At 65.1% G+C, this 170503-nt stretch carries 164 protein-coding genes and 1 pseudogene (1 of these 165 cut by a window edge); 57 read left to right on the top strand and 108 right to left on the bottom strand.

Features of this window, described 5'->3' with window-relative positions:
- Both I6F09_RS10300 and I6F09_RS10295 read right to left on the bottom strand, forming a co-directional pair.
- Positions 1-406, bottom strand: a pseudogene (locus tag I6F09_RS10300) (hypothetical protein); the annotation flags it as partial.
- A gap of 37 nt (positions 407-443) precedes the next feature.
- Positions 444-1736, bottom strand: coding sequence for an adenylosuccinate synthase (locus I6F09_RS10295; protein WP_225187988.1), 1293 nt, complete (start codon positions 1734-1736; stop codon positions 444-446).
- Positions 1737-2159: 423 nt separating this feature from the next.
- Between I6F09_RS10295 and I6F09_RS10290 the strand changes: the two genes are divergently transcribed.
- Positions 2160-3092 carry a DMT family transporter gene (locus I6F09_RS10290; protein WP_035998893.1) on the top strand — a complete coding sequence of 311 codons (933 nt, stop codon included), beginning with the start codon at positions 2160-2162 and terminating at the stop codon, positions 3090-3092.
- Positions 3093-3286: 194 nt separating this feature from the next.
- On the opposite strand, the gene I6F09_RS10285 is transcribed toward I6F09_RS10290, so the two are convergent.
- A complete protein-coding gene (locus I6F09_RS10285) occupies positions 3287-3688 on the bottom strand; it encodes a DUF1330 domain-containing protein (RefSeq protein WP_225187987.1) in 402 nt (133 codons plus the stop codon).
- Positions 3689-3780: 92 nt separating this feature from the next.
- Here I6F09_RS10285 and I6F09_RS10280 point away from each other — a divergent pair, with 92 nt between their 5' ends.
- Positions 3781-4716, top strand: a complete 936-nt coding sequence (locus I6F09_RS10280; protein WP_036022066.1) for a DMT family transporter — start codon at positions 3781-3783, stop codon at positions 4714-4716.
- Positions 4717-4813: 97 nt separating this feature from the next.
- A complete protein-coding gene (locus I6F09_RS10275) occupies positions 4814-5791 on the top strand; it encodes a tripartite tricarboxylate transporter substrate binding protein (protein ID WP_035998887.1) in 978 nt (325 codons plus the stop codon).
- 120 nt (positions 5792-5911) lie between these two features.
- On the opposite strand, the gene I6F09_RS10270 is transcribed toward I6F09_RS10275, so the two are convergent.
- Positions 5912-7597, bottom strand: coding sequence for a methyl-accepting chemotaxis protein (locus I6F09_RS10270; protein WP_225187986.1), 1686 nt, complete (start codon positions 7595-7597; stop codon positions 5912-5914).
- A 253-nt stretch (positions 7598-7850) separates the two neighbouring features.
- Between I6F09_RS10270 and I6F09_RS10265 the strand changes: the two genes are divergently transcribed.
- The 5 genes from I6F09_RS10265 (at position 7851) to I6F09_RS10245 (ending at position 13810) form a co-directional block, all read left to right on the top strand.
- Entirely contained in the window at positions 7851-8894 is a 1044-nt protein-coding gene (locus I6F09_RS10265) for a C-terminal binding protein (RefSeq protein WP_057028021.1), read from the top strand.
- 86 nt (positions 8895-8980) lie between these two features.
- Complete coding sequence (locus I6F09_RS10260) at positions 8981-10321, top strand: extracellular solute-binding protein (protein ID WP_057028022.1); 1341 nt, start codon at positions 8981-8983, stop codon at positions 10319-10321.
- A gap of 143 nt (positions 10322-10464) precedes the next feature.
- Positions 10465-11421, top strand: a complete 957-nt coding sequence (locus I6F09_RS10255; protein ID WP_035998865.1) for a sugar ABC transporter permease — start codon at positions 10465-10467, stop codon at positions 11419-11421.
- Positions 11422-11470: 49 nt separating this feature from the next.
- Positions 11471-12313 carry a carbohydrate ABC transporter permease gene (locus tag I6F09_RS10250; RefSeq protein ID WP_225112986.1) on the top strand — a complete coding sequence of 281 codons (843 nt, stop codon included), beginning with the start codon at positions 11471-11473 and terminating at the stop codon, positions 12311-12313.
- Positions 12314-12454: 141 nt separating this feature from the next.
- Positions 12455-13810 (top strand): esterase-like activity of phytase family protein, encoded by a 1356-nt coding sequence (locus I6F09_RS10245; RefSeq protein WP_225187985.1) that lies wholly within the window; start codon positions 12455-12457, stop codon positions 13808-13810.
- Between the two features lie 60 nt (positions 13811-13870).
- On the opposite strand, the gene I6F09_RS10240 is transcribed toward I6F09_RS10245, so the two are convergent.
- The 6 genes from I6F09_RS10240 to I6F09_RS10215 form a co-directional block, all read right to left on the bottom strand.
- On the bottom strand, positions 13871-14698 hold the full coding sequence (locus I6F09_RS10240; protein ID WP_225187984.1) for an energy transducer TonB: 828 nt from the start codon (positions 14696-14698) through the stop codon (positions 13871-13873).
- A complete protein-coding gene (gene exbD, locus I6F09_RS10235; protein ID WP_225141223.1) occupies positions 14698-15138 on the bottom strand; it encodes a TonB system transport protein ExbD in 441 nt (146 codons plus the stop codon). Before exbD ends, I6F09_RS10240 begins: the two co-directional genes overlap by 1 nt.
- A gap of 2 nt (positions 15139-15140) precedes the next feature.
- Positions 15141-15917 (bottom strand): tonB-system energizer ExbB, encoded by a 777-nt coding sequence (gene exbB, locus I6F09_RS10230; protein WP_128264129.1) that lies wholly within the window; start codon positions 15915-15917, stop codon positions 15141-15143.
- Positions 15918-15940: 23 nt separating this feature from the next.
- The gene (hutX, locus tag I6F09_RS10225; RefSeq protein WP_225187983.1) at positions 15941-16456 is read right to left on the bottom strand and encodes a heme utilization cystosolic carrier protein HutX; all 516 of its coding nucleotides are present in this window, start codon (positions 16454-16456) and stop codon (positions 15941-15943) included.
- Between the two features lie 24 nt (positions 16457-16480).
- Positions 16481-16816 (bottom strand): antibiotic biosynthesis monooxygenase, encoded by a 336-nt coding sequence (locus tag I6F09_RS10220; protein WP_035998838.1) that lies wholly within the window; start codon positions 16814-16816, stop codon positions 16481-16483.
- 126 nt (positions 16817-16942) lie between these two features.
- A complete protein-coding gene (locus I6F09_RS10215) occupies positions 16943-19336 on the bottom strand; it encodes a TonB-dependent hemoglobin/transferrin/lactoferrin family receptor (RefSeq protein WP_225187982.1) in 2394 nt (797 codons plus the stop codon).
- Between the two features lie 262 nt (positions 19337-19598).
- On the opposite strand from I6F09_RS10215, the gene I6F09_RS10210 reads away from it, so the two are divergent.
- The 4 genes from I6F09_RS10210 to I6F09_RS10195 are packed head-to-tail and all read left to right on the top strand — an operon-like array spanning position 19599 to position 22652.
- Complete coding sequence (locus I6F09_RS10210; protein WP_036022033.1) at positions 19599-19805, top strand: hemin uptake protein HemP; 207 nt, start codon at positions 19599-19601, stop codon at positions 19803-19805.
- A gap of 5 nt (positions 19806-19810) precedes the next feature.
- Positions 19811-20761: a hemin ABC transporter substrate-binding protein gene (locus I6F09_RS10205; protein ID WP_225187981.1), complete on the top strand. Its 951-nt coding sequence runs from the start codon at positions 19811-19813 to the stop codon at positions 20759-20761.
- On the top strand, positions 20758-21843 hold the full coding sequence (locus I6F09_RS10200) for an iron ABC transporter permease (protein WP_036041109.1): 1086 nt from the start codon (positions 20758-20760) through the stop codon (positions 21841-21843). The genes I6F09_RS10205 and I6F09_RS10200 overlap by 4 nt, the downstream gene beginning before the upstream one ends.
- A complete protein-coding gene (locus I6F09_RS10195) occupies positions 21840-22652 on the top strand; it encodes a heme ABC transporter ATP-binding protein (protein ID WP_225126265.1) in 813 nt (270 codons plus the stop codon). Before I6F09_RS10200 ends, I6F09_RS10195 begins: the two co-directional genes overlap by 4 nt.
- A 172-nt stretch (positions 22653-22824) precedes the next feature.
- On the opposite strand, the gene I6F09_RS10190 is transcribed toward I6F09_RS10195, so the two are convergent.
- Together I6F09_RS10190 and I6F09_RS10185 are read right to left on the bottom strand one after the other, a co-directional pair.
- The gene (locus I6F09_RS10190; protein ID WP_225187980.1) at positions 22825-24504 is read right to left on the bottom strand and encodes a mucoidy inhibitor MuiA family protein; all 1680 of its coding nucleotides are present in this window, start codon (positions 24502-24504) and stop codon (positions 22825-22827) included.
- Between the two features lie 179 nt (positions 24505-24683).
- The gene (locus I6F09_RS10185) at positions 24684-25292 is read right to left on the bottom strand and encodes a response regulator (protein ID WP_225187979.1); all 609 of its coding nucleotides are present in this window, start codon (positions 25290-25292) and stop codon (positions 24684-24686) included.
- Between the two features lie 199 nt (positions 25293-25491).
- Between I6F09_RS10185 and I6F09_RS10180 the strand changes: the two genes are divergently transcribed.
- A complete protein-coding gene (locus I6F09_RS10180; protein ID WP_225187978.1) occupies positions 25492-26520 on the top strand; it encodes an AraC family transcriptional regulator in 1029 nt (342 codons plus the stop codon).
- A 2-nt stretch (positions 26521-26522) separates the two neighbouring features.
- On the opposite strand, the gene I6F09_RS10175 is transcribed toward I6F09_RS10180, so the two are convergent.
- Positions 26523-27734, bottom strand: a complete 1212-nt coding sequence (locus tag I6F09_RS10175; RefSeq protein ID WP_225137479.1) for an NnrS family protein — start codon at positions 27732-27734, stop codon at positions 26523-26525.
- Between the two features lie 129 nt (positions 27735-27863).
- Between I6F09_RS10175 and I6F09_RS10170 the strand changes: the two genes are divergently transcribed.
- Positions 27864-28574: a Crp/Fnr family transcriptional regulator gene (locus I6F09_RS10170; RefSeq protein WP_036021991.1), complete on the top strand. Its 711-nt coding sequence runs from the start codon at positions 27864-27866 to the stop codon at positions 28572-28574.
- A 105-nt stretch (positions 28575-28679) separates the two neighbouring features.
- Here the strand turns inward: I6F09_RS10170 and I6F09_RS10165 are convergent, their stop codons facing one another.
- Both I6F09_RS10165 and hemN read right to left on the bottom strand, forming a co-directional pair.
- On the bottom strand, positions 28680-28877 hold the full coding sequence (locus I6F09_RS10165) for a DUF1858 domain-containing protein (protein WP_035998817.1): 198 nt from the start codon (positions 28875-28877) through the stop codon (positions 28680-28682).
- A gap of 179 nt (positions 28878-29056) precedes the next feature.
- Entirely contained in the window at positions 29057-30409 is a 1353-nt protein-coding gene (gene hemN / locus I6F09_RS10160; RefSeq protein ID WP_225187977.1) for an oxygen-independent coproporphyrinogen III oxidase, read from the bottom strand.
- Positions 30410-30574: 165 nt separating this feature from the next.
- Here hemN and I6F09_RS10155 point away from each other — a divergent pair, with 165 nt between their 5' ends.
- From I6F09_RS10155 to I6F09_RS10135, 5 genes are all read left to right on the top strand, one after another.
- The gene (locus I6F09_RS10155; RefSeq protein WP_035998787.1) at positions 30575-30775 is read left to right on the top strand and encodes a hypothetical protein; all 201 of its coding nucleotides are present in this window, start codon (positions 30575-30577) and stop codon (positions 30773-30775) included.
- Positions 30776-31077: 302 nt separating this feature from the next.
- Complete coding sequence (gene nirK / locus I6F09_RS10150; RefSeq protein WP_225187976.1) at positions 31078-32175, top strand: copper-containing nitrite reductase; 1098 nt, start codon at positions 31078-31080, stop codon at positions 32173-32175.
- Positions 32176-32233: 58 nt separating this feature from the next.
- Positions 32234-33112: an SUMF1/EgtB/PvdO family nonheme iron enzyme gene (locus I6F09_RS10145; protein ID WP_225139243.1), complete on the top strand. Its 879-nt coding sequence runs from the start codon at positions 32234-32236 to the stop codon at positions 33110-33112.
- A gap of 164 nt (positions 33113-33276) precedes the next feature.
- On the top strand, positions 33277-34302 hold the full coding sequence (locus I6F09_RS10140; protein ID WP_035998784.1) for a Fe(3+) ABC transporter substrate-binding protein: 1026 nt from the start codon (positions 33277-33279) through the stop codon (positions 34300-34302).
- A gap of 67 nt (positions 34303-34369) precedes the next feature.
- The gene (locus tag I6F09_RS10135; protein ID WP_035998781.1) at positions 34370-36004 is read left to right on the top strand and encodes an iron ABC transporter permease; all 1635 of its coding nucleotides are present in this window, start codon (positions 34370-34372) and stop codon (positions 36002-36004) included.
- An 81-nt stretch (positions 36005-36085) separates the two neighbouring features.
- Here the strand turns inward: I6F09_RS10135 and I6F09_RS10130 are convergent, their stop codons facing one another.
- Genes I6F09_RS10130 through I6F09_RS10120 form a run of 3 tightly spaced genes read right to left on the bottom strand, consistent with a single transcriptional unit; the run spans position 36086 to position 38118 of the window.
- Positions 36086-36721: a GNAT family N-acetyltransferase gene (locus tag I6F09_RS10130; RefSeq protein ID WP_057028038.1), complete on the bottom strand. Its 636-nt coding sequence runs from the start codon at positions 36719-36721 to the stop codon at positions 36086-36088.
- A gap of 21 nt (positions 36722-36742) precedes the next feature.
- Complete coding sequence (locus tag I6F09_RS10125; protein ID WP_035998776.1) at positions 36743-37393, bottom strand: CoA transferase subunit B; 651 nt, start codon at positions 37391-37393, stop codon at positions 36743-36745.
- Between the two features lie 17 nt (positions 37394-37410).
- Positions 37411-38118: a CoA transferase subunit A gene (locus I6F09_RS10120; protein ID WP_035998773.1), complete on the bottom strand. Its 708-nt coding sequence runs from the start codon at positions 38116-38118 to the stop codon at positions 37411-37413.
- Between the two features lie 288 nt (positions 38119-38406).
- On the opposite strand from I6F09_RS10120, the gene I6F09_RS10115 reads away from it, so the two are divergent.
- The 4 genes from I6F09_RS10115 (at position 38407) to I6F09_RS10100 (ending at position 43678) form a co-directional block, all read left to right on the top strand.
- Positions 38407-40290, top strand: coding sequence for an AsmA family protein (locus tag I6F09_RS10115; RefSeq protein WP_036021980.1), 1884 nt, complete (start codon positions 38407-38409; stop codon positions 40288-40290).
- Positions 40291-40478: 188 nt separating this feature from the next.
- Positions 40479-41864, top strand: coding sequence for an ABC transporter substrate-binding protein (locus I6F09_RS10110; protein ID WP_035998767.1), 1386 nt, complete (start codon positions 40479-40481; stop codon positions 41862-41864).
- A gap of 93 nt (positions 41865-41957) precedes the next feature.
- Positions 41958-42830, top strand: coding sequence for a sugar ABC transporter permease (locus tag I6F09_RS10105; protein ID WP_035998764.1), 873 nt, complete (start codon positions 41958-41960; stop codon positions 42828-42830).
- Positions 42827-43678, top strand: a complete 852-nt coding sequence (locus I6F09_RS10100; protein WP_035998760.1) for a carbohydrate ABC transporter permease — start codon at positions 42827-42829, stop codon at positions 43676-43678. Before I6F09_RS10105 ends, I6F09_RS10100 begins: the two co-directional genes overlap by 4 nt.
- Before the next feature lie 116 nt (positions 43679-43794).
- Here the strand turns inward: I6F09_RS10100 and I6F09_RS10095 are convergent, their stop codons facing one another.
- The 5 genes from I6F09_RS10095 to I6F09_RS10075 all read right to left on the bottom strand — a co-directional run bounded on the left by I6F09_RS10095 (position 43795) and on the right by I6F09_RS10075 (position 51160).
- Positions 43795-44607, bottom strand: coding sequence for an ABC transporter permease subunit (locus I6F09_RS10095; protein WP_036041161.1), 813 nt, complete (start codon positions 44605-44607; stop codon positions 43795-43797).
- A gap of 4 nt (positions 44608-44611) precedes the next feature.
- A complete protein-coding gene (locus I6F09_RS10090) occupies positions 44612-45526 on the bottom strand; it encodes an ABC transporter permease (protein WP_225187975.1) in 915 nt (304 codons plus the stop codon).
- On the bottom strand, positions 45523-46695 hold the full coding sequence (locus I6F09_RS10085) for an ABC transporter ATP-binding protein (RefSeq protein WP_225126275.1): 1173 nt from the start codon (positions 46693-46695) through the stop codon (positions 45523-45525). Before I6F09_RS10085 ends, I6F09_RS10090 begins: the two co-directional genes overlap by 4 nt.
- A 169-nt stretch (positions 46696-46864) precedes the next feature.
- A complete protein-coding gene (locus I6F09_RS10080) occupies positions 46865-48337 on the bottom strand; it encodes a glycerol-3-phosphate dehydrogenase (protein ID WP_225126276.1) in 1473 nt (490 codons plus the stop codon).
- Positions 48338-48475: 138 nt separating this feature from the next.
- On the bottom strand, positions 48476-51160 hold the full coding sequence (locus I6F09_RS10075; RefSeq protein ID WP_225126277.1) for an EAL domain-containing protein: 2685 nt from the start codon (positions 51158-51160) through the stop codon (positions 48476-48478).
- A 202-nt stretch (positions 51161-51362) separates the two neighbouring features.
- On the opposite strand from I6F09_RS10075, the gene I6F09_RS10070 reads away from it, so the two are divergent.
- Positions 51363-52487, top strand: coding sequence for an NAD(P)/FAD-dependent oxidoreductase (locus I6F09_RS10070; protein ID WP_225187974.1), 1125 nt, complete (start codon positions 51363-51365; stop codon positions 52485-52487).
- 146 nt (positions 52488-52633) lie between these two features.
- On the opposite strand, the gene I6F09_RS10065 is transcribed toward I6F09_RS10070, so the two are convergent.
- Positions 52634-52816 carry a DUF465 domain-containing protein gene (locus I6F09_RS10065; protein ID WP_008546178.1) on the bottom strand — a complete coding sequence of 61 codons (183 nt, stop codon included), beginning with the start codon at positions 52814-52816 and terminating at the stop codon, positions 52634-52636.
- 330 nt (positions 52817-53146) lie between these two features.
- On the opposite strand from I6F09_RS10065, the gene I6F09_RS10060 reads away from it, so the two are divergent.
- The 3 genes from I6F09_RS10060 (at position 53147) to I6F09_RS10050 (ending at position 53974) form a co-directional block, all read left to right on the top strand.
- A complete protein-coding gene (locus I6F09_RS10060) occupies positions 53147-53353 on the top strand; it encodes a DUF465 domain-containing protein (RefSeq protein WP_008546179.1) in 207 nt (68 codons plus the stop codon).
- A 128-nt stretch (positions 53354-53481) separates the two neighbouring features.
- Entirely contained in the window at positions 53482-53700 is a 219-nt protein-coding gene (locus tag I6F09_RS10055) for a hypothetical protein (protein ID WP_225187973.1), read from the top strand.
- A gap of 22 nt (positions 53701-53722) precedes the next feature.
- The gene (locus I6F09_RS10050; RefSeq protein ID WP_036021965.1) at positions 53723-53974 is read left to right on the top strand and encodes a hypothetical protein; all 252 of its coding nucleotides are present in this window, start codon (positions 53723-53725) and stop codon (positions 53972-53974) included.
- Position 53975: 1 nt separating this feature from the next.
- On the opposite strand, the gene I6F09_RS10045 is transcribed toward I6F09_RS10050, so the two are convergent.
- Positions 53976-54632, bottom strand: coding sequence for a GGDEF domain-containing protein (locus tag I6F09_RS10045; RefSeq protein ID WP_225187993.1), 657 nt, complete (start codon positions 54630-54632; stop codon positions 53976-53978).
- Between I6F09_RS10045 and I6F09_RS37685 the strand changes: the two genes are divergently transcribed.
- The 3 genes from I6F09_RS37685 (at position 54589) to I6F09_RS10030 (ending at position 56417) form a co-directional block, all read left to right on the top strand.
- Positions 54589-54732, top strand: coding sequence for a hypothetical protein (locus I6F09_RS37685; protein WP_225187994.1), 144 nt, complete (start codon positions 54589-54591; stop codon positions 54730-54732). The genes I6F09_RS10045 and I6F09_RS37685 overlap by 44 nt on opposite strands.
- A 93-nt stretch (positions 54733-54825) precedes the next feature.
- Positions 54826-55314, top strand: a complete 489-nt coding sequence (gene purE / locus I6F09_RS10035; RefSeq protein WP_035998720.1) for a 5-(carboxyamino)imidazole ribonucleotide mutase — start codon at positions 54826-54828, stop codon at positions 55312-55314.
- A complete protein-coding gene (locus tag I6F09_RS10030; protein ID WP_225183502.1) occupies positions 55311-56417 on the top strand; it encodes a 5-(carboxyamino)imidazole ribonucleotide synthase in 1107 nt (368 codons plus the stop codon). The genes purE and I6F09_RS10030 overlap by 4 nt, the downstream gene beginning before the upstream one ends.
- A gap of 42 nt (positions 56418-56459) precedes the next feature.
- Here I6F09_RS10030 and aqpZ read toward each other — a convergent pair whose 3' ends face one another.
- Complete coding sequence (gene aqpZ / locus I6F09_RS10025) at positions 56460-57182, bottom strand: aquaporin Z (RefSeq protein ID WP_225183501.1); 723 nt, start codon at positions 57180-57182, stop codon at positions 56460-56462.
- Positions 57183-57441: 259 nt separating this feature from the next.
- Between aqpZ and rpsU the strand changes: the two genes are divergently transcribed.
- Both rpsU and I6F09_RS10015 read left to right on the top strand, forming a co-directional pair.
- Positions 57442-57738 (top strand): 30S ribosomal protein S21, encoded by a 297-nt coding sequence (gene rpsU / locus I6F09_RS10020; RefSeq protein WP_008546194.1) that lies wholly within the window; start codon positions 57442-57444, stop codon positions 57736-57738.
- Between the two features lie 101 nt (positions 57739-57839).
- On the top strand, positions 57840-58490 hold the full coding sequence (locus I6F09_RS10015; protein WP_074447704.1) for a tetratricopeptide repeat protein: 651 nt from the start codon (positions 57840-57842) through the stop codon (positions 58488-58490).
- A gap of 26 nt (positions 58491-58516) precedes the next feature.
- Here I6F09_RS10015 and I6F09_RS10010 read toward each other — a convergent pair whose 3' ends face one another.
- The 12 genes from I6F09_RS10010 to I6F09_RS09955 form a co-directional block, all read right to left on the bottom strand.
- Positions 58517-59422 carry a hypothetical protein gene (locus tag I6F09_RS10010; RefSeq protein ID WP_036021950.1) on the bottom strand — a complete coding sequence of 302 codons (906 nt, stop codon included), beginning with the start codon at positions 59420-59422 and terminating at the stop codon, positions 58517-58519.
- A gap of 93 nt (positions 59423-59515) precedes the next feature.
- Complete coding sequence (locus I6F09_RS10005; protein ID WP_035998690.1) at positions 59516-59800, bottom strand: cupin domain-containing protein; 285 nt, start codon at positions 59798-59800, stop codon at positions 59516-59518.
- 12 nt (positions 59801-59812) lie between these two features.
- On the bottom strand, positions 59813-60910 hold the full coding sequence (locus I6F09_RS10000; protein ID WP_035998688.1) for an ionic transporter y4hA: 1098 nt from the start codon (positions 60908-60910) through the stop codon (positions 59813-59815).
- Between the two features lie 48 nt (positions 60911-60958).
- A complete protein-coding gene (locus tag I6F09_RS09995; RefSeq protein ID WP_225187972.1) occupies positions 60959-62386 on the bottom strand; it encodes a sodium:proton antiporter in 1428 nt (475 codons plus the stop codon).
- A 4-nt stretch (positions 62387-62390) separates the two neighbouring features.
- The gene (locus tag I6F09_RS09990) at positions 62391-63188 is read right to left on the bottom strand and encodes an alpha/beta hydrolase (RefSeq protein ID WP_225187992.1); all 798 of its coding nucleotides are present in this window, start codon (positions 63186-63188) and stop codon (positions 62391-62393) included.
- A gap of 211 nt (positions 63189-63399) precedes the next feature.
- Complete coding sequence (locus I6F09_RS09985; RefSeq protein WP_035998685.1) at positions 63400-64797, bottom strand: NAD(P)(+) transhydrogenase (Re/Si-specific) subunit beta; 1398 nt, start codon at positions 64795-64797, stop codon at positions 63400-63402.
- Between the two features lie 39 nt (positions 64798-64836).
- On the bottom strand, positions 64837-65154 hold the full coding sequence (locus tag I6F09_RS09980; protein WP_035998681.1) for a proton-translocating transhydrogenase family protein: 318 nt from the start codon (positions 65152-65154) through the stop codon (positions 64837-64839).
- Positions 65155-65166: 12 nt separating this feature from the next.
- On the bottom strand, positions 65167-66294 hold the full coding sequence (locus tag I6F09_RS09975) for a Re/Si-specific NAD(P)(+) transhydrogenase subunit alpha (protein ID WP_225126284.1): 1128 nt from the start codon (positions 66292-66294) through the stop codon (positions 65167-65169).
- 140 nt (positions 66295-66434) lie between these two features.
- Complete coding sequence (locus tag I6F09_RS09970; RefSeq protein ID WP_225187971.1) at positions 66435-66587, bottom strand: aa3-type cytochrome c oxidase subunit IV; 153 nt, start codon at positions 66585-66587, stop codon at positions 66435-66437.
- A gap of 97 nt (positions 66588-66684) precedes the next feature.
- Positions 66685-67080, bottom strand: a complete 396-nt coding sequence (locus I6F09_RS09965; protein WP_225187970.1) for a type II toxin-antitoxin system death-on-curing family toxin — start codon at positions 67078-67080, stop codon at positions 66685-66687.
- Between the two features lie 12 nt (positions 67081-67092).
- A complete protein-coding gene (locus I6F09_RS09960; RefSeq protein WP_225112936.1) occupies positions 67093-67317 on the bottom strand; it encodes an AbrB family transcriptional regulator in 225 nt (74 codons plus the stop codon).
- Positions 67318-67398: 81 nt separating this feature from the next.
- A complete protein-coding gene (locus I6F09_RS09955) occupies positions 67399-69336 on the bottom strand; it encodes a M3 family oligoendopeptidase (protein ID WP_225187969.1) in 1938 nt (645 codons plus the stop codon).
- Positions 69337-69463: 127 nt separating this feature from the next.
- Between I6F09_RS09955 and I6F09_RS09950 the strand changes: the two genes are divergently transcribed.
- The 3 genes from I6F09_RS09950 (at position 69464) to I6F09_RS09940 (ending at position 75369) form a co-directional block, all read left to right on the top strand.
- Positions 69464-70960: a sigma-54 dependent transcriptional regulator gene (locus I6F09_RS09950; protein ID WP_225187968.1), complete on the top strand. Its 1497-nt coding sequence runs from the start codon at positions 69464-69466 to the stop codon at positions 70958-70960.
- A gap of 348 nt (positions 70961-71308) precedes the next feature.
- Positions 71309-73477, top strand: a complete 2169-nt coding sequence (locus I6F09_RS09945; RefSeq protein ID WP_225187967.1) for a L,D-transpeptidase family protein — start codon at positions 71309-71311, stop codon at positions 73475-73477.
- A 284-nt stretch (positions 73478-73761) separates the two neighbouring features.
- Positions 73762-75369: a DUF882 domain-containing protein gene (locus I6F09_RS09940; RefSeq protein ID WP_225187966.1), complete on the top strand. Its 1608-nt coding sequence runs from the start codon at positions 73762-73764 to the stop codon at positions 75367-75369.
- A gap of 49 nt (positions 75370-75418) precedes the next feature.
- On the opposite strand, the gene I6F09_RS09935 is transcribed toward I6F09_RS09940, so the two are convergent.
- The 3 genes from I6F09_RS09935 to I6F09_RS09925 all read right to left on the bottom strand — a co-directional run bounded on the left by I6F09_RS09935 (position 75419) and on the right by I6F09_RS09925 (position 78045).
- Complete coding sequence (locus I6F09_RS09935; RefSeq protein ID WP_225187965.1) at positions 75419-77185, bottom strand: adenylate/guanylate cyclase domain-containing protein; 1767 nt, start codon at positions 77183-77185, stop codon at positions 75419-75421.
- An 86-nt stretch (positions 77186-77271) separates the two neighbouring features.
- Entirely contained in the window at positions 77272-77544 is a 273-nt protein-coding gene (locus I6F09_RS09930; RefSeq protein WP_018641571.1) for a DUF2312 domain-containing protein, read from the bottom strand.
- Between the two features lie 195 nt (positions 77545-77739).
- Positions 77740-78045, bottom strand: a complete 306-nt coding sequence (locus I6F09_RS09925) for a DUF1244 domain-containing protein (RefSeq protein ID WP_035998652.1) — start codon at positions 78043-78045, stop codon at positions 77740-77742.
- 153 nt (positions 78046-78198) lie between these two features.
- Here I6F09_RS09925 and I6F09_RS09920 point away from each other — a divergent pair, with 153 nt between their 5' ends.
- From I6F09_RS09920 to I6F09_RS09910, 3 genes are all read left to right on the top strand, one after another.
- Positions 78199-78780, top strand: a complete 582-nt coding sequence (locus tag I6F09_RS09920; protein WP_225187964.1) for a DUF1036 domain-containing protein — start codon at positions 78199-78201, stop codon at positions 78778-78780.
- Complete coding sequence (gene pyk, locus I6F09_RS09915) at positions 78777-80213, top strand: pyruvate kinase (RefSeq protein WP_036021924.1); 1437 nt, start codon at positions 78777-78779, stop codon at positions 80211-80213. The genes I6F09_RS09920 and pyk overlap by 4 nt, the downstream gene beginning before the upstream one ends.
- A 232-nt stretch (positions 80214-80445) precedes the next feature.
- Positions 80446-81357 carry a DMT family transporter gene (locus tag I6F09_RS09910; RefSeq protein WP_225187963.1) on the top strand — a complete coding sequence of 304 codons (912 nt, stop codon included), beginning with the start codon at positions 80446-80448 and terminating at the stop codon, positions 81355-81357.
- Positions 81358-81391: 34 nt separating this feature from the next.
- Here the strand turns inward: I6F09_RS09910 and I6F09_RS09905 are convergent, their stop codons facing one another.
- The gene (locus I6F09_RS09905) at positions 81392-82072 is read right to left on the bottom strand and encodes a TetR/AcrR family transcriptional regulator (protein WP_057028549.1); all 681 of its coding nucleotides are present in this window, start codon (positions 82070-82072) and stop codon (positions 81392-81394) included.
- A gap of 441 nt (positions 82073-82513) precedes the next feature.
- Here I6F09_RS09905 and I6F09_RS09900 point away from each other — a divergent pair, with 441 nt between their 5' ends.
- On the top strand, positions 82514-84112 hold the full coding sequence (locus tag I6F09_RS09900) for a glycosyltransferase 87 family protein (protein WP_225187962.1): 1599 nt from the start codon (positions 82514-82516) through the stop codon (positions 84110-84112).
- Positions 84113-84186: 74 nt separating this feature from the next.
- Complete coding sequence (locus tag I6F09_RS09895; protein ID WP_225187961.1) at positions 84187-85419, top strand: glycosyltransferase family 87 protein; 1233 nt, start codon at positions 84187-84189, stop codon at positions 85417-85419.
- 54 nt (positions 85420-85473) lie between these two features.
- On the opposite strand, the gene I6F09_RS09890 is transcribed toward I6F09_RS09895, so the two are convergent.
- On the bottom strand, positions 85474-86703 hold the full coding sequence (locus I6F09_RS09890; protein WP_225187960.1) for a glycosyltransferase family 87 protein: 1230 nt from the start codon (positions 86701-86703) through the stop codon (positions 85474-85476).
- Positions 86704-86870: 167 nt separating this feature from the next.
- Positions 86871-87035, bottom strand: coding sequence for a Flp family type IVb pilin (locus I6F09_RS09885; protein ID WP_035998610.1), 165 nt, complete (start codon positions 87033-87035; stop codon positions 86871-86873).
- Between the two features lie 297 nt (positions 87036-87332).
- Here I6F09_RS09885 and I6F09_RS09880 point away from each other — a divergent pair, with 297 nt between their 5' ends.
- The 3 genes from I6F09_RS09880 (at position 87333) to I6F09_RS09870 (ending at position 91490) form a co-directional block, all read left to right on the top strand.
- Positions 87333-88823, top strand: coding sequence for a hypothetical protein (locus I6F09_RS09880; RefSeq protein WP_225187959.1), 1491 nt, complete (start codon positions 87333-87335; stop codon positions 88821-88823).
- A gap of 110 nt (positions 88824-88933) precedes the next feature.
- Positions 88934-90430, top strand: coding sequence for a hypothetical protein (locus I6F09_RS09875; protein WP_225187991.1), 1497 nt, complete (start codon positions 88934-88936; stop codon positions 90428-90430).
- 64 nt (positions 90431-90494) lie between these two features.
- Positions 90495-91490: a glycosyltransferase family 2 protein gene (locus I6F09_RS09870; RefSeq protein ID WP_225156807.1), complete on the top strand. Its 996-nt coding sequence runs from the start codon at positions 90495-90497 to the stop codon at positions 91488-91490.
- A 64-nt stretch (positions 91491-91554) separates the two neighbouring features.
- Here the strand turns inward: I6F09_RS09870 and I6F09_RS09865 are convergent, their stop codons facing one another.
- From I6F09_RS09865 to tolQ, 14 genes are all read right to left on the bottom strand, one after another.
- Positions 91555-92994: a hypothetical protein gene (locus tag I6F09_RS09865; RefSeq protein ID WP_225187958.1), complete on the bottom strand. Its 1440-nt coding sequence runs from the start codon at positions 92992-92994 to the stop codon at positions 91555-91557.
- Between the two features lie 121 nt (positions 92995-93115).
- Positions 93116-94348, bottom strand: coding sequence for an APC family permease (locus tag I6F09_RS09860; protein ID WP_225187957.1), 1233 nt, complete (start codon positions 94346-94348; stop codon positions 93116-93118).
- A 9-nt stretch (positions 94349-94357) separates the two neighbouring features.
- Positions 94358-95197: a universal stress protein gene (locus I6F09_RS09855; protein ID WP_225187956.1), complete on the bottom strand. Its 840-nt coding sequence runs from the start codon at positions 95195-95197 to the stop codon at positions 94358-94360.
- Between the two features lie 253 nt (positions 95198-95450).
- Entirely contained in the window at positions 95451-97373 is a 1923-nt protein-coding gene (gene ftsH, locus I6F09_RS09850) for an ATP-dependent zinc metalloprotease FtsH (RefSeq protein ID WP_035998585.1), read from the bottom strand.
- 276 nt (positions 97374-97649) lie between these two features.
- Positions 97650-98705: a tRNA lysidine(34) synthetase TilS gene (gene tilS / locus I6F09_RS09845; protein ID WP_035998583.1), complete on the bottom strand. Its 1056-nt coding sequence runs from the start codon at positions 98703-98705 to the stop codon at positions 97650-97652.
- Between the two features lie 66 nt (positions 98706-98771).
- Entirely contained in the window at positions 98772-99854 is a 1083-nt protein-coding gene (gene ybgF, locus I6F09_RS09840; RefSeq protein WP_225187955.1) for a tol-pal system protein YbgF, read from the bottom strand.
- Between the two features lie 206 nt (positions 99855-100060).
- On the bottom strand, positions 100061-100549 hold the full coding sequence (pal, locus tag I6F09_RS09835) for a peptidoglycan-associated lipoprotein Pal (RefSeq protein WP_035998574.1): 489 nt from the start codon (positions 100547-100549) through the stop codon (positions 100061-100063).
- A gap of 244 nt (positions 100550-100793) precedes the next feature.
- A complete protein-coding gene (locus I6F09_RS09830; RefSeq protein ID WP_035998571.1) occupies positions 100794-101555 on the bottom strand; it encodes a hypothetical protein in 762 nt (253 codons plus the stop codon).
- Positions 101556-101714: 159 nt separating this feature from the next.
- Positions 101715-104036: an EAL domain-containing protein gene (locus tag I6F09_RS09825; RefSeq protein WP_225141160.1), complete on the bottom strand. Its 2322-nt coding sequence runs from the start codon at positions 104034-104036 to the stop codon at positions 101715-101717.
- A gap of 36 nt (positions 104037-104072) precedes the next feature.
- Positions 104073-104216: a hypothetical protein gene (locus I6F09_RS09820; RefSeq protein WP_225187954.1), complete on the bottom strand. Its 144-nt coding sequence runs from the start codon at positions 104214-104216 to the stop codon at positions 104073-104075.
- Between the two features lie 78 nt (positions 104217-104294).
- Entirely contained in the window at positions 104295-105641 is a 1347-nt protein-coding gene (tolB, locus tag I6F09_RS09815) for a Tol-Pal system beta propeller repeat protein TolB (protein WP_225187953.1), read from the bottom strand.
- A 30-nt stretch (positions 105642-105671) separates the two neighbouring features.
- The gene (locus tag I6F09_RS09810) at positions 105672-106631 is read right to left on the bottom strand and encodes a protein TolA (protein ID WP_225187952.1); all 960 of its coding nucleotides are present in this window, start codon (positions 106629-106631) and stop codon (positions 105672-105674) included.
- Between the two features lie 4 nt (positions 106632-106635).
- Positions 106636-107088, bottom strand: coding sequence for a protein TolR (gene tolR, locus I6F09_RS09805; protein ID WP_036021864.1), 453 nt, complete (start codon positions 107086-107088; stop codon positions 106636-106638).
- A gap of 43 nt (positions 107089-107131) precedes the next feature.
- On the bottom strand, positions 107132-107848 hold the full coding sequence (tolQ, locus tag I6F09_RS09800) for a protein TolQ (RefSeq protein ID WP_225126318.1): 717 nt from the start codon (positions 107846-107848) through the stop codon (positions 107132-107134).
- 420 nt (positions 107849-108268) lie between these two features.
- Here tolQ and I6F09_RS09795 point away from each other — a divergent pair, with 420 nt between their 5' ends.
- A complete protein-coding gene (locus I6F09_RS09795; RefSeq protein ID WP_035998550.1) occupies positions 108269-108787 on the top strand; it encodes a DUF2231 domain-containing protein in 519 nt (172 codons plus the stop codon).
- A gap of 7 nt (positions 108788-108794) precedes the next feature.
- On the opposite strand, the gene I6F09_RS09790 is transcribed toward I6F09_RS09795, so the two are convergent.
- Positions 108795-109565 (bottom strand): DapH/DapD/GlmU-related protein, encoded by a 771-nt coding sequence (locus I6F09_RS09790; RefSeq protein WP_036021861.1) that lies wholly within the window; start codon positions 109563-109565, stop codon positions 108795-108797.
- Positions 109566-109820: 255 nt separating this feature from the next.
- Here I6F09_RS09790 and I6F09_RS09785 point away from each other — a divergent pair, with 255 nt between their 5' ends.
- Positions 109821-110984 (top strand): fatty acid desaturase, encoded by a 1164-nt coding sequence (locus I6F09_RS09785; protein ID WP_074447699.1) that lies wholly within the window; start codon positions 109821-109823, stop codon positions 110982-110984.
- Positions 110985-111017: 33 nt separating this feature from the next.
- On the opposite strand, the gene I6F09_RS37530 is transcribed toward I6F09_RS09785, so the two are convergent.
- The 6 genes from I6F09_RS37530 to I6F09_RS09760 all read right to left on the bottom strand — a co-directional run bounded on the left by I6F09_RS37530 (position 111018) and on the right by I6F09_RS09760 (position 113957).
- Positions 111018-111152 (bottom strand): hypothetical protein, encoded by a 135-nt coding sequence (locus tag I6F09_RS37530; protein WP_271542926.1) that lies wholly within the window; start codon positions 111150-111152, stop codon positions 111018-111020.
- A complete protein-coding gene (locus I6F09_RS09780) occupies positions 111149-111406 on the bottom strand; it encodes a hypothetical protein (protein ID WP_035998541.1) in 258 nt (85 codons plus the stop codon). The genes I6F09_RS37530 and I6F09_RS09780 overlap by 4 nt, the downstream gene beginning before the upstream one ends.
- A 254-nt stretch (positions 111407-111660) precedes the next feature.
- On the bottom strand, positions 111661-112152 hold the full coding sequence (locus I6F09_RS09775; RefSeq protein ID WP_035998538.1) for a DUF2852 domain-containing protein: 492 nt from the start codon (positions 112150-112152) through the stop codon (positions 111661-111663).
- A 121-nt stretch (positions 112153-112273) separates the two neighbouring features.
- A complete protein-coding gene (locus tag I6F09_RS09770) occupies positions 112274-113014 on the bottom strand; it encodes a TetR/AcrR family transcriptional regulator (protein WP_057028075.1) in 741 nt (246 codons plus the stop codon).
- Between the two features lie 124 nt (positions 113015-113138).
- A complete protein-coding gene (locus tag I6F09_RS09765) occupies positions 113139-113504 on the bottom strand; it encodes a YciI family protein (protein WP_036021849.1) in 366 nt (121 codons plus the stop codon).
- A 48-nt stretch (positions 113505-113552) separates the two neighbouring features.
- Positions 113553-113957 (bottom strand): YciI family protein, encoded by a 405-nt coding sequence (locus I6F09_RS09760; protein ID WP_225136376.1) that lies wholly within the window; start codon positions 113955-113957, stop codon positions 113553-113555.
- A gap of 264 nt (positions 113958-114221) precedes the next feature.
- Here I6F09_RS09760 and I6F09_RS09755 point away from each other — a divergent pair, with 264 nt between their 5' ends.
- The 3 genes from I6F09_RS09755 (at position 114222) to I6F09_RS09745 (ending at position 116309) form a co-directional block, all read left to right on the top strand.
- Positions 114222-115010, top strand: a complete 789-nt coding sequence (locus I6F09_RS09755) for an SDR family oxidoreductase (RefSeq protein WP_225187951.1) — start codon at positions 114222-114224, stop codon at positions 115008-115010.
- A 114-nt stretch (positions 115011-115124) separates the two neighbouring features.
- On the top strand, positions 115125-115562 hold the full coding sequence (locus tag I6F09_RS09750) for a hypothetical protein (RefSeq protein ID WP_035998510.1): 438 nt from the start codon (positions 115125-115127) through the stop codon (positions 115560-115562).
- A 396-nt stretch (positions 115563-115958) separates the two neighbouring features.
- Complete coding sequence (locus tag I6F09_RS09745; protein ID WP_036041329.1) at positions 115959-116309, top strand: hypothetical protein; 351 nt, start codon at positions 115959-115961, stop codon at positions 116307-116309.
- A 196-nt stretch (positions 116310-116505) separates the two neighbouring features.
- On the opposite strand, the gene I6F09_RS09740 is transcribed toward I6F09_RS09745, so the two are convergent.
- The 4 genes from I6F09_RS09740 to I6F09_RS09725 form a co-directional block, all read right to left on the bottom strand.
- Positions 116506-116919, bottom strand: a complete 414-nt coding sequence (locus I6F09_RS09740) for a VOC family protein (protein ID WP_036041331.1) — start codon at positions 116917-116919, stop codon at positions 116506-116508.
- 30 nt (positions 116920-116949) lie between these two features.
- The gene (kdpF, locus tag I6F09_RS09735; protein WP_035998503.1) at positions 116950-117489 is read right to left on the bottom strand and encodes a K(+)-transporting ATPase subunit F; all 540 of its coding nucleotides are present in this window, start codon (positions 117487-117489) and stop codon (positions 116950-116952) included.
- A 185-nt stretch (positions 117490-117674) separates the two neighbouring features.
- Positions 117675-118961: an RNA polymerase sigma factor gene (locus I6F09_RS09730; RefSeq protein WP_035998501.1), complete on the bottom strand. Its 1287-nt coding sequence runs from the start codon at positions 118959-118961 to the stop codon at positions 117675-117677.
- Positions 118958-119326, bottom strand: coding sequence for a YciI family protein (locus I6F09_RS09725; RefSeq protein ID WP_035998498.1), 369 nt, complete (start codon positions 119324-119326; stop codon positions 118958-118960). Before I6F09_RS09725 ends, I6F09_RS09730 begins: the two co-directional genes overlap by 4 nt.
- Positions 119327-119466: 140 nt before the next feature.
- Between I6F09_RS09725 and I6F09_RS09720 the strand changes: the two genes are divergently transcribed.
- Positions 119467-120432 (top strand): glyoxylate/hydroxypyruvate reductase A, encoded by a 966-nt coding sequence (locus I6F09_RS09720; RefSeq protein ID WP_225187950.1) that lies wholly within the window; start codon positions 119467-119469, stop codon positions 120430-120432.
- 15 nt (positions 120433-120447) lie between these two features.
- Here the strand turns inward: I6F09_RS09720 and I6F09_RS09715 are convergent, their stop codons facing one another.
- Complete coding sequence (locus I6F09_RS09715) at positions 120448-121128, bottom strand: TetR/AcrR family transcriptional regulator (protein ID WP_225187949.1); 681 nt, start codon at positions 121126-121128, stop codon at positions 120448-120450.
- A gap of 106 nt (positions 121129-121234) precedes the next feature.
- On the opposite strand from I6F09_RS09715, the gene I6F09_RS09710 reads away from it, so the two are divergent.
- The gene (locus I6F09_RS09710) at positions 121235-121879 is read left to right on the top strand and encodes a glutathione binding-like protein (RefSeq protein ID WP_225187948.1); all 645 of its coding nucleotides are present in this window, start codon (positions 121235-121237) and stop codon (positions 121877-121879) included.
- Positions 121880-121915: 36 nt separating this feature from the next.
- Here I6F09_RS09710 and I6F09_RS09705 read toward each other — a convergent pair whose 3' ends face one another.
- From I6F09_RS09705 to I6F09_RS09650, 12 genes are all read right to left on the bottom strand, one after another.
- Positions 121916-122683, bottom strand: a complete 768-nt coding sequence (locus tag I6F09_RS09705) for a transporter substrate-binding domain-containing protein (protein WP_057028082.1) — start codon at positions 122681-122683, stop codon at positions 121916-121918.
- 17 nt (positions 122684-122700) lie between these two features.
- Entirely contained in the window at positions 122701-123039 is a 339-nt protein-coding gene (locus tag I6F09_RS09700; RefSeq protein WP_225187947.1) for a cytochrome c, read from the bottom strand.
- Positions 123040-123129: 90 nt separating this feature from the next.
- Complete coding sequence (locus I6F09_RS09695) at positions 123130-124848, bottom strand: PQQ-binding-like beta-propeller repeat protein (protein WP_035998486.1); 1719 nt, start codon at positions 124846-124848, stop codon at positions 123130-123132.
- Between the two features lie 324 nt (positions 124849-125172).
- A complete protein-coding gene (locus I6F09_RS09690) occupies positions 125173-126477 on the bottom strand; it encodes a TRAP transporter large permease subunit (protein ID WP_109142493.1) in 1305 nt (434 codons plus the stop codon).
- A gap of 31 nt (positions 126478-126508) precedes the next feature.
- On the bottom strand, positions 126509-127102 hold the full coding sequence (locus I6F09_RS09685; protein WP_225126335.1) for a TRAP transporter small permease: 594 nt from the start codon (positions 127100-127102) through the stop codon (positions 126509-126511).
- A gap of 9 nt (positions 127103-127111) precedes the next feature.
- Complete coding sequence (locus I6F09_RS09680) at positions 127112-128110, bottom strand: TRAP transporter substrate-binding protein (protein WP_036021827.1); 999 nt, start codon at positions 128108-128110, stop codon at positions 127112-127114.
- Between the two features lie 33 nt (positions 128111-128143).
- Positions 128144-129802: a hydantoinase B/oxoprolinase family protein gene (locus I6F09_RS09675; RefSeq protein ID WP_225187946.1), complete on the bottom strand. Its 1659-nt coding sequence runs from the start codon at positions 129800-129802 to the stop codon at positions 128144-128146.
- Positions 129803-129804: 2 nt separating this feature from the next.
- Positions 129805-131889: a hydantoinase/oxoprolinase family protein gene (locus I6F09_RS09670; RefSeq protein ID WP_225187945.1), complete on the bottom strand. Its 2085-nt coding sequence runs from the start codon at positions 131887-131889 to the stop codon at positions 129805-129807.
- A gap of 140 nt (positions 131890-132029) precedes the next feature.
- Positions 132030-132851 (bottom strand): NAD-dependent protein deacetylase, encoded by an 822-nt coding sequence (locus I6F09_RS09665; protein ID WP_225187944.1) that lies wholly within the window; start codon positions 132849-132851, stop codon positions 132030-132032.
- 67 nt (positions 132852-132918) lie between these two features.
- Positions 132919-134718, bottom strand: a complete 1800-nt coding sequence (locus tag I6F09_RS09660; RefSeq protein WP_225187943.1) for a cation:proton antiporter — start codon at positions 134716-134718, stop codon at positions 132919-132921.
- Positions 134719-134849: 131 nt separating this feature from the next.
- The gene (locus I6F09_RS09655) at positions 134850-135686 is read right to left on the bottom strand and encodes a glucose 1-dehydrogenase (protein WP_225171500.1); all 837 of its coding nucleotides are present in this window, start codon (positions 135684-135686) and stop codon (positions 134850-134852) included.
- A 70-nt stretch (positions 135687-135756) separates the two neighbouring features.
- A complete protein-coding gene (locus tag I6F09_RS09650) occupies positions 135757-137070 on the bottom strand; it encodes a solute carrier family 23 protein (protein WP_225187942.1) in 1314 nt (437 codons plus the stop codon).
- A gap of 126 nt (positions 137071-137196) precedes the next feature.
- Here I6F09_RS09650 and I6F09_RS09645 point away from each other — a divergent pair, with 126 nt between their 5' ends.
- Entirely contained in the window at positions 137197-138531 is a 1335-nt protein-coding gene (locus I6F09_RS09645) for a dicarboxylate/amino acid:cation symporter (protein WP_225187941.1), read from the top strand.
- 192 nt (positions 138532-138723) lie between these two features.
- Here I6F09_RS09645 and I6F09_RS09640 read toward each other — a convergent pair whose 3' ends face one another.
- From I6F09_RS09640 to I6F09_RS09595, 10 genes are all read right to left on the bottom strand, one after another.
- On the bottom strand, positions 138724-140337 hold the full coding sequence (locus I6F09_RS09640; RefSeq protein WP_225187940.1) for an ABC-F family ATP-binding cassette domain-containing protein: 1614 nt from the start codon (positions 140335-140337) through the stop codon (positions 138724-138726).
- A gap of 171 nt (positions 140338-140508) precedes the next feature.
- Positions 140509-140856 carry a RidA family protein gene (locus I6F09_RS09635; protein ID WP_028138431.1) on the bottom strand — a complete coding sequence of 116 codons (348 nt, stop codon included), beginning with the start codon at positions 140854-140856 and terminating at the stop codon, positions 140509-140511.
- A gap of 13 nt (positions 140857-140869) precedes the next feature.
- Positions 140870-141991, bottom strand: a complete 1122-nt coding sequence (locus I6F09_RS09630) for an FAD-dependent oxidoreductase (RefSeq protein WP_036021805.1) — start codon at positions 141989-141991, stop codon at positions 140870-140872.
- Positions 141988-143406 (bottom strand): NAD(P)/FAD-dependent oxidoreductase, encoded by a 1419-nt coding sequence (locus I6F09_RS09625; protein WP_225187939.1) that lies wholly within the window; start codon positions 143404-143406, stop codon positions 141988-141990. Before I6F09_RS09625 ends, I6F09_RS09630 begins: the two co-directional genes overlap by 4 nt.
- On the bottom strand, positions 143403-143699 hold the full coding sequence (locus I6F09_RS09620) for a (2Fe-2S)-binding protein (RefSeq protein WP_025034065.1): 297 nt from the start codon (positions 143697-143699) through the stop codon (positions 143403-143405). The genes I6F09_RS09625 and I6F09_RS09620 overlap by 4 nt, the downstream gene beginning before the upstream one ends.
- 31 nt (positions 143700-143730) lie before the next feature.
- Positions 143731-144867, bottom strand: coding sequence for an FAD-dependent oxidoreductase (locus tag I6F09_RS09615; protein WP_225112971.1), 1137 nt, complete (start codon positions 144865-144867; stop codon positions 143731-143733).
- 8 nt (positions 144868-144875) lie between these two features.
- On the bottom strand, positions 144876-145682 hold the full coding sequence (locus I6F09_RS09610; protein ID WP_035998443.1) for an ABC transporter permease: 807 nt from the start codon (positions 145680-145682) through the stop codon (positions 144876-144878).
- Positions 145679-146554 (bottom strand): ABC transporter permease, encoded by an 876-nt coding sequence (locus I6F09_RS09605; protein ID WP_035998440.1) that lies wholly within the window; start codon positions 146552-146554, stop codon positions 145679-145681. The genes I6F09_RS09610 and I6F09_RS09605 overlap by 4 nt, the downstream gene beginning before the upstream one ends.
- Positions 146551-147591: an ABC transporter ATP-binding protein gene (locus tag I6F09_RS09600; protein ID WP_035998437.1), complete on the bottom strand. Its 1041-nt coding sequence runs from the start codon at positions 147589-147591 to the stop codon at positions 146551-146553. Before I6F09_RS09600 ends, I6F09_RS09605 begins: the two co-directional genes overlap by 4 nt.
- A 23-nt stretch (positions 147592-147614) precedes the next feature.
- Complete coding sequence (locus I6F09_RS09595) at positions 147615-148649, bottom strand: ABC transporter substrate-binding protein (protein ID WP_035998434.1); 1035 nt, start codon at positions 148647-148649, stop codon at positions 147615-147617.
- Positions 148650-148926: 277 nt separating this feature from the next.
- Here I6F09_RS09595 and I6F09_RS09590 point away from each other — a divergent pair, with 277 nt between their 5' ends.
- Complete coding sequence (locus I6F09_RS09590; RefSeq protein ID WP_225187938.1) at positions 148927-149826, top strand: LysR substrate-binding domain-containing protein; 900 nt, start codon at positions 148927-148929, stop codon at positions 149824-149826.
- Between the two features lie 187 nt (positions 149827-150013).
- Here the strand turns inward: I6F09_RS09590 and I6F09_RS09585 are convergent, their stop codons facing one another.
- The 8 genes from I6F09_RS09585 to I6F09_RS09550 are packed head-to-tail and all read right to left on the bottom strand — an operon-like array spanning position 150014 to position 158106.
- Positions 150014-151387: an amidohydrolase family protein gene (locus tag I6F09_RS09585; RefSeq protein ID WP_225187937.1), complete on the bottom strand. Its 1374-nt coding sequence runs from the start codon at positions 151385-151387 to the stop codon at positions 150014-150016.
- Positions 151384-152967, bottom strand: coding sequence for an ABC transporter substrate-binding protein (locus tag I6F09_RS09580; protein WP_225187936.1), 1584 nt, complete (start codon positions 152965-152967; stop codon positions 151384-151386). The genes I6F09_RS09585 and I6F09_RS09580 overlap by 4 nt, the downstream gene beginning before the upstream one ends.
- Positions 152967-153851, bottom strand: coding sequence for a polysaccharide deacetylase (locus I6F09_RS09575; protein ID WP_225146421.1), 885 nt, complete (start codon positions 153849-153851; stop codon positions 152967-152969). The genes I6F09_RS09580 and I6F09_RS09575 overlap by 1 nt, the downstream gene beginning before the upstream one ends.
- Entirely contained in the window at positions 153838-154653 is an 816-nt protein-coding gene (locus I6F09_RS09570) for an ABC transporter substrate-binding protein (protein WP_225187935.1), read from the bottom strand. The genes I6F09_RS09575 and I6F09_RS09570 overlap by 14 nt, the downstream gene beginning before the upstream one ends.
- Positions 154654-154669: 16 nt before the next feature.
- Complete coding sequence (locus I6F09_RS09565; protein WP_057028105.1) at positions 154670-155434, bottom strand: amino acid ABC transporter ATP-binding protein; 765 nt, start codon at positions 155432-155434, stop codon at positions 154670-154672.
- Entirely contained in the window at positions 155431-156288 is an 858-nt protein-coding gene (locus I6F09_RS09560; protein WP_036021759.1) for an amino acid ABC transporter permease, read from the bottom strand. The genes I6F09_RS09565 and I6F09_RS09560 overlap by 4 nt, the downstream gene beginning before the upstream one ends.
- Complete coding sequence (locus I6F09_RS09555; RefSeq protein WP_225187934.1) at positions 156285-157112, bottom strand: ABC transporter substrate-binding protein; 828 nt, start codon at positions 157110-157112, stop codon at positions 156285-156287. The genes I6F09_RS09560 and I6F09_RS09555 overlap by 4 nt, the downstream gene beginning before the upstream one ends.
- A gap of 37 nt (positions 157113-157149) precedes the next feature.
- The gene (locus tag I6F09_RS09550) at positions 157150-158106 is read right to left on the bottom strand and encodes an N-carbamoyl-D-amino-acid hydrolase (protein WP_081494441.1); all 957 of its coding nucleotides are present in this window, start codon (positions 158104-158106) and stop codon (positions 157150-157152) included.
- A 151-nt stretch (positions 158107-158257) separates the two neighbouring features.
- Here I6F09_RS09550 and I6F09_RS09545 point away from each other — a divergent pair, with 151 nt between their 5' ends.
- Together I6F09_RS09545 and I6F09_RS09540 are read left to right on the top strand one after the other, a co-directional pair.
- Positions 158258-159184, top strand: a complete 927-nt coding sequence (locus I6F09_RS09545) for a LysR family transcriptional regulator (RefSeq protein ID WP_225156784.1) — start codon at positions 158258-158260, stop codon at positions 159182-159184.
- A gap of 28 nt (positions 159185-159212) precedes the next feature.
- Positions 159213-159920, top strand: coding sequence for a type 1 glutamine amidotransferase (locus tag I6F09_RS09540; RefSeq protein WP_225151187.1), 708 nt, complete (start codon positions 159213-159215; stop codon positions 159918-159920).
- Between the two features lie 194 nt (positions 159921-160114).
- Here the strand turns inward: I6F09_RS09540 and I6F09_RS09535 are convergent, their stop codons facing one another.
- From I6F09_RS09535 to I6F09_RS09500, 8 genes are all read right to left on the bottom strand, one after another.
- Positions 160115-160582 carry a nuclear transport factor 2 family protein gene (locus tag I6F09_RS09535; protein WP_035998395.1) on the bottom strand — a complete coding sequence of 156 codons (468 nt, stop codon included), beginning with the start codon at positions 160580-160582 and terminating at the stop codon, positions 160115-160117.
- A gap of 78 nt (positions 160583-160660) precedes the next feature.
- Positions 160661-161110, bottom strand: coding sequence for a tol-pal system-associated acyl-CoA thioesterase (gene ybgC / locus I6F09_RS09530; RefSeq protein WP_197960645.1), 450 nt, complete (start codon positions 161108-161110; stop codon positions 160661-160663).
- 68 nt (positions 161111-161178) lie between these two features.
- Positions 161179-162099, bottom strand: a complete 921-nt coding sequence (locus I6F09_RS09525; RefSeq protein ID WP_225146416.1) for a metallophosphoesterase — start codon at positions 162097-162099, stop codon at positions 161179-161181.
- Between the two features lie 128 nt (positions 162100-162227).
- Complete coding sequence (ruvB, locus tag I6F09_RS09520) at positions 162228-163280, bottom strand: Holliday junction branch migration DNA helicase RuvB (RefSeq protein ID WP_035998383.1); 1053 nt, start codon at positions 163278-163280, stop codon at positions 162228-162230.
- Complete coding sequence (locus I6F09_RS09515) at positions 163277-163741, bottom strand: hypothetical protein (protein WP_225187933.1); 465 nt, start codon at positions 163739-163741, stop codon at positions 163277-163279. Before I6F09_RS09515 ends, ruvB begins: the two co-directional genes overlap by 4 nt.
- A complete protein-coding gene (gene ruvA, locus I6F09_RS09510) occupies positions 163738-164355 on the bottom strand; it encodes a Holliday junction branch migration protein RuvA (protein WP_035998377.1) in 618 nt (205 codons plus the stop codon). Before ruvA ends, I6F09_RS09515 begins: the two co-directional genes overlap by 4 nt.
- Positions 164352-164879: a crossover junction endodeoxyribonuclease RuvC gene (gene ruvC, locus I6F09_RS09505; protein WP_225187932.1), complete on the bottom strand. Its 528-nt coding sequence runs from the start codon at positions 164877-164879 to the stop codon at positions 164352-164354. The genes ruvA and ruvC overlap by 4 nt, the downstream gene beginning before the upstream one ends.
- Before the next feature lie 79 nt (positions 164880-164958).
- Positions 164959-165705: a YebC/PmpR family DNA-binding transcriptional regulator gene (locus I6F09_RS09500; RefSeq protein ID WP_035998371.1), complete on the bottom strand. Its 747-nt coding sequence runs from the start codon at positions 165703-165705 to the stop codon at positions 164959-164961.
- A gap of 216 nt (positions 165706-165921) precedes the next feature.
- Between I6F09_RS09500 and I6F09_RS09495 the strand changes: the two genes are divergently transcribed.
- The 3 genes from I6F09_RS09495 to I6F09_RS09485 form a co-directional block, all read left to right on the top strand.
- Positions 165922-167670 carry a methyl-accepting chemotaxis protein gene (locus I6F09_RS09495; protein WP_225187931.1) on the top strand — a complete coding sequence of 583 codons (1749 nt, stop codon included), beginning with the start codon at positions 165922-165924 and terminating at the stop codon, positions 167668-167670.
- A gap of 140 nt (positions 167671-167810) precedes the next feature.
- Positions 167811-169235 carry a methyl-accepting chemotaxis protein gene (locus I6F09_RS09490; RefSeq protein WP_225187930.1) on the top strand — a complete coding sequence of 475 codons (1425 nt, stop codon included), beginning with the start codon at positions 167811-167813 and terminating at the stop codon, positions 169233-169235.
- A 280-nt stretch (positions 169236-169515) separates the two neighbouring features.
- Positions 169516-170503, top strand: partial view of a DSD1 family PLP-dependent enzyme gene (locus I6F09_RS09485; protein ID WP_225187929.1) — the 5' portion only. The gene runs 149 nt beyond the window's last position; 988 of the gene's 1137 nt are visible here — the first part of the coding sequence; its start codon is at positions 169516-169518; its stop codon lies beyond the right edge, outside the window.

Genomic DNA, 170503 nt, shown 5'->3' with positions numbered 1-170503 from the left:
GCCGCGGGGCCTCGCCCTGGTCGTCGACGTTGAAGGACGGGCGGTCGGCGCGCGGCGGCGTCGGGGCCGGACGCGTGCGCGGCGGAGCCGCAGCCGGGCTCGCCTCGGTGGCACGGGTGCTGGCGCGGCGGAAGGCATCGCCACTCGAGCCGGAGCGGGCGGCGCCACCGGGACGCGAGGCCTCGCGGGCCCGCTGGGCGGCCTCCGATTCGACCTTGCGGACGGCCTCCTCCAGCGACAGCCGTTCCCGGGTGATCTCGGATTCGGAGAGCGGCGGCTGCACGCTGCGCAGCTGCGCGATCAGGGCCGTGCGCGCCCGTTCATAGAGCGCGCGACGGCTTTCGCCGGGAGCGTTGGGGTCCAGGGCGGCAATAGCGCGGGCGATCAGCGGATAGTAATCAGCCATTTCTACTCAACTATACGCGCGTCCCGGTAAGATATCGTTAAGCCTCAAACGGATTTTGCACCAGGATAGTATCTTCGCGTTCCGGGCTGGTGGAAAGCAGCGCGACCGGACATCCCACCAATTCCTCGATCCGCCGGACATATTTGATGGCCTGCGCCGGCAGGTCGGCCCAGGACCGCGCATTGGCGGTCGGCTCCTTCCAGCCCTCGATGGTCTCGTAGATCGGCTCGACCCGGGTTTGCGCGCCCTCGCCGGCCGGGAAATGGTCGATCTCCTTGCCGTCGAGCCTGTAGCCGGTGCAGACCTCGATCGAATCGAAGCCGTCGAGGATGTCGAGTTTGGTCAGCGCCAGGCCGTTGATGCCGCAGGTCCGGACCGCCTGGCGGACCAGCACGGCGTCGAACCAGCCGCAGCGGCGCGGACGGCCGGTATTGGTGCCGAACTCGCGGCCGCGCTCGCCGATCTTGCGGCCGATCTCGTTGTCCTGCTCGGTCGGGAACGGGCCCTGGCCGACGCGGGTCGTGTAGGCCTTGCACAGGCCGAGCACGTAGCCGACCGCGCCTGGCCCGAGGCCGGCGCCGGTCGCGGCCTGCGCCGCCACCGTGTTGGACGAGGTGACGTAGGGATAGGTGCCGTGGTCGACGTCGAGCAGCGCGCCTTGCGCGCCCTCGAACAACATGCGCTTGCCGGCGCGCCGCTCGATATCGAGCAGCCGCCAGACCGTCTCGGCATAGGGCAGCAGCTGCGGCGCCATCGCCATCAGCTCCTTCAGGATCACCGCGCCGTCGAATTCCGGCAGGTTGAGGCCGCGGCGCAGCGCGTTGTGGTGCGCCAGCAGGCGGTCGATCTTGTGTGGCAGCGTCTGATGATCGGCCAGATCCATCAGGCGGATGGCACGGCGGCCGACCTTGTCTTCATAGGCCGGCCCGATGCCGCGGCGGGTGGTGCCGATCGCGGTGGCGGCGCTGGCGGATTCGCGGTGCGCGTCGAGCTCGCGGTGCAGCGGCAGGATCAACGTGACGTTTTCCGCGACACGCAGGTTGTCGGGGCCGACATCGACGCCCTGCGACCTGAGCCTGGCGACCTCGTCGAGAAAGGCGGCGGGATCGAACACCACGCCGTTGCCGATCACCGAGAGCTTGCCCTCGCGCAGCACGCCGGAGGGCAGGAGCGCGAGCTTGTAGGTCTTGCCGTTGATCACCAGCGTGTGGCCGGCGTTGTGGCCGCCCTGGAAGCGGACGACGATATCCGCCTGCTCCGACAACCAGTCGACGATCTTGCCCTTCCCTTCGTCGCCCCATTGGGCGCCGACGACGACAACATTGGCCATTCGCGGGTAATCCTGTTCAATCTGTCTCTAGAAGGCATGATCCTCGCGGAAAACCGGTGCCCACTTTTCCGGGATCACGCCTGCGCCCAGCCCAATCGGCAGCCGGAGCCGCCCGCACGCAAGGCAGCCAACCGGATAAAGGAAGCAGCCCTTCTAGGCAAGCAAGAACGGGGCTTTTTCGGGGTCCAACGTCCGGTCCAAGCCCTTGATATCCGCGGAAAATCCCGGGCCCTGGCGGGCCGGCGCAGGCGGCTTCGACCAAAGCGGGAGAGGCCGCCTTCGCCGCCAGCATGGTCGCGATGCGCCCGTCGGCGTTGATGCAACCTGGTTTTCCGTGTCTTTGGACCTGCCGGGTGATCAGCCGGCCCGGACCTCGCCGGGCCGGAGGGCTCGGCGTACTCGACGCGGGGCTCAACCATCACAATGTCCGCCACCGGCCAGACCACGCCCGCGGAAACATCCGGCCACAGCTGGATCGCCAACCAGCCTTACCTGCTGCTCAGCATCACCGCGCTGTGCTGGGCCGGCAACGCCATCGTCGGTAGGCTCGCGGCCGGCCACATTCCGCCGGTGACGCTGTCGTTCCTGCGCTGGTTCTTTGCCTTCCTGCTGGTGCTGCCGTTCGCCTTCAAGCACCTCGTGCAGGACTGGCCGGCGATCCGCGGCAAGCTCGGCCTGATGGTCACGCTCTCGGTCACCGGCATCGGCGCCTTCAACACGCTGCAATATTGGGCTCTGGAGCACACCCAGGCGCTCAACACGCTGCTGCTGCAATCGGCCGCGCCGCTGCTGGTGGCGCTGTGGTCGCTGGTCATCCTCGGCATTCGTCTCACCGCCGCGCAGGCCTTCGGCGTGCTGCTGTCGATGTGCGGCGTGCTGACCATCCTGCTGCATGGCGATTTCACCACGCTGTCGAGCATCGACTTCAACAAGGGCGACCTGATCTTCCTGCTCGCGCTCCTGATCTTCGCGCTCTATTCGGTGCTGTCACTGAGGCGGCCGCCGATGCACGGCCTCTCGTTCCTCGCCTTCACCTTCGGCTGCGGCGCCGCCTGTCTCATTCCGCTGGAGATCTGGGAACTGTCCGCTCGCCCGGTGATGAAGCTCGACGGGCCGAACCTCCTGACGCTGTTCTACGTCGCCGTCTTTCCCTCGACGCTCGCCTATCTCTGCTTCAATCGCGGCGTGCGCCTGATCGGCGCCAACCGCGCCGCACCGTTCTTCCACGTCGTGCCGGTGTTCGGCTCGATCATGGCGATGGCGTTTCTGGGCGAGCACCCGCAGGCGTTCCACTTCATCGGTTTCGCATTGGTGCTGGCGGGCGTGTTCGCGGCGTCGCGAAAGCAGGCAAGTTAGGCGGCTTCATCGAAGCGCTCGCTGCACTTCCCTTCTCCCCTTGTGGGAGAAGGTGGCGCGAAGCGCCGGATGAGGGGTTGTCTCCGCGCATTCAATTGGGAGTGGACTCGCGGAGAGAGACCCCTCACCCGTCTCGCCGCTACGCGGCGAGCCACCCTCTCCCACAAGGGGAGAGGGGAAAAGTGCACGCGCTGCTACTTCGTCTTGAACTTGCTGTACGCCTCGCTCGTCGCAATGATCACGTGCTCGGCGCAGCCGTTGACGCGATGCGGATCGGCTTCGCGTTCGTAGGCTTGCGAGGTCATCATGTCGAGAAAGGCCGAGACGGACGGGTAATGGACCAGCGCGACGAAGTCCCAATCGTTGCCCGCGTGCGGACCGAGTGCGACCTCCTTGCCTTCACCGGTCCAGAGCAGCGTGCCGCCGCGCGCCTTGATCATCGGCACCGTGATCGCGCTGTAGCGCAAGTATGCGTCCCAGCCCGACCCGTCGCCATCGAGCGAGCGCGCGTGGAAGCGCATCAGGTTCAGCATCACCACCGGCGCATTCGGATCGAGCCGCTCCAGGCCCTCGATGTTCAACATATTGACCGCCAATGGCACCTCCTTAGGGCTCGGCTGCATTGTAGCATTGCGGCGCTGTGACTTGTGCCATCGCGGCAATCGGGCGCAAGTTGTATCCAACGCCCATGACGACCGCTTCGCCCGCGCCACCGGCCGCCAATCCGGCCAGCTGGCTCAACAACCAGCCTTATCTGCTGCTCAGCCTTAGCTCGCTGTTCTGGGCCGGCAACATCGTGCTCGCGCGCCATGTCGGGGCGCATGTGCCGCCGCTGACGATCACCACGATCCGCTGGTTCGGCGTGTTCCTGATCCTGTTGCCGTTCGCCTGGCCGCATCTGAAGCGCGACTGGCCTGCGTTGCGCAAGAGCATGCCCCTGATGCTGTTCCTGTCGCTGGTCGGCTTTGCCTTCAACAACGCGATCTCGTACTGGGCGCTGCAATACACCGAGGCGCTGAATGCGCTGCTGATCCAGTCGGCGGGTCCGCTGTTCGTGGCGCTGTGGTCGCTGGTGCTGTTCGGCGTGCGGCTGACCGGCGCGCAGCTCGGCGGCATCGCGATCTCGCTGCTCGGCGTGCTGATCATCATCCTGCGCGGCGACCTCGCGGCGCTGGCAAGCATCAGCTTCAACAGGGGCGACATCATGTTCGCCTCCTCGCTGGTGGCGTTCGGGCTCTACTCGGCCTTCATCCCGCGCCGGCCGAAGATCCACCAGCTCTCCTTCCTGTCCTTCACCACCTGCTGCGGCGCGACGATGCTGCTGCCGACGGCGATCTGGGAGGCGGCGAGCGGCCGCGTGCTGCAATTCGACGCGACCACGCTGGCGACACTGGGCTACATCCTGATCTTCCCCTCCACACTCGCCTATCTCTTTTTCAACCGCGGCGTGGCGCTGATCGGGCCGAACCGGGCGGCGCCGTTCTTCCATTTGGTGCCGGTGTTCGGCTCGGCGCTGGCGATCGTGCTGCTGGGCGAGAAGCTCCAGCCGTTCCACCTGATCGGTTACGCCCTGGTGCTCGCCGGGGTCGTGCTTGCATCGCGCCGGGGCTCGGCGATGACATAATTCCGCGCGACGGACGCGGTCACGACCTATAGCCATCTTCCGATTCCCCTTTGGACAAGCTAGGTTCCCCGCCAATCAAAAAGAGGGAACGACCGACATGATTTCAGGGCTGATTCGAAACCTGCGGACCGTCGCCGCGGCCGCGCTATGCCTCACGGCAGCATCCACCGCTCACGCCGACACCTATCCCAGCCGCAACATCACGCTGGTGCTGCCCTTCGCGGCCGGCAGCGGCACCGACACCACGACGCGACTGATTTCGCAGCATCTGTCGCAGGCGCTCGGCGTTCCCATCGTGATCGAGAACAAGGCAGGAGCCAACGGCATGCTTGCCGCGACCTATGTCGCGAAGGCTGCTCCCGACGGCTACACGCTGCTGGTGACGACCAACACTACGCATTCGGCCAATCCCTATCTGCTCAAGAGCCTCACTTACGATCCGGTCAAGGATTTCACCCCGATTGCCCGCACCGGCGATCTGCCCTTCATGCTGGTCATCAATCCCGAGGTGCCGGCCAAGACGGTCGGAGAGCTGGTGGCCTATGGCAAGGCCAATCCGGGCAAGCTGAGCTACGCCTCGGGCTCCTCGGCGGCGATCGTGTCGGGCGCGACCTTCGCGCACAATGCCGGGCTCGACCTGCTGCACGTGCCCTACAAGAGCTCGCCGCCGGCGCTCAACGACGTCATGGGCGGCCGCGTGTCGATGATGTTCGTCGACATCCTGACCGGCCTGCCCCATGTCAACGGCAACGCGCTGCGCGCGCTCGCCGTCACCACCAAGAACCGCACGCCGCTGGTGCCACACCTGCCCTCGATGCAGGAGGCCGGCGTGCCGGACTTCGACATCACGTCCTGGCAGGGCTATTTCGGCCCGGCCGGCATGCCGAAGGAGATCGTGACCCGGCTCAACACCGAGATCCGCAAGATCATCGAGAACCCGGAGATCAAGGCCAAGCTCGCCACGCTCGGCATGGACGCTTTTTCCGGCACGCCGGAGCAGCTCGGCACCTTCGTGAACGAGCAGCTGGTGCTGTGGGAGAAGCTGATCGCCAACGCGAAGATCGAGAAGCAGTAGTACGGTCTCGTAGGGTGGGCAAAGCGCAGCGTGCCCACGAAGAGTCGCACCGTACTCAAAAAGAAAAGGTGGGCACGACGCTTCGCGTCTTTGCCCACTCTACGAATTCAGCGCAAGAATTTACGCCGCGCGGACCTTGGCGAGGAAGCCATCGACGGCATCGCGCAGCGCGCCGGACTGGGTGTCCAGCTCGCGGGCGTTGGTGAGCACATCGCTGGCCGCGCTGCCGGTCGCTTCGGCGGCCGAGGTGACGCTGCCGATATGGGCGTTGATTTCACTCGAGCCGGCCGCGACCGACTGGATGTTGCGGGCGATCTCCCGCGTCGCCTCGCCCTGCTGCTCGATCGATGCGGAAATGCCGGCGGTGATCTCGCTCATCTCGGCGATCGTCTGGGTGATGCCGGAGATGGCCGACACCGCGTCGCTGGTCGAGGTCTGCATCGCCGCGACCTGGGCGGAGATCTCCTCGGTCGCCTTCGCGGTCTGGTTGGCGAGCGCCTTGACCTCGGAGGCGACGACGGCGAAGCCGCGGCCGGACTCGCCGGCACGCGCCGCCTCGATGGTGGCGTTGAGCGCGAGCAGGTTGGTCTGCGCCGCGATCGAGTGAATGAGCTTGACCACCTCGCCGATCTTCTCGGCACCGGTGGAGAGTTCCTGCACCGTGGCGTTGGTGCGCTCGGCATCGCTGACGGCACGGCTCGCAACTTCAGTCGAGCGCGTCACCTGGCGGGAGATTTCCGCAACCGAGCTCGACAGCTCTTCGGCGGCGGCCGCAACGGTGCCAACATTGCCGGACGCCTTCTGCGAGGCGGCACCGACGGTCGCCGCGCGCGAGGAGGCATCGCTGGCGGTCGCGGTCATCGATTGCGCCGTGGTCTGCATGCCGGCTGCGGCCGAGGAGACCGAGCGGACGATGCCGTTGACGCTGCGCTCGAAATCGTTGGCGATCTCCTCCATGGCGCTGCGGCGATCCGCCGCGGCGCGTTCCTTGGCGTCCGCGTCGGTCTTCTCGAGGTCGCGGATGCGGACCGCGTTGTCCTTGAAGATCTGCACGGTTGAAGCCATCGCGCCGACCTCGTCACCGCGACCGACGCCGGGGATGTCGCCTTCGAGCTTGCCGTCGGCCAGCTCCCGCATCCGGGTGCCGAGCAGCCCGAGCGGAACACTGATGCTGCGGCCGATCATCCAGGCGACGCTGCCGGCAACGATGACGATGCCTAGCACAGCCAGGCCGAGCAGCCAGTAGACCGGACCCATCTTGGCGTCGATGTCATCCAGATAGGCGCCGGTGCCGAGATACATATCGAAGCCGGGGACCGCGACGGCGTAACCGATCTTGCGGATCGGCGTTTCCTGGCCGGGCTTCATATATTCATAGTGAAGCAGGATCTCGCCGTTGGCCTTGACGCCGTTCATCAATTCCAGCGACAGCTTGCGGCCGTTGGTCACGACGTCCATTCGGTTGGTGCCGATCACCTTCGGATCGGGCGCAAGCTGGGTGAGACCGTCATAGGACGTGCCGAACAGGTAGCCGGCACCCTTGTCATAGGTCATCGCGTTGCCGTAGCGGCGAAGCTCGGCCATCGCGGCGTCCTTCGTCATCTCGCCGGCATCGACGCGCTTCTTCAACGCGGCGGCATAGTTGCGCGCCAGCTCGACGATCGCCTTGGCCTGGTCGATGCGCGCATTTACCATCTCGCGCTTCATCAGATAGCCGGCGAGAACTCCGGAGATGCAGAGGCCAAACAGCGTGACGCCAACGAGAATGCCAAGCTTCGGGGCGATCTTCAGATTGCTCAACTTCACAGGTTAGCTCCGGCAATGATGGGGTACAGGCGCACGACGAGATCGATCAAATTCGAATCAAGTCTTAGTGGCGGAGCCCTTAGCGAGTTACTTACGCACCTCCGTAGAAGCCCGGGGCTTGCACGGAAAAGCGGAAATATACCTCGCCCGCAACAACCGTGAATTGTACGCACTCGCCCGGATTTCGCGTAAAAGACGCAAAGGCCCGCCCGTCGAGGCGGGGCGCAACAAGAAACCAAATCGGGAGCAGATAATGCCGAAATACAGGGTGGTGACGCCGAAGGGTGCGAGCTTCACCGTCGCGGGCAGCGATTATTCCTATGAGCGCGAGGCGCTCGATCCGATCGATGCCGAGATCGTCGAGGCGCCCGCCGACGAGGCCGGGTTCATCGCCGCCGCGAAGAACGCCGACGCGATCTACGCCAAGGGCATCCCGATCACCAAGTCGATCATCGACGCGCTCGAGAGCTGCAAGGTGATCACGCTCGGCTCGGTCGGCGTCGACAGTGTCGACGTCAAGGCCGCCACGGCCCGCGGCATTCCGGTCACCAACATTCCCGACACCTTCATCGAGGAGGTCGCCGACCACGCCATGATGCTGCTGCTCGCCGGCTTCCGCCGCCTGGTCGAGCAGGACCGCATGGTGCGCGACGGCCGCTGGGCCGAGGGCCGGCCGGCGCTGCTGAAAATCCCGAGGCTGATGGGCCAGACGCTCGGCTTCATCTCGTTCGGCCGGGTTGCGCGTGCGGTCGCGAGACGCGCCGCGCCTTTCGGCCTGCGCATGATGGCCTACGATCCCTTCATCCAGGAAACGCTGATGTACGAACACGGCGTGATCCCGGCGACGCTGAACGAGGTGCTGTCGCAATCCGACTTCGTCTCGATGCATGCCCCGGCGCGGCCCGAGGTGCACCACATGCTGACTGAGAAGCACTTCCGACAGATGAAGAAAGGCTCGATCTTCATCAACACCGGCCGCGGTGCCACCGTGGACGAGGAGAGCCTGATCAAGGCGCTGCAGGAGGGCTGGATCGCGCACGCCGCTCTCGACGTGCTGGAGAAGGAGCCGCCCTCGCACAACAATCCCCTGCTCGGCATGGAGAACGTGACCCTGACCGCCCATGTCGCCTCGGCCTCGGCACGGTTCGATGAGGCGCGCAAGCGCCGGGTGGGCTACGAATTGTCACTGGTGCTCCAGGGCATGTGGCCGGTAAGCTGCGTCAATCCGTCGGTGCTGCAGAACACCGCGCTCCGCCGCTGGCAGCCCGTCAGCATGGACCGCGGGCCGAACAGCTAGGCGGGCGGCGCAGCAAGCGCCCACGACCGAAACGGCCCTTCACCGGCGATCAACGCCGGGAAGGGAGACATCATAGGGAGGTACTGATGAGGAACGACATCACACGTCGTGATGCCTTGGCGCTGGGCCTGTCCGCTGCAACGCTCGCGGCCACCGGTGCTGCAGCGCAAACATCCGCTATCAAGGCTGCCGACGTCCCGGCACCCAAGCGCGAGATCGAAAAGGGCGCGTCCTTGCGCATGCTGCGCCCGGTGCGCTTCGTCCAGGCGGACGAGGACGTGTTCCGCGCCAATGCGGCAAAGTTCACCAAGGACACCGGGGTCGAGGTCAAGGTCGACTTCGTCGGCTGGGAGGACATCAACCAGCAGACCGCGGTGACCTCGAATTCCGGCGCCGGCCCCGATATCATCATCGGCTTCTCCGACGCGCCTCACATCTACATCGACAAGCTGATCGAGCTCACCGACGTCGCCGACTATCTCGGCAAGAAGTACGGCGGCTGGCTGCCGCTGGCGCAACGCTACGGCAAGAAGAACAAGAGCGAGTCCTGGATCGGACTGCCGTTCGGCGCCACCGCAGGTCCCCTGATCTACCGCAAGTCGGTCCTGCAATCGGTCGGCTTCGACAAGGTTCCGGAAGATCATGCCGGCGTGCTCGACCTCTGCCGCAAGCTGCAAAAGGCCGGCAAGCCGGCCGGCTTCGCACTCGGCAACGCCAAGGGCGACGGCAACGGCTTCGCCAACTGGGCGCTGTGGTCGCACAACGCCTCGCTGCTCGACGAGGAGGGCAACGTCACCATCAACAGCAAGGAGACGATCGCCGCACTCAACTGGGTCAAGGAGCTGTATCCGACCTTCATCGCCGGCACGCCGTCCTGGAACGACGTCAGCAACAACCGCGCCTATTCCTCTCAGGAGATCGCGCTGACGGCCAACGGCGTCTCACTGTACTTCTCGCTGAAGAACGATCCGGCCACCAAGGCCATCGCCGAGGACAGCGAGCATCAGCTGCTGCCCAAGGGCCTCGCCAAGGTCTCGCCGATGGCGGGCCTGACATTGAACGCCATGGTGTTCAAGCACAGCCCGTACCCCAATGCCGCCAAGGCCTTCCTGCAGTACATGCTGGAGAAGGACCAATACGAGCCGTGGCTCAATGCCAATTCCGGCTACTGGTCGCAGCCGCTGGCCGCCTATGCCGAGGCTGCCGTGTGGTCGCAGGATCCGAAGGTGAGCCTGTTCAAGAACACGATGAACAGCACTTACTATGACGGCTACAAGGGGCCGATCTCGACGGCCACCGGCGCAGTCAGCGCCGATTACGTGCTGATTCAGATGTGCGCCTCCGTCGCCACCGGAGCCGCCACGCCGGAAGCCGCGGCTGCGGAAGCCGAGCAGCGCTGCAAACGCTACTTCCGGCGGCAGCGGTAGAGCGCGACGACGACAGAGCCGCCGTCATTGCGAGGAGCACTTGCGATGAAGCAATCCAGACGATCACTGCGGAGACAGACTGGATTGCTTCGCTTCGCTCGCAATGACGGTGTCGTGACACTTCAGACGGGACAAACCAATCTATGTCCGTGACCACCCTTTCCTCCCACGCACTGGCGCAACGGCAGCCGAACTGGATCGTGCGCCTGTTCGACTACAAGCCGTTCCTGATCGTGATGTGCCTCGCGCCCGCGCTCGGGCTGCTCACGGTATTCCTGACCTACCCGCTCGGCCTCGGCGTCTGGCTCGCCTTCACCGACACCACGATCGGCCGTCGCGGCATCTATGTCGGGATCGAGAATTTCCAGTACCTGCTCACGGACCCCTTGTGGTGGAACGCGGTGTTCTACAGCGTGTTCTACACGGCCGTGGCGACCTTCGGAAAATTCGCGCTCGGCTTCTGGCTCGCGCTGCTGCTCAACAACCATTTCCCGTTCAAGAGCCTGCTGCGCGCCATCGTGCTGCTGCCCTGGATCGTCCCGACGGTGCTGTCGGCGCTGGCATTCTGGTGGATCTACGATCCGCAGTTCTCGATCATCTCGTACCTCTTGGTCGACGTTCTGCATTGGCGCGACAGCAATATCGACTTCCTCGGCTCGCCCTGGCCGGCGCGCTTCTCGCTGATCGCCGCCAACATCTGGCGCGGCATTCCCTTCGTCGCGATTTCGCTGCTGGCCGGCTTGCAGACCATCTCGCCCTCGCTCTACGAGGCCGCGATGCTGGACGGCGCCAGCGCCTGGCAGCGCTTCCGCTACATCACCTTCCCGATGATGCTGCCGATCCTCGCCATCGTCATGACCTTCTCGATCATCTTCACCTTCACCGACTTCCAGCTGGTCTACGCCATTACCCGCGGCGGTCCGGTGAACTCGACCCACCTCTTGGCGACGCTGGCGTTCCAGCGCGGCATCGCCGGCGGCGAGCTCGGCGAAGGCGCGGCGATCGCGGTGTCGATGATCCCGTTCCTGGTGTTCGCGACGCTGTTCTCCTATTTCGGCCTGGCACGCCGCAAATGGCAGCAGGGAGAGGCCAATGACTGAAACCGTCGCGCAATCGACCGTCGCGGACGCAAAAGCGCCGCCCGACACCATGGCCTGGGATTCCGGGCTGCGGCGGCTGATGATGATCTACCTGCCGCTCGGCTGCTTCGTTCTGATCCTGCTGTTTCCGTTCTATTGGATGGCGATCACCTCGTTCAAGCCGAACGCGGAGCTGATGAACTACCGGGACAACAACCCGTTCTGGATCTCCTCGCCGACCCTGGCGCACATCAAGCATCTGTTGTTCAACACCGCCTATCCGCAATGGCTGAAGACGACGATGCTGGTCGCGATCGGCTCGACCACGCTGTCGCTGATCGCGTCGACGCTGGCGGCCTACGCGATCGAGCGCCTGCGCTTCCGCGGCAGCCCCTATGTCGGCCTCGGCATCTATCTCGCCTATCTGGTGCCGCCGTCGATCCTGTTCATTCCGCTCGCGACAGTCGTCGTGCAGTTCGGCCTGTTCGACTCGCCGCTGGCCCTGATCCTGGTCTATCCGACCTTCCTGGTGCCGTTCTGCACCTGGCTCCTGATCGGCTATTTCAAGTCGATTCCTTACGAGCTCGAGGAATGCGCGCTGGTCGATGGCGCCACGCGGCTGCAGATCCTGCGCCGGATCACGCTGCCGCTCGCGGTGCCCGGGCTGATCTCGGCCGGCATCTTCTCCTTCACGCTGTCCTGGAACGAGTTCATCTACGCGCTCGCCTTCATCCAGAGCGGCGCCAACAAGACGGTGCCGGTCGCGATCCTGACCGAGCTCGTCACCGGCGACGTCTATCAATGGGGTGCGCTGATGGCGGGATCGCTGCTCGGCTCGCTCCCGGTCGCGATCTTCTACTCGCTGTTCGTGGATTACTACGTCTCTTCGCTGACGGGTGCGGTGAAGGAGTAGCCCCGCTCTCTCGTCCCCCTCTCCCCGTTCTCACGGTCTGCAGGCGGGGAGAGGCGAAGAGCGCTGCGGCCTTTGGCCCGGCTTCACAATACTGCAACATGCGATCCGCATAAGCGTTGCGTCCGCCAACAGGAGACGCACATGCGCGCGACTTTTCTTTGCACCGTCGCCACGATCATCCTCACCGCGAGCACAGCGCTCGCGCAGAGCGAGGGCGAATTCCCCGCCAAGCTCGCCGGCCACGCGGTGATGCCCGCCGAAACCTTCATCGAGGCGCCGGCTGATGCCCCCGCCGATCTCAAGGCGGCGGGCAAATATACCACCGGCAAGCGGGTCGACGCGCTCGGCACCGTGATGGGCAAGTCCTTCGAGCGTCCGACCGGCGTGTCGCTGCCGTTCAAGGGCCAGCCGCTGCAGGGCCATTCCGGCATCAAGACCCTGCCCGACGGCGCGTTCTGGGTCCTCACCGACAACGGCATGGGCGCGCGCGCCAACTCGCCGGATTCGATGCTGTACCTCAACCGCTACAAGATGGACTGGGCCAGCAGCAAGATGGAGCGGCTGGAGACCATCTTCCTGCACGACCCCGACAGACGCGTCCCCTTCCGCATCGTGCACGAGGACACCCAGAAGCGCTATCTCACCGGCTCCGATTTCGACACCGAAGGTTTCCAGATCGTCGGCGACACCTTCTGGATCGGCGACGAGTTCGGCCCCTATGTCCTGAAGGCGGACAAGTCAGGCAAAATCCTCGGCGTGTTCGATACGGTCGCCGACGGCAAGCCGGTGCGCTCGCCCGACAATTGGGCGGTGGGGACGCCGGCCGCGCCGGGCGCGACCTACACCAATGTCAATCTCCGCCGCTCCAAGGGCTATGAGGGCTTCGCCGCGTCCAAGGACGGCAAGTTCCTCTACGGCCTGCTCGAGGGACCGCTGTGGGACGCGGAGAAGAAGGAGTGGGAGAAGGTCGACGGCAAGGAAGCCGCCCGCATCCTCGAATTCGACGTCGCCGCCGAGAAATTCACCGGCCGGTACTGGCACTATGTGTTCGAGCAGAACGGCAACGCCATCGGCGACTTCAACATGATCGACCAGGCCTCCGGCCTCGTCATCGAGCGCGACAATGGCGAGGGCACCGCCGACAAGGCCTGCCCGCAAGGCCAGCGCGGCGAGAACTGCTTCCCCGACCTCGCCAAGTTCAAGCGCGTCTACAAGATCGAGCTGACCGACGCCAATGTCGGCAAGCCCGTGCGCAAGATCGGCTATATCGACCTGATGAAGATCAGGGATCCCGACAAGAAGGCGCGGAAGCCGCTCAACGACGGCGTCTACACCTTCCCGTTCTTCACCATCGAGAACGTCGATCGCGTCGACGACACCCACATCATCGTCGGCAACGACAACAACCTGCCGTTCTCCTCCAGTCGCGATCCCAACAAGGCCGACGACAACGAGTTCGTGCTGCTCGAGGTCGCGGATTTCCTGAAGGCGAAGTGAGGCGAGGCTCGCTCTCTCTCCCTCCCGCTTTTCCGCGGGAGGGAGAGTCATTGCCCATGGCTACTTCCCGAAAATCACCGGGACGTTGATGGGTATGGTTGCATAAGTGATCTCGGCCGGCACCGGCGGGAATGGTTGGGCCTGGCGCACCATGGCCATCGCCTGGGCATCGAGCGCTGCGACGCCCGAGGAGCCGCCGAGGCGGCTGGACAATACCTGACCGTTACGGCCGAGCGTGAAGCTCACCTTGACCACGCCCCTCTGGCCATTCGCGCTCGTCGGATACTGGTGGAAGCGCATGAGATGCGCGCGGACGCGCTGATAATAGGTCGCCATCGCAGACGCGAGCGAGCCGGCATTGACGGCAGAGGCCAGCGGAGCCTGCCGCTCCGCGCGCGGCGGTGCGCTGGTGCGCGGCGCCGGAAGGGCATCCGACGGCTTCCGGGCGTCGAGGCGGACCGCCTTGGGCTTCGCCGGGGCGGGCTTCTCCACGGGTGTAACTTTCGCAGACTCGGGCTCCGACGGGCTCGGCTTGAGGCTCTGTTCCGGTGGAGCCACCACATCCGGCTGCTCCTGCGGCGGTGTCGGCGGGATCATTTCCTCGACAGCCTGCTGCTGCACCGGCTCGGGCGGTGACGCATCCGCCTGCTGCATCATCGGTCCCGGCGCGATGTCCAGCGGCGTTGACTGCGGTGCCGACGTCTCCGGCGTCATGTCGATCAGGATGGCCGGCATGTTGACGCCCTCGTCCGGCACCTGCTTCAGCCAGTTCATCGCAAGCAGCGCGGCGCCGAGATGCAGCCCCACGATCATCGCCGCCGAGGCGCCCCAGCGCGCGCCCTCCCGCTCGTCAAGCGGCTGATGCAAGGCAAAGGCGTTCGCTGCCATCAGCTGCGTCCGTCGAGCCCGACGAGGGCGACCTTGAGATAGCCGGCGTTGCGCAGGGTGTTCATCACCTCCATCAGGTCGCCATAGGAGACGGCCTTGTCGGCGCGCAGATAGATGCGCTCGTCCTTGCGGCCCTTGGTGGCGGCATCGAGTGAGGTGCTGAGCCCGTCGCGAGCGACGATATCCTCACCCACGGCGATCGAAAGGTCCGGCTTGACGGTGACGAAGACCGGCTTGTCGGGCCGCGGTGCCGGCTCGGCGGCGGTCGCCGGGAGATCGATGCCGATGTCGACGGTGGCGAGCGGTGCGGCCACCATGAAGATGATCAGTAGCACCAGCATCACGTCGATGAACGGCGTGACGTTGATCTCGTGGGTGACGTCGAAATCGCTCGTCTCGCCGCGCGAGCCGAGCTTCGATGTTCCGAGCTTGACGGCCATGGCTACTCCGCTGCCCGCGCCAGACGGAAATGGCCGTGGTCGCGCTGGCGGCTCACCAGCAGCATGAGCTGCGCCGAGGCGTCGCCGAGCAAAGCGCGGTAATTGGCAATGCCGCGGACGAGGTGATTGTAGATCACCACCGCCGGAATCGCGGCGACGAGACCGAGCGCGGTCGCGAGCAACGCTTCGGCAATGCCGGGCGCGACCACCGCCAGACTGGTGGTGTGGCTCTCGGAGATGCCGATGAAGGAATTCATGATGCCCCAGACGGTGCCGAACAGACCGACGAACGGCGCGATGGCGCCGATGGTCGCGAGCACGCCGGTGCCGCGCGCGATCTGCCTGGACATCGCCGCCTCGACCCGCTCCAGCCGCAACGCGACGCGCTCCTGCAGGCCGTCGTCGAGAATGCCGCCGGAGAGCTCGGCCTCCCTGGCGCAGGACTGAATCAGCTGCGCGACTGCGTCGCGGGCGTCGCCGGTCCGCGCGGATGCCTCGGCCAGCGTCATGTTGCCTTCGAGGGTGCGCGTCCGCTGCAAGGCGAGCGAGCCCTTGCGACGCAGCTCGATGGTCTTGGCGAGCCAGACCGTCCATGTCGCCAGCGAGGCAACGGCAAGCCCGACCATCACGACCTTCACGACGATGTCGGCACCGAGGAACATGCCCCAGGGCGACAGATTGCGCGGCAACAGCGCCGCGTCGATCGCAAAGGCCGGCGCCGGCACGAGCGCCAGTGCGATTGTGAGGATCACGTGCCCTAGCGTGGAATTGCTCTGCATCCTGATCTCCCGACAAATGGAAGTCACGCCGAAAGCTTCGCCGCGATCCGGTCCGCGAGCCGCCGGAACCGCGCCAGCTGATCCGCCCGCAGCGCCCTCGTCTCGTCGCGGCCGACGAAGACCTTGAACATGATGCCGCCGTCGGCGTTCACGAAGGCGACGAAGGCCGAGGACTTGCCCATGAAGGGCCGCTCGACGAAGGCAATTCCCGCGCAGCGCTCGTGGCGGAGATGGCCGTGCAGGCCCTTTGGCTGCATCAGGTTAAAATAGCCGCGGCCGATCTCGCCCGCGGGAATGGTCCCGGTGAACTCGAAGATCGCATCATCGGTGTGGACGATCAGCGTGACCTCGCCCCATTCCGCGATGTCCTGCATGGCGGCGGCAAAATGTTCGCCGCTCCCGATGCGCACCATTGACGGCGGCAACGCCTCGATCACCGCGCGCGGCGTGGCGCTGCGCTCGCGCGCGACGTCCTCGATCACGGCACCCGGATTGTCCGCCATATGCGCCTTGAGTTCGGCAAGATCGGTGCTCAGCATATCTGGCTCCTCAACCCCGGCGCCTCAAGCGGCCGCGCTCGCCTTGCGCTCGGTCATGATGACCTCGAAACCTTCGAACTTGGGGTGACCGAGATAGAGGCTCTCGCCGGTCTTGTTGTCGGCGCGCGCATGAGCGCGGCGGAATTCCTCCGAGCGCGTCCAGGCCTCGAAAGCCGCTTTGTCGACCCACACGGTATGCGAGGAATACAGCGTGTGGTCCTCGGCGACCGGCCCCTTGAGCAGATGGAATTCGACGAACCCCGCCATGCTGCCGAGATAGGACTCACGGGTCCGCCAGACGGTTTCGAACGCGGCTTCCGAGCCGGGCTTCACCTGGAAGCGATTCATGGCGATGAACATTCGACTTTTCTCCTGTGACTTGTAGATCGGCAATTGCCGACCGGATATTTCAGAACGGGTCGAAAGCCACGCTGACGCATCAGCGTGGCCTTCGAGATCAGCAAGGCATAACCTGCGGTGTCTCGCTCAGGTGCCGCCAAAGTGGTATTTGAGACCTCCCTTGATCACGAGCCCAGCACCGGCGCTCGCCCACTTCACGTCGTTTTGCGTGTCGCCCGTGCTACCGACCGGAATGGCGTACGGACGATAGTAGCGATTGAAGAGGTTCTCGACGGAGAAGTTGAGCGTGAGATCGGGCGTCGGGTGATACTGCGCGTAAAGATTGACGAGATCGTACGACGTCGCGGGCGTGTAGGTCCTGGGGATGTCGTAGTTGGCGATTGCCGACGTCCACATCATCGAAAGGATGAGGGTGCGGTCGAGCAGACGCACGCCGGCCGTCGTCGTGATCTTCTGCGGCGGAATGCTGTAGAGGCCGAAGCCGGTCTGCAGATTCTTTCCGCTCTGATAGGTCCCGGAGAGGCCGAAGAACCACAGGTTCGCGTCATACATCGCCTCGGCCTCGACGCCTTGTATGAGCGCGGACGCCACGTTCTGATACTGCAGGAACGGGAGCACCGTGATCGAAGGTGCCGGAGGCGGCCCGGTCGGGACCACGAGCGGGTTTCCGTAAGCGACCTGATCGATGAAGTCGCTGATGTCGTTGCGGAACACGTTGATCTTGCCGCGCAGCGTGTCGCCCGCCGTGAACAGATCGTTCTTCTTGATATTGAAACCGATCTCCTTGTTCTTGCCGACCTCGGGGCGCAGGTTTGGATTGGGCACGAAGCAGAAGGTCGAATCCGCGCCCGGTCCCGGCGTGCCAGACGGACAGCGGAAGAACGAGTCGTTGACCGTCGCGCCGGCATGTGGCCCGCTCACCAGCGTCTCCGTGATCGAGGGCGCCCGATAGCCTTCCGCGTAGCTGGCATAGGGGGTCACGACCGCGGTCGGAACGAGAGCAACGGTGATCTTCGGCGAGAGGCGATCGCCGCCCGACGACGAGGATGCCGAGGAAAGCTGATAATTGTCGTAACGGAGCGCACCGATCACCTCGAGCATCGAGGTGTAGTTCGCCCTCCACTGCACGAAGCCGCCAGACACCGTGCGCTGGCCGCCCGGCGTCGTCACTTCGCCGGTACCCGTCCTATCCTGGGTAGATACTTTGTCCTGGAAGGCGTCCAGACCGTAAGTCACCGCGTGGCGCCAGCTTCCCGTTTCGAAGCGTGTCGTGTTGTGCACGTCGATACCGATCGTATCGAGCAGATATCCGCGGTTGCTCCCGATGCACCCCGAAACGGCATTGCCCGGCACGCCACCGCAATAAACTGACGGCGTCGTGGTGGTGTGCCTGGTCTTAGTCTGGTCGTTCTCGGTGCGATTCCAGTAGATCTTCGCATCCCAGTCGAACCACTGATCATCCGGCTGCGAATATTTCCAGCCGAGCGTCGTGGTGTAATTCTTCACGTTGGAGGCGTAGATGGACGTGCCGTTCAGATTGTTCGTGCCGTTCGCATTGGTCGAATTGGGATCGCCGGCGCGTCGCGGCGGCTGGCCCAGGCTGTAGATGTCTTCCTGAAAGATGGCGCCGAGCTTGACCTCGTGGCCGTCCGCCGGCCGCACCGTCAGCTTGGCGATGCCGCTGCTGAGCCGATTGCCGGTATTGGCGACCTCGAAGCCGGTGCCGTCCTTGTAGCTCTCCTGCGCCGAATAAGTGCCGCCTGCGAACACGTCGACATTCGGATTGACGTGCACGCCGCCGAACGCCGAGCCGAGCGCGCGACCATAATTGCTGCCAAGGATAGTCTTGACATCGACGCCCCAGCGCTCACCCACACGGACGACATCCTCGATGTCCTTGGTGCGGAACGAGGCCACGCCGCCGATCGCGCCGGAGCCGTAGATGTTCGCGGTCGGGCCGCGCACGATGTCGATGCCGCTGATCAGCTCCGGATTGAGGAAGAAGGAGCCGTTGGCGAAGTGGCCTGTGCGCTGATAGTTCTGCCGCGCGCCATCGACGACGACAGCAACGCGGCCGAAATCCTGCAGGCCGCGAATGTTGATCGAGGTCGACGGCTCGTCGCCGCGATTCTGAACCCATACGCCCGGCACATTATAGATGAGGTCACCAACCGTGCTGGCCTGACGTCCCTCGATCTGCGCCGAGGTCACGACGCTGACCGGTGCCAGCGCATCCACGGCACGCTCCTCGGTCTTCGTTGCCGCGACCGTAATCGCATCGAGCGTTTGCACCGGCGCTGCGCCGCCGGCCTGGGCGCGGGCGTTCATCACCTCCGGCGCGGCCTGCTGCGCAACTTGCGGCGCCGGCTTACGCTTGGCCTGCTTCGGCCTGTCCGACGACGCGTTTTCACTCTGCGGCGATGCGGTCTGCGCGAGACTGCCCTCCGCCGTCATTGCCGCAATTGAAACCACCGACGCGCCCAAAATCAGGGCGCGCGAATACCTAGCCCCGTCAGCCATATCAGCCCCAGCCTGCACTTCACTTTAGTTTTTGATGTCGTCTGGCTGGCGCGCGCTCGCAACGCGAGCGACTGGCTGGCTGATTGTCTCAAGAGGCGGGCGAGTTCCCCGCTGTGAGAAATCGTTACGTGGCAACACTCTGACGGTCAATGACATCGGGTTACAGTTTATATCGATTGTAAACTGCGATGGTTGGAATGCGCTTGGCGCCACCTGTACAAACGGGCGGTACTTCAGCTTTCGAAAGCGCATCACACCGACAATGTCAGCCACATCAGGAGACAGCAGCGGCAGCGCGGCAGGACCGGCACAAAGCCCTTCTGCAGCAACGCGAACTCTCACCATGCGCGGCAGCCGCATCGATAGCCGCGAGCTGTTTGCCGCCGAGCGCGAGATCATCATTGCGCATGGCGAGGACAGCTATCGTCTCCGCCTGACCTCGCAGAACAAGCTGATCCTGACGAAGTAACTGCAATGACATGTTGCCGCACCCTCGCCCGTCTCCTGCTCTCCGGCGGACTCGCGTTCGCGTCTGCTGCGCACGCCGCGGGCATCACCGTGCATGACGCGCGCAATCGCGACGTCACTGTTACCGATTTTGCCCGCACGGTGTCGATCGGCGGCGCCATCACCGAGATCCTCTATGCGCTGGGATTGGAAAGCCGGCTGGTCGGCGTCGACACAACGAGCCTCTATCCGGCGGCGGCACTGCAAGACAAGCCGAATGTCGGCTACGTGCGCCAGATCTCGGCCGAAGGCGTGCTCGGTCTCAACCCGACGCTGATCCTGGCGATCCAGGGCTCGGGCCCGCGCGAGACCATGGACATCCTGGAGACGGCGAAGGTGCCGCTGGTGCTGGTGCCCGAGACCTTTTCCGAGGAAGGCCTGATCGAGAAGATCAAGCTGGTCGGCCACGCCATGGGCGTCGATGCGCGTGCCGAATGTCTCAGCGCCGCGGTCGGCGCCGATCTTGCACAGCTCCGTGCCCTGCGCGCCAAGGTGACGAAGCCGGTGCGGGTGATGTTCGTGATGTCGCTCCAGAACGGGCGGGCGATGGTGGCGGGCCACAAGACCGCGGCGGATGAGATCATCCAGCTCGCGGGCGCGGCCAACGCGGTCGAGGATTACGATGGTTACAAGGTCATCAGCGACGAGGCGATCGTGGCCGCAAAGCCCGATGTCGTGCTGTCGATCGAGCGCGGCAAGGATTCGCTGCAGGCCGATGCAGTCTACACGCACCCCGGCTTTGCGCTGACGCCGGTCGCGGCCAACAAGAGCTTCATCACCATGGATGGGCTTTATCTGCTCGGCTTCGGGCCGCGCACCGCGGCAGCGGCGCGCGATCTCTCAGTCAAGCTCTATCCGGCCTTGGCCGAGGGCGGCGCGTTCGCGTCGGCGCTGTCGACGGCGAATTGCCGGCAATGAGCGTGGCCGCCGGGATCGAAACACGGAGCCCGCGACACAGCGCGGGACGGCGAGCAGCATCGTTCGCGATTCCCCTTCTGCTCGTGGTGCTCCTGGTCACCGCGATCGCCGCTCTGACGGTCGGCGCCGCCGGCATCCCGCTCTCCCGGCTGCCAGCCGCGCTGGGCTTGGCCGGCGAAAACACGGCCATGACGGCCCGCGACCAGCTCGTGCTGTGGTCGATCCGCATTCCCCGGATCGCGGCGGCGGCGATGATCGGCGGCCTGCTTGCCGCGGCCGGCGCGATCATGCAGGGGCTGTTTCGCAACCCGCTCGCCGATCCCGCCCTGGTCGGCGTCTCCAGCGGCGGCGCGCTCGCAGCCGCGAGCGCGATCGTCTTCACCGATTCCCGCTTCGGCGAGGCGCTGCGCGTTCTCCAGACCGAGCTGTTGCCGCTCGCAGCCTTCGCGGGTTCGCTGGCGACCACCACAATCCTCTACGGCATCTCCAGCCGCTCGGGACGCACCTCGATCGCGATCTTCCTGCTCGCCGGCGTCGCCATCACCGCGATCGCCAATGCGGGCATCGGCCTCCTGGTATTCATCGCCGACGACCGTCAGCTGCGCGACATCACGTTCTGGATGCTAGGCTCGATGAGCGGCGCGACCTGGACCAAGACCGCCGTGCTCGCGCCGGTGCTCATTGCCGGACTCGCAGGCTGCGTCTTCATCGCGCGCGGCCTCGACCTGCTGGTGCTCGGCGAGGCCGACGCCTTTCACGGCGGCGTCGACGTCGAGCGCCTGAAGCGGATCTCGATCGTGATGGTCTCGGCCATGACCGGCGTCGCGGTGTCGATCAGCGGCGTGATCGGCTTCGTCGGCATCGTCGTGCCGCATCTGCTCCGTCTCGTGATCGGCCCGGCGCATCGCCTGCTGTTGCCGGCCTCGGTGCTATCAGGCGCGATCCTGATGGTCGGAGCCGACACGCTGGCGCGCACCATCGTGGCGCCCGCGGAGATGCCGATCGGCATCCTGACGGCGGCCGTCGGCGCACCCGTCTTTCTCTTCATCCTGCTGCGGCAGCGCGGGCTCGCCGCGCTATGACCGCAGTGCTCGATGCACGACACCTAGGCAAGCGCGCCGGCCGCGCGACATTGCTTGACGGCGTCGGCCTGACGGTTGCGGCCGGCGAGATGATCGCCATCATCGGCCCGAACGGCGCCGGCAAGTCGACGCTGCTGCGGCTGCTCTCCGGCGATCTCCGCCCGAGCGCCGGCGAGGTGCGGCTCAAGCAGCGCGACATCGGCAGCTTCGCGCCGCGCGAGCTCGCCGCGCGCCGTGCGATGCTGTCTCAGCACATCAACGTCACCTTCCCCTTCACCGTCGAGGAGATCGTGCTGATGGGCGCGGGCGAGCGCAGCTTGCGCGAGGCCGGCCCGCTCGTCGACGCCGCGATGGACGAGGTCGGACTGTCGCATTTCCGCGAGCGGCAATTGCCGACGCTGTCGGGCGGCGAGCAGCAGCGCGCTCATTTCGCCCGCGTGCTGGTGCAGCTCGCCTGCGGCGAGGCCAAGCACGGCCCCGGGCTCTTGCTGCTGGACGAGCCCACATCGAGCCTCGATCTGCGTCACCAGATCGACCTCGTCGAGGCGGCGCGCCGCCGCGCGGCAGCCGGCACCGCCGTGATCGCGATCCTGCACGATCTCAACCTCGCGATCCGCTTTGCCGACCGGCTGGTCGTGCTGGCCGGCGGCAGGCTCGCCGCGGACGGTCCGCGCGCCGAGGTCGTCACGCGCGAGAGGATCCGGGATATTTTCGAGATCGACGCGGTCGTGCATCAGGTTGACGGCGTGCCGTATGTGCTGCCGCAGTCGATGCGGGCTGCGGGGCAAGCTGAACTGCCGCCACGGTGAAGGTGCGCTCCCTCGCCCCGTTCTTACAGGGAGAGGGTTGGGGTGAGGGGCCTCTCTCCACACGCGAGATGGTCGAGAGACCTGTACCCCCTCACCCGGATTGCATCTTCGATGCAACCCGACCTCTCCCCGCAAGCGGGGCGAGGTGAAGCTGCGCCACCTGTGCAGGAAATCAGCCCGCCGGGACGATCACCATGCTCTTGTCCTTCGGCCAGCGGATGCGCCAGGCGAAGTTGATGTCGCGGGCCTCGCCGGGCTTGGCGTCGAACGACCATTCCAGCACGCCGCGCTTGTCGCGGATGTTGTTGGCGGTCGGCTGGGTGCTCGAGGGCAGCATCTCGACGACGATGTCCTCGTTCTCGCTGACCGGCAGCTGATCCTCGATCGCGACGCGAATCGGAAAATCATGCCCGTTGCGGATCGTGGTCTTGAACGAACGCTCGTCGGTCTTCGACGTCGTGACCAGGAGGCCTGCCGAGCCTTCGTTGCGCTTGAGCACGGCGCGTTCGATCTTGACCTTGTCGTCGGCGCCGAACCCGAGCCGCACGATGTCGTCCTTGGTGGACGCCGTGATCTTGCCGCGGCCGACGAAGGTGCCGTCGCGATAGATCGCGACCTTGCCCGGCAGCAGGGTCGTGTCGTCGGTCTGTTTGAAGCTGGCTTCCAGGAATGCGGTCGGATCCAGCACCGGCGCGGCGCGCACCGCGAGATCGGCGGGCACATTCACCGAAGCGATACGTAGGCTCTTGGCACCGTCGGCGGCGCCGAGGCTGACGCGGCCGGGAATCCTGAAGGTGGCCTGGAAATCGCCGATCTCGGCAACGGCCTGTTGCTCGTCGGCGCGCTCGCGCAACTCGGTCGCTTCGGCAGCCTTGGACATGGGCTCGTACGAGCGCTGGCGAACAGTTGGCGCAGGCCGCGCTAGATCCGAGGCCGTGCCAAGGGCCATGGGCTTCGGCACTTGTGGATATTGCGCGATCAGCGAATGCAGCTCCGGAGCACTGCCGCCGCGGCTGATGCGCACGGTGGAGACGCCGAGCGTCACGTTCGACCAGTCCTCGCCGGTGGCCTGAGTCACCTCGGCGCGACGAACCAGTTCGAGCTGCGGCTTGCGATCCTTGGCGCCGGTATCGAGCCGCGCATCGTAGAGCGGCACCCAGCGCGCGTTGCGCACCGCATAGGTCACGCGCAGCGTCGCCTTGGTCGCGGCGGCCGAGGCGACGTCGATCCGCACTTCCAGCTTGCTCGGCGGCTTGGCCGAGCGCTCGGCTTCCAGTTGCGCGATCTGGCGGTCGAGCTCGCGCTGTTTTCGCGTGGCATCGCGAATTGCGCTGTCGGCGGTCGCGATCTCCTCGGCGACCGCGGCAAAGGCCGCGCGCCATTCAGCAATCGGGCGCGCCTCGCCCTTCTCGCCGAGGCCGGCCGGCGACGCCTCGGCAAAATGCTGCGCGAACTTGCGCCGGGCATTGGCCGAGTCGATCGCACCCTGCAGGTCGGCCCGTTGATCCCTCAGCGCTTCGATGCGCCTGTCGAGCTCGGGCAGGTTGACCGGCGGCGCGGCCTTCGGTGGGCGTGCATCGATCGTGCCGATGGTGAGCTTGGCGCCCGCCTCGCCTTCGACGCGGAGGGAAGATGGATCGAGCGAGAGCGGAAAATCCTTGGCCACCAATGTCGAATCGCCGGAGGCGAGATCTAGCGAAATGACGCGGGTGACGGTGGCACCGTCGGGATAGACGGTGACCGTGTCGATCGTCGAATTGGCGTCCACATTGGCCGCCCATAACGGCGATGCGAGCGCCGTGGTCACCAGGACCAGGCCCGTGGTTGCCAAATATCTTGCGGTGATGCGCATAAAGTCCCTCCTGCCGGTATCGCCGCGCCGCCAGCCGGACGCGCGCGATGAGATGCCTCGCCATCGTGGTTGGACGCGGCAGGGAAGGAACCGGTTCGATTGAGACTTCCGTGGGGCGCCGCCGCGGCGGCACCATGTCTGTGGAACGCTCGGTGGTCCGGGCGGCTTCAGGCCTGGGCCTAAGAGCCCTGGCCGAAAATGCGCCGGAGCAGATCGGTCACGTTCTTGGCGCCGGCCTTCTTCAGGACGCCGGCGCGGTAACCTTCGACGGTCCGCGCGCTCAGATGCATCCGCCGGGCGATCCCCTTGTTGGTGAGGCCGGCGGCAAGATGCTCGAGCACGTCGGCTTCGCGCGCGGTCAGAGGCTCACAGCCCGGCAGCCAGCGTTGCCCGATCGCCCCGGGTCGCGCGAATTGATCGATGGCGGCATCGATCCGGTTGACGATGTCGTGGGTGCGGAACGGCTTTTCGATGAAGTCGGTCGCGCCGCTCTTGATGGCGTCAACCGCCATGGCGATGCTGCCATTCGCCGACGTCACCAGCACCGGCGCCATGCAATTCTCCTCGCGCAGCTGCCTGAGCACCTCGAGAGCGGAGCGATCCGGCGGCATCTCCAGCAGCACACAGGCCGGCATCCGCGTCTTGGCTTCCGAGAGCAGAGAGGCACCATCGGCAAAGCAGATCACGTCATAGGCGCTCTGTTCGAGCGCGGCGGAAAGTTGTTCGCGGGAGGCGGCGTCAGTGTCGATGACGAATACCTCGCCCTTGGAATGCATGTTCCCCGGCATAGTCCCGATCCAGCAATGTCTTGGTCAAATGGCCCGAGACGGCCGGGCCCCGTCGCGCCCGCCGTCAATGCGCACGGCATTCACGCCAGTGCATCGGTTTTCCTTATGTATGCGCCACCGGGTTCCCCGATTTGACGTATTGAGACAGAAACTTTACATTTCGGGACATCTGCGGGTATGGCTGGCAGGAACGGTTTGCATGACCGACCTCATTCGCAGCGCAGGCTTGAGCTGTTACCCCGAGGTCGCGCGGTCGGTCGGGCTGGACCCCAGCCAGATGATGCGCAAGGTCAGGCTCCCGCTGGCCTGCCTCGACCAGCCCGACATCCCCATCGCCGTCACCGGCCTGCGCCGCCTGCTCGAACTATCGGCAAAGGCGTCCGGTGCAGAGGATTTCGGCCTGCGTCTCGCCGAGCGCGGCGGCCTCACCAATTTCGGCGCGGTCGGCCTGATCGTGCGCGAACAGGCGACCGTCGGCGAAGCGATCGAGGCGTTTTCGCGCTTCATCCATATCCATCACGACGGCATGCGGCTCGACGTCACGCGTGACGAGCGGACCGTGACCATCACGCTGCATTTGCGCGGCCGGCAGCCGCGCGCGCCGCGGCAGTCGATCGACATGGCGCTCGGCAGCGTTCAGCGCATCATCCAGTCGCTGTTCGGAGGCGATTGGCGGCCGCTGGAAGTGCATCTGCACTACCCGCCGCCGCTCGACCGCAAGCGTTACCGCGACTTCTTCGGCTGCCGGGTGATCTTCAATGCGGACGACGATGCGATCCTGTTGTCGGCGCACGACATGCAGCGCCGGATCCCAAGCGCGCATCCCTTGATCGCGAGTTACTTGCGCAAGCGGATCGAGGCGATCGAGAGCAGGCCGGCAAGCTGGGAGGCGAAGGTCGATGAGGTGGTGCGGACCCTGCTCGCCAGCGGCGATTGCACGGTCGAGCGCGTCGCCGAGCATCTGGCCTGCACCCGCCGCACCATCCACCGCCGCCTCGCCGCATCGGGCACCAGCTTCTCGGCCATCCTGGACGCGCAGCGCGCCGATCTCGTGCTCCAGCTGATCGAGGATCCCGCCCGGCCGCTGGCCGACATCGCGGTGCAGCTCGGCTTCTCCGCGCAGAGCGCCATGGCGCGCTGGTTTCGCGGCCGCTTCGGCTGCACCATCACCGATTGGCGCAAGGGCGTGCGGCCTCGCTCCGCACCGCCCTCGGCAAGTGCAGCCTGACTTCAGCGCGCGGGGGCGGGCACGCCCATCGTGGCGAGCGCCCGCCGCCCGCTGCCGGCGAGCAGCGGACCGAACGCGACGGCAAATCCGAGGAAGGCGAGGATCCAGCCGCAGGCAGCGACGTACAGCAGCACGTCGCCATACGCGGGCAACACGACGGCACCGATTCGGGCCAGAGCCGCGATGACGATTGCAGCATAGATTGCCTGGACCGCCGGCGAAGCCGTCAGCGCCTGTCCGGTATGGCCGAGGCTGGCGCGGGTCATCACCGCGAGCGTCATCGTTCCCGCAGCACCCGCCATCCAGGCATGGATGCCGGCGCTCGGCGGCAGCTCGCCGAAGGCGGCCACAGCGTTCAGGATGAAGCCGAGCGGCACGAAGACATAACCGACATGCAGGATCAGCAGCAGCCGCTCCCGCGTGGTGCGGTCGCCGGCCCAGCGTGCAAGCCGAACCAGATGCAGCACGCCGACTGCCGCCATCGCGACGCCGGTGATCATGTTCAGCGGTGCCGCGATCCATGCGATCAGCGCCAGCGCGCTCAAGCCGATCACCGCGCCATCGAATCGTCCGAACGGCACCGGCAGGCGGCCGGGATTGAACTTGACCAGCCAGTTGCGGGTGAAGCTCGGAATGATGCGGCCGCCGATCAAGCCGATCAGCAGGACGACCACGCCGATGCCGACGCGGATGCTGACGTCGGCCGCGCCTGCGTAATGCGTCTCGACATGGAAGGCGACGTTGCCGGCGAGCAGAACCAGCACCAGCCCCACCACCGGCAGGTTGCGCCAGTTGCCGCCCGCGATGATCTCGCGCGTTGCGGCGGCAACGACCAATGCCAGGAACGCGGCATCGACGACCAGTGCAAACGTCCAACCGGTATTCGCCGACAGCGTCACCGCGACGCGTCCGGCAAGCCAGACCGTCACCAAGCCTGCGAGCGGCGCGCCCTGGATCGGCAGGCGCCCCGTCCAGTTCGGGATGGCGGTGAAGAGGAAGCCGGTGATGACGGCCGGCAGGAAGCCATAGAGCATCTCGTGGATGTGCCAATCGCGCGGCGCGAATGCGGAACTCACCGACAATTCGCCGTAGAACATCGGCAGCCAGACCAGGATCGACAACGCCGCCTGGATTGCGGCGAGCAGGAAAAAGGGGCGAAAGCTGTTCGCAAACAGCGGCCAGCCCGTAAAGTTGCGGGATCGGGCGCCAGCCATGGGTCAACTCCAATCAAATCAGACTGTTGCTTGGAAAAATACTGCCACCGGGCGGCCTCGTTTTGCGCTAACGCAAACTACCTGACGATTGCAGGTGCCATCACACTCCCTGATGCCAGGGGAGGCAGAATGGCCAAGGTCGACACATCGCTGGTTGCGCATTTGCCGCTGTTTGCGGGGATGACGCCGGAAGCTCTCGACGAGATCCTGCGTGAGGCCCGCTCGGCGCGCTATCCCAAGAACAGTGCGATCTTCGAGCAGGGGGCGGACGCGCAGTCCTTCTTCCTGCTGCTGCACGGCCATGTCCGCGCGGCCAAGACCACACCTGCCGGCGAGCAGATCGTGGTGCGCTATGTCACGCCCGGCGAGACGTTCGGGCTCGCGATGGCGATCGGAGCCGCGCGGTATCCGGCGACGGCCATGGCGGTCGACGACAGCGTCGTGCTGATCTGGCCGACTTCGGCCTGGCCGCGGCTGGTCGAGCGGTTTCCGGCGCTTGCCGCCAACACGCTCCAGACCGTCGGCACGCGGCTGCAGGAAAGTCACACCCGCATCCTGGAAATGTCGACCCAGCAGGTCGAGCAACGCGTCGCGCACGCGCTGCTTCGCCTCGCCAAGCAATCCGGCAAGAAGCTCGACCACGGCATCGAGATCGACTTCCCGATCAGCCGCCAGGACATCGCGCAGATGACGGGCACCACGCTGCACACCGTCAGCCGCATCCTGAGCGGCTGGGAGAGCCAGGGCTTGGTCGAGAGCGGCCGCCAGCGCATCATTCTGCGCGAGCCGCACAAGATTGTGGTTCTGGCGGAGCGGAGCGTCGACAGCGGCACGGCGTGAGAGACACCTCTCTGCTCAAGTCAGGGATGAGGCGCGCTTCCGCTTACGGCGAAAGCGCGCTCATCATCCGGGAACCCACGCACACCTGCGCGATTCCTGATCGTTTCACGCCGGCACGCACTCGATCAGCGCGGCGAGGAACTTGTCGCGGTCAATGCCATGCTCGCGGCAGGCGTCATCGACCGTGTGGAAGGTCGCGATCGGACAGCCGACGCAAGCCATCCTGAAGGCGAGAAACACGCGGATCGTGTGCGGCGCCGAATGCATGATGTCATCGACCAGATCGTCGGATCGGAAGGACATGGACAACTCCATTCCGATCGACGATAGCGACGCGGGACCGAGTTTCTTTGTTGGAGCGCAAGCTGGCTCGTCATTGCGGGGCGCGCGTAGCGCGAACCCGGAATCCATCGAGCAGCAACCAGTGCAGTGAAATGGATTCCGGGTTCGCGCCAAGAGGCGCGCCCCGGAATGACGGGGGGCTACACCGCCCGACTGTGCAACTGCTTGCCTGGATCCAGATGCGCATCGAACGCAGCGGCGACGCTGCGGACCAGGAAGCGCAAGTCCTTGGCGACAGCGAGTCGATCGCCCTCCACCCTCACGACGCCGTCGGAAATCAGCGGCTTCAGACGCGAGGCAGATTTCAGCATGGCGCCGGCCTCCGCGCCATGGCGCGCGCAGATGTCACCGAGATCGGCACCGAACTCGCACATGATGCGTTCGATAATGTCGGCGCGCAGCCGGTCGTCATCGGTGAGGCCGTAACCCTTCGCGGTGGCGAGGCGGCCGGCAGCGATGCTCTGCGAATAGGCGCCGATCTGCACCTCGTTCTGGACATAGCCCTGCGGCAGGTGCCCAATCGCGCTGGCGCCGAAGCCGAGCAGGACTTCGCTCCGGTCGGTGGTGTAGCCCTGGAAGTTGCGCCGCAGCGTGCCCTGCTCGAACGCCACGGCCATGGCATCGTCGGGCCGCGCGAAATGATCGAGCCCGATCTGCACGTAGCCGGCCTCTTTCAAGGCATTGGCGATGGCGCAGGCCTGGTCGTGGCGCGCAAGGCCGTCGGGCAATACGCCTTCATTGATCATGCGCTGGTGCTTCTTGAAGGATGGCACGTGAGCATAGCCGAACACCGAGAAGCGGCTGGGTGAAAGCGCGAGGCTGCGTCGCACCGTCTCCAGGCACGAAGCCACTGTCTGGTGCGGCAGTCCGTAGATCAGGTCGAAGTTGACACCCTCGATCGCAGCGCCGCGGAGCATCTCGACCACGGAGGCCGTCTGCGCGAAGCTCTGCACACGGTTGATCGCCCGCTGCACCACCGGGTCGAAGCTCTGCACGCCGAGGCTCGCGCGGTTGACGCCGGAGAGCCGCATCGCCTCGACCATGTCCGCGCTCAATGTACGGGGATCGATCTCGACCGCGATTTCCGCCGAGGGCAGCACGAAGAATTCCTGGCGCATCGTCGCCATCAGCTCGGCAAAGGCCTCCGGCGCCATGATCGTCGGCGTACCGCCGCCGAAATGAATGTGCTCGACCTTGATGCGGTGGCCGATGGTTTCGGCCGTCAGCGCGATCTCTCTGCGTAGCGTCCGCTGGTAGCCGGCGATCAGTTCGTCGCGGCGGACGATCTGGGTATGGCAGCCGCAGTACCAGCACATCTCGCGGCAGAACGGCACGTGCAGATAGAGCGAGGCGCTGGCGGCCACGGGCAGCTCCGCCAGCCAGCGGGCATAGGCGTCCGGACCGATCGCCGGCGTGAAATGCGGTGCGGTCGGATAGCTGGTATAGCGTGGCAGGCGTTCCTCGCCGTAGATCGCCGCAAGATCAGCTCTCATAAGTTACCCATTCGTAAATGCCCGCCGCGCGCGAGACATCGCGGCAAATCACGGAATGAATTCAGATAACCCGGATCGGCGGACGCGGCTTTGCGCTCGCGCAAAGCGCGGATACCGGTTCCCGGCCATGGTGAGAAAAAATCGCGGCCATCCGGAGCGTTCGCCATGAGGCTTTTCGCACTCGAACTCATTCTCTCCCTGCTCGACGTCCGCGGCCATATCCCGCGTTTCGACGACTTCCGGCCGGCCCCGGCCGCGCCGGCCCCCGCCGGCGCGGTGCGCGCCCTGGCGGCCGCGATCGCCGTCTTCGTCGCGCTGTCATTGGCGATCTGGGGATTGGTCTGGCTCGCCGTGAACCTGCTCTGAACGGACGCGCCTTCGCCAAGGCCTGTCTTGCGATCTCGTCCACGCGCATGAGCGGGGCAACCGAGATCGTCATCCAGCTTGAACATGCAAACGAGTTGCCGCTGAGTTGACGCTCGGCCTCGATCGGCATCGCGCCTGCGGACGCGGTGAGTTGCCATCGCCGATCCCGCTCCTTCGAGAAATCTAGGTCATGTTGCCGAACGCGAATCCGGCGGAAGCTTGTCGCAGCACAAACACGCTTGCCGCAATCGGCGCACACTGCACTCCGTCATCAAAACCATTTCAGATGAAGGATGCTTCCGATGTTCACCCGCAGAGCCGCATTGATCAGCGCCGCCGCGACCGCCCTGATGTTGGCGATCCCGGCTTTCGCCGCCGGCGACCTCAAGCTGCCGCGTCAGAAGGTAGAGCTGGTCGCTCCGCCCTTCGTGCACGCGCACGAGCAGGCCACGACACAGGGCCCCAAGATCGTCGAGTTCAGGATGACGATCGAGGAGAAGAAAGTCGTCATCGACGACAAGGGCACCACCTTCCAGGCGATGACGTTCAACGGCTCGATGCCGGGCCCGCTCATGGTCGTGCACGAGGGTGACTATGTCGAGCTGACGCTAGTCAATCCCGCGACGAACACCATGCCGCACAACATCGACTTCCATTCCGCGACCGGCGCGCTCGGCGGCGGCGAGCTCACGCTCATCAATCCCGGCGAGCAGGTCGTGCTGCGCTGGAAGGCGACCAAGACCGGCGTGTTCGTGTATCACTGCGCACCGGGCGGCCCGATGACCCCCTGGCACGTCGTCTCGGGCATGAACGGTGCCGTCATGGTGCTGCCGCGTGAGGGGCTGAACGACGGCAAGGGCCGCGCGCTGAAATACGACAAGGTCTACTATATCGGCGAGCAGGACATGTACGTGCCGCGCGACGAGAAGGGCAACTTCAAGTCCTACGAATCGCCGGGCGAAGCCTTCACCGAGACCGAAGAGGTGATGAAGAAGCTGACCCCGACCCATGTCGTGTTCAACGGCAAGGTTGGCGCGCTCACCGGCAAGAACGCGCTCACCGCGAAGGTCGGCGAGAACGTGCTGATCGTGCACTCGCAGGCCAATCGCGACAGCCGTCCGCATCTGATCGGTGGCCACGGCGACTATGTCTGGGAGACCGGCAAGTTCGGCAACGCGCCCGAGGTCGGGCTCGAGACCTGGTTCATCCGCGGCGGCTCGGGGGGAGCTGCGCTGTACAAGTTCCAGCAGCCCGGCATCTACGCCTATGTCACGCATAACCTGATCGAGGCGGCCAGTCTCGGCGCCACCGCGCACTTCAAGGTCGAAGGCAAGTGGAACGACGATCTGATGATGCAAGTGAAGGCGCCTGCCGAAATACCTCCTGCCAGCACCAACTAGACGCGACGAAGGGGCCGGTCATCGCCGGCCCCTTTTTTCCTTCTGCGGAGGAATGATTGTGCTGATCGCATTCAAGCTCAAGCTGGCACTTGCCTGCGCGGCCGGGCTTGCGGGGCCGCTGGCCGTTGCGCCTCTGGTCTCGGAGCTGACGATGCGCCATGCCGTCGGCGAGCCGGCTTTGGTCGAGGTCGCCCCGGGCAGCTTCGCCTATCGCGAGGCCGGCGATTTCACCCGCGGCGGACAGCAGGCGGAAGCGCCGATGCGCACCATCCGGATCAACCGGCCGCTGCGCATCATGCGGAATCAGGTCGCTTCATCCGACTATCAGCATTGCGTGCAGGATGGCGCCTGCCGCGCACTCGATCGCGACGTGGCAATCGCCCCCGATCGCCCAGCAGTGCAGGTGAGCTGGCACGATGCCGAGGCCTACGCAGGCTGGCTATCGCGCAAGACCGGCCATCAATACCGCCTGCCGAGCGACGAGGAATGGGCCTTTGCCGCCGGCTCCCGATTCAAGGACGACGGCGCACCGGTCGATGCAAGCGACCCTTCGAAGCGCTGGATCAGCCGCTATGAGCGCGAATCCGAACGCGACCTCTCCGACACCACGGCTCATCGCTTCGGCAAGTTCGGCCCGAACGAGCATGGCGTCGAAGACCTCGCCGGCAATATCTGGGAGTGGACCGCGACGTGCTTCGTGCGCTCGCGTGTCGATGATTCCGGCAATCCCGGCCGCGCGACCGTGAATTGCGGCGTGCGCGTCGCCGAGGGTGCGCACCGCGCCTATGTCACCGACTTCATCCGCGACGCCCGTGCCGGCGGCTGCGCCCAGGGCGTGCCGCCCGCCAATCTCGGCTTCCGCCTGGTGCGCGAGGAGACGTCGTGGCTGGCCAGCGTCTCGCAGCGCCTGAGCAAGATGAGGCCGGCAGGATCATAGGGCGTCAATTATTTCCCATGACCGTCGCTTCAGTATTAGAATGAGTCTAAAAGATACCTTGGAATTGCTCTAAGCTTATGCTCTCGCGACATCGCGTCGCTAACGTTGGCCCCCCGCCTGCGCTACTCAATCGGCGTTCAATCTCGCGCCTGGGAGCAGCCCTTATGATCTATCTTCGCGTCCTCGCCGCGTCTGCGGCGGTGTTGAGCCTGACCACGTCTTTCGTGTCGGAGGCAGCCGCCAACGGCGAGGTCAACGTCTATACCTACCGCGAGACCAAGCTGATCCAGCCGCTGTTCGATGCGTTCACCAAGGACACGGGCATCAAGGTCAACGTCGTCTCCGCAAGCTCCGGTCTGGAGCAGCGCATGAAGGCGGAAGGGGCCAACAGTCCGGCCGACGTGCTGCTGACGGTGGACATCGGCCGCATCGACGAGGCCGTGCAGGCCGGCGTCACCCAGCCGATCAAGTCGGAGGCGGTCGACAAGGTCGTGCCGGCGCAATATCGCGATCCGGACGGACACTGGGCCGGCATCTCCATGCGCGCGCGCGTGATCTATGCCTCGAAGGATCGCGTCAAGCAGGACAAGATCACCTATGAGGAGCTCGCCGATCCCAAGTGGAAGGGCAAGATCTGCATTCGCTCGGGCCAGCACATCTATAACAACGCGCTGTTCGCGGCCTACGCGGCCAAGTACGGCGAGGCCAAGGCCGAGGAATGGCTGCGGGGCCTGAAGGCGAATCTCGCGCAGAAGCCGTCGGGCGGCGATCGCGAAGCCGCGCGTGACGTCGCCGCCGGCAAATGCGATATCGGCATCGGCAACACCTATTACTGGGCGCTGATGATGAACAACGATCCCGAGAAGAAGCCGTGGGCGGAGGCGACCCGCGTCATCCTGCCGACCTTCGAGGGCGGCGGCACCCACGTCAACCTCTCCGGCGTGCTGCTCGCCAAGAACGCGCCCAACAAGGCCAACGGTACCAAGCTGATCGAGTGGCTCGTCAGCGAGCAGGCGCAGCAGATGTATGCCGACCAGAACTACGAATATCCGGTTCGGAGCGGTGTCGCCGTCAATGCGACCATCGCCGGCTACGGCAAGCTCGTCCCGGATCCGTTGCCGATCGCAAAGATCGCCGCCAACCGCAAGGCTGCGGCCTCGCTGGTGGACAAGGTCGGCTTTGACAACTGATCTCTGGCGGCCCACGTCTATCGAACTGCTGGAAGCTACGAGCACACGGCCTCGATCGAGGGGCCGTGTGCGGGCCGGTCGCGCCGCAACCGCCATCGCGATCGCAACCGCGGTCCTGGTCGCGGCGCCCGTGATCTCGATCGTTTCGCTGGCTTTGCAGCCGGCATCCGATGTGTGGCACGACCTGATCAACTACGTGCTGCCGGCCGCCCTTCTCGACACTGCCCTTCTGCTCGTCGGGGTCGGCGCGGTCACACTTTTGATCGGCGCCGGCACTGCATGGGTGATGTCGCGCCACGATTTTGCCGGCCGGGGCATGCTGCTGTGGCTGATGCCGCTGCCGCTGGCGATTCCGACCTATCTTGCGGCGTACGTCTATGCCGATCTGTTCGAACCGCTGGGCCTGGTGCATCGCACCCTGGCGACCTGGCTGCCGCTGGGCGATGCCCTCGGCCTTCTGCCCAACCTCCGCTCGCTGCCGGGCGCCATCTTCGTGATCGGGCTCGTGCTCTACCCTTACGTCTATCTCTCGGCGCGTGCGACGTTCCAGGTTCAGTCAGCCGAATTCGCGGAAGCGGCCACGACGCTGGGCGCCGGCCGATGGACCATCTTGTGGCGCGTTTCACTGCCGATGGCGCGGCCGGCGCTGGCGGTCGGCGTGGCGCTGGTCGCGCTGGAAACGCTCAACGACATCGGAGCCAGCGAATATCTCGGCATCCGCACGCTGACGGTCTCGATCTTCACCACTTGGCTCAACCGCGGCAGCCTTGCCGGTGCAGCGCAGCTCGCATGCCTGATGCTTGCGATCGTCGCCGGCCTGATCGCGATGGAGCGTTACGGCCGTCGCAACGCCAGCATCGAATTCTCGGCCGAAAGCCCGCATGTGAGGCGGCGAACCCCGCTGTCGGGCGCAAGAGCGTCGATCGCGTTCGCGGTCTGCGTGCTGCCGGTGCTGATCGGTTTCGTGGTCCCGCTGCTCTATCTGGCGCATCAGGCTCTCGGCCGCGGCCTGCTTGCAAATTTCGACCCGCTGCTGTGGCGCCACACCTTCCATTCGTTTGCCTTTGCAGGGCTCGCAACGCTCATGGCCTTGATGCTTGCGCTCGCCACGACGATCGCGCATCGCTTGCGGCCGGATCCTCTGCGATATGTCGCGCTGAGCATCGCGCAGGCCGGATACGCGCTGCCGGGTCTCGTCATCGCTCTCGGCCTGCTCACCCCGGTGCTGGCGGTCGACAATGCGCTGAGCGCGGTCGCGACCTGGACCGGACGTTCGCTTCCGGGTCTGGTCCTGGTCGGCTCCGGGATGGCCGTCGTGATCGCCTACACGATTCGTTTTCTGGCTGTGCCGGTCGGCATGATCAAGGCCGGGTTCGACAGCATTCCGAGCGACTATGACGAGAGCGCGCGCGCGGTCGGCGCCGGCCAGGGGGTCATGTTGAGGCAGATCTATCTGCCGTTGCTCCGGCCCGCGATGCTTGGCGCCGTCATCATCATGTTCGTCGACTGCCTGAAGGAGCTGCCGGCAACGCTGCTCCTGCGGCCCCTCAACGTCGAAACGCTGTCCACGTCGATCTACCAGTACGCAAGCCGCGGCAATTTCGAGGACGGCGCGCTCGCGGCCCTCCTGATCATCGCCGCGAGCATCGGCCCGGTTGCCTGGCTGACCCGGTTCTCCGAGGTGCCGAGCGGCCCCGCTTGAAGGGGCACATCGTCCGCACATTCATGGCGCTTCGACCAATTGATAGCAAACGCTTGGTTGTCGCCGGTGCCTGCAACCTGCTCAAATCTTCCGCGCGAACATGCGAAAACCGGGCGCGCCGATGATTGCCTCGAAGTTCGGGTCGCGCTTCTCTTCCGCGAAGACAAAACCCGCCTTCGCGTAGGCGCGCTCGGCCGGCTCGTTGCCGATCAGGAACGATATCGTCGCCCGGGCAAACCCAGCTGCCCGCCCTTTGTCCAGCGCATGCGCGATCAACGCCTGCATCAAGCCACGACCACGATAGGCAGGGTCGGTCGCGACATGCTCGATCATCCAGTCGCCCTCGCCGCCCTGGACCCAGCAAGCTCGCGAATAGGCACCGCGCTGGCGGATGGCGTCGAGCTCTGACGCCGTCAGCCCAATCGACAGACCGACCTCTTCGACCGCGCGCCATGCTGCCGGTCCGGTGCCGGCTGCCGGCACGGCGCAAAGTGCAGCAGCGGGCTTGCCATCAATCTCGGCGACCAGGAACTGCGAAAAATGCCACATCGACACCGCCCGTGCGACGGCGACGCGCGCGACGAAAGCGAGGCACTCCGCTTCCGGCCAGCCGAGCGCCACGTCGAACCAGCCGCGCGGCCGGTGGCCGCGCATCGAATTCAGGATGGTTTGTGCGATGAATTCGGCATCTTCGGGACGCGCGGACCGTATCGTCATGCGCGCCCCTTTACGACGACCCTACGTGTTCTTCAGCGCGACGCGGAATTCGGCTTCGGTCTTGGACTTGATCTCGTCGAGCGTGACGCCGTCGGCGAGCTCGATCAGCGCCATGCCGCCATCGCCGTGCTTGTCGATGGTGAAGACGGCAAGATCAGTGACGACCATGTCGACGACGCGCTCGCCGGTCAGCGGCAGATTGCACCTCTTCAGGAGCTTCGGGCCGTCCTTGGCCGAATGCTCCATCACCACGACGACGCGCTTGACGCCTGCGACGAGATCCATCGCGCCGCCCATGCCCTTGACCATCTTGCCGGGGATCATCCAGTTGGCGAGATCGCCGTTCTGGGCCACCTGCATGGCGCCGAGGATCGAGAGATCCATGTGGCCGCCGCGGATCATGCCGAAGGAATCCGCGCTCGAGAAATACGAGGTCGATGGCAGCTCGCTCACCGTCTGCTTGCCGGCGTTGATGAGATCGGCGTCTTCCTCGCCCTCATAGGGGAACGGCCCCATGCCGAGCATGCCGTTCTCGCTCTGCAAGGAGACGTCCATGCCATCGGGGATGTAGTTCGAGACCAGCGTCGGGATGCCGATGCCGAGATTGACGTAATAGCCGTCGCGCAATTCCTTCGCAGCGCGCGCGGCCATCTGTTCACGGGTCCAGGCCATGTGAGTCTCCTGTTGCGCTAAGCGGCGGTACGCGGGCGGGTGTTGCGGAATTCGATGCGCTTCTTGGCCGTGCCGACCTCGACGATGCGCTTCACGAAGATGCCGGGCGTGTGGATGTGGTCGGGATTGAGTTCACCGGCGGGAACCAGATGCTCGACCTCGGCCACCGTGATCTTCGCGGCGGTCGCCATCATCGGGTTAAAGTTGCGCGCGGTCTTGCGGTAGATCAGGTTTCCGGCGGTGTCGCCCTTCCAGGCGTGCACGATGGCGAGGTCGGCGAACAGGCCGCGCTCCATCAGGTACTTCTCGCCGTCGAATTCCTTCACTTCCTTGCCTTCGGCGATCAGCGTGCCGACGCCGGTCTTGGTGTAGAAGGCCGGGATGCCGGCGCCGCCGGCGCGGATGCGCTCGGCCAGCGTGCCCTGCGGATTGAACTCGAGTTCCAGTTCGCCGGCGAGGTATTGCTGGGCGAACAGCTTGTTCTCACCGACATAGGACGAGATCATCTTCTTGATCTGGCGGGTTTCGAGCAGGCGGCTGAGGCCGATGCCGTCGACGCCGGCATTGTTGGAGACCACGGTCAGGCCCTTGACGCCGGAATCCCGGATCGCGTCCGACAGCTCCTCGGCAATGCCGCAGAGGCCGAAGCCACCCGACATGATCATCATATTGTCTTTTAGAATGCCTGACAGCGCCGACTTGGCGTCGGGATAGACCTTGTTCATACAAAAAACCTCGACTGAACCTTGGGCTGGCGGGCGTCGCGCCTCATTGGCGGCGATTATTAGGCGAAATCGTCCGAAGCCGTCAATGATACGGGGTTCTCCGCTCCGCCCCCGGGTGATAGAAGCTGCCCATGCCGTGGGCATAATCGTGCAGCGGCCTTGAAAGCGTCAAGAAAACCCATCAAGTTGCGGTACTTAACACCATAGGATCTGGGCGTTCGGCACACACGTTTCGCGGCCCGCCCTTCTGGCTCCAACGACCAACCCGATCAGGACATGCCATTGACCATGGCCCAAGGAATGAAGCGCCTCGGGACGCCGATCGCGGCGCTGCTCGGCGTCGCGCTGATCGCCCTGATCGCGACCTCCTGGCTCATCAACCGCGACGCGCTGCGCAAGGCGGTCGAAGCGCAGATCCGCGACGTCACCGGGCTCGAGCTCAATGTCGCAGGCAGCATCGAAATCTCGGTGCTTCCGGCGAGCTACATCTCCTTCCGCGACGTCGGCCTCAAGGGCGGCGGCACCAGCGCTCCCGCGCTCCAGGTCGACGTGCTCACCGCGAATTTGCGGTTGCTGCCGCTCCTGCTGCAGCGTTTCGAGATCGCCGACCTGACGCTGCTGCGGCCGCGCATCCACGTCAGCCTGAAGCCGGACGGCGAGAGCAACTGGACGCCCTTCATCCAGACCATCGCACGCACCATGAAGCCCGGGGCCGAGAACCAGGTCTCGTTCTCCGAAATCCGCATCCAGGACGGCGTGCTCGACTACGAGGACGTTGCCACGCATGCCACCGAGAAGCTCGAGGACATCGACCTGTCGCTGGCCTGGCCTTCGATCTCGCGCTCTTTTGCCGCGACCGGGCAGTTCGACTGGCGCGGCGAGCGCGTCGACGGCTCGATCAGCTTTTCCGATTTCGTCGCCGCCCTCTCCGGCGACCGCTCCGGCCTGAAGGCGCGCATCGCCAGCGCGCCGCTCAAGCTCGCCTTCGACGGCAGCGTCGCCAATCGCACCAGCGCGATGATGGAGGGCACGCTCACAGTGGACAGCCCGTCCTTGCGCAACGCGCTGCGCTGGACCGGACAGCCGCAGCCCGGCAGCGGCGGCTTCGGCCGCTTCGTGCTGAAGGCGCGCGCCAACGTCGTCGGCGCCTCGATCGCGCTCACCAATGTCAACGTCGAGCTCGACGGCAATGCCGCCGAAGGCGTCATGACCTACGCCAATAACGGCCGGCAGACGCTGCAGGCCACGCTCGCCGCCGACGCGCTCGACTTCACACCTTATATCTCGACGTTCCGCCTGCTCGCGAGTGGGGCGCGCGACTGGAACAGGCAGCTGTTCGACCTCCAGGGATTGTCGACCACCGACCTCGACATGCGCCTGTCGGCGGCCAAGCTGACGGTCGGGCCCACGCGGCTCGGCCGCACCGCGATCGGCGCCAATTTGCGGAATGGCACGCTGGCCCTCTCGGTCGGCGAGGCGCAGGTCTATGGCGGTATCGCGAAAGGCTCGTTCGGCATCGCGCGGTCCGATACGGTCGCCGACATCAAGGCGCAATTCCAGTTCACCGACGTCGATCTGCAGGCCTGCGCCACCGAGCTGTTCGGCCTCAACAAGCTGTCCGGCCGCGGCAACATCAACGTCTCGCTGTTCGCCTCGGGCTCGAGCCCGTTCGGCCTCGTGCAGTCGCTCGACGGCAGCGCCACCGTGACCGGGCATAACGGCGCGATCGCGGGCTTCAATGCCGAGCAGCTGCTGAAGCGGCTGGAGCGGCGGCCGCTGTCGGGCGGCGGCAATTTCCGCAGCGGCTCGACGCCATACGACAAGCTCACGATCGCCGTGAAATTCTCCGACGGCATCGCAACCGCCGAAGACATCCGCATCGAAGGCCCGGCGGCCAAGATCACGCTGACCGGCACCGCCTCGGTGCCGGCCCGCGAATACGACATGAAGGGCGTGGCGAGCCTCAACACGGCGTCCGGCTTTCAATTGCCCTTCATGGTGCAGGGCCCCTGGGACGATCCCCTGATCTTCCCCGATCCCGAAAGCCTGATCCGGCAGTCGCCGGCGGCGTCTCCCTTCCTCGATCTCCTCAAGCAACGCATCACGGGTGGAAAGCGCCCGGAGGGATCGCCGACCGCCGAAAATGCGAAAGAGGGCGCGAAGTCGAACTGACGATTGTGCGCCGTGGAGCGCGCGCGAATTGATCCCGGTGAATTGATGCGGCGATTGGATCGATGCGCGCATGATGCATCTCCGACGCGCTACGACCTTGGTCCGACAAGATGCGTTGATTGCGCTACCACCATGCGCTAGTGTTTTATACGACCGGTTAAAACACCGGCCGTTTGAGGGAGAAAAACGTGAAATCCAAGGTTATTGGCGCAGTTTCATTGGCGGTCGCTGCGGTTGGGCTGTTTGCCGCCACTGCGCCCGCATTTGCACAACAGAAGACGATCACGGTCTGGTGGGTCAAAGGCTTTTACAAGTCCGAGGACGAAGCGCTCGCCGAGACGATCAAGAAGTTTGAAGCCAAGACCGGCATCAAGGTCGAATTGTCGCAATACGCGATCCAGGACATGATTCCGAAGACCGTCGCAGCGCTCGATGCGGGCACCGTGCCCGACGTCGCCTATTCCGACAGCTACGACGTGCAGGTACAGGGCAAGTGGGCCTATGAGGGCAAGCTCGAGGACCTCACCGACGTCATGGAGCCGATCAAGGGCCGGTTCGTGCAGAACACGCTGGACGCCTCGATCCTCTACAACGACGTCGCCAAGAAGAAGGCCTATTACGGCTTCCCGCTGAAGCAGCAGAGCATGCACGTCCAGATCTGGAACGACATGCTGGAGAAAGCCGGCTTCAAGCAGAGTGACATCCCGAACGACTGGACCGGCTACTGGAGCTTCTGGTGCGACAAGGTGCAGCCGGCGATCCGTAAGGCCACAGGCCAGCGCATCTATGCCGTCGGCCAGCCGATGGGCGTGGAATCCACCGACTCGTTCCAATCGTTCTACACCTTCATGGACGCCTACCACGTCAAGCTGGTCGACGACGACGGCAAGCTGCTGGTGGACGACCCCAAGGTCCGCGACGGCCTGATCAAGGCGCTGAAGGACTACACCGACACCTACAGCAAAGGCTGCGCCCCGCCCTCCGCGACTACCTGGAAGGACCCGGACAACAATGTCGCCTTCCACAACAAGACGATCGTGATGACCCACAACTTCACGATCTCGATCGCAGCGAAATGGTACGAGGAATCGCAGAACCAGAACCTCACGCCGGAACAGCGCGAGGCCGGCAAAAAGGCTTATGAGCAGGACATCGTCACGGCGTCCTTCCCCAAGGCTCCCGATGGCTCGACCATCAAGTATCGCTCCGACGTCAAGACGGGTCTGATCTTCACCGCGGCCAAGAACAAGGCCGAGGGCAAGCAGTTCCTCAACTTCCTGCTGCAGGAAGAGAACATCCGTCCCTACATCGAGGGCGCGCTCGGCCGCTGGTTCCCGGTGACGAAAGAAAGCCAGGAAAGCCCGTTCTGGCAGGCCGACAAGCACCGCAAGGCCGTCTACACCCAGTTCAAGGGCGGCACCTCTCAGTTCGACTTTACCAGGAACTGGAAGTTCACGATCTTGAACAATGAGAACGTGTGGGCGAAGGCGATGAACCGCGTCGTCAGTGAGAAGGTTCCGGTCGACAAGGCGGTCGACGAACTCATCGCCCGCATCAAGCAGGTCGCGGGCTGAGTCGTCCGCCGATCTCTCCGCGTTGCGGGGGAGAGTGCAACAACAACACCGGCCGCGTCTCGCGGCCGGCTTCTCTTTGAAGAGTCCGAAAGAATGGCGATCACGCTCTCTGGCGATCAGGCAATACCCGGCCCGCCCCTGTCGTCGCGGCTGACCCCGGCGCAGGTCTGGGGCATCCTCCTGCTAACACCTTATCTGCTCGTCTTCCTTGCCTTCGTCGTCTATCCCGTCTGCTACGGGCTCTGGCTGGCACGCGATCCGGCAAACTATGTGGCGCTATATCACGACCCGATCTTCGCGCGCGCTGCAATCAACACGCTGATCTTCCTGGTCGTCGGCATCAACATCAAGATGATGATTGCGCTGTTCCTGTCCGGCTTCTTCGCGCAGCAGCGCACCTGGATCAGATGGCTGTCGGTGATCTTCATCCTGCCCTGGGCGGTGCCGTCGATCCCGACCATCCTGTCGGTGCGCTTCATGCTCAATCCCGAATGGGGCATGGTCAACCATTTCATCTTCTCCCTGACCGGCGATGACGGTCCGAACTGGCTGAACGACCCGACCGTCGCGCTCTGCATGGCGATCGCCGTGCACATCTGGAAGTCGCTGCCGTTCTGGACGCTGATCCTGATCACCGGGCGCCTTGCGATCTCGCACGATCTGTTCGAGGCCGCCGAGGTCGACGGTGCCAGCTGGTGGCAGAAATTCCGCTACATCACCTGGCCGTCGATGCAGACGCTCTACGTCACCTGCACGCTGCTCTCGATGATCTGGACGCTGGGCGATTTCAACAGCGTCTACCTGCTCACCGGCGGCGGACCTGCCGACCTCACGCACGTGCTGGCGACGCTCGGCATCCGCTATCTTCGGCTCGACCAGCTCTCGCTCGCGATGGCATCCATCGTCTGCGCGATGCCGTTCGTCCTGCCACTGGTTTACTTCATGATGAAACGGTTGTCGCGATGAAGCTTCCCTCCCTCCGTGACGTCGCGACGGAAGCGCGGCTGCTGCTGATCGGCATTCCCGTCTTCCTGTGGACGATGATCCCGATCTACCACATGTTCCTGTTCGCGATCTCCCCGAAGGAGGACGCGTTCTCGGGCAAGCTGTGGCCGGACCATCCGACGCTGCACAACTTCGAAATCGTGTTCAAGCAGCAGCACTACTTCCTGCGCGACTTCTACGCCCAGTTCTGGAATTCGACGCTGATCGCAGTCTCCGTGGGCGTGCTCACGCTGTTCATCGCGACCGCCGCGGCGTTCGCGATTTCGCGATTGAAGGTGCCGGGCGGCCGCGCCGTGCTGAACCTCGCGCTCTTCACCTATTTCATTCCGGCGGCGTTCCTCGCGGTCCCGATGTATCGCACGATGGGCAATTACGGCCTGCTCAACAATCACTGGTCGCTGATCCTGGCCATGGTGACGATCGCCTCGCCTTACGCGATCTGGGTGCTGAAGCAGGCCTCGGACAAGCTGCCGGTGGAGCTGGACGAAGCCGCGGTGATGGACGGCGCCACCACGCTGCAGATCTTCCGCCTGGTCTATTTGCCGCTGATGATGCCCTCGCTGGTCGCGATCGGCACCTATGCGGTGCTGCTGGCCTGGAACGAGTATCTCTACGCGTTCCTGCTGCTGTCGAACGACCGCGACATCACCCTCCCCGTCGCGCTCGGCAACTTCCTCGCCGCCGACGACTCGCCTTGGGAGCTGCTGATGACGACGGGCTTCATCTACGCGCTGCCGCCGGCCGCGGTCTATTACGCCTTCCGCCGCTACATGGTGGGCGGGCTCACGGCGGGTGCGGTGAAGTCGTAAATAGGCTGTCATTCCGGGATGGTCCGAAGGACCAGACCCGGAATCTCGAGCTTCTCAGGTGCGCTATTCCGCACCATGGTTCAATGCTGCGTATCGCTCCGGAGTGACGCTCTCCTCTACAGCGGCGCCGCGCTCTCGCCCTGCGAGCTCGACAGCTTGGAGGCGAGCGAAGCGATCACGATCACCACCGCGATCAGCGCGATCACCAGCGTGCAGATCGCGTTGATCTCGGGCTTCACGCCGAGCCGCACCTCCGAATAGATGCGGATCGGCAGCGTCGCCGAGCCTGGGCCCGTGGTGAAGCTCGCGATCACGAGATCATCGAGCGACAGCGTGAACGCCAGCATCCAGCCGGCGACGATTGCAGGGGCGATCAGCGGCAGCGTTACGGCAACGAACGCACCGACGGGATTGCAGCCGAGATCCATCGCCGCCTCCTCCAGCGAGCGATCGAGCGAGCCGAGGCGCGACTGCACGACCACCGTGACGAAGCACATGGTGAGCGTGGTGTGGGCGATCGTCACCGTCCAGAAACCCCGCTCGGCGTTCAGCGCAACGAACAGCAAGAGCAGCGACAATCCGGTGATCACCTCCGGCATCACCAGCGGTGCGTAGAGCATGCCTGAGAACAGGGTGCGACCACGAAAGCGTTCACCGCGCGACAGCGCCACCGCTGCGAGCGTGCCGAGCAGCGTCGCGATCGTCGCGGAGGCGACAGCGACCCGCAGGCTCATCCAGGCCGCCTCGATCATGGCGCGATCGTTGAACAACTCATGATACCAGCGCAGCGACCAGCCGCCCCACACCGTCACCAGGCGCGAAGCGTTGAAGGAATAGAGAACGAGGATCAGGATCGGCAAATAGAGGAACGCCAGCCCCAGCGCGAGCGAGGCGATGTTGAAGCGGGACAGGCGGGAGACCTTGCGCATCGCGCTATCTTCCCTGTTCCAGCTGCCGCTTCTGCAGCCGCTCGTACAGCAAGAGCGGCACCAGCAGCACGACCAGCAGCACGATCGCGGCAGCCGAGGCAACCGGCCAGTCCTTGTTGGTGAAGAATTCGAGCCACAGGGTCTGGCCGATCATCAGCGAATTGGAGCCGGCCAGAAGGTCGGGAATGACGAACTCGCCGACGATCGGGATGAAGCACAAGAGCACGCCGGCGCCGACACCGGGCAGCGACAGCGGGAAGGTGACGAGCCAGAACACCCGCCAGGGCGGCGCGCCGAGATCGGCAGCCGCTTCCTCCAGCACCGGCTCCATCTTGGCGAGCGTCGCGTAGAGCGGCAGGATCATGAACGGCAGATAGGAATAGACGATGCCGATATACATCGCGGTGTCGGTGGAGAGCCACACCACGGGCTGGCTGAAAAGATGCAGCGCCAGCAGGACCTGGTTCAGCAGGCCGTCGTGCTGGAGGATGTTGATCCAGGCGTAGATGCGGATCAGGAACGAGGTCCAGAACGGCACGATCACCAGCACCATCGCCACCGCCTGCCAGCGCTGCGGCAGCCGCGCCATCCCGTAGGCGATGGGATAGCCGATCAGGAGCAGTAGCGCGGTGGCCGTGAGGGCGACGGTGAGGCTGCGGACATAGGCGAAGACGTAAATGTCGTCGGAGGCGAGCAGCTTGAAATTGTCGACCGAGAGCGCAGCGAACGCTGCCTTCAGCGCGTCCCATCCCGCCGTGAGGTCGAACACCGGCTCGTAAGGCGGCTGCGCGATCGCGGTCTGCGACAGGCTGATCTTGAGCACGAAGCCGAACGGCACCAGGAAGAACAGCACCATCCAGACATAGGGCGCGATGGCCGCGAAGCGCGCCGGCTTTGCGAAGATGCGGCGCGAGCTCATGATTGCAGCACCACGCAATCGTCGGGCGTGAACCAGGCGACGACATGCTGGTTCAGGCTGTAGGCGTCGACATCCAGCCGCGCGCTGTTAGCGACCGACGCCTGCAGCATCCCGCCGGTGTCGAGCTTCACCTTATAGGTGGTGGTGCCGCCGAGATAGCAGATGTCCGCGATCACGCCCTCGAGGGTGTTGATCGCCGTCTCACGACCGGCCTCGTTGGCCGGGCCGCGGCGCGACAGCTTGACCTTCTCGGGGCGGATCGCGACCGCCAGTTTTCCGGTGCCGACCGCCTCACGCGGCTCGGCCACCACCAGCGCCCCCGCATCGCGCGTGCCGATGACCAGACGATGACCGTCGCGCAATTTTGACTCGCCGTCGAACAGGTTGATGTCGCCGACGAACTCGGCGATCCAGCGCGAGCGCGGCGCCTCATAGAGCTCGCGGGGGTTCGCGACCTGGGCGAGCTTGCCTGATTTCATCACGCCGATCCGGCTCGCCATCGTCATCGCCTCCTCCTGGTCGTGGGTGACGATGATGAAGGTCATGCCGAGCCGCCGCTGCAGTTCCATCAGCTCGGCTTGCGTGTTTTCGCGAAGCTTCTTGTCGAGGGCTGCGAGCGGCTCGTCGAGCAGCAGGAGTTGCGGGCGGCGCGCCAATGCGCGGGCGAGCGCCACGCGCTGGCGCTGACCGCCGGACAACTGGTCCGGCTTGCGCTTCTCCAATCCCTCGAGCTTGACCAGCGCCACCATCTCCGCGACGCGCGTGGCGATGTCGGCACGCGGCATGCCGGCGCGCTTCAGGCCGAAGGCAATGTTGTCGCGTACCGACAGATGCGGGAACAGCGCATAGTTCTGGAACATCATGTTGATCGGGCGCTCGTGCGGCAGCGCCTGCGCGATATCCTTGCCGCCGAGCAGGATACGCCCCTCGTCCGGCGCCTCGAAGCCCGCGAGCATGCGCAAGAGCGTGGTCTTGCCGCAGCCGCTCGGGCCGAGCAGCGCGAAGAACTCGCCGGCCTTGATATCGAGCGACACGCCGTCGACGGCGCGGAACGTGCCAAAGGTCTTGGCGACGCCCTCGATGCGCAGCAGCGGCTGGCCGGGCGCCGGGCATGCGTCCCCGCCAGCCGCTTCAGCCGCAACGTTCATCCCGGGCAATTCTTCCGCCATGGTCCCTGCCAACCCCGATTCCGCCGCACGCTAGCGGCCGATCGTGTTTAGCTCAACCGGTTCGGGGAAAACTTACATCGCGCCGCCGTAGCCCGGATGGAGCGAAGCGGAATCCGCGGCTGTTCGCCGGCGCAGAGACTCTCCCGGATTTCGCTTCGCTCCATCCGGGCTACACCAGTGACCGGCTCAGATCTGCCATGAACGCCGCCAGCGCGTCGTGGTCCGCCGCAGGCATTGTCAGGCCCAGCTTGGAACGGCGCCACAGAACGTCATCCGGAAAACGCGCCCATTCGTGGGTCATGAGATATCGCACCTCCGCGCCGGTCAGTTCGGGACCGAAGGCTGGGCCAAGCTCTTTGCGCGTCCTTGCTTCACCGAGCACGGCCGCCAATCGCGAGCCGTAGGCCGCGACCAGGCGCTGGGCTTCCGGCTCGGACAGAAAGCGCCAGCGCTCGCGTGCGAGGTCGACCTCGGTGTCGAAACGATCCCAGGCGAAATCTCCACCTGGCAGCGCTGCGCCGGCGGTCCAGGGCGGCGACATCGGATAGAACGGCGTCAGCCTCGTCACCGCCCGCTCGGCGCGCCGGCGCGCGGTGGTGAGGTCGCCGCCGAACATCGTGATCAGCGGTGCCTTGCGCCGGCGCGCGTGGAACAGGGTTGTGCCCTCGCGTTGCCGCGCGGACGCCGGCCTCAGATTGACGCCGCAGACCGTCCGGACCACGTCGGTCGGGGCGACGCGCTCGCGGAAGTAGCGGCTCGCCGCTTCGCAGAGATAACCGACATCGGCCCCTCGCACCGCCACGATGGCGGGGTCGCCGGTGAAATCGTGCGTGACTGTGCCGATCAGCGTGAACGCGCGCTCAAACGGGCTTGCGAAGATCAGTCGGCCGTCGCTGTTCTGGAACACGTAGACATTGTCTGAATCGAACAGCCTGGGCACGATGATCTGGCTCATCTGCATGGCCGTGGCGGCGGGCTGCGGCTGGCGCAGGACGGTCTCCGCGACGATCGAGGTCCAGCCGCCACTGGTATTGGCCAGCGCCCTTGCTGTAACGGAGCGGCGGTGGCCGCGATCGACCACGGCGAGCCGCCAGATGTCGGTTCGGTCGGCACGCACGCAGCGCGCCCCGGTCCGGATCGTCGCACCACGCTCGGCGGCGTCCAGCGCCGTGAGCACGACAAGGCGGGAATCGTCGACGATACAGTCCGAATATTCGAACGCCGTGCCGAACGGGCGCTTCAGCGCGTTGCCGACCGGGTGATGGGTGATGTCGAGGGTCGTCGATCCGGGCAGGCCGCTCCGGCCGGCGAGGACGTCATAAAGAAACAGGCCGGCCCGCAGCAGCCACGGCGGACGCTCGTCCACATGTGCAGGAATCACGAAACGCATCGGCCGCACCAGATGCGGCGCGATGGCGAGCCAGGTCCGGCGCTCGGCCAGTGCCCGGCGCACCCGCCAAAAGCCGCGGCGCTCCAGCACCGAGAGATCGCCGTGGATCAGCCGCGGTGTGGCCGACGACGCCGCGCCGCCGAGATCGCCCTGCTCGAACAGGATCACCCGCAGGCCGCGGCCCGCCGCATCGCGGGCGAGGCTGACGCCGTTCAGGCCGCCGCCGATGATCGCGAGGTCGTAATCCGCCATGAAGCCGTCGAATGGGAGCGAAGCACTCCCATCCACTAGAGCGATTTCCGTTCCGATGAAATCGGAACGGTGGCTCTAGATTCATATTCTGACGCGTTTTCTTGACGCGAGCCGCTGTCCACTTCGCTCGAAAACGCTCTAACCGGTCTTCAGCGCAAGCTCCATGGCTTCGGCGCGGCCGACGAGCCCGGCATATTTGCCGATCGGCAACGGCTTGCCGAGCAGATAGCCCTGCACCCCGTCACAGCCTTCCTTGGCGAGGAAGGCGAGCTGGTCGAGCGTCTCGACGCCCTCGGCGATGATCGACATTTCGAGGCCGTGGCCGAGGTCGATGACGGCGCGCACGATCGCCGCCGATTGCGGGTTGCGGCCGAGATTGATGATGAAGGCGCGGTCGATCTTGATCTTGTCGAACGGGAACGCCTGGAGATAGCTCAGCGAAGAATAGCCGCTGCCGAAATCGTCCATGGAGATGCGCACGCCGAGCGCCTTCAGGCGGCGCAGCAGCGCAAGGCCGCGATCGAAATCCTCGATCAGAACACCTTCGGTGATCTCGAGCTCGAGCCGGCCGGGTGCGAGGCCCGTCTCGATCAGGATCGAATGGACGAGGCCGACCACGTCGCCGTGCATGAACTGCGCCGGCGACAGATTGACCGCGACCTGCAGCGGCTTCGGCCAGGACGCCGCCTCGCGGCAGGCCTCGCGCAGGATCCACTCGCCCATCTCGACGATGAGGCCGCTCTCCTCGGCGATGGGAATGAATTCGGCCGGCGAAACCTGGCCGCGCACCGGATGCTGCCAGCGCGCCAGCGCCTCGAAGCCGATGATCTCGCTCTCGGCGACGCTGTGGCCCGCGGCCCCCTGCGGCTGGAAGGCGAGCGAGAGCTCGCCGTTCTTGACCGCCATGGAGAGGTCCTGGTGCAGCACGCGGCGGTCGCGGATCTGCTGGTCCATCTCGGGCTGGTAGAGGCTGATCGTGCCGCGCGACTTCTGCTTGGCGCGGAACAGCGCCGCGCCGGCATTGGCGAGCAGCGAGGCGCCATCGGTGCCATTGTGGGGAAAGACCGACATGCCCGTGGTGATGCCGGCGCGGACCGGGCGGCCGTCGATCTGGAAGTCCCTCGCGACAGCTTCGCCGATCTGCTGCGCCAGCGCGAGGCCCGCCTCGGGCTGCTTGCCGTCGATGATCAGGCCGAACTCGTCCCCGGACAGGCGCGCCACCACGCCGCCGCGTGCGGAATCCTGCAGCCGATGGGCGACCTCGATCAGGAGCTTGTCGCCCAGCGCATGGCCGAAGACGTCGTTGACCTCCTTGAGGCCGTCGAGGTCGACGCAGAGCACGGCGAACTCCTCGTCCGTGCCCTCGCAAGCCTCGATCATCTGAGTCAGCGCCTGCAGGAAGGCCGCGCGATTCGGCAGATCGGTGAGGCCGTCGTGATAGGCCATGTGCGCCATGCGCGACTCGGTCTGCCGGCGGTCGGTGACATCCTCGTGGGTCTTGATCAGATATTGCGGCTCGCCGGCATCATTGACCACGGTGGCGCGGCGGGTGAGGAACAGCCGCAGGCCGTTCTTGGTAGAGATCGGATGCTCCTCGGTGATCATCCCGCGCTTCTTGATCGCGGCCTCGTCGCGCGCGACGATCAGCCTGGCTTCCTTGGCGTTGAAGATGTCGGACGCGGTCAGGCCGGTGGCTTCCTCGCGCCTGCGGTTGAGGATCGTCTCCGCGCTGCGGTTGGCGAGCAGATAGCGGCCGTCCTTGACCTGCTCCACGATCAGCGCAACCGGGATGTTGTCGACCACGAGCTCGAGGAACTTCTTGGTGCTCTCCAGCTCCTGCGACAGCGAGCGGCGGTCGGTGATGTCCTCGAACAGGATGAGCAGAAATTCGGGCTTGTTGCTCTCGTTGCGGACCACGATCCGGATCGAGGCGACCATGCGCCGCGCGCCGGCACGATCCACCTCGAACTCATTGCGGTGCTGGCCATCCGGCGAATTGAGCGCGGCCTGGTCAGCGGCCTCGATGCTGGCCGCCGAGGCCGACGCAAACAGCTCCCGTGCATTCCTGCCGACGGCGAAGTCCCGCGACAATCCCCAGAACTTCTCATAGGCGCTGTTGGCGAAGATGTAGCAGCCGTCCTCGATGTTCTTGGCCGCCACGCAGGCCGGCACATGATCGAGCACCGATTCCAGGAACTGCTTGGTGGAGGCGAGCTGCCGCGACAGGTTGCGCTGCTCGGTGACGTCGAGATGGGTCGCCACCGAGCCGCCGTTCGGCAACACGAAATACTTCACCAGGATAGCCCGTCCGTCCGGCAGTTCCGTGGTCAGGCCATTGGCGCTCGATGCCTTCCGGTAAAATTCGTCATCGGTGACGCCGAGCACTCCGCGCTCGCGGCGCAGCCTCAGGATGTCGCAACCGGTCATGTTGGGCCGGAGGTCGGATCGCGTCAGGCCATAGATCTCGAGATAGCGGTCATTGCAGAAGATGACGCGGCGCTGCGCATCCGTCATCACCACGCCCTGGTTGAGGTTGTTCATGGCGGAGGAGATGAAGGCGTTGCGACGCAGCTGCAAACGGCTGGACCGGCGCAGCGAGGAATGGATCCACAGCCCGATCGCGGCGAGGAACGAGCAGACCACGATGCCCGCGATGAGGGCTTCCCAGATCACGCCGGGATCAAGCCTGGTGAGATCGCCCGGAACGGCAAGGCTGTCCGATGCCGCAAAGGCGCGCGCAGGCGCGCCCGTAACGGCCAGGCATAGGAGGGCGTGCACAGCAATCCAAAGCGTGCTGCCCACGTGCCAGTTCTTCTCAGCCATCAGCCACCCGCGATTTCAACGTCGGATTGTCTGGCTTCGCGGGTTTGGATCGGGTAAACGCCTGTGGGCACAACAGAATAATGTGACATAAAATGCGGCAATTGCCCTGACATGATAAACGACTTCTTAACGGAAGCCCCGCCTGCGCCGCCGCATCCGGACCGTGCGCCACCGGTGCTTCCAACTGGTATCCTGCACAACCATGGATAGGGTCGATTGCGTCGTCATCGGAGCCGGCGTGGTCGGGCTCGCGGTGGCCCGGAAGCTCGCCCAGGCCGGGCGCGAGGTGATCGTGCTGGAGGAAGCCGAGGCGATCGGCACCGTCACCTCCTCGCGCAACAGCGAGGTGATCCATGCCGGCATCTACTACCGGGCCGGGAGCTGGATGGCGCGCATGTGCGTGGCAGGCAAGCACGCGCTGTACCGCTACTGCGCCGAGCGCGGCATCCCGCACAAAAATTGCGGCAAGCTGATCGTCGCGACCAGCCCGAAGGAGACCGAGAAGCTGCAATCGATCAAGGCGCATGCCGAGGCCAACGGCGTGCTCGACATGCAGCTGCTCTCGGGCGAGGCCGCACGCGCGCTGGAGCCGGCGCTCGCCTGCGACGCCGCGCTGCTGTCACCGTCGACGGGCATCATCGACAGCCATTCCTACATGCTCTCACTGCGCGGCGAAGCCGAGGACGCCGGCGCAGCTTTCGCGTTTCACACCCCGCTGATCCGTGCCAAGGCGGCGGCCGGCCTCATCGAGATCGATGCCGGCGGCGAGGCACCGATGACGCTGCAATGCAACCTCCTCGTCAACGCCGCGGGGCTGTCGGCAACGCATGTGGCGCGCAACATCGACGGCATGCCGCTGGACCGGATTCCGCCGGCCTATCTCGCCAAGGGAAACTACTTCAGCTGCAACGCCAAGGCGCCGTTCTCGCGTCTGATCTATCCGGTGCCGGAGCCCGGCGGCCTCGGGGTGCACTTGACGCTGGACATGGCAGGACAGGCGCGCTTCGGGCCTGACGTCGAATGGATCGAGACGATCAACTACGAGGTCGATCCGTCACGCGCCGAGCGCTTCTATCCCGCGATCCGCAAATACTGGCCGACGCTGCCTGACGGCGCGCTGATGCCGAGCTATTCGGGCATCCGCCCGAAGATCGTGCCGCCGGCCGTGGCCACGCAGGATTTCTTGATGCAGGGCCCGCGCGATCACGGCGTTGCAGGCCTGATCAATCTGTTCGGCATCGAATCGCCGGGACTGACGTCCTCGCTCGCGATCGCCGATCACGTCGCCGAGCTCGCAGATATCGACAGTGTTTCGAGAAGCGGATAAGTGTGCGCGTCGAGAGCCACGGGTCCAAGCAAGAATGAGCGCCGCACAACCGTGTTGCACGGTACACACCTTGCAGCAGGGATGAGCACGGATGCTCTCATCCCTGCGTGAAGGACGTGATCAACTCTACACTGTCACGGGGGTTACTAGTGGAGCGTGTCGCCAGATTGCTTCAGACGCTCGATCTGGTCCTTGACCATCAACTTCCGGCGCTTCAACTCAACAATTTGCAGGTCGTCTGTTGAAAGGTGCACGAGAGCTTCGTGCAATTCGTTTTCGAGAAGTTTGTGCTTCCGTTCCAATTCAACGAGATGTGCCTGAATTGTCATTCGAAACCTCCTCGGTAGGGTTGAACCTTTAGGATTCGATCCGGACAACCAAGTCTACATCACCGATTCGTCCTGTCGATGGGTATCCGTCGTTGCAGCGTCATTTTTGAAAGTTCATATGTAACGAAGCGTGACTAAGGGAACCACGCCGGAAAAATCCATGATATCAATACGCCCACGCACCGCCGCAGCTCCCTGCAGAAATATGTTGCTGGAGATCGGGGACGAGGGATCGCAGATCGCTTGCGATCACGCGGCGCAAGGACGATAATTTCCACAGGGCATCCACAGCCCGGATCTCACGCCTATCGGTTTTCGGCCACCGCAGACATGACCAATGAAGATGAGCGTGAGCTCGAAGCCGAGCTCACCCGGTTGCAGCAGGAACACCGAGATCTCGATGCGGCGATCGATGCATTGCATCAATCGCCCGCCCCCGACCTGTTGCGGTTACAGCGCCTGAAGAAGCGCAAGCTGTTGTTGCGCGACCGCATCGCGTTCATCGAAGACCAGATCACCCCCGACATCATCGCCTGACCGTGAGCCGGTCTTGCGCGGCGCCCCGCCGCTTCCGAATCCGCTTGACTCAATAAGAACAAAATAGGAACATTCGCGGGCGCCCCACCTCAGAGAACGCTCAAGGACAACACACGAGGACAACGCAGATGTCGGCAACCGCCCTTTTCGACAACAGCCATTACGAACAGGCCTGCGATCAGGCGATCGCGATGTGCGACGGCAATCTGCGCAGCACCATCAAGGCGCTGATCATGGCCAACGAATATCTGGAAGCCGAGCTGGAGGAATTGCAGGCGGCGATTTCAGCCGGCTGCATTCCGGATATCTCGCGCAGCAAGATGCGGAGCAAGAGCAGCGCCGCATAATCTTCAACCTTGGAGCAACGCCATGTCGGATGTGACCTATTACGTTGCAATGCCCTTCTTGATCGATGACGACGGATCACCCGTCGCAGGCGCTGCAGAGGAGTGTCAGTCCTCGACGGCGGCGCTGCGACGCGCAGAGATGCTGGCGCGCGGCGCCGGCCATATCGGCGCGATCGCGTTCAGCCGCAGCGGCGATCCCATGACCGGCGAATTCGGCGACGCGACGCTGCTGCGCAAGTTCGGCAACGTGCCGGAAGATCTTGCCACCCTCTAGACTAGCGCTCGCCGCCGACCAGCCTGATCCGCGGCTCGTGCCGGCGGCTCGCCTTGCGCACATACATGGCGGCATCCGCCTCCTCCAGGGCGCGGCCTGCAGCGGATTGCGGACCGAGCAGCGCGACGCCGGCCGAGGCGCCCGCGGCCACGTGCTGGCCGCGAAAAACGAATGACAATTCGTCGATCGCCTGCTCCAAGGCCGCAGCCTTGACCTTCGCATCGGTCTCGCTGAGATTCCAGAGCAGCAGCGCGAACTCGTCGCCCCCGAGCCGGCCGACCACGTCGGAGGCGCGGATCTGTCGCGTCAGCGTGGCGACAATCGCCTTGAGCACCTCATCGCCGGCGGCATGACCGAAGGAATCGTTGATCGGCTTCAGCCGATCGACGTCGAGCACGATCAGCGCCCCGCTGGCGCGGTAGCGCTTCATATAGGCGATGGCGCGCGCGAGCTCGCGCTCGAAACCGCGCCGGTTGGGAATCCCGAGCAGGAAATCGGTATCGGCGGCCGCCTCGAGCTCCGAGATCCGCAGCAGGGCCGCCTTGAGCTTGCTCCTGAGGCCGCGGATGATCGCCTTGCCGTCATCGGCAGCCGGCGCTCTGCGCAAGGCCGGTTTGGCCGCGCGGCTCGAAACGGCTTTGGATCGGGCGGCGCTGATGTTCCGGCCCTTTCTGGCCTTCGCAGGGCTCGCCCTTTTCGGTTTCTTCATGGGCATCGTGCTCAATGAAGGCTTGCGGGGATTCACCAAGACAGGATAGTGGATTCCCTTCTCCTTGCCACCGCCTTGCGAGCCGCCGGCCGGAATCATTAATCTGGCCTATCTCTCTGTTTTTCTGGGCACAATTGACGTCATGACCGCGCCGATCGCCATCATCATGGGAAGCCAGTCGGACTGGGACACGATGCGGCACGCCGCCGACACGCTTGACGCGCTCGGCATTGCTGCCGACAGCCGCATCGTCTCGGCCCACCGCACGCCCGACCGGCTGTTCGCATTCGCCAAGGGTGCCAAGGCCGCAGGCTACAAGATTATCATCGCCGGCGCCGGTGGCGCGGCCCATCTGCCCGGCATGGCGGCGGCGCTGACGGAACTTCCCGTCTTCGGCGTTCCCGTCGAATCCAAGACGCTCAAGGGCGTCGATTCGCTCTATTCGATCGTCCAGATGCCCGCGGGCATTCCGGTCGGCACCCTCGCCATCGGCAAGGCCGGCGCGATCAATGCCGCGCTGCTGGCAGCGGCCGTGCTGGCATTGTCCGACCCGGCCCTGTCGGATCGCCTCGCCGCCTGGCGCAAGGCCCAGACCGAGGCGGTCGCCGAGCGGCCGGAGGACAAGGCGTGACGGACACCAGGCACGTGAAGCTGAAGCCCGGTGACACCATCGGAATCCTCGGCGGCGGACAATTGGGCCGGATGCTTGCCATGGCCGCGGCGCGACTCGGCCTGCGCTGCCAGGTGTTCTCGCCCGATCCGGATTCACCGGCCTTCGACGTCGTGCTGAACGCGACCTGCGCCGAATATGCCGACGTCGAGGCGCTCGAATTGTTCGCGCATGATGTCGACGTCATCACCTACGAATTCGAGAACGTGCCGGCGGCAGCCGCGCTGGTATTGGACGCGCGCCGCCCGGTGCTGCCCAACCGCAAGATCCTCGAGACGACCCAGGACCGGCTCGCCGAGAAGGATTTCGTGACGAAGCTCGGGATCGGCACTGCCGCCTACGCCGACGTCACCTCCGTCTCCTCGCTGCGCGAGGCGATCGCCAGGATCGGCCTTCCAGCGGTGCTGAAAACCCGCCGCTTCGGCTATGACGGCAAGGGCCAGGCCATCATCCGCGAGGGCGACGACATCGCGAAGGTGTGGACCAGCCTCGCCACCAAATCGGCGATCCTGGAGGCCTTCGTGCCCTACGAGCGCGAGATCTCCGTGATCGCCGCGCGCGCGGCCACGGGCGAGGTCGAGTGCTTCGACGTCACCGAGAACGAGCACCGCGACCACATCCTGAAGATATCGCGTGCGCCCGCGCCGATTCCTGACGCGCTCGCCGAGGAGGCGCGCAGCATCGCGAGCAAAATCGCAAGCGCGCTCGACTATGTCGGCGTGCTCGCGGTCGAGATGTTCGTGCTGGCAGGCGGCACCGGACCGAAGGTGCTGGTCAACGAGATCGCGCCGCGTGTGCACAATTCCGGGCACTGGACGCTCGACGGCGCCTCCGTCTCACAGTTCGAGCAGCACATCCGCGCCATTGCCGGCTGGCCGCTCGGCAAGCCGGTGCGCCACGGCGAGGTCGTCACCATGACCAACCTGATCGGCGACGAGATCAACGATTACGAAAAGTGGCTGAGCGTGCCGGGCGCGACCGTGCACATCTACGGCAAGGGCGCGCCGCGCCCCGGCCGCAAGATGGGCCACGTGACCGAAGTCAGGCCGCCCCGGAACAAGTGACGGGATCGCAGCAAGAGCTGCAATCCCGTCGGGTGATTGCGATCACGCCGTCTTCACACCCGCAACGATGCCGCTGGGCTCCTCGCTGAGCCAGCGATAGATCACCCCGCCGAGCGCGCCGCCGATCAGCGGCGCGACCCAGAACAGCCACAGCTGTGACAGCGCCCAGCCGCCGACGAACAACGCCGGGCCGGTGCTGCGCGCCGGGTTCACCGAGGTGTTGGTGACGGGAATGCTGACGAGGTGGATCATCACCAGCGCGAGCCCGATCGCCAGCGGTGCGAATCCCGCCGGCGCGCGCCCATGGGTCGCCCCCATGATGATGAACAGGAACATCATGGTCATCACCACCTCGGTGAGGAAGCCGGCCATCATGCTGTACTGACCGGGCGAATGCGCGCCATAGCCGTTGGAGGCGAAGCCCTTGCTGACGTCGAAGCCGGGCGCCCCACTCGCAATGACATAGAGCAGCGATGCGGCGACAATCGCGCCCGCCACCTGGGCGATCACATAAGGCAGGATCTGGCCGGCCGGAAAGCGGCCGCCGGCGGCGAGACCGACCGTGACGGCCGGATTCAGATGGCACCCGGAGATGTGGCCGATCGCGTAGGCCATGGTGACGACGCTCAATCCGAAAGCCAGGGACACGCCGACCAGCCCGATCCCGACCTGCGGGAAGCCGGCGGCGATCACCGCGCTTCCGCAGCCCGCGAATGTCAGCCAGAAGGTGCCGATGGCTTCGGCAGCATATTTTTTGATGTCCATTGTAGTCCCTCATTGCAAAGATTCCGGAACAAAGCTCCGGTGCGGCCCCGTCCTCGGCGCCAAATCGCCCAAATCGGGGCCGCATGGAGGTATTTTCGCCGCATTTAATGGCCGAACTTGGCCCGAAAATCCGCTTGGCCGGTGGACATCTGCGGTTTTGTCTGATACATCCGCGCGCTCAAGGTTAAGGGCTTGCGCGTTTCGCCATCCCCTTTGACTTACCAGAATTCAAATCCGATCCACCTGAAGAGGATGCCGCGTGCAGGTTCTCGTTCGCGATAACAATGTTGATCAAGCCCTCAAGGCGCTGAAGAAGAAGATGCAGCGCGAGGGAATTTTCCGCGAGATGAAGCTCCGCGGTCATTACGAGAAGCCCTCCGAGAAGAAGGCCCGCGAAAAGGCCGAAGCCGTGCGCCGCGCGCGCAAGCTGGCCCGCAAGAAGCTGCAGCGCGAAGGCCTGCTGCCGATGAAGCCGAAGCCGGTGTTCGGCGCCGGCCCGGGCGGTGATCGCGGCGGTCGTGGCGGCCCCGGCGCAGGTCCGCGCGGACCGCGCTGAGCCGATTCAGCAAGACTCTAGTTTTCGATGACGCGGGCCCCAGGCCCGCGTTATTGTTTTGAGGACTTGTCGGATCAAGCTCTAGCGCGAGCCAACCGTAGATGGCCTCCCCTTTCTCCCAGCGCGGCCTTCCGCGACGGCGCCGGATCTGGCAGCCGCCGCTCGCGGCGGCCCTGACGGGGATCGTGCTGGGCGGCTGCTCGTTCGATCTGGGATCACTGATGCCGGAGAAGGACAAGCCGCAGGAGGCCCCCAAGGCCGCCGCGCCGGCCGAGAGCGCGGTGAGCGCCGGCAACGTCACCGAAGCCCAGGCCCATACCGCGAAGGCTCAGTCTCTGGCGAAGTCAGGCGAGGCCGCGGCAGCGCTCGACGAGTTCAATCGCGCGATCGGCCTCGATCCCTACAATGCGCAGGCGCTCTATGGCCGCGCCCTGATCTACCAGGGCAACAACCAGCACGACTTCGCGATCGCCGATTTCAGCGCCGCCAGCGGACTCAACCCGCAAAAGGCCGAGCCGCTGCTGGGCCGCGCCAACAGCTATCTCGCGCTCGGCAAGGTCAAGGAGGCCGCAGCCGATCTCGACGAAGCCTCCGAGGCCGATCCGAACAATGCCCAGGTCTGGACCGCGCGCGGTCAGGTCTATGAGCGCTTGGGCGACAAAGCCAAGGCGGCGGCGTCCTACACCAAGGCGGTTGCGCTTCGTCCACGCGACGAACCCGCTCGCAGCGGTCTCGCCCGCGTCGGCGGCTGACGGTTTGGCGGAGGCTGAGCGGAGTTCTAGTCGGGCGTGGCGCTCTTGGGCAGAACGGCGTTGAACATCGACTTCATGCCCGACAGCATCTCGTCGGCGACATTGGTCTTCTTCGGCCGCGGCAGGGCGGCGCCCGCATCGGCACGCAGGTCGAGCGGCGGTGCGATGACCGGCACGGGAATGTCGGCCGGCGGCGTCACCCGATTCGGATCATCGTTGCCGATCGAGGCCGTGTAGGGCGGATTGGAGCCCCCATTGCCATAGGCCTCGGGTGAGGGCGTCGAGACATTGATCGGCGGCGGCAGCGGACGGACTGGAGACGGCTCCACATTCACGACACGCGGAGCCTCCGGCGTGCGCGCGGCGTCCCGCACCGCAGGCTCAGCCGGCTTGGTCTCCGACGCGCGAGCCTCGGCAGGCTTGGTTTCCGACGACCTGGCCTCGGCAGCCTTGCCCTCGGGCGACTTGCGCAGGCGCTCGATCGCAGCACGCGCCAGATCGTTGGCGTCGGGAGCCGCGGAAGCCGCCGTCGGGGCCGAATTGGCCTCAACCACGGGAGCAGAAGCCGCCGGTGCGGATTTCGCCGCGGCCTTGTCGCGGGCAGAGGGACGTCCGCGCGGACCGGTGTCAGCGGGAGCCACGTCTGCGGCCTTGGTCTCGGCGGCCGGCGGATGATCGACCGGCTTCTCGACCGCCGCCTTGTCCGTCACGCTCTTCTCGGGGATGCCCTTGGCCTTGACGCCGGAGGCGGGAAGGTTGGCGGTATCGGTGGGTTTGCCGTCGCTGCCGGTCTGGGCAGGCGCGGTCACGGCGGCTGGGGTGTCGGCGGCCGGCTTGGCGTTGATGTAATGATTGACGATGTAGGCCCCGATGATCGTCGCGAGCACCGAGGGGAAAATATCCATCGAAATTTTTGCGAGGTATTTCAGCATTCCGACCACACTCCCCGCGCGACCTGATGCGGGAACTTTAGGGCATTGTGAGGGATCAACTGCGACGGATCGATGGCAAACGGTGGCGCGACCCTAGCGTTTCAGCTCAATTTCAAGGAACACGATCTCAGTTGAGGTTTCGTTAAGTACGTCATGCTGGACGCCGGCCTTGCGGAAATAGGATTTCCCGGCGGCAAGCTGCGCCTTGGACCTTTCGCCATTGGGCGCGACGATGGTCATCTCGCCGGCGGCGAGCGGAACGATCACATAGTCCATGCCATGGGTGTGATGGCCGGTGGCGCTGCCGGGGGCAAGCCGCCATTCCGTCACCCGGACCTCTTCGTTGTCGACCTGAACCTCGGACTGGGCGGCAAGCACCGGAAGCTCCTTCTAGGGTACGAAAACCATGAACACGTAGACGGCAAATACCACCATATGCACCAGGCCGAACAGGACATTGGTCCTGCCCGTGCCGAAGGTCAGCATGCTCAGGAAGAAGGTCAGCAGCAGGAGCACGCTGCCCTGGGCGCCGAGGCCGAGCTCGAGCTCCTTGTCGAGCGCGTAAGTGGCGACGCCGACGGCAGGAATGGTCAGGCCGATGGTCGCCAGCGACGATCCCAGAGCGAGGTTGATGCTCTTCTGGAGGTCGTTCTGGCGGGCCGCCGAGACGGCCGCGACGCCTTCCGGCATCAGGATCAGAAGCGCGACCAGAAGCCCGGCAAAGGCCGGCGGCGCGCCGATCTTGGCCGCGACGGCGTCGACCACCAGCGAGAATTTCTTGGAGAGCAGCACGACCGCCAGCAGCGCGATCAGCAGCAGCACGACGCTGAGCACCAGCATCCTGCCCGACAGATGCACCTCGCCGCTGCCGGCGTACGCCCGCTCGTGGACGAAGTAATCCTTGTGCAGGACCGTCTGGGTGTAGAGAAACACCGCATAGAGCGCCAGCGTGACCACGTCGACGAAGCCGAGCTGGACCGCCGAATAGACAGGCCCCGGCGTGGTGGTGGTGTAGTTCGGCAGGATCAGCGTGATGGTCGCGAGCGCGAACAGGACGCTGAGATAGACGTTGGCGCCGGAGAGCTGAAAACCCTGCTCGCGATAGCGCAGGCCGCCGATGAAGATGCAGAGCCCGACGAGGCCGTTGCAGACGATCATGACCACGGCGAACACGGTGTCGCGCGCCAGTGCCGGGGCAGGCTTGTCGCCCAGCATGATCGTGGTGATCAGCGCGACCTCGATGATGGTCACCGAGAGCGTCAGCACCAGCGTGCCGTAGGGTTCGCCGACCCGCTCCGCGATCACCTCGGCATGATGAACCGCCGCGAACACCGTGCCGAACAGGATGACCAGAAGGACGACGGTGAAGAGAAGACCGCCAAACGACAGCGTGAAGACGTAATCCGTGGCGCTGACGGCTGCGAACAACAGCAGGGCCAGCGCCGGAAAGACCCAGGCCGACCGGGGCATCGGATCATGCGCGCTCATCATCGGCTCCAACTACGAACGCGAGCAATAGCAAATCGGCCGGCGGATTCAATGCCAGTGCAGGATCGGTGCGACCGGCAGGAACGTCAGCAACAGGAACAGCGGGATCAGCACGGCGCCGGCGCGCAGGAGATAACCCAAGAAGCTCGGCATCGCGACGCCGTTCTCGCGGGCGATGCTGCTCACCATGAAGTTCGGCGCGTTGCCGATATAGGTGAGTGCTCCCATGTAGACCGCTCCCATGGAGATCGAGGCGAGCGTGCCCGAGAGCTGATGCATCAGCACCTGCGGATTGCCGCCGGCGAGCTCGAAGAACAGCAGATAGGTCGGCGCATTGTCGAGGAACGCGGACATCAGGCCGGTGAACCAGAAATAAACGACCTCGCGCGGCGCGCCATCCGGCGCCGTCACCGCCGACAGCAGCCAGGCGAACGCGCCGTGATGGCCGGCATTGAGCATGGCAATGACCGGGATGATGGCGACGAAGATGCCCGCGAACAGTTTTGCGACCTCGCGGATCGGCTCCCAGGTGAAGCCGTTGGCCTGCCTGTGCTCGTCGGGCGTCAGCCACACCGACAGCGCCGCGATGGCCAGCAGCGCCAGGTTGCGCGCGACGTCCTCCAGCTCCAGCTTGGTACCGAAAATGTCGAAGGCAATGTCGGGCCTCCACATCGCCGAAGCGAGAAGGCTGGCGACGATGGCTGCGATCAGCACCAGATTGACAAGGCCGCGGATGCGCAACGGCTCTCCCCGGCCTGTGTCGGCGGGCGGCGGCTCACTGCGAAAGCGCCAGACGTCGACGACGGCGAAGATCGCGAGCAGCAGGACGGCGACGAGTGCGGTCTGCAACCAGATGGTCCGCGTGGTCCAGAAGAAGTCAACGCCATGCAGGAAGCCGACGAACAGCGGGGGATCGCCGAGCGGGCTCAGCGCGCCGCCGACATTGGCCACCAGGATGATGAAGAAGATGACGACATGGGTGTTGTGGCGCCGCTGCCGGTTGGCGCGGATCAAGGGGCGGATCAGGATCATCGCGGCACCCGTGGTGCCGACGATGCTCGCCCCCAGCGTGCCGAGCGCGAGGATGCCGACATTCGCCGCCGGCGTGCCCTTGATGTCGCCGGTGATGAGGATGCCGCCGGCCACGACATAGAGAGCGAACAGCAGCACGATGAAGCCGAGATATTCGGCGAGCATGGCATGGACCAGCGCCGCCAAGGTCGCCGCGCCGCCGGCAAAGACGACGAGCGCGGCGAGCGCCAGCAGCGACCAGGCGGCGGTGATCTTGCCGTAGTGGTGATGCCAGATCTTCGGCAACAGCAGCGGCCCCATTGCAATCGACAGCAACAAGCCGGCAAAGGGCAGCGCATAAGGCCAGCGCATCGCCGCACCATCGAGGCCGGTCGCGGCAAGCGCATTCTGCGGCAGAAGCGTCAAGCAGGAGGCAGCGAGCGCGGGGATGTAACGTTGAGCCAAGCCGTCAGCCGCCAATGAAGCCTCTCGCCGTTTCGATCGCGCCATATTGATCGAGATCGTCGTGCCCGCCGCCCTCGATGCGAACGAACCGCTTGGGCTCGCGGGCGAGCGCGAACAGACGCTCTCCGAAGACGATCGAAATGACAAGGTCATTGGTGCCATGCATGACGAGCAGCGGCACCGTGACGCGCGACATGCGCTGGTCCGAATGGAACGGGTCGCGCATCAGAAGGCGGACCGGAACGAACCAGAACGATGACCCCGCAATGTCGGCCGTCGACGTATAGGGCGCCTCCAGGATGAGTTTTCCAACGCGACGCTCCGAGGCGAGCGCGACCGCGACGCCCGTCCCGAGCGAAAAGCCCCAGGCGACGATTCGTTCCGCCGCATAGCGCGCGGTGGTGAACGCGTAGGCGGCTGCAGCGTCGCGCAGCAGGCCCTGCTCGCTCGGCATCCCGCTCGAGCCGCCATAGCCGCGATAGGACAGCGCAACGAGGCCGGTGCCGTCGGCGGTCATCGCCTTGAAACGACCAACGCGGCCGGCGAGAAAATCGCCATTGCCGTGGAAGTAGAGGATCACGGAACGACCGGGCTTGGCCGGCACGTGCCAGACGATGACCTGCTCGCCATCAGACGTGGTCAGGACATGCTCTTGCGCCTCGGGAAGGCCCGCAGCATCGGGTGCGGTGCGGCCGGCGGGCGGGATCGGAAACAGCATCTCGCGCTGGCGGACGTACAGCACGAGGAGACCGGCGCAATAGACGGTCAGGAGCACGATGGCGATCCACTTGACAATGCTCATCATTGCGCGGCCGCTCCCTCGCTTGAGACTAGGGCTTGCGACGGCTCCGCAGCAATTTCATGACGTCGGTCGCAGGCTCGCCGGAACGTCGCGGCAGCTGCACGCCGCCTTGTGGGCAGCGTGCCAGGCGACGCGCTGCTCGCGCACGCCTTGGGCGGCATGCGATCGGACTGGTGCCATTCCTAATTGATGGCCACGGTCCCTCCCCCCGTCACATCGCCTTGACGATGTTCTCGGTGACCTTCTTGGCGTCGCCGAGCAGCATCATGGTGTTGTCGCGGTAGAACAGCGGATTGTCGATACCGGCATAGCCCGACGCCAGCGAGCGCTTGATGAACATCACCGTGCCGGCCTTCCAGACCTGGAGCACCGGCATGCCGTAGATCGGCGAAGTCTTGTCCTCTTCGGCCGCCGGGTTGGTGACGTCGTTGGCGCCGATCACGAAGGCAATGTCGGCCTGCGCGAATTCGGAGTTGATGTCCTCGAGCTCGAACACCTCGTCATAGGGCACGTTGGCTTCGGCCAGCAGCACGTTCATGTGGCCGGGCATGCGGCCGGCGACCGGGTGAATGGCGTATTTCACCTCGACGCCTTCCTTCTTGAGCATGTCCGCCATCTCGCGCAGCGCGTGCTGGGCCTGCGCCACCGCCATGCCGTAGCCGGGCACGATGATGACCTTGGAGGCGTTCTTCATGATGAAGGCCGCATCGTCCGCCGAGCCGAGCTTGGCGGGCTTCTGCTCGCCCGTGGCGCCGCCGGCCGCCGCGGTCTCACCGCCGAAGCCGCCGAGGATGACCGAGATGAAGGACCGGTTCATCGCGTGGCACATGATGTAGGACAGGATCGCGCCCGAGGAACCGACCAGCGCGCCGGTGATGATCAGCGCGGAATTGCCGAGCGTGAAGCCGATGCCGGCGGCCGCCCAACCCGAATAGGAGTTCAGCATCGAGATCACGACCGGCATGTCGGCGCCGCCGATCGGGATGATCATGAGCACGCCGAGCGCCAGCGCGATGATGGTGATCATCCAGAAGTCGAACGCGCCGCCGGTGAGGACGAGACGGACGATGAAGAACACCAGCGCGACGGCCAGCGCGATGTTGATGATGTGGCGGAACGGCAGGATGATCGGCGCGCCGCTCATGCGCGCGGACAGCTTCAGGAAGGCGATCACCGAGCCGGTGAAGGTCAGCGCGCCGATGGCGACACCGAGCGACATTTCGACCAGACTTGATGCATGAATGGCGCCAGGCTTGCCGATGTCGAAGGCCTCAGGCGCGTAGAACGCGCCGGCAGCGACCAGCACCGCGGCCATGCCGACCAGCGAGTGGAAGGCGGCGACCAGTTCCGGCATCGAGGTCATCGGCACGCGGCGGGCGATCACCGCGCCGATGCCGCCGCCGATCGCGACCGCGAGGATCACGAGGACCCAGGCCACGCCATCCGCCGGCGGATGGCTCGCCAGCGTGGTGGCGACCGCGATCGCCATGCCGATCATGCCGAACAGATTACCCTGGCGCGAGGTTGCCGGGCTCGACAGCCCGCGCAGCGACAGGATGAACAGCACCCCCGCCACGAGATACAAGAATGCAGAGAGATTGGCGCTCATCTCAGGTCCCCATTGATCCCTTCAGCCCGAGGTGGCCGCTTACTTCGACTTCTTCTTGTACATCGCCAGCATGCGCTGGGTGACAAGGAAGCCGCCAAAGATGTTCACGCAGGCGAAGACGAGCGCGACGAAGCCGAAGCCGCGCGCCCAGCCCGAGCCGCTCGAAACCATGCCGACGCCGACGGCGAGCAGCGCGCCGACCACGATCACCGAGGAGATCGCGTTGGTCACGCTCATCAGCGGCGTGTGCAGCGCGGGCGTCACCGACCACACCACGAAATAGCCGACGAAGACGGCGAGGACGAAGATCGACAGCCGGAAGATGAAGGGGTCGACGACCTGTGCAGCGTGCTCCATGGCAATCTCTCCTTAAGCTTTCGGCTGGAAGTTAGGGTGGATCACGGCGCCGTCCTTCGTCAGCGCGGTAGCCTTGACGAGTTCGTCGTCCCAGTTGACGGCGAGCTTCTTCTCTTTCTTGTCGATCATGGTCTCGATGAAGGAGAACAGGTTGCGCGCGTAGAGGCTGGAGGCCGAGGCCGCAACGCGACCCGCAACGTTGGTGTAGCCGACGATCTTGATGCCATCGAGGTCGACGACTTCGCCGGCCTTGGCGCCCTCGACATTGCCGCCGCGTTCGACGGCGAGATCGACCAGCACCGAGCCGGGCTTCATCGACTTGACCATGTCGGCACTGACGAGCTTCGGCGCCGGGCGGCCCGGAATCAGCGCGGTGGTGATGACGATGTCCTGCTTCTTGATGTGCTCGGCGGTGAGCGCGGCCTGCTTGGCCTGGTATTCTTTCGACATTTCCTTGGCGTAGCCGCCGGCGGTCTGCGCGTTCTTGAACTCCTCGTCCTCGACAGCGAGGAATTTCGCGCCGAGGGATTCCACCTGCTCCTTGGTGGCGGGCCGCACGTCGGTCGCGGTCACGACGGCGCCGAGACGGCGCGCGGTCGCGATCGCCTGGAGGCCGGCGACGCCGACGCCCATCACGAACACCTTTGCGGCAGGCACGGTGCCGGCTGCGGTCATCATCATCGGAAAGGCGCGGCCGAAGGCTTCGGCGCCCTCGATCACGGCGCGGTAGCCGGCGAGGTTGGCCTGCGAGGACAGCACGTCCATCACCTGCGCTCGGGTGATGCGCGGCATCAATTCCATCGCGAAGGCGGCGATGCCGGCATCGGCCATCGTCTTCAGCGCGGCATCGTTGCCGTAGGGGTCCATGATGGCGATGACGAGGGCGCCGCGCTTGTACTGCGCCAGCTCGGATGCCTCAGGGCGCTTCACCTTGATGATGATGTCGGCGTCCTTGAGCGCGTCAGCGCTGACGGTGGCGCCGACCGCGGTGAATTCGGAATCCGGCAGGCCCGATTTGATGCCGGCACCCGGCTCGACGGCGATCTCGGCGCCCAACGCCTTGAACTTCTTCACCGTATCAGGCGAAGCGGCGACCCGCGGCTCCGACGGATCTATTTCTTTGGCAACGGCGATCTTCATAGGCCCTCCGGCGACGCGGACAAAAACGCGCACGCGAACTTAGCGTTACTCCCGCAACGTTTGGATACCGGTTTTGAAACCGGCTTGTATGCAAATTTAATGAGCAGCCGCCGGCGTTGGCGGATGCAGCCGACGATGGATCAGGTCAGAAAGACCGCCATCAGGATCACGATGAGCGCGACCGAGACCGTGCCGTACTTCACCAGCCTGATGAAGCCCTCATAGGTCTGCTCGTGGGCAACGTAGTCGTTGCCGTCGGCGGTGGTGTACGCCACTTCGCTATGGTCAGCCATGGAATGTCCCCAGTCGAACGTCGAATTCTCGGGCTGGGATACCTGAAAGATTTAGACAGGGCAACGGCACCGAGGCGGGGTTTTCCCGCAAATCGGGTCATTTGGAATTCCAATTGTCCCGGATCCATCGCGTCAGACTCTCCTCACTGACTTCGCCGGCGGCGATGGAGAGGATGATCGTTGTCGCTTCCGCGGGATCGGGGCTGAAAGCTACGCCGTTCTTGCGAAGAAAAGCCATCATGGCCATGAAGGCGATGCGCTTGTTTCCATCGACGAATGCATGATTTTTCGCGAGGCCGAATGCATAGGCTGCAGCGAGTTCGTCCAACGGCGCCTGTTCCGAGCGCCATTCGTTGATCGGGCGCTCCAGCGCCGAGCGCAGCATGCCTTCGTCGCGCAATCCCGGCGCACCGCCGAAGCGCCGGAGCTGTCGACCATGAATTGCGACAGCCTGCTCGTAAGTGACCCAGAGCGGCTCCTGAGGATCGCTCATGCGCATCGCCAGCTATTTTGCGAGCGTAGCGAGCGTGTCGCGATACTTATCCATGATCTCGTCGGCGATCTCCATCGTCCGTTCGAAATCGGGGTCGTAGGGCAGCAGCTGAAAACCACCACCAGGCAATTCCACTACATGCAATTGCTGGCCGCGCTTGAGATCGAGGCGCTGCATCAGCTCGCGTGGCAACAGCAAACCATCCGAATTGCCGATCTTCTTGATCTCAATTTTCATGGCTGACCTCCGGCGCGTTATACACTTGTATAACACAACCAACGAGTCGGTTCAACGGATGTTTTACGGATGGCGAATGCGTCAGCCCATCGCCTCCAGCTCGTCGATCATTCCGGCGATGACGCTGAGTCCGCCGTCCCAGAACTTTGGGTCCTTCGCATCTAACCCGAATGGCCGCAGCAGCTCGGAATAGTGCTTGGTGCCGCCGGCGGCGAGCATGTCGAGATAGCGCTCGGCGAACCCCTCGGCCGCGTTCTCGTAGACGGCATAGAGCGAGTTCACGAGACAGTCGCCGAACGCGTAGGCGTAGACATAGAACGGCGAATGGATGAAGTGCGGGATGTACATCCAGTAGTTCTCGTAGCCCGCCTTGATCTCGATCGCCGGTCCAAGGCTCTCGCCCTGCACCGACAGCCAGATCTCGCCGAGCCGCGTCGCGGTGAGCTCGCCGTTCTTGCGCTCGGTGTGGACCGCACGCTCGAAGGAATAGAACGCGATCTGCCGCACCACGGTGTTGATCATGTCCTCGACCTTGCCGGCGAGCAGCGCCTGGCGCTGCTTCGCGCTCTTGGTCTGGGCCAGCAGCCGCTTGAAGGTGAGCATTTCGCCGAACACGCTCGCGGTCTCCGCCAGGGTCAGCGGCGTCGGCGCCATCAGCGCGCCGTTCTTTGCCGCGAGCACCTGATGGACGCCATGGCCGAGCTCATGCGCGAGCGTCATCACGTCGCGCGGCTTGCCCTGGTAGTTCATGAGAACGTAAGGGTGCGCTGACGGCGTGGTCGGATGCGAGAACGCCCCGGGCACCTTGCCCGGCCGGACCGGCGCGTCGATCCAGCGGTCGGTGAAGAAGCGCTCGGCGATATCGGCCATTTTGGGCGAGAAGCCGCGATAGGCCGTCAGCACCATGCTGCGCGCCTCCGGCCAGGCGATGACATCGGTCGCCGCGAAAGGCAGCGGCGCGTTGCGGTCCCAATAGGCCAGCCGCTTCTTGCCGAACCATTTCGCTTTCAGCGCATAATAGCGATGCGACAGTTTCGGATAGGCTGCGCGCACCGAGGCGACCAGCGCATCGACGACCTCGCGCTCGACACGATTGTTCAGATGGCGGGAATCGGCCACGTCCTTGAAGCCGCGCCAGCGGTCGGAGATGTCCTTGTCCTTGGCCAACGTGTTGGTGATCAGCGCAAAGGTGCGCTCATTGGCCTTGAAGGTCTTCGCCAGTGCCTCCGCCGCGCTCTTGCGCTTGGCGCCGTCGCGATCCTGCAGCAGATTCAGCGTCGGCTCGATCGCGAGCTCCTTGGCGCCGACCTTGAAGCGGAGGCTGGAGATGGTCTGATCGAACAGCCGGTTGAAGGCTGAATAGCCGGTCTGCGCCTTCTCCAGGAAAAGCTGCTCCAGCTTGTCGTCGAGCTGGTACGGCTTCTCCTTGCGCAGATCCTCGATCCAGGGACCGTAGTGCGCGAGCTCGGCGGCCTGCATCGCGCGATTCAAAATATCGTCATCGATCCGATTGAGCTCGAGCGCGAAGAACAACAGATGCGTGGACGCCGCCGTCAGCCGCTCGGACACGTCGCCGTAAAACTTTGAAATCGCAGGGTCCACACTGTCGCCGGCATGGACGAGCCCGGCATAGGAGCCGAGACGGCCGGCGAGATCGTCGATCGCCTCATAGCGTCGCACCGCCTCGGCGAGCCACTTTCCGCCATCTTCGTTTGCTGTCCCTGTCGCCAGCTTGCCCCTGTAGTCCGTCTCGAAGGCGACGCAGTCGGCATCCATTCTCTCGAGGTCGCGCGCCACCTCCGGCGCCTCGATCCCGGAATAGAGGTCGGCCAGGTTCCACTCCGGAAGCTTGCCGGTCTTGCTCGCAGCTTTGGAGGGTGCAGCTTTGGAGGGCCTTGCCTTGGGGGCGGATTTTTTGGTGCTTGGCTTGCGGAGAGCGGGCTTGCCGGGAGCGGACTTCTTGAGAGCGGACTTGTTCAAGGTAGATTTGTTCAAGGCGGACTTGGAGCGCGAATTCATTGTGTGGGAAACCTGTGTTCAACAATCGCGGCGGCAGGCGGGGGCATCAAGGTTTAAGCGTGCGTTAATCGGCTTCGGCCAGAGTGCCCCGATTCGAGACAGATAGTAGTAGCGTGCGGGGAACACCATGGCTGCCAGTATTTTGATCGCCGACGACGACGCTGTAGCCCGCCGGCTGGTCGAGAACATGGTGCAGAAATGCGGCTATGAGACGGTCGTCGTGGACTCCGGTGACGCCGCAATTGCCGCCCTCACTGCCCCCGACGGACCGGCCATCGACGCCGTCATCCTCGACCTCGTCATGCCCGGCCTCGACGGCATGGGCGTATTGGCGAAGATCCGCGAAGCCGGCCTGAGCGTCCCCGTCATCGTGCAGACCGCTCATGGCGGTATCGACAACGTGATCTCCGCGATGCGCGCGGGCGCGGCCGATTTCGTCGTCAAGCCGGTCGGCGTCGAGCGGCTCCAGGTCTCGCTTCGCAACGCGCTCAACACGTCCGCGCTCAAGGGGGAATTGCAGCGCATCCGTCACAGCCGCGAAGGACGGCTCACCTTCTCCGACATCATCACCCGCTCCGAAGCGATGACGGGCGTGATGCGCGCCGCCCAGAAGGCGGCAAACTCCGCGATCCCCGTGCTGATCGAGGGCGAGTCCGGCGTCGGCAAGGAGATGTTCGCGCGCGCCATCCATGGCAGCGGCGAGCGCAAGGCCAAGCCGTTCGTTGCGGTCAATTGCGGCGCAATTCCCGACAACCTCGTCGAGTCCATCCTGTTCGGCCATGAGAAGGGCGCCTTCACCGGGGCCACCGAGCGGCACACGGGCAAGTTCGTCGAGGCTCATGGCGGCACGCTGTTTCTGGACGAGGTCAGCGAGCTGCCGCTGACGGCGCAGGTAAAGCTGCTGCGTGCGCTCCAGGAAGGCGCCGTGGAATCGGTCGGCGGCCGCAAGCCGCTCAAGGTCGACGTCCGCATCATCTCGGCCACCAATCGCAAGCTGCTGGAGCGGGTGAAGCAGGGACAATTCCGGGAAGACCTGTTCTACCGGCTGCACGTGCTGCCGCTGACGATCCCCTCGCTGCGCGCGCGGCGTGAGGATATCCCGCACCTGCTCAGGCATTTCATCGCGCGCTTTGCCGCCGAGGAGAGCCGCCCGATCACCGGGATCAGCGGCGAGGCGATGGCCCATCTTGCCCAGCTCGACTGGCCCGGCAACATCCGCCAGCTCGAGAACGCGGTCTATCGCGCCGTGGTGATGAGCGACGGGGACCAGCTTGGTCTCGGCGACTTCCCTCTGCTCGCCTCGCAGGCGCATCCCGTCACGGATATTCCGACCGCTCCGTTGCTGCTCGAGCCGGCGGCGACGCCCTCCGTAGTGTCGGGTAATGAAATACCAATCGCCCCGCTCCCCGCGGTGGGAACGCTGTCTATGCTCACTGCGACCGGGGATGTCCGCCCGCTGGAGGACATGGAGAACGAGATCATCCGTTTCGCGATCTCGCATTATCGCGGCCAGATGTCCGAAGTGGCTCGCCGACTCAAAATCGGCCGCTCGACGCTCTACCGCAAACTCGACGAGGCCGGGGTTCCCGGGCATGGCGGCAAAAGCGGCGAGGAGACGCATTGAGCCCAGTGCGAACGAAGCTTCGCGCGGCGGTGCGAGAACGCTCTAAGCCGTTCGCATGACGACGGAATTCGTCTGCGATTTGAACCGTGACCTGGAAGTGACAGACAGAGGGAAAAGCGCGTGGCAGAACCGTACAATCCGTTGCCAAGAGGCTCCCTTGAAGTCAGTTTGTCGTGAGTTGTCCCGGGTAGCGCTGGCCGCAAAATCGGGGCCTGTATATCGTCTGCGTCAGAATCGTTGCGTGCAGGCGTGCAACTTTCGAGAGGCCGGCGCGGTTTAGCCGAAACATCAATAAGCGATAACGAAGCTGTTCCATGAAGGAACAGTTCACCCGAGGGGTGCGACACAATGCGTGACTGTTTGAACCACCGTGTGGGCTTTGACCGTGTCTTGATGACGGTCGCGGCGACCTTCCTCACGGTGTCGGCCAGCTCGGCCCTGGCGCAGGATCTGCCGCGCAGCAGCGCCGCGGAACTCGCGATCGAAGCCGCGATCCCGCGCCCCGAACCGGCAAACGTCCCGCCCCCGACTGCAGCCGACATCAAGCTCGACACCACCGCCACGGTGCAGGATTCCACGAAGGACGTCGCAAGGGATTCCGCCAAGGTGAACGTCGCGCCCACGGCGGACAAGGTGGAGACCAAGCCCTCCGACGTTGCCACCACATCCGCGCCGGAAGCGCCGAAGAGCGAGACTGCGAAAACCGAGTCGGCCAAGGCCGACACCGCAACGGCCACGCCGGCGGCTCCCGCAGCACCGGCCGCCGAACCGGTGAAGGCCGCAAGCAACGTGCCCACCGCCGACCAACCGGTCGCGGACAAGCTCAAGGACATCATCGGCGCTAAGACCTCGCGCCATTTCGACCGCAAGAACGAGCGTGCAGCGATTGAGAAGTTCTACGGCGCGCGCGACTTCGCGCCGGTCTGGACGCAAGGCGGCAACCTGACTGCTGCGGCCAAGGGCGTGATCGCACGGCTCAAGGACGCGGCGTCCGACGGTCTCAATCCCGCCGACTATCCGGTGCCGGATTTCGCCGCCACGACCCCCGATGCGCTGGCTGATGCCGAGCTCAAGCTCACCGCCAGCATGTTCGACTATGCGCGCCACGCCCAGAGCGGCCGCATGCATTGGTCGCAGGCGAGCGGCGACATTCTCTATCCCGAGCATCCGGTCGATCCCGGCGAAGTGCTCGCCAAGGTCACGACGGCGGCGGACGCCTCCGCGGCGCTCGAGAGTTACAACCCGCCGCACAAGCTCTACAAGGAGCTGAAGGCCAAGCTCGCCGAGCTGCGCGGCCAGGGCAGCGGTCCGGTGATCGAGATCGCCGACGGCCCTGCGCTGAAATACACCCCTGCCGGCAAGAAGCAGGCTGAGATCGTCGTGGAAGATCCGCGCGTGCCGCAACTGCGCGCCAAGCTCGGCCTCGCCGAGAACGCGAGCGACACCCGCTATGACGCGGCGGTCGCCGAAGCCGTGCGCAAATTCCAGAGCGGCGCCGAGTTGAAGGCGACCGGCATCCTCGACGACAAGACGGTCAAGGCGCTCAACACCCCCAAGCGCGACAAGCAGATCGACGTGGTGCTGGTGAACATGGAACGCTGGCGCTGGCTGCCGCGCGAGCTCGGCGCGCCGTCGCTGGGTGATGCCTATGTCATCCTCAACATTCCCGATTTCACTTTGAAAGTGATGCAACGCGGCCAGCAGGTCTGGACCACACGCGTCGTCACCGGCAAGCCGGGCAAGCAAGCCACCCCGCTCCTCACCGAGACGATGAAGTACATCACGGTGAACCCGACCTGGAATGTGCCGCCATCCATCGTTTACAACGAGTACCTGCCGGCATTGCAGCAGGACCCGACCGTGCTTCAACGCATGGGCCTGAGGCTTGAGCAAAACCGCGACGGCTCGGTGCACATTTCGCAGCCGCCGGGCGAAGCCAACGCGCTCGGCCGCATCCGCTTCAACTTCCCGAACAAGTTCCTCGTCTATCAACACGACACGCCGGACAAGCATTTGTTCGCCAAGGAAGAGCGCGCCTTCAGCCATGGCTGCATGCGCGTGCAGAATCCGGATCAGTACGCCTCCGTTCTGCTCAACATCGTCATGCCGAACGAGAAGTACACGCCGGAGCGCATCCGCAGCATGTACGGCAAAAGCGAGATCGACCTGAAATTCCCGACCCCAATCCCGGTCAACATCACCTATCAGACCGCGTTCGTGGATGAGGCCGGCAAGCTGCAGTTCCGCAAGGACGTCTATGGCCGCGACGCGGCCATGATCAACGTCCTGAAGAACAACCGCGGCAAGGACCTCGAGGCCGTCGTGGCGCATTCCCAGCCGAGCTATTCGCGTCCGGCAACGACGCTGCCCTCCGGAGTGGCCGTGGCCAACAACGGCAGCGGCTTCGGCTCGTCCGGGCCGAACTTCTTCGAGCGGCTGTTCGGGGCGCCCACCCAGGCCGTGCCCCCGGCACCGGTCGGCCGCCGTCCGCAACAGCAGCGGGTGTTTACCCGCTGACGCCCGTCCCGCACTCGTTTTCCTGAAATTCTGCAAGGAAATCAGCGACCCCGTCCCCAGGATGGGGTCGTTGACGTTAACCATGCTGCGACCTGCGATGGGGCGGCGGGCGTTTTTTTGCCACAGTCAACCGCTTAGGATCGTAATCTGACTTGGTTTGGGGGCGAGAAGGTCAACCTCAAATTAACCTTCTCGCTTTAAGAAAGCGTTCATCCTCTTTCGCGCTGCTAACGGGGTTGGCGGGAGAGTCCATTTGAACGCTCGTCGACTGGGTGGGCTCATACGTGCTGACTGGTCTCGCACGCCAATTCGTTGTGCTGTCGTTGTCCCATGCGGGCGTGAAGGCCGGATCCCGGATCGGCCTTGCGGCTGCATTGCTGCTTGCGGCCGCCGGTTCGGTTCATGACGCCGCCGCTCTGAACGAGACCAAGACGCTCTCGTTCCACCACACCCATTCCGGCGAAGACCTCACCGTCACCTTCAAGCGCGACGGGCGCTACGACGAGGCGGCGCTGAAGCAGCTCAACCACTTCCTGCGCGACTGGCGTACCCAGGAACAGACGGTCATGGACCGTCGCCTGTTCGACATCCTCTGGGAAGTCTATCGGGACGTCGACGGCAAGCAGCCGATTCAGATCATCTCCTCCTATCGCTCCCCCGCCACCAACGCCATGCTCCGCCGCCGCTCCTCCGGCGTGGCGCGCGCCAGCCAGCACATGCTGGGCCATGCGATAGACTTCTTCATCCCCGGCGTACCGCTGGAGCAGATCCGCTTCGCCGGCCTGCGCCTGCAGCGCGGCGGGGTCGGCTTCTATCCGACATCCGGCTCGCCTTTCGTGCACCTCGACACCGGCAGCGTCCGGCACTGGCCGCGGATGACGCATGACCAGCTCGCCCGCGTCTTCCCGGACGGCAAGACGGTGCATCTGCCGACCGATGGCGTGCCGCTGAAGAACTATGAGCTCGCCAAGGCCGAGATCGAGCGGCGCGGCAACGGCGATGATGCCGGCAGCAAGCCGAATTTCTTCGCAGCCTTGTTCAGGAGCAAGCCGGCAGCTCCGGCCGCCAGCGACGAGGATGACGAGGGCGCGCCCGCCCCGGCCGCGAAGCCGGCGGCACCGACCGTCGTCGCAGCCGCCGCCAAGCCCGCCGAGCCGGTGCCGACGCCGCGCGCCAAGCCGCAGATCGCCGCCGCGATCCAGCTCGCGTCGGCCGATGCGCAGATCGTCGCGCCGCCCAAGCCGAAGCCCGCGCCCGTGGCTGACAAGCCCGCTTCCGGCAAGCCTGTTGACGGAAAGCCGGAGACCCCGGCCGACATCATCAATGCGCGCGGCTTCTGGGATGACGTTCCGGCGACGCCGCAGCAGGCGACGCCGGCGCAGGTCGCCGCGCTGAAGGCGCGCCAGGCGCTGGCCGCGGCCACCGATCCGCAACCGACCGCGAGCGTGTCCAACGCGGCCCTGCACGCCCTGGCTTACGCGCCGGCGGCCTCCCCGGTCGACCGCGGCAATGTCGTCGCCGCCTCGGCGCCGATCCCGCGCACCACCCGCCCCCGCAGCGTGGCTCAGGCGCCGGAGATCAACAGCGTGGTCGGCAAGAGCGTCGACGGCAGGGTCGCAACCGCGACCCGCCTGTCTGCGGCCAAGGGCGAGAGCATCTGGCTCAAAATCGTGATGCTGTCGCCGAGCGCCAGCCACGCGATGTCGGTGACGCTGATGGGCGAGCTCGATACCGCGGCGCTGCGCGGCTATTTCGTCAAGCCGCGCTCGGTGATCGCGATGGGCTTCTCCGACGACCCGATGCAGGGCCTGTCCTGCGACAATTTTTCGGGCAGCGCGACCGCAAAGCTCGAGACGACGTCGTTCGTCGTGCGCACCGCCGCGCTGCGCTGAGTCCTCTGTACCAGCAAAGCTCTCTCTGTTCGTCCTTGCCCGGGGTCGATCAAGCCGGCAAGCCGGCCGCGATGAGGCCGGCCTCGTGACGCTGCCGGTCGGGCTCGCGCTTGTAGTGCAGCGTCGCAAGATAAGCTGCCACCGAGAATCCCGGTTCGCGCTTCAAGACCTCGGCGGCGTGAGCGCCGGCCGCGATCGCGTTCTTCATCTGCGCGAATGTCGCCGCCAGGAACGCATGATGGGTATAGTCGGGGCGCGTGATCCTTGAAAACGCCTCGGCGGCCTCGGCGTATTTCTCCGCGCAATAATAGGCGCGGCCCAGATGGCTCCAGAAGCGCTCGGGATGATAGGGGTTGAGACGCATCGCTTTCCTGATCCAGTCGATGCCTTCCTCCGGCAGGCCCAGCCAGGTCAGAAGCTCTCCCTGTTGCACGACGACGAGGTCGTAGTTCGGATTGAGGGCGAGTGCACGCTCCTGGTGATAGGTGGCCTTTTCGTAGTCGTGTCGCGTCAGATTCAGCGCGGCGAGAATTCGGTGTACGTCCGCGTCGTTGTCGTCGAGCGCCAACGCAATTTCCAGCTCCGAAGCAACCTGCTCGAAGGTCGCATCGCGGTCGGCGCACCAGCCATAGATCCAGCACTGACCGAGCACGCATGCCTTCCAGGCATGAGCGTGGGCATAGTTCGGATCCATCGCCAGCGCACGGTTGAGCAGCGTCTGCGCCTGAGCGTTGTCGTCGCGGGTTGATCGATGATGCAGGAGCTTTGCAGCCAGCACGCATTCGTAAGCGGGCATGTTGTCGGTCGGCTTGCGCTTGGTGCGGTCGTGCGTTGCGGCTTCTACTCGCCCCGGCAACGTCGCCACGATCGCGCGGGTCATCTCGTCCTGGATGGCGAAGATATCCCGGAGCTCGCGGTCGTAACGTTCGGCCCAGATATGGCGGTCGGTCTCTGCATCGATCAGCTGCACGGTGACGCGGACGCGCTCGCCGGCCTTGCGAACGCTGCCCTCGATGACATAGTCGACTCCGAACTCACGGCCGATGTCCTGGACCTTTACGGCCTTTCCCTTGTAGACGAACGTCGAGTTGCGGGAGATGACGAGCAGGTCGTGGAAGCGCGAAAGCTCGGTGATGATGTCCTCGGTGAGACCGTCAGCGAAGAACTCCTGCTCCGGATCGCCGCTCATATTGGCGAACGGCAGCACGGCGATGGACGGCTTCTTCGAAACACCCGGCGGCGTCAGAGCACGATTGGACCCGTCAGGCAGGCTTGCGGGCCCCTCCGCCAGCCGAATGCGGAAGATGCGGATCGGACGGGCGATGTTCTTGACGCTCTGTTCACCGAGATCGTCGAACTGAACGCCGTCGAGCCGGTCGCCGACCTGATCGCGCACCGCGCCGGAGACGCAGATTCCTCCGGGCTCGGCCAGCGTTTCCAGCCGCGCCGCGACGTTGACGCCATCGCCGAATATGTCGTTCTGATCGACGATGACGTCGCCGAGATTGATGCCGATGCGGAATTGGATCCACCGCGGCGGCGGGACGTCGGCATTGCGCCGCGCCATGCGGCGCTGAACCTCGGCCGCACATAGCACGGCATCAACGACGCTGTGGAATTCCGCGAGCATGCCGTCGCCGGTCGTCTTGATGATACGGCCGCGATTCTTGGCAATGGCGGGATCGATGAGCTCGACACGATGGGTCTTGAGGCGCGCAAGAGTGCCGGCCTCGTCGACCTCCATCAGCCGGCTGAAGCCGACCATGTCGGCAGCGAGAACCGCGGCAAGCCTGCGCTCTGGTCCCGGCACATCCATCGCTCGGTCCCTTCACCGAGCAACCTAGCAGATGCCGAGATTTTGCCCAAGCTTGGTGCGCTGCAACGCCGACCGGGCGGGGCGCCTCAGAGCATCCCCAGCGCCTGCATGTAGGTCTCGAGGATGGTCTCGGCCTCGGCGCGCTCGTTGGGGTCCTGCTTGCGCAGGCGCACGATGGTGCGCAGCGCCTTGACGTCGTAGCCGTTGCCCTTGCTTTCGGCATAGACGTCGCGGATGTCGTCGGAGATCGCCTTCTTCTCTTCCTCCAGCCGCTCGATGCGCTCGATGATGGATTTGAGCTGGTCCTTGGCGAATTTCGTCGCGGGCTCGTCGTCGCGGACGGCGGCGGAGGTGGCCATCTTGGTACTCCCAATGGAACTGGCAAAACGAGGTGACGCCGGCATCCCTCACCGCGCGTGCTGGGTAGACCCTTAGGGTCGGCGCTCCCAGCGTTCAAGCAAGCATCGCGCTCGTCCACAGCGCGCCCACACCTTCCTGCGCCGACGCACAGAAAGCTGTTGTGTGGTGCGACTCAGGGCTCGGCGATGGGCGGTTCAATGCCCGTGGGGATGGACCTTCTTCATCGCCTCGAGCTGCTCGGGCGTGGCCGTGCCCTGGTGCTTCGCCTTCCAGGTCTCATAGGGCATGCCGTAGACGGCCTCCCGGCTCTCGTCCTTGCTCAAGGCGACGCCCTGGGCGTCCGCGGCGTCCTTGAGCCAGTTGGACAGGCAATTGCGGCAGAAGCCGGCCAGATTCATCAGGTCGATGTTCTGGACGTCGGTGCGGCTCCGCAGATGCTCGACCAAGCGCCGAAAAGCGGCCGCCTCGAGCTCCGTTCTGGTTTTGTCGTCGATTGCCATGGCTGTCTTCCTCAAGGTCCGTTCCGGGGCAGGGTTACGGGATCAGGTGGGTCTTGTCACAGATTTTGCCATATCGCGGCGCAAAGGGGCCACTGCCCGGCTGCCCCCGGCCCAACGCCAAATCGTCAATGATCTGGTATAGCTTCCGCGACAATGACTGCCGAATCTCCCCGCTCCCTGCTTTACCTGCTCGCCCGGTTGGTCCCGGTGCTGGTGGTCGCCCTGGCGTGCCTCTACGCCGGCCCGGCCTCCGCCGATTTCCGCCTCTGCAACAACACGTCGAGCCGGGTCGGGATCGCGCTCGGCTACAAGGACGCCGAGGGCTGGACCACCGAGGGCTGGTGGAACATCTCGTCCCGTTCCTGCGAGACGCTGCTGCGCGGCACGCTGGTCGCCCGGTACTACTACATCTACGCCATCGACTACGACCGCGGCGGCGAATGGTCGGGCCAGGCCTTCATGTGCTCCCGCGACAAGGAGTTCACCATCCGCGGCACCGAGGATTGCCTGGCGCGCGGCTATGACCGCACAGGCTATTTCGAGGTCGACACCGGCGAGCAGCGCGCCTGGACGGTGCAGCTGACCGACGCCAACGAACAGCCGGCGCAGCAGCGCGTGCCTGGCCTGCCCGGCCCGGTGGGCCCGGGCGGCGTTCCGGGTTTGCCCAATAGCCCGCCCGGTGCTACGCCCCCGGGCTCGCCCGGCCTGCCACCCCCGTCTGGAAATAAGCCATGAGGCGCCTTCGCCGTATCAAGATTCTCGCGACCCTGGGACCAGCCTCTTCAGACCTCGCGATGATCCGCCGCCTGTTCGAGGCCGGCGCCGACCTGTTCCGCATCAACATGAGCCACACCCCGCATGACAAGATGCGGGAGCTGGTGGCGACGATCCGCAACGTCGAGAGCAGCTACGGCCGGCCGATCGGCATCCTGGTCGACCTGCAGGGCCCGAAGCTGAGACTGGGCTCCTTTGCCGAAGGGGCGATCCAGCTCCAGAACGGACAGACCTTCACGCTGGATTCCGACAAGACACCCGGCGATGCCACGCGCGTCCAGCTCCCGCATCCGGAGATCCTGGCGGCGCTCAGGCCCGGCCATGCGCTGCTGCTCGACGACGGCAAGGTGCGGCTGATCGCGGAGGAGACCTCGAAGGAGCATGCGGTGACGCGTGTCGTGGTCGGCGGCAAGATGAGCGACCGCAAGGGCGTCAGCCTGCCCGACACCGACCTGCCGGTCTCGGCGATGACGCCCAAGGACCGCGCCGACCTCGAGGCCGCCCTCGTCACCGGCGTCGACTGGATCGCGCTGTCCTTCGTGCAGCGCGCCGACGACGTCATCGAGGCCAAGAAGATGATCCGCGGCCGGGCCGCCGTGATGGCCAAGATCGAGAAGCCGCAGGCGATCGACCGCCTCGCCGACATCATCGAGGCTTCCGATGCGCTGATGGTGGCGCGCGGCGACCTCGGCGTCGAGCTGCCGCTGGAGCGGGTGCCGAGCCTGCAGAAGCAGATGACGCGGATGGCGCGCCGCGCCGGCAAGCCGGTGGTGATCGCGACCCAGATGCTGGAATCGATGATCCAGTCGCCGGTGCCGACCCGCGCCGAAGTCTCCGACGTCGCCACCGCGGTCTATGAGGGCGCCGACGCCATCATGCTGTCGGCGGAATCGGCGGCCGGCAAATTCCCGGTCGAGGCGGTCTCGACCATGAACCGCATCGGCGAGGAGGTCGAGCGCGATCCGACCTACCGTTCGGTGATCATGGCCCAACGTCCGGCGCCGGAATCCACCGCGGGCGATGCCATCGCCGACGCCGCGCGGCAGATCGCCGAGACGCTCGACCTGCCGGCCTTGATCTGCTGGACCTCATCGGGCTCGACCGCCGTGCGCGTGGCGCGCGAGCGGCCGAAGCCGCCGATCGTGGCGATCACGCCGAACATCACCGCCGGCCGCCGGCTCGCGGTCGCCTGGGGCGTGCATTGCGTGGTGGCGGAGGACGCGCGCGACCAGGACGACATGGTGAGCCGCGCCGGCCAGATCGCCTTCCGCGACGGTTTCGTCCGCGCCGGCCAGCGCGTCATCATCGTCGCCGGCGTGCCGCTCGGCATCCCCGGCACCACCAACATGGTGCGCATCGCCTCGGTCGGCCCCGAGGGCGACGCCAACATGTGAGGCCCGCCGGGGGCGGCCAAACAAAAAGTCGAAAAACAACCCCATGCACAGTAGCCGGCCACTCTGGCCGGACCTTGCCGGGGTTTTGCGAAAAGACACGCTCGGGCAATGGCCTGAGCGCGATCAGGTCGCCTTTTGGCTCGCGGCGCGATTTCTTCAGGTCCCGACCAGCGCCGTGTTCGCAGGCAGCAGCGTCTGCTGCACCAGGCCGCTATCGCTAGGAACCGGTTATATGGCCACCACCGTAGAATCCGAAGCCCGCGCCCGCCCGACGCTGGGCATCGTGCTCATGGCGGCCGCGATGCTTTCGATCCCGCTGGTCGATGGGATCGCCAAATATCTGAGCGCCGACTATTCGCCGCTCTTCATCGCCTGGGCGCGCTACGCCGTGGCAAGCGCCGTCGTCCTTCCGGTGGCCGCGATCAGGTACAAAGGAGAGATCTTTCCCGCCGAACGGCGCCCCTCCCATATGCTGCGGACGGTGTTCCTCGTCACCGGAATGACGCTTTACTTCCTGTCCATCGCGACCGTTCCGCTCGCCACAGCGGTCAGCGCCTATTTCGTCGGGCCGGTCATCGCGGTTGCGCTCGCCGCCATCGTGCTGAAGGAGCGGTTGACGCGCGGAAAGATCGCGAGCCTGGCGCTGGGCTTCACCGGCGCCATCGTCATTCTGCGCCCGGACGGCGACATCGAGCCCGGCATCCTGCTGGCGCTCGGCGCCGGGCTAACGTTCGCGCTCTATCTGATCGCAACGCGGCAGGCTTCTCTGGTCAGCGATCCCGTCAAGACGCTCGCCTTCCAGTGTGTCGTCGGCATGGTGCTCCTGACGCCACAAGCCATCTTGACCTGGACCACACCGGCTTGGGACGCTGTCATGTTCTTTCTGGCTTTGGGTGCGCTCTCTGCTGTCAGTCATGTCCTGTCCATCGCGGCATTTCGCTTCGCCGAAGCGTCCACCCTGTCGCCGCTGGTCTATCTCGAACTGCTCGGTTCCACAGCCATCGGCTATCTTGTCTTCAAGGATATCCCGCAAGGCTCCACGATCGCCGGAGCCGTCCTCATTGTGACCGCCGGGCTCATTCTTCTGAAGCGTCCCACCGGGGTTGATCAGTCCGGCCGGGAAAATGCTGATGTAGCAGGATAACAGCGGGCCCGGGCGATCCCGGTGGCGGGTCGGCTCAGGCGCCGACCAGTGCCTTGGTCGTCGGCAGCAGCGTCTGCTGCACCACGAGGCCGCGGGCACGAGCGTCCATGACGCCGACGGCGCGCAGCGCCAGCAGGGTCACGGTCTGCACCGCATCGCGCATCTTGACGGGATCATCGAGATTGTCGGGCGCGAGCGGGCCGACGAGCGCCTCATGCAGCGCGCCGAGCAAGGCGGTGGCCGCAAGCGCGGTGTCCTGCGCCGGCAGATGGCCGGCACGCACGGCGGCGTCGATCCGGGAGGCGATCTCGCCGGCGATCTCGCGCCGGCTGGCAAGGCGCGAGGCGCTGACATCGACATCGACCGGCTCGGCCAGGATGCCCCAGGCCAGCCTGCGCTGCGACAGCGTATGCACCGCCACCGTGGTCACGGCGGCCGCCAGCGCCGAGGACGGCCCCGGCGCGGCATCGGCCGCCCTTCGGATCGCCGCGAGCTCGTCGCGGGAGACCTCGGCAATGAGCTCGGAGATCAGCTCGGCCTTGGAGGGGAAATAGCGGTAGACGGTGCCGGCCGCGACATTGGCCCGGACCGCGACCGGCGCGATCTGCACCGCCGCCATCCCGCCTTCCGCCGCCGCCTCCCGCGCCGCCGCCAGTATGGCGCTGCGCCGCGCCGCAAGGCGCTTCACCACTTGATGCGTCCGCCGATAAACCATGGCGCGCTTCCTGTCCCACACGCCGGCCGCACGCCGTGCGGCCGAACGCTTCTCACGCAATAGATGCAAATCGCCCCGCAAGGACTGAACAACTATTCAGGGTGAATGACAAGATGCAAATGCGTGGGGCGTCATGGTGGGCGGACGGAGGCGTCAAGCTGCGTCGGCGCGCGCGTGGGCTTCGTTCTGCAACGCACTCCGCCCTCGTTCCCGTTTCCGACATCCACAATCTCTAGGTGTCAAATCAGAAAATTCTCGCAAAGATTCACGCAACCTTAACTGGCTACCCGTAGTCCTACGGTTGTAAATTGGAATTCGGCAATGCGTTTCACGAGCGGGCTTTCTGCGGTTCAGCGACCCGGCTCTGCTCGTGATGTTCCCGGCGCATATGGCGCCTTGATGCTGGAACGCGCGGCGATTTCTTCCGATCCGCGAGAGGTCATGTCCCTTCCCGCGGCCGACAGGCTGCGGCGGTCGTGGAGGGCGAAGCAGCGCGGCAATGCGCTTGCAGCGATCGCCGTTGTCGTCTGCTCGATGCTGGCAGGCGCGCTCTACACCCTGGCCATGGGAGAGGACGTCAACTGGGATTGGCAGAACTACCACGAATACAATGTCTGGGCCGTTCTCAACGGCCGCTATGGCGTCGATGTGGTCCCGCCGGGCTTTCAGACCTACTTCAATCCGCTCGTCTATTTCCCCGTCTACTATCTCCGCCACGTGCTGCCGGCGCCCTATGGGCTGATGATCATCGGCGCTGTTCACGGCCTCAACCTTGCGCTGATCTGCCTGTTCGCGCGTCTGGTGCTGCGCCAGGCCGCAACCATCGCGTCGGTCGCAGCAGTGGTCGTCATCGCTGCCTCGGGTCCGATGACGCTCTCGGAAGTCGGCACGAGCTTTTCCGACGTGCTGCTGGCCTTGCCCGTGATCGGCGGCTGCCTTCTGATCCTGGTGGCGGATCGCCGACCGGCGATCTGCGTCCTGCTCGCGGGATTGCTGATCGGTGCCGCCGTCGGGCTGAAGCTGACCAATGTCGTCTACGCGATCGGCGCTGCCGCGGCGCTGATCGTCTCCGCGCGTCCGCTGCGGGCGATCACGCTTCTTGGCATCGGCGGAATGGCCGGCGCGGCGCTCACCGGCGGGGTATGGTGCCTGATCACGTGGCGCGACACCGGCAATCCGATCTTCCCGCTGTTCAATGCACTGTTCCAGTCGAGCGAGGTGGCCGGCGTCAACCTGATGGATGCGCAGTTCATGCCTCATGGCGTGCTCGACGCACTGGCCTACCCCTTCTACTGGCTGATCGGCGACCACCGAGGCGCGGAGCATCCGTTCCGCGACGCGCGCTTCGCGGTGGTGATGGTCCTGCTCGTGGTCGGCCTGTGGGTCCGCGCGAGGCGCAAGAGCGCGATCCTCACCCGGGGTGACGTGCAGCTGGTGGTGCTGTTTGCGGCCTCTTACCTCGCATGGCTCGGCCTGTTCTCGATCCAGCGCTATGCGGTGGTTCTGGAGCTCCTGTGCGGTCCGCTGATCGTTCTCCTGCTCACGCGCCTCGCTGCGAGCACCGGACCGTCATCGCTGACGGCGTCCCCTCGTCCGCTCGCCGTGTTGACGTTGACGCTCGCAGTCGCGATCGCAGCGTGGTCGCAGCCGGCGGACTGGTGGCACCGCCCCTGGTCCGACGTCTACCGGCCGAAGATCGCCCACGAGCTCGATCAGCCCGCGACCTATTTCATCCTCGGCAAGCCGCTGGCCTATATCGCGCCGCAGCTGCCCTCCCAATCGCGCTTCTACCTGCTCGCCGATATCGCCGTGCCGATCGTCCCCGGCGGCATCTTCGACCAGCGCATTCGCGCCGGGCTGAAGACGCCGCTGCCCGGCGGCGTCCGCGAATTGCACATGCGCGGCGATCCGGACCGCAGCGCGCTGCTGGATCGCTACGAGCTCACCATCGATCGCTCCCGGCCCTGCGTCACCATTGAGGGCGCCCGCCCCGGCACGGTGATCGAAAGTTGCCCGCTGATCGCGCGGACTGCGCATTAGTCGCCGTCCGCGCGGAACTCAAACTTGAGAACCATCGCGCCTCTCGAACAGAGGCCTTACCCTTTGAGCATACAATGAGTCATGGCAAGCTCGGCACAGACAATCCAGCATCAGTAAGGATCTACGCGTCCCTCACCGTGGTCGCTGCGGCCATTCTGCTGGCGGTTGTCATATTTGACTTCCAACTGGCAGCAGCCCAGTCGTTCCCATCGTTCGTACTTGACCCAGGCGGCTTTCCGGTTGGTCGAGATTTTCTGAACACTTGGATAGGCGGCCGATCGGCTTTTTCCGGCGGCCCTGCGGACTGGTTTGATCCCAGCGCCTACATGGCTGCGATAGCGAAGGTGACCGGCATTCCCGATTTGGCACCTCTGTATTGGTCGTATCCGCCGCATCTTCTGTTCTTCATTTGGCCCTTTGGTTTGCTCGGTTTTCTGCCGTCGTACATTGTGTGGTGCATCACCGGGCTTGCCCTGTATGTTTGGGCGGCAACATCATGTGGTGTCGAACGAAAATACTGGGTGTTTCTGGCCGTCGCACCTGCCGTCACGGTTAACTTATTCCTCGGCCAAAATGGCTTCTTGAGCGCTGCGCTCTTGATCGGAGGTCTGGCAAACCTCGAGCGGCGGCCGATACTCGCTGGAATTTTGTTTGGTATGCTGACTATCAAGCCGCAACTCGGACTCCTGCTTCCGATCGTGCTGGTGCTGGGAGGGCACTGGCGAGTCATTGGTTCAGCCGTCGTCATGACGGTGTCGCTTGTCGCCGCGACTGCAGCATGGTTTGGGCCAGAAATCTGGATCGCATATTGGCATAAAGTTTTGCCGCAACAGCACGAACTGCTCGACGTGGCAGGTATCATGGGCTGGCCGATCGTTGCCTCAGCCTTGATCAACGCCCGCCTTGCGGGTCTTCCGGCTGATTTGGCCTGGGTAGTGCAAGGAGCGGCGTCGGTATGCGCCGTCGGTGCGGTGGTTTGGACGTTCTGGCGCAAGCGCGATCCGGTCCTCTCACTAGCGCTCTTCGTTACCGCCACCTTCTTGTTTTCACCCTGGATCATGAACTACGACATGGTCGTATTCGGATGGATTGTCGCGCTTCTGCGTCAGCGCGGAAACGAAGCATTCGCCGATCAAATTCTTTCGCTTGCGTTGTGGATGCTGCCTATTCTGATGTTTCCATTCGGCTTCGCGCAAATACCGATTGCTCTACTGATCCTCCCCTTGTTCGCCGCTCGTCTGCTGTGGCGGTTGTCCAATGATAGATCAAAGCAAGCCTCGTCAGTGACGTCGCCAGCTTTAGCTTGAGTGGCGACATTTCCCATCTGACGTCTGACCGGTGACTGTGCCCGACCGAGCTTCTCAGCTCGTTCGCGGGAGCACGACCTGCGCCGATGCGGCCTCGGCACTCCGCCAGGCTGCGCAGCGTCTAAGGATCAGCCCGAACACGATCAGGATCGCAGGAAAGCCGACCGGCTGCCCGAGAAACAGGAAGCTCGCAAGCAGCGCGAAGACGAGCGCCAGCGCCATCACCTCGTGGCGTGCGAAACCTTCGTCGAGACCGGCTCGGATGAGGAAGGCCACGGCGATGCCCAGCACGACCAGATCGTACATGAAGAGATAGGGCGTCGTTAGCAGCGCCGCGGTCGCGAGCATCGCCGCCTTGAGGGCATAGGGCAGCCGGCTCCGCCACACCACGACCAGCGCCACGGCAACAGCTGTGGTCAACACCCACTGGAAGATCCATGCGAGCTGCTCGGTGCCGCCGAGATAGCGCACCAGCGCGAAGATGCTCTGCATCTTGAACCAGGGCGCCCTGCCCTCGGTCAGGAAGGCCTGGGAGAACATCGGAATCCAGTGGAAGAACGCCTGCCAGCTTTCGGTGCCGAAGGCGAACCAGGATAGTGCAGCGATCGCAACGGTGACGATCGCGGCGCTGAACAGCACGGTCCATTCGGCGGCGGCGAGCAGGACAAGCGGAAACAACAATCCGTATTGCGGCTTGTAGCTGAGAAGGCCGAGGCAGATTCCAGCCAGCACCGGCCGCGTCGGCAACAGATAGAGCATGCCGCCGATCAGCGAGGCCGTGAGGAAACCGTTCTGCCCGACCAGGATGTTGAGGAAGGCGGCCGGAAATCCAACCGCAATTACCAAGCCCGCGTTGCGCCCGATGATGGCGCGCATCACGGCGAGATAGGGCACCATGCTGAACGCGGCCCAGCCGATGAACGCCACCGTATAGGGAAATTGCGCGAGGAAGGACGCGACGAACAGGAAGGGCGGCGGATAATGCCAGGCGAAATGGCCGACAAAATCCTGCTTGAGAAGCGCAAGCTCGACCTGCTTCTGAATGTCCCAATCCCAGGCCTGCGCGGGATGCCCCTCGAGCGCCAGTCTTCCGGCCGCCCAGACGTTGACGAAATCAGTGGGGATGCCGCGCCCGTCGGCGTCAAAGATCCAGAGATGGGCGAGATAGGCCGTCGGAAAATACGCCAGCGTGACGATCGCCAGCACGAAGGAGATGTTGACGAGGATCGCTGGGACCGCACCGTGACGGCCGATTGCAGGCGGAACGGAGGAGGCTTCGGCCATGCGGCTTCCTTGCGCGATGATGTGAGGCGGATGCGCCCAAGCCATACACCCGAGTGGCTTGAAGGAGGCTTAAGCCTGATCGTCGAACGCCCCGCGCCGATTCCTGGACAACGCAAAAGAGCCCCGTCGATGACGGGGCCCTTCGCTATTCCGCTGGTCGTCCGGCCTTACTTGAGGCTGGTCGAGATCGAGCTGAACTTCGTGTTCAGCGTGGTGCCGAGGTTGTTGACGACGGTGATGATCGCCAGCGCGATGCCGGCAGCGATCAGGCCGTATTCAATGGCGGTGGCGCCGGATTCATCCTTCATGAAACGCGCAACGAGATTCTTCATAGAGTGCTCCAAATGAGTACACGAGGCTACAACTGATCTGGTCTCTTCGGCTTCCCAGCGCCGCCCGACCATGGCAACGGAACGTAGAGGCAAAGAATTGCACCGCAGTTAATTCGGCTGCGTAAACACCGAGCGGATTGCGTGTATCGGCCCATGGTAAATCCAAGTTCGAAACAATCCGTTAAATTGTAAGCATCTGACGCCGGCCTGGCGCGGCCGGTTTACCCGAAGTTATGACCGGCGTGGTCCAATGCCGCCCGCTCGGGCCGGCAAGAACAACCAGGACGACGAGACGGCATGTCCCTTTCTTTCGCCAACAGCATCGCGGTGCAGGGCCGCGCGCGTGCCCTGGTGCCGTTGTGCGTCGGCGCCGGCGCCTATCTGTTCTTCCTGTTCCTGGGCGATACGCTGCTTCAGGATTCCGACTCGTTCTGGCAGATCAAGATCGGGCAATGGATCCTCGATCACCGCGCCATGCCCATGATCGATTTCTATTCCTTCACGCGGACGGGCGCGCCGTGGATCTCGACGTCCTGGCTGTCGCAGGTCGCGTTCGCCTTCTCGCATGCGCACTGGGGCTGGGCAGGCCCCGTCATCCTCACCGCGGCCGCCGTCGCGCTCACCGTCGCGATCTTCGTCCATCTGCTCGAGGCGCATATCGGAGCCCCGCGCGCGGTGCTGTTCGCGATGCTGGCGCTGCTGCTGTCGATCCATCACGTGCTGGCGCGGCCGCATATTCTGGCGCTGCCGGTGATGGTGGCGTGGGTCGGCTTGCTGATGGCGGCTGCGAGCCGCCGGAGCGCGCCGTCCTGGACCTGGCTGCCGCTGATGGCGCTGTGGGCGAACCTGCACGGCGGCTTCGTGCTCGGGCTCGCGCTGATCGGCCCGATCTCGCTCGAAGCGGTCGAGCATGCCGGGAAGGGACGGCGGCTCGCCCTGTTCATGCGCTGGGTGCTGTTCGGAATCGGGGCGCTGATCGCGAGCTGCTGCACGCCGTACGGCTGGCGAACGCTGCAGGGCGCGACCAACATCCTCAGCCTTGGTGAGTTGCTGACGCTGATCGTCGAATGGATGCCGGCGAACTTCGCCACGTTCACCCCGTTCGAAGGCGCCCTGCTCGCCCTGATCGCATTCGGTTATTATCGCGGGCTGGTGCTGTCGGCACCCCGGATCTTCCTGATCCTGTTCCTGACCTGGAGCGCGCTGAGCCACGTCAGGAGCATCGACGCATTTGCATTCCTGGTGCCGCTGGTGCTGGCAAAGCCGCTCGGCGAGATGTTCCCGCGGCCGGCGCTTGAGCCCGCCGGTGCCGACAGCTGGCCGGGCCGCTATGTCACGGCGCTCGGCGCGCTGATGATCGTGGCGGCAAGCTGGACCTCGACCTCGCTCTATTTGGGGCACCACCGCTTCACCTTCACGATGACGCAGACGCCGGTTACGGCGGTCGACCTGCTCGAGCAACGCAAGGTGCAGCGCGTCTTCAACGCCTACCAGTTCGGCGGCTATCTGATCTCGCGCAATATCCCTGTTTTCGTCGACGGCCGCGCCGAGCTCTACGGCGAGAAATTCATCATGGACTTCTTCAAGGCGACCGAGGGCAAGAAGCCCGAGCTGCTGCCACGCCTGCTCGACGAGCACAAGATCGATGCGACGCTGCTGGGCGCGGATGCGCCGGGGCCGCAGATCCTCGACCAGCTCAAAGGCTGGAAGCGGATCTATGCGGACGACATCGCCGTGATCCACGTGCGCGACGCCGCAGACGGCGCGACCGCGGCGCCTTCGAAGTGACGACCCGCTCCAGCGCGCGTCTTCGGCCTCAGCGACTTCATCAGATGGTTCCTTCCAGCAAGCCGATCCTGACAGATCCGGCGCGTTCCGCCCCGGACCGAGCCGTGGCGATGATCGTGCTTGCGATGCTGGCTGTGGTCTCGTTTGTTCCGGTGCTGCTGACGCCCATTCCGGCGATGGTCGATTATCCCAATCACCTCGCCCGCATGTCTGTTCTGAGCCAGAACGGGACCGCGGGTGCAAATCCGTATTACGAGGTGAGGTGGGCCTTCTATCCCAACCTCGGAATGGACCTGCTGGTCCCGCAGCTGGCGCGGCTGATGAGCGTCGAGAACGCGACGCGGCTGTTTCTGTTGCTGAGCCAAAGCCTGATCGTCACCGGTGCGCTTCTGCTCGAATGGGTCAGGAAGGGGCGCATCCATCTCGCCGGCTTCGCCGCGCTCGCTTTGCTCTATTGCCTGCCGTTCAGCTGGGGTTTCGTGAACTTCGAGTTCGGGCTCGGCCTCGCGCTCTGGGGCATCGCCGTCTATCTGATGCTGGCGGAAGGCCCCTGGCCGCTGCGCTTCATGGCCAATCTGATCTTCGTCGCCGCGCTCTATGTGGCGCATTTCTTTTCGCTCGGCATCTATGGCGCAACGCTCGGCCTTTTCGAGCTGTCTCGCATCCGCCAAGGGCGGGTCGCGTATCCCGTCGCGGCCGCGCGGCTTGGCGCGCTAGCCCTACCGGCGCTTGCGCTGCTTGCGATCATGCATGTCACGGCAGGCGCGATCGGAAGCCAAGGCAATGACTGGTTCCTCGCATTCAAGCCGGTCTGGCCGCTCCGCATCATGAACGGTTACAATCTGACGGCCGCGGCGGTGACGGGGCTGACCCTCATGACCGCGTTGCTGTTCGCCGCAAGGCGCGGCTTGCTCAGACTCGAGCCGGCCGGGATTTGGATCGCGCTCGGTCTTGCGCTCCTGTACGTGGCCATTCCCTCGAGGCTGTTCGGGACCTCGTTTGCCGACCTCCGCGTGTTTCCTGCTGCGGCGCTGATCCTGCCGGCGTTCTGCTCGCTGTCGCTGCCAAGCCGGGCTTGGCGAATGGCTGCACTCGCTGCGATCAGCGGCATCACGCTGATCAATCTCGCCGTTGTCTTCACGGTATGGCTGCCCTACCGCACTGACTACGCGGCCATTATCGAGTCGTTCCGCAAGGTCGAACGTGGCTCGCGCGTCCTCGTCAGCAATGCGGACGAAGCTGGCGACCCGCCCTTCGCCGATCTCACCGCGTATCCGATGTATTATGCGCCAACGCTGGCGGTGCACTATGCCAATGCGTTCGTGCCCAATCTCTTCACGGAGGCGGGCAAGCAGCCTGTTCGGGCCACGGAAGCCGTGCGCCATCTTGCCACTCCGGATGGCGGACTGGTGTCCTCAGGCCTGCTCACCGCGATAGCAGCGGGCCACCCGCCGGCGGACTCGCCGCGCTTTGTCCGCACCTGGTACCGGGATTTCGACTACCTCTATGTGCTGGGACCGCGGGCCGCAAACCCGCTGCCGGATCTGCTGGAACTATTGGAGACCTCGGATCGGTTCGTCCTCTACAGGATTCACCGCAAGTCCTGAGAAAGGCGACCTTAACCACCTGCCCATAGACTTCCGTCCCTGCAACCCAGCTGGACTCCTTCGCATGGCGGCCAATTCCGGACCGATCCGCTACAGCCTCGTCATTCCCGTCTTCAACGAGGAAGCCGTACTGCCGATATTGTTACGCCGGCTCGACTTCCTGCTGTCCCGGCTCGACGGGCCGGCAGAGGCGATTTTCGTCGACGACGGTAGCAGCGATTCCAGCTCGATCGTGCTGCAGGCACTCGCCGTGCGCGACGCCCGCTTTCGCTATATCGGCCTGTCGCGGAATTTCGGCCATCAAGTCGCCATCACCGCCGGCATGGACGCCGCGCAGGGTGACGCGATCATCGTCATGGACGCCGATTTGCAGGATCCGCCCGAAGTGATCGAGCAATTGATCGCAAAATGGCACGAAGGCAATGACGTCGTCCACGCCCGCCGCTTGTCGCGCGAGGGCGAAAGCCGATTCAAGCGCGCGACCGCACATCTGTTCTACCGGCTGCTCGGCAAGATGTCCTCCGTCGGCATCCCCGCCGACGTCGGTGACTTCCGCCTGATCGATCGCAAGGTGCTGGACGCGCTCAGGCAGATGCCGGAGCAGGATCGCTTCGTACGCGGCATGATCGCCTGGCTCGGCTTCCGCCAGGCCGAGGTCACCTTCCATCGTCTCGAGCGCGCCGCGGGCGAGACCAAGTACCCCCTGTTCAAGATGATCCGGCTCGCGGTGAACGCCGCGCTCGGCTTTTCCGATCTGCCCTTGCGCCTGGCGATCTGGTGCGGATTGACCGTCTCGGCATTCGCACTGCTCTACGGCGGCTGGGTCGTCGTGATGTGGCTGAGCAACGACGCTCATCTCGTGACCGGCTGGTCCTCGACCATTGTCCTCCTCTCGCTGTTGTGTGGAATGAACATGCTGATGACGGGGATCGTGGGCCTTTACGTCGGCCGCATCCATGCCGAAGTAAAGCGCCGTCCACTGTACGTGGTCCAGAAGCGAGCCGGCTTCGATCGCAACGAGGCGGCGACTGCACCCGCGAAACACGCAATCAACGAGTGATTCGCCGCAATCATCTCGGACGTGAGGCCAACACCTGGTCTTCGATGCTGCTGCCGAGCGGGCTTTACTGCATCTCCCGACGCTTGTGGACGACCGCCACATCGTCGCTGTACACGCGCTGCCAGTGCGGCAACCGATCAAGCATCGCTGTGGCGGGCGTATTCGGTGCGAGCAGCGTCGCGCGGATCTTGTAGTCGTCGAGCAGCTTGAGAAAATCTCCGAGGTCAATCAGCGCCAGGGCGCGATTGTAGCGGTCGATGAACGGTCCGCCGAACAGTTCCGCGCGGCCGTCGATGAAGGTTGGAATGCCGGCAAAGACCAAATAGCCGCCGAAGGAATAATCGTTGAGCAGCGGCCCCGCCTTGGCGAGGTCGGCACGGGCGACCGCCGCCTCGGGGGTGATGAGGGGAGCCGGCCGGATGTCGCGCGCCAGCGCCAATCCACTCATCGCGGCCAAGATGCCGAATGCCGCCAGGTTCAAGCCACGCGAGGAGCGGTCGGTCTCGTTCCCGCTCGGCCCGCCGAACCTCCGGGCCAGCGGGGCCGCGAGGTAGAGCGGTGCCAGCATGGCCAGCAGATCCGCATTGCGCATCTGCGCCAGCGCGAAATGGAGCAAGCCGATCACCACGAGGGTCCGCACGACCGGCAGCGTGACGCCGCGCGAGAGCGCGAAGATGCCCCCCAGCAACAGCAGCTCGAAGCCGCCGATGCGGCTGAAATCCTGCGGCCGCCATTCCGCGATCCAGGCGAGCGCGGGACCGAGGCCGAGTGTCGTGATCGGCATCAGCAGCGGTTCCGGCCCATGCGGCGTCAGGCAGGATGCGGCGACGGCAAGCAGTGTGAATGGCACCCAGCGCAGCAGCACGCGTGGCCATTGGCTTCGCTCCTCGCGCAGCAGCGCCTCGAGCACCACGGGTCCAATCAAGCCAAGCGCCAGCACTCCGCTGCCGTGCAGATTGCCCCACACGACCAGCAGCGGCAGGGCCCAGTATGGTGGCGGCCTGCCGTGATCCATGCAACGCACCAGGGCAGCCGCCCAGATCACCATGATGGGCATCACGAGCACGTGTGGCCGCGCCAGCATGTGCGGCGCCGTCAGGATGACGGCCGCGATCACCATGACCAGCGTCTGGGTCGGCGACAGCTCGCGCAGCAGGAAGTATGTGAGCAGACCAAAGGCGAGTGCGATCGCCGCGGCCGCGACGACGACGACGCCGGACCAGCCGGACAGGACGTAGGCTCCGGCATAGATGACTTCCGACAGCCATTCGAACGTGATCCAAGGCGCGCCATGCTTCGAAAACGAAAATGGATCGCTCGTCGGCAGGGTCCCATGCGCCATGATCCAGCGCCCGAGCTCGACGTGAGAATAGCTGTCGGGATCTCCGAGCAGCTTCGGGCCGACAGCCAGCAATACAGCGTAGACGGCGAGCCCCACAGCCCAAGGGAGCACTGCACGCGCCGAAAACGGTTGAACCGCGCTGGAGACGACCTGATCAGTCATGGCGGGCCAAGCTAGGCCTTAATTGTTAAGGTGTTCTTTAATGTTTCACCGATCGCGCGTGCGGAAGCGAGAGAACCGCCATCGCAACGTCCGGATCCTCCGCCGAAACGCCACGCGGGCGCTATCGCACGAGATCGATCAGGAGCAACGCGGCGCTTGTGAACAGTCCTGCGATCGGCACCCAAATGGGCACGAAGAACACGCCGGCGGGAGGCTTGGATTCTCTCGTCTTGATGCGAACAAGCGCCAGGTTGACCAGGACGAAGATCCCGAGCGTCAGGCGTGAGGTCCATTCGGCCAATCCGGTCAAGGGAACGCCGAGGGCGAGGATCAGGATGGCGCCCACGCCGAAGAGGGTTGCAACCACCGGCGCGCCGCTTCTGGCGTTCACACGGGCCAGAAAGGCCGGAAGGCTGCCTTGGTCCGCAAGCCCGTACAGCACACGTCCGATCATCAGCATGTGAACGATGATCCCGTTGACCGTCGCAACGATCGCGATGACGCTCAATACCGAGAGGGGAAGACCGGTCAACCGCTGAAAGACAAGTGCAAGCGGAGCCGAGGCGTGCGCGAGCTCGGCCGGGGGCACCGCGACCACCGCGACCCAGACGACGATCATGTAGAGGAGCGCGGTCACGCCGAGGGTGATGAAGAGCGCCCAAGGCAGCGTGTGGGACGGATTCTTCATTTCCTCGGAGATGTTCACGAGGTGCTCGAACCCGATGAACGCAAACACGGCGAGCAGCGACGTCTGTGCGATCCCGGTCCACGCTGCTTTATCGCTCAGGGGAGCCAACAGTTCGGGCAGCCGGGAGACCAGGGCGTCGCCCTCAAACAGCCCGGCTCCGACAATGAGGACCAATCCTCCGATCTCCACGACCGTCATCAAGCCGGCGAAGCTGATGGACTGAACCGCGGATAGGCAGGCGATCGCTCCCATCGCGAGCACGACGCCGGCGATGATCCAGCTGGCAGGCAGCGGCAGGAACACGCTGATATAGCCGGCGCTCCCAACGGTGATGGTCGCGCCCGAAATCGTCGCTGCAGCCACCACGAGCAACCCTGTGGCACCGCTGAGCCATTTTCGATGAAACGCGGCCTGGACATAGGCGGCCTCGCTCGCCGCGACCGGCAGTCGCGTGCCCAGTTCGGCAAAGCTCCCGGCCGTCACGCCCATCACGACCGCGGCAACGAGGAACGCCAGAGGTGCATGCATTCCGCTCCGGGCAGCGGCCGCGCCGACCAGGACGTAGATTCCGGCACCGATCGTCACGCCGAGCCCATAGAGGACCGCGTGCGTGAGCGTCAGCGATCTGACGAGTTTCGTAGACCCGAGCGGCGCCACCTCCTGCATCACCAAGCGTCAATGCGAAAACAGGATCGGCACCGGCGGCTTGGACAGCAGGCCCCTGGTCGCGCCGCCGAGCACGAATTCCCGCCATCTCGGCGTTCCGTACGCGCCCATCACGAGGACGTCGATGCCATGGGACAGCACGTAAGATGTGAGGACCTCGTCGATCGGCTTGCTCTCGGCATCGATCTCATCCAGCACGACCTCGATGCCGTGGCGAGCCAGGTTCTTCGCCAGTTCTCGGCCGGAATGTCTGGAATCCAGGGGCTTTTCATTGGTGACAGTGACGACGCGCACACTTCTTGCGCTTTCAAGCAAAGGAAGTGCGTCGGAAACCGCTCGCGCAGCGGTGCGGCTGAAGTCCCAAGCCACGCAGATGGCGTCGAGCCGCAACGGACGCGACCGCGGGCCGGTGGGCAGGATCAGCGTCGGCCTGCCGGATTCGAAGATCACCTCCTCGGCGTACCCCAGATCATGGCAGTCCGGCACCGCCATGATCGTGAGATCCCGAAGCCTTGCATAGTCAACCAGCAGCGCGGCCTCGCTGGCGGTTGCACAGTGCTCGAAGATGGTCTCATGCCGGACGCCGGATTTGTCGGCGGAGGCTTCGAATGCGGCAAGCAGGGCTTTCACATTCTCGCGGCTCTTGGCGGCCTCGCGCGCAATAAGCGCGGGTATGTCCAGGATGACATCCCCGAGCAGGCTTGCGCGCACCTCCGCATGGACCTCGCAGGAAATGGCTGCGAGGTGCGCCCCCAGGGTGGCGGCCACCGAGACGGCATCGTCGATCACTGAAACCGGCGTCGGCTCCGGGTAGCTCGCCAGGGTCAACAGAACATCCTTGAAAGCCATGTGTGCCTCCTTTGACGAGTCGGAACCTAACGCTGTCGAGATGCTCCTTCTTGACCCACCGCAACCGATTTAGCCGGATGGCTGTGGCAAAACGGCCCAGGCTCGAACGATGGCGCCGGAACAGAACGCTCTGGTTCGGCGGCGCCTGCCTTGCGGGAGGGGCCAGCGCAATGCCAGCTCGCGAAGGCGCGCTCGGACAATAAAAAACGCGGCGTTACCGCCGCGTTTTTCGATTCTCAGCTGCAGCTGGGAATTACGCCTGCGGCTGCGGCTCGAGGCCGGGATCCGGATCGGGACGCGGGCGCGGCTTGCCGGCCGGGGGCACGGCGGAGGCGCGCGGTGTGGTCGGCTCGAGCACGGACTCGCGGTTCGGCTTCTTGCCCTTGAGCAGGTCGACGATCTCGTCGCCGGTCAGCGTCTCGAACTCGAGCAGGCCCTTGGCCAGCGTCTCGAGATCGGCGCGCTTCTCGGTGAGGATGCGCGTCGCCTCCTTGTAGCCTTCCTCGACCAGACGCTTGATCTCGGAATCGATCTTCTGGACGGTGGCTTCGGAGGCGTTCTGCGTGCGCGACACCGACATGCCGAGGAAGACCTCGTCCTGGTTCTCGCCATAGGAGACGGTGCCGAGCTCTTCCGACAGGCCCCAGCGCGTCACCATCATGCGGGCCAGGCGCGTGGCCTGCTCGATGTCGGACGCCGCGCCCGAGGTCACCTTCTCGCGGCCGAAGATCAGCTCTTCGGCGACGCGGCCGCCCATCATGATGGCGAGGCGCGAGGTCATCTGCTCCAGCGACATCGACAGCTTGTCGCGCTCGGGCAGCTGCATGACCATGCCGAGCGCACGGCCGCGCGGGATGATGGTCGCCTTGTGGATCGGATCGGTCGCGGGCACGTTGAGGCCGACGATGGCGTGGCCGCCCTCGTGGTAGGCCGTGAGCAACTTCTCTTCCTCGGTCATGACGAGCGACTTGCGCTCGGCGCCCATCATCACCTTGTCCTTGGCCTCCTCGAACTCGGCCTGCGTCACCATCCGCTTGTTGCGGCGGGCGGCGGTCAAAGCGGCCTCGTTGACGAGGTTCATCAGGTCGGCGCCGGAGAAGCCCGGGGTGCCGCGCGCGATGGTCTTGAGATTGATATCGGGCGCCAGCGGAACCTTGCGAACATGCACCTTCAGGATCTGCTCGCGGCCGACGACGTCGGGGTTCGGCACCACGACCTGACGGTCGAAGCGGCCCGGACGCAGCAGCGCGGGATCGAGCACGTCGGGGCGGTTGGTGGCGGCGATCAGGATCACGCCCTCGTTGGCCTCGAAGCCGTCCATCTCGACCAGCAGCTGGTTCAGCGTCTGCTCGCGCTCGTCATTGCCGCCGCCGAGACCGGCGCCGCGGTGACGACCGACGGCATCGATTTCGTCGATGAAGATGATGCAGGGCGCATTCTTCTTGGCCTGCTCGAACATGTCGCGGACGCGGCTCGCGCCGACGCCGACGAACATCTCGACGAAGTCGGAACCGGAGATGGTGAAGAACGGCACGTTGGCTTCGCCCGCGACCGCACGCGCGATCAGGGTCTTACCGGTGCCGGGCGGGCCGACCAGCAGCACGCCGCGCGGAATGCGGCCGCCGAGGCGCTGGAATTTGCCGGGGTCGCGCAGGAACTCGACGATCTCCTGCAGGTCCTGCTTGGCTTCGTCGACGCCGGCGACGTCCTCGAAGGTGACGCGGCCATGGGCCTCCGTCAGCATCTTCGCACGCGACTTGCCGAAGCCCATCGCCTTGCCGGCGCCGCCCTGCATCTGCCGCGACAGGAAAATCCAGACGCCGATCAGCGCGATGAAGGGCAGCCAGGAGACCAAGAGCGAGACGAACCACGGCACGTTGTCGCCGGGCGGCTTCGCGGTGATCTGCACCTTGCTGTCATAGAGGCGCTTCACCAGCGTCGGGTCGTTCGGCGCGTAAGTCTGGAAGCTGGAGCCGTTGGTGAAGGTGCCGTGGATGTCCGGCCCCTGGATCACGACGTCGCGCACATTGCCGCGGTCAACTTCGCTCAGCAGCTGCGAGAAGGCGATGTCCTGCGAGGAGGCCCGCTGACCCGGATTCTGGAAGAGCGTGAACAACGCCAACAGCAGCAAGACAATGATGACCCAGAGGGCGAAATTGCGCAGATTGGCGTTCATCGATCTTCCTTCGTGGTCGCGCGGATCGCGGCCGTGATCCTTGGGCAGTTGATTTGGTCAATGCGAGGAAATCCCAAGGAATCCTCATCGTTAGACGGATACAATTTAGGTGCCGCCCCGGTCGCTGCCAAGGGAACGAGATGGGACTATTTATCCCATCTTAGCGCGATTCCCGCTGAAATCATGGCGTCCGAACCCGGGTTTTTCCTGCCTGGTTAAGGTGGCCTGACGGCACGGACGCGAATTGACCGGTGTCATGATCCGCTCTCGTCGCGCTCATCTGCCCTTGCGCCGCCGGGCCGGCGCCGGCGCGATCTGGATACGCCCGCCGGCAAGGCTGATCAAGGCTCCCGCGAGGGTCTGCTTCAGAACCGGCCGGCCATTTGCGGCTGCACCGGGGCCGGCGATCGCCCGATCAAGCACCGACATCAGGGTTTCGACCTTGCCGAGTTCCGCCGGCCCTTCATGGCCGAGCGCGTTGATGGCCCGCAGCAGGAGCCGCAGCCGCACCTCCTCCGGCAGGGCGGCAAAGGTCGCGGCCTCGAAGCTCCTGACACTCGCCTGCGGCGCATCGCCGCGATCCCGCAGGCGGAGGAAGCGCTCGGCGCCGTCGGCAAGCACCTCGACCGCCGCATTGGCCCGCGCCAGCCTTGCCGCGAGCCGCGCCAGATTTCTGGCGTCGCCGCCCTCGGCCGCGAGGAGCGGCAGCAGCGCGCGCAGCCGCGGCCGTGTGTAGGCGGTGTCCCGGTTGGTGGGATCCTCGGCAAAGCCGATCCTCGCCCGCCGCAAGGTCGCGATCAGCTGCGATTTCGGAACGTCGAGCAACGGACGCGCCAGCACGATTCCGTCGCGCTCGGTGAATGGAGCCATGGCCGAGAGTCCGGCAAGTCCGCTGCCGCGGAACAGGCGCATCAACAGGGTCTCGGCCTGGTCGTCGCGGGTGTGTGCCGTCAGCACATGGCTCGCGCCGGCGGCACGGGCGGCCTGTGCGAGCAGGCGGTAACGGGCCTCGCGCGCGGCGGCAGGCAGCCCCGTCTTCGGCTTTTCACCGCGCCAGCGCAAGGTCCGGTGCGGCAATCCGAGCGCCGCGGCGAGCCGCTTGACCTCGCGCGCCTCACGGGCAGCCTCCGGGCGCAGGCCGTGATCAATCGTGACGACCGTGATTTGCGGGCCTCGCGCGAGGCTGCGCTGCCAGCGCGCTGCAAGCCACATCAGCGCAACCGAGTCGGGCCCGCCGGAGACCGCGAGCACCAGCGCCGGGGCATCTCTCAGGCCCGCGAAGAGCCGCCTCGCCTCGCGCGCCGAGATCGGTGAATCGTCGTCGTCTGACATGACGCTGCAATCGTCCGCGGGAATGGACCGAATGTTTAGCGCAACGCCATCCGCTTTGTCAGCGGATCAGCACTTCACCCGCTTCTGCTCGCGATCGACGGCGGCTTTGACGCCGGCGGAGGCGCGGGGATATTTGCGGCCGATCTCGCCGAAGGCGGCGCAGGCGGCCTCCTTCTCCTTCAGCGCGGCGAGCGACTGGCCGAGCCGCAGCAGCGCATCCGGCGCCTTGGCCGATTTCTCGTATTTGGTGGTGACGGCGAGGAACGCTTCGGCGGAATCGCGATATTGCTGGCGCTGGAAATAGCTCTCGCCTAGCCAGTATTGCGCGTCGCCGACCAGCGGGTCGCTCGGAAATTTCTGCGTGAAGTTCTTCATGGTCTGCTCGGCCAGCGCGTAGTCCTTGCGCTGCATGTAGCCGATGCCGAGGTCGAACTCGTCGCGGGGCGTCGCCGACGGCGGCAGGGTGGCCAAAGCAGCGCCACCGGCCGGTGCGGGATAACCCGATTGTGCCGGCGGATAGCCGGGCTGCGCGGCCGGCGGCACACCTTGCTGGTAGCGCGGGCTGGTGTTGGCGAGATCGAGCGGCTCGCCCGCATTGCGGCCGCCGCCAGGCGTGACCGCCGGCATCGGCTGCTGCCCGCCGCCGAGTGCGCGCGGCGCGCCGGGTGCATTCGGGTTCTGGCTGGGGTCGAAGGCATCGCCGCGGCGGCGCGTGCCGGGAGCGCCGGGCGCCGGCTGCTCCTGAACGATCGGCGCGGGCGCGGCGATCTGCGGCTGCTCGTAGCTCGGCTGCGCGGCTTGCTGTTGCGGCGGCGGCTGGCGATAGCCGGGCGCGACCTGACCTGGTGCAATCTGGCTGGGTGCAATCTGCGCGGGCGGCATCGCCGCGACGTTGGGTGCCTGCCCGGGCGCCCCTTGCGCGCCGCCCTCGAGCGCCCGCAGGCGCTCTTCGAGCTGGCGGTTGCGATATTGCAGCTCCTCGTTCTGGCCGGTGAGCTGGCGCAGCCGGTTCTCCAGCCGCTCGATCCGCATCTCAGGGTCGACATCATCCGACTGCCCGTAGACCGATTGCGCAAGCGCGGGCGAGCACAAAGAGAGCAGCGCGGCGGTCGCCGCGGTACCGGTAAAAGCCTTAAATCTGGATGACATCTTGCCCTGACGACGAAAGCGAAATGGCCTGCGACGGAACCCTCGACGCGCCACACATCGAAGTGGAGTACGCCAAAAATGTGACTGATACCAAGGGGTTTTCAGTCACAGAATGCTGAAACGAAACCGGCGCCCGAGAGGGCGCCGGCATCATCCAATTGCAAAGCTGAACGGGGCTGACTGACCACCGGGGACCTGACCGAGCGTCAGGAGCTGGCGTTCAGGACAGTGACGGCGCGGCGGTTCTGCGACCAGCAGGAGATGTCGTTACAGACGGCGACCGGCCGTTCCTTGCCGTAGGAGATCGTGCGCATGCGGTTCGGGTCGATGCCGCGCGAGGCGAGGAACGAACGGACCGACTGGGCACGGCGGGCGCCGAGCGCGATGTTGTATTCGCGGGTGCCGCGCTCGTCGGCATGACCTTCGATGGTGAAGGAGTAGCGCGGATAGGTCTGCAGCCACTGCGCCTGCTTCTCCAGGGTCACGATCGCCTGCGGGGTCAGATCGGTCTGGTCGCTTTCGAAGAACACGCGGTCGCCGACGTTGACGACGAAGTCCTGCTGGCTGCCGGGCGTCGCCGCATTGGCCATCGCATCCGTCGCGGCATTCTTGTTGGCGCAGGCGCCCATCGACAGCGCGACGGCGAGCACCGCGGCCAGCTTCAATCCCTGGAGGATACGCATAGGATGTCTCATTCCGGAGCCTCCACGCTCACGTTAGTCCACTGCTGTCCGGTCTACAGGGGGTTGGTTAAGCGAACGTTCCGTCAACCTTGACGGAACCTTGCCTCAGCCGGTCAAATGCCCCCAACCAGCGAAAAGCAAACGTCATGGTTAATGGGTTGTAAATGTGGCGCGAGGGTGAAGGCAAGCCGCGTCGGCCGGCAAAAGAGCCGGCACTTGCTGGAATTTTGGGCCGAAATGACCGGGGAGCGCCCGCCTAGACCGAACCGAGCGCTTGAGAGGCCACGTCCAGGGTCCGCGGCGTGGTGAGCAGAATCGGCCGCGTGGCGGCCTGCCGGGGGATGCTGCGTTCAAACAGCATGCGCCGCTCGAACGCGCTGGAGCGCATGATCGGAAAGCGCGCGAGCACCTTGTCCCGCTGCCGCCGGACGTCGGTGGCCATCAGGACCGCCTTCTTGGTGGGCCAGCCCGGAAAGCCCCGCGGCTCCGGCGAAATGGTCTCGTGCAGGAAGATGCGGCGGTAGAACGCCTGATGATCGGTCCGGATCATGGCAAGGCCGGTGTCGGCGTTGAAATGATCGCACGCGACAAAGGCGAGGCGGACGGTCAAATAGGGCAGCTCGGGAAAACGGTGGTGCTTGTCGGGATCTGCAACGAGCCGGCATGGATCGACAAAAACCTCGCCGCGATCGAGGCGGGGATGCAGGATGTCGCCGAACACCTCGGTGGTATAGGACATCCGCCATTCCGACGTCAGCAGATGGATGCGGACGGAGCTGCAAAGCTCTCCGTCAACATAGACCCCGAAATTCCAGGTGTTGGGCGTTTCGTCGAAACGATCGCTGACGCGCAGCGAAGGTGATGGCTCGATCAGACCGGCCTGCAGATAGGCGCGGTAGCGCATCAGATACAGGTTGTCCTTGTCCTCGGGCGTTTCGATGAGCCGATAATCGATGCGGTCAAACAACGCGGCGCCTCGTGGAAGGAGCGCCGTGTTCGGTTCGGCTCCGGACTTCATCTGCAACCTCTGACTCCAAGCAACTTCCACGAGTAGCCAGACCTTAATGGTTCCTTAACGGAATTGCAAAGCTATAGAATCGTTAGGGTTAACCTTTGCGAGCCCGCAAGACTACGGTGCCGATGGGAGCCGATTGCGAGAGAGGGAAAGGGATCAGGCCTATCGCGACGACACGAGGGCGAGCTGGTCGTCGGGCACGCGACGACCATGCGAGGCATTGAGCAATTGCCGGATTCGCACTGCCGGCACGGGCCGGCTGAACAGGTAGCCCTGCCCTTCGGTCACGGTGCCGTCGGCGCTGATCAGCTCGAGCTGCTCGTTGGTCTCGATGCCTTCGACCACGACGGCCATGCCGAGATCGGCGGACAGCCGCGCGACACCGCGCAGCAGCGTCAGCGGCCGGTCGGTATCGATGCCTTCGAGGAAGGAGCGATCGATCTTCACCTTCTGCATCGGGAAATTGTGCAGGTAGCTGAGGCTGGAATAGCCGGTGCCGAAATCGTCGAGCGAGATGCGCACGCCGAGCGCATGCAATTGCGACAGGATGTCGTGGGTGAGCTGGGTGTTGCGCAGCAGCGAGGACTCGGTGATCTCGATCTCCAGACGATGCGCCGGCAGCCCCGACACTTCGAGCGCGTAGCGGATTTCGCTCAGGACGTCGCGCTGGTGGAATTGTTGCGGCGAGAAATTAACGGCGACGCTGACACCCTCCGGCCACTTCATGCATTCCATGCAGGCGCGGCGCAGGATCCAGCGGCCGAGATCGACGATCAGGCCCATGTCCTCGGCGACCGGGATGATGTCGACCGGCGAGACCGTGCCGCGCACCGGATGATTCCAGCGCAGCAGCGCTTCGCAGGTGGTGATCTTGCCGGACCTCAGATTGACCAGCGGCTGGAAGAACAGCTCGAATTCCTCGTTGGCGAGCGCCTTGCGCAGGTCGAGCTCGAGGATGCGGCGCGCCTCGACGGTCGCGGCCATCTCGTCGCGGAAGAAACAATAGGTGCCGCGGCCGTCGGCTTTGGCGCGGTACAGCGCCATGTCGGCGTTCTTGAGCAGCGTGTCGGCGCTGGTGCCCTCCGGCGAGGTCAGCGCGATGCCGACGCTGGCGCCGATCTCGACCAGATGATTGTCGATGCGGTACCGCTCGCTCAACCGCTCGACGATGCGGCGGGCGAGTGCCGCGGCATCCTCGGGCGACGTGAGGTTCTGCTGGAACACGACGAACTCATCGCCGCCGAACCGGGCGACGAAATCCTCGGGGCGCAGCATCTCGCGCAGGCGGTTGGCGACGGCGCACAGGAGCTGGTCGCCGCAGGGATGGCCCAGCGTGTCGTTGACCTGCTTGAACTGGTCGAGGTCGATGAACAGCAGCGCGGAGAGCTGCGCCGCATCGTGGGAGACAGCCAGCAGGTGCTCGATCTGGTCGCGGAAGTTGACCCTGTTCGGCAACGCCGTCAGGTCGTCGTATCGCGCAAGATGGGTGATCTTGGCCTCGGCGTTGCGCCGCTCGGTGATGTCCTCGAGCAGCAGCACCGCCCCTCCGTCCGCCATCGGCTGAACGGTCCAGCACAGTGACCGATTTCGCTCCAGGTTCGCCTCGGCGGTGATGATCTCCTTCTCCCGCGAACTTTCGATGCCGGCGACGATATGCTCGCCGTCCGCGCTCGAGATGGATCTTGCCTGCACGCACGCCGCGATGATGTCGCGCGCACTGGCGCCGCTCCGAGGCAGATGGTCGGGCAGGTTCATCATCGCCGCGAAGCGGTGATTCATCACCGCGAGCTGGCCATCGCGATGGAACATGCAAAGACCGTGCGGCATGTTGTTGAGGGCGGTATCGAACTGGCCCGCAAGTGCGGCTTCGCGTTCGCGCGCCACCACGGCGCCCATGAAGATCCGGTGCAAGTTGACCGAGAGCTGCATGATCGCCAGCAGGAAGGCCGCGCTCACAACGGCCATCGCGATGTAGTAGGGCGTGCCGCGCCACGCCAATGCCAGCACCGCCGGGGCGAAAATGAGCAGCGCCTGCAGATGGAAGATCGACGGTCGTCCGTACGCCCTTCCCGCTCCCCCTGCGGCAATGCCTGTCGTGACCGACAGGGCAATCATATGCGCGACCGCGTCGTCGGTGGCGAGCAGAGTCGTGCCGCACCAGATGCCGATCGCTGCAGCTTGGATCTTCGCGCCGATCTGATACCGCGCCTGCCAGCGTTTGGCCGCCTCGGCGGTCACGCTCGACTTGCGTCCCTGATAGCGACGCAAATCGATCGCCCGCACCGTTCCGGCCAAGACGAGCAGCGCCACGCACGCCCAAATCAGGGGCTCACCTGTCTTCAGCGCAGTCAGCGCAGCACCGATCGACACGAAGATGAGACCGGCCAGCAGCGGTCCGGGCGCTTCAAAGAGCGAATCGATCTGCGCCGCCGGATTGACCGGCGGCGGCTGCCCCTGCTCTCCGCTCTGGCTTGCGAACTGCATTTTGGTTTGTACGCGCGTCCTGTTCAGCGCGTAGTCTTACCCAGCCGAGATGAAGCCTTTCTGAGGGAACATCGTTAAAGTCGGGTTGTTTTTCGGCAATAGCGAAATGATTTCCGCTGCAATATCAAGCAGGTAGGCAAGCCTTGCCGGGCGCAAGGTGAAGGAAGTGTTGCCGTTCACGGCAAACTCGGAAAAAATCGGTGCGGTTTTTCGAAAACATCGCGCGTCTGAACGCGCGATGTTTCAACTGCGCCGTGGTCAGCCCGAGGTCGAGGACAACAGTGGCGACCATGCCGGGTCCGAGGCAAAACCCGGCGTCGGCACTTTCAATTCGTTGCGGCCGGAGATGTCGACCGAGTACAGCGACGGCCCGCCATTGCCGCCAGGATCGCGGAAGAACATCAGCACGCGGCCGTTCGGCGAGAAGGTCGGGCCTTCGTTGTGAAAGCCGGAGGTGAGCAGTCGCTCGCCCGAGCCGTCGGGCTTCATGACGCCGATCGCGAACTGCCCGCCGCCCTGCCGGGTGAAGGCGATGTAGTCGCCCTTCGGCGACCACACCGGGGTGGAGTAGCTGGCGTTGGTGTCGTCCTTGGAGAAGGAGATGCGCTGCGCCTGTCCGCCGCCCGCACTCATCACGTAGATCTGCGACCTGCCGCCACGATCGGACTCGAAGCAGATGCGGCTGCCGTCGGGCGAATAGGACGGCGAGGTGTCGATCGCCGGCGTGTCGGTGAGACGCGTGGTCGAGCGCGAGCGCAGATCCATCACGAACAGGTTGGAATTGCCGCCCTGCTGCAGGCTCATGATGACGCGCTGGCCGTCCGGCGAGAAGCGCGGCGCGAAGGTCATGCCGGGGAAGTTGCCGACGATCTCGCGCTGGCCGGTCTCGATGTTGTAGAGATAGACCTTCGGATCGCCCTGGCCGAACTCCATGTAGGTGATCTCTTGCGAGTTCGGCGAGAAGCGCGGGGTCAGCACGAGATCGGAGCCGCGGGTCAGATAGCGCACATTGGCGCCGTCCTGGTCCATGATCGCGAGCCGCTTGACGCGGCGCTCCTTCGGCCCGGTCTCGTCCACGAACACGACGCGGCTGTCGAAATAGCCCTTCTCGCCGGTCATGCGCTCGTAGATCTGGTCGGAGATGATGTGGGCGATGCGGCGCCAATATTCCGGCGAGGTGAAATATTGCTGGCCGGCGAGCTGCTGGCCGGAGATGACGTCCCACAGGCGGAATTCGGCCTTCAGGCGGCCGTCCGGCTGCCGCGTCATGCGGCCGGTGACCAGAGCCTGCGCGTTGATGGTCTTCCAGTTCTCGAATTGCGGCGCGACGTCGATGTTGCTGATGCGCTCAATGAAGGCGGCCTGGTCGATCGGCGCGAACAGGCCCGAGCGCTTCAGGTTGTTGGTGATGACCTGCGTGACACCGTTAGCGACGTCGCTGTCGGAGGGCGAGCCGGGCACGAAGTTGCTGATCGCGATCGAGATGGGCTGAAATCCGCCGGGACTGACTTGAAGTCGCCCCTGCGCTGTCGCGGCGCCTCCGGCCAGCAGGGTGACTGACGATCCCGCGGCCGCGATGAATCCACGTCGCGTCAGAAATGGCATCTTGTTCACCTGAGTTAATTCATGTCTCATCTACTGCTGATCTTTCATATCGAAAGTCAGCGCAATCGTTTTCCAAGTGTCATACTGAGCTTTGGGCAAGAACGTGTAGGCCTGACACTGTTGGATCGCACGCTTGGCACTCTCCGCCATCGCATTTGCAATTGCCCGAGACGGTCCTCGAACCGCGACAATCACAGGCGCTGACGCGAGCGTTCCGTCGGGGCGCATCTGAATATCTATGTCGGCCGTAAACTGATCCCTGTCCTGAGCATCGTAAGGGAAATTGAAGCAGTGCTTGACGGCAGCGACGAAAGCTCCCTGCCAAGTCGCGACGTTGTTGGCGGCCGTCCCGGTTGCTGCTCCCAGCGACGCTGATGCATTCAACGCCGAGCCGGTCTGCTCGTGCCGGGTCGCGGCGCGCTTGTCGAGGTCGCGCTGGATCTGCGCGGGGTCGAAGGTGCGCTCCTTGGGCTTGGGCTGCTGCTGCGGCTGCACCGCCGCGACCTTCTGCTCCACGGGCTTGGGCGGCGGCTTCTTGGCCTCCATCTTCTTCTGCAGCTCGGCGATCGGATCTTCCTTGGCCGGATCAGGCTTCTTTTCCTGCGGCTTCGGCTCTTCCTTCGGCTTGGCCTCCGCCACGGGCTTCGGCGGCTCCGGCTTCTTCTCCACCGGCTTCTCGACCGGCTTCGGCGGCGGCTCCGGCTGCGAATTGGTCTTGATCAGCTCTTTCTTCTCAGTGACCTTGCCGACGGCGTCTTCCTCCGGCTTGGGCTCCGCGATCTTCTCGACCTTGGGCTTCGGCTCCTCCTTCTTGCCGGTCTTCTGCCCCGCCATCATCTTGGCGAGCTGATCGGAGGAGATGATGTCGATCGGAAGCGATTCCTGCGTAGCGATGTAGGCCTTGCTGCTGAAGGTGACGAGCCCCCATCCCAGCACGAGGACATGCAGGGCAATCGACGCAACGAGTGTCTTGTCGACGTTCACCTTCACGGCCTCAAGACCCCTGATCCGCTTCCGTGACGAGCGCCAGCTTCTTGAATCCGGCGCCCGAGAGCTGGCCCATCACCTTGGCCACGGTGCCGTAATCCGCCTTCTTGTCGGCGCGCAGATAGATGCGTTCCTCGAGGCCGCCGCGCGCATCGGTGATCGCCTTCAGCTTCGGGATCAGCTCGTTCAGCGCAATCTCGGTGTCGTTGATGAACACCTTGCCCTTGATGTCGACCGACATCTGGATCGGCTTCTGGTCGTTGTTTTCGAGGCTCTTGGCACTGGTCTGGGGCAGGTCGAGCGGGACGCCGACCGTCAACATCGGTGCCGACACCATGAAGATGATGAGCAGCACCAGCATGACGTCGACCATCGGCGTGACGTTGATCTCGGCCACGACCGGCTTGCGCCGGCCGCGGCGCCCGCCGCCGCCGGACGAACTCGCAACGTTCATGGCCATGATCGCGTGCCCAGATTGCCCTTCACACTATACATGCCGTCCGTCAGCCCCGCTCGTCGATCTGACGAGACAGAATGGCTGAAAATTCATCAGCAAAGCCCTCGAGCCGCTGAGCCTGCCGGTTCACCTCGGAGGTGAACTTATTGTAGAAAATAGTGGCAGGAATGGCGGCGATAAGGCCGACGGCGGTCGCAAACAGCGCCTCGGCGATACCGGGGGCGACCACCGCCAGAGAGGTATTTTTCGAGGCCGCGATCGACTGGAAGCTCGACATGATGCCCCAGACCGTGCCGAACAGGCCGACGAAGGGGCCGGCGGAGCCGACGGTCGCCAGCACCAGAAGGCGCCGTTCCAGCCGCTCGACCTCGCGTGCAATCGAGACGTTCATCACCTTGTCGATGCGCATCTGAAGGCCTGCGACCGAGCGGGCATGGCTCTCGAACGAGCGCTTCCACTCGCGCATCGCCGCCACGAAGCAGGCCGCCATGGAATGCGTCGGCTTGGCCGACAGCGTGCGATAGAGCTCCTCGATCGACTCGCCGGACCAGAACGCCTGCTCGAACCGGTCCATCGAGCGGCGGGTGCGCGCGTAGAGAAAGATCTTGTCGATGGCGATCGCCCAGACCCAGACCGAGCAGGCCAGAAGCCCCAGCATCACCGCTTTCACGATCCAGTGAGCCTGCCAGAACAGCGCGATCAGCGACACGTCGGCGGAGGCAGCAACCGGAAGGGCTGTCTGAGCCAATTCGGCCGGATTCATAAGCAGTATCCTCTCAAGGCGATCGTTACCTAATGTCTTCGGCCAGCAAATCGCGGCCGGTGTTCCCCAACAGCCGCGCCGGACCCGCGCGGCGGGCAAGCCCGCTCAAAGCCTTGTCTTTCTGGGGTGCAGGGCTCGTCCAAAGGCTCGTCAAAAGCCGGCCGCCTGCATTCCCCGCCAAGATGTCAAAACTAAGGGGCCTCGACCCCAGGCCTTGACGTCGGGCTCCGGGCACGCCTGTCCGCACATACCAGAGCCCGCCGATGGTTAATGCGGGGTTACCGGCGGCGCATTTGGCTGCAGGAAAGACAGTCCCTGCAGGGGGATGGACCCCGGATCCCGTGTTCCAGACGCACCGGCCGGAGGAACCTGCTCTCGTGCCAAAAATTGTCCGGAAAATCACTCTCAGCGAGTCCTGCCATGTCCATCAACCCCAAGACGACCGCCGCGATCGGCGATCACCCGCTCCACCCCATGCTGATTCCGTTCCCCGTCGCGTTCCTGGTCGGCGCTCCCATCGCCGATCTGGCCTTCATCGGAACCGGCGACGGTTTTTGGGCACGCGCCGCGATGTGGCTGATCGGCGCCGGCATCGTCATGGCGCTGGTTGCCGCCGCAGCCGGCTTCACCGACTTCTTCAGCGAGCCACGCATCCGCCGCCTGAACGATGCCTGGTACCACATGGTCGGCAATCTCGCGGCGGTGGTGCTGGCCCTGGTCAATTTCTATCTCCGCTACGCCCAAGGCGCGGAGGCGGCGATCAAGCCCTGGGGCGTCGTGCTGTCCCTGGTCGTGGTCGGCATCCTCCTGTTCACGGGATGGAAGGGCTGGGAAATGGTCTATCGCCACCACGTCGCGGTGCTGGATGCGCCGGGCCAGACCAGCTCGGAGCCGGTCAACCCGCATCATGGCGGCGAAAGCCACCGCCGCGCCGCCTGAGCGACAGTCAAGCGGACGAAGCGGCCGCAAGGCAATTGGTGAGCCGCGCGGGATTGCCGATTGCGGTGCAGCCGCCAGGCACGTCACCGGTCACGACAGTCCCGGCGCCGATCTTGGCGAAGTCGCCGATCTCGATGTCGCCGAGGATGGTCGCGCCGGAGCCGATGAACACGCCGCGACCGATGCGAGGCGAGCGCATCGGCAGGTCGCCATGGCGTCCGATGCTGACATTCTGAAGGATGGTCACCTCGTCGCCGATGACGACATTGGCACCGATCACGATGCCGGTGGCATGGTCGAGATAAACCGACGAGCCGAGGCTCGCGGCCGGATGAATGCTGACCTGCAGGACGTTCGAAGCCTCGTTCTGCAACAGCAGCGCCGCATCACGATGGTCATGACGCCATAGCCAGTGCGAGACGCGCCAGGACTGCAGCGCGACATAGCCCTTGAAGTGCAGCAGCGGCGGCAACAATCCGGCGATGGCGGGATCACGGAGCACGATGGCGCGCAGATCGCGGCCGGCCGCTTCGACCAGATCCGGTTGGCCGCGAAAGGCATCGCGGGAAAACGTCGTGAAGCGCTCGCGATCGGCGGCGCTGCCGCCCAGCCGACGCCCGATCAGATCGGCCAAGGCAGCGGTAAAATCGTCATGGGCAAGGATGGCATCGGCGACAGCCTTGCCGAAGACGGGATCCGCCGCTGCGGTGCGCCGCGCCTCGCCGCGTATCTCCTGCCAGAGGATGTCGCTCGCCACGATCGCAGTCTCCGTCCGCATTGCCGCCTGCGGTGTTTTGACGCTTGCTTCTCGCTGTCGAATATAGGACGCAGGCCGCCTGCGCGCCAATTGGCGTCGGCAACACGCGCGGCCACCTGTGCGCCATGCTCCCCGTAAGACTACGGGCTTGCTTGCCAGAGAGCTGCGGCCAGCCTTCGGCCGAAGCCCGCGGTGGCATCCGCGGGTTTTGGTACCCGCCGGACGTCAAGCTGCCGGCCAGTTCCGAATCCACGTCATCCGAGGTCACGCTCAAATATGCCGCTCAACGCCCCCGCCGACGACCAGCACGACGACATCATGTATCCATCCGCCCTGCCGTTCCTGCTGGTCCATCTCGGCTGCCTTGCGGCAATCTGGTCGGGCGTCACCTGGCAGGCGGTCGCGATCTGCGTCTCACTCTATTGCTTGCGGATGTTCGCGATCGGAGCCGGCTACCATCGCTATTTCTCGCATCGGGCGTTTGCGACCAGCCGGGTGTTTCAGTTCATCCTGGCCTGCCTTGCGCAAAGCAGCGCCCAGAAGAGCGTGTTGTGGTGGGCGGCCAAGCATCGCCACCATCACCTGCATTCCGACACTGAAAACGACGTGCATTCACCGCGTCACCGCGGCTTCCTCTATAGCCATCTCGGCTGGATCTTTTACCGGCAGCACGACGCAACCGACCTCGTGAAGGTCGGCGATCTCGCCGCCTATCCCGAGCTGATGTGGCTGCATCGGCTGGAGCTGCTGCCGGCCTTCGTGCTGGCAGGGCTCTGCTTCCTGGTCGCAGGATGGTCGGGTCTGGTGGTCGGCTTCCTCTGGAGCACGGTGCTGGTCTATCACGCGACCTTCTGCATCAATTCGCTTGCCCATGTGCACGGGCGCAAGCGCTACGTGACCGGCGATGATTCCCGTAACAACTGGCTGCTGGCATTGGTCACGCTGGGTGAGGGCTGGCACAACAATCACCACGCCTATCAGAGCAGCGTGCGACAGGGCTTTCGCTGGTGGGAGGTCGACGTGACCTATTACATCCTGACGCTGCTGTCGTGGATCGGCGTCGTCTGGAACATGAAGGCGCCGCCCGAACAGGTGCTGCGCAACGAGCAGCCGCTCGGCGCGCGGGTCATCCAGCGGGCGGCCCGCGAGCTCGCCGGACGGTTCGATGCGCAAACCCTGGCGCATGCGATCTCGTCGGCACGCCGCCGGGCCGATCTCGCCCAGTTGCAGCTGCCGACGCTGCACGACATCCTCAATCGCGCGCATGAAGGTGTCGACGCGCTGACGCATCTGCATCTGCCGAAGATCCCGACACGCGAGGAGTTTCTCGCGGAAGCCAAGGCGATGTTCGCGCGCACGCGATCGCTCAACGAGATCGTCGACCACGCCTACGAATACTTCCTGGCCTCGGTTCGCGCGCAGCTCGCCACGGCGCGCTGAAGCTTCACGCCATGCGACACCGGCCGGCAGCGGTCATGCTGCCGGGGCGCGTCCATCGCGGGCGCGGCCGGGGTCAGCTTGCTTGCGGAGGCTGAGCGCATAGAGCCAGCCGCCTGCGGCGATCAGCACCGGCAGGACGAAAAGCGCGAAATCGCGGAGCAGGATCATGGGACGATACTTCCCTGCGCGAACGACACAGCGCGGCTGAGTGCGTACGATGCGCCCCAATATAGATTGGCGCTGAGAAACAACCGCCAGGACTCGCCGAGCTGCCATTCCGGGTAGAGCTGAACTTCCGTGGGCCACCCATTGAGGAACGCAATCGCCACCGGCACCACAGGGCCGAAGCGCTCGAACAACACGGCCGCGCGCTCGAACAATGCGAGGCGCTGGCTGATTTGTTTGCGTTCAATGTTGGTCATGATCGTGCCCGTCGGCGCCGCGGAGGCGCAGTCAAGGCTTGGTCGGTGCTAGCGCGGTCCGGGTTCTATCGATCCTGCACATCTGCGTGATGGGCCTCGCAAAGCCCTCGCAGGCGCTTCGCATCGCCAGGACGACCATCGAAGTGTGACATAAACCAAACCGCCCGCCTGCGGGTTGCGCAGGCGGGCGGCTCGGGGCCATCAGGACTTTGGGGGCATGCGCCTGAAGGCTTTGAGAGGTGTAATTCTTCGGATCAGCCCTGCTGCTGGTCGGTCGGCGGCGGGGTCGGACGCGTCTTGTGCTGCGCCATGAACTGATCGAACTCTTCCTTGTCCTTGGCGTGACGCAGGCGGTCGAGGAAGTTCTTGAACTCGACCTGCTCTTCCTCGAGCCGGCGCAGTGTCTCACTGCGATACTCGTCGAAGGCGCGGTTGCCGGAGGACGGCGGGCCGAAGCCAAAGCCGAAGCCGCGGCGCTCCATGCGGTCGCGCATGCGATCCATCTTGTACTGCATCTTTTCCATCTTGTTCTGCCAGCGATCCTGATTGCTCCAGCACGACATTCTTCTGCTCCCGAGTGTGAAAAAGAGGAGGGCAAGTCCGATCGGCCACCAGATGATGAAGCCGAGAATGGTCACGGCGATCCAGCCGGGATGCCAGGGCGTGTCCAGCATGCGGGGGCGCTCGTAATATTGCTGTTGGTCCGACGGGCCGCGCCAGCGATTGACATCAGCGGTGTAGGCCATTTCCCTTCTCCATCACGGCACCAGCGCCGTTGTGAATGTAAATAACATTTACATAGCTAGACCATCCCGCGATTTTGTCAAGCTGGCAGCAAGACACGCCCGCGTGATTATTGGCGCAATCTTATTTCGGCTTGCCCCAGGGGCTGCCGGGCGGCAGGCCCGAACCGGAGGGAGCCTCCGGCGGCACCGGTGGCGGCTCGGCGCCCCTGGCCGGAGGACGGCGGTCGATCGGGAAGCCGAGGCCGCGCAGATAGATCAGCACCTCGGCCTCCAGCAGCTCGTCCGGCGACATCGGCAGCTTGCGTCGCGCAGCATCGCCGCGGGAAAACAGCGAGGCCACGCCATGCGACATCGACCAGATGTGCAGCGCCATCATCATCGCCGGCGGGCGGGGTGTGCCGGGCGGCGTCAGTGCGGCGAGCCGCTCGGCTGCGGCTCGAATGATGTTGAAGGCGCGTTCGCTGGCCGCCTGAAGTGCGGGATTGGCATCGACCGGCACGCCCGATTCGAACATCGCGTTGTAGAAGGCCGGCTCCGCGCGGGCAAAGGCGAGATAGGCCTTGCCGACGCGCTCGAAGGCGGTGACGGTGTCGGGCCGCCCGTCGTCCCAGGCCGCCGACAGGCGCGCCTCGAACTGCTCGAAACCGCGCTGGGCGATAGAGGACAGCAGCTCGTCACGGTCGCGGAAATGCCGGTAGGGCGCCGCCGCACTGACTCCGGCCATGCGCGCGGCATCGGCGAAGGTGAAGCCGGCCGCCCCCTTCTCGGCGATCAGCCCGAGGGCCGCCTGCAACAGGGCTTCCTTCAGATTGCCGTGGTGATAGCCGCGCTCGGCGCGGCGCTGCTCCTTGCGCCAGCTCATGTGAACGAGCTTTACATGAGCCGGGCGTGAAGGTCACTAGCGGCGGCCGGACTGGTTAACCCGTATTTTCACGTCATTCCGGGGCGATACGGAGCATCGAACCCGGAATGACGGGTGACCGGGGCTACATCTCCGGAATCGGCAGCACGGGCATGACCTCGATTGCCTCGCCCGGGAAGATCGCAAAATGCGGATGGTTCTCGAACAGCTTTGCAGCGTCCTCCTGCGAGGCGGCACGCACCACCGTGAAACCGGTCAGCGCGTTGCTGACCTCGGTGATTCCGCTCCCGTCGATCCTGCGGGTCTTGCCGAGCGGGCCCCCCATCTCGACGATCACGGATTTGTGCTTCTCGACCCAGCCGTGCCAGGCGGCCATGCCCTCCTGCTCCTTCGCCTTCCGCTCGGCCTCGGGCAGCGCGCGCCACGCCGCCATTTTCGATCCGCTCGTGCTGCCGAGATAGACGGCGAGAAATTTGTGTTCGGTGCTCATGGGTTTTCTCCTTCAGGTTGATTGGGAATCGCGCAGCCGCCGTCTCGTCTACGTCTTCAGGTCGCCGAACTCGGCGACGATCTCCTGCACTTCGGGCGAGTAGTCGGCCATCTCCTGCACCTGACGGACCTCGATGATCTCGTTGGCTGAAGCGGGACATTTCTTGGCCCAGGCGATCGCCTCGGCGCGCGAGGCGACCTCGATCATCCAATAGCCGCCCAGGACTTCCTTGGCTTCCGCGAAGGGCCCGTCGGTGACGATGGGATGGCCGGTCGCAAACGAAACGCGTGCCCCGGTCGACGGCGGGTGCAGCCCATCGAGCGTGATCAGCACGCCTGCGTCCTTCAGCGCCTCGTTGTAGCGCATCATCGCGGCGACGCGCTCGGGATCGAGCTGCAGCTCCGGCGGCGCGTTCTCGTAGCCGAGCGGGATCATCAGCATCATGAATCGCATGGGAGTTCCTTGCTGCTCTCAGTCATTCCGATATGTCCTGCGGGCGGAAACGGCCGGGCCCGCGTCCCCTCCAAGACGAACGGCCTTCTGCCGGGCCGACAGCGGGACAGAAATTATTTCGAGGCCGCAGCGCAGCCGCGGCTGGCGCATTCTGGGCCGCATCGGGCTCGATCGGCTCGGCGAGGCCTTTCATGCCGGAACGAAAGCGCAGTAAAAGGAACCGGCGCTTCGCGCGCTGCTCCCGGACACAGGACAGATCAGCCAATGCCGCAAGCCCCGCAAAAAGTCGCCCTCGTCACCGGTGCCGCCCGCGGCATCGGGCTTGCGACCGCGAAGAAATTCCTGGCCGAGGGCTGGCGCGTGGCCCTGCTCGACATCGAGCACGAACTGCTCGGCCGCGCGGTCGCGGACATCGGCCAGAGCGAGGCGACGCTGGCGCTGACCTGCGATGTCGCCGACGCGGCCGCAGTCGGCACCGCAATGACGACGATCGAGCGGCGGTTCGGCCGGCTGGACGCGCTGGTCAACAATGCCGGCATCGCGGTGTTCGCGCCGCTGATGGAGACGTCGGATGCCGACTGGCGCCGCGTGCTCGAGGTCAACCTCACCGGACCGTTCCTCTGCACCAAGGCGGCGGTGCCCCTGATGCGCGACGGTGGTGGCGGCGCCATCGTCAACATCACCTCGATCTCAGCCGTGCGCGCTTCGACGCTGCGCTCGGCCTACGGCACCAGCAAAGCAGGCCTTGCACACCTTACCAAGCAGCTCGCGGTCGAGCTCGCCTCCCTCAACATCCGCGTCAACGCGGTCGCACCGGGGCCGGTCGACACCGCGATGGCGAAGCAGGTGCACACCAAGGAGATCCGCGCCGACTATCACGACGCCATTCCGCTCAACCGCTACGGCCTGGAAGAGGAACTCGCGGAAGCGATCTATTTCCTGTGCTCGGGCCGCGCGAGCTACATCACCGGCCAAATTTTGGCCGTGGACGGCGGCTTCGATGCGGCGGGCATCGGCCTGCCGACGCTGCGCGGGCAAAGGCGCAACGGCTAGGCGCAGGATTTGTAGGGTGGGCAAAGGCGCAACGCGCCGATCCCAAATTTGCGGTGCGGATGGTGGGCACGCTACGCTTTGCCCACCCTACGAAAGCGAGTTGGTGGAGAGTTCATGCAACGCATCACCTTCCTCAAAGCTCTGATGCTTGCATCCGCGCTGCTCGCCGCCGCGCCTGCGGCGGCCGAGATCCGCATCATCCAGTCCCCGGGCGGACAGGTCGGGCCGTTCCTCGATCTGTTCGAAAAGGTCCGCGACAGTGGCGAGCGCGTGGTGATCGACGGCCCCTGCCTGTCCGCCTGCACGCTGGTGCTGAGCATCGTGCCGGGCGAGCGCATCTGCGTCACCAAGCGCGCCGTGCTCGGCTTCCATGCCGCACGCTCGGTTGACCGGCGCGGCCGCTTCTATGCCGAGCCGGAAGCATCGGTCGCGGTGCTTGCCGCCTATCCCGGTCCGGTGCGCGACTGGATCAGCCGACGTGGCGGTCTGACCTCGCGGTTGCTGCTGTTGAAGGGGCGCGATCTCGCCGCGATCTATCCGCGTTGCCGCTGATACAGCCGGCAGCCGCCACCGCTTTCAAAACAGCGTCTGGATCACTGGCGCCAGCTTCGCGCTGGCGCAAATGAGCATTCCCCAAAGAGCAAAGTTGATCTGTAGCGCCGCCGCCATCGGTCGCTCCCCTTGCAAGTGACGTCCATCCCAGTTTGTAGCTTTTATGACTCACCAATAACGATTCTGACGTGCAGAGCACAGCCCAATCTTGCGCCAATTGTTGTGCGATGCAGCTCGCTTCACGAAGCGGCCTCACTGCGTCCGCAAAGTGATGCGAAAGCACGACTCATATTCGGCCATGCCGGCAAGTTTGTTTTGCCTTTGAGTTCCATTGAACCGACGATGCGCGTGTCTCACGCAGATTCTGCGCGCCGATTGTGGAGGCAAAAGCCCGGCATGATTCGACACGGCTTGATCGTGCTCACTTTTTGCACAGCGCTGATCGGATGCGCAGAGGCGCCAGCGCAAGAACGCCGCGCCATTGCATGGGATGGCCTCGGCAAGGATCCGAACCGTCCGCATGTGGCCAAGCGGCGCGTCACGACCGGCGCGCCGGCTGCAAGTGATCCCAATCAGGAGCGCGAAAAAGTGCTCGGCACATTGCGCCCCTATTCCGAGGCGTGGTGGGCGGTCCAGGACGAGATACAGGCGGAGAACGACAGGAAGCTGGGCGCCAAGCTCGTGATCTGTCCTCGCTGCGTGGAATCGTCGCCGCCGCCCGAGGACGTCACCGGATCAATCCGGTGAAAGGACAACGGCTGATCGGCGCCTGACGTAACGAAACGTACGTCCCCTCTCCCGCAGCATTGGAGAGAGGGGATCGCAACGTGACGGTCGCGCCCAAAGCGCGATGCGATAGGATAAATCGTCATCGCGTTTTAGGTTGTTGTTTGAGCATGATCTTTTCGGAAAACCGCTTCACACTTTTCCGGATCATGCTCTATCACATGCCCTCGGCCGGGCAGTTCACCATCCAGGGAATGCCGAACTTGTCGATGCACATGCCGAAGCCCTTGGCCCAGAACGTCTTGCTGAATGGCATGGTGACGCTGCCGCCGTCGGCAAGCGCGTTGAACTTGCGCTCACCATCTGCGGGGTCCTTGACGGTAAGCGAGATTGCAAAGCCCTGCGGCTTCTGGAAATGCTCGGCCGGCGAGTCGGAGGCCATCAATACCGTGCCGTCCGGCAGTGACATCCGCGCATGCATGATCATCTTCTCGCGCCCGGGCGTAGCCGGCACCTCCGGCGGCGCATCCGATGCGCGCATCATCGCGTCGATCTTGCCGCCGAGAACCTTGGCGTAATAGTTGAACGCTGCTTCGCAATTGTCCTGGTAGAACAGATAGGGATTGAGCATCGTTTCTCTCCTCTTCGTTTGCAGTGAGGCTTATTGCTTCTCGGTGAGCTTCTTCAGGCCGGCGAGGCCGGTCTCGAAATCCTTGCCGATCATGCTGTCCATGTTGAAGAACACCTGCATCAGCTTGGACAGGAACGGGGCCGGACCGTACATTACCCATGTGACGAGTGTGGCATCGCCTTGCGGCACAAAGGTGAACTCGGCGGTGTTGTGGCCTTCGAACGGCCGCTCGAAATCAAGCTTGATCCGGAGCTTGGAGGGCCCGTTCGCCTCCAGGATCTCCATATGGCCGGCGCCGACCTTGTTGTTGCCCTCCCAGGCATAGGTCGCACCCTTCCCTGCCGCGGTTCCGCCGAACGTCCGCTTCATGGCGGGATCGCGGGTCTCATAGGGCGACCAGGCGGTCCAGCGATGGAAATCGGCAACCAGCGGATAGATCGCAGCGGCCGGCGCCTTGACGGCGAGCGAGCGTTCCACACGGAACGTGTCGGGTTTCGTCAGGGCGAAGACGAGGACCGCGGCAAGGCCGGCGGCGAGAACGATGGCGATGACGGCAATGGCTTTCAGCATGGATGGCTCCCCTGGTACGGGATTAAGACGAAGGGGAACGGCGGGGGCCGACAAGAGACGGAATGTTTTTTGATCGTCATTCCGGGGCGCTCCGCAGGACCGAACCCGGAATCTCGAGATTCTCAGGTGCGCAAACGGCGCACCATAGTTCACCCTTCGGGTGCCCCGGAATGACGCGTCCCGGGTTACTTCGCCTTGGCGCTTTCCTTTGCCTTCGGCTGGCTGTCCCGGATCAGGCGATCGAGATGCATGCGGATGTGGGCGGCTTCGGCCGAGGTGTTGGCGAGCGCGATGGCGCGATCGAAGGCGATTCGGGCTTCGTCGTTGCGGCCGAGCTGCATCAGGAAGGCGCCGCGCACGCCGTAGAAATGGAAATAATTGGCGAGCTTCGGCGCCAGCGGCTCGATCAGCTCGAGCGCGGCCTGCGGCCCGCGCACCTTGGAGACCGCGACCGCCCGGTTGAGCGTCACCACCGGCGAGGGCTGCACCACTTCGAGCGCGCCGTAGAGCAGGTCGATCTCCGTCCAGTCGGTCTCCTCCGGCGTCGCCGCGCGCGCATGCAGGGCGGCGATCGCGGCCTGGATCTGGTAGGGCCCGCTGCGGCGGTGGCGCATCGCCTTGTCGATCAGCGCGAGGCCCTCCGCGATCATGGTGCCGTTCCACAACGAACGATCCTGATCGTCCAGCAGGATCAGCGACCCGTCCGCGGCAAAGCGCGCCGCGCTGCGCGCGTGCTGCAACAGGATCAGCGCGGTCAGGCCCATGATCTCCGGCTCGCTCGGAAACAGCCGCAGCAGCAGCCGCGCCAGCCGGATCGCCTCCTCGCACAGCGGCTTCCTGATCTCCGCGGTGTCACCGCTCGCCGAATAGCCTTCATTGAAGATCAGGTAGATCATCGCCGCGACGCCGGCGAGCCGTTCAGAGCGCTCGACCGCGCCCGGCGCCTCGAACGGCGTCCCGGCCTCGGCGACCTTTGCCTTGGCGCGCGTGATGCGCTGCTCCATCGCCGCTTCCGAGACCAGGAACGCGCGGGCGATCTGCTTCACCGTGAGGCCCGAGACGATGCGCAGCGCCAGCGCGATCTGCTGCGTCGCCGGCAGTCCTGGATGGCAGCAGATGAACATCAGCCGCAAGATGTCGTCGCGATAATGCGAGCCGTCGAGCCGCTCGGCCAGCTCGCCTTCGGCGTCGTCGAGATCGGAGATCGCCTGGTCGTCCTCAGGCAGCGGCTGCTGCCTGCGCGCGCGTCGCACTTCGTCGATCGCAACGTTGCGGCCGACCATGATCAGCCAGGCCGCGGGATCGCGCGGCGGCCCATTCTGCGGCCAGGTCTTGAGCGCGCGCAGGCAGGCGTTCTGAAAGGCCTCCTCGGCGGTGTCGAGATCGCGGAAATAGCGCAGCAGCGCGCCGACCGCCTGGGGTCGCGCCGAAGTCAGCGCAGTCTCGATCCAGGCGGTATCGGCCTCGCTCACGTCAGGTTTCCTCCGGGCCGGAACACGCCGACGGGACGCACCTCATAGGCGCCGCCGGGATTGGCGGCACCCAGCTCGCGTGCGACGTCGAGCGCGTCGTCGAGATTCTTGCAGTCGACGATGTAGAAGCCGAGCAGCTGCTCCTTGGTCTCGGCATAGGGGCCGTCGAGCACCAGCGGCGGATCCTCCTTGCGCAGCGTCGCCGCCGCCGTCGTCGGCAACAGCCGCGCCACCGGCCCGAGCCGACCCTGCCTGGTGAGCTTCTCCTGCACCACGGTGAGCTTCTTCATCACGGCCTCGTCCTGCTCCTTGCTCCAGGAGCCGACGAAATCCTCATCGTGATAGCAAAGTATGGCGTAAAGCATGGGCGGCACTTCCCTCGTCTGTTCTGAAGACGCGCCAATATGCCCCGCGCCGACAGCGCTGCGGAAAAAATTTGCAAGAAAAATCCGGCAGATCGTGCCAAGGAGGGCCTTCTCGAGCGGAACCCGAAGAGGCACTTCGAATGACCATGGGCACACTGGCCGTCCTGATCAACAGCACGCAACAGAACTGGCTGCCGGAGCGGTGGAAGGCCCGTTTCGACGCGGTCTGCGGCAACCGCCGCGTGGTGCTGCTGCCGGACGCCGGGCTCGATCCGGCGGAGGTGCATTATGCGGCGGTGTGGAAGCCGGTGCCCGGCGATCTCGGTGCGTTCCCCAATCTGCGGGCGATCTTCAACCTTGGCGCCGGCGTTGACGCGCTGATGGCGGACAAGAGCCTGCCCGAAGTGCCGCTGGTGCGCGTCGCCGTGCCCGATCTCACCAATCGCATGACCGAATATGTCGTGCTGCACGTTCTGATGCATCACCGCCAGGAGCTTTACCTGCGGCAATCGCAGCGCGAGAAGCGCTGGGAGCCCAGATATCAGTGGCCGGCGAGCGCGATCACGGTCGGCGTCATGGGGCTGGGCACGCTCGGCGCCGATGCGGCCGACGTGCTGCGGAGGCTCGGCTTCCGCGTCGCCGGCTGGAGCCGCAGCCCGCGCACGATCGAGGGCGTCGAATGCTTCCATGGCGCCGCCGGAATGGACGCGTTCCTGCGCAAGACCGATATCCTGGTCTGCCTGCTGCCGCTGACATCAGACACGCACGGCATCCTCAACCGCGAGGTCTTCGCCAAGCTCAATCGCACCAGCCCGCTCGGCGCGCCGGTGCTGATCAATGCCGGCCGCGGCGGCCTGCAGAACGAGGCCGATATTCTCGCCTGCCTCGACGACGGCACGCTCGGCGCCGCCTCGCTCGACGTCTTCGTGCAGGAGCCGCAGCCGAAGGACAGCCGGTTCTGGACCCACCCCAAGGTGGTGTTGACGCCGCACAATGCCGCCGACACCGACGCGGATGCGATCTCGGCCTATGTCGCCGAGCAGATCGCCCGGTTTGAGGCGGGCGGCGCGCTGGAGAACGTGGTGGACCGAAAGCGGGGATATTGAAGCTTCGCTTCCAGCTTATCCTTTGGCGCCGATCATCACGTCGATCGCGCTCTTGACGATCGCCTCCAGCTCCTTGCGCGGCACGCGGGCGCGGGAGCGGATGGCGATGGTGTGGATGGTGGCCGATGCGATCTGTGCCAGCGCGAACGGATCGGCGCTCTCCGGCAGCTCGCCTTTCTCCCTGGCGCGGCGGAAGCAACTGGCAAAGGCCTTGTCGAGCCCGGTGAGGCCGTCCAGCACCATGGCGCGGATCTCGGGATCGCCGACCGCCTCGGAGGCCGCGGTCACGACCGTGAAGCAACCGCGCGGTCCGGTGTCGCCGGACAGATAGATGTCCAGCGCGGCTGCGTAGATGCGCTCCAGCCGCTGGCGCAGCGGCATCTCCTCGCGGAAGATCGCGACCATCGCCGCGCCCGCCTCGTCGCGGTAGCGCTGATAGCTCTTGATGTAGAGCTCGCGCTTGTCGCCGAAGGCGCCGTAGAGGCTCGGCCGGTTCATGCCGGTGGCTGCGCTGAGATCGTCGAGCGAGGTGGCCGCGAAACCCTGCTTGCGGAACAGATCGAGCGCCTTGCCGAGCGCGATATCGGGCTCGTAGGCGCGCGGACGGCCGCGGCGCTTAGGCCCACCGCGACGCTCGGACTCGCCGCGACGCTCGGGCTGATTGGCAGCAGCTGGCGGCTTCGATTTTTGTACCATTCCGCAAGTTATTCCTTGACCTCACCCATATTATGCAAGATGGTACAAAAATCAATCTGGCCAGGTTGAGCGACACCCAAAGAGGAATTGCCCAAGGAGGCTACAGATGGATCTCTATTTCTCGCCGCTTGCCTGCTCGATGGCGACACGCGTCGCGCTGTATGAAGCCGGCGCCGAGGCGAACTACCTCGAAGTCGATCCGCCGACCAAGAAGGTCTTGAGCGACGGCTCCGACTTCTGCACCGTGAATCCGATCGGCCTCGTGCCGACGCTGCGCACCGATGAAGGCATGGTGCTGACCGAGAACGCTGCGATCCTGCAATATGTCGCGGACCGTTTCCCGCAAGCCGGCCTCGGCGCGAGCGCCGGCATCGAGCGCACCCGGCTGCATCAATGGCTCTGCTTCATCGGCACCGAGCTGCACAAGGGCCTCTTCATCCCCATGCTCGACCGCAAGGCGCCGCAGGAAGCCAAGGCCTATGCCCTGGAAAAGAATCTGTCGCGGCTCGACTATCTCGACAATTACCTGAAAGGACGCGAGTTCCTGCTCGACCATTTCAGCGTGGCCGATGCCTATCTCGTCACGGTCATCAACTGGACCATGGCGACGCCGCCGATCGAGCTTGCGAAATGGCCGAACCTGAAGGCGTATCACGAGCGGCTGCGTCAGCGACCTTCGATTGCCAAGGCGATCGCGGAGGAGTTCGAGCTGTACAAGGCCGAGCTCGCTCGGAAGAAGGCCGCGGCCTGAGGCCGCACGCGAGCTCCGTAATCGCGCGGCAGCGCGCTATCTCGGCGCCTGCAGCGCGATGCCGTAGCGGCGGTAGATCCGGTCGATCGTGCCGTCGCTGCGCAGCCGCTCCACGGCTGCGTCGATGGCTTCGCGCAACGCATCGTCCGGGCGGACCATGCCGACGCCGACGTTCCAGTTCAGATCGGCCGTGCTCTCGTCGCGATCGAGGATCCGGAGCGGTTTGTCCGGGTGGGTCAGATTGAAATAGCTGGCGGCGGTGGGCGTGACCGCGGCGGCGTCGATCTCGCGGTTCGACACGGCCTCCAGGCTGTCGCTCTCGAAGCCGAAGGTCGATATCGGCACGCGCCGCTGACCGATGATCATGGCTGCGATCGATCCAACCTGCACGCCCACCTTGGTCGATTCGTTGAGGCTGGCGAAGGACGTGAGCGTGCTGGATGACGGCACGGCGAGCGCGACGCCTGTGCGATAATACGGTTTGGAGATTCTCAGACGGGTTTCGCCTTGCGCTTCGCGATCGGCGATGACGTCCAGGAGAATGTCGCAGCCGGCGCTGCGCATCTGGTACTGCGTGATGATCCAGTCGAGCCGCAGCGAGACACCGAGCTCGCGTGCCAGCACCCGACCGAGTTCGACCTGGAAGCCGGGCGGATCGCCGGTCTTGTGCGCGAAGGGAAGCGAATTGGGATGTGCGCAGAGCCCGATCACGCCGCTGGAGCGGATCGCCTCCAGGGGGCGCGCCGCCGCCTGCCCCGACAGGACGATGGCGGCAGCGACGATGACCGGGACAAATGTCTTCATTCCACACTCTATGCTAGTCAGCCGTCGCGCGGTTTCAGGGCGCGGATGTACTTGACCATCTGGTCGATCTGGGCGTCGGTGAAGGCGCCGTCAAAGGCCGGCATCGCTCCTTGCTTGCCGAGCTTGATGCGACTGCGGATATAGTCGTCGTCGCGCGGCGAATTCATCAGTTGCGGCCCCTTCCCAGCGGCCCGGCCACCGTCGGAGTGACAGAAGCCGCAAGTCCCCGCAAACACCTGCTCGACCTCGAACGCCGTGTTCTCCGGCGCGGGTGTGGCGGATTGGGCCTGGGCCATCGCAGCCCACAGCAACGAGGCGCCCAGCCCCGCCAAAATCGTCTTGCAAGACAGTCTCAACAGCTACGCTCCATTCCTGAGCCACGCGGCCGCGACATCGATCGAGGAGCGGGCTTGCGCCCGCTCCAGGATCGGAACATCTGCGGCAGACTATTTCAGGCTGAAGACGACCAGGGCGCCGTCGTCACGCGGCATGCTCTTGTAGACGCCGCCGAAGTTCGGCGCATATTCGTCCGCCAGCATCCCGCCGAAGCCCGCCGTCACCGCGATATATTGCTTGCCGCCGACGGAGTAGCTGACGATCCCGCCCTGATGGCCGGTGCCGTTGTTGTGCCTCCATAGCTCGGCGCCAGTTTCGGCATCATAGGCGTGCAGCACGCCACGCGAATCAGGCACGAAGACGAGGTTGCCTGCGGTCGACAGCACGCTTCCGAGCGGAGGCTCGGGATAGCGAACCTCCCATTTTTTCGCGCCCGTGATGGGATCGCGCGCGTCGAGATGTCCGTAGATCTCGCCACCCGGAGGAGGCACCATCTTGAAATCGGCACCGATGTTGAGCTGGACCTGCGGCGTGGTGACCGGCGTCGTCTTCTGGATATCCAGCGTCATGCACCATTCCTGTCCGATCTTGTAATAGAGACCGGTCTTGGGGCTGTAGGAGCCGGCGTTCCAGCTGATGCCGCCGCCGATGAACGGACACAGCGGCGGTTCGGTGACCTTGCCGACCGGGAAATCGCGACGGCCGATCAGGGCGCCGGTCTTGGGATCGATGTCCTTGACGAAGTTGATGTTCTCGACCAGCCGCCAGACGTTCTTCACTTTGAGATTGCGGTCGTAGACGAAGACAAAGCCGCCCTTGTTCGGATGGACGACGTATTTCTGGCCGTCACGCTCGAGCATCACGAATTCGCCGACCGAGCTGTCGAAGTCCCAGGCATCGTGCGGCAGTTCCTGATGGTAGAATTTCAGCTTGCCGGTATCGATGTCGAGCCCGATCACCGAGCTCGTATAGAGGTTATCGCCGGGACGCGCCCCCTGGGTCTTGTAGTCCGGACCCGACCAATCGTAGAGCGGCGCCGGATTCGCAGTGCCCCACAGGACAGTGTTGGTCTCGGAATCGTAGGTGCCCGGCATCCAGCCGCCACCACCGCCGGTGCGCCAGGACTCGTTGCCCCAGGTCTTCATCGCCTCTTCGGTGCCTGCGACCGTGAGGAACTCCCACTTCTTCTTTCCGGTTGCGGCATCGAGCGCGAAGATCGGGCCGCGGCCCGGCCATTCGCCGCCTTGCGCGCCGATGATCACGCTGCCCTTGGCGTAGAGCGGCGCGCCGGTGAAGCCGACCGTCAGCTTCTGCGAGTCGATCAGCCTGGTCTCCCAGAGAACCTTTCCGGTCTTGGCGTCCAGCCCGAAGACACGACCGTCCATGGTGCCGACGAAGACCTTGCCTTCGCCGAGAGCGACGCCGCGGTTATAGGGCGAGTGGGTCTGGCGGCTGATCAGCGCTTCATCCAGCTCCGGAAAGAACGACCAGATCACCTCGCCGCTGGCGCCGTTCAGCGCGAAGACCCGGCTGTAAGAGCCCGAATAGTACAGCACGCCGTCGGCGACGAGCGGCATCGACTGCAGGCCGCGCGTCGATCGCCCGGGAATGTGCATCCATGCCACGCCCAGATTGCCGACATTGCTCGTATTGATCTGTGTAAGCGGGCTGTAGTGATGGGATTTGTACGAACCGTGATAGGTGAGCCAATCGTTCTGGCCGGCGGCCTCGATCCGGGCCGTATCCACGGACTGAGCCAATGCCGCCGTCGCTGCAAGTGTCGCAACGACAACGACAGCCAAGGCCGAGCTGAGCCACTGTTTCCTCATTTGCACTTCCTCCCGCTCTTGTGTTTGTTGATTGCGTCTCGTGAATGCGGCTTGCGAGGGGTATTTGCAGTTCAGTGTGCGTCGATCGTCCTCCATCGGACCGAATCGTCAACAGACGTCCCCTCTCTCGGCGCATCGCGCCGAGGAGCCACGTTCACTGGAGTGGTTGCTGTTGTACTTCTGCTTGCCGTTACACTGTACGACGGATCACAGGGCGTGCAAATATGGAATGCGCGCCGAAGTCAATTCGATGCAGCGCGACTTGAAACGGCAGCGACGCTGACCGTTTTTGCTTTCGATCCGCCGATCCCGGAACAAGTCGTCTTATCCGTAAAGCACCTTCGGCAGAATCGTGACGATGCCCGGCCACAGCGTCAGCAGCAGCACGAATCCGATCATGATCATGAGGTACGGCATCGTGACGCGGGCGATATAGCCGAGACCGTCGTCGGTCAGCCCCTGGATCACGAATAGGTTGAAGCCGACGGGCGGCGTGATCTGCGCCATCTCCACGGCGAGCACAAGGAAGACGCCGAACCAGACCTCGTCGAAGCCGGCACCCTTCACGATCGGCAGCACGATCGGCAGCGTCATCACGATCATCGAGAAGCCGTCGAGGAAACAGCCGAGCACGAGATAGAAGACGATCAGCGCCACGATCAGCATGAACGGCGACAGGCCGAGGCCCTTGACGAACGCGGCCACCGCCTGCGGGATGCCGAGGAAGGCCGCGGCATTGCCGAGGATCGAAGCCCCCAGCACGATCAGCGCGATCATCGAGCAAGTGACGACCGAGCCGATCAAGACGTCGCGGATCACCTGCTGCGACATTGCGCCTTGCGCCCAGGCAACCAGGGCCGCGCCGAGCACGCCGACCGCGGCAGCTTCCGAGGGCGTTGCGAGCCCGCCATACATCGAGCCGAGCACGCATGCGATCAGGAACAGCGCCGGCGCGAGATCCTTCAGTGCTGCAAAGCGCTCGCTCCACTGCACCTGCGAGAGCTTGGCTTCGGTCTCGGGCACCATCGCGGGTTTGAGGGTGGTGTGCAGCATCACCCAGGCCATGAACGTCGCGGCCAGCAGGAAGCCCGGCAGCACGCCGGCGGTGAACAGCTTCAGGATCGAGACGTCGCCGAGCACGCCGTAGATGATCATGATGTTGGAGGGCGGGATCAGGAAGCCCAGCGTGCCGGCGCCGGCGAGCGAGCCGATCGCGATGTCACGGGAATAACCTCGGCGCGTGAGCTCGCTGAGCGACATGCGGCCGATCACCTGCGTCGTCGCGGCCGACGAGCCCGAGATCGCCGCGAAGATGGTGCAGCCGATCACGTTCACATGCAGTAGGCGCCCGGGCAGTAGGCCCGCCCAGGGCGCGAGGCCCTGGAACAGCGAGCGCGACAGGCGGGTGCGAAACAGCAGCTCACCCATCAGGATGAACAGCGGCAGCGCCAGCAGCTCCTGCGTGGTCAGGATGTTCCAGGCGTATTGCGGCAGCAGCTTGTCGAGCGGGACCGAACGGAACATCGCGAGCAGCAGCGTCGCGGTCAGCGCAAGCGTGAGGCCGATCCAGACGCCGCAAGCCAGCAGCACAAACAGGATCGCGAACAGGGCGACGACTTCGATGGTCATGCGATCTTGGATCCGGATGCGGGCAAGGCGGTCATTCGACGGGCGAGGCCTTCATGCGATGGTCCTCCAGCGGCAGGCCGAGCGCGGCCTGGATCGCACGCGCGAGGAACTGCAGCGTCAGCAGCAACATGCCGAAGGTGACGATCGCTTGCGGAAACCACAGCGGCGTGTCGCTCGAGGTCGAGACCTGGCCGCGCACGAAGGCGCTCCAGGCGAATTTCGCCATGGCCATGGTCAGGAACGCCATGAAGGCGAAGCCGGCCGCCGCCGAGAGGATCTCGAGCGCGCGCTGCACCGGCACGGGTGCGTTCTTCAGGAGCAGCACGACGCGGATGTGGCCGCCGACGCGCAGCGTCATGGCGGCACCGAAAGTGAAGGCCGCCGCCATCAGATAGGAGGAATATTCCCACGCGATCGAGATGGTCGGCGGGAAGAACGGCAGGAAGTTCGAGAGGAAGCGGGTTGCGACCTCGCACAGCATCAACAGCGTCAGCATCAAGAGACAGAAGCCGCCGATCCAGCCGTCGAGCCGGCCGAGGCGATCGATGGCGTCGAGGACGATGCGCAGCGGCGCGGGCGCCGCTGCGTTGAGGCTTTGCGATGCTTCGGGCGAAAGGCTCACCACGTCTCGCCCTCAGCCGCGCTTGATTTCGGCGAGATAGGCCCGCACCGGCTTGTCCGCCGCCGGCACGCGCTTGAGGAAGGCGTCCAACTGCGGCGCGGTCTTGGCCCGGATGTCCTTCATCATGGCGTCCGAGACCGGCACCACCTCCATGCCGCCCTCCTTAAGGCGGTTGAGGCTGTCGACATCGGCCTTGAGCGAATTGGCCCAGAAGCCGGGCTCCATCTTCGCCGCGATGTCAGCGACCAGCTTCTGTTGATCGGCGCCGAGCGCCTTCCAGGCATCGAGATTGACGGTGAGCATCTGCGACGACCAGACATGGTTGGTCGGGTAGACGTATTTCAGGAACTCCCAGAACTTGCCGTCGACGCCGGACACCGACGAGGTGGAGACCCCGGCCACCGCGCCGGAGGCGAGTGCGGGGATCGTTTCGCCCCAGGGGATCATCACCGCCGCCATACCGATGGCATTGAGCATCTCGACCGCATTCTTGTCGGGCACGCGGATCTTGATGTTCTTGAGGCCCTCGACGTCGGCGACCTTCGCCTTCAGATGCAGATATTGCGTCGGCCACGGCACGATGTAGAGGATCTTCTGGTTGTTGCGCGCAGCGATCTTCTCGTATTCAGGCCGCACATATTTGTGCAGCACCTTGAGCTCCTCCACGGAGCCGCAGAGGAAGGGGATGCTCTCGACGCCCATGAAGGGCTCGTCGCCGACCTGCTGGATGTTGAGGACGTCGGCGAGCGGCACCAGGCCGTCGCGCACGGCCCGCAAGTGCTCGGGCCCCTTGAAGCCGAGCTGGCCGCCGGCCTTCACGGTGATGGCGACCGCACCATTGCTCTGCTTCTTCACCTCCTCCGCAAACGCCATCGCGTTCTGGGTGTGGAAATTGCCGTCGGGCCAGACCGTCGACATATCCCAGCTCGTTGCCGCCCGTGCGCGAGTCGAGATGTGGCCGGCGGCGAGCAGCGTCGCTGCGCCCACAGTGAAGTTCCGTCGCGTAATCATTGCTCCCCTCCGTTTACCGAGCGTGTTGATGCATCAACGCGCGTACCCATAGACCTTGACTGCGTTCTCCGAAGACACGAGACCGCTTGCGACGTCGTCCTTGACGGCCGCGCGATCGCGCTCCCTGGGATCGCCGATGCCGGCACCGCCTGGCGTCAGCACGACCAGCCGGTCGTCCGGCGGCACCTGCTGAAAGCCCTTGCCGCGCAGCTTCTTGCCGGACTTCAAACCGACATAGCCGGCCTCGCCGTTCTGGCCGCCGTCCCGCCCGCGCGGCGGGTGGTCGATGCGGTCGAACGCGGCGAGGATGTCGAACGGCGCATCGACCCCGCTGCCGACCTCGATGATCTGGCCGAGGCCGCCGCGGGTGCGCCCTGCCCCGCCGGAATCCGGACGCAGCTCCTTGCGCCAGAAGATCAGCGGCGTCTGCGTCTCCGCGATCTCGACCGGCGTGCCGCGCACGCCGCTTGGGTAAGCGGTCGCCGACAGCCCGTCCTTGCCGAAGCGCGCACCGGTGCCGCCGTTGGAGGTGACTGCCATCGAGAACCCGTAATTGCCGCCGGCGCCGGAGCGGGTCTGGCCGCGCACGTTGAGATTCCACAGGCAGGAGGTGCCTTCGGCGGGCACGCGCTCGGGAATGATCTGGCGCAGGCAGCCGAACACGACGTCCGGCAGCATCTGGCCGATGACGTGGCGCGACGCCACGGGCGCCGGCTTCGGCGCATTGAGGATGGCACCGGCCGGCGCAGACACCGTCAGCGGCGAGAGCGAGCCGGCATTGTTGGGGATCTGCGAGGCGACGACGCAGCCGAGGCCGAACACGGTATAGGCGGTGGTGTAGGACAGCGGCACGTTGATGCCGAATTTTGACGCGGCGGACGTGCCGTCGAAATCGACGTGGATGCCGGTATCCGAGATCGTCAGCGTCGCCGCCAGCGTCACCGGCGCATCATAGCCATCGACCACCATGGTGTTGCGCCAGCTGCCCTTCGGCAGCTTTGCGATCTCCGCGAGCACGGCCTCGCGCGAGCGGTCGCAGATGTAGTCGCCGAGCTCGTCGAGCGTGTCGATGCCGAACTCACTCATCATCTCGACCAGGCGCTCGCAGCCGACGTCGTTGCAGCCGGCGAGCGAATAGGTGTCGCCCTCGGTGTCGATCGGCAGCCGCGTGTTGGTGCGGATCATCGCAATCAGCGTCTCGTTGACGACGCCCTGGTCGATCAGCTTCAGCATGGGGATGTAGAGCCCCTCCATGAACACGTCGGTGGCGTCGGGCCCGAAGCCGATGCCGCCGATGTCCATGAGATGGCTGGTGCAGGAGAACAGTGCGACGACCTTGCCGTCCTTGAAGCAGGGCGTGGTGACGACGAAATCGTTGAGATGACCGGTCCCCATCCAGGGATCGTTGGTGATGTAGGCATCGCCCTGCTTCATCGTCTCGATCGGGAAGTGAGCGATGAAGTGCTTGACCGATTCCGCCATCGAATTGACGTGGCCGGGCGTGCCGGTCACCGCCTGCGCCAGCATCCGGCCCCTGAGGTCGAACACGCCGGCCGAGAGGTCGCCGCATTCGCGCACGATCGGGCTGAAGGCGGTGCGCAAGAGCACCTGCGCCTGCTCCTCGACCACGGCGATCAGCCGGTGCCACATGATCTGAAGGTCGATCAGGCTCGCGCCATTTGCCTTGCTCATGATCAGGCCGCCTTTCGTTCCATGACGATGCTGCCGGCACCGTCGATATGGGCGTCGAAACTGGTGGAGACGAAGGTCGAGGTTTCGTCTTCCGCGATCACGGCGGGGCCTGCGATGGTCGCCCCTGGCGCCATGTCCTCGCGCCGATAGAGCGGGATCTCGATCACTTCGCCGGCCCGGCCGTCGAAGAATTTTCGGCTGCCGGACGCCTTGGCCGCGGGCTGGCGCGCCACGGAAGCGACGGCGGGCGGATTGCGCGCCTCGGTGGTCGCGAGCACCGACCAGCTCAACACCTCGATCGCCGCGCCCGGGATCGGTCGCTCGAACATCGCCGAATAGTCGGCCTCGAACTTTTGCCGCAGACCGGCGAGATCGGCCGTCGTCAGCGGACGGTTCGGCAGCTCGACGGTGATCTCGTGGCCCTGGCCGACATAGCGCATGAAAGCCGCGCGGCGCTCGCGCACCGGCGCGCCGGCCGCGCCCGGCTCGACCAGCGCGCGCGCTTCGGTCACCATGTCCTGAAGCAAGTCAGAGACCGCCTCGGTATCGAAATCATCGAGCCGGACGTGACGGCTGCGCACCAATTCATACGCGATGGGAGCCGCCAGAAATCCGACCGCCGAGCCGACGCCGGCGTTCGAGGGCACGATCACGCGGGAGACGCCGATCTTCTCGGCAACGCGCGCCGCATGCAGCGGCGCGGCGCCGCCGAAGGCGATCAGCGTGTGCTGGCCGACCACCGCGCCGCGCTCGACAGCGTGCACGCGCGCGGCGCTCGCCATGTTCTCGCAGACCACCTCGTGCACGGCATAAGCCGCTGTTTCCGCCGACAGGCCGAGCGGCGCACCGACATCGCGCAGCAGCGCCTGTTTCGACAGCTCCGGATCGAGCTTGATCGTGCCGGCCGCAAAGGCGTCAGGATCGATCATTCCGAGCGCAACGTCGGCATCCGTCACCGCGGGGCGCTGACCGCCGCGGCCATAGCAGGCCGGTCCCGGCTCCGACGAGGCGCTCTCCGGGCCGACGGTGACGCGCTTCATCGCGTCGACATGGGCGATCGAACCGCCGCCGGCGCCGATCTCGACCATCTCGATCACGGGGATGCGCACCGGCAGGCCGGAGCCCTTGAGGAAGCGCGCGGCGCGATCGACCTCGAACACGCGCGAGGTCTCGGGCTGGAATTTCTCGATCAGGCAGATTTTTGCGGTGGTGCCGCCCATGTCGAAGGACAGCACCTTGCTCTCGCCAAGACGCGCCGCGATCTGCGCCGCGAAGATTGCGCCGCCGGCCGGCCCGGATTCGACGAGACGCACCGGAAAGCGCCGCGCGGTCTCGATCGAAGTGACGCCGCCGCCGGAGGTGACGAGGTAGATCGCGCCGCGGAACTGCTCGACCTGCAGGGCGTCGGCCATGCGGGCGAGATAACCGTCGATCAGGGGTTGCACATAGGCGTTCGCGACCGCAGTCGATGTGCGCTCATATTCGCGAATTTCGGGACAGACGGCGGAAGACACCGTCACGGAGATGCCGGGCATCTCCTCGGCCATGATCGCCGCTGCGCGTCGCTCGTGCTCGGGATTGGCGTAGGAGTGCAGGAAGGCGACCGCGACGCTCTCGACGCCGAGTTCACGCAATTTCGGCGCGAGCGCGCGCACGGCCGTCTCGTCGAGCGGGAGGCGGATGGCGCCATGGGCGTCGATGCGCTCGGGAACGGTGAAGCGGAGGTTGCGCGGCGCCAGCGGCTTCGGCTTGTCGATGCTGAGATCGTACTGGTCGTAGCGGCTCTCGGTGCCGATATCGAGCACGTCGCGAAAGCCTTCGGTTGCGATCAGCGCCGTCTTGGCGCCGCGCCGCTCGATGATCGCGTTGGTCGCGAGCGTCGTGCCGTGGATGAAGACGTCGATATCGCTGATATGCGCGCGTGCATCGGCAAGAATGAGCCGCATGCCGTCCAGCACCGCCTGCTCGGGGCGCTGCGGCGTCGTCAGCACCTTGCGGGTTTTGCGGTCTTGTCCCACGTCCAGCACGATATCGGTGAACGTGCCACCGATATCAACGGCAAGCCGCACCTCGGCTCCCTCGAGCATTCCAATTTCTCCGTGCTGATCGTCAAGTTCGGGTCCAAAAGCGCAGCAATTCCCGTGCCATGAGACATGCCTGCAACGCTGTGCCCGGCTATTTTGCGCGGCACCTATGCAATAGGCAAGGCGTGTTCGCGCCTGAGCGATCAGAGCAGGAATGCAAGCGCCGCTTCACAGCGCTCCTCAACCTTCAGCGTCAGGAGATCGTCGGCGCGGGTGCGGCCGAGATTGACCGCGGCGATGGGGATATTGCGCCGCGCGGCGGCTTGGACGAAGCGGAAGCCGGAATAGACCATCAATGACGAGCCGACGATCAGCATGGCATCGGCCTCTGCCAGATGATCCTGCGCCGTGGCGACCACCTCGCGCGGCACGTTCTCACCGAAGAACACCACGTCGGGCTTGAGGATGCCGCCGCAGGCTTCGCAAGGCGGCACCTCGAAGGAAGAAAAATCCTCGTGCTCCAGATCGGCGTCGCCGTCGGGTGCATCGGCGGCATCGAGTGTCAACCATGCCGCATTGGCGCGGCCGAGCGCGTGCTGAAACTCCTCGCGCGGCGTCTTCGCCCCGCAGCCCATGCAGCGGACCAGATCGAGCCGGCCATGCAGGTCGATCACCTGGCGGTGGCCGGCCGACTGATGCAGCCGGTCGACGTTCTGGGTCAGCAGCATCCCGCACCGGCCGTTCGCCTCGAGCCGGGCCAGCGCATGATGCGCATCGTTCGGCCTCGCCCGGCCGAACCGCCGCCAGCCGATCAGGCTGCGCGCCCAATAGCGCCGGCGGGTTGGCTCGTCCGACATGAAGGCCTGGAAATTGACCGGCTGGGTCCGCTTCCAATTGCCTTGGCTATCGCGATAATCGGGAATCCCGGAATTGGTGCTGCAGCCGGCGCCGGTCAGCACGAACAGGCGTTCGTGCCGGCCGATAAAATCCTGGAGCGGAGGTTTTGCCGGAGGGGCATTCGTCATGGCGCATGATGTAGTTCGCGCCGGCCCGTTTTGCCAGATGACGACAATCCCGGCGCATGCATAGCCGCTATCGCGGCGACCGTCGTCCCGTGGGATCGAGCGGACGAGCTTTCTCTTGTCCCGCGATCCGCGCGGCCTGCTGCAGCGTCAGCCTGAACTCGTCCCGCTTCTCGTGCACCGAGGCGATCGCATGCCCGACTGCAACGCCAAGGCCGACCAGTGCGGCTTCGGAGAGCTGCAGGCTCGCCTCGATGGTTTCCGGCACCGCATCGGTTGCGCCGATCGCGTAGAGGTGCCGGGCATGATCGGCGTCCCGCGCACGCGAGACGATCAGCACGTCCGGCCGCACCGCCCGGATCCGCTCGACGACGGCATCGATCGCCGGCCGCGACTGGATGGTGATGATCACGCCGGTCGTCTGCATCAAGCCGCAGGCTTCGAGGAAACCCGGCTCTGTCGCATCGCCAAAATAGACCTTGTGACCGTCGCGGCGATCACGCGCCACGTCGACGGCCGCGTGATCGACCGCGATGTAGTTCAGGCCATGGCTGGTCAGCAGGGAGCAGACCACCTTTCCAACACGGCCATAGCCGACCACGATGGCTTGCGCCCGGTCGCCGGGCGGCCGGACCGCGAGCTCGGGATCGGGCGTGCGTTCGCTGCTCAGCTTCGCGGCCAATCGTCGCCCGAGCATGCCCAGAAGCGGCGTCAGGGCCATCGTCACGGCGGTGACGGCGACGGCAAAGCTCGACACGGAGGGCTCGATCATGCCTCCGGCCGCCGCCATTCCGATGCTGACGAAGGCGAATTCGCCGACGGGGCCCAGCAGGAAGCCGATCTCGATCGCCGCCGGCCATGACAGCCTGAAGAGGCGTCCCAGGATGATGAGCACGATCGCCTTGCCGACGAGAATGCCGACGACGGCGGCCAGCAGCCAGCCGGGCTCGCGCAGGAACACACGGACGTCGATCGCCATCCCGACCGTGAAGAAGAAGATGCCCAGCAGCAGGCCCTTGAACGGCTCGACGGTGGCCTCGATGGCCTTGCCATATTCGGTTTCCGCCAGCATCAGTCCTGCAACGAAGGCTCCGAGCGCCATCGACAGGCCGGCCTGGTGGGCGGCAAGCCCTGCGCCGACGATGACGAACAAGGTCGCGGCAACGAACAACTCCGTCGAATGGGTGCCTGCAACCATCTGGAAGAGCGGACGCATCAATAGCCGTCCGACCAGAGTGAGGAAGGCTACCGCCAGCACAGCCTTCAGGACCGCACTGGAGACGTGCGCCACGACCGAGCCACCGCTTCCCGCGCCGAGCACCGAGACGAAAACCAGAATGGGGACGACTGCGAGGTCTTGAGCCAGCAGCACCGAGAAGCTGGCGCGCCCGGCCGAGGTGGAAAGTCGCCTCTCGGCGGACAAGAGCTCGAGCACGATCGCCGTCGAGGACAGCGCAAGGCTCGCGCCGAGGATCACGGCCGTATCGGAGCTCTGCCCGAAGAGAAGCGCCACGCCGAAAATCATGGCCGACGTCGCGAGGACTTGCAGGCCGCCGAGCCCGAACACCAGACGCCGCATCGTCATGAGCCGTCTGAAAGACAGCTCGAGCCCGATCAGGAATAGCAGGAACACGATGCCGAGATTGGCGATACCCTCGACGTTCTGGGCGTCCGTCACGGTGAACCAGTACAGGACCGGGACGTCCTTGACGAGCGAGCCGAGCCCGAGCGGACCGAGAATGGCGCCGGCCCCGAGATAGCCCAGCACGGGATTGATGCCCCAATGCCGGACCATTGGCACCACCACGCCGGCAGTCCCGAGCACCACCAGCGCGTCACTATAGGCATTGATGTTGATGGTTGTGGTCACGGGCCCTTCACGTGTCGGCGCCCGCCAATAGCGGCAGCGCCATCCACGGTCGATAGCACACGGCGCCGCAGATCCCCAACCGGTCGCGCCCCTCTATCCCACGCGAGGCGCGCGCAACCCCAAGCCGGTTTTCAGCTTGCCCAGTTCTCCCGAAACTCTGGAAACAGCGTCAGGCCCCCGCAGGCATAGATGGTCTGCCCGGTGATGTAGCTGGCGTCGTCCGAGGCGAGGAAGGCGAACACCGCGGCGATCTCTTCCGGCGTGCCGACGCGCCCCATCGGAACGTGGGAGGTGACGACGCCGCGCTTCTCCGGATCGCCGGTCCAGGCCGCATTGATCGGCGTGTCGATCGCGCCGGGACCAACCGCATTGACGCGGATGCGCTGGCCGGCGAATTCCAGCGCCAGCGTGCGCGTCAGATTGGCCATGCCGCCCTTGCTGATCGAGTAAGCGAGATAGCCGGGTTTGGGGATGATCTGGTGGACGCTGGAGCAGTTGATGATGCTGCCGCCTGCCCCGCGCGCGACGAAATGCGCCAGCGCCTTCTGCGCACACAGCACGGCGCCGTTCAGGTTGACGTCGATGATGCGGCGATAGGTTTCGACGTCGAGCGCCTCGCTCGGCGATTCCCGCTGGAAGCCGGCATTGTTGACGAGACAGTCGAGGCGCTTGAAACGCGCCAGGACCGTCTCGAACATCGCGGCGATGTCCTGCTCATTGCCGATATCGGCCTTGACGACGATATGGTCGAGCCTGCCGTGGCCGCGATCGCTCGATGCGGTTCGTGCGAGCGCGAGCGTCTCGTCCGCCCCCTCGGGACTGCCGAAATAATTGATGGCGACGGTCGCGCCTTCCTGGGCGAGCCGGATGGCGACGGCACGGCCGATGCCTTGTGAGGCGCCGGTCACCAGCGCGTACTGGCCGACGAGGCGCGAGGGAAACGGGGTCGAGCGTTCGGTTTGCGGCATGTGTTTTCTCCGGGATGCATCATCATGGATGGAACCGGCGTTTTGTTCCATCCCTCGCAGATGCCGGGATCTAGTCAGCTCGCTGCGCGCGCGGCGAGGTCAAGATCTGATAGAGGATGATCGCGCCGAAGGTCGCGGTGCCGATGCCGCCGATCGTGAATGCACCGAATTTGAGCGTGAGATCGCCGGCCCCTGCGATCAGCGCCACCGCGACCGTGATGAGGTTCGCAGGATTAGCGAAGTCGACCTTGTTCTCGACCCAGATTCGTCCGGCCATCGCCGCGATCAATCCGAACAGCACGATCGAAAGCCCCCCGATGACGGGACCCGGGATGGACAGGATGAGCGCGCCGAATTTCGGCGAGAAGCCGAGCAGGATCGACACCAAGGCTGCGAACGCAAACAGCAGGGTCGAATAGACCTTGGTCGCCGCCATCACGCCGATGTTCTCGGCATAAGTGGTGACGCCGGTACCACCGCCGCACGCCGCCACGATGGTAGCTAAGCTGTCGGCGAACAGAGCGCGGCCAAGATAAGAATCGAGGCTTCGGCCGGTCATGGCGCCAACGGCCTTGATGTGCCCGAGATTCTCGGCAACGAGAATGACGGCAACCGGCGCGATGAGGAAGATCGCATCGGCATGGAAGCTCGGCGCAGTGAAGTTCGGCAGCCCGAGCCACGGCGCGGCCGACAATTGCGTGAAATCGATCGGCTTCCTGAAACCGAGGCCGTTCGCAAAAAGCAGGTACAAGAGATAGCCGCCGACAGCGCCGAGGATGATCGGCAGGCGGCGCCACAGGCCTGGCGCTGCAACGGCCACCACGCCGATGATCAAGACGGTGGCGAGCCCGATCCAGGTGTCGAAGGCATTGGCGCTCACTGCCTTGACCGCCACCGGCGCGAGATTGAGGCCGATCGCGGCGACGACGGCGCCGGTAACGGCCGGCGGCAGCAGCCGCTCGATCCAGCCGACACCGGACCACATCACGACCAGCGAAATCAGGCCATACAGCACTCCGGCGCCGACGATGCCGCCGAGCGCAACCGACAGGTTCGGGTTCGGCCCCTGCCCGGCATAGCCGGTGGCGGCGATGACGACGGCGATGAAGGCGAAGCTCGAGCCGAGATAGCTCGGCACGCGCCCGGCGACGATGACGAAGAAGATCAGCGTGCCGACGCCGGAGAACAGAACTGCAACGTTGGGATCGAACCCCATCAACAGCGGCGCGATGATCGTCGCACCGGACATCGCGACGCAATGTTGAAGACCCGAGACGATGGTCTGGCCCCAGGACAGCCGCTCCTCCGGCATAATCACGCCCGAGGTCTTGAGCTTCCAACGTGGAAAATAACTCTGCTCGTCCGAGCCTGTTGCGATCGTCATGTTCCCACCCAAGTTCGACGCAACGACCGATGGTCGTGCCAACAGACAAAAATGTGATTGTCGCTTCTGCGGCGCCCATCACATGATGCAAATCATGCACGATCAATCCGTTCCCGAGCCTACATTATGACACAGATTGCGATCCCGTCAGCCATCCAGCGCCGGCACCAGCCCTGGTACAAGATCCTCTACGTCCAGGTGCTGATCGCGATCGCACTCGGCGTGCTCATCGGCTATGTCTATCCCGATCTCGGCAAGGCCTTGAAGCCGCTCGGCGACGGCTTCATCGCGCTGATCAAGATGATGATCGCGCCCGTGATCTTCTGCACCGTGGTGCACGGCATCTCCTCGATGGGCGATCTGAAGCGGGTCGGCCGGGTCGGGCTGAAATCGCTGATCTATTTCGAGACGGTCTCGACCGTGGCCCTCGCGGTCGGCCTTCTGGTCGGCGAGTTTCTCCAGCCCGGGCGCGGCTTCAACATCGATCCGGCGACGATCGACCCGAAATCGGTGGCGACCTACGTCACCAAGGCCCACGAAGAGGGCATCGTAGCCCACCTGATGGCGATCATTCCCGACAGCTATCTCGGGGCGATCGCGCGCGGCGACCTCTTGCAGGTGCTGCTGATCTCGATTCTCTCCGGCTTCGCCATCGCCTTTCTCGGCAAGGCCGGCGAGCCCATCGCAGACGCGATCGACAAGGCGGCGAAGATGTTCTTCGGCATCATCCGCATCATCGTGCGCGTCGCGCCGATCGGCGCCTTCGGCGCCATGGCGTTCACCGTCGGCGCCTACGGCCTCGGCTCGCTGCTCAATCTCGCCGCGCTGATCGGCACGTTCTATCTGACCAGTATCCTGTTCGTGCTGATCGTGCTGGGTTCGATCGCCCGGCTCGCCGGCTTCTCGATCCTGCGCTTCATCGCCTATATCAAGGACGAACTCCTGATCGTGCTCGGCACCTCGTCCTCCGAGACCGTGCTGCCGCAGATGATCCAGAAGATGGAGCATCTCGGCGCCTCACGCTCCGTGGTCGGCCTCGTGATCCCGACCGGCTACAGCTTCAACCTCGACGGCACCAACATCTACATGACGCTGGCGACGCTGTTCCTGGCGCAGGCGACCAACACCCATCTGACCATCTGGCAGGAGCTCGGCATTTTGGGCATCGCTATGATCACCTCCAAGGGGGCCTCGGGCGTGACCGGCGCCGGCTTCATCACGCTCGCTGCGACGCTGTCGATCGTGCCTGATATCCCGATCCAGTCGATTGCGATCCTGGTCGGCATCGACAAGTTCATGAGCGAATGCCGCGCGCTCACCAACCTGATCGGCAATGGCGTTGCCTGCGTGGTCATCAGCATCTCCGAAGGCGAGCTCGACCGCGACGCGCTGCACGAGACCATGGCGCATCCGCTGGAGATCGGCGAGGCGCTGGAGCCGGGTGGAGGCGCGGCATCCTAGGCCGCGCAATCGGTGGGCAGACGAAGCCTGGTTCCGATGCGGTAGTTTCCCGGAGTAGAAAATCGATGCGGCCCGCGTCACAACAATGGCGTTGGGATCACGGATTTATACTCATTTTTTTCCGCCCGACGCGCTGGGGGCAGGGCGTCGGGCTTTTGAAAATCACAGCCAGATCCAGAGCGCCAAGCGGGATCAGACGATCCCGCCATCGATGCGCGGCAAATTGGCGGCAATTTCGATCCGCCGCGTGATCCCGATCGCCTGCAGGAACGCCTCGTCATGGCTGACGACCAGCAGTGCGCCGTCATAGGCCCGCAAGCCGGCCTCGACGGCTTCGATGGACTCGAAGTCGAGATGATTGGTCGGCTCGTCCAGGATCAGCAGCCACGGCGGCGGCTGCCCGCCCAGCACGCAAGCGAGGCCCGCGCGGAACATTTGCCCGCCGCTCAGGCTCCCGGCGATTTGCAAGGCGGCATCGGCGCGAAACATGAACCGGGCCAGCGCGGCATGGCACTCGTTCGCACCGGCCTTCGGATTGAGACGCCGAAAATTGTCCAGGATGGAGCGCGCCGGGTCGAGCAGGCTGACCTTCTGGTCGAACAACGCGAAATCCGGCCTGAGCCGCACGATGCCCGCAAGCGGACGCAGCTCGCCCACGATGAGCTTCAGCAGCGTCGTCTTGCCGGAGCCATTGGGCCCGACCAGCGCGACGCGCTCCGGCCCGACCACCGCAAATGAGAGGTCGCGCACGACTGGCTGCTCCGGCCAAAAGCCAGCGCTGACACCGTCAAGCCAAAGCACCTCCCTCCCCGCCGGCAGGTCGGTTGCGGGCAATTTGACCGAGAGCGGCTGAAGAACCTCGACGCGCCGGCGCGCCGTGTCGATGGCTTGAAGCGCTTCCGCGCGCTGCCGCTCGGCGATTTGCGCATTCTTGCCGCCGGTGTCCTCGCTGCGATCCTTGCGGGCGCCGGCCAGGATGCGCGGCATGTCGCCCTTGGCGCGCTTCTTTCTGCCGCCGCTGTCCTTGCGCGCTTTCTTCTCCGCGGCCTCCCGCGCCCTCCCGTCGATCTCGGACAGCCGGTTCTCGGCAAGCGCGAGATCGTGCCTCACAGCCGCGAGCTCGATGGCCTTCTGCGTTCGAAAGCTGCTCCAATTGCCACCATATCGCGTCGCGCCGAGCGACGTCAGTTCGACGATCGCATCCATGGTGTCGAGCAGTGTCCGGTCGTGGCTGACGATAATCGCGCCGCCGCGCCAGGCAGCCAGCAGATCGGTGACGGCCTTGCGTCCGTCCTGGTCGAGATTGTTGGTGGGCTCGTCCAGCAACAGGAAGTCAGGCGCAGCGAACACCAGCGCGGCGAGACGAACCCGCGTGATCTGGCCACCGGACAGGCACGACAGCGCCGTATCGGGAGACGGATCGAACCCGAGGCGCGCCAACGCGGCCTCAAGCCGCGTCTCGAGCGTCCAGTCGACCGCAGCGACCTCGTCGGCGGAGGCGTCGCCCCGCTCGGCACGGCGCATCAACTCGAGCGCCGGCCGCACGCCGAACAGATCCGCCACGGTCGCGCCGGCAAGAACCTGCACGTCCTGGCGCAACAAGCCGATAGTGCCGTTGATCAGAACGCGTCCCGACTGAGGAACATGTTCGCCGAGCATCGACGCAAGCAGCGTCGTCTTGCCAACGCCGTTACGGCCGACGAGACCAGTTCGCTCGGCGCCGAATGTCAGATCGAGGTTTGAGAAATGAGAGCGCCCGTCAGGCGTGGACAGCGACAGGTTCGACAGGACGATTGAAGCAGGCATGGAATTCCCCGTGAGCAAGGCGGATGGGCGTTGCGGTCGGGGTGAAATCCATGGCTGCGAAGATCCTGATTGAGGAACTCTCTAACTAGTCCCATCAAAAGGCGAGATCAAGGCGCGGCTCGAGGAGACAACAGCGTGATTGGCGCTGTCGTCCTTCCTCGCCGTGCGCCATCAGCCCTTGAGCGCGGTCACCACCACCTCGATTAGCGCGCCGCCGCCGAGATCGGCGACGCCGACGGTGGCGCGGGTCGGCAGGTTGTCGCCGAAGAATTCGGTCCAGGCCGCGTCCATCTCTTTCTTCTTGGAGAGATCGGTGACGAAGATCGAGGCGCTGACCACGCGGCTCTTGTCGGTTCCCGCCTCTTTCAGATAGCCAGCGATCTTGCCGAGGATGTTGCGGGTCTGCTCGCCCATCGAGACCGAGGTGTCGTCGGCGATCGTGCCGCCGAGGAAGACGAAACCATTGGCTTCGACGGCGCGGTGCATGATGGGCGTGCGGATGCTGCGGGTGATGCTCATGATATCCTCTTGTTTAGAGCGTGGAAGGGTGGAAGCGGTCGATGCCGAGTTCGCCGATACGGGTCTGGGTGCCGCCGTTGACGATCAGTTCCGCCATCACGGCGCCGGCGCCAGGGCCGAGCTGGAAACCGTGCAGCGAGAAGCCGAACTGGTGATAGAGGCCCTTGTGACGCGAGCTCGGCCCGAACACGGGAATGTCGTCCTTCATCTTGGCTTCAATGCCGGCCCAGGCACGGACGATGTTGGCGCTGCGCATCACCGGAAACAGCTCGAACACGGTCTGCGCACTGGTCGCAAGGCTCTTCCAGTCCAGCACCGTCTCGTTGCGATCCTGATAGGGCGTCGCCAGATGGCCGCCGCCGATCAGCACGGTGCCGTTCTTGAACTGCTTGAAGGACAGCTTTCGACCACGCAGGATCACGACGGGGTCGATGAAGTGCGGCACGCGCGAGGTGATCATCAGCATCGGCGCCACGGTTTCGACCGGGACGGGCTCGCCGAGATGAGCCGCGATCCTGCCGGCCCAGGCGCCGGCAGCATTCACCAGCACCGGCGCGGCAAAGCTCTCCGACCCGGCATCGACGTGCCAGAGGCCGTCACGGTGCCGGATGCTGCCGGCAGCTACGCCTTCGCGCACAGTTGCGCCCAATTGCTCGGCCTTGCGGCGGAACGCCGTCGTCGTCTGCGCCGGATTGGCCGCACCGTCACGCCGAGAAACCACACCGCCGGGACAGGTCTCGGCCACCGCCGGCACCAGCCGGCGCAGTTCGGCGGCGTCGATCAGCTCCTCGTGGGTGAAGCCCAGCGCATTGAGCTCGGCGACGCGCGCGCGGCAGAGGGCGAGTTCTTCCTCGTTCTCGGCGACCAGCACCTGGCCGTAGCTCTCGAAGCTGCAATCGTCGTCGACGAGATCCGTGATCTTCTCCCAGATGTCCATCGAGCGGATCGACAGCGGAATCTCGGGAATGTGCCGCGCGAGCTGCCGGACGCCGCCGGCATTGACGCCCGAGGCGTGACGGCCGGCATAGTCCTTCTCGATCAGCACCGGCTTCAGGCCGGCGAGACACAGATGCAGCGTGGTCGAGCACCCGTGGATGCCGCCGCCAATGACGATCGCATCCACATTTGTGCTCATCCGCGTACCACAGCCTTGACGTCGGCCTCGCTCTTGGGAACGGCGGCGAGTTCGGCCAGCGTGATCGGCTTCACCGGCGCGCGCAGCCGGTAGTAACCGATCTCCTGCGGGGTCTTGCCGCGCGCCCGCGCCATCAGCTCGGTGACGGTGAGGCCGCAGAGCCGGCCCTGGCACGGGCCCATGCCGGTGCGGCGATAGGCCTTGAGCTGATTCGGCCCGGTCGCGCCGATCGCGACGGAATCGAGAACGTCCTTTGCCGTGACCTCTTCGCAACGACAGACGATGGTATCGCCTGAAGGAATCCGGAACTGCGGCGCGGGGCGGAACAGCGTGTCGAGGAACAGGCGACCACGCTCAGCCTTGGCGAGGTCGGAACGGAGCGTCGCCATTGCGGGAAGTTTTGCGGCAGAAGCGGGCGCCAGTGCTTCGACGGCGGCGCGCGCGGCAATGCGACCGCGCACCACGGCTGCACTCGCGCCGCCGATGCCGGCCCCGTCACCGGCGATCGCGATGCCGGCGACCGACGAATTGCCGCTCGCGTCGAGCACTGGCGACCAGCACAATTGCAGATCATCCCAGCGATGCTCGATGCCGGCTGACATCGCCAGATTGACGTTGGGCACGACGCCCTGATGCAGCAGCAACAGGTCCGCAGCGATGGTCTCGCGCTTGCCGCCGGCGACGTAGCTCACGCTGGCAAGCTGGCCATCACCGGAAGCCGCAAGCTCGGTGACGCCGGAGACGACCTGCACCTTCGCCCTCACCTCGCGCATCATCGACAGGCCCTTGGCGAAATAGGGCGAGGTGAGGAACGCGAAGGCATGCGGCAGCGCGGCGAAATAATTGCCGCGCTGTGTGGTGTCGAGGATGCGATCGATGCGGCCGCCAAGCCGCAGAAACTGCGCGGCGAGCAGCCAGAGCAGCGGCCCCTGCCCTGCGATCACGGTGCGTCCGTCGGGCACCAGCGCCGAGGATTTCAGCATGGTCTGCGCCGCGCCCGCGGTCATCACGCCCGGCAGCGTCCAGCCAGGAATTGGGAAGGGCCGCTCCAGCGCACCGGTCGCGAGAATCACGCGTTTCGCCTTGACGAAGGCCGAGGCGCCGCCGATCGAGACGGCGATATCGAGATTGCGGTCGAGGCTCCAGACGGTGGCGCGGTGAATGACCTCCGCATTGCTCGCGCGCAGCGACTGCACGAGATCGGCGCCGACCCAATAATCGGCGCCGAGCTGATTGCGCTCGGTAACCGGCGTCGAGGCGATGGCGCGAAACACCTGGCCACCGGGGCCGATGTTCTCGTCGAGCAGCAGCGTCGAGAGGCCGGCCTCGGCGGATGTTGCGGCAGCAGCAAGGCCCGCGGGCCCGGCGCCGATCACCACGACGTCATAGTTTTCGCGCTTGGGAGCCACGCTCATTTTCCGATCTCCCGCTTGCCCTTCTGGATTTCGATCTGCATGCCCTCGGCGACGGGCACGAGGCACCCTTGCCGGTTGCCGACGCCGTCGATGGTGACGAGGCAGTCGAAGCAGACGCCCATCATGCAATAAGGCAGACGCGGCGCGCCGCTCACCGCGGTGGAACGCCGTGCGTCAACGCCGGAGGCCAGCAGTGCGGCGGAGACGGTGTCGCCCTGGCGCGCTGCGACCGCGACGCCATCGACGAAGATCTGCACCTGTGGCCGCTTGTCCTGTTCGGATCGCTTGAACATGGGGATGCCTCTTGGCTCCTTCTCAGAATCTCTAGTAGCCGCTGCTGTTCGCAGCACCTGCGCCGCCAAAACGGCTGGCCGAGAACGCGCCGACCAGCTCCGGCTCGAGCGCGCCCTGCGCCACCATGCGCGCGATCTCGAAGGCGTGGTTGGAGGCGAGCGTCACGCCGGAATGGCAGCAGGCGACGAAGGCGCCGGGATGCGTCTCCGACTGATCGTAGATCGGAAAGCCGTCCTGCGGCATGACGCGGATTCCGGACCAGCTCCTGACCACGTTGAGCCGCGCCAGATGCGGGAACATGCGCTGCGCGCGATCGGCCATGACGCCGCTGATCGACGGCTTCAGCGTGCGATCATCGAGCTCGTCCTCCTTGCTGTCGCCGATCATCACCGTGCCCTCGTCGGTCTGGCGGATCGTGGTCAGCGGATGCGGCAGGAACGGCATGGTGCGCTCGGTCACGACGACCTGGCCGCGAGTCGGGCCCATCGGCGCAAAGAGGCCGACCATCGGCGCCAGCGTCTGGTTGGCGTTGCCGGCGGCGAGCACGATCTTGGCGGCGCGCAGCTCGCCCTGCGGCGTGATCAGCCGAAATTCGCCCCCGCTCTTGCTGATCGCCGAGACCGGACGCTCCGGAAAATAGTCGATGCCGAACGCAATGAAGCCGGTGTGGAAGGCGCGGAAGGTGCGCAGCGAATTGACGTGGCCGTCGAGCGGACAATAGCTGCCGCCGGAGACCTCGGGGCCGATCAGCGGCAGCGCCTCCTTCACCTCGGACGGCCGCAGCATCTCCATCTTGTAGTCGGCCGCGCCGACCTGGTTGTGCATGCGCTTGACGAGCTCGGTGCGCTGGCCGAATTCGTCCTCGCCGAGCGTGAGATGAAAACCGCCGTTCTGCTGCAGGGCGACGTCGAGGCCGGTCTGCTGCTTCAGCTCGGAGGCCAGCCGGCCCCACGCCTGCGAGGCCTGCACGGTCCACCGCGTATAGGCCGGCATGCCGAGCCCTTTGCTCTGCACCCACACCAATGCGAAGTTCGCGCGCGAGGCGCGCTTGGTGATGTCGCCTTCGTCGAGCACGGCGACCTTCTTGCCGAGCCGGCCGAGGCCCCAGGCAATGGCGGAGCCGAGCAGTCCGCCGCCGACGACGGCGACGTCGTAATCTCCTGACATGAGTTCTCCTATCGTCCCGTATCGCCCTTGCCAGCGAGCACACGGTCGAGCCCGTAGAAGCGGTCGAGCAAAATGAGGGCGGCCATGGTGATTGCGATCACGCAGGCCGAGACCGACGTCACGAGCGGATCGATGTTGTCCTGGATGTAAAGGAACATGCGGACCGGCAACGTCTCGGTCCCGGGCGCAGCAAGGAAGACGGTCATGGTGAGATCGTCGAAGGACTGGATGAAGGCGAGCGCCCAACCGCTAATCACGCCGGGCAGGATCAGCGGCAAGGTCACGCGGCGGAACAGCGTCCAGCCGCCGGCGCCGAGCGAGACCGCCGCCATCTCGACCGTGCGGTCCATGCCGGTCGCCGCCGCCAGCGTCAGCCGCAGCGCGAACGGGAACACGATGATGACATGCGCGACGATCAGCGCCGCGAAGCTGCCGCCGAGACCGGCCGAAGTGAAGAAGCGCAGGAAGGCGATGCCGAGCACCACATGCGGGATCATCAGCGGCGACAGGAACAGCGCCGCCAGCACATCACGACCACGGAAGCGATAGCGCGAGATCGCCAGCGCCGCCGGCACCGCGAACAGCAGTGCCACGAGGGAGGACAACGCGCCAAGGCCGAGGCTGACCCAGAAGGCGTGAATGAATTCGGGGTAGTTCGCAATGGTCCTGAACCAGCGCAGCGAGAAGCCGTTGGTCGGCAGCGACAGGTATCCCTCAGGCGTGAAGGCGACGAGGCAGACCACCAGGATCGGCGCCACCATGACGATGACGAAGATCGTGTGAAAGATCAGCGCGAGCGGACCGTTCCGGCTCATCGGAACACCTCCGCATAGCGGCGTTCGATCAGTGCGTTGCTGCCGACGACGATCAGCACCAATGCGGCCAGCAGCAGCGTTGCGACCGCAGCGCCCAGCGGCCAGTTCAGCGTGTTGAGGAATTCGTCATAGGCGAGCGTTGCCGCGACCTTGAGCCGGCGGCCGCCGATGATCGCAGGCGTTGCGAAGGCGCTGGCCGAGAGCGAGAACACGATGATGGCGCCCGACAGCACGCCCGGCATGATCTGGGGCATGATGATGCGGCGGATGATGGTCGCAGGGCCCGCGCCGAGCGACATCGCAGCATTCTCGATCTGCGGATCGAGCCGCTGGAGGGCGGCCCATACCGACAGCACCATGAACGGCATCATCACATGCGCGAGCGCGATCACCACGCCTGTTTCGGTGAACATGAAGGGAATGGGGGAGCCGATCAGCCCGAGCGACATCAGCAGCTTGTTGACGAGGCCGTTGTTGCCACCGAACAGCAGGGCCCAGCCCAGCGTTCGCGCCACCACTGAGATCAAGAGCGGCCCGAGAATGACCAGTAGGAAAAAACTCTTCCAGCGGCCGCTCATGCGGTTGAGGATATAGGCTTCGGGCGCGCCGAGCAGCGCGGTGAGCAGCGTGGTCAGAATCGCGATGCGAAAGGTCCGCCAGAACATCTCGGCGTAATAGGGATCGGTCGCGATCTCGTGCCAGTTCTTGAATATGAAGACCGGCTCGATGCCCTTGTACTGGCCCCAATCGTGGAATGACAGCATTACCGTCATCGCCAGCGGAATCAGCAGCACGCCGACGAACAGCATCAAGGCGGGTGCGGTCAGCACCCACGGCGCGCGCAGGCTGCGCTCCTCGGCCGCCATGCTCATGCGCCGGCCCTCACGCGAACGCTCATGTCTTCGGGCCGCCAGGTGAGGCGAACCGCGTCCCCTTCGGCCGGCTGCGCTTTGCCGTCGTTCTGGCGGATCACGATCGCCGGGCCGCATTCACTGTCGCACTGGAACAGCCAGTGATTGCCCTGGAAGATGCGCGTGATGATTTTTGCGCTGAGCCCTGTATCGCCAAAGCCGATTCTTTCGGGGCGAACGCTGACGGTGACGGGACCGCCGAGCCCAGCCGGCGCCGGTGCGCGCCAGGAGCCGGCCACCAACTGCGTCGGCGCGACGGTCCGGTCGATCGTTCCGGCAAAATCGTTGGTCTTGCCGAGGAATTGCGAGACGAAGGCCGAGGCCGGCCTTTCATAGGTCTCTTGTGGCGTGCCGATCTGCTCGATCTTGCCCTGGCTCATGACCACGATGCGATCCGACAGCGACATCGCCTCGTTCTGGTCATGCGTGACCAGGATCGTGGTGGTGCCGACGGTGCGCTGGATCTGGCGCAGCTCGATCTGCATCTCCTCGCGCAGCTTGGCGTCGAGGTTCGACAGCGGCTCGTCGAGCAGCAGCACGCTGGGCTTGATCACCAGCGCACGCGCCAGTGCCACGCGCTGCTGCTGGCCGCCGGACATGCGGCGCGGATGGCGATCCTCGTATCCGGCGAGGCCCACCATCGCGAGTGCGGCGCGGACGCGTTCGGACCTTTCAGCGCGCGGCACGCCACGCATCTCCAGGCCGAAGGCGACGTTCTCCGCCGCGGTCATGTGCGGAAACAGCGCGTAGCTCTGGAACACGATGCCGAGGCCGCGCTTTGCCGGATGGATCGCGGTCAGGTCCTTGCCCTCGAGGCGGATCGCGCCGCGCGTCGGATCGAGGAAGCCCGCGATCATCTGCAGCGTCGTGGTCTTGCCGCAGCCGGACGGGCCGAGGAAGGAGATGAACTCCCCCTTCCCCACCGACAGGCTGAAGTCATCGACCACAGTCTGCGTGCCGAACTGCTTTGCGACCCGATCGAGCTCGAGATAGGCCATGGCGCTGTCTCCGCGGCGACCGATCAGCGTTCGACCTCGCGATTCCAGCGCTTGGTCCACTCCTCGCGCTTCTCGTTGATCACGGTCCAGTCCGGATTATAGAGCTTGGCCGCGCGCTCGCCGATCGGCGCCATCTTGCCGAGCTCGGGCGGGATCACCAGCGATTTCAGCACCGGGCCGTAGCCGTAATCCTTCAGCATCACGAGCTGGGTTTTCGGATCGAGCAGCATCTTGACGAAGCTCGCAGCCAGCGGCGAAGCATTGGGCTTATTGATCGGGCACGCCGTGGTCAGCAGCGTCGCTGCGCCTTCCTTCGGGTAGACGAAGTCGACGGGGAAGCCGGTATTGGCGAAGCTCTGCACGCGGCCGGTGCCCCATACCGCGATCACGGCCTGGCCGGACTGGAACAGCTCGGTCATCTTGCCCGGCGACGGCTCATAGGCCAGCACGTTCGGATTGATCTGCTCCTTGAAGATCTTGAAGCCGGACTCGACGTTGGTCTCGCCGCCGCCGTTCATCTTCGACAGCATCACCAGCGCTTCGAGACCGTAGGTGTTGTTGATCGGTGGAATCACGAGCTGTTTTGCGTATTTCGTGTCCTTCAGGTCGTTCCACGAGGTCGGCGGCGCCCAGCCTTTCTCCTTGAACACCTTTGTGTTGTACATCAGCCCGGTGGCGACGATGCCGATCGCGACCGCGCGATCGTCCTTGAAGCGCGCAGTGTCGTAGAGATCGGCGGGCAGGCCGTCGAGCTTGCCGCAGAAGCCGAGCTGGATCGCCTGGTACATCGGGCCGTCGTCGACGATGGCGACGTCGATCTGCTGGTTGCCTTTCTGCGCCTGGAGCTTGGCCAGCGTGTCGGTGGAATTGCCGGCGACGTATTCGACCTTGACGCCGTTCTCCTTCTCGAAGGCCGGGATCACCTCGTCGCGGATGGTCTTCTCGAACGAGCCGCCATAGCCGGCGACGTAGAGCGTTTTCTGCTGGGCCGAGGCGACCGAGGGGACGGCAATGAGCGCTGCGATGCTGACCGCGGTCAGAAGGCGAAAAGTCTTCATGTGGACCGATCTCCAATACCGGAATGAGGTGACGTGCCGACGAGTCTCGCTGGCTGAAGCGCGTTGCCGCATTCCCTTCCGCGCCAAACCGCTTCCGATCAGGGCTCCGGCCCCCATTCGGCGGGTTTTGGCGCGATCTGGAGGGTTGAACACCTCCAATCTGCCGAAAAAGCGGGCTGTCTCCAGTCCTGATGAAAAAGATCGCAGACCTATACTTCCATCGTCCAATGAATAATGGCACCCTCTGCATGCCGAAATGTTATGATTGGATGGTGGAATGGCGCGGATCAATTCGCGGCAGGTGGAGGCCTTCCGGGCGACGATGCTGACCGGCAGCGTGACCGAGGCGGCGGCGCTGATGAAGGTGACGCAGCCGGCCGTCAGCCGGTTGCTGCGCGACCTCCAGGCGCTGCTGAAGATGGAGCTGTTCGAGCGGCGCGGCACCGGCCTGGTGCCGACCGCCGCGGCGATGGCGCTTTACACCGAGGTCGAGCGCTCCTTCGTCGGTCTCGAACGCATCACTGCGGCGGCGGAAGAAATCCGCGGCCGGCGCACGGGCTCCCTACGCATCGCAGCACTGCCGGCGCTGTCGAACGGCTATCTGCCGCGGCTCACCGGTCACTTCCTGAAGGAGCGGCCAAACCTCAACCTGGCCTTCTTCGGTGTCATCTCGCCGATCGTGGTCGACTGGGTGCTGAACAATCAATGTGACGTCGGCTTTGCCGAGGTGCCGATCGCGCATTCCGGTCTGCCGAGCCAGAGACTGCCGGCGCCGGCGCGCGTCGCAGTGCTGCCGACCGGTCATCGCCTCGCGGAGAAGGACGTGCTGGAGCCGCGCGATTTCGAGGGCGAGACCTTCATCTCGCTGTCGGCGGGATCGTCGAGTCGGCATCTCGTCGACCAGGTCTTCCACCGCCACGATGTCCGCCGCGTGCTGCGCGTTGAGACCACGCTGTCGGAAATCATGTGCGGCATGGTGTCGTCAGGCCTCGGCGTCGCGATCTGCGATCCCTTCACGGCGCAGGAATTTGCAACGCGCGGCGTCATCGTGCGCCGCTTCCTGCCGCGGATCGACTTCGAATTCTCCGCGGTCTTTCCGGCGCAGCGCAGTCCTTCGCCGGTGGCGCTGGACCTTGTCGAGACCATGCGCAAGGCGCTGGTGGAGTTTGAGGATTAGGGCTTCGGTTCGAACAGTGCAGCTACAGGCTCGCTTCAACCTCTCCCGCTTGCGGGAGAGGTCGGCGCGTAGCGCCGGGAGAGGGTTCTCTCAACACGGGAGTGTCCCCGATTGGAGAGAGCCCTCTCCCCTGCCCTCTCCCGCAAGCGGGAGAGGGAGCGCACCGTCTTCGTGGCACCAGCGGCACTCAACCACTGAACGCCGCCTGCGCCTCCGGCAGATCCCAGATCTTGCCGATCGCGGCGGTGCCGGCCGCCGTAATCGCGGCTTCATCCGCGCCGAGATAGCGCCCCTCATCGACCAGCACGCGGCCATCGACCATGACCTGATCGATATTGGCGCGGTTGGCGAGTGCGATCAGCGCGCGGCGCGGGTCGAACAGCGGCTGCAGATGCGGATGGGTGAGATCGACGACGGTGAGATCTGCGGTCGCGCCCGGCTCGATGCGGCCGAGATCGGGCCGCTTGATGACGTCGGCGGCGACCGTCGTGTTCGCCTCGATCAGCTCGGGTGAGTTCGCGACGTCAGGGCGCGCCGAAATGATCTTGGAGATCAGCGACGCCGCATTGAGCTCGCCGAGCAGGTCCATGTTGTAGCCGTCGGTGCCGACCACGGTGCGGACGCCGTGCTCGGCGAAGCGGCTGAACGCCGCGGTGATGCCGGCACGCGCGAACACGCGCGGGCAGTTCAAGACGGTCATGCCGCGCGCGGCCATCAGCTTGAGATCGTCATCGCTGCTGAACATGCAGTGCGCCGCCATCAGATCCGGCGCGAGCAGGCCGAGCCAGTCCAGATATTCTGCCGGCGTGCGGCCGCCATAGCGCCTGCCGATGGTCTCGACCTCGGCGCGGCTCTGCGCCATGTGCGTGGTGATGGGAACGCCGAGCTCGCGCGCCCGCGTGGCGCAGGCCTTCAGCAGATCGGGGCCGCAGGTGTCGGTGGCATGCGGGCTCATGGCAAGGCTGATGCGGCCGTCGCCGTGACTATTCCAGCGCTGATAGAGCGCGTCCCACGCCGCCATGTCCGCAGCGCCGTCATCGCCGGAATATTGGACCACACCGTCAGGCCCGGCCTTGGCGTCGGAGGTCGAGAACAGATAGGGCGCGCCGTAGAAGCGGATGCCCATCTCTTCCGCCGCGTCGAACATCTCGGGGATCGAGTTGCGGAACGGCTCCATCACCGTGGTGGCGCCGCCCTTGAGCAGCTGGAGGATGCCGAGCCGCGCCACCGCAAGGCGCTCTTCCGCCGACAGGATATCGGCGCCGCGCTTGGTCAGCGGCAGCAGCACCGTGTAGACGATGCTCTGGTTGTTCTTGCGGCCGTTGCCGTCCTCGGTGTGGCTGCGCGCCACCGCTTCCGAGAAGCAATGATTGTGCAGGTTGAGCAGGCCCGGCAGGACGAAGCGGCCTGGGCGATCATAGACCTGATCGGCGCGCGGCTTGTCGCGTGTGATCGCCGCAATCTTCTTGCCTTCGACCAGAACCCAGCGGTCGCGCAGCACGTCCTGCGCGCCGTCTTTGCGTGACAGCACATAGCTGCCGAAGATTGCTGTGGTGCTCATGCGGGGCGTACGTTCCAGAACACGGCGGTGCCGTCGAGAATGCCGGTGATGGCCTTGCGGTAGGCCGTCGGCTGCTTGTACAGGCCGATCGGAATATAGGGGATTTCCTCGAACGCCACCCTCTGGACTTCGCGGCAGATGCGCTGCTGTTCGGCGAGTTCGGAGGCCGCCAGCCATTGGCTGCGCAAGGGTCCCATCTTCTCGCTCGCATACCAGCCGGCAACCTTGCCTTCGCCGCGAATGTTGGTGTTGCCGGCCGGGTTGAGCCAGTCGATACCCTGCCAGTTGCCGACCGCGGCGCTCCAGCCGCCCTGCGGCAGCGGATCCTTCTTCAGCTGGCGCTGCAGCACCACGGCGAAATCGAGGCCGGCATATTCGACGTTCATGCCGGCCTTGCGCAACGAATCCACCGCGATCTCGCCGAGCGGCTTCTGCGCCAGCGAGTTGGTCGGAACGAGCAGCACGATCTTCTCGCCGTTATAGCCGGCGGCTTTCAGGTCGGCCTTCACCTTGGCGTAGTCGCGCGGGCCGCGGAACACGTCGAGGCCGACCTCATTTGCCATCGGGGTGCCGGGTGCGAAATAGCCGACCGGTGAGACCTGGAACGCCGGATCGGTGCCGGCGACGGCGGTCATGAATGCGGACTGGTCGATCGCACCCAGGAGCGCGCGGCGGATGGCGGGATTGTCGAACGGCGGCTGCAGGTGGTTGAGGCGCAGCATGCAGGCGTAGCCTCGGGGATCGAGGATGCGCATCTCGATATCGCCGGCCGCCTTGATCACCGGAAGCAGATCGTGCGGCGTAGTCTCCTGCCAATCCTGCTCGCCGGTCTGGAGCGCGGCGACGCCGGTGCCGGCATCGGGCGTAGTGGTCCAGACCACGCGATCGTAGTGCACGATCTTCGGCCCCGCAGTCCAATCCGGCTTGCCGTCGGTGCGCGGCTGATAGCGCTCGAACTTGGCATAGGCATTGCGCGCGCCCTGCACGCGCTCGTCGGCGAGATAGCGGAACGGACCGCTGCCGATCACCTCGGTGAGCGGCTTGAACGGATCCTGGCTCGCCAGCCGCTCCGGCATCATGAAGCAGGCATTGATCGCTGCCTTGCCGAGCGCCTGCGGCAGCAGCGGAAAAGGACGCTTCAGACGGAAACGGATGGTGCGGTCGTCGGCAGCCGAGAGCTCGGCGGTCGCCTCCATCAGCTCGCCGCCAAAGCCGTCGCGCGCGGCCCAGCGACGGATGCTGGCGACGCAATCGCGCGCCAGCACGCGTTCGCCATCGTGCCAGAACAGGCCGTCGCGAAGCGTGAGGTCCCACTGCAGCTGGTCGGCGGAGATGGCGTGGCCCGACAGCATCTGCGGCGAGACCTGGAGCGAGGAGCTCATGCCGTACAGCGTGTCGTAGACCATGAAGCCGTGGTTTCGCGACACCTGCGCGGTCGAATAGATGGGATCGACGAAAGCGAGATCGATGACGGGGATGAAGCGCAGCGTGGATTGCGATTCAGCGCGGACGATGCCCGGCAGCGACAGCGCCGGCAGCGCCGCGCCGGCCTTGAGGAGCGAACGGCGGGAGATGGACATTAGCGGTGACCCGCTTCGTGGCGCAGGAAGTTCTCCGCGATGTTCTCGCCGGTGGTGATCCAGACGTCCGGGCACGACTTCGCGTAGGTCAGGAACTCGCGCAGCAGACGCAACCGCATCGGGCGGCCGCTGCATTGCGGGTGCAGCACCGTCGTCACCATCGCGCCCCAGTCGCGGACCTCATCCAGCTCGTCCTTCCACATCGAAAGCACGTGCTCCTTCGGAAAGATCGAGCGCGGACTGAAGCGCGCGGACAGGCCGTGCATCCAGTCGTCATAGCTCGCGGTCACCGGCAGCTCGATCGTGCCGGGCTTGCCGTCGGCGAGGCGATGGCGATAGGGCCTGACGTCGTCGCGGAACGAGGACGTGTAGACGATGCCGTGCCGCACCAGCGCGACGCGCAGTTCCTCCGTGAACTCGCCATAGGGCGCGCGATAGCCGGTCGGCTTGACGCCGAGCCGACGCTTCAGCGCCTCGAAGCCGCGCTCCAGCTCCTCCTCGATCCAGGGATCGCCTGGATCCGGCAGCAGATGGTGATAGCCATGATGGCCGATCTCGTGACCGGCCTTGAGGATGGACTCCGCCATCGCCGGATGCGCGTCGACCGACCACCCCGTGACGAAAAACGTCGCCTTGAGATCGAGCTGGTCGAGCAGCTCCAGGAGTTTCGGTGTGCCGACGCGCGCCTCATAGCCGCCATAGCTCATGGTGATGAGCCGCTGCGCATGACCTGCGTCCTTGCTGGTCCAGGCACTCTCGGCGTCCACGTCGAACGACAGGAACATCGCGGATGTGTACGGCTTCGGCCACGGATATTCGGGCGCGGGATCCGCGGTGTTGGCCGGAACGAGCGGAATGCTCTGGAGTGCCTTACTGTCCAGCATTGATGGTCGCCTTCTCGATTGCGTTGTCGCTCAATTTCCACTTCACCAGCAGCGTCTTGTAGGTGCCGTCCGCGATCAGCGCGTCGACGGCTTCCAGCATTGCCTGCTGCAATGCCTTCTCCTTCACCGGCAGAGCAATGCCGGTGAATTGCTGTGCGATGGGCGCGCCCACGGTCGCATAGGTGTTGGGCTCGAGGTCCATAATGTAGGGCAGCGTCTCGTTGCCCTGGGCGGCGGCATCGATGCGGCCTTGCCTCAGCTGGGTGCGCGCATCGGCCGAGCCGTCGGTGCCGACGAACTGGATCGGAGAGCTGCCGCAATTCTTCTCGCTCCACGCCGCAATCTGGGCCGGGAACATGGTGCGTCGGCTGGCGCCGACCTTCTTGCCGCACAGCGACGTCGCATCCTTGAATTCCGCCTTGCGCGACGCCTGCACGAAGAACTGCGGGCCGCTGCGCAAATAATCGACGAAGGTCGCGACCTCGTGCCGACTCGCATAGTCGGTGAAGCCGGACAGGATCGCATCCACCCGCCCGGTCGAGATCGAGGGCATGAACTCGGCAAAGCTGGTCTCGGTCCATTCGATCTTGAGGCCGAGCTTGCGGCCGATGGCCTCGCCGAGATCGACGTCGAAACCGGAGAGCGCGTTGGTGGCGGGATCGCGGAACTCCATCGGCGGGTAATTCGGCACCACCGCCACCTTGATGCTGCCGCGCTTTACGATCTCAGGCGGCAATTCGGCCGCCATTGCCGACGCGCTCATGGCGCCCAGGAACGCCGTCGCAAGCAAGAATCTCTTCATCACCATACCCCCAATGTCAGATCACTGCCGAAAGAAATGCCTTGGTGCGCTCCTCGCGCGGCGCGCCCAACACGTCGGAGGCGCGGCCCTGCTCGACGATCGCGCCCTGATCCATGTAGACGACGCGGTCGGCGACCTCGCGGGCGAAGCCGAGCTCGTGCGTCACCACCATCATGGTCATGCCGCTTCGCGCCAGCTCCTTCATGACCGCGAGCACCTCGCCGACCAGCTCGGGATCGAGTGCGCTGGTGGGCTCGTCGAACAACATCAGCATCGGCTTCATGGCGAGCGCCCGCGCGATCGCGACGCGCTGCTGCTGGCCGCCGGAGAGCTGCGCCGGATACCAGTCGGCCTTGGCCGACAATCCGACGCGCCGAAGCAGTTCGGTCGCCTCGGCGCGCACCTCATCCGGCTTGCGCCCCTGCACCTGGGTCGGGCCTTCCGTGATGTTCTCCAGCGCGGTCTTGTGCGGAAACAGGTTGAAGCGCTGGAATACCATGCCGGTCTTGAGCCGCTGCCGCCCGATTTCGCGCTCGCTCAGGCGATGGAGTTTCCCGCCTTGCTCGCGCACTCCGAGCAGTTCGCCGTCGAGCCAGATGCCGCCGGCATCGATCGTGGCGAGCTGATTGATGCAGCGGAGCAGCGTGGTCTTGCCGGAGCCGGAGGCGCCGATCAGGCACATCACCTCGCCGGGCCAGACGTCGAGCGAGACGTTCTTGAGAGCCTGAAACTCTCCAAAGTTCTTGGCTACGGAGCGGATCGCGACGAGCGGCTTTGTCATCGCGCCAGCCGCAATGTGCCGCGTGCAAAGCGGCGTTCGAGCAACATCTGGAGCGGTGTCAGGATCGAGACCGCGAGCAGGTACCAGAGCCCGGCGACGATCAGCAGCTCGATGACGCGGGAGTTGGCGTAGTAAATGTTCTCGGCATTGTGCAGCAGCTCCGGATACTGGATCACGCTGGCGAGCGAGGTCGCCTTCACCATGCCGATGAACTCGTTGCCGAGCGGCGGGATCACCACGCGCATCGCCTGCGGCAGCACGATGCGGCGCAGCGCGCGCAGCCGTCCCATACCGATCGCCTGCGCCGCCTCATATTGCCCGATATCGACCGACAGCATGCCGGCGCGCATCACTTCGGAGGTGTAGGCGCCCTGGTTGATGCCGAGCCCGAGCAGCGCGGCAAGGAACGGCGTCATGACGTCGACGGCGCGCGCGGACCACAGGCCGGGGATGCCGATGGTCGGAAACACCAGCGCGAGATTGAACCACAACAGCAGCTGCAGGATTAGTGGCGTGCCGCGGAACAGCCAGGTGTAGCCGGCGGCGACCGACTTCAGCACCGGATTGGGCGACAGCCGCATGATCGCGACGACGATGCCAAGGAAGATGCCGAGCATCATCGCCAGCACCGCCATCACCATGGTGTTGACGATGCCTTCGAGGATGACCTTTGCGGTCAGGAAGCGGCTGACATAGGACCATTCGATCTGGCCGTTCGCAAAGGCGCGCGCGATCGCCGCCAGCACGAGGACGATCAGGGCCGCGCTGATCCAGCGAAACCAGTGCGGCTCGCGCGCGATCCGCATGCCCGACAGATCGGGAAATCCTTGCGCGAGTGCCGGCGCCTGCTTCATTGCGGCGCCGCGTTCAGCATGGGCTGGGCGACTGCATTGGTCCCTAGGCCCCATTTGTCGAGAATGGCCTTGTACGAGCCGTCAGCGATCATCGCCGCGAGTTTCTCGGTCACGACTTCGCGCAAGGCGGCATCGTCCTTGCGGAACATGATGCCTTGATAGCCCTTGGCAAAGGGCTCGCCGACGATGCGGTACTTGCCGGGCTCCTGTTGCTGCGCATAAGGCAACGTCTCGCTGCCCTGCACGGCGGCGTCGATGCGGCCCTGCTTGAGCTGGTTGCGGACGTCGATGGAATTCTCGCCCGGAACGTACTGGATCGCCGGCTTGCCGGCCGGCTCGCAATTCTGCTTGCTCCACTTCTCGATCTCGACCGGGAAGCTGGTGCTGCGGGTGGTGCCGACCCTCTTGCCGCAGAGATCGGTGGCGTCCTTGGCCGCGCTCTCCGCCATCACGAAGAACTGCGGCCCGGTTGCGAGGTAATCGACGAAATCCGCCGTCTCGCGCCGCGAGGCACGATCGGAGATGCCGGAAATGATGAAGTCGGCCCGCTTGGTCGTGAGCGAAGGGATCAGCTCGGCGAACGGCGTCTCGCTCCAGACGATCTTCAGCCCTCCGAGCCGCTTGGCGAGCTCCTTCGCCAGATCGATGTCGAGCCCGACCAGCTCGTTGGTTGCGGGGTCGCGATATTCCATCGGCGCGTAGGTGGAATTGACCGTGAGCTTCAGCGTACCAGCCTGCTTGATCTCCGCCGGCAGCTCGGCGGCTCGCGCCGACGTCACCGCAGCCAGCGCTGCGCAGGCAAGCAAATACGAGGGGCGTGTCATGTCAGCTCCTTTTGCCAACGCCGCGACCGGCCGTTGGTCAATCTGCGTCGAGAACGGCCGGCTCGATGATGCCGGCACGCTCGGTGATCACCCTGTATTGCTCGGGCCGCCGGTGGGCGGCGAAGTTGAACATCTTGTCCTTGCCCTGGCGGCAGAGGTCGAGATCGATGTCGGCGACGATCACCTCGTCGGCCAGCGTCTGAGCCTGCGCGACGATGCGGCCGTTGGGATCGACGATGCAGGAGCCGCCGATCAGGCCGGACCCGTCCTCCTCGCCCGCCTTCGCCACCGAAATCGCCCAGGTCGCGTTCATGTAGGCGTTGGCCTGCGTCACCAGCGTCGAGTGGAAGGTGCGCAAGGCTCCGTCTTCGGTCGTGCCGCCGTTGGGATCGTAGGCCGCCGAATTGTAGCCGATGCAGACGAGCTCGACGCCTTGCAGACCGAGCACGCGCCAGGATTCCGGCCAGCGACGATCGTTGCAGATCATCATGCCCATGATGGCATGGGCCCAGGACGAGCCGGCGCGAAAGGCGGGAAAGCCGAGGTCGCCATATTCGAAGTAGCGCTTCTCGAGTTGCTGGTAGCGCGCGCCCGGACGCGGCTCGACCGAGCCCGGCAGATGCACCTTGCGATAGCGGCCGAGAACCTCGCCGTCGCGATCGACCAGGATGGAGCAATTGTAGCGCCGCCCCTCCGGCGTCAGCTCGGCATAGCCGACATAGAAGCCGACGCGCAGCGCACGTGCGCGATCGAATAGCTTTGCCACCGCGGGGTTCGGCATGCTGCGCTCGAAATACCGGTCGAGGGCCTCGCCTTCGAGCAGCCAGCGCGGGAAGAAGGTGGTGAAGGCGAGCTCCGGAAACACCACAAGGCTCGCACCCCGACCGGCCGCCTCCTCCAGCATGTCGAGCATCCGCGACAACGTGTGCTCGCGCGTATCGGCTTTTTGCGTCGGCCCCATCTGAGCGGCGGCGGCGCGAAGGACACGAACCAAGATTGCCTCCAATCTGTGCGCAGTGCTGCCTCAATGGGCGAACGAACCCTTTGATGCGACGTGCAAATCGGCTGCCATTACGGGCAAGCACTGCTGCAAAATCAATTCGCGTTGCTATGATGTTTTGGCCCTGACTATAATCGGCAGTGATATGAACCTGCGTCAGCTCGAGATCCTTCGCGCCGTGATCCGCCACCGCACCACGGTGGCGGCGGCGGACGAGCTGGCGCTGTCGCAGCCGGCGGTCAGCAACGCGCTGAAGACGATGGAGGCGCAGGCGGGCTTTGCGCTGTTCGAGCGCGTCAACAACCGGCTGTTTCCAACCGCCGAAGCGATGGCGCTCTACAAGGAGAGCGAGGCGATCTTCGCGCTGCACGCCAAGCTCGAGAACCGCATGCGCGATTTGCGCGAGAACCGGTCCGGGCATCTCGCCATCGTGGCGACGCCGCCGCTCGCGTACAGCATCATTCCGTCCGCGCTGTCGGGCTTCCTGCGCCGCCGCCCGGAGACGCGGGTGTTCTTCGACGTACGGCGCTATGAGGGCATCATCGAGGGTGTGCTGAGCCGCGTCGCCGAGCTCGGCTTCGCGCTCGGCCTCACGCATCATCCAGGGATCGCGCACGAGGTGGTGCACACCGGCGAGATGGTCTGCGTGCTGCCGCCACAGCATCCACTCGCCGACCGGCCGATGATCTCCGCTTCCGATCTCTCCGGCCTGCCCTTCATTGGGCTCGAACGCGGCACGCGGCTCGGCGAAGCCGTGCGCGACAGCTTTGCCCGCGCCGGCGCGCCGTTCCGGCCGACGGTCGAGGTGCGCTACTGCAACACGGCCTGCGTGCTGGCCGCCGCCGGCGTCGGCGCGGCGGTGGTCGATCCTTTCTCGCCGCGGCAGAACGGCGGCAGCGGCCTCGTCGTCCGTCCGTTCACGCCGACGACGCAGGCGGTCGCCTATATGCTATGGTCTGAAGCCGAGCCGCTGTCGCGTCTGGCCAAGGCCTTTCTCAACGAGATCCGCAAGGAGAGCGCTCTGCTCGAGCGGGCAGCGCCGCACCAGCAACATGGGGCAGAAAGCGGCTGAGCTTCGCAACCTTTTGACCGGGAGGCCCATGGCACGCATCACCATCATCGAGACCGGAGAGGTGCCGCAAAAATACCGCGAGCGCCACGGTTCATTTCCGGACATGTTCGCGCGCATGATCCGCGCCGAGGAGCCGGCCGCGACGATCGAGGTCGTCAGCATCCCCAGCGGCGATGCGCTGCCCGATCCGAGCAAGCTCGAGGCCATCCTCATTACCGGCGCGGCGGCCGGGGTCTATGACGGGCTCGACTGGATCGCGCCGCTGGAAGATTTCGTGCGAACGGCTTACGCCAACAAGACACCGATGGTCGGTGTCTGCTTTGGCCACCAGCTGATCGCGCAGGCGCTCGGCGGCACCGTGCGCAAATCGGAGCATGGCTGGGGCATCGGCCGGCATGTCTATCAGGTGCTGCCGGAGAACGGCGTCATCGACGGTGAAGCGGTTGCGATCGCCGCCTCGCATCAGGACCAGGTGATCGAGCCGCCAAGCGATGCGCTGACGATCCTCTCCTCCGAATTCACCCCGCATGCCGGCCTGCTCTATGCCAATGGCGCGACGCTGACAGTGCAGCCGCATCCGGAATTCGATGTCGGGTTCGCGCAAGTGTGCTGCGATCTGCGCGATGGCAAGGCACCTGAGGATGTCGTTGCCACGGCGAGGGCGTCGCTGGCGGAGCCGATGGACAATGCGAAGCTCGGCGGGGCGATTACGCGGTTTCTGGCTAAGCGCACCTGACTACGAAGCTCGAGACGCACTCGTCTTCCCTTCTCCCCTTGCGGGAGAAGGTGGCGCGAAGCGCCGGATGAGGGGTTCTATCCATTCGCCGGACTGCTCGTGAGGAGAGAGACCCCTCACCCGTCTCGCCGCTATGCGGCGAGCCACCCTCTCCCGCAAGGGGAGAGGGTGAAGCAGCGGTCGCTTTGTTAATTTCAGAACGGCTCGCTTCCCAGCCCCGGCACATCGGCCGGCCGCGGGCCCGGCGCCGCCCAGTGAAACCGGCGATCCTTCTCCGCAATGGCGATGTCGTTGATCGAGGCCTCGCGCCGCTTCATCAGGCCGTGCTCGTCGAACTCCCATTGCTCGTTGCCGTAGGAGCGGTACCACTGGCCGCTTGCATCGTGCCATTCGTACTGGAAGCGCACCGCGATCCGGTTGCCGTCGAAGGCCCAGAGGTCCTTGATCAGGCGGTAATCCTGCTCCTTCTCCCATTTGCGGGTGAGGAAGGCGACGATGGCCTCGCGGCCCTGAAACACTTCCGAACGGTTGCGCCAGCGGCTGTCCTCGGTATAGGCGAGCGAGACCCGCACCGGATCGCGTGAATTCCAGGCGTCCTCGGCCATCCGGGCCTTTTGCGCGGCGGTCTCGCGGGTGAAGGGTGGAAGCGGCGGGCGCGACATGGTGGCCTCATCGGTGATCGGGACCGCGAATGTATCGTCGCAATTGGCGGAGTCGATAGGCGATCCGCTATCGAGCGATCACGAAACCAGATCGGCCTTCATCAGTTGGCGGATCGATTTCGGGATCGGCTGGGCGCGGCCGCCGCTGATGAAGGCAACGCGGACCTCGGCTTTCACCAGCACGTCATCACCGCGCCGCACCTCCTGCGCCAGCATGATTGACGCCCCTTTCACCGCGACCGGCCAGGTCACGACGTCGAGCACGTCGTCCATTCGCGCGGGCTTCAGGAAGTCCAGATGCATCGAGCGCACCACGAAGGCGAAGCCCGCGCCGTCCGTCTCGGTCTGCTCGAACAGCACCTGCTGCTCGGCACCCATCAGCCTGAGATGATTGGTGCGTCCGCGCTCCATGTAGCGCAGGTAATTGGCATGATAGACGATGCCGGAAAAATCCGTGTCCTCGTAATAGACCCGGACCTGCATGTGGTGGCGGCCGTCGCGGATCTCGCCGTCGAGATGAGCTGTCACGTCCGGAGCCTCTTCGCTGGTCGGTAACCGGCACGTTTTGCGCAAAAACAGCCGGACGCGCAAGCGTGTTAGGACACGACCGGTCCTGACCTTCCCAGCGTCACCTCGACGATCTCAGGCGGCACGCCGAAGCGGAGCGGCATGATGCTGCAACCGAGGCCGCCGGAGACGATGAGATCGCATTTCAGGCGGAAATGGCCATAGGCGAGCCGCAGACCGTTCTTGGGCGCGACGGCCGGCGACCAGCCGAGCAGGCGAACCTGGCCGCCATGGGTATGGCCGGACAATTGCAGCGCGACGCGCGCGGGCACGAGCGGAGCGACATTGGGCTCGTGCGCGAGCAGAATGACCGGCGCATCGTCGGTGATCTTGGCCAGCGTGGCGTTGAGATCGTCGGCACCGAAGTGCGCCATGCTCCGGAAGCGCCGCGCCGGCAGGAAGGCCAGTTGATCGCCGAGGCCGGCAAGCCAGAACGGACGGCCGTCCTTGGTAAGACGCACAGCATCGTTCTCGTAGACGGGAATGCCGGCCGTCTCCAGCGCCCGATGTGCGATGGTCGTCCCGTGCCCGGCCCGCTGCACGGTTCTGTCATCCCAATAGTCGTGGTTGCCCATAACGGCATGAACGCCGAGGGGCGCCTTCAGGCGCCCCAATACCCTTGCCCATTCGCTCGACGGAATGAAGCGCGTGACGTGGTGAAGGCCGGCGACATAGTCGCCGAGCAGCACGATGAGATCGGCGTTCAGCGCGTTGGTCCGGTCGACGATGCCCTCGATGCGCTCCAGCGACATCCAGGGATCGCAGGCATGGATGTCAGCGATGGCGGCAATCTTCAGCGGAAAATCCGCCGGCCACTGCCGCGGCATCGGATGATAGCGCGTGACGCGAAGGCGCAGCACCGGCTCGACACCGACGCCGTAGGCTGCGGTCGAGACGCCGAGGGCGGACAGACCGCCAATGGAACGGATAAGATGACGGCGCGTGATCATGGAAGCCCGATGATGATGCGGCGCCTTGATGATATCCGATTGGAGCGGAATTGGGGTGCGTTCGTGCAGATCGTCTGCACGAGGTTAACGGAAATTCATCAAGCCGGAACAGCGCGAGGTTCGGCAGATCACTCGTCGCTGTCATCCGTGCCGAACAGGCCGAACTGCGCCGCCGCATCGCGCGAGGGCTCGGCGAGACCGAGATGGCGGAAGGCGTGCGAGGTCAGCAGGCGGCCGCGCGGCGTGCGCTGCAGATAGCCGCACTGGATCAGATAGGGCTCGATGATGTCCTCGATGGCGTCGCGCGGCTCCGACAAGGCCGCAGCCATGGTCTCGACGCCGACCGGTCCGCCGCCATAGTTGAGCGCGATGGTCGAGAGATAGCGCCGATCCATCGCGTCCAGCCCTGCGGCATCGACCTCGAGCGCGCTCAGCGCATGGTCGGCAATCTTACGGTCGATCTTGTCGGCATCGGCCGCCGAGGCGAAATCGCGCACGCGGCGGAGCAGGCGGCCGGCGATGCGCGGCGTGCCGCGGGCGCGGCGCGCGATCTCGTTGGCGCCATCGGCGCTCATGCCGACGTTGAGCACGCGCGCGCCGCGGCTGACGATGCTCTCCAACTCCTCGATCGTGTAGAAGTTGAGCCGGACCGGAATGCCAAAGCGGTCGCGCAAGGGATTGGTGAGAAGGCCGGCGCGCGTGGTGGCGCCGACCAGTGTGAATTTCGACAGCTCGATCTTGACCGAGCGCGCCGCCGGGCCCTCGCCGATGATGAGGTCGAGCTGAAAGTCCTCCATCGCGGGATAGAGCACCTCTTCCACCGCGGGGCTGAGGCGATGGATCTCGTCGATGAAGAGCACGTCGCGCTCTTCGAGATTGGTCAAGAGGGCGGCAAGATCGCCGGCCTTGGCGATCACGGGCCCCGAGGTGGCGCGGAAACCGACGCCGAGCTCCTTCGCCACGATCTGCGCCAGCGTGGTCTTGCCGAGGCCGGGGGGACCGACGAACAGCACGTGATCCAGCGCCTCGCCGCGCTTGCGCGCCGCTTCGATGAAGATCGAGAGATTCTTGCGCGCCTGCGCCTGACCGACGAAGTCGGACAGCGATTGCGGCCGCAGCGCGGTGTCGCCGACATCGTCGCTGCGGCGCTCCGGCGAGACCATGCGGGGGGGAGTGGTCATGCGGAAGTCCTGCACAGTCGCTTGTCGATAAGAAGGGCAGCTTGAGCACCTGCAAAGAAGATCAAACTTACCACAAGCAAGACAAATGCCTCAGCCGGTTCACTCAGTGCTCTTCCAACAGAGCCAATCACCAGCGCCGAAAGCAAGCTTGCAACGAGAACGTTCCACCAGACAACGGAGCCTCGGATTTGCAGGAAGATTGCAACCATCAAGGCCACAACGGCCGCAGGCAAGAACAAGCCTTTCACGGCAAACCAGCTGAACCCGATCAGGTCGCGCGAGACCGAAAAGCATCGAATGACACGACTAAGAAAACAACCTGATGCCGAGAACGCCAGCATTGCAAGATACCCGGCAAAAAGTGTTCCGCAGAAGACGACGACGAACATACGGCCGAGGCGCCGCAAATGCTGGCGTGCCGCACCTTGACCCCACTCGGAGAGGCGCTGGCCGTTGTTCACTTGGCCAGTTCCTTCAAACCCAATCGAATCAGCTGCGCCGTCTCGGCGCCCTCACCCGCGCTGCGCGAGGCCGATGCAATCGCCGCGGCGGCCTGCGGCTGGCCGTAGCCGAGATTGACCAGCGCAGAGATCGCATCCGCGACGGGGCGCGGCGCGCGCTGGTCGTCGACGGCGCCGGCGAGATGCACGACGGCGGGATCGACATTGGCAAAGGCCGGCGCCTTGTCCTTCAATTCGGTGACGATCCGCTCGGCGACCTTCGGGCCGACACCGGGCGTTCGCGCCACCGCGGCCTTGTCGCGCAGCGCGATGGCATTGGCGAGATCGGCCGGCGACAGCGTGCCGAGCACGGCCAGCGCGACCTTGGCGCCGACGCCCTGCACGGTCTGGAGCAGGCGAAACCATTCGCGCTCCTGATCGGTGCGGAAGCCGAACAGCTTGATCTGGTCCTCGCGGACATAGGTCTCGATCGACAGCACAGCGGCCTCACCCGGCGAGGGCAGATGCTGCAAGGTGCGCGAGGAGCAATGTACCTGATAGCCGACGCCGCCAACGTCGAGGATGACGAAATCCTCGCCGTAGGAATCGATCAAGCCCTTGAGCTTGCCGATCATATCCCCACCACCTTCAGCCTGAGAGCGGTGCTCTGGCGGTGATGGGCGTGGGTGATGGCGATGGCGAGCGCGTCGGCTGCGTCCGCGGACGGCGGCTCAGCCTTCGGCAGCAGAATTTTCAGCATCATCGCGATCTGTTGCTTGTCGGCGTGGCCGGCGCCGACCACGGTCTTCTTGACCTGGTTCGGCGCGTATTCGGCGACAGAGATGCCGAACATTGCCGGCGCCAGCATGGCGACGCCGCGGGCCTGGCCGAGCTTCAGCGTCGCAACGCCGTCCTTGTTGACGAAGGTCTGCTCGACCGCGGCTTCCACCGGCCGGTGATCGGACAAGACGGAAGCGAGCCCTTCATGGATCGCGAGCAGGCGGCTCGCCAGCGGCAGATCGTCCGGCGGTTCCACCGAGCCGCAGGCGACGTAGATCAGGCGATTGCCCTCGGCCTCGATCACGCCCCAGCCAGTGCGGCGCAGGCCGGGGTCGATGCCGATGATGCGAACGGGGCCACGAATCGGGAGCGCAGTCATGCGCCAGTGATAGCGGCTGGCTGCCCTGGAGGAAACAGAAACAGAACGGAAGTAACAGGGGAAGTAGAGCCGTCGAGCCCTACCCGCCCATCTTCGCAACAAGCGCGTCCGACACCTCGAAATTGGCGTAGACGTTCTGGACGTCGTCGTGCTCGTTGAGCAGGTCCATCAGCTTCAGGAGCTTCTCGCCGGTCTCGTCGTCGACCGCAACCGTGTTCTGCGGCTTCCAGATCAGCGCGGCCTTGCGCGGCTCGCCGAACTTGGCTTCCAGCGCCTTGGCGACATCGCGATAGCTTTCTGTCGAGGCGTAGATCTCGTGACCGTTCTCGCCAGAGACGACGTCGTCGGCGCCGGCTTCGATTGCGGCATCCAGCACCGCATCGTCGGAGGCGACGCTGCGGTCGTATTCGATGATGCCGGTGCGGTCGAACATGAAGGAGACCGAGCCGGTTTCGCCGAGATTGCCGCCGGACTTGGTGAAGAAGGAGCGGATGTCGGAGGCGGCGCGGTTGCGATTGTCGGTCAGCGCCTCGACGATGACGGCGACCCCGCCGGGGCCGTAGCCCTCGTAGCGGATCTCGTCATAGTTTTCGCCGTCGCTGCCGAGCGCCTTCTTGATGGCGCGCTCGATATTGTCCTTCGGCATGTTCTCCTGCCGCGCCGCGATCACGGCGGCACGCAGGCGGGGGTTCATGGCGGGGTCGGGAGTGCCCAGCTTGGCGGCGACGGTGATTTCCCGCGCCAGCTTGCCGAACAGTTTCGACTTCTGGGCATCCTGCCGCCCCTTGCGGTGCATGATGTTCTTGAATTGGGAATGTCCGGCCATGCGTGGTCTCGTGATGGAAGCGTGCGCCAAGGTAAATGCGGGAAGCGCGGCCTTATAGGCCGCCAACCCACCGGAATCAAAGGGCTCGGCTGCGCCTGAGGTAGCACTGTAAAGGTAGCCGCCGTAACGGCGCCTGCCTAGATGGGCACCGTTAACCCTGATTTCATTCCGGACTGCGAAAATAGCGCCCGACCGTCCCCCGACAAGAGAGACCCGATGGCGTTCGGATTATTTCGGAAGCGTCTGCCGGACACGGCCGCGCCCGCGGCAGCCCCGGAGGCTGCGCAGCCGGCGGCCCCTGCCGCACCCGCCCCGACCGCCGAAAGTGATTCGGCCCGGGAAATCCTGGAATTGCTGGAACTCGAGCTCGGCGCCATGATCCGCCAGCTTGAGCGCGCCGCCAATTCGGTGGCTGGCGGCGCCGAGGCGACCGCGGCGACCCTCGCTGCCATTCGCGACCGCACCGACGCCCTGACCGGCCGGACCAACGCGGCGCAATCCACCGCCTCCACCTTCGCCCATGCCGCCGACAAGTTCACCCAGTCCGCGCAAGGGATTGGCGCGCAGGTCCGGGAAGCCGGCAAGCTCGCCGACGAGGCCAGCGCCGCCGCGCAGGAAGCCCGCGCCAATGTCGACCGCCTGCGCGAATCCTCCGCCGCCATCGGCAACGTCGTCAATTTGATCGCGCAGATCGCGCGGCAGACCACGCTGCTCGCGCTCAACTCGACGATCGAGGCCGCGCGCGCGGGCGCAGCCGGAAAAGGCTTTGCCGTCGTTGCCACCGAGGTCAAGGCGCTCGCGGTGCAGACCCAGAGTGCGACCGAGGAGATCACGAAGAAGATCGACGCATTGCAGCGCGACGCCGCCGGTTCGGCGGACGCCGTGCACCGCATCTCGCAGGCGATCGAGGCGATCCGTCCGGTGTTCGACACCGTCAACGGCGCGGTCGCCGAGCAGAATGCCACGACCAGCGAAGTCTCCGGCAATGCCGCCAGCGCCTCGGAGTTCATCATCTCGGTCGGCGAGAGCGCGGCCGAGATCGACGCGGCGACCAAGGCGGCCGAGACCCATGGCGAGAGCGTCGCCAGCGCCGGCAAGGCCGTCACCACCTTCGCCCAGAAGCTGAAATCGCGCTGCGCGGTGCTGCTGCGCCAGAGCGAGCACGACGACCGCCGCAAGACCGAGCGGCTGCCCTGCCACCTCAAATTCGAGACCGCGCGCGGCGTGATGCCGGTCTATGAAATCGCGATGGAGGGTGTGCTGATCGGCGGCGCGGACGCGAGCCGGCTCGCACCGCAAGCGACGATCGAAGGCAGCTTAGAGGACATCGGCGCCTGCCGCTTACGCGTGATCGAGCAATCGAAGGCCGGCGCCCGCGCGCAATTCGTCGGCGCCACCGCCGCTCTCAACGAGAAGATCGAGGACAAGCTCTGGTCGATCCATGAGGAGAACACCGAGTTCGTCACCCGTGCCATGGAAGCCGGCAATGCGCTGACGCAGATATTCGAGCAGGCGGTTGCGCGCGGCGAGGTCAAGCTCGACGACCTCTTCGACACGGACTATTTGGAAATCGCCGGCACCAATCCGCAGCAATACCGCACCAAATATCTCGACTGGGCCGACCGCGCCCTGCCGCCGTTCCAGGAAGCCTTTCTGGCGCGGGAGTCGCGGATGGCGTTCTGCGCCATGGTCGACCGCAACGGCTTCTTGCCGGTGCACAACAAGATCTATTCGCATCCGCAGCGGCCAGGCGACGTCGCCTGGAACACGGCCAACAGCCGCAACCGGCGCATCTTCAACGATCCGGCGGGGCTGGCCGCCGCGCGCAACCTGCGATCGTACCTGGTCCAGAGCTATGCGCGCGACATGGGCAACGGGAACACGGTGATGATGCGGGAGATCGACGTCCCGATCCGCGTGCAGGGCCGGCACTGGGGCGGCTTCCGCACGGCCTACAAGCTGTAGCGCTCCCGCGCGTGCACGCACCTGCACGCACCTGCACTCCTGGGCAAGACGCCGGGCGCGAATCATCCTCTAAGGTCGGATCTGGAATCGGAATGCCGCCAAGGAGCCGATCAACGGCTCCGACTGGAGAGAGACCGTACATGTCCTCTGCACAACTTGCCGTATTGGACACTGCCTCCAACCGGACGCTGGCCGAACGCCTGATCGACCAGCTCGCCGACCGCATCGGCGGTCTCGGCGTCGAGCTCGCCGACATCGCCGGCAACGTCCAGGACGTCGCCAACCGCGTCGCGAGCCAGTCGGAACGGTTTCACCATTTGCAGAAGACGGCCGAGAGGATGGTCTCTGCCAACCACGACATCGCCAACGCCTCGCAGGCGGTGCAAACCACGACGTCGGCCGCGGTCGGCGAGATCGCGCAGTCTCGCGGCGCGGTCGACACCGCGGTCAGCCACATCTCCGAGCTCGTCGCCGCGGTGGAGCGGATCGAGGCGCGCCTCAGCGCCGTCGGCGAGGCGCTGGCGCAGGTGGCGAAGGTCTCCGGCTCGATCGAGGCGATCGCCAAGCAGACCAATCTGCTCGCGCTCAACGCCACCATCGAGGCCGCGCGCGCCGGCACTGCCGGCCGCGGCTTCGCGGTGGTCGCAAGCGAGGTGAAGAACCTCGCGGAGGCCACGCGCCAGGCCACGCATGAGATCTCCGACACCGTGCGCGATCTCGACGGCCAGATCGAAGGCCTGATCGGCGAGAGCAGCGACGCCTCGCAGCGCGCCAAGACCGCCGGCGAAGGCGCGCAAGCGATCTCCGGCATCATCTCGCGGGTCCAGCAGGGCTTCGCCTCGGTCGAAGCCGAGATCGACGGCGTCGCGCGCGCGGCGACCTCCAACCTCGGCCACTGCGACACCGTGATCAGCGAGCTCAACGAGCTCGCCAAGGGCGTCGACCTCTCCTCGCGCGACCTCCGAAGCGCCGACGAGCGGGTAGCAAAGCTGCTCGACGCCTCCGAAGGCCTGATCGCGCTGATCGCCGACAGCGGCGTGGAGACGTCGGACGCGCCGCTGATCCGCATCGTCGTCGACACCGCGAAGCGGATCTCGGCCGAGTTCGAAGCTGCGATCGACCGCGGCGAGATCACGCTCGACCAGCTCATGGACGAGACCTACCGCGAGATATCAGGCACCGATCCGAAGCAGTACCTCACCAATTACGTCGAGTTCACCGACCGCGTGCTGCCCGCGATCCAGGACCCGATCCAGAAGACCGATCCGCGCATCGTGTTCTGCGTCGCCTGGGCGCGGGGCGGCTACCTTCCGACCCACAATCCGAACTACCGCCTGCCGCAGGGCAAGGACCCGGTCTGGAACAACGCCAATTGCCGCAACCGCCGCCTGTTCACCGACCGCGCGGTGAAGAAGGTCGCGGCCAACACAAAACCCTTCCTGCTGCAAACCTATCGCCGCGACATGGGCGGCGGGCAGTTCGTGCTGATGAAGGACCTGTCCTCGCCGATCATGATCCGCGGCAAGCACTGGGGCGCCTTCCGGATGGGCTTTCGCCAGGGCTGACGAGGACGCTCCGGCATCTTCGAAACAAAAGCTCGAAAACAACCCCATGCACAGTAGCCGGGGCGTGTGGAATCAATGGCTTGCGCCGGCAGGCCGTGGCGCGCGTTGACCCGTCGGGCAAAACAGGGGTAGAATGCTATTATTCCGAAATTGTGGGCGGTTCTCACCGCCGCCTGCCGAGCACCAAAAGCCGCCTGCACTGGCGCGGCGGCCGACGTTGCCGTAGAAATGCCGCCGCGCATTCGGAGCGCGAACCCGAACACAACAAGCTGGTTTTTCGATGGCCTGTCCACCCGCCCAAATCGGCGCGCCGTTTTCCGAGATCGATACACCGGCGCTGATCATCGACCTCGACGCTTTCGAGCGCAATCTCGACACGATGGCGGCGGCGGTGAGCAAGCTCGGCGTTCGCTTGCGTCCGCATGCGAAGACCCACAAATCACCGATCATTGCGGCCAAGCAGATAGCGCGCGGCGCAATCGGCATGTGCTGCCAGAAGGTCGCCGAGGCCGAGATCCTGGTTGCGGGCGGGGTGAGCGACGTGCTCGTCAGCAACGAGGTGGTGGGCCTGCGGAAGCTGGAACGGCTCGCAGGCCTCGCGCGCCACGCACGCATCAGCGTTTGCGTGGACGATGCGATCATGGTCGAGCAACTGTCGCACGCCGCGGAGCGGGCAGGATCGCAAATCGAAATCCTGGTCGAAATCGACGTCGGCGCCGGTCGCTGCGGCGTCAGGCCGGGGCCGGCGGCGGCCACCCTGGCGCGGCAGGTGGCGGCTTCACGCTTCCTATCGTTCGGCGGCTTGCAGGCCTATCACGGCTCTGCGCAACATTTACGCACGCCGGAGGAGCGGCGCGCTGCCATCGCCGGTGCCGCGAACGCGACCGCGGAGACACTGCGCGTCCTCAAGGACGCGGGCTTTCAGTGCCGGACGATTGGAGGTGCGGGAACCGGCACATTCGAGCTCGAAGGCGCGAGCGGCATCTGGAACGAATTGCAGGCGGGCTCCTATATCTTCATGGACGCCGACTACGCCAAGAACCTCGCCGACGGGGCGCGCAACGCCAATCCGTTCGAGCATGCGCTGTTCGTGATCGCGACGGTGATGAGCACAGGCGCCGGCGAACACGCGGTCATCGATGCCGGCCACAAGGCTCTGTCGAACGACAGCGGATTTCCGGTCGTGCTCGGCCGGCCCGATCTGCGCTATCATCGGCCCTCTGACGAGCATGGCTTGCTCGATTTCGATAGCGCTTCGTCGCGACTGG

This window comes from Bradyrhizobium sp. IC3195, from assembly GCF_020193585.1.
Taxonomy (GTDB): Bacteria; Pseudomonadota; Alphaproteobacteria; order Rhizobiales; family Xanthobacteraceae; genus Bradyrhizobium; species Bradyrhizobium yuanmingense.
This window is presented reverse-complemented; position numbering and strand designations above follow the sequence as displayed.

Excerpts from the sequence above, each read along its gene's own strand:
- I6F09_RS10295 (WP_225187988.1), bottom strand. The coding sequence starts at position 1,736 with ATGGCCAATGTTGTCGTCGTCGGCGCCCAATGGGGCGACGAAGGGAAG.
- I6F09_RS10290 (WP_035998893.1), top strand. The coding sequence starts at position 2,160 with ATGTCCGCCACCGGCCAGACCACGCCCGCGGAAACATCCGGCCACAGC.
- I6F09_RS10280 (WP_036022066.1), top strand. The coding sequence starts at position 3,781 with ATGACGACCGCTTCGCCCGCGCCACCGGCCGCCAATCCGGCCAGCTGG.
- I6F09_RS10275 (WP_035998887.1), top strand. The coding sequence starts at position 4,814 with ATGATTTCAGGGCTGATTCGAAACCTGCGGACCGTCGCCGCGGCCGCG.
- I6F09_RS10265 (WP_057028021.1), top strand. The coding sequence starts at position 7,851 with ATGCCGAAATACAGGGTGGTGACGCCGAAGGGTGCGAGCTTCACCGTC.
- I6F09_RS10260 (WP_057028022.1), top strand. The coding sequence starts at position 8,981 with ATGAGGAACGACATCACACGTCGTGATGCCTTGGCGCTGGGCCTGTCC.
- I6F09_RS10255 (WP_035998865.1), top strand. The coding sequence starts at position 10,465 with ATGTCCGTGACCACCCTTTCCTCCCACGCACTGGCGCAACGGCAGCCG.
- I6F09_RS10250 (WP_225112986.1), top strand. The coding sequence starts at position 11,471 with ATGGCCTGGGATTCCGGGCTGCGGCGGCTGATGATGATCTACCTGCCG.
- I6F09_RS10245 (WP_225187985.1), top strand. The coding sequence starts at position 12,455 with ATGCGCGCGACTTTTCTTTGCACCGTCGCCACGATCATCCTCACCGCG.
- I6F09_RS10240 (WP_225187984.1), bottom strand. The coding sequence starts at position 14,698 with ATGGCAGCGAACGCCTTTGCCTTGCATCAGCCGCTTGACGAGCGGGAG.
- exbD (WP_225141223.1), bottom strand. The coding sequence starts at position 15,138 with ATGGCCGTCAAGCTCGGAACATCGAAGCTCGGCTCGCGCGGCGAGACG.
- exbB (WP_128264129.1), bottom strand. The coding sequence starts at position 15,917 with ATGCAGAGCAATTCCACGCTAGGGCACGTGATCCTCACAATCGCACTG.
- hutX (WP_225187983.1), bottom strand. The coding sequence starts at position 16,456 with ATGCTGAGCACCGATCTTGCCGAACTCAAGGCGCATATGGCGGACAAT.
- I6F09_RS10220 (WP_035998838.1), bottom strand. The coding sequence starts at position 16,816 with ATGTTCATCGCCATGAATCGCTTCCAGGTGAAGCCCGGCTCGGAAGCC.
- I6F09_RS10215 (WP_225187982.1), bottom strand. The coding sequence starts at position 19,336 with ATGGCTGACGGGGCTAGGTATTCGCGCGCCCTGATTTTGGGCGCGTCG.
- I6F09_RS10210 (WP_036022033.1), top strand. The coding sequence starts at position 19,599 with ATGTCAGCCACATCAGGAGACAGCAGCGGCAGCGCGGCAGGACCGGCA.
- I6F09_RS10205 (WP_225187981.1), top strand. The coding sequence starts at position 19,811 with ATGACATGTTGCCGCACCCTCGCCCGTCTCCTGCTCTCCGGCGGACTC.
- I6F09_RS10200 (WP_036041109.1), top strand. The coding sequence starts at position 20,758 with ATGAGCGTGGCCGCCGGGATCGAAACACGGAGCCCGCGACACAGCGCG.
- I6F09_RS10195 (WP_225126265.1), top strand. The coding sequence starts at position 21,840 with ATGACCGCAGTGCTCGATGCACGACACCTAGGCAAGCGCGCCGGCCGC.
- I6F09_RS10190 (WP_225187980.1), bottom strand. The coding sequence starts at position 24,504 with ATGCGCATCACCGCAAGATATTTGGCAACCACGGGCCTGGTCCTGGTG.
- I6F09_RS10185 (WP_225187979.1), bottom strand. The coding sequence starts at position 25,292 with ATGCCGGGGAACATGCATTCCAAGGGCGAGGTATTCGTCATCGACACT.
- I6F09_RS10180 (WP_225187978.1), top strand. The coding sequence starts at position 25,492 with ATGACCGACCTCATTCGCAGCGCAGGCTTGAGCTGTTACCCCGAGGTC.
- I6F09_RS10175 (WP_225137479.1), bottom strand. The coding sequence starts at position 27,734 with ATGGCTGGCGCCCGATCCCGCAACTTTACGGGCTGGCCGCTGTTTGCG.
- I6F09_RS10170 (WP_036021991.1), top strand. The coding sequence starts at position 27,864 with ATGGCCAAGGTCGACACATCGCTGGTTGCGCATTTGCCGCTGTTTGCG.
- I6F09_RS10165 (WP_035998817.1), bottom strand. The coding sequence starts at position 28,877 with ATGTCCTTCCGATCCGACGATCTGGTCGATGACATCATGCATTCGGCG.
- hemN (WP_225187977.1), bottom strand. The coding sequence starts at position 30,409 with ATGAGAGCTGATCTTGCGGCGATCTACGGCGAGGAACGCCTGCCACGC.
- I6F09_RS10155 (WP_035998787.1), top strand. The coding sequence starts at position 30,575 with ATGAGGCTTTTCGCACTCGAACTCATTCTCTCCCTGCTCGACGTCCGC.
- nirK (WP_225187976.1), top strand. The coding sequence starts at position 31,078 with ATGTTCACCCGCAGAGCCGCATTGATCAGCGCCGCCGCGACCGCCCTG.
- I6F09_RS10140 (WP_035998784.1), top strand. The coding sequence starts at position 33,277 with ATGATCTATCTTCGCGTCCTCGCCGCGTCTGCGGCGGTGTTGAGCCTG.
- I6F09_RS10130 (WP_057028038.1), bottom strand. The coding sequence starts at position 36,721 with ATGACGATACGGTCCGCGCGTCCCGAAGATGCCGAATTCATCGCACAA.
- I6F09_RS10125 (WP_035998776.1), bottom strand. The coding sequence starts at position 37,393 with ATGGCCTGGACCCGTGAACAGATGGCCGCGCGCGCTGCGAAGGAATTG.
- I6F09_RS10120 (WP_035998773.1), bottom strand. The coding sequence starts at position 38,118 with ATGAACAAGGTCTATCCCGACGCCAAGTCGGCGCTGTCAGGCATTCTA.
- I6F09_RS10115 (WP_036021980.1), top strand. The coding sequence starts at position 38,407 with ATGGCCCAAGGAATGAAGCGCCTCGGGACGCCGATCGCGGCGCTGCTC.
- I6F09_RS10105 (WP_035998764.1), top strand. The coding sequence starts at position 41,958 with ATGGCGATCACGCTCTCTGGCGATCAGGCAATACCCGGCCCGCCCCTG.
- I6F09_RS10100 (WP_035998760.1), top strand. The coding sequence starts at position 42,827 with ATGAAGCTTCCCTCCCTCCGTGACGTCGCGACGGAAGCGCGGCTGCTG.
- I6F09_RS10095 (WP_036041161.1), bottom strand. The coding sequence starts at position 44,607 with ATGCGCAAGGTCTCCCGCCTGTCCCGCTTCAACATCGCCTCGCTCGCG.
- I6F09_RS10090 (WP_225187975.1), bottom strand. The coding sequence starts at position 45,526 with ATGAGCTCGCGCCGCATCTTCGCAAAGCCGGCGCGCTTCGCGGCCATC.
- I6F09_RS10085 (WP_225126275.1), bottom strand. The coding sequence starts at position 46,695 with ATGGCGGAAGAATTGCCCGGGATGAACGTTGCGGCTGAAGCGGCTGGC.
- I6F09_RS10080 (WP_225126276.1), bottom strand. The coding sequence starts at position 48,337 with ATGGCGGATTACGACCTCGCGATCATCGGCGGCGGCCTGAACGGCGTC.
- I6F09_RS10075 (WP_225126277.1), bottom strand. The coding sequence starts at position 51,160 with ATGGCTGAGAAGAACTGGCACGTGGGCAGCACGCTTTGGATTGCTGTG.
- I6F09_RS10070 (WP_225187974.1), top strand. The coding sequence starts at position 51,363 with ATGGATAGGGTCGATTGCGTCGTCATCGGAGCCGGCGTGGTCGGGCTC.
- I6F09_RS10065 (WP_008546178.1), bottom strand. The coding sequence starts at position 52,816 with ATGACAATTCAGGCACATCTCGTTGAATTGGAACGGAAGCACAAACTT.
- I6F09_RS10060 (WP_008546179.1), top strand. The coding sequence starts at position 53,147 with ATGACCAATGAAGATGAGCGTGAGCTCGAAGCCGAGCTCACCCGGTTG.
- I6F09_RS10055 (WP_225187973.1), top strand. The coding sequence starts at position 53,482 with ATGTCGGCAACCGCCCTTTTCGACAACAGCCATTACGAACAGGCCTGC.
- I6F09_RS10050 (WP_036021965.1), top strand. The coding sequence starts at position 53,723 with ATGTCGGATGTGACCTATTACGTTGCAATGCCCTTCTTGATCGATGAC.
- purE (WP_035998720.1), top strand. The coding sequence starts at position 54,826 with ATGACCGCGCCGATCGCCATCATCATGGGAAGCCAGTCGGACTGGGAC.
- aqpZ (WP_225183501.1), bottom strand. The coding sequence starts at position 57,182 with ATGGACATCAAAAAATATGCTGCCGAAGCCATCGGCACCTTCTGGCTG.
- I6F09_RS10015 (WP_074447704.1), top strand. The coding sequence starts at position 57,840 with ATGGCCTCCCCTTTCTCCCAGCGCGGCCTTCCGCGACGGCGCCGGATC.
- I6F09_RS10010 (WP_036021950.1), bottom strand. The coding sequence starts at position 59,422 with ATGCTGAAATACCTCGCAAAAATTTCGATGGATATTTTCCCCTCGGTG.
- I6F09_RS10000 (WP_035998688.1), bottom strand. The coding sequence starts at position 60,910 with ATGAGCGCGCATGATCCGATGCCCCGGTCGGCCTGGGTCTTTCCGGCG.
- I6F09_RS09990 (WP_225187992.1), bottom strand. The coding sequence starts at position 63,188 with ATGAGCATTGTCAAGTGGATCGCCATCGTGCTCCTGACCGTCTATTGC.
- I6F09_RS09985 (WP_035998685.1), bottom strand. The coding sequence starts at position 64,797 with ATGAGCGCCAATCTCTCTGCATTCTTGTATCTCGTGGCGGGGGTGCTG.
- I6F09_RS09980 (WP_035998681.1), bottom strand. The coding sequence starts at position 65,154 with ATGGAGCACGCTGCACAGGTCGTCGACCCCTTCATCTTCCGGCTGTCG.
- I6F09_RS09975 (WP_225126284.1), bottom strand. The coding sequence starts at position 66,294 with ATGAAGATCGCCGTTGCCAAAGAAATAGATCCGTCGGAGCCGCGGGTC.
- I6F09_RS09970 (WP_225187971.1), bottom strand. The coding sequence starts at position 66,587 with ATGGCTGACCATAGCGAAGTGGCGTACACCACCGCCGACGGCAACGAC.
- I6F09_RS09965 (WP_225187970.1), bottom strand. The coding sequence starts at position 67,080 with ATGAGCGATCCTCAGGAGCCGCTCTGGGTCACTTACGAGCAGGCTGTC.
- I6F09_RS09960 (WP_225112936.1), bottom strand. The coding sequence starts at position 67,317 with ATGAAAATTGAGATCAAGAAGATCGGCAATTCGGATGGTTTGCTGTTG.
- I6F09_RS09955 (WP_225187969.1), bottom strand. The coding sequence starts at position 69,336 with ATGAATTCGCGCTCCAAGTCCGCCTTGAACAAATCTACCTTGAACAAG.
- I6F09_RS09950 (WP_225187968.1), top strand. The coding sequence starts at position 69,464 with ATGGCTGCCAGTATTTTGATCGCCGACGACGACGCTGTAGCCCGCCGG.
- I6F09_RS09945 (WP_225187967.1), top strand. The coding sequence starts at position 71,309 with ATGCGTGACTGTTTGAACCACCGTGTGGGCTTTGACCGTGTCTTGATG.
- I6F09_RS09935 (WP_225187965.1), bottom strand. The coding sequence starts at position 77,185 with ATGGATGTGCCGGGACCAGAGCGCAGGCTTGCCGCGGTTCTCGCTGCC.
- I6F09_RS09930 (WP_018641571.1), bottom strand. The coding sequence starts at position 77,544 with ATGGCCACCTCCGCCGCCGTCCGCGACGACGAGCCCGCGACGAAATTC.
- I6F09_RS09925 (WP_035998652.1), bottom strand. The coding sequence starts at position 78,045 with ATGGCAATCGACGACAAAACCAGAACGGAGCTCGAGGCGGCCGCTTTT.
- I6F09_RS09920 (WP_225187964.1), top strand. The coding sequence starts at position 78,199 with ATGACTGCCGAATCTCCCCGCTCCCTGCTTTACCTGCTCGCCCGGTTG.
- pyk (WP_036021924.1), top strand. The coding sequence starts at position 78,777 with ATGAGGCGCCTTCGCCGTATCAAGATTCTCGCGACCCTGGGACCAGCC.
- I6F09_RS09910 (WP_225187963.1), top strand. The coding sequence starts at position 80,446 with ATGGCCACCACCGTAGAATCCGAAGCCCGCGCCCGCCCGACGCTGGGC.
- I6F09_RS09905 (WP_057028549.1), bottom strand. The coding sequence starts at position 82,072 with ATGGTTTATCGGCGGACGCATCAAGTGGTGAAGCGCCTTGCGGCGCGG.
- I6F09_RS09900 (WP_225187962.1), top strand. The coding sequence starts at position 82,514 with ATGTCCCTTCCCGCGGCCGACAGGCTGCGGCGGTCGTGGAGGGCGAAG.
- I6F09_RS09895 (WP_225187961.1), top strand. The coding sequence starts at position 84,187 with ATGAGTCATGGCAAGCTCGGCACAGACAATCCAGCATCAGTAAGGATC.
- I6F09_RS09890 (WP_225187960.1), bottom strand. The coding sequence starts at position 86,703 with ATGGCCGAAGCCTCCTCCGTTCCGCCTGCAATCGGCCGTCACGGTGCG.
- I6F09_RS09885 (WP_035998610.1), bottom strand. The coding sequence starts at position 87,035 with ATGAAGAATCTCGTTGCGCGTTTCATGAAGGATGAATCCGGCGCCACC.
- I6F09_RS09880 (WP_225187959.1), top strand. The coding sequence starts at position 87,333 with ATGTCCCTTTCTTTCGCCAACAGCATCGCGGTGCAGGGCCGCGCGCGT.
- I6F09_RS09875 (WP_225187991.1), top strand. The coding sequence starts at position 88,934 with ATGATCGTGCTTGCGATGCTGGCTGTGGTCTCGTTTGTTCCGGTGCTG.
- I6F09_RS09870 (WP_225156807.1), top strand. The coding sequence starts at position 90,495 with ATGGCGGCCAATTCCGGACCGATCCGCTACAGCCTCGTCATTCCCGTC.
- I6F09_RS09865 (WP_225187958.1), bottom strand. The coding sequence starts at position 92,994 with ATGACTGATCAGGTCGTCTCCAGCGCGGTTCAACCGTTTTCGGCGCGT.
- I6F09_RS09860 (WP_225187957.1), bottom strand. The coding sequence starts at position 94,348 with ATGCAGGAGGTGGCGCCGCTCGGGTCTACGAAACTCGTCAGATCGCTG.
- I6F09_RS09855 (WP_225187956.1), bottom strand. The coding sequence starts at position 95,197 with ATGGCTTTCAAGGATGTTCTGTTGACCCTGGCGAGCTACCCGGAGCCG.
- ftsH (WP_035998585.1), bottom strand. The coding sequence starts at position 97,373 with ATGAACGCCAATCTGCGCAATTTCGCCCTCTGGGTCATCATTGTCTTG.
- tilS (WP_035998583.1), bottom strand. The coding sequence starts at position 98,705 with ATGTCAGACGACGACGATTCACCGATCTCGGCGCGCGAGGCGAGGCGG.
- ybgF (WP_225187955.1), bottom strand. The coding sequence starts at position 99,854 with ATGTCATCCAGATTTAAGGCTTTTACCGGTACCGCGGCGACCGCCGCG.
- pal (WP_035998574.1), bottom strand. The coding sequence starts at position 100,549 with ATGAGACATCCTATGCGTATCCTCCAGGGATTGAAGCTGGCCGCGGTG.
- I6F09_RS09830 (WP_035998571.1), bottom strand. The coding sequence starts at position 101,555 with ATGAAGTCCGGAGCCGAACCGAACACGGCGCTCCTTCCACGAGGCGCC.
- I6F09_RS09825 (WP_225141160.1), bottom strand. The coding sequence starts at position 104,036 with ATGCAGTTCGCAAGCCAGAGCGGAGAGCAGGGGCAGCCGCCGCCGGTC.
- tolB (WP_225187953.1), bottom strand. The coding sequence starts at position 105,641 with ATGCCATTTCTGACGCGACGTGGATTCATCGCGGCCGCGGGATCGTCA.
- tolR (WP_036021864.1), bottom strand. The coding sequence starts at position 107,088 with ATGGCCATGAACGTTGCGAGTTCGTCCGGCGGCGGCGGGCGCCGCGGC.
- tolQ (WP_225126318.1), bottom strand. The coding sequence starts at position 107,848 with ATGAATCCGGCCGAATTGGCTCAGACAGCCCTTCCGGTTGCTGCCTCC.
- I6F09_RS09795 (WP_035998550.1), top strand. The coding sequence starts at position 108,269 with ATGTCCATCAACCCCAAGACGACCGCCGCGATCGGCGATCACCCGCTC.
- I6F09_RS09790 (WP_036021861.1), bottom strand. The coding sequence starts at position 109,565 with ATGCGGACGGAGACTGCGATCGTGGCGAGCGACATCCTCTGGCAGGAG.
- I6F09_RS09785 (WP_074447699.1), top strand. The coding sequence starts at position 109,821 with ATGCCGCTCAACGCCCCCGCCGACGACCAGCACGACGACATCATGTAT.
- I6F09_RS37530 (WP_271542926.1), bottom strand. The coding sequence starts at position 111,152 with ATGATCCTGCTCCGCGATTTCGCGCTTTTCGTCCTGCCGGTGCTGATC.
- I6F09_RS09780 (WP_035998541.1), bottom strand. The coding sequence starts at position 111,406 with ATGACCAACATTGAACGCAAACAAATCAGCCAGCGCCTCGCATTGTTC.
- I6F09_RS09775 (WP_035998538.1), bottom strand. The coding sequence starts at position 112,152 with ATGGCCTACACCGCTGATGTCAATCGCTGGCGCGGCCCGTCGGACCAA.
- I6F09_RS09770 (WP_057028075.1), bottom strand. The coding sequence starts at position 113,014 with ATGAGCTGGCGCAAGGAGCAGCGCCGCGCCGAGCGCGGCTATCACCAC.
- I6F09_RS09765 (WP_036021849.1), bottom strand. The coding sequence starts at position 113,504 with ATGAGCACCGAACACAAATTTCTCGCCGTCTATCTCGGCAGCACGAGC.
- I6F09_RS09760 (WP_225136376.1), bottom strand. The coding sequence starts at position 113,957 with ATGCGATTCATGATGCTGATGATCCCGCTCGGCTACGAGAACGCGCCG.
- I6F09_RS09755 (WP_225187951.1), top strand. The coding sequence starts at position 114,222 with ATGCCGCAAGCCCCGCAAAAAGTCGCCCTCGTCACCGGTGCCGCCCGC.
- I6F09_RS09750 (WP_035998510.1), top strand. The coding sequence starts at position 115,125 with ATGCAACGCATCACCTTCCTCAAAGCTCTGATGCTTGCATCCGCGCTG.
- I6F09_RS09745 (WP_036041329.1), top strand. The coding sequence starts at position 115,959 with ATGATTCGACACGGCTTGATCGTGCTCACTTTTTGCACAGCGCTGATC.
- I6F09_RS09740 (WP_036041331.1), bottom strand. The coding sequence starts at position 116,919 with ATGCTCAATCCCTATCTGTTCTACCAGGACAATTGCGAAGCAGCGTTC.
- kdpF (WP_035998503.1), bottom strand. The coding sequence starts at position 117,489 with ATGCTGAAAGCCATTGCCGTCATCGCCATCGTTCTCGCCGCCGGCCTT.
- I6F09_RS09725 (WP_035998498.1), bottom strand. The coding sequence starts at position 119,326 with ATGCTTTACGCCATACTTTGCTATCACGATGAGGATTTCGTCGGCTCC.
- I6F09_RS09720 (WP_225187950.1), top strand. The coding sequence starts at position 119,467 with ATGACCATGGGCACACTGGCCGTCCTGATCAACAGCACGCAACAGAAC.
- I6F09_RS09715 (WP_225187949.1), bottom strand. The coding sequence starts at position 121,128 with ATGGTACAAAAATCGAAGCCGCCAGCTGCTGCCAATCAGCCCGAGCGT.
- I6F09_RS09710 (WP_225187948.1), top strand. The coding sequence starts at position 121,235 with ATGGATCTCTATTTCTCGCCGCTTGCCTGCTCGATGGCGACACGCGTC.
- I6F09_RS09705 (WP_057028082.1), bottom strand. The coding sequence starts at position 122,683 with ATGAAGACATTTGTCCCGGTCATCGTCGCTGCCGCCATCGTCCTGTCG.
- I6F09_RS09695 (WP_035998486.1), bottom strand. The coding sequence starts at position 124,848 with ATGAGGAAACAGTGGCTCAGCTCGGCCTTGGCTGTCGTTGTCGTTGCG.
- I6F09_RS09690 (WP_109142493.1), bottom strand. The coding sequence starts at position 126,477 with ATGACCATCGAAGTCGTCGCCCTGTTCGCGATCCTGTTTGTGCTGCTG.
- I6F09_RS09680 (WP_036021827.1), bottom strand. The coding sequence starts at position 128,110 with ATGATTACGCGACGGAACTTCACTGTGGGCGCAGCGACGCTGCTCGCC.
- I6F09_RS09675 (WP_225187946.1), bottom strand. The coding sequence starts at position 129,802 with ATGAGCAAGGCAAATGGCGCGAGCCTGATCGACCTTCAGATCATGTGG.
- I6F09_RS09670 (WP_225187945.1), bottom strand. The coding sequence starts at position 131,889 with ATGCTCGAGGGAGCCGAGGTGCGGCTTGCCGTTGATATCGGTGGCACG.
- I6F09_RS09665 (WP_225187944.1), bottom strand. The coding sequence starts at position 132,851 with ATGACGAATGCCCCTCCGGCAAAACCTCCGCTCCAGGATTTTATCGGC.
- I6F09_RS09655 (WP_225171500.1), bottom strand. The coding sequence starts at position 135,686 with ATGCCGCAAACCGAACGCTCGACCCCGTTTCCCTCGCGCCTCGTCGGC.
- I6F09_RS09650 (WP_225187942.1), bottom strand. The coding sequence starts at position 137,070 with ATGACGATCGCAACAGGCTCGGACGAGCAGAGTTATTTTCCACGTTGG.
- I6F09_RS09645 (WP_225187941.1), top strand. The coding sequence starts at position 137,197 with ATGACACAGATTGCGATCCCGTCAGCCATCCAGCGCCGGCACCAGCCC.
- I6F09_RS09640 (WP_225187940.1), bottom strand. The coding sequence starts at position 140,337 with ATGCCTGCTTCAATCGTCCTGTCGAACCTGTCGCTGTCCACGCCTGAC.
- I6F09_RS09635 (WP_028138431.1), bottom strand. The coding sequence starts at position 140,856 with ATGAGCATCACCCGCAGCATCCGCACGCCCATCATGCACCGCGCCGTC.
- I6F09_RS09630 (WP_036021805.1), bottom strand. The coding sequence starts at position 141,991 with ATGAGCACAAATGTGGATGCGATCGTCATTGGCGGCGGCATCCACGGG.
- I6F09_RS09625 (WP_225187939.1), bottom strand. The coding sequence starts at position 143,406 with ATGAGCGTGGCTCCCAAGCGCGAAAACTATGACGTCGTGGTGATCGGC.
- I6F09_RS09620 (WP_025034065.1), bottom strand. The coding sequence starts at position 143,699 with ATGTTCAAGCGATCCGAACAGGACAAGCGGCCACAGGTGCAGATCTTC.
- I6F09_RS09615 (WP_225112971.1), bottom strand. The coding sequence starts at position 144,867 with ATGTCAGGAGATTACGACGTCGCCGTCGTCGGCGGCGGACTGCTCGGC.
- I6F09_RS09610 (WP_035998443.1), bottom strand. The coding sequence starts at position 145,682 with ATGAGCCGGAACGGTCCGCTCGCGCTGATCTTTCACACGATCTTCGTC.
- I6F09_RS09605 (WP_035998440.1), bottom strand. The coding sequence starts at position 146,554 with ATGAGCATGGCGGCCGAGGAGCGCAGCCTGCGCGCGCCGTGGGTGCTG.
- I6F09_RS09600 (WP_035998437.1), bottom strand. The coding sequence starts at position 147,591 with ATGGCCTATCTCGAGCTCGATCGGGTCGCAAAGCAGTTCGGCACGCAG.
- I6F09_RS09595 (WP_035998434.1), bottom strand. The coding sequence starts at position 148,649 with ATGAAGACTTTTCGCCTTCTGACCGCGGTCAGCATCGCAGCGCTCATT.
- I6F09_RS09590 (WP_225187938.1), top strand. The coding sequence starts at position 148,927 with ATGGCGCGGATCAATTCGCGGCAGGTGGAGGCCTTCCGGGCGACGATG.
- I6F09_RS09585 (WP_225187937.1), bottom strand. The coding sequence starts at position 151,387 with ATGAGCACCACAGCAATCTTCGGCAGCTATGTGCTGTCACGCAAAGAC.
- I6F09_RS09580 (WP_225187936.1), bottom strand. The coding sequence starts at position 152,967 with ATGTCCATCTCCCGCCGTTCGCTCCTCAAGGCCGGCGCGGCGCTGCCG.
- I6F09_RS09575 (WP_225146421.1), bottom strand. The coding sequence starts at position 153,851 with ATGCTGGACAGTAAGGCACTCCAGAGCATTCCGCTCGTTCCGGCCAAC.
- I6F09_RS09570 (WP_225187935.1), bottom strand. The coding sequence starts at position 154,653 with ATGAAGAGATTCTTGCTTGCGACGGCGTTCCTGGGCGCCATGAGCGCG.
- I6F09_RS09565 (WP_057028105.1), bottom strand. The coding sequence starts at position 155,434 with ATGACAAAGCCGCTCGTCGCGATCCGCTCCGTAGCCAAGAACTTTGGA.
- I6F09_RS09560 (WP_036021759.1), bottom strand. The coding sequence starts at position 156,288 with ATGAAGCAGGCGCCGGCACTCGCGCAAGGATTTCCCGATCTGTCGGGC.
- I6F09_RS09555 (WP_225187934.1), bottom strand. The coding sequence starts at position 157,112 with ATGACACGCCCCTCGTATTTGCTTGCCTGCGCAGCGCTGGCTGCGGTG.
- I6F09_RS09545 (WP_225156784.1), top strand. The coding sequence starts at position 158,258 with ATGAACCTGCGTCAGCTCGAGATCCTTCGCGCCGTGATCCGCCACCGC.
- I6F09_RS09540 (WP_225151187.1), top strand. The coding sequence starts at position 159,213 with ATGGCACGCATCACCATCATCGAGACCGGAGAGGTGCCGCAAAAATAC.
- I6F09_RS09535 (WP_035998395.1), bottom strand. The coding sequence starts at position 160,582 with ATGTCGCGCCCGCCGCTTCCACCCTTCACCCGCGAGACCGCCGCGCAA.
- I6F09_RS09525 (WP_225146416.1), bottom strand. The coding sequence starts at position 162,099 with ATGATCACGCGCCGTCATCTTATCCGTTCCATTGGCGGTCTGTCCGCC.
- ruvB (WP_035998383.1), bottom strand. The coding sequence starts at position 163,280 with ATGACCACTCCCCCCCGCATGGTCTCGCCGGAGCGCCGCAGCGACGAT.
- ruvA (WP_035998377.1), bottom strand. The coding sequence starts at position 164,355 with ATGATCGGCAAGCTCAAGGGCTTGATCGATTCCTACGGCGAGGATTTC.
- ruvC (WP_225187932.1), bottom strand. The coding sequence starts at position 164,879 with ATGACTGCGCTCCCGATTCGTGGCCCCGTTCGCATCATCGGCATCGAC.
- I6F09_RS09500 (WP_035998371.1), bottom strand. The coding sequence starts at position 165,705 with ATGGCCGGACATTCCCAATTCAAGAACATCATGCACCGCAAGGGGCGG.
- I6F09_RS09495 (WP_225187931.1), top strand. The coding sequence starts at position 165,922 with ATGGCGTTCGGATTATTTCGGAAGCGTCTGCCGGACACGGCCGCGCCC.
- I6F09_RS09490 (WP_225187930.1), top strand. The coding sequence starts at position 167,811 with ATGTCCTCTGCACAACTTGCCGTATTGGACACTGCCTCCAACCGGACG.